The organism is Thiospirochaeta perfilievii (assembly GCF_008329945.1).
GTDB lineage: Bacteria > Spirochaetota > Spirochaetia > DSM-2461 > DSM-2461 > Thiospirochaeta > Thiospirochaeta perfilievii.
In genome coordinates, this window is record NZ_CP035807.1 from 1095754 (window position 1) to 1326439 (window position 230686).

Sequence of the window (230686 nt, forward strand, 5' to 3'; positions counted from 1 at the left end):
GGGTCCCCTACCTAACCAAGTTAGATTTGAAAACTCCTTTGGTAGGTCAAACATTAGTCCATAGGCTGGAATATTTGGTAGAAGTTCATCGGTATCTAGAACCATCTTTACTTCAACTTCCCCACTTTTGTGGAATATATATGTAAGTTTCAAAGTGGAACTACTAGTGTTGTTAAGATTAAAAAGAAACTCTAAAACTCCACCTGAGTATTTACTATTAAGAAGTATCATAGAATTAGGGATATCCCTCCAAATGCCACTTTCCTCTTTTAATTTATATCCTAGATCGTTATCTGTAATTGCTCTCCAAAAACATGGAACAGCAGTGTTATTAAAAAACTCAGTATTATCTGATATATAACTTGTAATAAGGCCAGAACTCTTACTAACAACTACTTTAAAACTATCGCCAGTAACAATGTAAGATTCAGATTTTTCTAAAATCTCTAAAGTTGATCCCTTAGTTATAATCCGCTTACCAATATCATCCTTAGCCAAAGGTAGACTAATAAGTTTAAATTCAGAGAAACCAAGTTCTATACCACTCTCGATATAACTGTATTTTAACTGTAGGTAGAACTCTCCACTAGAGGCCTTTATCCCTTTATACTCAAATGGACATGTTACAATAACAGATGAGTCTGCAGGTATGACTTCATTAATAACAACCTCTTTTTCCAGCCCTCCATTTTTATATAGACAGGCTTTAATTTCTAAATCCTCTGTTGATGTAAATAGTCGACTATTAAAAATCTCAACCACTCCACTCTCTAAATCAATCATTTTAGCCTCTAGGGGTTGGTAGCACTTTTTAACTTCTAATAGCTTAGGGGTAATACTTCTGTCTCCTAATAACAGTCCATTTCCACAAAAAAAGTTATCATTAGGAGAGTCTCCAAAATCCCCTCCATAGGCGTAAAACTCCTTTCCAATCTCATCCTTTGTTAAAATTGACTGATCTACCCAGTCCCATATATAACCACCTAGAATAGAGTCATATTTTTTAAAGAGATCTGTATATTTAAATAGGTTCCCACAGGAACTTCCCATAGCATGGGAGTATTCACACAATAAGATAGGCTTTTGTGGATTATATGTTGCATATTGTTCTAACATAGATGGAGTTGTATACATTTGACTCTCAATATCTGTACACTCTTCAAACTCCCTATTGTGAAAGGTTCCCTCATAGTGGATAGGTCTTGAGGTATCAAGGGATTTTATATGATCTTTCATATCAACAAAGTTTGACCCTCCATAGGATTCATTTCCCAGGGACCACATTATAATTGATGGATGGTTAAAGTCTCTTTTTACCATAGAGTTAGCCCTATCTATAACATTATCCCTCCACTGGGGTTTACTGCCAGGGATTGCTGTTGGTTGGAACTCCTGAGCTTTGTCATAACTCCAAGAACCGTGGGTTTCAAGGTTTGTCTCATCTATAACATAGAGACCGATCTGATCACATAAATCGTAAAAAAATGGATGATTAGGATAGTGGGAAGTTCTAACAGAGTTAATATTGTGTTCCTTCATAAGTTTTACATCTTTAATCATCTCATCTATCTTTAAAGCACGACCATCAATTGGACTAAACTCATGTCTATTTACACCTAGAAGTTTTAGTTTTTTACTGTTTAAATAAAACACTGGTCCCTTAATAATTATCTCTTTAAATCCAACCCTAGAACTTCTATACTCTAATATGGTGTTATCCCCATCTATTAGAGTTACTAAAACAGTGTATAAGTTAGGCTCTTCAGCACTCCAAAGTTTTGGATTTTCAATATCTATAGTTAGTGTTTTATTATCAGCTATATCAATAAATTGATCTTTTAATTCACTAGAACCAACTTCTTCTCCATTATAAAAAACCTGGGAGATTATCGAGACCCTATTATCTATACCCCTATTCTTTAAGGATAACTCTATATCAAAAAATCCTTTTTTGTATTTATCTTCTAATCTGTTTTTTACATTTAGATCGTATACTGATACTTTAGGTGTGGAAAAAAGAATAACATCCCTAAAGATTCCACTTAATCTCCAAAAATCTTGATCCTCTAACCAGGATGAGTCACACCATCTAAAAACTTCCACAGCTAACTTATTATTCTTCTCCTTTAGATATGGAGTAAGATCAAAGTCAGCACTGGTAAAACTATCTTCACTATACCCAATGCACTGCCCATTTATATAGAGATAAAATGCTGACTCTACACCTAAAAAACTAATATAAACAGGATTATCCTTGAAATTCTTTGGCAGATCAAATGTGGTTACATAACTTCCAACAGGATTATACTCTACAGGGGCATGCCCCTCTTTTACATCCTCGTTACCAACCCATGGATATACAACATTTGTATACTGGGGGTAGTCATAACCTAACATCTGCCAGTTTCCCGGAACATCTATTTTATCCCAAGAAGAAGTATCATAATCCATTTTATAAAAATCCCTATCCCTGTCTGTTGGTTTTGAGACTAATTTAAAGGACCACTTACCATTTAGTAGCTTAACCCTATTTGTATTATATATATCATTATTTAATGCACAATCTTTATTATCATAAGAAAAACCAAAATATTTAGCTGGTAATCTATTAATCTGAAACCTCTCTGGACTGCTAATCCATGGCTCTGTAAATTTATCATCGAATTCAATAGTAAAATTATCAATCATAATTATCTCCTATGTTTTGAATATTAGTTCTACTTGTTGTATAAATCAATCTAAACATTTGAACAAATATTAATATATGAAACTAGAAGGAGATATAAAATAGCTGTATAATAGGGTAACCCTAATTTTATTAAACAACAAAAGGAAAAAAAGTTGCCGATACTATTTTCAATTAATAGCGAACATATGAAGATCTACCCCCTATACCTAACAACAACAGGAACATTTTTTAATGAGACTGTACGGGATAGACCGGAGGGTTTTCCTGAGTACCAATTTATTTTAACCCTAGAAGGTTCAGGGCTTTTTTATTTTGCAGGGAATAAAATAGAGATAGAGCCAGGAACCCTATTAATAATACCCCCTAATATTCCCCATAATTATAAAAAGAAGGGGGATATATGGGTAACCCACTGGATAGCATTTAATGGTAATAACATTGGGGAACTTTTTGAAAAGGTTCTTCCCAAGAGTATTGTAGATATAAATATTAAATTAAATGATAAACTATTTCTCCAGTTTGAAGAGGTAAATAACCTAACCTTTACAAACTATAAAAAGAATGCATTAAAAATATCCTCTATAATTTATGGAATGATTGCAGATATAGTTTATAAAATTGATAATAAGGATAAATCCAATAACAGTAGTCCAATTAATCTAGATCGGGTTATATCCTATATTAATAAGAACTATTATCGGGATATTAGCTTAGATGAGTTGGCAATGGTAGAGGGTATCTCCTCCCAATATCTATGTAGGTTATTTAAAGTTGAAATGGGGATTAGACCCTTTGAATATCTAAAACAGTTTAGAATTAATAGGGCAAAAACACTTATACTTGAAAACCCAAATAAAAAAATTGAAGAGATATCAAAGGAAGTGGGGTTTAATAATCCTAGCTACTTTGGAGTAATATTTAAACAACTAGAGGGTAAGACACCTAAAGAGTATCTAAGGACGGAGAGCTAGAGGATAATATTTTTAATAATTTTTTATTTAAAACTCTTTTTTTTACAGCGACCCTATAATAGGTTGAGTCTAGGTTATTATAGTTACTACAGCTTCTAATAAGTATTCCACTCTCTTTTAATTTTAACATAATATCCCTGTTATCTAACACTTTAAAAAAAATATAATTCCCTTGGGAGGCGTAGACACATAGGAATTTAAATTTTGAGAGTTCTCTATATAGGTAGACCCTCTCCCTTTTAATATACTTCTTAGATTTTTTTATATACACTTTATCCCTAAGTGCCGGGATAATATACTCCTGGGCGAGGCTGTTTATACTCCATGGAACCAGCTTGTTATAAAAAGCGTTAATAAACCCTATATTTGTTGTTAATAAACAGCCTAATCGTAACCCAGGTATTGCAAAGAATTTAGTTAGTGATTTTAAAATATAAAGATTATCAAAGTTTATAATCTGATCTGTTAAACTCTTGTAGGAAGAGAACTCAATAAATGCTTCATCTATAAAAAGGTCGATTCCCCTATTTTTAGACCTTTCTAATAGACTAATTAGAAATTCTGTTGAATATGAGCTTCCAGTGGGATTATTAGGGTTACAAATAAAAACCACATCCACTGCATCTAATACAATATCATTTTTATTGCTATAGTAGGAGACATCCCAACCATTACTTAGGAGAGCTTTTTCATACTCTACAAAACCAGGTGCTGGGATTAAAGCCCTTCCACCTTTTTTTAGAGTAGTATACTTATATATTAACTCTATTGCTCCATTACCTAATAATATATTATCTGGCTCTGTTAAGTAGTATTTAGATAGGGATTTTTTTAATTGAACATAGTTAGGGTCTGGATAGTTAACTATGGTTTTTAAGGATTTTTTTACTCCCCTTACCCCTTTTTTACTAGGACCTAAAGGATTGATATTTGCACTAAAATCTATAATCTCACTTTTGGGGATATTAAGTTCTTCTGATGCCTTATAAATATTACCTCCGTGGGTAAAATCCTTATCTACATACATAGTGTCAAAACTCCCAGGCCTAAGGAAAAAAAGATAAAGGATGTAACAAAGAGTACTTTATACAGTTTTTTAATATCACCTAAGTTTGGGTCTCTATAATTATTTCCCATTGTTGGTTTATTATGCATAACTCCAAAGTATGAAACTCTACCACCTAACTGAATACCTAGGGCTCCTGCAACTGCAGCCTCGGAAAATCCACTATTTGGACTACTATGGTTTCTTTTATCCCTTAATAGAATTTTATAGGACTCTTTGTAATCTAGTCCAACTAGAAAACTTACTATAACCAGTAGTAGACCTGTTAATCTAGCAGGAATATAGTTTAAAACATCATCAATTTTTGCAGAAAAATATCCAAATTCCATATATTTACTATTTTTATAGCCAACCATAGAGTCTAGGGTATTTACAGCCTTATAGAGCATTCCAAGAGGTGCTCCTCCTATAAAAATATAAAACAGGGGGGAGGTTATTCCATCAACAATATTTTCAGATATAGTCTCTATTGTAGATCTGATAATATCAACTTCTTTCATATCTTTAGTATCCCTTGAAACAAGGAGTGATAGACTCTTTTTTGCCATTTTTATATCCCCTTTTTTTAGGGCTAGATAGACCTTATTAGTCTCTATATATAGGCTTTTTGTTGCTAATATTTGGAATATTAGTAGTGTAGAGATGATAAAACCTAAATTAAACAGATCAAATAGCTTAATTAAATATAGTGGAATTAAATATGATATGGATGTAATTATGATAAAAAGTAGAAGACCCTTAAATTTATAAAATCTTTTTCCAAAGTATAATAATGACTCTACTTTCTCTATTAATAACCCTATAAACCTAATGGGATGGGGCAGAGAGTGGGGGTCACCAAATATAATATCTAATATATAACCAGCAATTAGAGGAATAACTATGCCCAATCTTCTATTATCCTTTTAATCTTATCCATATCTAGGTTCTGCTTATATAGTTCCGCAAGCTTATTAAACTCCAAATCCTTGTATGTTTTATAATCTATAATATTAGTGTCTATATCTAATCCCTTATCTCTTTTAATCTTTGAAATTAAGGTTGAGGTAAACTCTGAACTATCAAAAATTCCATGAAAGTATGTCCCTATGACATTACCCTTAACAGCACCGTCGTAAAATCCACTTTGATCCTTAAGAAAGTAGTTCTCATTAGATATTGTACTTCCCATATGGATCTCATATCCTTGTACACTTATTCCTGACAAAGAGGAAAACTCCCCATCTATCTCTGTAATTACGCCACTATTTTGAATTGTTCTTTTCTCTGTCTCAAAGCTGGTTACCATATCTAATAGTCCTAAACCATTTGAGGATTTGATGTCACCCTCAACACAGTGGGGATCCTCAATTCTCTTTCCCAACATTTGAAATCCACCACAAATACCAATTATTAAGCGCCCTTCCTTATTATGTTTATAGATCTCCCTATCCCATCCACAACTCTTTAAAAAGTTAAAGTCTGTTACAACACTTTTAGATCCAGGGATAACAATAACATCTGTATATCCAATAGGATCCCCTTTGGAAACATACCTTACGTTTACATCCTCTAGGGACTCTAAATATGTAAAGTCAGTATAGTTTGAAATATGTGGATACTTTAATACAGTAAGTTCTACGACCCCACCACTCTGTCTATTATTAAATCGGTTAGTTAGGCTATCCTCATCCTCTATATCTATATCGTTCCAAGGTATTACTCCTAAAACAGGAATATCTATTAACTCCTCTAACATTTTTAGCCCAGGTTCTAATAGTTTTATATCCCCCCGGAACTTATTAATGATAACTCCTTTAATTCTTTTTTGCTCATTAGGAGATAATAGTTTTATTGTTCCGTAAAGAGAGGCAAAAACACCCCCCTTATCAATATCTCCAACTAATATAACTGGAGAATTAGAGATCTCTGCCATTCCCATATTTACCAAATCACCCTCTCTAAGGTTAATCTCAGCAGGGCTTCCTGCCCCCTCTATGATTACCAAGTCGGATTCATTCTCTAATTCAAAATAACACTCACTAACTATCTCTTTTAATCTAGGTTTATAGTTATGGTAGTTAGAAGCGTTCATGTTTTCTAGAATTTTCCCCATTACTATAATTTGAGACTCCGTATCAGATGATGGTTTTATTAATATAGGGTTCATCTTAACACTTGGAATTTTACCCGCTGCCTCTGCTTGAACAACCTGGGCTCTACCCATCTCCTTTCCATCGGAAGTGATATAGGAGTTTAGAGCCATATTTTGAGACTTAAAAGGGTAAACATTAATTCCCTTGTTGTAAAAAAGTCTGCAAAGTCCTGTAGTGATTACCGACTTTCCAACTGATGATGCAGTACCCATTATCATTAAAGATTTACCCATTTCTTAACATCTCCACATATAAAAAAATCTTATATTATACTAAATTATTTCCATGATAATATTTTTTAGCAGTAAAATTTATAGTATTAATACCCCAAGAACACCTCCCAATATTATGACTAAAATAGGATGGAACTTCCCTTTTGATAAAAGTAGGATTAAAAATGAGACAATTGCTATTGTTAAGTCAATAATTCCTGATATAGCTCCGTTACCAAAAGTCCAAGTTGCATAAAAAATAAGAGAAATAACCCCAACTTGTAATCCCCTTCGAACTTTTTTAACACTCTTATTTGAACTAATCTTCTCTACAAAAGGTGATATTATAGATAAAATTATTATTGCAGGTAAAATAACACCTGCAGTTGCCAAAAGAGATCCTTTCCAACCACCAACTTTGAAGCCAACAAAAGTTGCTGCATTTACGGCTATAGGACCAGGAGTCATTTGAGCTATTGCAATAAGGGAGGTAATATCTTCAATACTTATCCACTCTTTTATTTCAACAATCTCATGGATAATTAGAGGGATAGTCACAAGCCCTCCCCCATAGGCACTAATGCCAATTAATAAGAAACTAATTAATATTTCTAATAACATTTTAATGTTTACTCCTGATCCTTAAGCAAAAAATATCCTAATAATCCTGAGGATAAGACTGCCCAAGCTGGGAATAGTTTTAATACGGCCACTATAAAAATACCAAAAGCACAAATTATTATTTTTCTATAATCTTTTAACTGACTTTTACCAAAAACATAACTCCCATAAGCTAATTGTCCTGTAACTGCTAAAGTACATCCTTTTAAAAAAGCTGCTACTTTTGGGTTTGAAAAATATGGCTCTGCAAAAATAACAACAGATAAAATAATTATAATTGAAGGTAAAATTGTGGCTAGAACACTCAAGAAAGAGCCAATAAATCCTCTAAGTCTTCTACCCTGCAAAAAGGCTAAATTTACGGCAATAGCTCCTGGTATTAGTGTTGCGGTTGACATTTCAAATAAAAAATCTTCCTCTGAAACCCACTTCTTTTTTAAAACTAACTCATGCCGAAGAACCACAGACATAGCCAGCCCTCCACCTAAAGTAAATAATCCTATCTTAAAAAAAGTTATAAAAATATCAAATAGTGGAACTTTTACTCTCAAGAAATCACCCTCTCTTATATATACAAAAATATCTCATATATTAAAACTATATTCTAGATGCTAAGTTTTTTGTTATTATATTTAAGAGGAAGAGTATCTATATTACTTGATAAGTTAAAGGCTTAATCTTATCTTTGACCTTTAGAAATGCCTCAACTATATCAGGATCAAAGTATGTCCCACTACCGTCTCTAATAATCTCTATGGACTTTTCAAAGGTAAAACCATCCTTATAAACCCTTTTATTTATTAAGGCATCAAAGACATCAACAAGGGCTACAATTCTAGCAGATAATGGAATATTAACACCGGATAAACCCATAGGATACCCAGAACCATCCCATTTTTCGTGGTGACAAAGAGCAATATCCCGCCCCATAGTATAAAGGGATCTGCCCTCTATATTTTTTTCGATCTCTTTTATTACATAGCTTCCACTTAATGGGTGACGCTTAATTATATCATACTCTTCATCTGTTAAAGGCCCATCTTTTAAAAGTATTGAGTCTGGGACTCCAACTTTACCTATGTCGTGGAGAAGCGAGGATATTGCTAAGTCGGATATATACTCATCAGTTAAATACTCTTTATACTTATCATTTTTACTTAGCTCTTTACCAAGTATAATACAGTATCTTTTAAGTCTAATTAAATGAAAACCTGTGTCATTATCCCTATACTCTGCAAGTTTAGCTAAACCAATTATTGAAGCGTCCCTTGTTGATGCCATCTTTTCTATTACAGATTTAAAACCAGCGATAAATACCGAGTTAATAACTACTATTACAAAGTTTAGAACAATATAGTTTAAAGCGTTAACAATCCAAGCTGAACTTGTCATTGAAGATGTTGCCTGCCAAGAAAAAAAATCTCTTTTTATTAGAAAAAAGAATAGGACCTGTAATATAACATTGGAAATAAAAGCTATTACAGCACCCTTATTACCTAATAACATAGCTGCAATTACAGTTGATGCAAATAACCATATACTACCAGAACCCTTAGGCCCTAGAGTCACAATTAAAATAACACCAAGTAGATGGAAAAGAGCAGCTCCAATAGCTGCTTTAATAGTCAGATTAATCTTTTTATTAAAAGTTAAAAAAATACATACAAAATAAATTATAGTATCTGCAATAACGACACTCCATAACTCCTCCTTTATAGAGAGGAGCATACTTGGAATATATGCAAAAAATCCAAAAAAAGAGAAGAGATAAAATACTGTATCGCACACTTTTTTACGCCATAAGAACATTTCTGAGCTATTAGTCATATAATTAATTCTAGGCTAATGGTTTAGATATAGCAATAAATAAATCAGCGACTAGGTTTTCCCATTATCCTACTAACAAAAACAAAAGATTCATTATTCTGTAAAACAATTTTGAGAATTACTAAAAGTGGTACTGATAAAAAGGCCCCGGCTATTCCCCAAATAAAGGACCAAAAAACCAACCCAAAGATAATTGTAACAGTATTTAATTGAAGCCTATTCCCCATTATTTTGGGCTCTATAAACTGCCCTATGGATAACTGAATTCCAAATAAAATAATAATTAGGAACAGGAGTTTAACCCCTGAGTCAAACTGAACAAAGGCCATTAAAGTTGGCAGAGCTGTAGCTATTATAGACCCTATGGTAGGGATAAAATTTAATAAAAATGTAACAAAACCCCAAAAAACAGCGTAGTTTACATCAAATAATAGACAGACAACTAGGGCTATAGTTCCAGTAGTTAAGCTAACAAAAAATTTAACTGTCATATAAGAAACTATTGATTTCTGGATATGTTTTGAGTTTAATAAAAACGCCTTATCATCCCCTGCAATATACTTTATATACTTATTATACCCAGGCATACTAAATAGAAGAATTAAGAAGTAGAGGCTAAACATAAAAAAGGAAGACCCAAAAGAGCTTAACTTTGAGAAACTTGAACCTGCAAAACTCTGTAAGTTATCCTTAGATAGTATAGTAGCAATTTGGGACTCTAAGAGAGATTTATCAAGTTTTATAGGTATTACTTCATCAAAATAGTTAAAAATTGATAGTATTTTTTCCTGTAATAACTCTCCAAGCATTACCCTGTCAAAGTAGATAGATTGGGCAGAGTCTACAAAGATCTGAATTATAAATGCTAGAATAAATATGGTACCTACAGCTAGTATTGGTGTAATTAGCATAACTGGAATTTTTTTTCTATGTAAAAATGAGAACAGTGGTTCGTAAACTAAGACAAACATAATTGCTATTACAAGGGGTAAAACAACCCTCGCTATTGATCGCATTACAAATAGCACTACTATAATTAAAAGTACTAATAATAGATTTCGTATAGACTTAATCATTCATTTCTCCTATATCATTTTATAATATACTCTATACAGCTTAACTTCAACTTATTGTACATTTTTATATTAAAAGGATATATTAAAAATATGACAGATATATTCCCACTTCTAAATAATGAGTTTATCTATTTTGATGCAGCAGCAACTAACCTAAAACCTAATAGTGTAATAGAGGCCCAGAGTAGATATTATACAGATTATGGTTTAAATATTGGTCGGGGTAGTAGCCTATTAAACTATAAGTCCTCGGATATTATAGAGAATATTAGGGTTAGAACAGCAGAATTTATTGGCTCTACCAATCCTAATGAGTTAGTATTCACTTCAAATGCCACTGACAGTATAAATATAGTTGCCCAGGGTTATGTTAAAAATAGAGTCAAAAAAAACTCTAATATAGTAATAACAATGTTAGAACACCATTCAAACTATGTGCCGTGGATAAATTTAGCAAAAGAGATGGATATTGAGTGTAGAATTATACCGTTAGACGGTTATAGTTTAGATTATAGCTATATAGACAAATATATAGATGAAAACACAATAATAACATCAGTAACTGGAATGTCAAACATAACAGGGGAAGTAACAGACCTTACTCCATTTATTACAAGATGCAGGGAAAAAGGCTCTAAAATATTAGTAGATGCTGCCCAACTAATTGGCCATAAAAGAGTTAATGTAACAGATCTGGATATAGATTTTTTAGTATTCTCGGCTCATAAACTATTTGGTCCCTTTGGTCTTGGATTTTTATACGGGAAATTCAAAAACCTAGAGGAGATTACTCCAACTAGATTTGGTGGTAATATGGTCTCCTATATTAATAACCTAACCCATATACACTATAGGGAGATCCCAAGAAGGTTAGAGTCTGGTACTCAGAACCCAGGGGCAATTTTTGCTTTTGATGCTGTCTTAGACTTTTTAGAAATATATAAAATAGAAGATAACGAAAAAAAGTTAATTCAGTTATCGTCCTACTTATTAGATAGACTTAAGAGTATACCAGGACTAATTATATACTCAGAGATAGGAAGTATAATCAGTTTTAACATTATAGGGGTACATCCCCATGATGCATCAGATTTTTTTGACAATAAAAATATAGTTGTACGAACAGGGAACCTATGTGCATCCCCTTTTTTTACAAATTTAGAGCAGTCTGGTGTAGTTAGGGTATCCCTTGGAATATACAATAATAAAAATGAGATAGATAGATTAATTGATACAATTATAGAGATAAAGGAGTTTTTCTTATGAGCCTATATAAAGAGACATTAATGAAGCATTTTAGGGACCCACAATTTAAAAGAGAGCTAACTAACTACCAGGAAATGGAGGATGGTGTTAACCCTTCATGTGGTGATAATATTACCCTATATTTAAATAAGAACGACAATATAATAGAGGAGATATCCTTTACAGGAAATGGATGTGCAATCAGTATGGCATCTGCAGATATATTGTGCTCAATAATTACAAAAACTACAGATCCTAAGGCTGTTATATTAGAGTTTATTCAAATGATTACAGGGGGAGATATTACATTTAAAGATGATCTTGAAGTTCTTAATGTATTTAAGGAGATGCAGAATTTCCCAGCTAGAAGAAGCTGTGCAATACTACCATGGAAGACACTAGAGAAGGTTTTATCCTAATCTTAAAATGGAATAGTAACAATAAAACAGACTCCCTTTGGGGAGTTAGGGCTATACTCTATAGAACCTAGAAGTTTTTTCTCTATAAGTTTTTTAATTATAGACATACCTAGTCCACTACCACCCTTACCAATTTTAGTAGAAAAATAGGGCTCGAATATTCTATCTCTATTTTCATGAGGGATACCTACTCCGTTATCCCTATACTCTAAAACAATAGTTTTTTTATCTAAAAAGAGTAATATATCAATAATCCCGTTTACCATATCTTCGAAACCATGTTTTATACTATTTTGAACTAAATTTGTTACTACTTGGGATATAACACCAGGATAGGACTTTATAATAATCTCATCTTTAACTAATAAATTTATTCTATGCTTTCCACTTCTTGTTATAGGAGCAAGAGAGAGTGTTACCTCTTTTAGGTAGGAACCTAGGTTTATCTCTCTTTTAATATCACTTGCCTGATCTACAGATATCTGTTTAAATCCATTAACAAGGGATGAAGCCCTCTCCAAATTCTTAAGTATAATATCTGCAGTCTCTTCAGAAGTTGATATAAAAGTACCCATTTCTGACTTTTTAAGCCCCCCTTGGTTAAATTGCTCTTTTATTTTAATAAGTTCACCACTTAGATGACTTACTCCAGTTACACCAACCCCAAGGGGAGTGCTTATTTCATGGGTAAATCCAGCTACAAGACCTCCAAGATTAGCCAATTTTTCATTCTCTATAAGTAGGTCTTTCGTAACCCTTAGATCCATATAGGATTTATCGATCTCCCGAACTTTATCTTTTAAATTATTAAAAACCTCTATTAGATATAGTGCTCTAGAAATCTGAAATGATAAAACTTCCCCAATATGGAAGCTATTTAATAGTATCTCCAACTCGCAGTAACCAGAGTAATTTAAGCTATTTAAAGGGAGAAAAAGCTTACAATAAACCTTACTATTTCTATTAAGAGAGTCATCTTTAACAAAGGTTCTGCCCTTTAATCCATTTATAAAACCATTTTCGCAATTATTAAAAATCAAGGTTATGCTTTTTATACCTAGATAGTAGAAATTTCTATCTAGAACCGCTTCTAGCTCCTGATAACTCATTACAGTTGCTAGGGCCATCAATATAGAATCCAGTTCTGAACTCTGTTCATTTAAATTTCTAAACTGCCTTAGCTTTTCATTGTTAATAGCCTTTATGATATTAGATTGAATTCTTTGCATATTTTTATAAAACATTAATAGGTGGCTTCTATTTAATTGCTCAATAACTCTCTCTGACAAAATATTTATTATTTCCGTTAATGTATTTAAGTTATATCCCCTGTATTTATACTTGGCTATAAATTCATCAATTTTAGTTGAGAAAACAAACTCCTTATTCTCTACAAATTCATTTAATATATTAGCAATACTATTTATATCCCTCTCTAACCCTTCTATTTTTACATCATCAAGCCTACTGGATACAAACTCAACAAAGTTTTCACCATCCTCTATAAAATCATCAATAGCTGTAATACATCCACAGCTATTTCGATATATAATCTTAGGAATACTATTATAATCTCCTAGGACTCCTCCCTTTATTTTTTCAAGAAGTTTAGCAACAGCTATTCTTCCTTGGTTGTAAAATTGTTGATCAACAGTGGTGAGGGAGGGATCCATAGACTTTGTATAACGAGCATTATCAAATCCAGTTACAGCTATATTCTCTTTGTTAAAATTTATTTTCCTTTTTTTTATCTCGGCGTATACCCCTAAAGCTGTATCATCATCGGCACAGACTATGGCATCTGGAAGTTCTAATTTTTTATTAAAAAGCTCCTTTATTGCATTCGCACCAGAGTGGGGAGTAAAATCTCCATCAAAAACATACTCTTTATCCATAGGAATATTGTTTGTTTCTAAGGCTTCAAGATAGCCTTTGAATCTGCTCTCAGCCTCTAATTGCCCCTTAGGCCCCTTAATAAACATAATCTTCTTCTTACTATGAACTTTAATTAAATGGGAAACAATATCTTTTACTGGACTAAAATTATCTGATAAAATTGCAGGAAAACCTGGGACTTTAACTGAGATTGTTATAGTAGGAATAGTTTTTGGGATAAATGATAAAAAGTCCTTTAACTCATCAATTGTTACATAATTTGTCATGGATCCTGCCAAAACTATAACACCGCTAAAGTCATACTCATCTAAAACATCAACATAAAGAGCTCTCTTCTCTACACAGAAATCTTGAACCTGTTTTATACCACCTACAGAAGCGATAACAACATCAATACCCATCATCTCAGATGATGCGAGTATCCCTGAAATTAATTCCTGGGAAGTGTGGTCATGTATTTCAGTTGTAAAAACAGATATCTTAATTCTACTACTCATAGTTTTATTATGGTTCATCTACATGGATAATTCAAAATATTTATCCTATTATTTTATAGATAAATAGCTTATTAGATGTTAGGATTAAATTTATAAGAGAGAAGAGGTTTATATGGCATATTGTCCAAAATGTGGGGTTGAAGTAGAAAATAAAAAGTGCCCACTATGTTCCTACGTTATAAAACAGGATATTCATAGAGTTCCATTTAGTCACGCAGTTGAACTTGATAAAAAAATAGTTCACTTCTCTAGTAAGGAGAAAAAAAGTATATATAACGCGTCTACAATATTTTTTGCCATATTAATATCTTCAATATGTTTAACTGCAGATAATTTTTTTGATAAGACAATTACATGGGCCATCTATCCAATAATAGTAGTAACAACAATAGCTCTTATTACTGGAGTATCCCTCTATGTTAAAGGTGTTTTAAAAATATTAGGGATACTGTTACTCTTTTTATTAATGCTTTTTTTACTAGATATATATATTCCTGTTACAAACTTTTTTATGATGATATCCCTACCGATTAGCTCTATAACAACAGTTATCTCCTTTCTTGTTGTCTATATAATTAAAAAGAGTAAAAGAAAGGGTGCCAACATTCCAGGTTATATACTACTTGGGATTACTGTTTTAACCCTATCTATTGATATGATTATTCAAAATTTTATTGGTGGAGAATTTAGAATAACATGGTCTTTAATTACTACTGTAACTCTAATTCCTATATCACTTTTCCTTCTATATATACACTATATATTTAGCCAAAGGGTCGATTTAAATAAGGTTTTCCACACCTAATCTCTGTTATAGATATTGTTTCCCCAACTATCAATAGCAACAATTACAGGAAAATCCTTAATAACCAGCCTTCTAATAGCTTCTGGCCCTAGATCTTCAAAGGCTACAATATCACTCTTAATTACTTTTTGTGCATATAGAGCTCCACATCCTCCAAAGGAGTAGAAGTAGATAGCCTTATTTTTAATAATTGATTTTAGGACATCCCCATATCGAGGCCCCTTTCCTATCATCCCCTTTAATCCTACATCCATTAATTTAGGAGCAAAAGCATCCATCCTAGAAGATGTTGTAGGCCCACATGCACCTATAACATCACCCTCTTTTGCTGGAGATGGCCCCATATAGTAGATAACTTCCCCATTAATATTTACTGGAAGCTCTTGATTATTATCAATTAGATCACACACTCTCTTATGGGCCTGATCCCTACCTACTAAAATACTACCTGATAGAAGGACTTCATCCCCCATTTTTAAATCTCTAATTTTTTCATCTGTAAGGGGTAACTCTATATGCTTCATTATAACTCAACCTTTATCTTTCTATCTGCCCAGCAGTTAACACTAATAGCCACAGGAAGCCCTGCAATATGTGTTGGGTAGTGCTCTATTTTAACCCCAAGGGATGTAATGTTACCACCTAATCCTCCAGGACCTATATTTAAACTGTTTACTTCCCTTAAAATATCATCTTCTAACTCTTTATAATATGGGTCACTATTTATATCATCCAACTCCCTTAAAAGGGCTTTTTTAGATAACTTTGCAGCATAATCCATAGTTCCTCCAATACCTATTCCTAATACTGTAGGGGGCATGGAGAACCACCTGCACTTCTAATAGTCTCTAAAACTACCTCAATAACCCGGCTACGTCCCTCTGTTGGTTTTAACATAAAGAGTTTACTGCAATTCTCTGAACCAAAACCCTTTAGAACTCCAGAGATTTTAAGGCTATCCCCCGGTATAAAATCATAGTATATAACTGGAGGAAGGTTATTTTGGCTATTTTTTCTACCATTTAACGGATCCATTACAACTGATTTCCTAAAAGATCCATCCCTATATGCATCTTCCACAGATCGATTTAATATGTCTTCAAGGTTAATCCCCTAAGCTCAACTTCTCTTCCAATCTCTACAAAGAGTAAAACCATACCTGTATCCTGGCACATAGGTGTACAATTTTTTTAGCACACTCAAGGTTCTCAACAATACTACTTAATACGGTTTTTGAAACTCCTGACTCACTATTCATAGACTCAACAATTCTATTACTTACATCCTTTGGAAGTATTACTCCAGAATTTAAAATTGATCTGTATACGGAATCATAAATATCTTCTTCCTTAATTACTTTCACTTTTTATAACTCCTTATAAACTCTTTATATTTAAACAACTGCTCTTTTATTGTAGTTTTCTCAATTACAGGGTCTACCCCTCCCTTAAAAAGTGGGCTGCACCTAAAGATCCTTAATACTCCATATATCAATCCCATTATAGGTCCATGTTTTTTTAAGGAGTCTATACAGTAGCTTGAACAGCTTGGAAAATATATACACTTTGGTGGAAATAGAGGTGATATTAGTATTTGATACAACTTTATTGGTAGTATTAAAATTGCAGATAAAAACCTTTTCATAATTCTACTATATAATATTATTTACAATTGATTAAGATGACAATTCCTAAACTCTATGTTATACAGTAAGTATGGGGTTAAAAACATTCAGAAATCAAAAACTAAGGAACAAACTCCTAATAATTTATATTTTAGGTTTTTTTATACCTATGATGTTTATAAATATACTATTCTCCTACAATCTATATCTAGAGGATAGAGATTTTGATAGAAAAAATCTTGAGAACCAGATAAGTAAGGCCTCCATATTAATAAAAAATGAGTTTAATAGTGCTCTACAGATTATCTATTCGGTCTATATAAATAAGGATTTAACGGATTTTATAAGAGGATCATACTCCTCATCCAATGAGTATTTAAAAGAGCGTAACCAAGTATTTAAAACCAACTCCCTACTTAATCAACTAAGTACCTATGATATAAAATATACAATTTTCACAAAAAATAAGAAGTATAGGCCGGACCCTGTAATAAAAAGAATAGATAAGGAAGTTGAGACTTCCCTCTGGTATAGAGAGTTTACTAAGAGCAAAAAAACAGGATACCTATATTATACCAATGAAAACCGAGAATATATATCGATTATACGAACCCTAGACTATAGGGTTAAGGATGACAAAAAGTGGGATAACATATTAAAGGCAGATATCCCTATAAACAAAATAATAGAACATATTAATGGACTACCTAGGGAGTTTGGAGTATCCCTACTATCTAATAAAAATGAAGTTGTATATCAAACTATTAATAATAAGAGTATAGATTATGTCTTTGAGAAGAATTTTGTTGGGATAAAAATGCTCTCAGAGTGGAGTTTAAGGGGTCTGATGTATAAAAAGAGCTACTATACCTACCTTGTAAGCAATAACCGTATAAAAATAATTATTCCGATTATTATCATTTTAGTATCAGGTTCACTAATTATTTTTATGTTATCTAGATCATTTTATAGCCGTATATACCGCTTATCCCGAAGGATGGAGGATGTAAGGTTAGGAAATTTTAAACCTGTTGAGATCTTTTTAGAAGATGGGGATGAGATTACCGAACTATCTAGAAGTTATAACATTATGATAGATCATATAGAAAACCTTATAAATGAAGTCTCAGAGGGTAAAATAAGGGAGAATAGCAATGAGTTAGCAAAGAATAAAGCTCAATTAAGTGCTCTTATTAGTCAAATAAATCCCCACTACCTTTTTAATGTACTTGAATCCATAAGAATGAAATCCCTAGTTAAAGGAGAAAAAGAGACAGCAAATATAATAAAACATCTATCAAGATCTTTTAGGCATACAATATCATGGGATAAAAATATAATAACCCTAAAAGAAGAACTAGATATAGTTAACGACTTTTTAAAAGTACAGAAATACCGCTTTGGGGATAAATTAAACTACACTATAAATGTTGATGAATCTCTATACGTACTAAATATTCCTAGGTTGAGTCTGCAACCCTTTATAGAAAACAGCTGTATTCACGGTATAGAAAATATAGATAACCATGGGAAACTTAATATTACAATATTTAGGGATAATGATTTTTTAAGGGTTACAATTAAAGATAATGGTCAAGGGATAACAGATGAAGTTCTTACTAAACTTCACACTGAGATGTCAAATTGCAAAGTAGAAAATAGACACATAGGGTTCTCCAATACATATTGGAGACTTAAAAAACTGTACCCTAACTTCTCACTACAGATAGAAAGTACCCTTACCCAAGGCACAACAATATACTTAAATATTCCAGTAACAGAGGGAGATAATGTAGACCTATGATTAAAACTTTAATAGTAGATGACGAACCTAATATTAGGGAAGGGCTTAAAATTGTAATCGAGTGGGAGAAGTTAGGTTTTCAAGTTGTTGGAGAGGCAGCTAGTGGGGTTGAAGCTCTAAGAAAAATTGAAGAGTTACAACCCGCTGTTGTTATAACAGATGTAAAAATGCCAAAGATGAGTGGATTAGAACTTGCTGCTGAGTGTGTAAAAAAAGAATTAAATATATCGTTTATAATATTATCAGGCCACGGAGAGTTTTCTATGGCTAAACAAGCCTTAAATTTAGGGGTAAATGACTATCTATTAAAACCAGTGGATGAAGATGAATTAACTGAGGCTTTAATTAAATTAAAAAAGGATAAATTTTCATCAATCTCTAGACATCACTCTGAACCTATATATCTACAAGCCCAATTTGATCAGCTTTTATCATCAAATAGAGAGAGGGAGTTACCAGAGATTAAGAGACTATTTAAAATTGATAATCAGATCAGTTTTTATTATGTAATAGTCGATTCAAGGGGTAATATACCTGTTGATACTATTAAAGGGCTAATTCAAAAAACCCTACCATCAAACTCTACTATATCCCTTAAAAAACATATGTGTGGAAGTTATGGTTTTATGATACACAGTACCATGTTAAAAGATTATAACCACAGTATAAACATCTATCTTATGGATCTAATATCATTTGTATATAAAGAGACTTTAAAGGAAGTATCAATCTACCTAGGTACAAAAAAGAGAAATTTATATGAACTAAAAGACTCCATGGATGAGGCCGTTATAGCTTCAGTTCATAGATATTACAGAGAGAGTGGAATAATAATTGACTATAACAATATTCAGCACCTAGACTTTTGTGATGAATATAGTGAGACCCAATATATAGATGATATTTTAAATGGGGTTTTAGATAGAGATAGAGGGGAAGTTACTAGAAGTATTAATAATCTAGTTAACTACTTTTTAGATCAATACCTATCAGCCCATATAATCTACCTGCACCTAAATCGTCTTCTTAATAGAGTTTTAGAGAGTGTACAGAAACTTGGGGGGGACAGTGAAAAGATTATACATAAAGCTGACTTTATAATAAAAAGAGAGAGCCAGATTTACCTCTATTCACTTCCAAATAAAATAGAAGGACTGATGGATGTAGTTTTAAATATTATTAATAAACTAAAAAACAAGAGCTCCCTTGGCTTAGAACTAAAAGAGTATATTGATGTAAACTTTAGAGAGAATTTAAGTCTAAAATGTGTTGCAGATAAATTTAATGTTAATCCAGCCTACCTAGGACAAGTATTTAAAAAGGAGACAGGTACATCTTTTAATAGTTATTTCCACACTCTAAGACTCAATGAAGCCAGTAAGTTATTATTACAAAGTAATATAAAAATATACGAAGTAGCCCAGAGTGTAGGTTATATGGATGTTAATTATTTTATGAAGAAATTTGAGAGACAATTCAGTACAACACCTAAGCAGTACAGAAAAAACTATAATAAGTCCATTAAAATATAATTTTTACATATTAATTATAGTAAATATCAATAAAATTCAATATTTATTCTTGTTGCACGCAAAAATAAGTAGGGGGATAATGAAATATAATTATTTAATAGGAGATTTTAAATGAAAAAACAGTTGATCGCTTTAATAGCATTGTCACTTGTTTCTGTAATGTCTTTTGCCAATTCTAACAAAGAGCAAAAGGGTGCAGATGGAAAAACAACCTTATCGATTTTTATTGGTGAGAGTATGCCGGACTATCCAGCAGATGGAACTATTGTAGGAGATAGAGTATCTGAGTTAGCAAATGTTGATTATGAGTTCGAATTCCTTGTAGGGGAACTACAAACAAGAACTGGTATAATGCTAGCATCTGGAGATTACCCAGATATTATTAATGCTAGAGGTGAACAGCATAGATTTTTAAATGCAGGTGCTCTACTACCTTTAAATGATTTAATTACAACCCATGCTCCAAACCTTAAAAAAATGCTTGGTGACCAGTACTGGGAAGCTTTAAAAGAGGAAGATGGAAATATATATATACTACCTGACCTAATCCCTTATGGAGAGACTAACTATACAGATGCTGATAAGGGTTGGTGGATTCAAAAAGCAGTTTTAAAAGAAGCTGGTTGGCCTGAAGTTAAAAAATTCGAAGACTACTGGAAATTAATTGAAAACTATAAGATGAAACACCCGGAGATTAATGGTGAAGAGACTATTGGTTTTGAACCTTTAACATATGACTGGTATAGAGACTACTTATATACTGCAGCACCTCTTTTAGAGGGAATGTACTCTGATAACCCAATTATCAACAAAATTAATGGTAAATGGAGAGTTTCTCCCCTTGATGGAACAGACTTGGAGTATAAATACTTTAAATTTATGAACGAACAGTTTAACAAAGGGTTAATAGACCCAGAAGGTTTTGTTGCTGATAAAGATCAATATATTGCAAAAATTGCTTCAGGAAGAGTTTTAGGGATATTTGATGAGTACTGGATTATGAATGAGGCTCAAGAGATATTAAAAGATGAAAACCCAGATAGAATATTTGTAGCCCTTCCTCTTACATGGGATGGTGGAGATGATCAATACCACTATGCTAAAGCTTTAGCAACAGGTTTAGGAACTTCCATTACAACATCTTGTAAAGACCCAGTTGCAGCTATAAAATTCCTTGATACTTTAGCTACAGATGAGATACAAAAACTAGCTACATGGGGTGTTGAAGGTGTTGATTACTCTATAGATTCTAAGGGTAAATTTGCTAAAACAGCAGACCAAGTAAAACAGATGGACGAGAACGGAAACTGGTTCTACCCAGTTTGGGGTGGAAAATACTTCTACGAGTTCCTACCTTCAATGGACGGAACATTTGATGATGGAAATGCAACTAGATTTGGTATGCAACCTTCAGTATTTAAAGAGGGTTTAAGAGATTCACAAAAAGAAGTTCTTGATGCTTATGGTTTAGATAGTTTCTATGAGATGTTTACTCCAGCAAGTAACGAGAGAGCGATGTACTCTCCTCTATGGTCAATTGCTCCTGTTACAGGTTCTGATGAAGACCTAGTAGGAACTAAAATTTACGACTTAAGAACTAAATACTGTGCACTTGCAATGACTGCAGAGCCAGGTGATTTCCAAAATGTATGGGATGAATGGATGAGTCAGATCTCTGATGAAGATTTAGAGATTCAAACTAACTTCTACCAAGAAGCTATTAACAAAAGATTAGCTGGTTACGGTGTAGATAACGAATAAAATTACTTAGTCCCCTTTTCTGGGGACTATTTTCACAATATAAAATAAAAATACTGGGAGAATAAAGATGGGAAAGGGCAAAACTGCCACTCTCTTTAAAGAGTTAGGAAGAAATAAAACATTATTATTAATGATAATGCCATTTGTTATACATCTTATAATATTTAGATATGTTCCAATATGGGGCTGGATTATGGCTTTTCAGGATTACAATCCTCTAAAAGGGGTTTCAGGATCTGAGTTTGTTGGTTTAAAACACTTTAAAGCACTATTTTCAGAGCCTTTATTTTTAAAAGTAATAAGAAATACACTGGCAATATCAACAATAAAACTTGTTTTAGGGACATCCACATCACTATTCCTGGCAATACTATTAAACGAAACAAGAAATAAATACTTTAAAAGTATAACACAGACTATAACATCCCTACCCCACTTTATTTCATGGGTTGTAACAGCGAGTTTAGTTAGAGAGATGTTATCCACTGATGGTGGAATGGTTAATGAGTTCCTTATGTTTATTAAGGTAATAGATAAACCTATATTATGGTTAGGAGTTCAAAAGTACTTCTGGTGGCTTATGGGTTGGACAAATGTTTGGAAAGAGATCGGTTGGGGTGCAATAATATACCTTGCAGCTATGACTGGAATAGATAGTCAGCTATATGAAGCTGCAAAAATTGATGGAGCTAGTAGAATTCAACGAATTATACATGTAACAATTCCTGGTATTAAAGCGACTTTCTTAATTTTACTAATTATGAATATTGGTTATATGTTAAATGCTGGATATGAGCAGATGTTCTTATTAAAAAGTGGTCTTACACAGGATGTAGCCCAGGTATTTGAACTATTTGCTATTGAGTGGGGTTTAAATAAACTAAGATACTCATTTGCTGCTGCAAGTGGAATTTTTGCCAGTGTAGTAAGTATTATTTTAATTACAGTAACCAATAAAATATCCCATAAACTAGGTGAAACGGCACTGTTCTAGGAGGACAAAATGACTGAAAAAACTTCAAATATAATTTTCGATTCTATTAAGCTTTTTGTCTTAATATTTTTATTGATAATAACTTTATACCCATTTTTAAATCTACTTGCTATATCATTTAATGAAGCCCAAGATACAGCAAAGGGTGGAATTACTCTATTTCCTAGGGTTTTTAGTACGGCAAGCTACAGAACTCTATTTAGACTGCCAGAACTCTTTACAGGTTTTGTAAACTCTGTTTTAAGAACAGTAATTGGATCTGTAACCCAGGTATTCTCCTGTGCTATGATAGCCTATGTTTTAAGTAGAAAGAGCTTTCCACTAAGAAAACCTCTATCCCTTCTTTGGATATTTACAATGTATGTTAGTGGTGGACTTATTCCATACTACTTTTTAATGAGAAGTTTAGGTTTATTAAATAACTTTCATATATACTGGATTCCTGGTTTAACATCAGCATTTACAATAATTGTTATTAGAACTTATATTATAGGTCTACCTGAATCCTTAATTGAAGCTGCAAAGGTTGAGGGTGCTGGAGAGTTTAGAATTTTTATGCAGATAATTTTACCCCTGGCAATTCCAGTATTGGCAACAATGGCACTTTTTGCAGCAGTTGATCACTGGAACTCATGGGTTGATACATGGTTATTTAACCCAAAAAAGAAGGAGTTAACTACACTCCAGTATGAGTTAATGAAAAAACTATCAAGTACAAACTCTTCTAAGGCTGGGAAACTAGGCGCTGCGGCGAAACGTGGTTCAAGGTCTGGAGGAACAACACCTAAATCTATTAGGGCGGCTATGACTATGATAGCAGCTGTACCAATTATGCTTGTTTACCCATTTTTACAAAAATACTTTGTAACAGGTCTTACTCTAGGTGGTGTAAAAGAGTAATTTTGTTGCTTTAACCTCAAGAATACACTAGAGTATATATAGCGAATTCTTGAGGGCTTTATATGAATAAAAAACGAACTATACTATTTTTACTACTACTAATTTCAATTCCACTATTTTCCAGTGAGATACAGACAGATACCCATAATATTACCCATAAAATGACAATGTTAGTATTTCAACTAGGTATTATTATCTTTTTTGCCAAATTCTTTGGGCGGTTTTTAGCAAAACTTGGAATGCCATCGGTTTTAGGTGAACTTATTGCCGGTATATTTATTGGACCCCACTTTCTTGGAGGAATACCATTTTTAGGCTTTACAGAGGGTCTGTTCCCCCTAGTACATGGGAATGTACCTGTGACCACTGAGTTATGGGCTATATCTGTTTTAGCCTCTATAGTTCTGCTTTTCCACGCAGGATTAGAAACCGATTTAAACCTCTTTATGAGATACTCACTAAAGGGAGCCGTTGTAGGTATCTCTGGTGTTATATTCTCTTTTATAGGGGGTGTATGGTTTGCAATGACCTTTATGAAACTAACATTTATGGATCCTGTTACCCTATTCCTAGGTGTTCTTAGTATAGCGACAAGTGTTGGTATTACAGCTAGAATATTATCAGAACAGAGAAAGGTCGACTCCCCTGAAGGGGTTACAATTTTAGCTGCCGCTGTTATAGATGATGTTTTAGGTATTATAATTTTAGCAATTATTCTAGGTATAGTTAGTGTACTATCAAGTGGAGAGGCAAATGCACAAATAGACTGGAATGCTATTGGATTTATCGCTTTTAAAGCCATTGGAGTTTGGTTAGGTGTTACAGCCCTTGGATTAATATTTGCATCAAAAATAAGTAGTTTTCTTAAACTATTTAAAGATAAGGTTAATATTGCAGTTGCAGGTTTAGCTTTAGCATTAATTTTTGCAGGTATTTTTGAATCTGCAGGTTTAGCTTTAATTATTGGAGCCTATGTATTAGGTTTAAGTCTATCTAAAACAGATATAAGTTTTGTTATACAGGATGCAATTCACCCTATAGCAGAGTTTATTATTCCTATTTTCTTTGCGGTTATGGGAATGATGGTAGATATTCATATTCTCTTTAGTAAAGAGGTTCTTTTCCTTGGTTTCATCTACGGTATTATCGCCATATTCACAAAACTTTTAGCTTGTGGTATCCCATCTCTATTTTTAAACTTTAATATGTTAGGAGCATTAAGAATTGGAGTTGGAATGATACCAAGGGGAGAGGTAGCCCTTATTATTGCAGGAATTGGGGTTGGTGATGGTATATTAAACTCAGAAATTTTTGGTATTGCAGTTTTAATGACCCTTTTATCCACAATATCTCCTCCACCTATATTAACAAAATTACTGCAAAATCCTAAAAAAGGGACAAAAAAGGAAATTAAAGGTAGTAATTCCATATCTACAAAGTTTGACTTCCCTACTGGAACATTAACCGACTTAGCTGTGGATAAAATTGTAACGGCATTAACAGGAGAAGGGTTCTTTAGTCATAAGATGGAGATCGAGGGGGATAAAATATACCAATTAAGAAAGGATAATATATTCTTTACCCTATTTCACTTTTATAAAACTGTAGAGATCATATCCGATAAGGAGGATCTAGTCTTTGTAAAAACCATTGTATACGAAGCTCTTCTTGCCCTTAATCAGAGTATTAAGAAGCTTCAAGACATGGCAAAACCTGAGGAGATGAAAAAAGATATCCTAGAGAGTAACTCAGAGAGCAGAAAGAACTATAGCCTTCTAAAATCTGCCCTTAACCCTGATACAATAAGACTTTCATTAAACTCTGAAAAGAAGAGTGATATACTAGAAGAGATTGTGGATATTTTATATGAAAATGGTGATATAACAAATAGAGATGAAGTATTAAAAGAGGTAATTGAGAGGGAGAAGTTAATGAGTACAGGGCTTCAAAATGGGATAGCTATACCCCACTGTAAAACAGACTCGGTAAGCTCTATAAAAACTGTGGTTGCCCTTTGTAGGGATGGGGTAGATTTTGATTCATTAGATGGTCTTCCTACACGGATAATAGTCTTTATAGTCTCACCTAAATCTAACCCTGGACCACATATTCAGTTCCTATCAGCAATTGGAACAATACTTAATAATAAACACTCCCTTCTTGAGATCTTAGATTCAAAAACCCCTGTGGGAGTTAGGGATACAATATTAGGTAAGGCGTAATGGATATTAAAAATATTACTCCTGAAGAGGCTTTAGATATTCGACACCAAGTTCTTTGGCCTAATAAACCTAAGGAGTTTTGCAAGCTTGAAGATGATTATAAGGGAATCCATTACGGAGGTTTTCTTAATGGTAAATTAGTTTGTGTAGCCTCAATTTTTATAGAAAATAATAGTGCTCGTTTAAGGAAATTCGCAACCCTTACTGAGTTCCAGGGTAAAGGTTATGGAACCCTGTTAATTAAACATATAATATCTGATTTAAAAGGGACAAATGCTACGGGCTTAAAGCCAGTCGTTACTCCGGGGACAAATGCTACGGGCTTAAAGCCAGTCGTTACTCCGGGGACAAATGCTACGGGCTTAAAGCCAGTCGTTACTCCGGGGACAAATGCTACGGGCTTAAAGCCAGTCGTTACGCATTTGTGGTGTGATGCAAGAATAACTGCTAAAGACTTCTACAATCGCTTTAAAATGAGTAGTACTGGTGAGACTTTTTTTAAAAGCGACGTAGAGTATATTGTAATGGAGAGAAAGATTAAGTCCTCTCTTTAATTTCACCCTTTCTATAGGCAAGCAGAAGCTCTTTTAATAGATCAATATGTCTAATTAGAGTTTTACCCTTATCAGTATCCTTTACCATGATTCTATTTGGAGATCTCTCTAATATCATTTTAGAGGTGTATATATCTTCATCAAGTTCTATAGCAGCTTGGGTAGACTCAAAGGCCTTATGGGAAGAGAGTATAAACCCCCATGAGTTATAAACAAGGGTATAACCTGCAATTCCAGTCTCTTTCTGATACGCCTTAGAAAAACCACCATCAATAACAATAAGCCGGCCATCCGCTTTTACAGGACTCTCACCCTTTTTAACAGCTACAGGCACATGTCCATTAATTATATGGGCGTCCTTATTAAGTCCAAACTCTTTAAGAATATTTATACAAACCTCTTCATTATCCCTAAACTTATAGTAGGCATTCTTCTTCTCTTCCCTTACCTTTTTATTATTAGTAAAGTAACGCTCAAAACTTGCCATCTTCTCCTTACCAAAAAGTGGAGACTCCTTCCCACTCCAAAGATACCACATCATATCCTGGCCAATCTGCTTCTCAGCTGGGTTTGTGGAAAAATACCCCTGTCTCGCTAGCTTATCCGCATAGTCTAAGTACTCTTTTGGGCCAAGTTCTACATTATCAACAATACGCTTATTAAAAGTTGCATCATCATTTAAAAGAATACAGCCGTGGTAAAGAAGATTGTTATTATGCACACTATAAACACTTCCCTTAGAAAATAGAAACCTAACATGGTCCTGTAACTTATCACTATAAACAAAGGATTGTTGTAAATTCCTAATTACAGCCTTCTCTTCACTGGTTAAGGAGTATGGGTTACTTGGATCTAATGTTGGAAAGTTAGTGTCGATTAAATTACATTTAACTCCATCAATCTCTACGGTTTTACTATTAAAATCCATTTTATCTAGAAGCAGTCTATCTTCCATTCCATACTCTGGACGTCTTTTAATAACCTGCCCTTCAATCTTCATCTGCATAATAGTTATTGCCTTGTGCATTCTAGAGTGAACTAATTTCTCCCTTGTACTGATAGATTCATCATCCTGGGAGATAGTCTGAAACTCTGTACATGGGTCATCATTATACGCATCCATAGCAAAGGATGCTAAGGGTAACATACTAATTCCATATCCGTTTTCCAATGTCTTAATATTCCCATACCTAAGGGAAACCCTAATAACATTAGCAATACAGGCAAAGGACCCAGCTGCTGCCCCCATCCAAACAATGTCGTGGTTACCCCACTGGATATCAACCTTATGGTAACCCATCAATCTATCCATTATGGTATGTGCCCCGGAACCTCGATCAAAAATATCACCGATTACGTGTAGGTGGGCTACAACCATTCTCTGTATAAGTTCACTTAAAGCGACTACAAAGGCCTCCGCTCTACCTGTGGAGATAATAGTCTCAATTATCGATTTATAATAGTCATGTTTATTATCAAGGGTCTCCTGTTCATGTAATAGCTCTTCTATTATATGGACAAACTCATTATCAAGAGCCTCTCTTATCATAGATCTAGTATATTTTGCAGAGGTATAACGACACATCCTTATTAATCTAAAAAGTAATACACTTAACCACTCATCCTGGTCCCCATCATCTACATTAGATAATAACATTGCAAGTTTTTGCCTAGGATAATAAATAATTGTAGCAAGGGTTCTCTTCTCTTTTTCTAAAAGAGTTCCTTCAAAGACTTCATCTATCTTAATTTTTATAGAACCACTTCCATTTTTTAAAACATGATTAAACGCTTCATCTTCCCCATGAATATCAGATACAAAGTGTTCAGTACCCTTAGGAAGGTTTAAAAGGGCACTTTGATTAATAATCTCTGTACTCACTTTTGCAATAGTTGGATATTGCTTAGATAATAAATTTAAATACTCTCTTTCTAATACTTTTTTGTTCATTAATATTCCTTTTATGATAAAATATCAGTCAAATGGCTATTTAGCAAGGAAAGGTTATGAATATAGATAAAATTATAGAAGATCAAAGAAGTTTTTTTAATAATGGAAACACATTAACATTAAAATTTAGAATTGATGCACTTAATAAACTTAAAGAGAGTATCCTATACTATGAAAACGATATATATACAGCACTGGACAAGGATCTAAACAAGAGTAGATTAGAGTCCTACCTAACCGAGATCCAGATGGTTTTAAGTGAGATAAAACTTACAACAAAAAAACTAAAAAGATGGATGAAACCTAAAAGAGTAAGTCCAGGTATTCTAAATTTTCCCTCTAAGGCACTTATTAAACCAGACCCATACGGTGTAGCCCTTATTATTTCCCCTTGGAACTACCCCTTCCAACTACTTTTTTCTCCTTTAGTAGGTGCTATTGCAGGTGGAAATACAGTATTACTCAAACCCTCAGAAATATCGGTGGCAACAACTGAGGTATCAGAAAAAATTATAAAAAGAGCCTTTGATCCAGAATATATTGCAGTTTTAACTGGCGGTGTAGAGGTAACAACCCAGCTTCTATCTAATAAAACAGACTATATCTTTTTTACAGGAAGTACCCCAGTTGGAAAAATCGTAGCTACAGCAGCAGCAAGACACCTTACCCCATTTACCCTAGAGTTAGGAGGTAAAAGTCCGTGTATTATAGATAAAGAAGTTAATCTAAATAGAGCTGTAAAGCGAATTGTTTGGGGAAAACTATTAAATGGAGGACAGACATGTGTAGCTCCAGACTATATTTATATACATAAAGATATAAAAAAAACATTTATACAGAAATTTATACAATTCACTACAGAATTTTATGGAGACAATCCAATATCTTCTAATAACTACTGTAAAATAATAAGTGAAAACCATTTTAAACGATTAGTAAACCTATTAGATGATGGACAGATAGTCTATGGAGGAGAGAGTAATAAAGAGAGCCTAAAAATTAATCCAACCCTTATAGAAAACTGTTCTGATGACTCCCCAATTATGGTTAACGAGATATTTGGCCCCATATTCCCAATAAAGACCTTTGAGAATATAGAGGAAGTACCAGTTTATATAAGAAAACAAGGGAAACCTCTAGCCCTCTATATTTTTAGTAAAAATAGAAAAAATATAGAGTATATCTTAAATAGAACAACAAGTGGTGGTGTTTCCATAAACGATACAATTTCCCACCTAATACCCCACGACCTACCTTTTGGAGGTGTAGGAGAGAGTGGTAATGGAGCATACCATGGTTATGAATCCTTTAATACATTTACCCACTCTAAGAGTATATTAAAAAAAGGAGACTTTGACCCTAAGTTAAAATTTCCACCATATAGTAATGAACATAAAACAATAAAACTATTTAAAAAGTTTTTTTAATATAATAAAATAAGTTCAGTTTAATATATTTAGCTGGACTAAAAGAGGTTCTGTAAAAAATATAAATTAACCAAGGCTAACTTTAAAAAGGAATCGACTATGAAGGTTAAGGATTTGAAGATTGGAAATAGAGTAAGAGTTACCGGTTACGAGAAAGGGAACTCAGAATATAGAACAAAACTACTATCTATGGGTCTAACAAGGGGTGTAGAGTTTACACTAACAAAGATTGCTCCAATGGGTGACCCTGTGGAACTAGAGGTAAGAGGTTTTCACCTATCCCTTAGAAAGTCAGAGGCGGATATCCTTATTATCGAAGAGGTATAAAATGGCAGAAAAAGATGTAATTAATGTTTCTATTGTTGGAAACCCTAATAGTGGAAAGACCACTCTATTTAACACTTTAACTGGCGGAAACCAAAGGGTTGGAAACTGGGCTGGAGTTACAGTGGAGAGAAAAGAGGGGCTACTTAAGGGATCAAATGGAAAAATAAATATAGTTGATCTTCCTGGAATCTACTCACTCTCTGCCTCATCTGAGGATGAAAAAGTAGCAAGGGACTACATCCTAAGTGGAGAGAGTTCTATGGTTATTGATATAATTGATGCTTCAAATATAGAGAGAAACCTCTACCTATTAACCCAACTTATCGAGATGAAGGTTCCAATTTTAGTTGTATTAAATATGATGGATTTAGCAGAGAGAAAGGGTCTTAAAATTGATGTTGAACATATACAAAAACATCTTGGTTGTAGGGTCATCCCCCTGTCTGCCCTAGAAAAAAACGGCTCAAATGCGGTTATTGATACAATTATCCAATACGCAAGTAGTGCTAAACCATCCTTTGCAAAAATATCGTATCCAAACGAAATATCCGAAGTATTAACCCAGTGGCTTCCTAACTTAGAGGAAAGTGCAAAAGCGATAGGAGCAAACCCAAACTGGATAGGTATCAAACTTTTAGAAAGGGACTCCTTTGTACATAAAAAAGTTGTGGAGTGTGGAGACCTTACAGAAAAAGAGATAAAACAGAAAATAACTAATATTGAAAAAATTTTAGATGATGAAACAGATATAATAATTGCGGATTATAAATACGCATTTATTAATGGTATTGTTAAAGATACGGTTAAAAAAAAGGGAAATAGGCGTTCTATATCAAAAAAAATAGATAAGGTAGTTTTAAATAAGTATCTTGGTATTCCAATTTTTCTTATAGCTATGTTTCTAGTTTTTGGTGTAACGATCTCCCTTGGTGGAGCCTTTATTGACTTCTTTGATATACTTTTTGGAACTATATTTGTAGATGGCTTAGACAGTTTATTAACCAGTATAAATACTCCATTATGGGTAGTAAACATATTAGCAGGTGGAATTGGTGCAGGACTTCAGACTGTTGCTACATTTATACCTATAATATTTTTTATGTTTTTTATGTTATCCCTCCTAGAAGATTCAGGTTACATGGCAAGGGCAGCATTTGTTATGGATAGATTTATGCGGGCTATTGGACTCCCGGGAAAGTCTTTTATACCTCTAATTGTTGGGTTTGGTTGTACTGTTCCAGCTATTATGGCAACAAGAACTCTAGAGAGTAAAAGAGACCGGATGATGACAATATTTATGGCACCATTTATGTCTTGTGGGGCAAGGATGCCTGTATATGCTCTATTTTTAGCGGCCTTTTTCCCAGAAAATAAAGCTTTTATGCTTTTTAGTATCTATATGGTAGGGATTATACTATCAATAGTTACAGGTTTAATGTTGAAAAAAACCCTTTTTAAAGGTGTAACATCCCACTTTATAATGGAGTTACCCCCATATCACGCCCCTAGGATTAGACATATACTAATACACACATGGGGTAAGCTAAAATCCTTTGCTATTAGAGGTGGTTCTGTAATAATTATAGCTGTAGGTATTCTTGGTTTTTTAAACTCTGTAGGTTTTAGAGATGATGGATCAATGAGTTTTGGAAATAATAATAGTGAAAGCTCTCTACTAGCAACAATAGGGAAAACTGTTACTCCTGTTTTTGGACCAATGGGGATTGAAAAAGAGAACTGGCCTGCAACGGTAGGGATTTTTACTGGCCTATTTGCCAAAGAAGCTGTAGTAGGAACACTTAGTTCCCTTTATAGCCAGAATTTGGCCATAGAGGAGAGTACAGATAGGGAAGAGTACAATTTTTGGCATGGAATTGGGAGTGCATTTGCATCAATTCCTGAGGGTCTTGAAGCCCTAGTTCCTAGTATAAAACCTCAGGAATCAAATATAACCGAAGTAGCTATTATTGATATTGAAAATACAACCCTGGAGCGATTAAATAGATTTTTTGATAAGAGTAGTGCCTACGCCTACCTTCTATTTATTCTTCTATATTTTCCATGTTTTGCCGCCCTTGGAGCAGGGGTTAAGGAGCTTGGAATGAAACTAACTATAGTTTTGGTTACATATCTAACTCTATTAGGTTGGAGTATAGCAACACTCTACTATCAATTGACAGCAGGGCATAACTCTATATGGATAATAACCTCTATATCAATTTTGGGCTTAATAGTATTAGCCTTTAAATTATTAGGAAAGACAGATGTTGCTAAGTGATATTAGAAAGTTTATACACTCTGTGGGGGAGGTAACTATTACCGACCTTACAATTAAGTTTAATCTAGATAGGGATGAGTTAGAAACTCCTTTAAATATACTAATCCAGAAGGGTTACATAAAAAAAGATAAACCATTAGTTAATATTGGTGGGGGATCAAAGTGTAGTGGCTGCCCAATGGGGTGTAAACCGAAGGAAGCGGAGAGTTGCTCCCCCCTTCCTAATTTTACAATATATAAGTGGGTTAAGGATTAAACCTTTCTTACAGAGAAGATTATAAATTTCTCATTCTCTGCAACCCTATTTAGGTTGTGGAAAATAGCCCTAAGTTTCTTATGGTAACCAAGGTGTTTATTAGATACAACAAACAGGGTACCTCCCCTCTTTAATACAGTTCTAGACTGCTTAAACATCTTAACTGCAATCTCAGTCATTATTTTATTAGTTTGGTGGAATGGAGGATTACATAGAATAATATCAACACTATCCGACTTATATCCCTTTAGAATATCCATAACATGAAACTCTCCATCAAAACCATTCTCCTTAAAACTCTCCCGAGCAGACTCCACAGCTAAATATGACTCATCTGCTAATACAATATTAGCCTCAGGATTCATTTTTTTACCATACAGACCTAGTACCCCGGAACCACAGCCTAAATCTAAGATAGTTCCAGTTCTCCCTATAGGAATATGTTTTAATAAAAACCTTGTGCCAATATCTAAATGATCGTAGGAGAAAACCCCTGGATAAGATACAACTTTTACATCATCATCTGTAGTAAATATTTTTGGATAAGTAGTTGGGTTATCCTTATTCAAAGCTATAGTACCAAAAATCAAACGTGCCTTCTTTTTAGCTAAGGATGTAGTAACATCTAAAAAATACTCCTCACAAAGTCTTACCATGGTAATAGGCATATATTTAACCATACCCCCGGCAAGAAACTTTACTCCTGGGTACTTATTACCAATTATCTGTATATAGTACTCTAAAAGATCAATAAATTTTGGAAGCTTTACAATTACCAAGTCTATACTCTCTGGCAGTAAGGCTACATCACTAATAATATTCGCTTTAGTATCATTAGCAGATAGAGTATTATTAATACACTCCTGACTTATAACAGAGCTAACTAAACTTGTTATATTCCCCTGCAAACTAGCTGTTAAAGCTCCATTACTATCACCAATTACTAAAATATTCTTTTCATTTATCTCTTGGGATAAAATATATTCATCAGCAGCATCCCAGCCTCTAAAGGTGTCATCCCCTGATATCTTTATTTTTATCCCACTATCTAAAACTAACTCTTCCACTCTTAACCCTCAAATCTTAATTTTGCGATACTCTCTATCTCCTGGATTTTATCTTCCATCCCTAGAAAGTTCTTATTCTCATCCTTAATCTTTTTGTTAAGAATCCTTGTAACCTCATAAAAAATATCTATATACTTTTTAAAAGCTAATTTTTTATATACAACTAATATTCTCTTCTGAATCTTAGTAATGTTCTTTTTATCACTCTCTTTCTCTAAAATAGAGATTAGTACTTTGGTCTCCTCAAAGTTATCCTTACAGAGGGACTTATCCAGTTTTTTATATAGAATCCCTAACTCTACAGAAGAGAGACAATTTAAATTATCAGGTTGATCCATAAATTTATACTCTTTAAACATTCTTAACTCATCTAAGTTGTTTGAAAGTTGTACTTTAGATCCATTAATAAAAAAGTTTTTACTAATTTTATCTGGATTAAAAGGCATTCTTAGTTGATTGAGTACCCTTCTCTCCTTTAAAAACCTCTCAACAGAAGCCCTATCCTTACCATCAGGTTTACCCTCTCGGTCCACAACCAATAGAAGTTCCATATTATGATTCTTTCTAGAGAGACTCTGTTTCCCACCTCTATAGAGAGTATAATCCTTAATATGTAGATTTACCTTGCCCTGTCTCTCCATTATGTCAAAAAGTTCATTAAATGGAATAATTCCCTCGGTATTATAACTAAGTATAATATGTCTAGAATCTATGTTCTCCATAAGATCCCTAAAGGAGTCCGGAGCCTGTTTTTTATAACAATAGGGACTTTTTGTACTTTTCCAATCCTTTCTTATTCCGGCCTTCTCTAAATACCGTCCATCTAATCCTCTAGCTCCATTAACCTCTGGTTTATCCCAAAGAGCCACAGTATTTAACATAAAGTAGTTACTACCATACTGATGCATATTATAAGGAGGATCTAGATAACAGATATCTGTAGTCTTTCCCTTAACAAAATCAAGAGCATCCATCTTAGAAACTGTATGACTTTTATAATTATCTATAAGTCTAGGTATCTCCATCTTCATTGGAGCTAAAATTCTACCTAGAGCATCTTTTCCATGACCACCAAATCCCTTGTGACACGCCTTAAAAACCCCAGATGTATTTGCATGGGTTGAGACCTCATATAAAAGGGATGATAAAAGAATATTCTTCTCTTTTAACTTCCTCTGACTTAGTAAAGATCCAGGATACATCTCCTCAATTAAACTTCTTGCCCTATCAATAAAAATTGCGTTTTCCCTAGTGTAAAACAGTCTCTCTGTTACATAGTCCGCACTATTAGTATCCTTTGGAGCATAGTGTTTGCTTATATATGGTGTAAAACTATTATCCAGTGATTCAAACATCTTAAAAACTTTATTTAAACCACCATACTCCTTAAAAAGGTTCCCTGTCTCTTCCTTATTAATTCCAATATAACAGCTATTAACAATATATGAATAATACTCCCAATCATTACTATGAACCTCAAAGCCCTTACTTTTACCCAACCTAGAAACAGCCCCAGAACCAGAGAAGGGATCTTGGAATATTGTATTTTCTTTTAGGGGTAGAGAGTCAAAAACATTTGATAAAAATGGTAAAAGAGATCTTTTATTTCCAATATAAGCAATTAATTGCTTAGTTAAGTAAGGAGTATCTATCATTAAACATTAGGCCTAAAGCTAGCAGATAACCCCTTTGTTTGTATTACTTCAACCTCGTATATAGGTAGATCTTCTAACTCTTCAATAAGGTTGTCATAAAAGTATTTAGCAATACTTTCTACAGTTGGATTTAACTCTGAAAAAGGAGGTTTATCATTTAATAGAACTAAATCCAAGGATTGAGCTAACTCATTAAGGCTGCTTTTTATCTGAGTATAGTCATAAACCATCCCATCTTTAAGCTCTTTTGAATATAGAGTTACTATGACATCAAAATCATGACCATGCATACCCTTATAACTATCATCACAGTTGGATAGATAGAGAGCTGCAGAAAATTCTGACTCAACCTTTAAAAAATACATATAAACCTCACTTGCACTATTTATCATACCTAAGTTAATATAACATTATGAAAATAACAGCTTTACTTGATAACATCAATAATAATATACAAAAGATAGGTCATTTAGACCCTGAAATTACTAATCTCGAATTCGATTCTAGAAGAGTTAGTAACGGAACTCTTTTTTTTGCTTTAAAAGGTATACATACCGATGGTCATAACTATATAGATAAGGCAATAACCCTTGGAGCTAAAGCGATCTGTTTTAGTGATGATCTTCCTAATTATAACCCAGATATTCTCTATATAAAAGTAGAAAATACAAAGGAAGCCTTATCATCCTTTTCTACTGCATTTTATAATAATCCTTCTAAGGAATTAAAAGTAATTGGAGTAACAGGGACAGATGGAAAAAGTACTACTGTATCCCTAATTGATCAACTTTTAGAACTAAATGGTAAAAGATCTGGGTATATTTCAACTATAAGTTTTAAAAGTGGGAATATTGAGGAGAAAAATGTACTTAGACAGTCTACTCCAGAGGCCTCCCAAATCCACTCGATCCTTAGAGAGATGGTAAAAAATAATAAAGAGTATGCAATTGTTGAGTCAACTAGCCACGGGTTATCAAATAAAACATGTAGATTAAAAGATGTAGACTTTAATACTGGGGTTTTAACCAATATAACCCAGGAGCATCTGGAATTTCATGGTTCTTTAGAACAGTACAGAAATGATAAGGGAAATCTTTTTAGAAAAATATCTAAAACAGAAAAAGAGACCTCCTTTGGGGTTGTAAACCTAGATGATCCTGAGGCTACAAATTTTATTTCCTATGCAAAGCCTAAAAAAGTTTACACCTACAGTCTTAAGAATAAAAATGCGGATCTATACCCCGTTGATATAAGACAAACCCCTGTAAGCTCCACATTTAAATTAGTATTTAAAGGTGTTGAGTATGAAACAAAATTAAATCTACCAGGTCTTTTTAATATTGAAAACTTAATGGCTACGATACTAGCTGTCTATAACCTTGGCGATATCACTTTTAATAATATAGTTAGAAGTATCCCAAACCTACACAGTGTAAAGGGGAGATTAAACTCAGTCCCAACTAGGGGCGAGTTCTCCATTGTTGTTGATTATGCCCATACTCCAGGATCCTTTGAAAAAGTACTTCCAACAATTAAAGAGATAATTACAGGAAGACTTATAGTTGTCTTTGGTTCCGCAGGGGAGAGGGATGTTGTTAAGCGACCTATTCAAGGGGAGATTGCAGATAAGTTTGCGGATATTATAGTTTTAACCGATGAAGACCCAAGATTAGAGGACTCTATAAAAATAATAGATGATATAAAAGCTGGAATTAAAAACAAGAGAGAAGATGAAAATCTATTTATCATACCAAATAGAAGGGAAGCTATAGGTAGAGCCATCGATCTAGCCCAAAAAGGGGATATGATACTGACCCTAGGAAAGGGCCATGAAACCTCAATGGTATATAGCCATGGTAGCGAACCATGGAATGAGATTGAGGTAATTAAAGATATCCTAAAAGAGAAGGGTTTAAACGAATATATAAAAATGGAAGATTAAAGCAACAAATACACCTTGGATCATACCTGCTGTAACCTGTAGGTAGGTGTGTCCAAGTAGGGTTTTTAAGGCTTTTTGTTCCTGGCCATCCTGTTTAAAAATATGGGATAACTCTTTAGCAATAACATTTAAATACTCTGCATGTAGACCAGCAGCTCTTCTAACACCAGTTGCATCGTACATGACAACAATTGCCAAGGCACAAGCTACAGCAAAAGTAGTAGACCCCCAGCCATCAATTAAACCTACAGAAGTAGCAGCAGCGACAACACCCGCTGAATGGGATGAGGGCATTCCCCCTGTGGATGTTATCATATCCCATGCAACTCTTCTTTCTGAGATTAAAATAACTAAAACTTTTATAATTTGTGCTAATAGTGTAGATGCAAAACCTATAACAATTGTGATATTTAAGTTCAAAGAACCCTCCAGTCCATTAAGTATATTTTTTTAATGATAGCAACAAATATTGCTCATTTGCAATAAGAAAAAAACTTCTGATAAAAATTGCTTTAATTTCTTATATAATAAGTAATTATACAACATGCTAAATATAATGTAAATTATAAAATACCCGTAAAATTGAGTTTAAAGTGTTTACACTTATGTTTACAGCAACTTTCATTGTATAAAAAGGGTAAAATAAATACAATAAGTGTTTTGAAGTAAACAACATTGAGTAAATCTTCATTTAGTCTTTTTATGAAGCATCATAGCTGTCCAATACAATCAAAACAACTCCTTTTGTAGCAGATAACTTTTCTGTGGAGCTTGTTTATCAGGCGGGACTGTTAACCAATCAATTAAGTTTAGATTTGCAAATAATATCGTAGATAATATAGCCATTATTGAAGATACAGTCCAACCTAAAGTAGATTGAAATTCCATATATTTCAATATCAGAAACGAAATCATAACGATCCAAACTTGAGTTAGAACCGCATTTCGACTTGTTCCTAAAAAGCTTTTAATTTTTAGGTTTTGCTTAATTGTTTTGAAGAAAATTTCAATTTGCCATCTATCTTTATATATTGCTGAAATAGTTCTGGGGGACCATGAAAAGTGATTTGTAATTAGTGTTATACTTTTCTTCAAATCAGGATCATAACTTTCAACAAGCCGCAGTTTTAGAGGCTTTCCTTTCTTAGATATTATTTTATCAAAAACTATGATTTTTTCAGACAGTATATTTTCATACTTTGAAACGTCTTTATCGTCAAGCACAGAATATTTGGCATTTTTCTTCAGTCTTGTAACAAAATAAATACCTTCTTCACCTAAATCTGAATAATATTGGTAATCGGTATACCCTCTATCAAAAACAATAACATCATCTTTTTTAAAAGGAACATTTTTAATTTCATTAGATTCATGTACTTTTGCATCCGTCACAGTAACAAATGAGGGAATATAACTGGAATGATCTAATGTCACATGGAGTTTAATTCCTCCCTTCTTTTTCCTAAAATGAGCCCAATCAAACATGCTCAGACAAAGATCTATAGTACTCGCATCTACGCTATAAAGTGGGTTTTTAAATCTAAATTTATGATTTTTATGTTTACTATGAAGCTTTGATAATAAAGAGTAAAATAGTTTTTCATAGATCTCATTTGGACGATTATTATTTGCATAAGAGAGCGTTGAGCGTTTAGTTTTGGATATCCCTAAATGATACAGCTTTTTACTTTGAAGCTCTAAACCGTTCTCAATTCCCCTTAGACCTGTTTGTCCGCTTAATTGAGCAAATAGCATTGCTGAAAACTGGTTCCAACAGGAAAATCCTTTATTCGCGAAGTCTCCTTTTTCTGATTTTACAATTTTTTCAAATTCATATCTCGGAATTAATTGTAGTATTTGTCGAAAAATAGTATCATGAAAACTCATAGTAATCTCCTTGTGTGTGCTTTGTGTGGTACTTAGATTATACCTTGGAGATTACTTTTATAAAATACTTAAATTGTAGTTTTTTTGTTTTGGACAGCTATGATGAAGCATAACTTCCAATATTTATTGAGTTTTGATATATTCAGCCTTACTTATAGCACTATACATATATATAGTATTTAATTATGAGGTAATTTAAGGTTAAATTTCATGACCCGAATTCGTATTATAAGTGCGACAGATTCTTTTATTCATTTAAGCAGGTATATTCATTAAAGCAAAGCCTAGATGTATAATGTAAGAGTCGACCAAAACACTTACAGGAGCTACGAATGAGCTATAAACATCTAGACTATGCTGAAAGATATTATATCTATACTGCCTTAAAAGAGCAAACATCAATAGCCGATATTGCCAAATCTATTAATAGACACCCCTCAACATTACATAGGGAGATAAATCGTAATAATGGAAACAGAGGATATCGCTATAAACAAGCGGACAATAAGGCAAAGAGCAGGCATGAGGACAAACCTAAAGCAATAAAGATAACTGATGAAGTAAAAAGTTATATACATTCAAAACTTAAACTTCAATGGAGTCCAGAACAAATTGCAGGAAGAATTAAAGACGATAAAAATATAAGTATTCATCATGAGACTATCTACAAGTATGTCCTTGTAGAGAAACAAAATGGAGGTATCCTTTATAAACAACTTAGATATCAGAAAAACCTACAGAAAGAGATACGGTACTACTACTGGTTCTACAAGAGGGATTCCAAATAGAATTGATATAGATGAACGTCCTGAAGCTGCTAATAAAAGAGAGCGCGTTGGGGACTGGGAGGCTGATACGATCATTGGAAAGAGCCACAAAGGAGCTATTGTAACTTTGGATGATAGGAAATCCAAATTACGGTTAGCAGCACCTCTATCAGGTAAACATGCTGATCCTGTAAAGGATTGGATAACAAAGCTTTTAGAACCATTTGCTGATCTGACAAAAACTATAACATTTGATAATGGTAAGGAATTTACCAAGCATCAAGATGTAGCAAGAGAACTAAAGTGTGAAACATATTTTGCTAAGCCTTATCATTCATGGGAGAGAGGTCAAAATGAAAATGCAAATGGTTTATTACGACAATACTTCCCAAAATCTATGGAATTGGTGGATATAAGCGTGAAAAAAGTTTTGATGCCATTGATTTACTAAATAGCCGACCTCGGAAATGTTTAGGGTATAGAACTCCATATGAGGGTTTTGAGGAACTAACTGGGATTAACTCTCGTGAAAAAATAAAAATCGCACTTATGACTTGAATTCACCATGGGCAAATAACCCCATAAACTAATTAATAAGTTTTAGACTCATTTGTAGTAAAAAAGAATAGAAAAATATCAAACTGTAATTTTAAGTATTAAGATATTCCTTAACAATTTATAAAAAAGTATAGTTAACAAAATTCCAAAAAGAAATATAATTGATGTATCCTTAACAATAAGAACAGAATTATAATATTGAATAGAGTGAGCAATGGTAAATAGAAATCCTTGTATAATACCAATAAAACTAGGCAATACAAATAAATGCTTTAGCTTACCAGAAATGGCATTTTTATATTGTTTTTGTGAAATCCCTATTTGTGATAATTTATAATAATTTATACTCAAGTTATGTAACTCTGATGATAATTTAGAAATAAAGATTACTCCAGTTGAAACTAAAAATAACAAACCAGTAAAAAATATTATACAAAAAACAAATAACGATTGCCCCTCTAATAATTTTTGTTCTCTAATTCTAGATAAAACTTGATCTGTATATTTATTTATCATTTTTTCTGCAGAACTGATTTGGTTTTCATCTTCTAAAAATATGATATTAAAAGTTTTGAAATATTTTTTTGAAATATTCATCTTAATATTATTATAATCAAAGTTATTTAATATCAAAATTTTTCTATCTGCATTAATTTTATTTTTAAAGAGATACCATTCTTCACCAACACATATGAGTCCTGATTTTTTATATCCATTTAAGACAATATCTAAAAAAGATCCTTTTGGTATACTGGGGTATTTTTCAGGTACTATTAGTTGGGATACTAGTATACATTCATTTTTTTTAAGTTTTTTTATCTTAATATTAAATTTTCTGAAATTATCTTCTGAAACGACATCTACAAATATATCTCTATATGTCCTTGTTTTCATTGTAATAAAATCTACATCGACAAAACTTTCTACTTGTATATTGTCATTATTTAATTCGTATAATACTGAATCCTTAACTTTAGTTTTTATATCAGAATTTGATATGTAAGTAATGTCAGAAATATCACTAAGAATATTTTCACTTTTATCTTTATTATAAAATGAAAATGCTAGACCTAATAGATATGTAGATAAAAAAGTTAATAATGCGATTACAAACAATAATTTTCTACTGTTAAATATACTAATCTTAATTTCCATATCTTTAATAATGCTTTTACTTTTATACAGTAATAGATCGTTTATGTAATAGACTAATAGAAACAAACCAATAAATGATATAAAAAAAGAATTAACTATTGCTTCACCATTTTTATATAACATTATTGAATAACCACTTATAACTATTCCTACTAAAGGGAGGATGTTAAGCTTTTTAATAATCCTAAAATTCTTGATTTTATCTACATATAATTCTGATAGATTTAATCGTGTTATCCGGTTTTTAAATATATAATAAGTTAATAAGTATAAAACTGGAAAAATTTCAATGATCAGTAAAAAACTATCATATGTATTAAATTTACTATTAATATTCACTTCAATATGTTTTTTTATTAGGTAGAATATGATTGTAACTAAAATATTTCCAAATACAACACTGATTGTAATTGATATCAACATAATAATTACATATTCAATGAATATTATCTTTGTTAATTTTTTATTGCTAATTCCTAATGTTAATAAAATACCATATTCATCAGTCCTATTTTTTGAAAATTGTATATTTGTATATAAAATAAATAAAACTGAGAATAGAATAACTGAAATTAAAGATACAAACATTATGCTTAAAATATCTCTCTTATCTAATCCGAGGACTTCTAAATTGGATATATTATAATAAATAGTAGAGTATATAAAAACCAATATCATGCAAAAAATATTACATAACATACTACCTTTAAACTTTTTAAGGTTTAATCTTAATGTTTTAATAATTATATATATTAAGCTCATAATCTATATAAACCTATTTAGTAGATTAAGAATATCTTTATAAAAATCCATTGTAGATCCTCTTCTCAAAAGCTCATGACTAGTTACTCCATCATTCATTAGAACTACTTTCTTACAGTAACTAGCAGCTTTAATATCATGTGTAACCATTAGAATTGTTTTATTATATTTTTTATTTAGAATTTCAAATGTTTCCATTACCTCCCTAGAAGTCTTAGAATCTAAACTTCCCGTTGGTTCGTCAGCTAATATAACTAATGGATTATTAACTAAAGATCTGATAATTGCTGCTCTTTGCTTTTGACCTCCTGATATTTCATAAGGATATTTATTTTTTATATCAAGAATCTTAAAATCAACGTAACCGTCAAATCTAAAGGCAGTAACAACTGATATTTAAATATTTAATATTTTAAAAAGGGAATAGCTCTCTAAGAAGGTAACATAATTTTATTAACTTCTATTGGATCACATTTCCATGGAGCTAATTCTTCTAATGAGGAGCCTTCTGGTAATAATGGAGCCTTATCATATAACCATTTTAAATATGCGTATGGATTTAAATCATTTAATTTTGCCGTTTCAATTAAAGAGTAGAAAAAACATAATGCATCCGCACCTTCAGGACTACCCGAAAATAAAAAATTTTTACGACCCATAACAAGTGGTTTTACCACTCTCTCCGCAGCGTTATTATCTGGAGTAAGCTCTGCACAATCAAGGTAATTTATCATTTTATCCCATTGGCCTAATGTATATTTTACAGCTTTCCCCAATTTACTTTCTGGTCTAATATTTATAGCCTTTTTATCAAGCCAGTCTTTTAGGTTATCAAGTAATGGTGTCGCTAACTTCTTTCTTTCTGCTACAAATTCTTCCGGTTTGAGGTTCTTATCTCTAAGTTGTTTTTCTACAACATATATCTTTTGAATTTTATTAATTACAACATTAGACTTATTTAGTTGCTTAGAAGCTTTATAGGCATCGTAAAGCTCTCTCCGACAATGTGCTAAACATGTTACATGTGTTATTTTGTCACTATTTTTAAAAACGGCATTGTAACCTGGGAAACCATCTGACTGACAAAACCCAGAAAAGCCTTCAGTAAAATCTTTAATATATTTTGAACTTCGAGATCTATTATATTCATAGAGAGCTATACTTGAGTCTTTAGGCCCACCACAGGTGACCCATATGTAAGAGTTACTAGAATCTAATTTACCAACTTCCCCATGAACTTTGAGGACTGTTTCATCCATTTGAAGATATGTACCAGTCTTTATGTGATCTTTCATAATATCATTAAGACCTTTTAATTTTCTATAAGCTTTTATAGTCCAGTTTGACATATTCTGTCTGCTTATCGGAATCCCATACCTCTCAAATCTTTTCTCTTGCCGATAAAATGGCAGGTAATCACAAAATTTATTTGTATGGATGTAAGCAAGAAGACCACCAGTCACTATACTTCCTGAAATCAATGATGGTGGTGCAGGAGCAACTCTAAAAGTTGGTTTATCTTCATCTCCTGAACCTTCACAATTCCTGCAGGCATATTTTGGTCTTATATGTTGTTCTACATAAGACTTTTCAGGAATAATCTGTACCCTTTCTGTTACTACTTCATCAATTTTAACCATCTGACATCCACAAGCACACTGTTTATCATCTTCTGATATATCGTGAATGATTTGTTTTCTAGGTAGGGATGGATCTATAGGTTTTCGACCTTTCTTTTTTCTATTATATGCTGGAATAGATATAACTTCAGGTTCATCCTCTTCTTCTATATCCAAGGCGGTTTGCTCAAACTCATCAAATAATTCAGATTGTAAAGGTGTAACCTTTTCACTAGATTTTCCAAATCTCTTTACTCTTTCGAGACGCAACTCTTCTTCTAGTATTTTAACCCTATTTTCAAGAGATTTATTTGAGTTTTCAAGAGACTCAATATATGTAGATATTTCTTCAGGGATTACCTGTTTTTTTATTCCGCCCATCGAGTAAATACTACAATTTTATAAAAGATTATAAAACCCTTTTAATTCATCTCTTTAAAATATATTTCTTTATGGGCTTTCCAAAAATCTATACCAGACAATAGAAGTTTTAATTGTTCTAAAGTTATCTCTTCTGCATCATCTGCCGTTTGTGGCCATGGGAACTTATCTTTCTCGAGTTTCTTTTGCCACATTGCAAAACCATTTTTATCCCAGTATATACATTTCAAGTTTTTTCTGTTTTTGCTACAAAACAAAAATAAACTTCCAGAACCAGAATCTAATTTCATTTCACTTTCAGCTAAAACTGATAACCCATTAATCTGAGATCTCATATCTGTTGATCCAGGGCGAACGAAGATTGATATTTTAGTTAGGTCTAAAAACATCAGTTAACTTCCATTAGTACAGCGATTATTTTACTAATTTTATCTGAATTTATAACTCCACAGATCTCAATCTTTGTATCATTAACAATAATTTTAATATCATGAGTTTTCTTAGAATTACTCGTTTTAGGTTTTATCTTAACCAAATTTGATTTTTCAGTATTTATAGAGAACATTTTAACCCAATAAATAAAAGTTGATGCTTTTAGGTTATTTTCTCTACTAAAAGCTGCAACTGACTGGCCTGATTTATTGAACTCTGATACTAATAATTTCCACTCTTCGTGGCTCTTTCGACTTTTCATATTATCCCTCGGACTTAAGGGTGTAATATTTTATTTATTTTTTTAAGGGCATACTAAATTGACGGTTACAAATCAACAAGCATTTCATTCAATTTATTTTTTATTATCTTTTTATTTATGCCTTTTAAAATCATAGGAAGTACAATATTTTCCTCAATAGTTAAGCTATCTAGTAAGTTTGAATTTTGAAATACAATTCCAATTTTATTAAGTCTTAATAATGACTGTTCTTCTTTTGTCATTGTTGTCAGATCTTTACTTGAAAAGAATACATTTCCTAAAGTGGGTTTATCCAATGTCCCTAAGATTTTTAATAAAGTGGTCTTTCCACAGCCTGAAGAACCCATTAGTGCTGTAAAATCACCACTAAAAAGATCAAGATTCACTCCATTTAAAACTACAGTGCTTGAACCTATCTGATCAATATAAGTTTTATGAATATTTTTAACTGATAATACTGGCATTTATATATTCCTTCTATAAAATTTTATGCAGGAGTTAACCTCCTGCATACCTTCATCCTGAATAACTTTCTCCTTGACATCCAGTACAACTTTCACAACCTTTACAACCCTTGCACCAGAAACACCAGCTTCCCGTACCCATCTCGTTTAATGAATCACTTTCATCAGTCTTAATCTCTAAAAACATATAATCTCCTTTATCTTTAATTGGATAATTCTTTACCCAACTGATTTGATATATACCGACATACCTTTCCAATTTGTTGTTTCTGGAGGTAAATTTATATAACTCGCATCAACTGCAGTTTCAATACCAGAAGTTGCATCTAATGAATACCAGTCCTTATTATTAGGACTTATTTCGTACCATGAGTGTTTTACATAACTTTCAATATCTGTAGAATATGCAATCCCATGGACAATTCGTGCGGGTACTTTTATTGCTCGAAATAATGCAATTGCTAAATATGACATAGATTCACAATCTCCAGCTTTTACTTGCAGTGTGTTTAGTGCAGAACCTTTTGTGTGTTTATATTTAATATTCTGATATATCCATTGTTGAATATATTTAATAGAGTCATTTATATTAGTAGATCTTTCTGTTATTTCTACAGCTTTTTTTATTATCTCCCTATCATTTGCTTCAATTAAAAATTCGGCTTCTAAATATCTATTTTTTTTTCCATTAGAAATAATTTCATTATTTAAAGACTTTGTACCAATATTTTGTTCTTTTAATTTAAAATGAAGATAATCTCTTGTATTTTCATTTTCTAGTTGTTGAGATAAATTCATATTATTAGTATTAAGAGATGAGTTTATTCCATTAAAATCACAATTTTCTATTATAACTTCTATATTTTTTATTCTATTATGATGAGGTTTTAATCCTTTTGTAGGAACTAGAAGTCTGTGTTCTATATTATACGGAGTAACTGGACTTGTAATTAAATAATTAACAATTTCAGAATCATATTCTGGAATGGCAATATGAATAATTTGATTACTATTATCTAGTGTTAATAAATCATCATTTGGTAAAACCTTTATCTGTTTATAGTTCGTATTAGGATTCTTTATCTCTTCATCAAATGAAATACTATTTATAACCGATTTAGATAATAATATAGATTGTGGTGAAATAACCATTCTTGGATAATTTAATTCTTTTTCTAATAACAGTTCGAGAGACCAAAAACTCCCACGTTCATATAACTCTAATGGACCAGAATAAGAAATAGCTCCATTTTCAATTTTACCATAAGAATTAGTAATGCTATATTTATATTCATTATCTGTCCACTTCATATCAATGATAAGAATTGTCCTACCATTATTTAAAAACCAATCTAATTTATACGATAACATTTTATTGTTTATGGAAGTTTTAACTTCTAGGGTGCATGTATAATCCATTCTATCTTCTTTTATTCCAAGAGCACCTATATTTTCAGTAGAGATAATTCTATAATATCCATCTGTACAGTTAGAATCAGTTTTCATTACAGTTTTTGATTTTCCTGTAATTATATTTTTTTCTTTTATAGTTGATTCCCATTTTTTATCAATAGAGTCTGCCATTATTGTTATAGACACTAAAAAATATAGAACTGTAAAAACACTTTTATTTATTATCTTCATTATTATTCCCGTTATTTTTTTTGATAAATTATCACTACCCAAAACAGGGGGTAATGATAAAAATTTTACGCTTGCATTGAATTGAAACAACCCGTACAACCAATACAACCATTGCATCCTTTACAGGACCAACACCAAGTTCCCAACTCATCCATTGAGTCACCATCATCTGTTTTGATTTCTAAAAACATTTCTTCCTCCTTAAATTTCTCAACATGTCGCAATAATTCCAATTATATGGGCATTGGTGGCCAAGGTTTACTTGCTCCTGATTCTCCACTACAACCTGAGCATGACTCGCATCCTCTACAACCTTTACAACTGATACAATACCATGCTGTACCTAATTCACTTAATGAATCACTTTCATCTGACTTAACCTCTAGAAACATAGTTTCACCTCCTAAAAATTGATTAATAACTATAATTATATTTTATAGTTAATTTCATCTAAACTTTCATTAACAAATGATTTTAATATTTCATTTTCAACGTTTTTAAATACCATTGTATTTTTTATCATTTGTAATACTTCTTTTCGTATTGAAGTTATGTTTATATATTCTTCTTTTCCGTTATTATTTTTAGATAACATTTTATTCTCCGTATTAATTTCTAACTAATTTTACAGTTGTTAATAATTTGTCCAATGGATCTAAAGAATCATTGAACTTAATTTCCGATAACTTATTGTCAATAAATTTATTATCAATGTTTTCCTTTAAAATTCTTGATACATTCATTTCTCTATAACTTAATTCACACTGTTCTTGCGTAGGTACTGTTATTTCTGAGGTGTTTTTTATATTATCGTATATGCATCTTTTACAGTGATAGGCTGTACAATTCTCACATAAAGATGATGAATGAAGTTTATATCTGTCCAAATTATTATCTGTTAGACCTGTTTTTACATTACCCATAATACCAATGGCATTATCGAAATAAAATGCTGCACATGGAAATATGTTTCCTTCAGGAGAGACTGTAAGACTTTTATCACCAGCTTTACAATTTGACATATTGTTAATCATTAATCTGTCAGTTATGACATTTACCTCTTTAAGGAATCTACGATTATTAAATTGTGAAGATAAAAAGGGTACAACGCTTAATAATTCATTTTCATACAGAATAAAATCTTGATTGTTCATTGTTGAAAAATCTTTAACAATAATATTAACTCTAGTGCTTACTTGAAGTAGATCTATGATTTTTGTTCCTAGACCTACAATATTTGATTTATCCAAATGTATGATTGTATTTTGATATTCGTTTTCTGTTTCGTTAGATAATACAATTATTTTATTAGATTCTTTACCTTCATTACTAATCTCATAAAATAAATTTTGGGCTAAAATTGGTTGTAATTCGTTTGAAACTCCTGTTTTAGGTGATAATATTATTGGGCAAAAATTGTTATTTTTAGCAAATTCAAATGCTTCTATCAATATTTCGGGATCAATACTTCGTGTTAAAACATCATCGCTTGAATATGAACAATGTTCTATAACATTATTACTTAACATTATATATAAATGTTTTGATCTACCACGTAAAATACCTTTATCAATACTTTTTTTTAGAGCTAATTGGCTCCAGAAATAATTATTAGCACTTACTCTTGCTTCATGCATTTTACATATATATGTTGCTCTATGAAAAATTGTGCCTGTAGCTGACTCATCATAATTATACCCCTGACACCAAGAACACCCACTTGCAATATCACACTCTAAACATTTGGATTGACTTTGATGAGAAGAAGTTAAAGCTCTATAAGCCCTTCTTTTATTCGCATCAATTCCAGTTTTAATATTTCCTATAATTCTTTCCTTTTTATTGCTCAAAGTTGCACTAGTAAACCTATTGCATGGAAAGAAATCCCCTTTATAATCTACTGCGATCATATTATCACCACATGAACACCAATTGTTGTTACGCCCATTTAGAGGACGACCTAGACTTGGATCAAAGAATGTACACTCAAAGTTATTATACAATTCCTTTTCTATTATCGTATCGGCTAACTCTTTCAACTGCTTTTCAAATATTTCAGGATCACCTTCAACCCAAACATCTTCATATACAATATTTGAATTTACTTCTTCTATACCGTTTTCCCATAGACTTAATATACTATCTTTCAAATAAACCAAATCCTCATGACTAAATGTTGCTTTAGTTGATTGAATACCAGGGAATTGAGATCTATATAAATCAAAATTACTCATTACATCATCATAAGAACCTTTACCATTTTTATATATTCGTTGGAGATCATGCTTATCCTTATTCCCATCAATACTAAAACCTATTCCAAGGATTTCTTTATTACTTTTGATGAATTTTTGAACTTTATCCGTTTTATATAAAAGACCATTAGTAGATATAGAAAATTGAAAATTGCCAAACCATCTATGTTTTTCTACATATAATTTATTTTTTATATAATCACATAATTTACTGATTAGATCTATTTCAATGAATGGTTCTCCTCCAATAAAATCGAACATTACTGAGTCAAAATCAAATTTATCACTGTTATTTATTATATAATCTACAGCATCTTTTGCTACATTAAATGGCATTCTTAATATTTCATCCCTATTACATACATAACAATAATTACATATAAGATTGCAATCATTTGTTACTACAAAGGTTACATTTAAAGCATTACCACCCTTCCAGGATTGCGCTCCTCCATTACCTAAAACCACGATATCTTCTCCTTTTATACTTTCTGTGTTTGACTAATATTATCCAAAAATAATTCCCCGTTTTTAACCTTCAAAATAGCATCAAAATTAAATAATGATTTATGATTATGTGTTATCACGATTATTGTATGATCCTTGCTTAGATCCTGTAATATTTTTCTATAGACTTCTTTTGATTCTATATCTAATGAATTTTCAATTTCATCAAAGATTATAATTGGACTATTTCTGATTAAAACCCTCGCGACTGCTAAGCGTTGTGACATACCACCGGAAAGCTTGCACATCTGGCTATTAATAATAGTATTATAGCCATAAGGGAGACTCATAATATAATCATGTAACAGAACCTTTTTACATATTGATTCAACTTCTACCTGCGTTACATCACTTTTAACCCACCTAAAATGGTCAACAAAAGAACTAGAGAATATATACGAATGCTGACTTAGAACAGATATGTGCTCACTTAATTGTTTTATAGGAATATCTTTAATATCAGTTGTGCCTATTTGAATTGTTCCTTCATAGTGATCATACATTTTCATTAAGAGCTTAATAATTGTACGTATCCGTCATTTTCTTGGGCAGTTAAAGCATAATCTTATTAACTTCTACCATATCACAATTCCAAGGGGTGAGGTGTTCCATCGATTCACCTTCTGAAAGTAAAACTACATTTTCAAAAAGCCACTTTAAATACGCGTATGGATTTAACCCATTAAGTTTAGCAGTTTCAATTATAGAGTAGAAAAAACATAGAGATTCTGCTCCTTCAGGACTTCCAGAAAATAAGAAGTTACGTCTACCCATAACCATAGGTTTTACGACTCTCTCCGCAGCATTATTATCTGGAGTTAGTTCAGCACAATCTAGATAGTTAATGATTTTATCCCACTGTCCAAGAGTATATTTCACAGCTTTTCCGAGCTTACTTTCTGGTCGAAGATTTACAGCCTTCTTGTCCAACCATTTTTTAAGGTCTTCTAAAAGAGGTTCAACCTGCTTTCTTCTGTCTGCAATAAACTCACCTGGAGTCATATTCTTAGCCCTTAGTTTTTTTTCTACGTTATATATCTTTTGGATCTTATTTATTACAACATTAGACTTATTTTTCTGTTTAGAAGCAACATAAGCATCGTACAAAGCACGCCTTGCATGAGCTAAACAGCCTACGTGAATAATATCATCATTGTCTTTAAATATTTTATCGTACCCGGGATATCCATCAGACTGGACAAAGCCGGAGAATCCTTGTGTGAAATCCTTTATATAATTGGCATTACGCGATCTATTATATTCATATAAAACAATTTCAGAGCCTACTGGACCTCCACGGGAGACCCAGATATATGAATTGCTTGAATCTAATTTCCCATCTTCTCCATGAACTTTTAAAACGGTTTCATCCATCTGGAGATAATTACCTGTTTTTATGTGGGTTTTCATAATATCATAAAGTATTTGAAGCTTTTTATATGCTTTTATAGTCCAACTAGACATATTTTGTCGGCTTATTGGGATTCCAAACCGTTCAAATCTCTTTTCCTGCCTATAAAATGGAAGATAGTCACAAATTTTATTAGTCAGGATATAAGCAAGAAGTCCTGCTGTTATTATACTACCGGGTATTAATGATGGAGCTGCAGGAGCAATTCTGAAAACTGGTTTCTCTTCATCTCCAGAACCTTCACAGTTTCTACAAGCATATTTAGGTCTTATATGTCTCTCTACATATACTTTTTCAGGTATAACCTGAATTCTCTCAGTTACAACCTCATCTATTTTCACAAGCTCATGACCACAAGCACATTTTTTATCTTCTTCTGAAATATCATGAATTATATCTTTTCTTGGAAGTTCATCACTGATAGGCTTTCTTCCCGGTTTTTTCTTTTTATATTCAGAAACAATAATCTCTTCATCAGGCTCCTCTTCCATTGGAGTTTCTTCAAACTCCTCAAAGAGTTCTTTTTGAAGAGGCATCTTTTCACTAGATTTGCCGAAATGTTTACTTCTTAATAAGCGAAGTTCATCTTCTAAAAGAGTAACCTTATTCTCAAGAGAATCTATATATTTTAAAACTTCCTCAGGTAATTCCTGCTTGTTAATATCTGTCATTACAAAAGAATTCTACAATTTTAATAATAATTATAAAACCCCTTTAGTTCATTTCTTTAAACTTTATTTCTTTATGGGCTTTCCAAAAATCAATACCATCTAAAAGTAGCTTTAACTGTTCAAAAGTTATTTCTTGAGCATCTTCCTCAGTCATTGGCCATGGGAACTTATCTTTTTCTAGTTTTTTTTGCCACATACAGAATCCATTTCGATCCCAGTAAATACACTTTAATGTTTTTCTGTTACGGCTACAAAATAGAAAAAGGCTTCCTGAACCGGAATCCATTCCCATTTCGTCTTCTGTCAGTACAGATAAGCCATTTATTTGTTTTCTCATATCTGTTACTCCAGGTCTTACATATATAGATAGGTTTGTAAAATCTAGTATCATTATATCTCTCTTATCACAGAAATAATCTGAGCTATCTTTGAAGATGATACTGTGGCGGGAATCTCTAGTTTAATACTATTTATCATTAGCAGCGTTGGTTCTAAAGGTTTCTCTGATTTCAATTTAACTTTCACAAACTTTTCTGACTCTGTTTCTTTTAATCTCCTAAGCCAATTCTGAAAGGTTGTTTGTTTAATATTTTTTTGTTTAGTAAACTCTGTTATTGTTAAACCTGATTTTTGTTGTTCTATAACTAATTGTTTTCTTTCTTCTAAAGTATATTTCGATTTCATAAATCCTCCCAAATAGAGGATGAATCACTTTTCAAAATATTTTAATGGCATATAGTTTTGACGGATACAATTGTACTTTTACCACTACCATTATCTCCCAAGATTCCTGTAATTGCGTTTGTTGTTATATTAAAAAATGTGTTATTAATAACTGGTGCTGATTCATTATATGAAAAACTTACAGAATTAAATTTGATATCACCATTTAAATTTTTTATGTTATAATTTGTTTTTTTATTAACATTTTGATATAGATTGTGTAGGTCATGTATTCTATGTAAGGGAATCATAGATTGCTGTAATTTTGAACTAATACTGGTGATATTTTTTAAAGAAAGAAAATATATTGTAGAGTATCTTGTAAAAGAGACAAAACCACCAATAGTAAATATTTTTAATGATATTTGAAAAGCACCAATAATAATATATGCTATCAACCCCAAGAACTCTAATAGCATACTGGCAAGTTTAGATTGTGCACTTTTCTTTTTTATTTTTTTTATTTCAGATGCTAATTTAAAGTTGAGTTGTGACAATGAACTAAATGCTTTATCTTCCATTGAAAAGAACTTAATATCTAATAGACCATCAATAATCTCTTTAACAGAGTTGAATTGATTGTCATGTTGTTTTTTTATATCTCCTGAAATCTCTCTTAGTTTTCTTCCAAATATAGTAAACATGTATAAAGATAGTGGAAATGATAAAAACAGAACTCCATATAACGCTATATTTAATTTTATCAGAATTATACTAATACCTACAATTTTAAAAGAATCTAGAATAATTGAGATCAGCGTATTAATATATAATTCTGTAATAATTGGCACATCATTTTCAACCCTGTTAATAAGTTCTCCACTTTTAAAAGTATCAAAATCTTTTAAAGGCATATTAATTAATGCCTTATATGTATCATCTTTTATTTTTTTATTTAAATTTACGGTAATATTTATAGTTATGTAAGTTTCTAAAAGACTAATAAAAATTCCTACTAAACCAATTAGGAAAATTAAGATAATAGGTTTTAAAGTATCATTAAAACCTTCTACCAATAGTGAGTCTATAATTTCACCAAGAAAATATGGTTCAAGTAATGTTACTCCTACTGATAAGGTAGATAATATTAGGATTACTAAAATTTTAATTCTATATCCTTTTATATACTTTAGAAAATATTTGAGACATATAATATCATTTGTAGAAATGTTATTATTAAATATCAAATTATTCTCTTTGTTAATTTTCGAGTACTGTAATCAATTCTCCATTCAGTATTTTCTGCAAGACTAAATCCATATTTTCTTTCAACGTCCTTCCACCATGACTTATGGCATAGCTCTACATCAATAAGATTAGCCACATATTCTTCAAACATTTCCTTTGTATCTAGCTTCAGCGATGTTAAAAGTGTTAATAAGCATCCTTTTTTATTAGCTAATTCTTGAAATTTTTCTAGATAAGATCTATCTAAAATACATAATAATTCGTGTTTCATAATAAATACTCCAATGGTTCAATATATGTTTATCATGAAAGCATTAAAAATATTATTTTGTAAATTATCAACATGTATTAAGACTATCGGGCTACCTATTTCAATAGTAAAAATTTATGAGTGATATTGTTATGTTCTCAATAATATTTACAATGCATTGTTACAAAAATTTATGTTTTAGAATAAAAAAGCAAGTTTAGAGGTTAAATATTGTTTAATAACAAAATTAAATTCAAAATGGAATAAAAATGTTGTAATACATTAGGGTTATCCTTGTTTCTAATTGACGTTACAGTCATAGCATGCAAATATAATTTAATAAGGAGAATTGAATGGAATTATTAGACAACATTGATCACAGAAAATATATTAATTGGGAAAGTATAGTTGACCAAGTGGTAGAAACTTTTAAATTAGATAATATTGAAAAAGGAAAGTTACATACGAGTAGAGTTGCAAAATTGATAGGATGTCTACCTTTTATAGCTGAATGTGACCAACCTATGAGGACAAGTCTATCTCATCTATCTACTTACATCATAGCGTAACCGTCAAATCTATAGGCAGTAACAACTGATATTTAAATATTTAATATTTTAAAAAGGGAATAGCTCTCTAAGAAGGTAACATAATTTTATTAACTTCTATTGGATCACATTTCCATGGAGCTAATTCTTCTAATGAGGAGCCTTCTGGTAATAATGGAGCCTTATCATATAACCATTTTAAATATGCGTATGGATTTAAATCATTTAATTTTGCCGTTTCAATTAAAGAGTAGAAAAAACATAATGCATCCGCACCTTCAGGACTACCCGAAAATAAAAAATTTTTACGACCCATAACAAGTGGTTTTACCACTCTCTCCGCAGCGTTATTATCTGGAGTAAGCTCTGCACAATCAAGGTAATTTATCATTTTATCCCATTGGCCTAATGTATATTTTACAGCTTTCCCCAATTTACTTTCTGGTCTAATATTTATAGCCTTTTTATCAAGCCAGTCTTTTAGGTTATCAAGTAATGGTGTCGCTAACTTCTTTCTTTCTGCTACAAATTCTTCCGGTTTGAGGTTCTTATCTCTAAGTTGTTTTTCTACAACATATATCTTTTGAATTTTATTAATTACAACATTAGACTTATTTAGTTGCTTAGAAGCTTTATAGGCATCGTAAAGCTCTCTCCGACAATGTGCTAAACATGTTACATGTGTTATTTTGTCACTATTTTTAAAAACGGCATTGTAACCTGGGAAACCATCTGACTGACAAAACCCAGAAAAGCCTTCAGTAAAATCTTTAATATATTTTGAACTTCGAGATCTATTATATTCATAGAGAGCTATACTTGAGTCTTTAGGCCCACCACAGGTGACCCATATGTAAGAGTTACTAGAATCTAATTTACCAACTTCCCCATGAACTTTGAGGACTGTTTCATCCATTTGAAGATATGTACCAGTCTTTATGTGATCTTTCATAATATCATTAAGACCTTTTAATTTTCTATAAGCTTTTATAGTCCAGTTTGACATATTCTGTCTGCTTATCGGAATCCCATACCTCTCAAATCTTTTCTCTTGCCGATAAAATGGCAGGTAATCACAAAATTTATTTGTATGGATGTAAGCAAGAAGACCACCAGTCACTATACTTCCTGAAATCAATGATGGTGGTGCAGGAGCAACTCTAAAAGTTGGTTTATCTTCATCTCCTGAACCTTCACAATTCCTGCAGGCATATTTTGGTCTTATATGTTGTTCTACATAAGACTTTTCAGGAATAATCTGTACCCTTTCTGTTACTACTTCATCAATTTTAACCATCTGACATCCACAAGCACACTGTTTATCATCTTCTGATATATCGTGAATGATTTGTTTTCTAGGTAGGGATGGATCTATAGGTTTTCGACCTTTCTTTTTTCTATTATATGCTGGAATAGATATAACTTCAGGTTCATCCTCTTCTTCTATATCCAAGGCGGTTTGCTCAAACTCATCAAATAATTCAGATTGTAAAGGTGTAACCTTTTCACTAGATTTTCCAAATCTCTTTACTCTTTCGAGACGCAACTCTTCTTCTAGTATTTTAACCCTATTTTCAAGAGATTTATTTGAGTTTTCAAGAGACTCAATATATGTAGATATTTCTTCAGGGATTACCTGTTTTTTTATTCCGCCCATCGAGTAAATACTACAATTTTATAAAAGATTATAAAACCCTTTTAATTCATCTCTTTAAAATATATTTCTTTATGGGCTTTCCAAAAATCTATACCAGACAATAGAAGTTTTAATTGTTCTAAAGTTATCTCTTCTGCATCATCTGCCGTTTGTGGCCATGGGAACTTATCTTTCTCGAGTTTCTTTTGCCACATTGCAAAACCATTTTTATCCCAGTATATACATTTCAAGTTTTTTCTGTTTTTGCTACAAAACAAAAATAAACTTCCAGAACCAGAATCTAATTTCATTTCACTTTCAGCTAAAACTGATAACCCATTAATCTGAGATCTCATATCTGTTGATCCAGGGCGAACGAAGATTGATATTTTAGTTAGGTCTAAAAACATCAGTTAACTTCCATTAGTACAGCGATTATTTTACTAATTTTATCTGAATTTATAACTCCACAGATCTCAATCTTTGTATCATTAACAATAATTTTAATATCATGAGTTTTCTTAGAATTACTCGTTTTAGGTTTTATCTTAACCAAATTTGATTTTTCAGTATTTATAGAGAACATTTTAACCCAATAAATAAAAGTTGATGCTTTTAGGTTATTTTCTCTACTAAAAGCTGCAACTGACTGGCCTGATTTATTGAACTCTGATACTAATAATTTCCACTCTTCGTGGCTCTTTCGACTTTTCATATTATCCCTCGGACTTAAGGGTGTAATATTTTATTTATTTTTTTAAGGGCATACTAAATTGACGGTTACATCATAGCTATGAAAGGTGGTAAAGAGACATTTTCACATACGACTTCTGATAATTCATCTATTATGGAAAGATTATATTTAATACATAATTTTAAGGGTGGTAACAACGATATTATTCAAAGAGGTATGTCATTATTGGCCTTAAATATGCTACATGGATATAAAAAAGATTTGGTAGAAGATAGTCTTAATGGAAAGTATAATCCTCTATATCAAAATGAATGGGTATATAAAGACGAAATAAAAAAACTAATGAGTTATATAAACTCAATAGAATGTCTAAAAATGGATACTATTATGAAAATAGAACATACTGCATTTTCTTTTTGGTCTTATATGTAGTTATATTTTACATCACTATTTACCTATTTTGTGGGGACAAATTGTTTAGTTGAAAGTAGTTTTTACATAACTCCATTAGATCGTATCTACTTTCAGCACCTATTTTAATCATTATTTTGGTAAGCTGAACCTTTATTGTATGAGGTGATTTATTTAATCTTTGTCCTAAATCAATATTAGTACCTCTATATATACATAAACATTCTAATAACGCTAACTCTTTAGCGGTTAATCCAGCCTCTACAGGATCCACAAAAGTATTTGACTCTTTAAGATTAGTTTTAATAATATTATAATCCTCTTTTAGTTCTACTAATTCTTTCTTGGTCTCATTTTCGTATAATATATATTTCTTTCTTTCATGCTTTAATATGAATATTGTTGAAAATATAAAAAAAGCATACAAACATATCGTTGGAATCAAACTAAATAAAGTCTGTTCTTTAAAAATTAATGATAATACAAGAGTTATTAAAATTATACCTGAAAATATAATTGTCTTTAGTATTTTTCTATTTTCAAATAAGTTATATTTTTTAATAAGTATTAATACAATTATTAATTGCAATATACCAGAACTGTCAGTAGGATGAAGATAAAAAGTTATTAAACCTGTAAAACTTAGGCATAGAATTTGTATATAAATACCTATTTTATAGAAGCTGGTAACTAATACAGTAATCGAAATAATTAGAATTAGAATATTTAAGTTATTTACAAATGAAAAGGTGTTGGTTTTTAAATAATAATTATAACAATTTAATGAAAAAACAATAAATCCTAATGCAGATAGAATTAACCCATAATTTATAAATCCTTTGTGTTTCACATTTTATCCTTTAGTACGAATTTTTCTCTAGTGGCATTATACATGTTTATAATAACGTTAAATAATAAAAATTGAAATAAAACTAAACTACGTTGCGTATTCCTGCGAATAAGGACAGTAGTTCCTGAAATAAACGGACACTTTAATAGCAAAAAAAAGTCCTTATATTTAATATATACGGGTGTCCTTTTTGAAGTCAATGAATTGTTTGTTTTTTCATTCTCAAAATAGGCCCATCAAGTTCAATTCTATGTGAGTTATACACTAGTCTGTCTAATATCGCATCTGCTATAGTAGGTTCTCCGATAGTGTCATGCCACAATGAAACTGGAAGTTGCGTAACAATTATTGTAGATTTTATTTTGTGTCTTTCTTCAATTATTTCTAGTAATGCCATTCTACTTATCTGGTTTAGTTTTTCAAGTAGAAACGCCGGCTGAAAGTTGCCACCTATCCCGGTTTAAAACTGCCACCTGTTCCGGTTTAAAGTTGCCACCATTTCCGGTTCAAAGTGATATATCCTCCATTTTAATATTTTTAAAATATGGAAGCATTTTATTTACCAATCTTGATCTCTTAAGTATAGCACTGGATTGTGAATAATTCTTGCCTCTGGCTAGAATCTTCTTAATATAAGGACAACTGTCATATATAAACCAATTCTCAGTATACTTACTAAACATTCTACTCTGCTCTCTTATTAATTCATCTTTTTTAAATAATCCTAAACAATATTTTAATGCTTCAGATTTTGTTTTACAGCCTGTAGTAAACTGTTTTCTTCTATTTAGATTATCATAAGTAGTATAGTAATAAACTTTTGATCCAGACGATAACTGCTTCTTAAATAACTGAAATGGTGCTTTGTAACGCATATATTACACTCCTAACTGTTTACAGAAGTGTTTACAGGGTGATAATAATCAAAATTATTGATTATCATTAAACTCCATAACTTATTGCACAATAACAAGTTACAATCTAAACAAAACACAAATAAAATTCGTGTTACATTCATTGCTCATTTGCAAGCTTTATAATATCATATTATTTATGAAAAAACACAATGTAGCAATCCTTTACGGCGGAAAGAGTGGTGAACACGATGTATCCCTATTATCAGCATCATCTGTAGAACGACATTTAGATAAGAAAAAATACAATATTCATTTAATTGGTATTACCCTAGAAGGCCTATGGTATTATCAGCATAACTATACCAATAGTTCCCAATCCCTTGAAATTGTAAGGGATGAGAGTAAATTGATTAGTTTAATTCCAGGTAAAGGAATTATGTATCATGGGCAGATATTAGATATAGACTTTATTTTTCCAATTCTACACGGAACATTTGGAGAGGACGGAACACTTCAAGGATTATTAGATATAATAGATATCCCCTATGCTGGTTCTGGAATGGAAGGTAGCTTTATGGCTATGGATAAGGAGTATGCAAAGATTGTATGGGAAAAAGAGGGATTACCTGTAGTACCTTTTATCTCTATAAAAAAACATACCTTTATTGATAATCCAAATGAGATCGAGAAACAGATTAATAATAAATTTAACTACCCAATATTTGTAAAACCTGTAAAAACCGGGTCATCAGTGGGAGTTTCAAGGGTAGATAGTTCTGATAAACTCCTTCCAGCATTAAAAAACGCATTTAATTATGACCATAAGGTTTTAATTGAGCCTGCTATTAATGCAAGGGAGATTGAGTGTTCAGTTATTGGTAATAACTACCCAAAAACATTCTCTCTAGGAGAGATTGCCCCTTCCCATGAGTTTTATGACTACGAGGCAAAATATATAGATCCTAATGGAGCAAAACTTATTATCCCGGCTATACTTACAGAAAATCAAAAAGAAGAGATTAAAGAGATTGCAAGAAAGGCGTATATTGCCATTAACTGTAAGGGTTTTAGTAGGGTAGACTTCTTTTTAGATATTGATACTAATAGTGTTATGTTAAACGAGATAAATACAATTCCTGGATTTACAAATGTAAGTATGTTCTCCATGCTTTGTGCAGAGGATGGACTCAATTACAGTGATTTGCTAGATAAGATCTTTGAGTATGGTCAGGGAAAATATAGGGAACAACAATCTATACAGTATAATCATAAGGGGTAAATGTTGGTTTCTCATATTCTAGTTATAGACTGCGGAAGTACAGGCATAAGAACTATTTTAGTAAACTCTAAGAGCCATATAGTCTATAGGGATTATAAAAAGATAGAGATCCTTCATCCTGAGGATGGAGCAACTGAGAACTCTCCAACCCAGATATGGGAAACATTTAAAGAGATTGTACAAAAGGCCCTACATACTCCACTTCTAAAAATTGATGCTATAGCAATAACAAATCAAAGGTCAACATTTGCACTTTGGGATAGGCAGAGTGGAGTACCCTTAACAAATTTTATTAATTGGCAGGATGTTAGAGCAGCAAATACAGCTAGAAGAATGAATAAAAACCCTATATGGCTTCTATTAAGAACCTTTGCTTTTATAGTTGGTAGAGTTTTAAAAAATCCCCTATTAACTGTTACTTCCATGTTAAAACTTAATACTGACCATACTATTTGTAAACTAAGGTGGTTATTAGATAATAATAAAGAGCTTGAGAAGAGATGTTTCAACTCAGAAGTAAATTTTGGAACTATAGATAGTTGGTTATTATATAAGTTAACTGGAAATAAAGTCCACGGAACAGACTACACCAATGCAGCTGCAACAACACTTTTAAACCCATTTATGATGAAGTGGAATACTCTATTTTGTAAAATATTTAAGTTACCAATGCAGATACTTCCAACTGTATATAATACAAATGAGACCTTTGGACATACCTCAAAGGAGATCTTTGGAAAAGAAATACCTATTAAGTGTTTAGTTGGGGATCAGCAAGCATCCCTTTTTGGACATAGATGCTTCAATAAAGGCGAAGCAAAAATATCCCTAGGATCCGGTGGTTTTGTCTCTATGAACGTAGGCCCTAAACCTAAATTTTCAACAAAGGGTCTATTCCCATTAATAGGGTGGACATTGGATAAAAAACCTACATATAAACTAGAGGGACAAGTAGCTACTGTTGGAACTTTTATAGACTGGCTAATAAATGACATGGAGATGTTTAAATCTCCAGTAGAGTTAGATAGTTATGCTTCAAAGTGCGATAATACCCAGGGAGTTTTTGTTATACCTACCCTATCAGGGATAAGGTTTCCCTATTTTAAACCGGACCTTAATGCATCCATATCTGGCCTATCCCTTAAAGTTTCAAAACCCCATTTAGCTAGAGCAATATTAGAGGGGATTGCCCATAGAGTTATGGATATTATAGAGGGAATGGAGAGTGAGACAAAGATATCTATTCCTAACCTTAAAATCGATGGAGGAGTTAGTAATTCGGATGTTTTAATGCAAATGATTGCAGACTTATCAGGTAAAGTTGTCTATAGATCGACAGAGAGTGACCTAGCCTCCCTAGGGGCTGCTTATTTTGCAGGGTTATCATCAGGAATGTTTAAGAGTACAAAAGAGATTTTAAATATTAAAATACCTAATAAAAGGTTTAATCCCAACTATTCCCTAGAGCGTAGAGTTAAGGAGAGAAAGTTATGGAGAGACCACATTAAAAAGTCTGAGAAAATGTTTCCAGCATAAATAGTTTATTTGTTTATATAACAGATATGATTTATAATTAAATTATGATTATATATATAACAATTACATTTCTTTTAATGATATTAACTTTTTTTATCACAAGATTTTTTTATATTACAAAGCTTAAAAAGTGTGATGTTGTTATAAATGACTTAACAACAATTGATAAAGAGACTGGCTTATATAATAGGCACTTTTTTGACTATACCTATCTATCAGAATTCCATAGAGCAAGTAGAATAAACTGTCCTTTGGCTCTAGTTTTTTTTAAGTCTACATCAACAGATAAACTACCCCAAATATTATTAGACTCTATTAAAAGAGATACTGATTTTATCTCAAGATATGAAAAAAATATCTATGCTGCAGTATTGTATGATACAAGTTTAGAGGGTGTAGACCAGATAATAAATCGTGTAATGGAGAGAGTTGATGGGGATATGGACTTAAATATTGGAGTTCATACCTCTATACCTGATAGCCATACAAGTTCTATAAAATTAGTAGAAGAGGCTATTAAATCCTTAAACGTAGCTATAAGTAGGGGTGATCGAATTATAGAGTTTACACTAAACTCTATATAGTTTTAACTTAGCTCATCTAACGGAAGTTTAATATTAAAAACCACTCCACTATCATCACTTTTTGCTTTGATACTTCCTTTTAAAGAGAAGGTTACTAGATTAAAAACTATACATAGACCTAGACCTGCCCCGTTTTTTTATTTTGGGTAAAAAATGGATCAAAGATCTTGTTTATAATCTCATCATCAATTGTCTCTCCATTGTTTTTAAAACTAATAAAAAGATAATTATCCTCTTTATATATATCTACATTCAATCTCCCAGACTGCCTACGATTAAACCCATGGATAATTGCATTCTCAGTTAACTTCATAAAAATTAGACTAAAAACCTCAGGAAAACTATTTACTTCATAAATATCCTCAACAATATTAATATCAATTTCCATATTAGGATAAGAAGAACTTATTAAAAGAATAGCGCTGGAGATTATATCGTTTAAAATAAAACTTTTTTTATTATCATCAAGATTCTCTACAGATAGCTGTTTAAAATCTATAATTAAGTTATTTATAGTTTGAAGTGATTCATATATTATGCCAGTTAAATCCATAGTATTTTTTGTAAACTCTACAAAATCACTTAATTTCATATTATGACTATCATTTAGCACAGAAATACTTTTAGCTTGCTCATTTACATAACTTATTGATGTCATACATACTCCAAGAGGTGTATTTATCTCATGGGCTACACCCTTAACCATATAACCTAGGGATGCCATTTTTTCAGATTCAACTAACTGACTCTGGGTTGTTTTAAGCTCCTCTATAGTATCCTTAAGCCGTACATTTGTCTCTTTTAACTCCCTACTTTTCTGCCTGTTCTCTTTAATTAAACTTACCCGTTTTAAGACCTTCTCTATTGTATAAGATAAGAAATTTAAATCCTCTATAGGTTTAGTTATATAGTCCCATGCTCCAGCCCTTAATGCTTCTACAGCAAACTTTATCTCACCAGCACCTGAGATAATTATAACTGGGGTGTCAGGCTTATTCTCTTTTGCAAACCTAAGAACATCAATCCCAGACAAACCAGGCATATGGGTATCTGTTAATATAATATCAATAGATTGCTCTTTAATTATCTCTATACCAGCCTCTCCACAATCTGCATCTAAAACATTATATCCTAAATCCTCTAAAAAACTGGCCAATGACAATCTTATTGAGTCATTGTCATCAATTGTTAAAACCGTTAATGATTCCACTAAAATAGCTCCTAAAATAAATTATATTAGGTTAACTTCCGATTTACAAATATGTTCTTAAACTATCTCTACTTAAATTCATATATATAAATAGTTTTGGAAGGGGGAAAGTAATTATAAAAGTCAAGACTGAGTATTTAACAAATAGAATAAAATTATTATCTAGGGCTGATATGTTATATAAAAACTCTATCCCGTAATATACAACAGATATAATAATAATCCCAAAAAAATATCTTCCAATCCTTAATATTAGGGAACCATCAACACTAAAATGAATATACTCTTTTTCTAAAACAATTCCTGTTGTTGTACCTAAAAAACATCCTACAAGGATAAGAGGGATCTCTATACTAGTTATATTTATAAGTAGTACTATAACTATTGCAGCTATTGAGAAAAAAAGAATTAATAAGACTCTTTGACTAACACTATATCTTTGATTACATAGTGTTGTAATTTTAGGTTCAAAGATCTTAAATATAACTAAAATCAGTATGGAAAAGAGAATAGATAGAAGCGTGGTGAATATAAACTCTCCTCCACTTATTACCCTTACAAGCCCTGTTAATAATATAACAAGTATCGATAAGATCTTTACACTTATCTTTTTACTAATAGATGAGAAATATAACCATAGAGATGTTATACCCATAGTATATGATGATGGAAACCCATACTCTTCATCTACTAATACTCTATTTATTATTTTACCACTTCCACGACTATATAGATCAAAGGGTTGTGGTCTTACTAATAAGTACTTAAACAGACTACTTACATAGGCTGTAAGAAGAGTAATAATTAGAGCTCTTTTTCCAATAGACTTATTAATACACCAGTATATAAGGGGAAAGAGAAGTATATAAAAGAGTTCATTTCCAATAAAGTTAAAAAGATTTAGAATAAATATCGGGATATTATCCCCTAATCTATTAAACCAAAGTGACCAACTATATCCAAGACCAGATTCTATCCATAACATATAATACTCCTTATTAGGGTGTACTTTAATTATAAGTCGAATCCGTCTACTTTACACTTAATTTCTTTTCTAAGGTCTCTAGATCATCATTTGAGATTGTTGAAACATTATGAAGTGTATACTCTTTACATCTTTGGTATAAGTTAATGGCCTCATCAAAACTGTTTTGATTTAATTTTATTAAAGCTCCATGATAAAAGGCTTCTGCAAATGTAGGGTTTAACTCTAATAACTCATTAAAATATTTTTCTGCTAAATCAAAATCCTTTAATTCAATAAATATTGAAACTAGATTATCTAAGGTAACCTTATCCTTAGGGTCGTAATCGTACCCTTCTAGACCTATCTTTTTAGCCTTTTCAATCTGACCATTTAGGTATAAAAGCGTTCCATAATTACCATAGAATATCGATGTTCTATACTCTTTTTTATATAACTCATCTAAAATATCTACCCCACCTGGTAGATCACCAATCTGCCATAAATAGAGGGCTTTTTGTGTTAGAATCATATTTTTATGTGTATCCTTAATTTTAAACCCTAGTTCATTATTAAGAACTCGATTTATAGCGTCTAAAGCGATATCATACTTTCCCATTTTTAAGGAGATAAAAATATACCCATTAATTACTATTACAGGGATTCCTCCAGCTTTATACGCCTTAGTTAAAAGCTCATAACCCCTCTGTTCGTTTTTATTCATTAACTCTTTATTGGCCCTAAGGGTATATATTAGACCTCTGTTCATAAATAGAATAATTAAAATAGATATGGCAAAAACATATATAAATAGCCCATTAAAGAATAGGGAACAGAGTGTAGCCGACCCTAAAAATAGATAAATACTTCTTCTATTAAACATCTAATAAGTGCCTCTTCTTTCTAAACAGGGATTTCATCTTTTTATATGGAGATCTTTGTCCCTTTAAAATTTGGTAATATTCAACTCTTTCCACATATTTAAGAATATCTTCATCAGTTAAATCACTTCCCTTAAACTCATCCTCTTTTTCAATAAAGTCAATTACAAAGTCAACTTCCTTTGCATTTATAAACCTATGGGTTACAATGTTTATATCACTTATGGATAGAGCTTTAGCAATAAAGATTAGGGAGTTCTTTGCCTTATACTTATCCCCTGAAAATATATTTTTAACCGTTGTTCCCTTATGGGAGTTATACATATAGTCTTTTTTAAGAGCTTTTAATACAGCATCTCCAGAAAAATTAACTCCATCTAACCCCTCTGTATTCTCTAACTTATAAATATCCTTATTTACATCAGAAATTGAGGCTATAACATGTCTTACTCTATTATCCTTTTTAAGATAACTCAAAATTTTTGTAATAAGAAAGGAGTCTGAAATTGAACCCTGTATTATTAAAAAATCAACTGATGTTATATCAAGACTCTTAGTTGCTACTTTTAATATGTTTTTAATCTTGATTATATTTGATGGGACAACTATTCCAATATCAACAGAGTTATCTTTTCGGGCTTTATCAAGACCTTCCTTTAAATTTATAAACTTCCTAAAAACCTTATAATCAAACTGTATATAGTTAATTCCCCTCTCTAGGGATTTTTTTAAAATGGAATTATATTGATGTTGATTTTTTATATTATTGGATATATCAACTCCAAGACAGGATAAAACTCTTCCTGTATCTCCATAGGGTCTAAATTGCACTAACTGACTCCTTATTTGTAACATTTTACTCTTCTACAAAGCCAAGGTCAAGTTAGAAATTATTAAGCAAAGGTATCTAATATTTTATTAGATTTGTATACAGGTTTATCCTTTCTTTCCTTCTCTTTAAATACAGGACAGTGGTAACCTGTAAATTTCTTTACGTCGATACTAGGAAGAGAGCGTCCCTTTATATTAAAAACCCTACAAGCTCTAGGTCTATTTTCATCTAGTGTTATGTAAAAGTGAATGCAGTTAGCACAGTTTGGATTATCCATCTATAGTATTAAAGAATATAACTTTTTCAATCTCTGGGTCAAATATAGTATATTTGGGATTTGGATCAACACCTTCTAAAATTCTATCAGCCTCTCGAATACTCTCTTCAAATAGTAATTTTAAGGATGGGGATGACCTCTTCCATAGAGGACCACTATCTAATACTTGATCAAAGTTAAGAGTTATACTCTCCTCCTCTCCATATCTATAACTCCAATCTCCTTTGTTAATATCAAATCTATAAAGGGGAATAAAGAGATAAGCCTTCTCAATTAAATACTCTAATGTTTTACAAATATACTCAAATTCTGACTCTGAGAAGGAGTAGTGAAGGTTTAAACGTACCCAGCCAGGCTTAAGTCCAGCCATCTGCCTACTCTCTAAAAGGCATACAAAGTTTGTTGATAGTTCCTTATCAATACTTAGCAGGTGGTGCCCATAGGGACCGGCACAAGAACATCCAGCCCTAGTTTGTATACCAAAAAAGTCATTCATAATTCTAGTAAATAGTCTTGGATGAACTAATCTGTCACCATGACGAACATTAAAAGCTATTATATTTACTTTTTTTTCAGGATCTATGGACCCATAAAACTCGATCTTTTTATTATCCTTAAATCTGTTAATAAACTCTGTAAACAGATACTTCTCAATCTTATCAATTGTCTCTATACCTATTCTCTCTTTTAACTGAAAGACAAGGGAAGTTTTAATCGCCTGAAGGATTCCAGGTGTACCGGGCTTCTCCCTACTCTCTATATCATCAGTAAATTTCTGGCTTTCTAAAGTAACAAAATCAACAGTTCCACCTGCAGCAATTGAAGGTGCAAGGGTTTTATTATAGATCTTTTCATTAAAGATAAGCAGCCCAGAAGCTCCAGGTCCCCCTAGGAATTTATGGGGAGAGATAAAGATTGCATCAAAATACGACTTATCATCTCTGTTCATATCTATCTCAACATAGGGAGCGCAAGCTGCAAAATCAAAACAGACTATTCCTCCATGTTTATGCATTATTCGAGCAACATCATAAATAGGAGTTATAATTCCAGAGACGTTAGAGGCTGCAGAGAAGGAGCCGATTTTCTCCCTTTCACTATATGTTTTATTAGAGACCATTCTCTCTAACTCATCTAGATCCAACTCTCCACTACTATTTAATGGAACTTCAACAACCTCACAAAGGCTCTGTCTCCACATAATTTCATTAGAGTGGTGTTCATAGGGGCCTACAAAGACAATGGGTTTCATCTTATTTATTTTAGCCCTTAAGGATGTTTTACAGGGGCTTTTCTCCTCTTCTATTAAAGAGCAAGAGTCTATCATCTCATCTAAACGCTTTTTAGTTGCCGGTGACCAAAAAACTCCTAATATTTGTTGAAGTCTTGTTATTGCACCTGTAGCTCCAGTACCTGAGAATATAATTTTTCCACTATCCCCTGCATTAACAATACGCTTAATATTAGACTCAGCCTCATGAAGTAAGTTGGTCATAGTCTTTCCAGTAAAATCGTCATCTGTATGGGAGTTAGCGTAGAATCTTAGCAAATTTTGAATGTAGTTTTCAATAAAATAGAGGCCTCTTCCACTAGCTGTATAGTCAGCATAAACAAGGGGTCTTTTCCCAACAGGGGTCAAAAAAAGTTCATTCCTCCCAATAATCTCCTGTCTTAACCACTCTTGTTTAATCATCTCTTTAATTGGTTTCATAACACCCCCATACAGGTATACTAAAATGAAATGTATATAAGGTAAACCCTATATAACAGGCCTATTCAAAAAACAGGTCATAGTAGACAAAGTTTCCATCCTCTATTATAAATAGGTTTTCTCCACTTCTTACAACATCACCAAACTCATTAAAACTGTAATCCTGTATTAATCCATTAAAACTTCGCCCGCTTGTAATTACATCTTTTAATTTATTTAGGGCATGGTCTAAGTTAGTCTCTAACATAGCTTCGTAAAATAGCATTACTGCATCATAGGATAGAATAGCTGTTGTAGTTGGATCGCTGAAAAAATGGGACTTAAACGTATTAACAAAATTTACCATCGGAATATTTTTATAAGTATAATTTAACTTATCATAAATAATCATACCCTCTACAGACCTGCCCCCATGGGTTAAAACCATTGAAGTTTTTGACCACTCACTACTATAAAAGTTAGGTTTAAATCCAACCCTGTAACAGATTTGAGTAATCTCAGCTACAATATCACCTCTAGCTATAATAGAAACCGAATCAATCTTCTCTTTTATCAAATTATTTACAAGTAGAATATGGTTCTCAACTTCACTTATCTCATACTCTATAACAGGAACAATCCCCTTAGTTAAAAGTCCTTTTTTTATACCCTTTATTACACCACTTGTATAAGGGCTATTATCACTACTCCATAAAAGGGCAACTCTTTTATCACCCCTATTAATTATAGCGTTAGAGAGGGACCGACCCTCTTTATATGTGGTGTCATTAAGCATAATAAAGTTATCATCAATATTAGAAAAATTATCCGATTTAACACTAGGACTTATCACAAGAATATTACTACCCTTGGTTCCATCTATAACGGAGCTTCCCATTTTACTAATTAGAGGGCCTAATAAAACAGAGATATCATTACTTATTAGATCTTTTACAACCTTTTTAGTCTTTTCTATACTATCCTCAGAATTTCCAGTTATCAGTTCTAACTTTTTCCCCTTAATTCCACCCTTAGAATTTATCTCGTCAATTGCTAGTAGGGCTCCATTTCTCCCTTGAACTCCAACCTCTGAATACTCTGTAGAGAAATTTGATATAAAACCAACTTTAATTGTAGAGCTCTTATTACTATTAACTAGTATTAAAAGGAGTATAACAATAAAAACTGCGAGTATAAAAAACTTAATAACTCTATTCATTGTAAAAATCGTATTTATTATCTTTTATTATATACAGAAGAATACTTCTAACTCCATCCCCGTACTTATCGATACTAAAGGGTTCTAATATACCATTAAAATTTTCTATTTTTAAAATTGAATCCTTTACTAAATTTCCATCAAAACTTTTTGAAAGGGTACCACCATCTTTATAAATATACATAGACTCATAGAAGTATATTGCTACAGTATTAGACTCTGTACCAAATTTATCAAAATATTTTTTATTAAACTGTACCTCTCTCTCTTGAGGTTTAGGATTAACCATTGCATCAGCAATTATCATCCCCTCTACCCTACTACCACCATATTCATGTACTCCACTGGCTTTAACCCATGACCCACCATATAAATGTGGTAGGGGTTTCTCTTTAGCATAATACTGAACAACCTTAGCACTATCAATTCCGTCGGCAACTAAAAAAATAGCTCCAGGTTCTATATCTAATAGGGAATCAACTATACCATCAATTTCATCACTATTACTAAACTCAAAGACTTTAGAAATATTTACATCTGTATTTTTTATTCTTTTAATATAACCCTCAGCAACCCCACTAGTATAAGCACTATTTCTACTATCTAGTATTAGGACTACATCTCTGTCCCCTCGTTTTATAGATATTTCAGCAATTTTAACTCCTTGAACTGATGATGGAGTTGCTACACGAAGAAAATTATCATCAATACCTGTTAAGTCATCACTACTTACAGTTGGGCCTATTATTAAAACATTACTACTACCTACACCTTTTATTACAGTTGATGCCATTCCACTTAAAATAGGGGAGATAATAACATTAACTCCTTGGGATACTAACTCCCTGGTCCCTGAGTAACACAGATCAATACTTCCTTGGTGATCTTTAATAAGTAGTTCAATGGTATGATTATTAATACCTCCATCTCGATTTATCTCATCTATAGCTAAAGTTAGTCCACTTCTGGCACTTACACCAAGGCCTGAGTTCTTTCCAGATAGATCTGTAATTAGACCAACCTTTAATACCTTAGGCTCACCTGAACTAAATATAAAAATTATTGCAATTAAAACTAGGATAAAAATAGGGATAAGTATTTTAAAAAACTTCATATAGACCTCATTTAATAATTGTAGGTCATCTAACATCTGTTTTCAATAAAAAAAGGGGCAACTAGTATAGTTACCCCTATAATATTAATTATTACTTAGTATAAAGAGGTCTCTCTTGATACTTTGTATGTAGTAAATCATGTGCCTTATGGCTACATGGTTCACCTAGGTAATCTTTGTAAATCTGAACAATTTCAGGGTTCTGATGGGAACATCTAACTGTTGATTTCTCATCATCACTATAAAGTCCTGCAGTTCTTCTAGCTCTAACATCATCATCTGTTCCATAAGGTTGACCACCACCAGCTATACAACCACCCTTACAAGCCATAACCTCAATAAAGTGGTATGGAGGAGGATTTCCAGCTTCTTTAGCAGCCCTAACTTCATTCATGATATCCCTAACATTTGCCATACCGTGGGCTACAGCTACTTTTAATGTAGCATCGCCAAGTTGAACTTCTCCAACTTTAACGTTTTCTGCACCACGAACAGCAGTAATATTAACATCTTCAATCTCTTTACCTGTTACAAGTAGATGGGCTGTTCTAACAGCAGCTTCCATTACACCACCTGTTACACCAAAGATAGTACCAGCTCCAGCATATGCTCCAATAGGGCTATCTGCTTTTTCATCTTCTAGATTAACAAAGTCGATACCTGCAGATTTAATTAATCTACCTAACTCCCTTGTTGTTAATACTAGGTCAACGTCGTTTACACCAGAGGCCTGCATATTATCATCCCTAGAGATTTCATATTTTTTAGCAGTACAAGGCATTATAGCTACAGACATAATATCCTTAGGGGCTAGACCTTTTTTATCAGCATAGTAGGTTTTAGTAATTGCACCCTGCATCATCATTGGAGATTTAGCAGTTGAGAAGTGGGGAATCATATCTGCGTAATATTTCTCCATATAGTCAGTCCATGCTGGACAACATGAAGTAATTTGAGGTAATAATCCACCATTTGTTACTCTATCTACTAACTCTGTACCCTCTTCCATTATTGTTAGGTCAGCACCAAAGTTTGTATCAAATACAGCATCTACTCCAAGTCTTCTAAGTGCGGAGTATATTTTACCTGTTGTAACAGTACCAGGCTCTAAACCAAACATCTCACCAATTGCAACCCTAACTGCAGGTGCCATTTGAACAGCAACATGCTTATCAGATGCTATCATCTGCATAAAAGTTTGAGTTTCATCTTTTTCGTATATCGCTCCAACTGGACAGTGGGCAGAACATTGACCACACTTAATACATGGAGACTCTGCAATTAGTGCACCACCAGCTGCAGTCATTAGTGTATCGTCCCCTCGGCCGATGAACTCTAATGCCCATACATCCTGTAGTTGCTGACAAACATTTACACATCTACCACAGTTTATACATTTTCTAGGGTCAAATACTAACGCATTTGTTGACTCATCCCTTGGTCTCTCTTTAATACCAGACTCGTAAGGAACTTCTCTAATACTAAAGTCTTCAGCAAGATCTTGTAGTTCACAAACACCATTTCTAGCACAGTTTAGACACTCTAAAGGATGGTTAGATATAATTAACTCTAAAACTGTACGTCTAACACACTGAATCTCAGGGTCATGAGTAATATAGTTTTGTCCTTCTACAATATCAGTTGCACAGGCTCTTACCAATTTAGGGGAACCTTCAACCTTTACAATACATATACCACATGACGCCCAAGGCTCTAAGTCCGAGTGATCACATAGTGTAGGTATTTTTACTCCAGCAAGCTTTGCAGCATCAAGGATCTTTGTTCCCTGTTCTGCTACTACAGGAGTACCATTAATTTTTATATTTACAGTTGCCACTTAAAATCTCCCTTTCCTTAACTGATTGTAATAGCGTCGAACTTACATGCTTCATAACAAGCACCACATTTAACACATTTATCTTGAATAATAACGTGAGGAGTTTTTCTCTCACCTTCAATACAGTTAACTGGACACTTTCTTGCACATACAGTACATCCAATACATTTCTCTTCAATAATTTTGTACTGCATAAGATCTTTACACTTACCAGCTCTACACTTACCTTCTTGAATATGCTCTAAATACTCATCTTCAAAATATTTTAATGTAGATAATACAGGGTTAGCAGCTGTCTGACCTAAACCACAAAGTGATGCGGTTTTCATAGCTTGACCTATATCCTTTAATTTTTTGATATCTGCCATATCACCCTTACCAGAAGTTATCTTTTCAAGAATTTCATGCATCTTCTTAGTACCTATTCTACAAGGAGAACACTTACCACAAGACTCTTCTACACAGAACTCTAAGTAGAATTTTGTAACATCAACAATACAATCATCTTCTGACATTACAATCATACCACCAGAACCCATCATAGACCCAATAGCTGTTAATGTATCAAAGTCGATTGGAGTATCTAGGAATTGGTCAGTAATTACACCACCAGATGGACCACCTGTCTGTACAGCTTTAAATTTTCTACCATTTTTAATACCACCACCGATATCAAAAACAATGTCTCTTAAAGTTGTTCCCATTGGAACCTCTACTAAACCAGAGTTCTCTATCTGTCCTGTTAATGCAAATACTTTAGTACCAGAGGAACCTTCTGTTCCAATGGATTTAAACCACTGGCCACCCTTTGTTAAAATTACTGGAATATTAGCAAAAGTTTCTACATTGTTAATAATTGATGGTTTACCCCATAATCCTTTAACAGCTGGAAATGGTGGTTTTGGAACAGGCATACCCCTTTTACCCTCAATAGAAGCTAAAAGTGCTGTCTCTTCACCACAAACAAATGCTCCGGCACCTAATCTTATCTCTAGTGTAAATGAGAAATCAGAACCAAGAATATTTTTACCTAATAAACCAGCATCTTCTGCCTGCTTAATAGCGATATTTAATCTCTCAATTGCCAGTGGATACTCAGCTCTAATATAGATATAACCTGTATCAGCACCACATGTATAACCTGCAATTGTCATAGCCTCAATAATTGAGTGTGGATCACCCTCACATGTTGATCTATCCATATATGCACCTGGGTCACCCTCATCTGCATTACAAACAACATATTTTTGATCAGCTTCAACATTTTTAGAAAAGTTCCATTTTAACCAAGTTGGGAAACCTGCCCCACCTCGACCTCTTAGACCAGAAACTTTTAAGTGGTTAATAACATCATCCGGTGTTAACTCTCCAGTTAAACACTTCTCTAACGCAAGGTAACCATCTCTAGCTATATACTCTTCAATATCCTCTGGGTTTATTAAACCACAGTTTCTAAGAACAACTCGATACTGCTTTTGATAAAATTTAATTTTATCAGAATCAACATCACCATCATTCTTGATATCTTTATATATAAGTCTATCTACTAATCGACCTTTTACTATTGTCTCTGCAATTATTTCCTCAGCATCCTCTGGTTTAACTTCTACATAAAATGCTTCTTCTGGTAATACCTTTACAATAGGTCCTTTTTCACAGAATCCGAAACAACCAGTTTTAATGATTTGAACATCATCTTTAACACCGTGTTTATTTGCGGATTTTAGAAGAGCTTTGAATATCTCATCACCCTTTGATGATTCGCAGGCAGTTCCCCCACAAACCAATATAAAGTTTTTTACTGCCATGGTTAGTTCTGCTCCTTCATAATATCTGATGCAGGTCTATCTAAAACATATTTTGATATTAACTCTTTACCAATAACATGTTTTACAATAATTTCCCTAGCTATATCTCCGTCTACATTTCCATAAATAGTTTGTGGCATACCTGGTGCCTTAATATCTACAGTTGGCTCTGAGTGACAAAGACCCATACAACCTGTTTGTTTAATAGTTACGTTATCTAATTCATGCTCTTTAATTTCGTCAATAAGTGCTGACATTGCGTCTTTTGCACCAGCAGCAATACCACAAGTACCCATTCCAACAATTATTGTTACATCATGAGCATCTGTATCACGTCTGTTGATCTCTTTTTTCTTATCGTCTCTCAACGCTTTTAATTGTGCTAAAGTCATTTTAGCCATAAGTAAAACTCCTAATTATCTAATTCCTGGGATTCTATGAACTCCTTAAGGAGAATCATATTTGTAACCAGTGTTAAATCACCTAATACATCAAGTAATTCGCTTCTGGTTATAGTATAACTAAGCTTCCGCTCTCTATCTTCTCTATTAAAAATGAACTCATATTCACCATCAAATGATAAACATGAAATCAAAAGATCTGTGATCCCACCTATTGGAGGTGTATCCCAGTGGTTTAAGTTAAATGTAGCACTTAATGCTGTTCCCTCTCCTAAAACTGACTTTAGATGAAATGAACCATCGGTCATCTCTGTTGTCTGTATAAGAAAAGGAATTCCTAAACCCACCCTACGATTTTTATGTTTTATTCCATCGGTATAAAATGGGTCTTTAACCCTATCCAATGTAGACTCATCCATTCCTTTTCCATCATCTGTAAGATTAACTTCTAGGAAGGATTTATCCTGAATAAAATCCAGGGTTATTGTTTTGGAATTAGCTTCCACTGAATTCTGAAAAAGATCCAGAACCATATCACATAGAGAGTAGTGCACTACTTAGATCTATATTTTGCAAGAATCTCAGGTAGATCATCTGCTGAAAGTTTTCCATACACCTCATCACCAACGGTAATAAGTGGAGCTAACCCACAACAACCAACACATCTAACACCCTGTAATGAAAACTCTTCATCATCAGTTGTACAGTTCACACCACATCCAAGAAGTGTTTCACACTCAGCCATTAAGTCTCCAGCACCCTTAATATAACATGCAGTACCCATACAAACTGAAATGATATTTTTTCCTGGTTTCTTTAATTTAAAGAAGTGGTAAAAAGTAATTACACCGTAAACTTTAGCTAACGGTACATCTAAGTTCTTCGCTAACTCGATTGCTGCTGCTCTAGGAATATAACCATAGTGCTCTTGAGTTTTGTGAAGAATCATAATTAGATTTCCTGGTTTATCTCTCCATAAATCAATGAATTCCAATAAACTCTTAGGAAGCTCTATCTTCTCTTCTGTAGGCATAATACCTCCTGACAATATATTCTACAAAAATTTTTATGTTGTTATTATATTCCATCTATTGTGTTAATTCAATAGTTATTTATCTAAATAACTATTCTATTGTGTTCTAGTTAGTTTTAAAAATATAGTATTTACAAATATTGTGAATAGAGGTACATTAAAAAAATGATTAACGATGAGACTGTAACTAGATTTATAAAATATAACAGAATACTTTCACAATTAAAAAGTTTAGGGATGGCTAGAGTATTCTCAAACAACTTAGGGGACGCAATTGGTGTTACACCAGCTTTAGTAAGGAAGGATTTTTCAAGATTTGACCTTACAGGAAATAAACGTGGTGGGTATGAGATAGACCTGCTAATTGAAAAGCTGGATGAATTACTAGGAGGTAAGGGCCTAGAAAACATGATAATTATTGGATGCGGGAATATAGCAAAGGCACTAATTAATCATGGAGACTTCACCAAAGACGGGGGTAAGATTGTTGCCGGATTTGATATAGACCCACAGGTGGATAAATTTTCAGATATACCTATATATAATATTGATGTCCTAGAATCTTATATAAAAGAGCATGATATTAAGATTGGAATTTTAACAGTTCCTGAAGAGGCTGCTGCACTCATGTTTGAAAAACTTCTTGCGCTAGGTATAAAAGGGGTATTAAACTTTACCCCAGTGGAACTTAAGGGTTCCGACAGTTGCATAGTAAACAATGTAAATATTGGACTTGAGATAAAAAAACTAACTTACGAAGTTAAAAAGGCATTTGATTAATAATGGAAAATATACCAATAAATACTGACTCACCGTCTGTTATACAGGAGATTATTTACCAGTTAAAGATTAAGGATGTTATGAGTAAAGATCTAATAACTCTTAGGAAATCTGGAACAATGAGAAATGTCCAAGTAACAATGGCAAAGTATAAACTCTCTGCAATTCCTATTACCAATTCCATGAGAATATTAGGTCTAGTTAGTATTGAGGATATAATAAAGGCTTTAGACTACGGTTATATAAATGATAAAATTGAGAAGCATATGACTAGAAAGTTGATAGTTTTAGAGGATGATATGCCCTTGAGTTTTGCTATATCATATTTTAATAAGTATAACTTTGGAAGGTTCCCAGTATTAAATAAAGAGAAGGAGTTAGTTGGTATTATCTCGATGAGGGATATAAATGCAAAACTATTAGAGCACCTAAATAGTGCGATGCAGGCCCTTGAAAACTCTATTCTAAACGAAAATCCAAGTACAATTCAAAGTAACGAAAAAATATTTCAAACTACTAAATTTAATTTCGAAATAGCTGGAAAAGCTTCAACTGAGATAAAAAAGAGTCTAAAAAAGTTAAACCTAGATAGAAAATTTATTCGAAGAGTAGCTGTAGCTTCCTACGAACTTGAGATAAACCAAGTAGTTCACTCAGACGGAGGAACTATAAAAGCTATATTTGATAAGGATAAAATAACAATAATTGCAAAGGATAGAGGTCCTGGAATACCAGATTTAAAGAAAGCTCTAACGGAGGGGTTTTCAACAGCAAACGACTGGATAAGAAGCCTTGGATTTGGAGCTGGGATGGGTCTACCTAACTCTAAAAGAGTTGCTGATGGGTTTGATATAGAGTCATCAGAGAGTGGAACAACAGTTAAAGTTGATTTTAATATACCAAAGGAGTTGATATGAAAACAGATGAATTAGAGAAAAACCTCGGGTTAGTACCCGCCTATAATGATTATGAAATTAATAATATTGTTACTGGTTTCACATCGGATCTTTTAAGTGATGTAATGGGTAATGCGGATGAAGATAGTGTATTAATTACAATTCAAGCCCATAAAAATACAATTGCATGCTGCTCTCTAGCAGGAATTACTGCGGTTATTATATGTAGTGGAAGAAAAGTTCCCCAGGATATGATAGATGCAGCAAAGGATGAGGGTATTGCCATTTTTACAACAAAGGATAATCAATTTACAACTTCATTTAAAGTTCACGGAATATTATAATGAAGGTAAGGTGTGATCTACACATTCACTCCTGCCTAAGCCCCTGTGGGGATCTAGAGATGTCCCCCAACGCAATAGCCCAGGAGGCTAAAAAAAGAGGCCTGGATGTTATTGCATTAACAGATCACAACACAGCCCTTAATACCCCAGCATTTATGACCGCATGTAATAAAGCAGGTATTTTTGGTATATATGGCATAGAGATTACGTCCAGTGAAGAGGCCCATGTATTAGCACTATTTAAAAAACCAGAAACAGCTGTTGAAATGGGTAAGTTAGTATATAAAAGTCTACTATCTGGTAAAAATGATCCAGAAAAGTGGGGGGATCAAGTCTACTTAGATGATGATGAGAATATTATTGGAGAGGTAGAAAAGTATCTTACAGGGGGAGCGAGTATATACTCAATATCAGAACTTTTAGAGATGACCCTAAAAAGAGATGGTATATTTATTCCTGCCCATATTGATAAACCCCAATTTAGTATAAAAAGTCAGCTAGGTTTTCTTCCAGATGAGGAGTATAGTGCTATAGGCCTTACAAAGTTACCACCTATTATGGAGTTAAAAGGAAAGCCATTTATAACAAACTCCGATGCTCACTACTTACATAATATTGGAGATAGAAGTTTTACCTTAGATATAGAGGACCTATCTTTTTCTCATATAAAAGAGGCAATTGTTAGGGGAAAAATAACAATAAATTAATACTTTTTTAATAACTAGAAGTATAAACAAGTATATAATATTTTTATGACAATCATCACAAGACTCAAACTGTCCTACACATCACTAGTATTAGTACCATTTTTAGTATTTATTTTTACTTCAGCTTTTTATAAAGATGATTTTATGTTTACTATCCATGGTTTAAAACTCTCAGTGCAGACAGAGCAGTTTAATAGGGTGTTATACAAAACCCTAGATAATAACCCAGATTCAATGTTAACAGAGGAAAAACTAAGAGAACTAATATCCTATACAAAGTACCCTGAATATATTACATGTTTTGTAGTAATTAACGATAAAGTACAACTCTCTGTTGGTAGAGAGTTAAAAGTTATTGAAAGATATATACAAGAACAGAAATATCTCAATTACTGGATCTTTAATACCACAGATGGAAGAACTGCATCTGTATATTTTATAAATACAAGAAGACAGTATCAGACATTTCCAATTGGGATCTTATACCCAATTATATTTTATATTATTTTCATAAGTCTACTCTCTTATCTTACAGCAAAAAAAATAACTAGGCCACTTAATAAATTAAAAAATGCAGCACTAAGTATTAAGGATGAAGATTTTGATATTGACTTAAGCTACAATAAAGTAGATGAAATAAAAGATGTTTTTATAGCCTTTGATGAGATGAGGTTAAGATTAAAACACAATGTAGAGAAACAGTTAAAATATGAGAAGAGTAGAACAGAGCTTATTGCGAATATCTCCCATGACCTAAAAACACCTATTACTGCAATAAAAGGGTATATAGAAGGAATAGTCGATGGTGTTGCAAATACGCCACAAAAAATGCAGAAATACCACGAAACAATTTTTAGGAAAGTTAACCTATTAGATAGTTTAATTGATAACCTATTTCTATCATCAAAATTAGAACTTAGAAATGAGCCATTCCACTTTACCATTGTCAATTTAAACATGTTTTTATCAGACTTAATAGAAGAGATTCGTTTTGATAAACCTGACTTAAAAATAGACATAAACTCATCAAACAGTAAAACAATGATAAATGCTGACCCTATACAGCTACAAAGGGTTATTTATAACATAATTGGAAACTCTATAAAATATAATGATAAAGAGAGATGTGAAATCCTAGTTTCAATTGATACTGATACCAAATTTACAAAAATATCAATTATGGATAATGGAATTGGTATAGATACTGAAAATTTAGATAAAATATTCAATCAATTTTTTAGATCTGACCCTGCAAGATCATCATCCACCGAAGGGACAGGACTAGGGCTATCTATTGCAAAACAGATAATAAGAGAACATGGTGGAAAAATATGGGGAACTAACAATTCTAATAATGGAGTTACAATTAGTTTTACCCTGCCAATTATTAAGGAGTGAATATGAATAAAATATTAATCATCGAAGATGATATAAGTATCGCAGAACTAGAGAGGGACTACCTTGAAGCTGAGAATTTTATTGTTGATATTATTTCCGATGGGGAGAAAGGACTTTCCACGGCCCTAGGCAGTGACTACTCTTTAATTGTACTGGATGTAATGTTACCTAGTATGGATGGCTTTAAAATACTAAGAGAGATTAGGCAGAAGAAGGAGACTCCAATTTTGATGGTTTCTGCAAAAAAGGAGGATTTTGATAAAATTCGAGGTTTAGGCCTTGGAGCAGATGACTATATGACAAAGCCCTTTAGTCCAAGTGAGATGACAGCAAGGGTAAAGGCCCATATTAATAGGTATAACAAGCTATCTGGAGCATTAACTAATAATGAAACAATGAAAACTATAAATATAAGAGGCCTTGAGCTTAATAGAGAGTATAAAAGTGTAAAACACAATGGTGAACAGGTAATACTTACATCAAAAGAGTTCGAAATTCTCTATCTTTTAATGTCAAACCCTAACAAAGTCTATTCAAAACAGGAGATATTTGACCAAATATGGGGAGACTCCTACGGTGATATTTCTACCATTACGGTCCATATAAGAAAAATTAGGGAGAAGATAGAGAATGACCCATCTACTCCTGAATATATTGAAACACTTTGGGGTATTGGGTATAGGTTCCCCCTTTAAGTTCTACTTAGCATTTTACCTATGGAACCACCATTTGTAACATACTTATACCCTTGGGATTTTAGAATATTTAAAGCCGCTGCAGATCTACCACCACTTGCACAATAAATAGTTATTCTGTGGTCTGGATATATTTTATTCTTCCTAATTCCTTTAAAAAACTCATTGTATGGAATATTTATGGCGCCCTTAACATGGCCAGACTTAAACTCTCCCCTTGTTCTTACATCAATAATTACTAATTTACCTGCCAAAACAACCTCCACAAACAAAGTATATTAAAACCAATATATAGTAAATATACATAATATAGAAATAAATTATTCTCCTTAAAATATTGAAACAATAAAAATAAAATAGAATACTTTGTCTATGCATAAAAACGATTTATTAGAGGGTAGTATCCCTAAACATATGGTAAGACTAGCAATCCCAAGCATTGGTGGTATGTTAGCAATAATTCTATTTAATATAACAGACACTTTTTTTGTCTCTAAGTTAGGGATAAAACCATTAGCTGCTATGGGTTTTACATTTCCTATTGTAATGATAATTGGTGCATTCTCCTCAGGGATTAGTATGGGGTCAGGTTCAATACTTGCTAGGGCAATGGGGAAAAAAGACCACCAATTAATGAAGAGAGTAGCTACAGATGGAATACTATTATCTGTTTTGTCGGTAGTTATTATATCAACTATGGGGTTATTAACCATTACTCCACTTTTTACATTTATGAATGCAGATGCAAGTGTAGTTCCTCTTATAAAGGATTATATGGTTGTATGGTACTCAGGTGTAGTATTTGTAGTTATGCCTCCAGTTAGTGATTCAGCCATGCGAGCGATTGGAGATATGAAGAGACCATTTTATGTAATGATGGTTTGTGCTGTAGTGAATGTAATATTGGACCCTATTTTTATATTTGATAAGTTTACTTTTTTAATATTTGAAATCAAAGGCCTTGATATGGGTATTAAGGGTGCGGCTATTGCTACAATTATATCCAGGGCTTCTGGAGCAGTACTATCTTTATCATTTGTAAAATTTAAATATGGCCTTCTAGATTTTCATTATAAATCCATTTCCGAGCTTTTTATATCATGGAGAAATATTTTATCCATAGGTATCCCAGGTGCACTTGTTCGACTACTACCCCAGGTTGTCCGTCTTGTATTAACAAAAGTAACAGCTATAGTTGGTGGAACAGTTGCTGTTGCAGCAATAACGGCAGGTAGTAGAATAGAGAGTTTCTCCGCTGTTTTAAGCATGGCTGTAGGTGTAAGCTTAATGCCAATTATGGGTCAAAATTACGGCGCAGGAAAACATGAGAGGGTTGAGAGTACAAGAAAAATTATATTTAAACTCTCTATTATTTTTGGAGTATTTTTAACTATGCTGGCAACTCTTTTTTGGCGGCCATTAGGTGGAATATTCTCTACAAACCCTAGGGTAATAGAGTTAATTGGAATATATTTAGTTATTATGATGATCGGTTCAATTGGGTTAAACCAATATAACTGGTTATCAGAGGGATTAAATGCAATTGGCAAACCAAGGGTTTCATTAAAACTAAACGGCTATGGAACCATACTCCTTCTACTTCCATCCATGTTAATTGGTGCAAAAGCTGCAGGCTTTATTGGAATGGTTATAGGCCTTGCCCTAAGCCAAATAATCCTAGGTTTTATTGCTGAGAATAAAGTCAAAAAGACTTTACTAATACATTGATTCTACTTTAAAGTTATTTCAAAATTAAAAATATAAAAGGATATTTATGAAAAAACTATTATTAATAGCAATAATGTCAATATTATTGCTAATTTCATGTGACCAAATTGAAGGTCTTTTTAAAAACCCATCAACAGATGATACAGAAAACCCTACTGTTTCTAGCCTAAACATAACTCCATCGGAGATTACATCAAACTCTTTGGTTTTAACTTGGGAGTTAGCAAGTGATAACATTACTGAACAAAATGATTTGTTATACAAAGTGGAACAGAGCGTTAATTCAACAACAACTGTTTTACTTGATTGGGTAGCAAACAAGTCAACTTTAAACTTAACAGATCTAACAGAAGTGACTGAGTATGTTTATTCTGTTAAAGTTAAGGATCAAGCTGGTAACGAACTATCTTATAATACTCTTACACAAGATACACCACATATATATGAAGGGGTATGGGAATTCTACCAAGAGTCTGAAGATGGATCAAATAGTAATCACTATTTATTTACAATAGAAAAAAACTCAATTAAATTAAGAATCGAAGAAACAGAGGATTACCAAATAGAACTAATAATGGATCTAACAGTTGTAGATGACAAAATGACTTTTTCTCCAAACCAAGCAAGGAATTTACCAGATGGTGAATTTCTAGAGGATACAGATTCTCCAGAACTCACTATGTTCTATAGCGTTGATAAAGATAATATTATCTTTTATGAGGGCGATGAAACATCTTCAAATATTGCCTCCTGGATTTTAACAAGACAAGGATTTGAGGAATCAAGCTACAACGATGGAGAGTCTATAGTAGGAAGATGGGGTTGGTCCACAACATCAATTATATATAATGATGATGGTAGTTTTGAACAGCTAGAAGGGGATCAGGTTCAGGCAAAAGGAAACTATGAAGTACTAAATAATAATAAAAAATATAAACTTAATACTACTCATATATGGGATGCTAGTTCCCTTAAAGAACTTACAGAAGAAGAAAAGATTGATTATGCAACGGAAGGAGACCTCTACTTAGTTGATGGATTAATGTGTCAAGATCCTGGATATGGTATTGATAATACAAAGTATATCTATAAAAAAAGATAGTTAATAATAATGGAACTATTAATTTAGTTCCATTTATAATCTGCTAACTCTCCAACATTTTTGATATTCTTCCAATCCTGGAATCAATATCATCCATGGACATATACCTAGCCTCTCTAATACTCTCCCTGCCCTCTACAAATACAAGTAGTCCAGGAATCGTAAATAGCGAGTATTGACCTATAATTGTTTCATCATTATCTAGATTTATATAGTACTGATTAAGGTTTGGGTACTTATCTGCAATCATTTTTATTTTAGGTTTTAGGGCCTTACAAACACCACAGTTTGTTTTTGATAGGTAGACTAAAACAAACTGATTCTCTTTTATAGCTCCATCAAGCTCTTCTTTATTGAATAATTCTGTCATAATATAAAGATAGTCATATATAGTGTTTAAGTAAAGATATAAAAGGATTAAATAGTAATAATAAAATAGAGTCCTTAGACTATTATTAACCTATATAGAAAGTAGAATGAAAGATATCAATGATAGGCAATATTAAAAAGTATGAGTCAGATATTGTTTATGAAATATATTTTAAAGATAAACCAGTTTATATCTATATTTTGATGGAATTTCAGTCAACTGTATATAAAAAGATGCCAATTAGGCTTCTAAGGTACATATTAGAACTATATGAAGATAATGGTAGAAATAGTGAGTCTGGTTTATACCCTGCTATCTTTCCACTCTTACTTTACAACGGAGAATCTAAATGGACTGCTAAGAAGAACATTTCAGAGGTTATAGACAAAACTATACCTTTAAAATATATTCCAACCTTTGAATATTATCCCATTTTAATAAATGAGATATCTAGAAAGGATCTACTTAAAATACATAATGCTGTTTCAGCTATTTTCTATATGGAGAATACAGATTCGGAAGATTATAGAGAAGCAATTGATGATCTAGTGACTGTAATTAAAGATTCGAGTATACTAGAGACAAAGGTTTTTGCTAACTGGGTTAATAATTTTCTACTAAGCCAGGGTGAAGAGCTTGTATATGAAGATTTTGATAAGATTAAAAAACCTGAGGAGGTACTACCTATGATGGCTGCAAATATTGAACGGTATAGAGAAAAACTAATTAGTGAGGGTCTAGAACAAGGTATCAAGAAAGGTATAGAGAAAGAAAAAGTTGAAATCGCTATTAATCTATTAAAAGCTGGTTCAGAATATACTTTCGTAGCCAATATTACCGGATTATCTATTGAAGAACTAAAGAAAATAAAACTATAAATATATTACCAATATGCTATTATTAGTCAAAATTCGATAGCATATAGAAAATAATGATAATCTTTAAATTTGTTCTTAAATTAATTAACTTTTTACTATTTTACATCAGTAATAGAAACACGATAGTCCCTAAAGTTGCTCTTAAATGGCAAGAAAACAGAAGATATATGCGCTACTTTGAACAAAATAATATCAAACTACCCTTTTCTAAAGAAGAGAAGCTTTTCATATACTCTTTTTATTCAAAAAAGAAGAATATACATAAATATTTTACCCTTATAAAGCCTGAAACAATCCTCTATAGTTGGAAAAAAGCCATTAATAATATTTGGACTTACAATTCTACATGTAAAAGAAAAGGTAGACCACAGATTTCCTATAAGATTAGAAACCTTATAAAATCAATGAAAGTAGATAACTACTTATGGGGATGCCTTAGGATTAGAGATGAGTTAATAAAACTAAATATTGATATTTCTAGGGAAACTATTAGAAAAATTATTAGTGATTTTAGAAAACAGAATATTATTAAACCTAATTACTCATGGTCAACATTCCTTAGATCCCATTGGAACTCTCTTTTTGCCTGTGACTTTTTTACTGTAGATTTTTTTGTGGGATGCATACCGAGCAGTAAAACGTAGTTTTACGACTAGGGTTCTAAAAAATTCTATATATTTTTTATATTACAATTAAAAAGTAAAAATAGTCCACTGGAATATCACGACTAACCCAACAATCAAATTTTTAAGACAACAAATAAGACTCTTTGAAGAGAACTTCTCTAATTCATATTTAATACATGATAATTCTGGTGAATTAAAATATTTTCCTTATGAAGACTATAATATTACAGATATTCCAACGACCCCATATTCACCAAATATGAATGCGTACGCTGAAAGATTTATAAAATCAATTAGAAAAGAGTGTTTAGACTGGTTTATCATTTTCAAAGAAAAACAACTAAGAAATATTATTAAAGAGTACATCCATAATTACAATAATTATAGACCTCACCAGGGAATTAACGGTATACCGAACGGGAAATATCCACCAGAAAACAATAAAGGTAATATAAAGAAACAATCTTTATTATTTAGATTACACAACCACCATTACAGGGAAGCTAGTTAATAAAAAAATTAATATTTATATCTCAATTACGATTCAACAATGTAGGTTTATTATATAAATATTACTTAAAATAGAATATTGGTAAAATATTGTAAATTTAAAGATGAAAACTCTGCTTTGAAGCAGAGTTTTTTAATAAACTATAGTAATTATTAGTTCTTCCGTATTAAATTGTCACTACGAGTTTGGCTAACAGATGTATGCACATTACCCTACGTATCCATTTCGCAAGGCGAAAGCTTCGCTTTTATTATTTTAGTTACAATTACCAATACCTTTTAACCATTTTTAAATAATAACAATCTTCACCCTTAATTAGCCTATATGCATTACCATCATTATCAATTGCAAATCTTGGCATATCAGATCTTCTAGCTTCTTTGAAGTCAATAACAAAAAGTGTTAATAATTTACCAGTTTTATCAAAGACAAAACATCCTGCATAGGATGTCCAATAATAATTTCCATCTTTATCAATACCACTAAATTTTGCATCTTCTTCAAACTCTAATTCCTTAAAACTTTTTATCTCATCTCTGCTAAAAGATTTCTTAAAAAAAGATAAAAACTTAGAAGGACTCTTAGTGATGAACATATCGTTTTCAAATAAATATTTTTCTGATATGATTTTGAGCACAGAACTATTATTGGTAATATATTCTATTGCTTCATTATTTAATAATATAGAATAAGGTTTCTCATTTTCTTTTTAGTATCTATAACTACAAAACTATTATTTTTAGCTTCACCAATAAATAGATCTTCGAATATAGTAGAACCCCAGTAAATTACCTTTTGTGTAGATAGTCCTGTGTGTCCATCAAGAAAAGATCTACTATGAAATTCCATTGTATTAGTTTCCAAATCATATTTAAATACTGAATTTGATAAGATATCATAATTATATAAGTGATTGTTCTTTATTTCTAAGAATCCTGATACAGTATTTATATCAATATTTGGAAGAACTATAAAATCTGATAAATCATGTGATGCTTTTACAAATCTATTATTCCATTGATCCCCGAATATAAAATAATCCTTAGTGATTACTATATCTGTTATACTCTGATGTTCGGCACCTCCGTAATCATATTCTTTTCCTAATTGTCTAATGCTTTTACCGTATGGAATTTCTAATAAAGTTTCCATTGAAACTTTATTAATAGCTATTTCACAATATATTGTATTTATAGTTAATATAACTACTATTAAAGATACTATTCTTTTCATATTTATTCTCCTTTATTTAACCTTACAACACGCCAATGCCTATCATTTTCTACCCACCAGTTCAATGTTTGAGAGTTCCGTACCCAAGACAAGTTTGAACCTCCATCACTAAAATTAGATTCTATAATTTTACACTCACTCGGTATAATATTTCCTAAAGAATCCCTTCCAATACTTAGTACTATACCTATGTGCTTCCCTCCGCCAGGATTATTACTATCAGGATCTCCTATATGATAAAAAATATCACCTGGTTTAACAAAGTTATAGTTTCCTACAACTTTATATTTTCCTAGGTTATTAGTTTCACTATTAGATTTACCAACAATAAAAGTAGAATAATTTAAAGTACTGTTTTCATCCCTTAATTGTGAATCTTCTAATGTTCTAGGATAAGCTCTGTTTATGTTATTAGCAGGCCATTTATTACCACTAATATTAGCTGCATTTTGAGCAAATCCTATACAGTCAACACCTGCAGCCCTATCACTCCAATATTCCTTTCCAGCTAAAAATGTTCCGTTAGCCTCAGCATTATTAACAACAGAGTAGATAGATTCCCTAAACTCCTCAGAAGCTTGTATATTAGGATTTTTAGACCACTCAATAAGTCCCAATCCTGGAAGATAGAGATCTATGGACTGATCCTGTTCCTTCACATAATTGTCCCAGTTATTTTCAAATGCGGTTGTTTCATTCCAGCTTAATAATGATATCCCATGATCAGTAAAAGGTTCAGATTCATTAAGATCAGCAGTATAATCTTCAACTAACTCATTATACTTTTCAAGTGTAAACAAACTACGATCTGTAACATTTTCTAAATTGCCCCATTCTGTCTTAGCTTTCTTAAATCTAGTACCAACATTGTTATAGTACTCCGATAGCCTATTTTTCTGAACCAATATTTTATCATTAAACATGAATGGAGTATCACGACCATTTATAGTTGTTGTACTTTCAGGATAATTATATGCGACACTATCAAGTTTGTTAGTATCACCAAATATAGAATTATATTGTAGTATATCGACCACTTGTCCTCCATTTCCAACATTTTCTTCATCTCCATTGTGATTCCACTTATTTTCACTATACCATATAATTTCAGAATCATTTGAGTCTCCATTTGCTTTAACAAATCCAAATTCATTATAATGCTCCTCATCACTTAGACCCTTATTAAAAGTATCATTTATTGTTAATGGAGCATTCCATTTATATTTATCATTCCAATCCTCAATATTAGTTTCTTCTATATAAAGGTTAGCTCTCCATAGCATCTTCTTGTCATAAACTGCTATAAAGTCTTCATCTTTTGATACACCTGTTATTACTTCACTGTTTTTTTTACCAAATCTAAGTAAAAAGTCATCACCAGGTCTTATATTAGATTCCATAGGTCGTACTGCAAATTGGGTTAGAGTGACTCCTGTTGGAATTGTAAAAGATAATTTATTACTATTTACCTTTAGAGAATAACCTTCATCTAGTTCATATTGACCTTCTGAGTTTTCTGTATAAAACTCTGGATTATATATAACTTTATATGGACTCTCATTGCTGTTAAGAGGTTCACTACCAATAGGTTTTAGTTCAAATGTTGCTAATAAAATTGCATTTTTACCATTTAATGCATAAAACTTAAGTCCATCACCTTTATTTTGGTAAATATTAGAGTCTGCTTCTAATATTGTTTCTTCAGAATCATTAATCTTTTCTTGATAGTACTGGTCAAATGGAGGAAGTATTTCAATATCTCTATCACCCTCTTTTAGGTTTTCAATCTCTCCACTATAGTTACCTTTTATTCTGATAGAATCAAATTTATATAACTCTCCTGTATTTGGAATCCAAGGATAATCCTTTTTTTCATGTCTTAAATCTATATCTAAACCAATTAATGTAGTGTCTGGCTGCTCCGGGCTACGCTTAGCTTCGACCTAGCAAGTTTGTTTGGCTAACAGATGTATGCACATTGCCCTGCGTATCCATTTCGCAAGGCAATGTGCATACATCTGTCGCATTTTATTTTATGATCTTACCATTGTCTGGGTATTTTGTATAAATTTAATATAGTATCTCCATTCAACTTATTTTTAGATAGATAATATACATCTCCATTAGAGCTAATAGTAGGTAGCATGAATGGCTTTTCTGCGTATTCGAAATCATCTAAAACCCAACCGTTTTCATCAAAAACAAGAATTCCACAAAAATCTCCAAAGTAAATATTCCCCTGCTTATCTTTACCAATAAAACTTGGATTAGCTACTTCGAGTTTCTTAAATGAAGGGACTCCTGGAACTTCTCTTGGAGCTTTCCTGTTACTCCCTTTATGTAATACATTCTTCCAATATTTATATAAAATCTTATAACTGTTATTTTGGATTTCACCTTTCTTAAAGATCCTATATCTATTATCAATAGTATAATCATATAGTTTAGGTAGATAGCTATATATGGGTTCTTATTACCATATATTGAATCAAATGATTTCTCATTTATATCTAAGAAAGGTAGTTTAGCTGTTCTATTTGAGAACTCCTCACTCAATTTACTTGTTACACTCTCTTTACCTAGAACAAAGTGTGATGCAAAAGCTGCTTTAAACTTATTCTGATGTTTTAATAATTCATAGTATTTTTAAGTTTTGGGCGAATAGTAACTTTAGTTACTACCTGGCTGCTCCGGGCTACGCTTCGCTTCGACCTAGCAAGCTAGTTTGGCTAAAGCCACCCTACGTATCCATTTCGTAAGGTGGCTTCGCTTTTTTTATTTTTTTTTATTCTCTGATACTTTTCTTTGATTAATCCTACTTTCTTTTGTTAAACTATAAAAATCAATACTTTCAGTCTCTGTTTCTCCATATAACATGAAATATAAGTCACCATTGAGACTAACTGTTGGTTTATGACGATACCATAATCCAGGAATAGTGAAATATTCTAAGCACTCACCCCATTTTGAAAGTACTACTATATTTCTTTTACCATTATGATAATCAATAATCCAAAAACTATTTAAATCTTTATCAAAGCCAATTATTTCTGAAGAAGTGTAACTTGTATCATCAAAAAAGACAGAATCTTTTAGATCCATAGCACTATTAGTTTTCAAATTTTTAAATAGTTTCCTATATGGTGCCATACTTTTAGAAACTGCATAAATATTTAAGTTGTCTTCTAATTTTATTTCAACGTGATCTTCAGAAAAATTTACTAGGTTGTATTTTGGAGGGAATTCCCCTTTGTTTACACCATTTTCTATATAATAAAATAGACCCTCTGGGTTAGATCTCCTAGTATAAAATAGTTTGTTATCAATAAAAACAACATCACCATCTATATCTGTATTATCTCTGAAAATATATTTGACTTTTCCCTTATTTAAATATGAGATATGGGAACTAGAAGTACTGTAAATATATTTAGTGTCATTAGAAATATACATGTTCTTTATATATATAAATTCATCACCTCTTGATAGGCTATATTCTTCAGTAAGGTCCCAATTATTATCATACTTTTTTATTTTACTATTCATTGTATCTTTAATATAAAAATTATCTTTAGAATCTATTGTAAATGCGCTAGGTCCTGAGTAAAAATAAATATCATAAAACAATGGTCTAAAACCAAGTTGAAATGACTCTGTACCTTTAGGAAATTTCTTTGCTAGAGTCAGTTCTAACTCTTCAGCTGATAATTGATTTAATATCAATAAAATTATGATTAAGTATATACGTTTCATATTATCTCCTATTTAAATCTTTTAGTTCGAAAATTAGTATAATTTCTATACTTAAAAATCGTATTCAAATTTATAACTTTGTATTTCCCACTATCAAAAGCAGATTCTAATAAATAGATCCTTTTATCCAGTTCTTCTGTTCCCTCTTCTATCCTTAATATTATTGCGACATGTCCTGGTTTATATATGAAGTCTCCAGGTTTTAATTTGGATCTGTTTTGTTCAGAAATAGTATATGAAGCACTATCATAACCACTTGGACCCATTAGTTGTGATGTTGGCCAGCTTCCCCATTCTAACATACCTTGAGGAAGATCTTTAACAGTATCATAACTATTATTATTATAGTTTGCAGATTGTGACATAAATCCAGAGCAATCTACTCCTATTGAGTAAGATGTTAGTACAGATGTGTTACTATTATATATGAAATCTCCATATTTTGCCATCGTTGAAAATCCTGGAGTATATGGTGAAAAATCTTCTCCATCTATAGTTATTTTATTGAATAAATAAGTTCCATTAAGAGAACCAAATCTGTAATTTATATTACTGTTTTGATATTTTTCTGATTCATTATTCCAGAATATAACGGTCTAACTTTTTTAAACAGCATATTCTAAAAATTAAATTCACTCCTGTATATATAAATGTATAATAGGAGATAATATGGGTAGAAGAAAAAAGCATGATAGTGCATTTAAGTTAAAAGTAGCCTTAGAAGCTATCAAAGAAGAAATTACAGTAAGTGAAATAGCTAGTAATTATGAAATTCATCCTCAGCAAGTTAGGCAATGGAAGAGGGAATTCTTACAGAATGCAGAATCAGTTTTTCAAAAAGATGATGTAGATAAGAAGAAAGTAGAAGAATTAGAAACTGAAAAGGAAGACCTCCAGAGTTTAATAGGACAACAAACTATAGAGATCAATTTCTTAAAAAAAACTTGAAAAAGTTGAACATCGATTGAAGGTGCCTATGGTCTCTAAAGATGAAAAATTATCACTTTCAAAACAGTGTGATCTACTTAATATTAATCGCTCAAGGATATACTATACCCCTAGAACGAAGTCCAAAGAAGATCTTATGATAATGCGTCTTATTGATGCTTTATATCAAGAGAATCCTTGTATGGGTAGTAGAAGAATGAGTAAAGAAATCTCTAAGACTCATGGTATAAAACTAGGTAGACTTAGAGCTCGTAGGTTGATGAGAGAAATGTGTATAAGTGCTATATATCCCAAGAAAAACCTTTCAGTACCTGATTCAGAGCACAAAATCTATCCATATCTGCTTAGAAATTTACGGATAGAGAGACCTAATCATGTATGGTCTACAGATATTACATATATTCCGCTTTCAGGTGGTTTTGTATACCTTACGGCTGTTATTGACTGGTATAGTAGAAAGGTTCTGACATGGAAACTATCAAATACAATGGATGTTGGCTTTTGTAAATCTGTAGTAGTTGAAGCTATAGCTAAATATGGTACTCCTGAAATATTTAACACAGATCAAGGGTCTCAATATACAAGCAAAGAATTTACAGATCTACTTAAAGATCATGAAATTAAAATCAGTATGGATGGTAAAGGTAGAGCTCTAGATAATGTATTTGTTGAAAGGTTATGGAGATCAGTTAAACAGGAAGATGTATATCTTAAGGATTATAGAGATATTAGAGATGCAAAAAGGCATCTAACTAATTATTTTGAGTACTATAATAATAGACGAAGACATCAATCTTTAGATGATGAATTCCCTGAAGATATATATTATGGTAAGGTTAAATTAATAGCAGCTTAATGGCGGGTGTGAATTTAATTATGCTATATGCCTGTTTGATTAATTAGACCACTATAGTCTACATCAATGTCCTTAATAAAGCTAAAATTCTCATCATAAAAGTTAATTCTAAGATTAACCATATCAATAGTTATATAATTATCATTATAAAATTGTATACCTTTAGGGAAGGACTCTGTATTACCTTTATCAAAACCTATCTCATTTTTTCCAGAACCAATATAAAATGTATGGATAAGCTCCTCATTATACCTATTTAAATCTTCTGTTACGCCATAATAGCTAACAAAAAAAATAATATAATAACTTTAGTTTTCAATTTTCAACCTCCCTATAATCCAGTTCTTATGAATGGGATTACCATCTAGATCCTTTTTTTTATGATAAAAATTCAAATTATTCTTATTACCAACTCCCCATAATCCAATTTTTATCTTTATTATGATAATAACTAAGATCGTTTTTATTACCAACTCCCCATAACCCTTTTAAACCTTTTATATTTTTAATTCTTGAATCATGTGTAGATTCAATTAATATTATATCACTAACTTCTATATCTCTGTCCCCATTACTTATTATAACATTTTGAACCATGGCTACATGATACCCAGATCCTTGATTAGGTGTAAATACAATATCACCAGGAATCAATCGTTTTCTATTCTCAGGTTTTGTACCATACTTATCATATTGAGATTCACTCATGATTTCATACAAGTTATTATTATTGACATTATATCCAGAAGTATTCGGGCCTACATCGTGTACGTTTCTTTCTGCTATATCTGCTAAAAGATTATTTGTAGCTTTCGATATGTATTTTGTCCCTTTATAAGCCTCTGACATATATAACAGTCCACCACAATCTACACCTGCTAAAAACCTGTAGTAAGATGTATTGTAAATTCTCCATAACTTAAAATTATTGGACTTTCAATATTTGATACGGGACTTGATTTGGTGTTTTCTTTTATTTCTACAAAATTTGTTTTCTGCAATTTCTTTCTATTCTTATAGAAAGCTGTATTGTGAATACCCTTCTCATTACAAAAAATATCTATACTTTTCCCACTGTTTTCTTGCTCTACTATCAGTTCTTTCCAATCTCTTGTTTGTCTTTCTTCATTTTTTCCTCCATTTCTAATGGAGTGTAAATGATTATGAAAATTTTAGAAGGTGGGGTTAATTATCGCTTACTTTACATCACCACTATTATAGAGAAGCTAGTTAGTAACTTTGAAAAATGTTAAATCTCAAAAGACATCTTCAATTGAGGTTTAATTTAAATATGTCTAAGATTAATAAATAAGAAGATATTAGAATATTATTTGATGAAACCTCTACTGTAAAGTAGAGATTAGCTAATAAACTAAAGTAATAAAGAGTCTTAAAATTGTTATTTTTCTTACTTCCGTATTAAATTGTCACTACGGGCTACGCTTCGCTCCGACCTAGCAAGCTAGTTTTACTAAAGCCACCCTGCGTATGCATTTCGCAAGTTGGCTTCGCTTTTATTTTTATGATTTTACCATTGTCTGGGTATTTTGTATGTATTAAAAACAGTTACGCCATTAACTTTCTCACTTGTAGCATAATAAATATCACCATCTTCATTTATTGTTGGGCCCAAGTAAGCAAAATTATTAAATTTTAAATAATCAAGAACCCATCCATTAGAATCAAAAATGATTATTCCAGTTTTACTAGACCAATATGAATTTCTACTTAAATCAAATCCTATAAATGGAGAAGTTATTCCACTAAGTTTTTCAAAATCTGGTACACCAGGTATTATTCTAGGTGGAGTCATATTATTTGCATCATGAAGCTCTACCCAATAATTATATAATGTTATGAAATCATTGTTTTGAATATGATTTTTAAAAAAAATACGTCTCTTAGCATCTATAGTATAACCATTTAGTAAGTATTTATCTTTCTCATTGAACAATTCCAATGTTTCCTCTTCATTTAATAGCCTGGAATATTTCATTTCGTCTTCATCTACTAAGACAAATGAACATAAAGAACCATCATTCATATAATTAAATATAACCTTATCTGTGAATAGAACTCTATCTTTAGAAGAAATAGAGTCAGGGAAATTTAGTTCAGTAATATTACCAGTGCTAATATTAAAAGCTGTTACAAATTTATTATACCCACTACTAAAAATTATGTTATCCATTATTTTTGACTTACTATTTCTCAATAATCTAAAATCAACTTCCAACTCTTTTTCTAATGAAAAGTCTACATTATAAAAATTAACCCGTGAATTAACAGTATCAAATAATATAAAATAGTCTTTATATTTCTTTAATAATTTAGGAAATAGTTCATTGTTACCTTTAGATTCTACCCCCTCTATTAGACCTATTTCTCCTGGCATTGAACCTGTACTAAAAGTAAAGACATGTTGTTCGTCATAATTATTAAATCCTTCTCCATATAAATAATTACATATAATAAAGAAAACAAGCACAAATCTAAATTTCAATTTTTAACCTCCCTATTATCCAGTTTTTATGATTTGGACTTCCATCAGACTTAACAACTTTATGATAGAAGTCAAGTGTATTTCGATTACCCACACCCCATAATCCTGCAATACCAAAAGAATTCATAATTCCACTATGATGTGTAGATTCAATTAAATAAATATTATCAACATTAATTTCTCTACTCCCTTCAATTATATCTATTTCTTGTACCATAGCAACATGATAACTTGGGTTTGAGTAAAACATTATATCCCCAGGAATTAATCTTTTTCTGTTACTAGGTTTTAAGCCTAAGTCAGGGGTATATTCACTCTCATTCATTATCTCATATAAATTATTACTAGAGTGTGAATAACCTGATGAACCAGGACCGACATCATGGACATATCTAGCTGCAATATCTGCTAATATTTCTTTACTTTGATTACTAATGTATTTTGAGTTTGTATAAGCTTCAGCCATATAAATAAGACCACCACAGTCAACACCAGCTTGTTGGTTAGAATACCAACTATCCGAATCATTTACATCATAATTATCAAAACCACTTACTGTATTAACTTTATTTGTACCATCTTTATAAAATAATAATGGTTTATTTTCTGGTGTTGGTTGAGCAAACACTGAATTTTGATATTTAGTTACACCGCTAATAACATTCCACCCTTTTGCATGTAAAGAATCCCATGCTCCAGGTTTTGGTGCAGTTTTATCATATCTTGACCACCATAATAGTGCATCTTTGGCGTCTAACAAACCAGGTCTAAGTTTACCAGCAGGATCATTAGGTTCTGCAGGTAGAATTCTCTCGACATCTATACCAACATTCTTATTATAGTCTTCTTTTAATAATTCAATAACCATTTTATTAACTTCTGAATTATCTTTGTTATATTCATCAATTGCACTACTCATCGCTATTAAAGAAGCAGATTCTCGTAATTGCAACGGAGCTAATTGTTTTAATAAGTTATTATAATATAAAAATGGAGAAGTAGTTCTAACAAAATTGTACACCATATAATCAGCAACGAGACCATCACTCCACCTTGAATTATTATATACTGCACTAGGAAATGAGACGACTTGTCCTCCATGACCTTCATCTAGATCACTTAAATCTTCCCAGGTCCCATTCATTTTAAACTTTTCAGCTTGAGAATTACTCTCCATGATCCTGTTCCATTCATTTTGAGCATACCAAATTGTTTCACTATTATCAGAAGAGTTTGTTGATGCAAGTTTGAAACCAAACTCATTGTAATATTTATCAGTTTGTAAGCCTTTATTTAGTCCTTCATTAATAGTTGTAGGAGCATTCCAAGGGTTCTGTTCATTCCAATCTTTAGAAGATGGAGTTCTTATACCATATTTTTTGTCTGTATCATTATCAATAAATAGGTTTGCTCTCCATAATAGCTTTTTATCGTAAACTGCAAGGAAATCTTTATCTTTTGATACACCTTGAACCTCTAAGTTATCCTGTTTAGCAAATCTTAATAGGAAATCATCACCTGGTCTTATTTTACTGTTTATTGGTCTAACACCAAACTGAGAGTAGGTTTTATTTTTAGTTTTAAACTTTAATGTTGATCCTTCGACGTATAATCTGAAATCAGGTTTTGTTCTACCTACAGATGAACTAACAAATATATCTTCTGAATACTCTACAGAGTAAGGACTTTCATCTTTTCCAACCAAACCACTATTTTTAAGTTTAAATGTCGCCAATAGAACAAATTCAGTTCTATTTATTTTTTCATTATGCTGCTTAGCATAAAATTTAAGTCCATCCCCCTTATTCTGATAAATGTTAGAACCAACTTCAGCTTTTAGTTTTTTATCTTCACCTAAATACTCATGGTAGAACTCATCAAATGGTGGTAATATAGTTATATCTTTATCATCTTCTTTTAAGTTAGTTAACTCATCATCCCCATAGTTACCTTTTATTTTAATTGTATCTATACCAAGAATTTCCCCTGTATTAGGAATCCAATGAGATTCTCTAAGTTCACCTGTTCTACTATTTATTATTCTCTTAAACTCCATATCAACATCTAATTCAATTAACTCAGTATCAAAGAACTCAAAGTTATCATTAACATATGATATGTTATCACCTGAAGTTGTTGGTTTAACTAACATTCTTCTTAGATGGTATTTTTTCTCTTCACCAGGTTTAGTAAAACCTCCATAGACACCTTCCTCTGATAACCAGACACCTACATTAGCCATTCTAAAACCACTGTTGATAGAGACTACTAATATGTTCTTCATATAATCTTCAACAGTTGAGTTTGAATCTAGACCTGTAAAGTCAGCGGATATTATTACACCTATCATTGGCTCATTGTTTGTATAGTTAACTAGTATGTCTCCAGGTCTAGCCATTGATAGATCTGGTAGTAGAATCGTAGACCTCTCTAAGTCTACCTTTGTAAATCTATATGGTTTCTTTAGTTGATCATTAATATCTAAGACATGGTAGGTTGGGTTTTTCTGGATATAGTTAGCATCTAACTCTTCATCTATTTTAGTGTTAAATACGTTTAGGTAATCACCTGCTATATCAGTCATAGAAAGTGAACCCATAAGTAGACCTAATGAGTCAACACCTGCTGATTTATTAGGGTGATATAAACTATCTTGATCAGCAGAATATAGTTGTTTTGTCTCTGATCTAACACCAGGTAGATATGGTTCTATCTCATAAAATGTAGCATCTATACTAGGTAGTGTTGTTTCATATTTACCTGCACCAGCATCTTTCTTTAAGGTAATTCCTGCTTCTCTGTATAGATCTATCTCATCAACATAACTATCGTAATATGAACTTGTTGCCATAGTTGTTGAAAAAGTACCATTTGCAAATGCTGGATAGTTATCCAAGGTATATACATCCCCTATATACTTCTCCATCAACCATCTTCTAGCTAGATTCTGTTTATATAATTTGTAGTTAAATGTTTTAGGTGTATCTATACCCATAGCAGAGTATGCTATTGGGTTACCCTGAGAGTTACTATAAGGAGATGTAATTAGGTTTTTATCATATATTTTACCTAATGGAGAGTTTTCTTCAACTACACTAGGTCTATTGAATATTTTAACCTCACCATTAAAGTAATTATTTGATCTGTTTGACACATTAAGTAAAGCTCCGTTAACCCACTCTTTAACTTCAACTGAGTTTGTAGCATATACTTTATAGTCAGATTTATTATTCTCATCTTCCGATCTAACACCAGGAGTATACTCTAGAGCCCATGTCATATACTTAAGTGCTGACTCTGCAATATCAATTCCCTCTTGTTCAGTAACTTGTCTGTATTGGTTGTAGTTATACTTTATCTCATCTGTATTGTTTTCATTAACTTTCTTATTTATTAAATATGATAGTACAGGTTTTGAACTCTTACCATTCTCCACTTCAGTTGCAATATAGTTAAGGTATATAGCTATATATGGGTTCTTATTACCATATATCGAGTCAAATGATTTCTCATTTATATCTAAGAAAGGTAGTTTAGCTGTTCTATTTGAGAACTCCTCACTCAATTTACTTATTACACTCTCTTTTCCTAGAATAAAGTGGGATGCAAAAGCTGCTTTAAACTTATTCTGATGCTTTAATAATTCATAGTATTTTTAAGTTTTTGGGCGAATAGTAACTGAAGTTACTACCTGGCTGCTCCAGGCTACGCTTCGCACCGACCAAACAAGTTTGTTTGGCTAACAGATATATGCACATTGCCCTGCGTATCCATTTCGCAGGGCAATGTGCATACATCTGTCGCTCTTTAATTATTTAGCATTTGGGTGATCTTTATACCATTGTTCTCTTAGCTTAGGATCCCAAGTATTTATTATTCTTTTTAAAGCTACCTCATGACTATTATATATTAAATATAGTATATCACCACTTGGATGAATCCCAGGCATATAACTACCACCTGTTATGTAACCTTCCCTATATATTTCACTAATAATAAAAGTTTTAGAGCTATCATATATACGTATTCTTCTATCTGCATCTGTCCAATATATATAATTATTTTTATTTCTTCCAATGTAAATACGCTTTCCATTATCGTTATCTTTATCAAGTATATCATTTCCAGATATAGATTTAATTTTGTTATCAACAAGAATCTTATTTGATTCAGAAATCTTAATATTTGAAATATCTTTATTCTTTATTAAAATATTTATTTGGTCTCGACCTTTTGTAGTAACGAAACCATTACTATCTTTTGTTAGACTACTAAAGCAAATAACTTCACCATCTATCATATAAAACAGGATGATTCCATTATCTTCATCATAATAAAAGTTATTATTCTCTAGTTTATTATCATAATACTTTTCTACAAAATTCATCTGCCATTGTAGCTCACCATCCCAAGTGTGATATGTAAATCCTATATATTTTTGATATAAAATAAATCCTTCTTTATAAATCTGGATAGAATGAGGGTATTCTAAATATATATCATTACTAATATCTATTTCGTCAATCTGTTTAAAGTTAAAATCATATACTGACAACCTTTTATTATAACCATCAGATATATAAAAAACTTTTTTTGATTCATCATAATAAATTATAGATGGACCGTCTCCTGCTCCATCAATTAAGTATTTATTATATACTGTTGCAAACTCATTAATACCTTTACCTGTTTTATATGAAGTTACAAAATCAATTTCAAATTTTGATTCTGCAACCAACATATCCATAGATATTAGTATTACTAAAATAAATAATCCTATTTTTTTCATAACTCCCTCCGTAACCTTACAATGTACCAGTTATTATCTATTTTATCATGAATTATTCAATATCAGTGCAGTCATAAATACCTAAAATTTAATATTTATGCAGCTGTAAGTTTCTCCGTAATCATCTCCCTAAATACAGTTGGAGGAAATCCACCTTCATTTACAGTACAAATCCTTTGACGATTATAATATGTCATCACATATCTCCAGACTATAGTTTTTACTTCCTCTCTTTTCAACTTTTTAGTATTAATCTTATATACTTTCTCTTTTTTTAGAGTTGCAAAAAAACTTTCCATACGACTGTTATCATAGCATTTACCTACATCACTCATACTCTGAATAGCTTTAAATCCCCCAAGCGTATTTTTATATTTTTCACTTGTATACTGCGATCCAGCATCACTATGGATGATGACTCCATTCCCTGGATTTCTTAACTTATATGCCTCCTTGACTGCATTTATACATAATTCTTTTCTCATATGACTATCCATAGCTAGACTTATTATTTCTCCTCCAAAACAGTCAAATATTGGAGCTACATACAACTTTCCATCAGAGCAAGGTATTTCTGTAATATCAGTCAACCACTTCTCGTTTGGTTTAGAAGCTGTAAAATCCCTTTTGATAACATTATCCGGTCTATTTGCTTTTTTATCAGATTTTGTAAGTCCATTAGGGCTTCTTCTACTCTTATGAAGAAGATTTCCCTTCCTCATTGCTCTAATTACAGTTGATCTGGAACATTTTATTATACCTTTTTGCTTCAAAGCTAACTGCATCCTCTCGATTCCATAATTCTCATTATCTGGATGTTCATCTAAAATCTCATGCATTTGGACCAGAAGAAGTTGCCATGCTTTAGGACGGTTTCTATTCCTTTTCCATTTATAAAAACCCGTCTCACTGACATTTAGAGATTTGCACATTTTTATAACTGGTATTGATTCTTCAACACTTTGATCTTTTATATATGCAAAAATCTCTTTTTTTGTTACTTCTTCCGGTCTTTGGCAAAAAAACCAAGAGCATCCTTTAAAATTTCATTAGCTTGCTTTAGCTCTTGAATCTCTTTTTGCATTTTTAGTTCTCTATCTGTCATTGGAGTTGTATCTTTTTGAACTACATTTATACTCTTTTTACTCCTGTTCCTTCTCCAACCTGAAAGTGTGCTATACTTTACTCCAAGTTGATCTGAAGCTTTTTTTAATCCTATTTCATCAGATAATTTTAGAGCCTGATCTTTAAATTCTTTACTGTACGTTGTCATTTATACCCCTTTATATTTTTTCGGATATTTTAGACTGCACTTTTATAATAATCCTCCATCATTCAATGTTTTTTCTTTCCTGACATACCCATAAGTGTTCCAATCTGTAGACTCAATCAATTTAATATCTGACTCATTTATACTATCACCGTCATTTGCTATCTCATATATCATCATAACATGCATACCTCCATATGTCCCATCACTTGCTGGAACCGCAGGTTCTGTAGGTGTTGCTTCTTTAGATTTATTACAATAGTAAAGTAGATCTCCTACTTTAATATCTGAAAAGTCATACTCTAAAATAGGTATACCCTCGTCATCAATACCTATTCGAACTTTCTCACCTTTTTTCTTAATTAGGTATGAGCTCCTATCATAATAAGGGTAATAAGTATCTATTCTACTTTCTCCCCATGTTGCTGGAATAATATTCCCCCATATATGAGTGCCTTCTCCATACTTATTACCTAAATAACTAGCTGAATTCTTTACAAAACCTATACAATCTGTACCAGCTGTATATCCTGCTGATATATCCTTAGGCCATGCACCACCTCCCATTTGATCAGAAACATTATTAGATAGTGAAGGTAGATAAGCATAGTAATCTTTCCCACTGATTGTTTTCTGCTCACCAGTAATCGATTTGATTATTGAATCTAGAGTTAGTGGATAATTACCTTCTTCATCTGCTTCGGATAAAGTCGAAAGTGTATATTTTGTAGAACTATGGATATAGTTAGCATATAACTCTTCAGGTGCAGTTGTTGAATCCCATGTTAGTGTTACTTCTTGTAAGTTGCTAGTACCACCAGCAACATAGTCTCCGTTTTCTTTAAAGTAGTAATTGAGTAATTTTCTCTGATTATCTGTTTTAAAGTTGAACTCAAAAGGTCCATCCATTCCAATCCAATCATAAGCGACTTTGTTAGCTTGGTTTACTCCTGCACTATGATTTATTGACCAGGTTGATGAATTTATAGAGATTACACTCTGAGTACCATTACCTTGTTCTAACTTGTTATCATCTGTTGATATATTGGTTATATCAAAATCATCCTGTTTATCATGAAATTCATTTACAAGCTTTTCAAAATCATAAACTCTATTCCACTCATTTGGTCCATACCATATACTCTCTTCAGTATCCATTACCTGAGTTGATGTTAGAAACCTAGTTTTTACATCTTCTCCTACTTTATATTCACCCATAACTTCTTCAGCATCTTCTTTAACTGGAGGAGCATTCCATGGAAAGTTATTATTCCAGTCAGCTTCACCTTTACCTTCATTTATGTAAAGATTCGCTCTCCATATCATTTTCTTATCGTATAACGATATGTAATCATGAACTTTTGTTTTTCCACTAATCTCATAGTTATTCTGTAGAGCAAATCTAAGTTGAAGATCATCACCTGCTCTTACCTTCTCATTTATAGGTCTTATTGAGAATTGATTATATAATGTATTAGTTTCTCCATAAACAGTAAACTTTAACTGGTTAGATTCTACAGCTAACTTAAAACCATCTTTAACCTGTCCCAATGAGTTCTTAAATATATCTTGATTGTATTCTATATCATAAGGACTTTTACCCTCTTCATGATTAGTAATATTACCTTTTAGAGTAAATGTAGCAAGAAGTATATGATTTACTCCATCAGTAGCATAAAACTTATATCCCTTACCTTTATTTCTATATATATTAGACTTATCAGCTGTAATTGCAGCTAATTTTTCACTATCATTAGTAAATGTTCCCCTCATATTAGTATTATACGGATCAAGAGGAGGTAATATCGTTACATTTCGATCTTCTTCTTTTAACTTTTCAGGATCATCCCCATAGTTACCTTTAATTTCTATTTTCTCTATAATTAAAAGTTCACCAGTATTAGGAATTAAATTGATCTCATCACCATTAACACTTTTATAATCAACTTCAACATCTAACTCAATTAACTCAGTATCAAAGAACTCAAAGTTATCATTAACATATGAAATGTTGTCACCTGAAGTTGTTGGTTTAACTAACATTCTTCTTAGGTGATATTTTTTCTCTTCACCAGGTTTAGCAAAACCTCCATAGACACCTTCCTCAGATAACCAGACACCTACATTAGCCATTCTAAAACCACTGTTGATAGATACTACTAATATTTTCTTCATATAATCTTCAACAGTTGAGTTAGAATCTAGACCTGTAAAGTCAGCAGATATTATTACACCAATCATTGGTTCTTTGTTAGTGTAGTTAACCAGTATGTCTCCAGGTCTAGCCATTGATAGATCTGGTAGTAGAATCGTAGATCTCTCTAAGTCTGCCTTTGTAAATCTATATGGTTTCTTAAGTTGATCATTAATATCTAATACATGGTAGCTAGGATTTTTCTGGATATAGTTTGCATCTAACTCTTCATCTATTTTAGTGTTAAATACGTTTAGGTAATCACCTGCTATATTAGTCATGGTAAGAGAACCCATAAGTAGACCTAATGAGTCAACACCTGCTGATTTATTAGGGTGGTAAAGACTATTTTGATCAGTAGAATACAGTTGTTCTGTCTCTGATCTTACACCAGGTAGATATGGTTCTATCTCATAAAATGTAGAATCTATACTTGGTAGAGCTGTTTCATATTTACCAGCACCAGCATCTTTCTTTAATGTAATTCCCGCTTCTCTATATAGATCTATCTCATCCACATAACTATCGTAATATGAACTTGTTGCCATAGTTGTTGAAAAAGTACCATTTGCAAATGCTGGATAGTTATCCAAGGTATATACATCCCCTATATACTTCTCCATCAACCATCTTCTAGCTAGATTCTGTTTATATAATTTGTAGTTAAATGTTTTAGGTGTATCTATACCCATAGCAGAGTATGCTATTGGGTTACCCTGAGAGTTACTATAAGGAGATGTAATTAGGTTTTTATCATATATTTTACCTAATGGAGAGTTTTCTTCAACTACACTAGGTCTATTGAATATTTTAACCTCACCATTAAAGTAATTATTTGATCTGTTTGACACATTAAGTAAAGCTCCGTTAACCCACTCTTTAACTTCAACTGAGTTTGTAGCATATACTTTATAGTCAGATTTATTATTCTCATCTTCCGATCTAACACCAGGAGTATACTCTAGAGCCCATGTCATATACTTAAGTGCTGACTCTGCAATATCAATTCCCTCTTGTTCAGTAACTTGTCTGTATTGGTTGTAGTTATACTTTATCTCATCTGTATTGTTTTCATTAACTTTCTTATTTATTAAATATGATAGTACAGGTTTTGAACTCTTACCATTCTCCACTTCAGTTGCAATATAGTTAAGGTATATAGCTATATATGGGTTCTTATTACCATATATCGAGTCAAATGATTTCTCATTTATATCTAAGAAAGGTAGTTTAGCTGTTCTATTTGAGAACTCCTCACTCAATTTACTTATTACACTCTCTTTTCCTAGAATAAAGTGGGATGCAAAAGCTGCTTTAAACTTATTCTGATGCTTTAATAGTTCATAATATTTATCATTAAAGTTCTCAGCGGTTATATAATCTGATACAGATGGAATACTGGATGAGTTAATATCACTAAAAAGTGCTGTAGCATTATCTATAAAATTAGACCTCTCTGCTGTTTCTGTAATACCAGTTACATTACCACCAGCATCTTCATTCTCTGTTATAAAGAATGTGGATAAGAAGAAAATAATTTGTTGTTCATAAGTTAGAGTACTATCATCACCAAAGAATGAATTAAAAAATTCTTCTTCACCACTAAAAAAGTTAGGAGAAACATTCGTATCAATATTATATACTTTTCCACTCTGGGTTATAGTCCATACAGTTAATTTTACTTTGTTTAGAGATGTATCAACTGAGACTTCAACATCTCCATTTGAATTAAACTCAGCAAACAGTGCACTGTCTACTTCAACTGTACCCTTAGAAGTTGTTGATTCCTCATCATTTATAGTAATAGTTTTAGTCTCTGTGGTAGTAATTGATGTAAGTTTTTGTTTAAGTTCAACATTATCATAAATAACATTACCATCTTGATCATATAACGTATCACCGACCTTCACTATTACATATTTAACAGCTTCATCTTGATCTAAGTTATGAAACTTATAGACTATTTTACCGTATCTGTTCTCTGCAGAAACTGCTAGTTCTGCTTTACCATCATCACTCTTTGCAGTTTCTGAACCACTTTTTCCAAATAACGAGAGAGACAGAGTTATCATTGTAATTAGTAGTAGTATTCTTTTTATGTTTTTCATTATCTGTTCCCCCGATCGCTTGGTCGAGCAGGAACTTGTTCCGACCAGACTCTCATACTGTTTGTTCTGTGGTTGTACTTATTCTTCTTGTCTGAGTTAAACCAGTCTAACTCGGGGAAGTAATGGTCTGGGTTCCATTGGTACCACTTCATGTCTTTTATTACTCTCCTGTTCTCTAGTTTGGTAATAGTTGTTTCTATTGGTTCTTCTACCCTGGTTACTTCTAGTTCAAGTAACTGTAGGTTTTGTGAACCAGTTATTGTTAGCTTGTTATCTACTACGTCTGCAGTTAGTTCTATATAAAAGTATCTAGATTGTCTCTCTGTAGGTATCTCTGTTTTAATACCCTCTATAGTTATAGATTGTTTATCGTACCTTACTATTGGACCAACTAGAGCTTTAACCCTGTATAACCCGTTATTTACAAGGTATTCAAAGGAGTCACCATCTTCAAAGGCGATATACTCTTTGGTTATCTTGTTATTACTCCAGTACTTACCCTCTGGAATATCTATGTAAGTAGTCTCACCAACTCTATGTCTATAGTCCTTGTTAAAACCGTAGAACCTACCGTTTTCTTGTTCTTGGTAAGTTGTTACCAGGTTTTGACCAAAGTCAAAGGTTTCTGTAGTGTAGTTATCAACTATGTTTAGAGTTGTTGTAGACTCTTTAATATAATCTTGGTAGATATTAAAGCTAGAGGTTATAGTCGTTAGCCCTGTAATGTTAGGTAATAACTGGTTATTTGTTATTGTTCCGTTATCTACAGACCAGTTGATGTTAGCTTCTATCTCTTCATTGTTAAAGTTTATTACTTTGTAGTTAATAGGTGTTGGTCTATTGTTTAGTACCTGTGAACCAGAAACAGGTTCTAATATCTTAACTTCACCACGGTTAATTACGTTGTAAAATCTACTAGTAGTTATAGTGTCAGTTATTGTTGGGTCTACTGGGTTATTAGCTTCAACCTTAACAATTAGTTCTAGAGTCGTATCCTCATCTACATATGGTAAGTTGAACTCACCACTAAAGTTAGAACCTAGTTCTACCTCTTGGTTATCCCCTAGTTTGTAAGACCATGATCTATTTATCTGACCTTTAATGTTAGATGCTGAGTACCAGTTAAAACTTAAAGGAGTTAGATCTTTAGAAGGGTTAGGACTAAAGATAGTTAAGTCTGCAGCTAAGTTTCTCTTAGCAATTACTATGTTTGCACCACCCTGTTGCCACATTGCTGTTCCTGTAATAGTTGCATAATTGTCTGCTGTAACAACTCTGTGGTAGATGTCCGCCCCACCTACAAAGGCGTACTGGGAGATATCTACATCACTATCTACTAGTGTCCAGGTATCATCTAGCTCTAGTCTGGAGTATTTGTTTCTAAGAACATATAGGTCGATAGTTGTTCCTGCTGTTATTGTTATGAACTTTTTATCCCAGGCATATTTATCATTGTAGTTACCTACAAGCATCTCTCCACCTATTAAGTAGTCAGGTAGAGACTCTATTTTGTTATACTTACCAAACTTTTTCTCGTTCCCTCTGTTTTTAAAGATATATAGTGGATCTCCAACTTGTACATCCCTATTAACATATCTATTACCACTACCCCATGAGTATTTGAACTCTTTAATTAGGTCTACAGGTTCTACATCAGATAGATCAAGAACTATAGCGTTCCAACCAGAATCCCTACCAGCGTTATCTACAGACCGGAATGTAATATCATACATAATCCCAGCAGGTAGGTTAATTGGGTCTAAGTAGTTTTGAACATCAGCACCATTAACTCTGTACTCTATTCTATTAACCCCACTATATGAATCTGTAGCACTTAAGTAGACTGTACTAAACTCATCATCTTCGTAGATCTCATACTCTATTGTTGGATTATTAAGGTCTATAATTCTTTCGTCAGTTTTTATCTCTTCTAGGTTTCCAGCTCTATCCTCTGCATACCATGAGAATGTGTAATCACCCTCTTCAGTAATCTCTACAGCTCTACTGTAGATATGTTTATCCCCATTTAACTCATAGTGAATATACTCTACTCCGCTAGTTTCATCTGTTGCAGATAGGTTGTAGATTACATTAGATATAGTGTAACCGTTTAATCCTTCTTGAGCTGTTATTAGGTTTGTAGTAACAGGTATTGAGGTATCAACTTTAAAGTATCTAGACTCTGTTAATCCTCTTAGGCCGTTAGAGTCTACACCGTAACCAGAGAATGAATATTCACCATCTGGTAGGTTTAGCCCTTCTGTGTAGTTTTTGAATATGGAACTATTGTACTTGTAGTTGCCCTCTTTAACAAAAGTCTCAGGATCGTTGATGTTTAGTTCTACTATAGGTGTTGTTCTGTAGTAGTCGTTGTTACCATCAGGTGTTGCTGGGTTAGACACAATTGTTGTAGTTGGAGAGAAGATATTATCTCTACCGTTGTAACATGTAACTACCCCAGCCTGATCTATAGTGAATAACTCTTCACCTACTATTACAGCATCATGTTGTGGTTCCTGAATTGTCCAGATGTTCTTACCGTTGTAGATGTTTTTAGCCTCTAGTCCTCTATCTCCTGCTACAAAGAACTTCTCTTTAGCAGATATTATAGTCCCACTAATTGTAGGAGTAGTTATCTCCTTATCTAAGGTTGTTTTGTTATAGATATGGGTTAGACCATCAACTAAAATTAAGATGTTTTTATCAGTTAGAACTAGCTCTCCATCTGTTAGTATGATCTGTTTTGTTACTACTTGTTTGTAGTTCTCATCTAAAATTGTTAAATCACCAATTTTTGATAGTAAGACTATGTTATTAGAGTCTGTTACAACCTTTTCTATATCTGCTATAGAGTCGTAAACCTCTACCCAACTGTTCTCTACTAGTAGTTGTAGGCTACCTTTACCTGTTCTGTAAAGTTGGTTTTTAAACCAGATAGTGTTGTCTAATGTTATATCTAACTGGTTAGTTAACTGACCATCTGTTAGGTTAATGACTAATGTCTCAACTTCTGTTTCCAGTAGTAGGTTAAAACCATCTGTGGAGAAGTTTGTAACACCATCTCTACTCCACTTCTTATTACCTAAACTCACTTCCCATGCAGTAAAGTTATTATCTTTATCTAATGTGAATAGGGTTTCTGAGCTATAGAAGTAGTCAGAGAACTCACCATCTATAGTGTATAGAGGCATACCTGATGTTGCTGATAGTACGTTTATACCGTTATCCCCTAGGGCGAAGACTTTGTTGTTACCAATTAGAATCTTAGTAGCCATTTGCTGTGTCTTTGTATTCCATTTAACTCTGTTATCAGCTGGTGATGGTGTTGGGTTGTATCTAGAGTTACCACCATCTTTACCAGATAATGACCAGGAGTTCTCCTCAATTGTTATTTTAAACTCTTTAGTTATAACTCTACCTGTTTCATCTTTTGCAAGAACTACAACTATTTTATTCTCAGCACCAAAGTTTGCCTTACCAGAGATTAATCCTGACTTAGATAGGGTTAATCCTGCTGGAAGGTCGTCCTCTTCCTGGAGTGTGTACTGGGTTTCACCTTCACCGTTCTCTGTTATAAGTTGGAAGCTAGAGTCGACACCCTCCATAAATGATGGGATAGACTGGGTAGTGAATACGAATGCATCACCGACCTGTACCTCAATAACCTTCTCTACTCTAATATCACCATCGGTACCAACTATTGAAATTGGGTATGTTCCATTAGGAATTGAGTGGGCCAGTGTTATAGATAGTGTAGTCTCACCATTTAGTTTAAGGTAACTATCTGCAATGTAGGCTGTAATAGCCTCTGATTGGTTATCTACTTCTAGGTTTACATACTCTGAGTACCCAGAAATAACAACATTAACATCTTTAGACTCACCTGGTTGCATTCTATAGTCATCATCTTCTGGATATATCTTGTATCCTCTCTCTTTAACATGTAGGGATATAGTGTTAGAAGTGGTTGTTCCTTCTACTACTCTAATATCACCACTTAGAGTTGAGTTTGAAATTTTGATTGTTAGGATATCTAGATCTCTTCCAGTTACTTCCTGTTTAGTATCACCTATATAAACTTCTGAAGTTTCTGAGAAACCAAACCCAAAGATAGATAACTCATCACCTGTTAGTATTGAGTAGTTAGATAGGGATGAAATCGTTGGATTTATGGTGTTGTTTGTAACCTTAATCTCAGCTCGTATACTGTTATCTTCTATATCATCTATTGTAAAGAAATAGGTTCCAGGTTCTGTACCTGTTGGAACATCTATTAAAATATCTTCAAGTGTATCTGCTAGAACATTTGTAGTATACCAACTACTACTCCAACCCTCAGGAAGGTTATTAACAGTGAATGGGACACTACTGTTAAAATCATTTAACCCAGAAAGAGAGAAAATTAGTTTTGTAGAATTACCAGGATTAACAACTGAGTATCCCTTGAATGTTGCGATACTCCATGTAGGACCTTCAACTTCTACATCAATTGTGTTCTCTTCACCACTTGGGGATACAACAGTTATTGTTCGATTTCCCTGTTTCGTATCAAATGGAACATCCGCAGCTAGTCGTCCAAATGTTTTATCTTTAGTAGGAAGCTCTACACCATCTAGTAGTAGTTTAGTACCATCCACAAAACCTGAACCGTATATCTCAAAGTTCTTGGTTTCACCTTGACTCCATATCGCTGGAGATACTGAGTCTAACATTACAGGAGGATGGGTAACTTTTAATGTCAAAGGTATCTCTATTTTGTTATCCAAATTACCCATATTGTTAATAGTTAATATGTAACTATAAGTTCCAGGTACTGTATAACTATTTGTAGCTATAGTATAGTTTAGAGTCTCATGTCCACTGGTAATATCTATTAAACTATTATCTAATTTTGGATATATTCCCCAGGATTGACCTTCTTCGTACTGCTCTGGTGTTAAGCTGTTAAATTCACCTGTAATAAAATCGTAGGAGGAGTTTGTTGTTGTTGGAAAATCTACAATAATATCAACTGTATCTGTAACAGAATCCCCTACATTTGTCTCTAGTATTATTGAGTCTCTCTCTGTTCTTATATTATTTAGATTTTCAGTGACATCAGCCAAAGATATCTCTTTAGCAATTGATTGGGCACCATATGCACCATTAGAGTCTTTTGCTTTTATTGTTGCTATATAATCATCTTTTTCTAGTCCAGGTATTGTAAATTTAGTCATCTGGCCTAGATAGAAATCTTTACTTACACCACTATTTTTATTAGTTAGAGTTAAACTATAACCAGCTACTCTTACACTATCTAGTTTGTCAAAGCTAACAACTAAGTCCCCATCTTTTGTTTTAGATAGTAATATATTATCTACAGCAGCTAGAGGTTCCTTATAGTTGTTAATTAGTAGTGAACCACCAATAAACTCTATTAAGTTAGCGTCTATACCGTTATCTACAGATACATAGATATAATTTTCACCATCTACTAAAGTTGAAGGATCAATTTTTGTTGAAAAACTACCATTAGAATCTAATGTTGTCTGAGCTATCTTGTACCCTGTAAATTCATTCATATCTTCTCTTGCGAACAACTCAACTGTTTGACCTTCCTCCATTCCAGTAGTTGACCCGGATACTGTTAAAGGCTCTGTTATATATCTATTTGTGTAACCGAATGTATCAACAAATAGTTCTGGCTGTTTCTGGTTTCCAAAAACTGTAACACTATAACTATCATCAGATGGCATGTTATCTACTCTTAAAGTCCAGGAACCAGCTTGAGGTTTATTTACAATAAAGTACATACCCCACTCTGTTCTGTCTACAGTTACATTAGGGTCTGCTACAGTATACTCTGTTCCATCAGCAGCTATTGCTGTTAATTCAGGATCCCCTTCTCCGTAGTTTACTAAGAATATTAGGGTATCAACATCCTCCGACTCACTACTAACTCCAGATCTGGTTAACTTAGTCTTATTCTCCCCAGGAATAGAAAAGTTGTAACTATTAGCAATACTAGATGTTCCTCTACTATCTATGTTAAAAATTCTATCGTTATTATTCTTTTCAGCCGATAACCCGCTTCTTGAAAATGGATTATACAGTGTGTACTGGCTAGCACCCCAAAGATCAAGCTTTCCATTAGAGTTGGCAAAAACATTTAAGTTAAACCATGCTATATTTATACCACCCTTAATTCCATCGACCCAACCAGACCCCTTTTTAAACCGACCAAACTGGGCGTATCCTTTAGCTAACCACTCAGTTCTAGATGGAATATTTACCTCTGGAATTGTTACAAACCATAGTTTCTTTCGTTTTGAGTGAAAAAGAGCTCCTTTCTCAATTCCAAAATCGACATCTGCTGTACCTGAGACTATAGTTTGACCATTCTGATCATATACAAATACCTGGACGGTACCACGAACAACAGCAAGAGTTACCTGTAGTTTTCCATAAAAACCTCTACCTGTTATTGCTGCAAGTACTTCTGCTCTAGCGGTACCGTTAAGAACAACGAGATCTCCTCTAAATGCCCAGTCCCAGTCTGTAATATCTAACCAGATATCAGCATCACCTCTTACTTGAGATCCACCAGTTGAGTCTACAACAGTTAAACCTAGCTGTATCCTTGTTCCATTATCAAACATAGACCGTAGGCTGCTTGGTATCTCTATTGGAGGACCAAAAGTTAGACCACCTCTTATGCCGTTTAAGAACATACCTGTTGATGCCATAGGTATACCAACTCCTGGTGCTTCCCATGAAAAGTATGCCTGCTCTAAACCTATTGGGTATAAATTACTTGGATTTGTAAAGCTCACTTTAGTTCCAAATGTACCCATTCCAGGCACTATTAATTTACCACCACCTTTAACATAGTAGCTATCTTTGTTAACGCTGAATGAGACCTTAATATCCTTAAAACCCATTCCATCACCAACTGTAAAGTCTGGTAGTGCTATATCCCCACCACTAATGTTTAATGATGATGGAGTAACTTCTACTCCATTTATACCTATTTCAACTCCACCTACAAAGTCTGGGGTTTTACAATATACCTTATCAAAGGATACTCTACCGTTAACAGCATCTAAGGCTGGTTCGATTAATATAATTTTAAATCCTGCAATATTTGGGGACTCTATCTTATCTAGGACACACTCCCCAAAAAATGTTCCGTTATAGTCGAAACCTGCATTGTTAAATCCAACCTTCTGTCCACCCATCTGTGATGGTAGTTTAATTCTAAATGTATCCATTGTAATTCTGTCTGCATTTACTACAAAGTTTGTTATATCTGTTGTAAACCCACCTACAGTTACTGTTGCATTAGATATTCCTGCTGATATATCTATTATATCACCACCCCAGTCCATTACAAACTTCTCTAGTAGAATAGATTCTGGTAATCCTTCAGCAAGGGATGATGGAAGGTTTAACTGTCCAACTAGGGATATTCCACTATTACTAACTGTTATATCGTTAAACACAAAATCCATACCTGCAAATAGCGGTGCTGTTATATTTCCTTCTACTCCAGCTTCAAAGGATATAAGTCCACTATTTGTAGATACTTTAAGATCGTTTATATTAAACTTATCTACACCAAGACCATCCTTAACTGCTGTTGGCATTACTATACTACCACCAAAATCAAAGACTAGATCATTAGTTCCAACAGGTTCATATAGTACATTTATAGTTCCATCTTCTAGACTTAACTCTCCATAGATATCTATATTTAGGTTACTTACACCCATATCGAGGGCTAATATTTTACCTGTTGCATCAAATTTAAATGTATGTACAGGTATCTCTAACCCTGCTATTCCCTCTGGAAGAGCGTCTCCCTCTGGTAGTTTTGCAGCTGCAGTTAAATCTATAATAAATGATTTACCATCATCGGATTTTAAAAAGTTAAGGTTTGCTCCCTTACTACCATCGTATTCACCATTAGAAAGACCTCTAACATTTAGGTCACCAAATAGTTTTAACTCAGGACTTAAGGTAACATCGAAATCGATATCCCCAATAATTCCGTTACTATCTATAGAGAATGCAGATATAGAGGATTTAGTTCCAGCTATACCATCTGGGAATGTTGAACCTAGCTCTATAAGGTTACTATTTACACCACTAGGTAAGGTGGAGAATGTAAAGAGACCATTGTCGTCATCCATATCGATCCCAAGTTTCCAGTTTTCCATATAGATTCCAGCAAACAACTCTCTTCTATCTTCTAGTTCAAATGTAGAGTAGAAGTTAGATACTTTTCCATTTTGATCAATGGTAAATGTCTCAACTGTTGCTACTGTATTCTTCAAAAAGTTTGGTAAATTAGGGGCATCTAAGGTTATAGATGTACCTGTAACAGATAGTTCAAATAGCTCTGTCTCTTTAGCATATTTAAGACCTAACCCCTTAGTCTCTACAGTGTTTTCAAGCATTGTAAAGATAAAACCATTACCATTTTCATCTACAAAGTCACCTTGAACATCGAATCGCTCAATACTGCCTGTTGTTACATTGACCTTTATACCAAACTCATCTGCCTTATCACCAATATTTAGGGCTTTCCCAGCAATGCCTGTAGGAAAATCATAACCTAATACAGCTCTAGCCGATGCTCCTAAAAAGAGATCATCACCCTCTTTAATTAGGGCAAGTTTCCAGCTATCTGAAGTTGGCACCGGTTCTAGATAGAATAACTCATCGAATAGAGGTAGAGATTCTGTTTTGCTAGCTGACACACTTAAATCCCCAACACTGAAATCATTCTTTATCTGAAGCGTATGGATGGATAAAGTGGTATTATCTAATCCCTCTGGGAATTTTGGATCGTTTGGATCATTCTCAGGTATAAATACGGAACCTTCTGTAATCTCTAATCCTCTCTCTTCGCTTAGCGCTAACTCCTGTAGTGCAAAGTCCAGATCTTTATATCTGTATGATAGGTTAGAAGCTTTAATGCTCTTAACCTCAAAATACTTTTCATCTCCTGTAGGTTCAGGAATAATTGTTATATTCTCAATTTTTAATTGCGGTTTTTCACTTCCATTTGAGTTAAACTCTTTTGGAAGATCTACTGTACCTTCATTTACTATAAGGTTAAAGTCCTGATCTACAGTAATACCTGTAATTGTGGCATCCCACTGATCAAAGATTCTAAAGTCTATAGAGTCATCTAGAGATAGATTGAATCTTAGCTCACCCTGATCCATATCATATGGAACCTCTAGCTCTTTTATAGAGAATCTCTTACCTGCTAACTCCTGAACACCAAAGTCTCCAGGTAGCCTAACCCCACCGGAGAATGAGATTCCATCAACAGTGTTGACAGGAAGCTCCCCAAATCCTAAATCGTCTATATAAAATGTATATCCCCACATATCAAATGGATCTACTCTAGAGCTTCCTAACTCGAAGCTACCATCAGAGTTGATCTTAAAGTTTGTCAGTTCAACCTCTTTATTCTCCATCGTGTCTGGGAGAGTAATATTCCCTTCACCAATGGAGAAACCTTCACCATTAAGATATATATCGTGAAAGTTAAAATGGGTATTAAAAGCATCGAATTCTAGATGAGGTACAGCTGTATCGGAAGTTACTGTACCATCTCCATGGAGTGTAAGGTGGTCAAAATATATGTACTCTGCTGCAAAGTTCTCTGGTAGAGTTACAAATGAGCTTAGATTAATTCCATCATCTGTTAATCTAATAGATTTAACTGTAAATGTTACCTCATCCCCTATTGGATTGAAGCTAAATGGAGTAAAATCCTCTCCACCAAATTTTATCTCTCCGGAAGCGTAATACTCTATTGGACCCAACTCATGTCCGTTTAATCCTACTATTTTAAGTGTGTTTTCATCTGTTAATAGACCATCGGAGTCGATAGAAATACCGTAACCTCTTAGGGGAATTGCACCTACAAAGTAGTCAACTTCATCAACCTCTTTTAAGGTGATAATCTCACCATATCCATTTAATAATACATCTTGATCTGGATAATTTAACCCAACACTACCTTCTGGGTTCTGTAGGGCTTCAGGAAATAGGATCTGACCAGATAGTAGAATCCCGTTATCTGTTAACTTATAACTACTAGCTGTTACATCAAAGCCATTCTCAGATATAAAGTTTATATTTGACGGCTCAGATATGGTCTCTGCTATTGTTCCATTAGAGTCTAATTTAATAGAAGATAGCAGAAGAGTCTGAGAACCCATTGTAGAGAAAAGTCTAATCTCCCCTGATTCTATATTTATTATGTTCTTATCTACTGAGATACTGTCTGCTAAGACTCTCCAATCTCCAATATTAATAAACTGTTTACTATCAGTAATACCAGAGTTAGAGATACCTCCTGGGGTGTAGTTAAAATCGTTAAAAGTTATCTCTCTTCTACCATATTCCTCAGGTAGTGATAGTGAAGCTTTAGAGTATAGTCCGTCTGCTCTTTGCTCAAACTCAGCTAAGCTGTAGTTCCACCCATCTTTAGTAATTTGTTTTACAGTATCTGAAGCACCATAGTATATTACACCATTACCAGAGAACTCTAAACCTTTAAACTTTAACCCATTTAGGTGTTTTTCATCTGGATTTGCCGTATCTAGTGTCAGGGATCCTACTGTTATTTTAAAGTCTGAACCAATATATTGTAAATTACTAGCCTGGTAGTTGAATCCCTCTATAATAACTTTGTGACTATTTGTAACATCAGAGTCTCCCAGGTTTCCTGCTCGATCTAACAGTAGGTTATGTAAAGTAAATGGTTCACCTTTTACATAATCATCTAATGCTAGTTCAATTTCTCTGAACATTATTGTGTAGTCTAGTCCGTTAGAACCTAAACCTAAAGATTTTACTGTTAAACCAGAACCAAAACTATGATCAACCTTGATTTCATTATCTATATTCCATATACCTTCGTCTATTACACTAAAATCTAAAGAAGATATAATAAGCGGTTTTACAACATCTGATAGTTCTGTCTCTCCACCGTAGGTATCTGTCAAAGTTAAGATTCCTCCATTAATCTCTATTTGGCTTCCTACAACCTCAATATCTGTAGCGGTTAACGAGTAACCAGAGTAATCTAACTCCAGTCTAGTCTCTAATTTTGCTGCAATATCTTCATCCAGAGATTCACCACTAAATGTATGCCCACTAAATCTATAATTATAATCACCAACACTAAAAGACCCTTCTGTGGTAAATCCATACTCTGTAAAGTCTATATCATCGACACTAAAGTTGGTTCCATTGTAATCATATGAGAAGTTATCGAAACTAAAACTTTTACCTTTAGTTACAATACCTTCATAGGAGATCTCTAAATCTTTGAATCTTACGGAGTTACTTATCTCTCCACTTACTACAAACTCTTGGTTATGAACTATTAACTCGCCATCTGCAATAATTATTTTATTTTCTCTTAATATTGCTTTTTCAACTTTAATACTGTAATTTTCTGTTTCTATAGTAAATGGATCTGCTGGGCTACCTACAAAATCTCCTTCCAATATTTTCCAGTTTGAGTTAAGTAGTATTTTTACTAATGACACGCTCTTATCATTTCTAAATATAGAAAAACCTCGCCCGTTACTAGATTCTTTAGGTAAATAACCTGTGGAAATTCTTAAGTTTTTTCCACTTAAGATAAATTCTAAATCTTCATCTGATTTTATTACCCAGTTATTACTACTATCAAACTGTTTGTATCCAGTATACAGAGCAGATATTGGCTTATCTGAACTTAAACTTTTTGAGGAAGATAGTAATAGATTATTATTAAATTGTGCTATTCTATTTTCTGGTAATGTAATATACGGTTCAAAAATCTCTAAACCTAACTCATCAAGAACTAAACCATAGGATTTTAGTGCATAACCACGAATCATAAACTCCAAAGGGTTATCCTCTAACTCAATAAGTTTGTATTCTCCATTTTTAAATTCTGTTAATTTATCCTTAAAATCTAAGTTTACTTTAGTTATTTCAACACTGTTTTGCTTAAGTCCTAAAGCTTTAGGTAGTAAAAGTTCAGCTATTGGGTCTACTAAGGTTTGCCCTACTACTCTATATCCATAATATTCATTATCAAAAGGAATTGAATATGCGGGCGCTGTATCAATAATACCTTCACTATCAAAAAAAAGATGTTTTATCTCTTTATTCCCTGCTTTGTCAAAAATCTCTAATTGAGCTCTATATTTTTTTATTTTTTTGTCTAAACCAATAACTGAAAATGTGTTTGTTTCTGGGGCTAAGATCTCTTTTCCACTTGTTACTGGAAAAATAAGTTCTGATCCATTATCTAAAGAGTATAAAGAAAACGTTAATCTCTCAACTCCGGATTTATTATCTTCTACTACTCCCCAAGTAAAGTTTAAATTATTAAAATTTTCATAATCTTCAATATCTACAGATAAGTAGATATCATCATCTGTAATAGGTTCAATTGTGGGTTTTTCAGAATCAAAATATACCGTATGATAATCAGCATTCTTTTTTCCTGTCCAATCCTCAGCTACTAATATAAAACTTACTTGCCCACACTCTAAATTTTTATCTAAGCCCTGACTAACAAAACTTTGAAGATCGAAAATTTTCTCTCTTTTAGTAGTTTCTCCCCAACCTTGTATATCTATATTATTTGGATCCGCAATATATTCATCTAGGTCTTGAGTAAATGTTTCCATATTAACAAACTTATAGTAGTATTTTTTAATTCCTGTTAAATCTTTGGGTTCTAACCATGAAAACTGTGCTTTTGTTGCCGAATAGTATTTTTTATCTATAGAATGTGTATCTGAATCTATTCTAATATTTTTTGGATTAGAGAGGTCTACTCTAAAGGTATAAACCTCTTCTTCACTTAATTTCCCATTATTAGACTCTGCAACAACTCCTAAGTAGTAGTATTCAAATACTGAGGTATTTTCATTATAACCATTCTCCTCTAAACCAACTAATTCAAGCTTTGAAATAGTTGTGCCTTCTGATATATATTCACTAAAAATACTATAAAATTCACTTTTATAAAGTTTATAATGATACTGTTTTATACCTGCCATTCCAGCGTCTGCACTAAAACTAAAGTAGGCATCATCTAATGCGACAGTATCTCTTTCAGAGTTGGCTTCAGGGTGGGATGTTGATTTTATTTTTAAATTAGATGGGGAAACGCTATCAATAATTACTGGAAGTGATTTACTTAGCTCTGATCTATTTCCTCCATAGTCAATAGCTACACTCTTTATATATGTTACACCATTAAGTAGTGTTACCTTATATTTCCCATCTTCAAATATTGAAGCAATAGGAGAAAAATCACCATCGATATCTCTGGAACTGTAGAACTCATAGTAAGATACATCCCCATCACGATCTAATACTCTATCGCTTCCTGTTGGGGCTAAATATACATCCTTATCACTGCTAAATCCAGTTTCTGTAATAGTTTTATATAAATCGTCTTCTTTTATATATGTTGTGAATGAATCTGCAACTGGGGATGTTTTATCAACTATAAACTCTAAGCCCTCTGTAGATTCTCCATAGTTACCTACATCATCCTTAACTCTAAAGTAGATATAATAGAATCCTTCTGGTCTACTCTCTACATCGATCTGAGTTTTTCCATCAGCTGTAGTGAGATCAAGCCATGTATCGTCAATTCTATATTGAAGAGTATCAATATCAACATCAAGATCGTCCCATGATGGTAAACTTTTAAATGATAGTTTCCCATCTAGTAGATATCCTAGATTATCTAGTTGTCCTAAAGAGCTAAACTCTGGCCCCTTTGTATCTTTAATAAATTCTATACTTGTAGGGTCTGAAATATTATTTGCCCCATCGGTATAACGCAAATATAATTTCTGGGAACCATCTACACCACTATACCTAACAGTTAAATCCTCAGGTAATGCTGTCCAGGTTAACTTATCAAAGCTATATTCTAAATTACTGTAATTAGCAGAAAAAGAGCTACTTAGCGTACCATAGTCACTAATTAGCGGAAGTGATTTTAAAACAATTTCAGAAATTGTTTTAGAATTAACAAGAGATCCACTAGATATGATTACTGGCTTCTTTCTGTCGATTCTCACAGTAACTTCTTTTGCTTTTATACTTTGATTTCCTGCACTATCTATAGCAACTATTTGATATCTATATATATCGTAATGGTTCTCATTTTCTTCATTTAAAATCGATAAAAATGTAGGTCTTATATCACTAACTTTAACAGTATCGTCTAGGATAACTTCACCTCTTTTGGTTTTATATTTATGATCTAATAATTTGTAGTTTACTGTGGAAGAAGAATCATTAGTAAATGTTTTTAATGTTAATGAAGAGTTCTCCCAGTTAAAATGAATAATATCCTGGCTTGAACTTTGTAATATTTCTTTATCACTATTTAATAGTTCTATTTTAGTTATTTCTGGTTCAATATCGTCATACTCTAACATATATTTCCCAGTTACAATTTGCTCATTACCAAAAATATCCTTAACTTTTATATCTATTTTATTAGAACCATTAACCAAGCTATTTAAGTTAAGTGTTGTTGTATTACTGCTACCATCTGAGCTTTGCCAGTTACCACCGTTTAAACTATATCTCCAGCTATAACTATCAATATCGCTACGGTCTGTTGCAATGAAAAGTATAGAGACATTACTATTGACAGTCTTATCAAAATCATATGTTGTTATAATTTCAGGAGGAGTATTATCAATATTATCAATACTAACAGATTCGGTTCGAAAATTTCCAACCTTATCTATAATCTTAAATTCTACAGTGCAGTTTTCTGTAACTGTAAAACTTCTACTAACCGAGTGTAAACTATCTATAGATTCTTCATCAGAGTAGAGTGTTATCGGTCCAAGTTTATCATATGGTAGGTCATAAATAATATACTCAACCCCAGATCCTAGATCTTCAGCATGAATTGTAACATCTAAAGACCCTTTAACAACATCTGTAGTTGATAACGTTGTTGTTGGTTTTTCTGGTTTTATAGTATCAACTCTAGGAATAATAATATCTGAATATGTTGTATTACCAGCTTTATCAGTAGCTCTTACCCAAAATGGATCATAGGAACTAATATTATTTTTATTTATAGTTGCAACTTCATAATCTACAATAGTTACTCCACCTGCATCTTTGTACTCACGCACTGTTTCATAGGGTACAGATGTCCAATTAAATTCATCATTAGATATTTCAAAAGATTCTATACCTTCATAACTAAAGTCTGATGCAATATGATTCTCAGAATCAAAGAAGTTGTTATTAACATCCCTCATAGAGATTATTAAATTTTTATTTACACTACCCCAAGTATCATTACCATCTACGGTAAAACCACTCGGAGGTGTGATATCAATATTTTAACTTCATATGAAGAGATACTAGACCAGTTTCCTGCATTATCCATAGATCTAAAAAATATTTTATTATTGCTACTAAAAGTTGTAATATATGGAGCTACAATACTTTCCCATGATCTATTACCTATCTTAACTTCTCTAGTGTTAACCCCTGAATAATCATCTAAAAATGTTGCAGTCACATTAACAGAATCTTTTGTGGGGAATGTGTTATTAGAACTGATTGATATTGTTGGGTTTACTTTATCTATATTAGATACTGAAACCGTTTCTGTTGAATAATTCCCTAATTTATCTGTCGCTTTAATAGTAACAATATTATTAGAGCTTAACGATACAGAACTTCTAATAGCATAACTTCCAGATCCTACCTTCATTTCAATCTTGTCTAAACCAACACCTGAATCTGTAGCTGAAGCAGTGACTGTAACATTACCATTAGTCAACCTAGAAGGAGATATTGAACTAGAAATTGATGGAGCGGTATTATCTTTCGTAAAAGAGTAATAACCAACAATTACATTTCCTGCAGAAGGAGGAAAAACTCTACCACCATGACTTCTTAACTCATAAGTACCTGTTTCCGAAATTGTAAATTGATAATTTTGATTCCATGACCAATCTTTCATGGTGTCTAGAGAAAAATAACTCTGTAAGGGATAAGTATCGTTTTTATAACTACCCTTAAAGGTGTAAGAATCTTTAAAATAAATAGTTCCACTTAAACTTAAGGTAGATAATAGTATTACTTGAATTAGTGCAAACTTTTTCATTTAGCAACCTCAACAAAATATTTATTTGATTCCTTCAAAAGTAATACTTCGTTATATATGTTATATTTCATTTCATTTAACATCATAATAGAATAATTTTTTAAATAAGTTTGATTCTTTATAAGTTTTATCATTTCAGAATTATTTAGGATGGAAACTTCTAATAACAATTTGTCAACAAGACTTAAATCGATATCTAATTTATCAATAATCAATGAATTAATAATAGAGTTTGAGTTATGTTTAAATAAATTCATTTCATATTTATCTTGAGATTCTAATAAATAACCTATAAAAACAAATGAATCATAATCGAAGATCTTAAAATCTAAAATACTCTTATCTGAAATCAGGGAAGTTTTTCCATGTATCCGTCAAAACTATATGCCATTAAAATATTTTGAAAAGTGATTCATCCTCTATTTGGGAGGATTTATGAAATCGAAATATACTTTAGAAGAAAGAAAACAATTAGTTATAGAACAACAAAAATCAGGTTTAACAATAACAGAGTTTACTAAACAAAAAAATATTAAACAAACAACCTTTCAGAATTGGCTTAGGAGATTAAAAGAAACAGAGTCAGAAAAGTTTGTGAAAGTTAAATTGAAATCAGAGAAACCTTTAGAACCAACGCTGCTAATGATAAATAGTATTAAACTAGAGATTCCCGCCACAGTATCATCTTCAAAGATAGCTCAGATTATTTCTGTGATAAGAGAGATATAATGATACTAGATTTTACAAACCTATCTATATATGTAAGACCTGGAGTAACAGATATGAGAAAACAAATAAATGGCTTATCTGTACTGACAGAAGACGAAATGGGAATGGATTCCGGTTCAGGAAGCCTTTTTCTATTTTGTAGCCGTAACAGAAAAACATTAAAGTGTATTTACTGGGATCGAAATGGATTCTGTATGTGGCAAAAAAAACTAGAAAAAGATAAGTTCCCATGGCCAATGACTGAGGAAGATGCTCAAGAAATAACTTTTGAACAGTTAAAGCTACTTTTAGATGGTATTGATTTTTGGAAAGCCCATAAAGAAATAAAGTTTAAAGAAATGAACTAAAGGGGTTTTATAATTATTATTAAAATTGTAGAATTCTTTTGTAATGACAGATATTAACAAGCAGGAATTACCTGAGGAAGTTTTAAAATATATAGATTCTCTTGAGAATAAGGTTACTCTTTTAGAAGATGAACTTCGCTTATTAAGAAGTAAACATTTCGGCAAATCTAGTGAAAAGATGCCTCTTCAAAAAGAACTCTTTGAGGAGTTTGAAGAAACTCCAATGGAAGAGGAGCCTGATGAAGAGATTATTGTTTCTGAATATAAAAAGAAAAAACCGGGAAGAAAGCCTATCAGTGATGAACTTCCAAGAAAAGATATAATTCATGATATTTCAGAAGAAGATAAAAAATGTGCTTGTGGTCATGAGCTTGTGAAAATAGATGAGGTTGTAACTGAGAGAATTCAGGTTATACCTGAAAAAGTATATGTAGAGAGACATATAAGACCTAAATATGCTTGTAGAAACTGTGAAGGTTCTGGAGATGAAGAGAAACCAGTTTTCAGAATTGCTCCTGCAGCTCCATCATTAATACCCGGTAGTATAATAACAGCAGGACTTCTTGCTTATATCCTGACTAATAAAATTTGTGACTATCTTCCATTTTATAGGCAGGAAAAGAGATTTGAACGGTTTGGAATCCCAATAAGCCGACAAAATATGTCTAGTTGGACTATAAAAGCATATAAAAAGCTTCAAATACTTTATGATATTATGAAAACCCACATAAAAACAGGTAATTATCTCCAGATGGATGAAACCGTTTTAAAAGTTCATGGAGAAGATGGGAAATTAGATTCAAGCAATTCATATATCTGGGTCTCCCGTGGAGGTCCAGTAGGCTCTGAAATTGTTTTATATGAATATAATAGATCGCGTAATGCCAATTATATAAAGGATTTCACACAAGGATTCTCCGGCTTTGTCCAGTCTGATGGATATCCCGGGTACGATAAAATATTTAAAGACAATGATGATATTATTCACGTAGGCTGTTTAGCTCATGCAAGGCGTGCTTTGTACGATGCTTATGTTGCTTCTAAACAGAAAAATAAGTCTAATGTTGTAATAAATAAGATCCAAAAGATATATAACGTAGAAAAAAAACTAAGGGCTAAGAATATGACTCCAGGTGAGTTTATTGCAGACAGAAGAAAGCAGGTTGAACCTCTTTTAGAAGACCTTAAAAAATGGTTGGACAAGAAGGCTGTAAATCTTCGACCAGAAAGTAAGCTCGGAAAAGCTGTGAAATATACTCTTGGACAGTGGGATAAAATCATTAACTATCTAGATTGTGCTGAACTAACTCCAGATAATAATGCTGCGGAGAGAGTCGTAAAACCTATGGTTATGGGTAGACGTAACTTCTTATTTTCTGGAAGTCCTGAAGGAGCAGAATCTCTATGTTTTTTCTACTCTATAATTGAAACTGCTAAACTTAATGGGTTAAATCCATACGCGTATTTAAAGTGGCTTTTTGAAAATGTAGTTTTACTTTCAGAAGGTGAATCGATGGAACACCTCACCCCTTGGAATTGTGATATGGTAGAAGTTAATAAGATTATGCTTTAACTGCCCAAGAAAATGACGGATACTTTTCCATCAAGGACACAATATTTATAAAACAAATTATCTTTAGTTATATAGTATACAGTATCTTGAAGAACTAAATATTTTCTAACATCTTCTACAATGTTACTTTCGTCAATATATAAGACTCCATCTAAGTCTTTATATGAAAAAGATTTGATTAGATCATCTTCAAAATAAATACTGTATGAATCATAAATATTTTTAACAAAATCACTTTTATAGTTTGTTAGTAGATCATCAATTTGATAAATTTCATATCCATATTTCTTAGAAATTAATATCCTATTTTGATTCAAAGGATTACTCATCAATGTAACATGAAGATTTTCAGAAAATACATTGTCATCTAATAGTAAAAATGACAGTTCAATATTATTAAAAGTAAAATAATTAATTGATAAGTCATTTTTTATAATGAACCCATGGTATATAAATTTATCTTTTAGAAGTAATAAATCAATTTTGTAATGTGACACATCATTCGAAACAACAATATTGATATCTTCATTATCATTATATGATTTGAGATATAGAACTTCATTAACTTTATAGGCTATCAAATAATCTGTCCTAGTATTTTCAATAATACGGAAATCTTCAATACTTTCACCGACTGCATTATCAACTAATTTAATCTTTTCAAGGTTTTCGTCAAAAAACCTAAGTAAATACACACTATTGTTTAGTCCATCTTTTGTAAAAACCAGAAGTGAAGAACTATTCCTACTCAAATTTAAAGATTCTATTTTATCAATTTTTTCATTATCGAACAAGTTATGATTTACAATGACGAAATTATCTGATTTATCTTTTTTCACTTCTTGGACAAGTTCTAAACCAGCTATGTAAAAGAGATGCATATCACCATTTCTATTAACTAATAATTCTGGGCTAGAGTCTTCATCAGAGAACTGTACAGGATACTGTTCAGTTTCAGCTATACCATTTGAATAAAGAAAGCTAACTGACAACAACAACAACAAAAGAGAGACTAAAAACTTATTCATTATTTCCTACCTAGTATTTGATACTTATATTAATTTCTATATCAATTTATTTTTTTATATTATATTTTAATAGAAAATAGCACATATAATGCGATGACACAATAATAATTTTTTTTACTATCAACCAGAAAGATATGATAAAGGACAGAGGTATTTACGAAAACTTCATCCTCCTCTTACTAACAACGAAAACACTGTAAAGAGAATGGAGTTATAACTTTGGTTATATTAATCCAGTTTTTTAATGATTAGACTTTTTTTATTATGAATAGATGAGTAGAGGCTATGATCTTCACCATAGATTACCCAGTAACCAGTACCAAGAATCCCATTCTGAGGGATAGCAATATTTTTTACATTATTCTCAAAATCTAGAATCTCTACTTTTTTATTTTTAACAGATATTGTTTTAGTCTCATCTTTATAAATAATTTGTGAGCTATTTGATTCAAATAAGTCCTCTAGAGTAGAATTAGCTGGTTCATTGTATGAGTTAAAGTAATAGTTGCTATTAAAAGCAATATATATTCCAAACTCATCGCTGAAAATTTTATTAGGAATGGAACCTAGTCCATACTCCTTAGTCCAGATAACACCACCATTACTATCTAGTAGGTATAGAGAATAGTTGTCGTAAGTGGTGTACGTGTTATTAGAGTTTAAGGAGAAGTAATTCATTCTAGAAGATATTCCCTCTTTTATTTTAATCTCTTTTAGTAATTCACCTTCTGGTGTAAAGATGGCAACTCTTCCTTTAAAAAAGTCAGGGATATGTATATTACTATTCTGGTCAACATCAAAATATAATGGGGACCATATCCCCTCATCACTTATGTCAATGGATATTTTATTGCGGTTGTTTCCCCAGTAGATTGTAGTATCAGATAATAAATTAAAAGAAGTTAAAAGTACTACATATAATAGGGTTGTGAATCTATTCATAGTTAACCTCTAATAAACTTTCAAATTCAGAAAGCACCTGTTCCAATGTTCTCTTTTTGCCATACAGTATAATAACTTCACTGTAACTGTTAGTATCATAAATTGTAAATGTATACTCACGAACAAAATTTCCTAATATAATATCTTCTCCTTCTACATAGTCAGAGACCATTAGATATCGAGTATCAAAACTGCTTAAGCTAATACTTTCTAGGTTAATTTCAGAAGTATAGGTTGTTACCCCCCAACTGTCTTTTAAAAAAAGTTCCTTTATTCCTAGTATGAGGGGATCGGTACCACTACTTACAGTTATAGATTTATCGTTTGGGTCAAAATAATCTAGTACCATGTTTTTATTAAAAGCGTCACAAGACAGAAAACTAACTAAGATAAAAAACAGTATAAATGATTGTAATTTAAGCATAAAAAGAAGTTTATCTTATTGTATTATTAAAATAAAGCTAAAATTATGGTAATTTTTAATAAAATAGTATAAAAAATAATATGCGTAAATTTAATATTTTTTTTTACTTATCGTCTCTATTTCTAATGCTTTCCTGCAGCTTATATGACAATGATTTTAAGATTAACCGTTTTACGAATAATAAGATCCAGGTTAAAGAGGAAGGTTGGCTGTTCATGATCTATGTAAGTGGATCTGGAAATCTTGAAGGAGAGAGTTTATTAGATGTAACATCGATGGTTGATGGGTACAGTAAAAACATAAATAAAAACGATTTAGATATAGTTATACTGCACGATAGAGGTCCAGGATTCTCTACTGATCAAGGAGATTGGACAGGGACTTATCTATATGAAGTAACTGATTCAGGATTAAAAACCATTAATAGCGTAGAATCATGGAGGGATTCTATTGACCAAGAAGAGTCTATGGGTTCACAAGATACCTTAGATAATTTTTTAACATGGGCTATATCCAACCACTCAAGAGAGAAACAAGCATTAATCCTATGGAATCATGGTGGAGGTTTAAGTGGACAAAGTATTCCAGAAGCTAGAGCCGTTAGTTGGGATACAGAAGATAGTGGAGATAACATAAATGAAGCACTTTATGTTTATGAGATTCAAGATACATTAAAAAAACATTACAACAACCAAACTCAGTTAGATCTACTTGGTTTTGATGCATGTTATATGGGAATGTTAGAGATTGGATATGAGTTTAAAAACATTGTTAACTATATGATAGCATCCCCTGCAGAAGAGACAGGAGGTTGGAGATATAATGATTTTATAGAGAAAATTTCTAAAGAGAGTTTAGCAGAGCAGATAGCAAAGGAGATAGTCAGCAGTTATAGTAATTATAGTTCCACTAATAACCTACCTAACACATTAACTGCGTTTAATCTAAATGAAATAGAAGAAGTAAAAGATATAATCTCTCATTTAGTAGAAAATATTAAAGCATTAACAGATAGTGAAGTCTTAGCACTTAGACAAAGCAGTATGGAGTACTATCCAGAAGCAGACTCTGTTCTATATCCCTATATTGATATTGGATATTTTGCTGATCAATTAAGTGAATTCAGTAGCTTGGAGTTAAATTTATTAGATTTAAAAAAATCTTTAAATAGAGTTATAGTCTCATCATTTAACAATTTACATAGTAATACATTAGAGAATTATATGGGAATTTCTATATTCTTTCCGGAACAAAAAGATGATTACAAGTATCAATGGTGGTATACAGCTGATGACACTGGAACTTTTGGTAATGTAGACTTTTGTATAGATACATCCTGGAAGGCTTTAATGAATAGATATTTCAATTAGAAAATCTATTTAACCAAGTTTATCTTTTATAGACTCAATAGGGATTTACATGTAATATGGATAAATATTTATGAAACTAAAAAAAATACTAATTACAATACTTTTGTTGCTACATATAAAAGCGTATACACAGGAATCTCAAATATTAGAGTTTAATAATAGGCCAATTAGGGATGTATTAATGGTCTTAGCAGACTTAACCAATAAAAATATTATCCCTGATGCCACAGTTACAGGAACATGTAGCTACTACTTCTCTACAGAAAACTTAGATGAAGCACTGGACCTATTTCTCCTAAGCCAGAACCTATATATAAGTAGGCTAGAGTCGGCATATAAAGTATCAAAAATAAAAAGTAGCATCCAGGAGGATCTAATTTCCATCACTTGTAAAGATAGTGATCTCTCCTTGGTACTGGATAACTTATCAAACTTAACAGGAAGAACAATACTCTTTGACTCCCTCCCAGGTAGTAGAACTACTTTAAATATTAATGGTTTATCAATAAACAAAATACTAGAGATAATCTTTGTTAAATACCCAGAGTATATAGTAGAAGATAGTGTTGATTATTTATATATAAAGAGAGAGGTTGTAAGTAATAACTCAAGCACTCCAGAGTTATCAGAGAGTAATGGTATAGTGCTAAATAGTGATGGTACCTACTCAATAAACCTTATAAAAGTTAGATTTAGACAGGTGTTAACCGAGTTATTTAACAAAGCGGGATATGAATACTCCATCCAGGGTAGATCAGACTCTATCATAGATAAGCTATCTTTTAAGAATAAATCATTTATAGAGATGCTAAATCTAATACTAGAAGGGGGCAACTCAGACTATGTGCTATCTAATAGTATCTACTACATATTTGATATTAGCAAGACAGAAGTAGCTAACAGACATGTAGAAACGAGGATAATAGAGCTAAAACATATTAAAGTGAAAGAGCTATTAAAACTAATTCCCGGAACTTTTATGAGTAACAACGTATTAAAAGTAGATGAAGCCTCAAACTCTGTAATTGTCTATGGAACAGAGATAAAAAGTGAACCAATTATTAAATTTATCAGTTTAATAGATAAAGAGACAGATAGTACACCAAGATGGTTTGTAATGAACTTTATATCATCAGAGATATTTAAAAGTCTCTTAGTTAAAAACTACCCTCAAGACTCCATAATAAATGTGGATGAAAACTCATTTATTATGATGTTAAACGATATTGAGTACAAATCTGTTCTTGAGTTAAAAGAGAAGATGGATATTCCACCCAAGAGTACTCTTATAACCTTAAAATATATTAAATCAGATATACTAATGGAGCACCTACCAAAAACGATTTCAGCAGATAGTATTATACTTACTCCTAACCCATCAAATATTTTTTATTATGGAAGTCAGGAATCATATAGATCCTTTTTAGAAGAGTTAAGTAGAATTGACCTTCCCACTCCACAGATTAAATATAAGGTTCTAGTTCTACAAAATACAGTTGGAGATAATTTTAATTTTGGATTAGATATACGATCCCACTCTGAAAACAATGGGGATATATCTCTTCCAGAGGATGACTGGTCATCTTTTTCCGGGGCTCTAGGAGGTCTACTTAATTTAAACTTCAATGTTCTTTCTGCTTTAGGCCCACTATTTAGTTATGAATTACAGGCTGCTTTAAGTGAGAATAGATCTAAAATTCTAGTTGATACAACACTACAGGCTCTGTCTGGAAAGAAGGTTAGCTTTCGAAATACAACCACTACAAGATTCTACAAATCTACAACAGATGCTGATGGAAAAACAGAGTCTACTGGGGCTACTCAGGAGGTTTCCTGGGGGATACTACTAGATATAGAGGGATGGATTAGTGGTGATGGTATGATTACAGTCAATGTTCAATCAACAATATCAGATGAGACTAAAGTTTCAGGTGAGGCTTCTGGTATTCCTTCTACCTCAGAGAAAATTGTTAATACCGAGGTAAGAACAAAAGAGGGAGAACCTGTTGTTATTGGTGGGCTTATTAGTAGTAAAAACGAAAGTGTAATAGAGAAGACACCGATACTTGGGGACATACCTCTGCTAGGTAAACTGTTCCAAAAAACAGAGGATAGGGATACCCAGTCAGAATTCATAATCTACCTCCTACCTTATATAGATAAATCTACAGAAAACAGTACTGCTTTAAGTATTAAAACTGCTTACAAGGAGTTAATAGATTAATGGAACTTGTAACTATCGAAGATTATAAAAACGATATAGGCCTTCTTAACCAATATCCAGTTAAATATATAAAAAACAACGGCATATTAAAATTAAAGGAGAGTGAATCAACCCTGATTATTGGAACAACCAATAGAGCCAGTAAACAGGTATACACTCAACTTGATAATCTACATAAAGAGAAAAAGATTATATACTGTAGGGTAAATAGTAGCGAGTTAACATCATATCTATCTAAGTCCAGCTCTATAAACAGTATATATAGCGAGAAAAAAACAGAGCTTACAGACCTTAATAAATTAGCAAATGATGCTCCAATTATCAATCTTGTTAACTCTATAATAATTGATGGAATAAACCTTGGTTCATCGGATATACATATAGAGGGTTATGACTCTGAGGTAGTTCTAAGATATAGGGTCGATGGGGTATTAGTAAAGTCGGAGAATATTAGAAAGGAGCTCTTCTCCCCTATTAGTTCAAGAATTAAAATAATGGCAAATTTAAATATTATGGAGAAAAGACAACCCCAGGATGGTAGAGTTAGTGTCCATCTAGAAGGGGTAGATATAGACCTAAGAATATCAATAGTACCTCTATCAACAGGGGAGTCTATTGTACTAAGATTATTTGTTAAGAAGAATAATTTAGTTTCCCTGGAGGATTTAGGCTATTATGGAAAAAATTTAAAAATACTAAAGGACGTTATAAATCTCCCCTATGGTCTTATTCTAATTACAGGGCCTACAGGTTCTGGTAAAACAACAACCTTAAATGCCTTATTACAGTTACTAGATAGTTCCCAAAAGAAGATAATTACAATAGAAGATCCTGTTGAGTACTCTGTTCCAGGAGTAAATCAGATACAGGTAAACAATGAAATAGACTTAGGTTTCAGCGATATACTACGAAGGGTTCTAAGACAGGATCCAGATGTAATAATGATTGGTGAGATAAGGGATAAGGAGACAGCAGAACTAGTTATTAGAGCCTCGTTAACAGGACATCTTGTACTATCCACCCTACATACCAATGATGCAGCATCCTCTATTTCCAGACTTAAGGATTTGGGAGTAGCTGAGTATCTAATTACATCAGTACTTAAGGCATCATTTGCCCAGAGATTATTAAGAACGATATGTTCAAAATGTGGTGGAGATGGTTGTAAAACATGCTCAAAAACAGGGTTAAAAGGTCGTATAGCTATCTCAGAAGGCTTTGTTATGGATGAAACCCTTGAAGCACTTATCCTTGATAACGCAAAACCATATAAAATAAGAAAACATCTAGAAAATTCAGGGATGAAAAGCCTCTATCAAGCTGGTATTATATCAGCTAATAATAATAAGACAACAATGGACGAAGTAACAAGGGTGCTATCTTGTTAAAGTATCGTTGCAAGGCAGTTAATAGTTCTGGAACAGTTGTAGAAGTGACCCTGGATGCTAGAGATAAAGATGAGCTATATACTCTATTAAGAGACAGAGACCTCTCCCTACTTTCAGCTATAAAGGTTAACTCTAGCAGATTAAAACTTAATAAAAATCAAATAATAACCTTCACCCAGACTATTAGCCTCCTATTGAACTCTAACCTATCTATACAGGATGCAATTAAGATTGGACAGACATCCTTTACAGATAAAAAAGTAGTAACACTTTCTAATCTAATTACAGAAAATCTTGATAGAGGAGAGTCTCTCTCTGGAACATTGAAAACACTAAACCCTGGATTTTCTGACCTCTATATAGGTTTAATAGAGGTAGGAGAAACAACAGGAAATCTTAAAAAAGTAATAAATCAACTACACTTTTTCTTAGATAGGGAGAAAAAGTTCAATGATAAGTTAATTGGGGCTATAATTTATCCTATTATTGTTCTATCTATGACTTTAATTTTTAGTGTGGTATTTGTAATTTTCATCCTACCAGGGTTTAATGAGATGTTCCAAAGTTTAGGTGGAGGATTAGCAGATACCCTTGTAAATAGGGGAAGAACTTTAACAACAATTGTAACAATAACTACTCTTCTACTTGCAATTGTAGTTCTAATTCATCTTAAAAGAGATCAGAAGATAGAAGAGATTTATCTAAAAATACCCTTTATTGGTAAAATAGTTCTAGAAAATGAGACATTTAATCTTATTTTTGCTCTATCAGTACTAACTGAGAGCTCCCTAACAATTGAGAACTCTCTAGATTATGGAAAAAATGTTCTTAAAAACAGTTATCTAAAGAGCCAAATTGATAGTATAAAAAACTCTATAATATGTGGTTCATCTCTATCATTAGCTTTCAGAGAGACCCTTTTTCCTAGTAAAGTCTCATCCTTTATTCAAGTAGGAGAGAAAACAGGTAATATAACATCTATTTTTAATGAGTTAAGTAGTTATTATCTGAAAGAGAGTGAAAAGAGAATAGAGCGGTTTATGACTGTGATAGATCCTATTTTCACCCTACTTTTAGGTTCAGGACTACTGCTTCTAATTTCAACATTTATTCTACCAGTTCTTACCAAGATGGGGGACTTACTGTGACAAATAATCAGATTGATAACTTTCACACTATAATATTGGATCTATCAAATGTTAATACTAAAGAAGAGATTGAAAACTATATTCCCAGTCAGTTAGAGTTACACTTCCCTGATCCTTCAGAATTGATTTATGACTATATAATCCTTGGAAAAGGTGTTAATAGAAGAGGTCTACTCTGTTACACCTTAAAATCTATAGCAGAAGGTTTAGATCAAAAGAGAATCCTCCATCCTTTCTTACTATTTAAGCATATCTATAATAGGGATGGAATTTACTCAGTAATATACAACAAAAATATACTAACAGTTGAGATAAAAAATGGGACATATACATCTGCTTCTACAGGTCTACCAGAATCTGATATTGATAATCTTATTTTAATATCGGACAACTCTACACCTAACTCCTTAAACTTAAACAAACTATACAAAAAAGTTAAACATGACCTATTTTTTATCAAGAGTGGGTTTAAATATAGATCAATTTTACTACCGATTTTAGTTTTTTCATTAACTATTTCCCTAACCCTATATGGACTAAATAGGTACAACTACAGTCACCTTAAATTGAATGAATTACAACAGGAGTTAACCAGCATTCAATTCAAACAGAATAATGCTGAAGAACTAAGGTCAATGTATAACCAGGTAAAAGAGGAGATTCATATTATAGAGAGCCATTCAACTCCTGATATTTATTCTATCTTTTCTGAATTAACAAAATATGGAACCGAGTATAAAATTATCAATTTTAGCTACTCTGATAGGTTTATCAGGATAAATGCTATAACCGATAATAGTTTGAATCTAATATCATCGCTAAATAGATCCGAATTATTCAATTTTAAGCAAAACTCTACTATAACTAAGGGTGATTATGAGTATGTAACCTTTAGTGGAGAAGTAATATGCCAATAGAGAGAAAAGTAATGTTGTCAATATTAACTATAATAATACTCACCTTTGGTACATATCTTCTATATAACAATTACTACCTGGTTTATAAAGATAATCTAAGTAAAATAGAAAAGTACACCACATTAATTACTAAAACTAAGAACAGTGAAGAAAACTCTGTCTCAACTGTGGATATTGAGGAGTTAGAACATCGAATTGATGAGTTAAACAACTACTTCTTTGATCAACATTCCATAGTAATTACTACTGTAACGACAGATATTCTAAGTAGACTCAAAAGTCACACTATATCTGTCTCTGGATTTCAGGAGGGGATGAACTCAGTCCGATTCACAATTAAGGGAGATATTAACGACTTAACACGTTTTTTTTATAGCCTCTCCTTAGAGAAAAAATTTTATGACTTTCCAAGTATCTCCATCTCCATGATAGATAACAATAATTTCCAGGGTAGTATCGATGTAAAAAGAGTCCTTCTAACAGATAAGCCTGTAAATAAGTATATTACAGAGAGTTTTAAGAGGATTAAATTTTCATCAGCCTATATTGATAGTAGCCGTATAATGGGAACATCTTTCATTACCCAAGAGGAAGTAGTTGAGAAAGAGCCAGAAGTTATAGAAGATAGAAAGTTAGTCAAAACAAATAAGTTTCAATTTGTAGGAACTCTTAGACAAAACAAAAAAGAGATAACAATGTTTAGAGAGAGTAGTAATGGACGAATATTTAAATTTCTGTTTGAAGAAGAGATTGATGGGTGGAAATATTTAGGTTTAAAAATAGTAACTATATGTTTGAAAAGGAAGATATCTTATATGAGGTTAAACAGTGATAAAAATCTATAACTTAGTAATTGTGATAATAATTCTAGGATCAATTTCCTGTGTATCGAATAATAATAGAAGTAGTACTCTGTCAAACTCACTTCTTGGAATTCTATATGATAATGATAATAACCCATTAAATAATATAGACCTTGAGTTTATTAATAGTGAGTTAGAAACAGTTACAACTACAACGGATATAGATGGAAAGTTCTTTATCCCGGAGCTGGAGTTTGGTAAATACAAAATTATTATTAGAAATAAAATCATGAACCAAACTGTGGAGATAGAACATTACAGTATAGAGAATATTCTAATTCTAAGAGTTAAAACGATAACAGATTTAATACTGGACCTTGAGGTCTGTTTAGAAAAATCGGATTTTGATAGATCAAAACTCCTTATTTCTAAGATTGAAGAAATAGATAAAGATAACGAGTTCTTTATCTATTTAAAAGGGATATACCATTATAAAATAGATGAGATGGATCAATCAGAAACTCTCCTGTTAACTTTAGAAGGTAGAGATTACGCCTATGTCTACCTACTTCTTGCAGATATTTATCAGTATCATAAAAGCACCCCAAACAGAGCAATTTACTACCTAAAGAAATTTCTTAATATAGAACAGGACAAAATAATATACAAACGTTTAGAGGAGTTGGAAAGTGATAATTAGAAAGATATTAAAAGAGGATGATGGTTGGACATTTATTGAGACAATTATTGGTATTGCCATAGTACTACTACTAAGTACCGGTGTGGGTGTCGTAGCAACAAAACAACTAAGTAAAGCAAATGTAACAGCAGCTAAAAGTCAGATTGGCAACTTTAAATTAGCTTTAGAAATCTATAAACAGGACTGTAAAATATACCCAACCCAGGAGCAGGGCTTAGAAGCACTTTACGAGAAACCACAGTTAAGTCCAGCACCTCTTAACTGGGATGGGCCATATATAGATAAAAAAGTACCTCTAGACCCATGGGATAATGAGTATAAATACAACAACCCAGGTGTAAATGGCCTACCATTTACAATAACAAGTCTAGGTGCAGATGCATTACCAGGAGGAGAGGGTATTAATAGTGATATTCACTCCTACGAGTAGCAATGATGATGGTTATATTCTACTAGACACTATAATCTCTCTACTAATCCTAACTATTCTCTTAGCAAATGTGTATGGTCTAGTTATTAAGGGTTTACAATTTAAATCAGAATTAAATGAGAGAGTGACAGCCTCTATAAATAAAAGTCTGGAATACGATGAGCAGTTCAAAAACCTATAGTAATGATGGATTCACATTGATTGAAGTTATAGTTGCTATTTTAATTGTAGCAATTATCTCTACTGTTATATACACAAACCTAACTGATATCAGTCAAGCTGTTTCAAAATCTAAACAATCATTAAATAGAGACTCGGATATTCTTACCCTACGTACAATTTTGTTAACAGAGGTTACCAATATTAATAGTCCCTGGTATATTAAGGAACTTAAGGTAGAAAAGGATGATAAAGCTATAAAAATCTACTATTATAATGGAGACCCAAATCGATTCATAAGTTTTTACTTTTCAGATGGTATTAGGATATTCATTGATAGTTCAGAGATATTCTACTCCAACCTATTAGATGGAAAGTTCTTACTAGATAATAGAACACTACAATACACCGAAAAGGAGATTTATTTCTGTCTAACTCTTTTGTAACCTTTTTATTAGCAATAGTAATCTCAACCCTGGCAATTTTTTTCAGCAACTCACTACTACTCCACAGTAAGCTTTTAAACAAGCAGATTGAAAAGATAGAGAATTTAGAGTCAGATCTGGATATAATTACATCTATTAACGCTTTATTAAAGAACTCATCTGATCAGTCCACTTTCGATATTATTAGATCGGTAGAAATGTTATCTAGGGAAAACCTAGGGGTTATGATTGTAGACGAATCCTCAAAGATTGACCTTAACTTTATAGACTTCACCCTATTTAAAGAGTCTGAGTTTCAAAAGCTACTAAATAACCGAAGTTGGGTAGATCTCCAAGATGAGAGAGAAGCGTTAGGGTTTATCAATAATATTGAGATCTATAGAGAGTACTTCAGGGATGATGTTGAGTTCGGTGCTATCTTTACAACCCATAGTAAACCAAATATAAATAATAGCAGTGATATATCTCTAGAAATGTTATACAATTTAGCAACAGCAAATAGTAGTAGAGCATCAATATTTATAAATAAAGTAATAACTAGACGTAAGAGTCAAAATCCATACACAGAAGAGGAGATAGATAAGGAAATTAGGGATTATGTTACTGCACTTCCAAGCTGGAACATTAATACCCTAGACCCCAAATTACTTAAAGCTCTTCTCTCCAAATACGATTTAGACTACATGCCTTTATATAGAGAAATAAAAACAGAGAAAGAATTAAAACAGATATATAGGGTCCCAAAAGAGAAAAGCTCCCTATACACCTATCTAGGAGTAACAACTACCTGTTGGAAGATTACTGTAGAAGACAATATAAACAGAGTAATGACTACCCTCTGGTATGGGTTAAATGCAGATTTAACAGGATACTTTCTTATAAACAGGAGTAAAATATTACTATGATCTTATTTTTAATCATAGCTTCAACCCTTCTAGCTATCTATGATATTAAAAAACTGAAAGTTCCTAATCTAGGTAATCTACTGCTACTTGTTGTTGTCTTTGGTAATCTATTTCTAACAAATTACAATATAATACCACATATTATAAGTGGATTAGCTGCATTTCTAACCTTTATACTGATCTATTTCATTTCTAAGAGAAAGTTAGGAATGGGAGACTGTAAATATACAGCTATAATCGCTCTACATTTCGGTTACAACTTCTGGTTATACTCTGTTATGACAACATCAATAATTGCTCTGTTTGTAACAATCCCCCTGCTACTATCTAAGAAGATTAAAAGAGATACAAAAATCCCTTTTATGCCATTTTTAGTATCTGGTTGGATATTATATTATTTTCTAACCTAATATATAATTTAAAAATCAACACTTATTTCATCTTCTTCTAGTTTAATTATTGTTGTAGTGGTTTATGTGATTATTACTTAGGGTTAGTTTTAGTTTATTAATTATTAGTTGGGCGAATAGTAACAAAGTTACTACCTGGCTGCTCTGGGCTACGCTTTCGCTTCGACCTAGCAAGCTAGTTTGGCTAACAGATGTATGCACATTGCCCTACGTATCCATTTCGCAAGGCAATGTGCATACATCTGCCACTTTTGTTATTATGATTTTACCATTGTCTTGGTATTTTGTATAAGTTAAATACAGATTCCATCAAGTTTTTCTTTTGATAGATAAAATATATCACCATTATTCTTTATAGCTGGACCAAGAAATAATTTCTTCTTAAATTTTAAATAACTCTAGAGGCCAACCATTTTTTATCAAGTATATGTATACCTGTTGAGACTCCAAAGTATGAATCATTATCGTAATCAACTCCGCTTAAAGTTAATCTCCCTTTTTTATATTTTTCAAAAGAAGGTGCTCCTGGAACAAACCTTGGAACAGTTAGATTATTCAACAAATGCAATTCATCCCAGTAATGGTACTTAGATTATACCTTGGAGATTTTTTATAAAATACTTAAATTGTAGTTTTTTTGTTTTGGACAGCTATGATAATTTATTATCAATTTTTAGATTATATATATACACATAAAAAAACTAATGTTATTATTTATACAAATTAGTTGCGAGTAGAAACTAAATAATTAATTATATTTGCAATTTAATAAGAAATTTAAAAATATATTTTACGAGGCTATATTAATGAAATTAACTGCGAGTTCAGCTGTTTTATGCATAATTATGCTATTTTTTACATCATGTCCGAATACTGTTCTGGATGAACTTTCAATGCATGTGGTAACTTTTAACTCAAATTCAGGGAGCTTAATAGTTAAACAAAATGTATTTGATGGTGATGTAGCAATTAAACCAGCTTCACCAATAAGAGAAAATTATGTTTTCTCCCATTGGTATGAAGATGAAGACTTAACCAATATATGGTCTTTTGATAACAAAGTTCATAGTGATATAACACTTTATGCTGGTTGGTTAGATATTCCGAAATATTCAGTTTCATTTAATACTAATTGTGATACTTCCATTCCTTTGCAAATTATTAAAGAAGGCGGATATATAATTGAACCAGATGATCCTAAGAAAGAAGGATTTACTTTCATAGGCTGGTATAAAGAAGATACACTAGAGAATAAATGGATATTTAATAACGACAAGGTTATATCAGAGACTACACTTTATGCAAACTGGACTTCATTACCTACTAGTGCAGTTACTTTTAGGACTTATTCTGGAAATATTTTAGATACTGTAAATGTAATTCAGGGTGAGGTTGTAGAAAAACCCACAGATCCTTCAAGACCTGGATATAATTTTGTTAACTGGTTCTCAGATTCAGATTTAACTTTTTTATGGGATTTCAGTAGAGAAATTTCTAGTGACATGACTCTTTATGCATCCTGGAAGAAAGCTTATTACTCAGTTACCTTTCTAACGAATTCTGGATCTACAATATCAACAAAATTATTAACCTATGGTGTAAAAATAGATAAGCCTATAGATCCTAAAAAAATAGGATATACATTTTTAAATTGGTATTCAGATGCAAACTGTACAGTTTTATGGGATTTTAATAATGGAACGGTTGCATCAGATTTAACGCTTTATGCAGATTGGTCGCCTATACCTAGTTACCTAGTTTCCTTTAATTCAAACGGAGGATCTAATGTTTTAAGTGTGTCTGTATACGAGGGAGAGAGTGTTGTAAAACCTCCTGCACCGTCAAAAAGTGATTTTATGTTTTATCAGTGGTATAAGGATTCAACTCTTACTGAAATGTGGAATTTTAATAATGATGTTGTAGTTTCTAATATTACTTTATTTGCAAAATATACAAAGGTTGGTACAACAAGTGAATCTGGAGGATATATCTTTTATGATGATGAAGATGATTATGTAGATGATCTCCCTGGAGTAAGGTTTTTAGAGATAGCTCCAGATAATATATCAACCTCTATGATTTGGGGTAAGTTCGATTATTCTATAGAAGGAGCAGACGGAACAGAAATAGGTTCAGGGAAACAAAACACTGATGATATTGTGATTAAAGATGATACACCTAATAAAGCTGGTGATTTTTGCACCGAATATTCCATTACTAGAAATGGTGTTACTTATGATGATTGGTACTTACCATCGATTGATGAACTGATGTTGATCTATAAGAACTTAAAATCAAATAATATTGGAGGAATTCCATCTGAATGGTATTGGACTTCATCTGAGGTTAGTCCAAAAAAAGCATCGGCTGTAACATTTGGTGGTGGAAATATATACTTAAACTCTAAAAGTGTCAAAAATTATGTGATTCCAGTGAGAGCATTTTAGATAATATTTTATTTAAATAACTATATAAAAAAAATGGAGAAAAATATATGAAGAAGTTTTTAATTTTAATGTTATCACTTATTGTAAGTGTTAACATTTTTTCTGATCCAATAAAGACCACAAGTATAACAGTACATTATCCCGAAACTGTAGCTGCAACCTGTAGTGAGAAAGGGTGTCCTGGTGAAACCAATTGTGGTCATTGTGTAAAAACTCCGCATATAAATTATGATAAAAATGGAAATCCTAATGGAGGATACTATACTTTCTCTTGCCCTGGACATCCTTGTACTATTGCTCATACGAAAATTGAGGGTAGAAAAAAAACTATTGAAGTCAGTGTTGATTTAAATCTTCCCGGAGCTCAACAAAAGATTGATGGTTTTGAAGTATATGTAAAAGAACTCAACGAAGAACTGCAAAAATCACCAAATAATATTTCAGTTATCCCAGGTTCTTCAGCAACGACTGAAGCTAAATTAAATAATGCTTTGAAAAGTATTTTTAATAAGGTTCCAGATGTAAAGTTCAAAGATAGTACAACAATTGCAACTGAAAAAGGAAACAAGTTAGAAGAAGAAAATAATATTACAAAACAAGTTTTATCAGGAGACCCAGTAAGAACAGGGACTGGGGAATTCTTTACGAAATCTACTGATTTTACTCTTCAAACAGGAAATTTAACATTTAATATATCTAGGTCATACGCTTCACAAAGAGAGGCTGAAACAGAGAAGTTTGGTTCATTATGGTCAACTAATCTTGAAACGCATACATTGTGGGGAACCAGGCCTAAAGCTCAAGAGGTTTATGATGAAAAAAAAGATTTTTATACAAAATTATATGAAGATTACGATTCTGCTATAGTTTCCTACAATAACTTTGTTACATATGGTACAGAGAGCCATATTAGCTTAGCAGATGCTAGAGGTAAATATGAAGCGTTAATATCAAACTTAAATTCAATAGAATCAATCCTAGAGAATAAAAAAAAGGAATATTCATATTCTGAAATAACATCATACCTAGATGAACAAAAAAAAATCGTAAACAACGAAAAAACAACTTTAGTTCAACCTTATCTTGACGATTTGAATGATATAGAAAGTTATTATAAAAATACGATATATCCCAATATAACATCATTTAAAAGTTATATAGATACAAATATTAAACCTTTGGTTGATGATGCGGAAAAACTCCTTAATCTTACAGATGATAGAAATATATTAAATAAATATTTTAATGATCAATTCAGTTTATCCAATGTTGGAGAAAATTATATAGTATATTTTGATGAATCGAATTCTCCTCATCAATTTTATATTACAGCAAATCCTGATTATGAAACATCCAAAAAAATACCAGGTACAAATATTCCAGACTACTATCCTAATGGTTCATTGACCACATATAAAGACAGTAGCCTTTCTTTAGAAATACTACCAGAAGGTTTTACTAAACTATCTGAGAATAATGGTACAATTAAAACTTTCAATTCAAACGGGTTATTAGTTAGACAAGAAGATCAAAATGGTAACTATTTTGAATACAAATATTCAGGGGAAAAACTAACAACCGTTATAGATAATTTTAAAAGAGAAGTTAAAATAGATTATTTGGACAATAAAATTTCTTTAATTGTGTTACCTGATGAAACAACAATTAGTTATGCATATACTGGAGATCTTTTATCCGGAATTATCGATCAAGATAAAGATTCTACAAGCTATGAATATGATGGGAAATTACTAAAAAAGATAACTAAAGCTGACGATAGTTTTCGAACTTATAATTATGAATTACTAAATGGGAAACCAAGGGTGACCTGGACTATGGATGAAGAAGGTAGAAAAGAATTTTTCTATTACGATTTTAATAGTGACAATTCAATATCTTGTTGTACTTACATTAATGTAGAAGGAATAAAAGAAAAACAATTTTTTAACAAATTTCTTAAGATTGAAAAAGTTGAATATTACCTAGATGAAAAAGTAGAAACTGTTAAAAAAATTATTTATGACGCAAGTGGTAATGAAATAGAAACGACGTTGTCTAATTCTGATGGAAATATTTTAGAAAATATTATAAAAACTTATGACAATAAAAATATGGTTACATCAGTTCACAGAAATAAAATCAATATAGAGAATCTCTCATATACCAAGTCAGGAAAAATTGAAACATATTCCTATGTAACACAAAAAGGCTGGGCAACGATAAACTATTTTTATGATAGTTTTCAAAATTTAAAAAGAGTCTCTTATCCTGATACAACCGAAGAGAAATATTCATATAATAGTAAAGGACAACTAACTCAATTTAAAAATCGAACTGGTCATGACATCGATTTTGACTACGATGATTTTGGTAATATAAACAAAAAAAATGAAAAAATTTCAATGTACTCACCTGATAAAGGTGACTATGTAAGTTCGATTGTCACTAATATCATAAATGATAAATTAGGACGACCATTAGAAACAAAAATATATCAGGATGGGATTTTACAATATCATTACAAATACAAATACACTAAAAAAGGATATATAAAGGAGCATAAATCTCTAGATGGTCAAAATCAGTTAGTAATTAACAGTAAAGAGTATAACAATCGGAAGAAGGTGTACAAAGATGTAAATTGGTATGGCAATGAGAACGTCTACGAATATGATTATACCAATAAATTGTTAAATGTCACAAATAAACTTGGAGAAGTAGTTTCCTTAGGTTATGACTTATTGGGACGAATGGATCATAAGACCATTACTGATTCCGATAAAAATATTGTTGAAAATTGGTGTTATGCTTATGATGGCAAATCAAGGGTTATTAAAGAGGAAGAAAGTATATCTGGATATATTAGAGAGTTTACATTCTATGAATATGGAAAGATTAAAACCCAGAAAACACATCTAAATTCCGATGTAACAGATTTTGAAATTATTGAATACTTTTATGATACATATTTAAATATTGATAAAGTGGTCCTGAATAAAGAGGAAGTTACAGATTATGAAATCGATCCCGCTAGTGGTCTTGTATTAAATATAACAACCCCAGGTGGTCGAGTTATTGATTATATATACGATGAATTTAATAGAGTAAAAGAGAAAAAAGGTTTTGGAGGAGATTATACATATACTTATGATCCATATGGGAGAATAAAATCGATTGAAAACATGGGTGTTATTAAAAATTTTGCTTATAATGGTCGTGGTGATTTGATCAAAGACTGGATTGGAAATCAAGGTGATAACGCTAGAAAATATGGATATGATGGAGCAGGAAAAACAGTAGCAATTCAAGATAATCTAGGTTCCTGGAAACAAATTGAATATGATAAATTAGGAAGGGTAATACGAGAGATCAATCCAGATAAAACAGAAAAAACTCAAACCTGGGAAGTTTTGGATACTGGTGGATATAAAACTTCACTATTAGATGAAGATAAATATGTATGGACTAAATACTACGATATACTAGGTAGGCTTACTGTTCAATTAGATCCTAATCAGATTGATTCAGATCTGATTAATCCTAACAACATCGATCCTACACAAAAAGGCATAACATATAAGTACGATCCTTTAGGTAGAACAATAAATTATAAAGACCAACTAAATAGTACGTGGAAATATGAATACTCTCCTTTAGGTTTAACCAAGGAGATTGATCCATTAATGAGAGAAACAAAATATCAGATGGGGCCAAGTGGAAAGATTAAAAATATCTCTAAACCTGGGGATGATCTGATGGAATATAATTATAGTTATTATAAGGATATAAATCAGACTCTTTTTAAGGTTGAATCATTCAGTAACGGAAAACTGTTACATACAACATTCTATGATCTAGATAAGATGATTAGTAAAGAAGAAACCCCTCTTCTTGTAACACATGAGTATGTATACAATGAAAAAGGTCAACTAACAAGGGAGATCAATAGCAGAAGTAATAGTCAAGAATATATATATACAAATGATAGACTATCAGAAAAAAATGATTTTAATAAGGATAACTTTAAATATCAATACGATGATTATGGCAATATTATTGATATTAGCATTAACAATGTAAAAAAACTCCACTATGAATATGATAATAATGGACAACTTAAAGAAGCAACCAATTTTGATAGTAATCAAACAAATAATTTTACATACAACAACAGAGGATTATTGGAAAGTGCCAAATCTTCTTACGGTTTAGATACTTGGTATACATATACAGATAGAGGGTTACTTAAAACAGAAAATAGGACTTCAACAAATTCTCTTATAAATTACAAGTACAATCCTTTAGGTTTACTAGAAGAGATCAGGGGAGATAACCTTTATGGACTCTTCAAATACGACAAAAGAGGAATGTTAATTGAAAAAGATTTAGGGGATGGGTTCGCAAATAGAAAATCTTATAATGAGATCGGGCAAATAACTCAAGAATCTTTTATTTATGGTAAACAGGTTTACAGTAGCACAGGATATGTTTATAATGATAAGGATCAAATTAATTTTAAAATTAGCGAAAAAGGTGAGTTAACATCATACAAATATGATGATCGAAATAGACTGAGTGAAGTATATTATCCCTTAAATGGTAGATTTGTAACGCCATTTCTAGAAGAGAAGAATGAAGTAGGCCTTGGAAATCCAAACAATAATGGAGCCAATGGAATAGTTCAACCTGAATATTTAAATATATCAACAGAGGAAAGAAATAACATTCAAAATACTTTTGATAATCAGGATTTGCAACAAAGTACATTTTTTAATTTCAATCAAAATTTCTGGAAAGAAAGATACAGATACAATTCAGATGGCCAAATAACAGAAAAGGCAGATGCCTGGGGAACTATAAATTACTCCTATGAAAATGGACTTATGAGTAAGAGAGGTGAAAATATATTAAGCTATGATAAAAATGGAAACTTATTGAGTGAAAAAGGATCAACAATAGACTTTGAATACAATTATGATTCTAAAAATAGGTTAATTAAAGCTTTTACTTCTCAATCAGGAAAAAATACAGAAATTGACTATGCTTATGACGCTTTGGGTCGAAGATTTAGTAGAAATGAGATTGTCTCTAACAATGGAACTCAAGAGAGGAGTAGTTTACAAAACTATAATTATATTGGTAAAAGCTTTAATTTGGAAAGTAGAAATTATACACAAAAAAGTGGCCTTCAAGACTTACAGAATTACTATTATGGGTCAGGAGAGTTACTAGCATTTTCTGAACTGAGTGAGATTCATTACACATTTAGTGATTATCAGGGATCAATGATAGGGTACACCACAGGTAATGGTTTACAAAACAATTATATCTATGATGCTTTTGGATCTCCAGTTTTGGGAGATTTTGACCAGGAGAATATTTTGGGATATAATGGTAAAATGTATGACAATGTTACAAAACAGAGTAATTATGGATACAGGGATTATCAACCAACAGTAGGTATGTTTACTACAGTTGATCCAATAAAAGATGGCTACAACTGGTATGCATACTGTGGGAATGATCCGATTAACCGAATTGATCCAAATGGATTAGATTGGATCAAAATAATAAATAGAGATCCTACAACGGATAATACTATTGCCACAGAAGGTGGGGATGTTGGTCACACACAAACCGAAACATTTGATGAAGATATGAATTCTATGGGTGTACAGGGGTTTAATAGTAATAAAAACCCATTAATTAAGACAGGAAAATCAGTTGAGGGTGGATATGATAGTGATTCCATGAAAACTGGAGGGCTTATTACATCGACATTAATAGAAGTTTCCCCTCAAGAAAGAGCAGAATATGAGAAAGTATGGGAAAAGAGAAAAAAGTCGTCTGAAAAATTAACGTATAATTTATTAGGTTCTGCTGCTATGGATGACAGTTTGATGTGTACAGAAGCAGTATTAACTGCTCTAAATGAAAGTGGCGTTCTCAGTTCAGAAGAAAGTTCTATTCTAAATGCACCTTATCAAGATTGGGAAAATGTTTTGCCAAAATCTTATCCAGCACCATTTAATCCAACAGTTGATTTTATTAAAACTTTTAGCGTAACAAATCCAAATCCAAATGAAATGGCAGAACGTATTAAACAACTGGAATCTAACAAAAATACATCAAGTAGTGATTGCGAATGAGAGGATTGATAATAGTCATTTTAATAAATATTGGTCTTTTTGCTTATAGTCAGAGTATTATTGATTATAAACCTTTATATCCAGTTATAAATTTGTTACCTTTGGCAAGTAATGAAAGTTGTTTTATATTTATTAATAAAGAAAAAAAACTTGTTTTTGAAACACAGATTTCAAATATTATAAAATCTAGTCAATTAAATTTAGATCGTATCACACTGGAGAAGTTGATAAATATTGAAGCTCCATTTTACAGTCCAAGTACTAATGCAAACTATTGTATGATAAGAACATGGGGTAGAAAAGACTATAAGGATGCATGGTATATATTAAATTATGATAAACAAGAAAAGATTTTTACCTTTAATAAATATTTTGAGACTGGTTTTGGGGGAGTACAATCCCCGCCCATAATGCGGGATTCTGAGAGCAATTATACATTTTTTTATGAAATTGAATATGATCCATTTAAGAGTAATGAAGGTACAACTTTCGAATTAAAATTAAGTAAGAAAGGCTCAGTATCAGAAACAATAATAAAAGGCCAAGGTGCTCCATCTTATAATTATATCGGTAATGATCTTTTTTTGTAGAAGAAGGTTATAGAGCAGGTGGTAATATCGGTTGGGAAAGTTCATTTAATACATACCTATATAATTATGTATTAAATGAGAAGGTTGAAATTGTAAATCAAAAACCTATAGGGTTTGGAAAGGATTATATTATTACAACTAATCTTTTGTATAATGAATTGAATATTTACAATAGCCATCTACAATTAGTATATTCTATAGAAGAAATAAAGTTATTAGATCCTCTTAACAGTTTAGGTCTTTCTACAGTGCATAAAGCATTTAAATTTAGTGGAAGATTTTTATTCTTTGATATTTGCTTTCCTGATAATTCTTTAGAATCATATAAGACTATAATTTTTGACCTAAAAGAAGGTAAGTCTTATATAACTAATGATGTTAATACAGAGCTAGTAGGATTTTTTTAAATGCAATTTAATATATAGGGTCATGTTATTTACCATAAGATATTAATTGGAACTGACCCTACGTTGTAGGGCAGCTCAATTAGTCCTTATGGTTATTTCAGGTAACAGTTAATTTGATAGGCAATCCGGTTTGGGTTGCCTTTTTGAATTTATAGGAACCAAAAATTACACTTGAAACCAAGTAAAAAAGGAAGACTGAGGAACGAAGTTGTTTTTACGACTGTTAGGAAAAGATATATTAATTACCCTATTTAAAAGATGCATTAGTAGACCTTTAAACTTACAGTTTGGGTTTGGCCAGGTGACCAGAATACTGCTTATCGGGTGGAGGCGAAGCCGTAACGAACTGTTAACTTAGTTTTGTGTTATTTGATCCTTTTGTTTGGAAACGCTGTTAAAAGCCTTTATTGACCTGAAACTAAGTTCACTGACTATAAGCCGTGTTCTGATCTTCCCCGGAGGGGATTGCCTGGCTTATTAGAGTTTGATTAATTGTGCTTCTATATAATTGTTTAGTATATATAAATGGTTAAGCAATGGTGAGTCTGAGTGGACAGCTAAGAAGAACATTTCAGAGGTTATAGACAAATCTATACCTTCAAAATATATTCCAAACTTTGAATATTATCCCATTTTAATAAATGAGATATCTAGAAAGGATCTACTTAAGATACATAATGCTGTCTCTGCTATTTTCTACATGGAGAATACAGATTCGGAAGATTATAGAAAAGCAATTGATGATCTAGTGACTGTAATTAAAGATTCTAGTATACTAGAGACAAAGGTCTTCGCTAACTGGGTTAATAATTTTCTACTAAACCAGGGTGAAGAGCTTGTATATGAAGATTTTGATAAAATAAAAAAATCAGAGGAGGTACTACCTATGATGGCTGCAAATATTGAAAGGTATAGAGAAAAACTAATTAGTGAAGGCTTAGAACGTGGCTTAGAACGAGGTTTAGAACAGGGAGCTCATAAAAGGGATATTGAAATAGCTAGTAAATTATTAAAAGCTGGTTCAGAATATACTTTCGTAGCCAATATTACCGGATTATCTATTGAAGAACTAAAGTAAATAAAACTATAAATATATTACCAATATGCTATTATTAGTCAAAATTCGATAGCATATAGAAAATAATGATAATCTTTAAATTTGTTCTTAAATTATTTTCTTACTATTTTACATAAAAAATAAAAATACTTTACTCTAGTTACTCCAGAGACTGTTCTCTATAAATGGAAACAAGTAATAAACAGTTACTGGACTCATAATTATATAAATAAGAGGAGAGGTAGACCTCATATCAGTAAAGAAGTTAAAGAACTAATTAAAACCATGAAGATAGATAATTATCTTTGGGGATGCCTTAGGATTAGAGATGAGTTAATAAAACTAAATATTGATATTTCTAGGGAAACTATTAGAAAAATTATTAGTGATTTTAGAAAACAGAATATTATTAAACCTAATTACTCATGGTCAACATTCCTTAAATCCCACTGGAATATCACGACTAACCCAACAATCAAATTTTTAAGACCACAAATAAGTCTCTTTGAAGAGAACTTCCCTAATTCATATTTAATACATGATAATTCTGGTGAATTAAAATATTTTCCTTATAAAGACTATAATATTAAAGAGTACATCCATTATTACAATAATTATAGACCTCACCAAGGAATTAACGGTATACCGAACGGTAAATATCCACCAGAAAACAATAAAGGTAATATAAAGAAACAATCTTTATTATTTGGATTAAACAACCACCATTACAGGGAAGCTAGTTAATAAAAAAAATAATATTTATATCTCAATTACGATTCAACAATGTAGGTTTATTATATAAATATTACTTAAAATAGAATATTGGTAAAATATTGTAAATTTAAAGATGAAATCTCTGCTGTGAAGCAGAGTTTTTTAATAAACTATAGTAATTATTAGTTCTTCCGTATTAAATTGTCACTACGGTGTTTTAAAAGCCCCTCACGGGGCTTTTCCTAGTCTATACCAATCGCCTTTCTTAACTTAAGAATCTTCTGTGCTGCTATCTCTCTAGCCTTAGCCTCACCTTTTTTAAGAACCTCATCAATATAATCCTTATTATCCATTAAGTCATAATACTTATCCCTAATTGGTTTAAGTTCAGCATTTACAACTTCAAAAAGCTCACCCTTAGCATGACCCCAACCCATACCACCTGCCCGGTATGTTTTTGCTAATTTATCCTGTTGCTCTTTTGTAGCAAAGAGTTTATATAGTGCAAATACGTTACAAGTTTCAGGGTCCTTAACCTCTTCAATCTCCTGGGAGTTTGTAACAATTTTGTTGATAGTTTTTTTAAGCTTCTTCTCTGGGAGGAATAACTCTATTGCATTTCCGTAACTCTTACTCATTTTACGGCCATCCATACCAACAATAGTTTTAGTATTTTCATCTATAACATAGCTTGGAATAGTTAAAAGCTCACTTTTATAGTTATGATTTATAGCCTGGGCTATATCACATGCCATCTCAACATGCTGAACCTGATCCTTACCAACTGGAACTACATTAGCATCAAATAGCAGTATGTCCGCAGCCATTAAAATAGGATAAGTATATAAACCCATATTAATTCCGTGATCCTCTGGCTTATCCTTCTCCCTATTTTTATCCACTGCAGCTTTATAAGCATGGGCTCTATTCATTAGTCCTTTTGCAGTAAAAGCATTTAATATTGTATTTAGTTCTAGGGTTTCTGGTACAGAAGATTGTCTATATAAAAGAACTTTTTCTGGGTCCAATCCGCAGGAGAGCCAGGTGGCGGCTACTTCGTAAACGTACTGTTTTAATATTTTTGGGTCCCTAATAGTATTGATAGAGTGATAGTCTGCAATAAATAGACGTGCATCATAGCTATCATCGGATACCATTGTTAATGCTGGTTTAATTGCTCCAAAATAATTTCCTAAATGGGGAATCCCCGTAGGTTTAATACCTGTTAATAATACTTTCTTTTCCACCTGTATCTCCATAATTCTTGCTTTTAAAAAGATATCACTCATAGAATTATTTTACAATAATTTAGAATAATATTAGTTATAGTAAAAATTATTGTAATATAAGTTGATTTTATACCCTACTAATATTATTATTTTTAATAACAAAAAATTCTAATTATTAGGAGAATAACATGGCTTATAAAGTAAATCCAGATGATTGTATTAACTGTGGTGCTTGCGAAGGTGAGTGTCCAGTAGAGTGTATTTCTGAAGTTGATGGTCACAGATTCGTTAACGCGGACGAGTGTATTGACTGTGGTGCATGTGCAGGCGTTTGTCCTAGCGATTGTATCAATCCAGAATAATTCTAAACCGCCTTTAACTGGCGGTTTTTTTGTCTAATTTTAGCCTTGTACCAATCTATAAAAAAATATATTATTTCTAAATCATATTTTAAAATCAGGAGAACAGAATGGCTTATAAAGTAAATACTGCAGAATGCATAAACTGTGGAGCTTGTGACAGTGAATGTCCAGTAGAGTGTATTTCAGAAAAAGACAACGCTAGATTTATAGATGCAGATGCATGTATCGATTGTGGCGCTTGTGCTGATGCATGCCCTACTGAATGTATCGTTCAGGCTTAAAATATCAATCCGCCAATTATAGGCGGATTTTTTTTCCTAATAATAGGAGGCTAGAATGACATTAGAAAACATACAAAACAGAGCTTTAATATTAAGATTTATAAGGGATTTTTTAATACAAAGGGGTATTTAGAAGTTGAAACCCCTCTCCTAAGTAGTACACTAATACCAGAGAGTAATCTAAGTATATTTGAAACAGAACATACCCATCCTTTTAAATCAAATAAAAAGGCCTATTTAGTTCCATCCCCAGAGGTTTGGCTTAAAAGGTTTTTATCTAAAAACCCAATAAATATATTTGAAATATCAAAGTGCTTTAGAAATTCAGAGCAGTCTGGACGACAACACAATCCAGAGTTCACAATGGTTGAATTCTACTCAATGGACTTTACTCACCTAGATACACTCAACTTAACAAAAGAACTACTAAACTATATAAACAGTAACTACCCAGACTCAAAACTCCCTAATAAACATTTAGAAATGAGTATGGATGAAGCATTTATTAAGTTTGCTGGTTTTAGCCTTGAAAATAACATATCAAAAGAACAGCTTAAAATAAGAGCTACAGAACTTGGGATTTTCACAGAAGAGAGTGATGACTGGGAGAGTACATTTAATAGAATATTTATAGATATAGTAGAACCGAACCTACCTAAAGATGTAAATTTATTTTTAACCAATTTCCCATCTAATATACAAACCCTGGCAAAACAGATACAAGATACACCTTGGGCACAACGTTGGGAACTATATATTAACGGTATTGAGTGTGGAAACTGCTACACAGAGGAGAGTAACCCTAAACTTATTAAAAATTACTTTTTAAATGAAGGGGAAGTTAAACACAGTGTAGATATGGATTATTATAAAATTTTTGAAACATTCCCAGAGTGTTCAGGTGGAGCAATAGGAATTGATAGATTAATCATGGGAATCCTAGGAATTGAAGAAATACAGGGGGTGATTTTATTTCCCCACCATGATAATATCTAATGAAATTTTATTTATAAGGAATTGTTATGGGTCAAATAAAAGCTGGAGCAATAGAAAAAGGGATGTTTATCCTTGAAAAAAATACTCCATATTTAGTTACAGAGAGAGAGTTTGTAAATCCTGGAAAAGGGTCATCCTTTGTACGTTTAAAATTAAAAGATCAACGAAGTGGAGCAGCACTTAAAATAACACATAAATCACAGGATAATATTGATGAAATTGATGTAGAAGAACAAAACTGCCAATATCTATACACTGATGGTGAAAATTACGTCTTTATGAATAATGAAACATATGATCAGTTTGAGGTACCATCAACCGGACTTGAGGATGAAAAGTGGTTCTTAATTGAAGGTGACTCCTACAGAGTAGTAAGATGGGAAGAAGAGACACTTGGTGTTAAAATTCCACCTAAAATGGATATGGAAGTTACCGAAGCTGAAGAAGGCGTTAAAGGTGATACAGTTCAGGGAGCATCTAAATATGTAAAAGTAGGAACAGGACTAACAGTAAAGGTTCCAATTTTTATTAAACAGGGTGAGATAATTAGAATAAATACAGATACAAAAGAGTATCAGGAAAGAATTAATAAATAATGAAACATAACGATTACATCAACAAAAAAGTAGAGTTAAACTACAATAAGAGTAAATTGAACTTCAATTTATCACAGGCACTATTTAGCAGTTTTAGTATTGATGCTGGAACAAGTATGTTACTTAAAACAGTTGTAAAAGAGACTGATGAGGAGAGTATTTCATCTATCTATGATATTGGTTGTGGTGTTGGTGTAATCGGAATCGCTTTACAAAAAAGCTTTCCAAACATTAAAGAAGCCGTATTACAGGATAGGGATAGCCTAGCCGTAGAGTTTTCTAAAAATAATGGGGAATTAAACGGCTTATCCAGTATTGAGTACTCAACTGATCTTGCTCTCTTAGGTGTAGAGAATAGAAAGTTTGACTTAATACTATCAAATATCCCGGCTAAGGCTGGAGAGAAGGTATTAATTAACTTTCTATCAAGGTCTGGATCATTTTTAAATGAAAATGGAAAGTGCTGTGTAGTTATAGTTGCAAGCCTTGCAAATTTTGCAGAGTCAACATTAAAAAATGCTGGTTGTGAAATTCTATTTAAAGAGTATAACAAGCAGTATACAGTTCTACACTACAGAGGATACTCTAATGAGTATTCCGAAGATTTTTCAAGTTATATAAGAAATACCGAAACCTTTGATTTTGACGATCATCAATATAAGATGGATACAGTTTATAATGTTCCAGATTTTGACAGTCTAAGTTTTCAAACTACCCTAAGTATGGCCATGTTATCTAGCTACAGAATTAAGGGTAAAGCTCTATTTGTTAACCCAGGACAGGGACATATTCCTGTCTACTTATCAATAAAACATGGAAATGATATTGGAAAAATAGTTGTTGCAGGTAGAGATGTTCTTAAAAACAAAATAACAACCCATAACCTGGAAAAAAACAGAAATAAAATTGATACAGAGAGTATCAATATTCCATATATAGACTCACTTTTAGAGATAGAAGAAGAGTCTTCATTTGACTTTTTAGGTGTAGAGATTGAGCCAGTACCAGGAGCAAATTGGTACTCAATGATAAAAGAGACAGCTAAGAGTGTATTAAAAAGTGGAGGACTGCTCTTTATAACAGGGAAAAGTTCACCAATGCACCAACTACTTAAAGAGACAAAGGGCTTCTCCCCTGTTGAGGATAAGAAGTTTAGAGGGTTTAGAGCAGTACTTTTAAAAAAGAACTAACTCTTCTTTAAATGCAGATCAACCTGAGGGAATGGTATCTCTATATTGTTTGTCTTAAATGATCTCCACACCTCTAGATTTAACCATGAGTTTGCATCATATTTTTGGGAAGAGTTTCTAATCCAACATATTATACCAACAGTTATTCCAGAGTCATCAAATGAGATAACCCTCGGGGTAACTGTTTTGGTTTTAAGTAGATAGGGACACGCCTCTCCTACCTTTACCAAAACATCTAAAACTTCATCTAAATCAGAATTATACGATACCTGAACTGTTGTCTTAATAATAATACTTGGGTCATCAAATGAGAAGTTGTGCACAGGATTATCAATTAGTTTGGAGTTTGGAATAATAATTGATTCATGGGTAATTGTACTTACCACAGAGTTTAAAAACCTAATCTCTTTTAAATTTCCCTCAGTTCCATCAACAATTATATGGTCCCCTACTTTAACCGGCTTTGATGTTAAAATTACAAGGCCTGCAAATAGGTTTGAGATAACACCCTGAAGCCCAAAACCTAAACCAATACCAACTACTCCAAAAAGACCAAAAAGAATAGTTAAATCGATACCTATTACAGTTAAACCAAGTAAAACTATCATGAAAAAAGTAAAGTTTTTTGCAACAGCTCCAATGGTCTGTTTAGTACCCTGATCTATCTTTATATATGATAAAAGAGTTCTATTGGCAAACTTCTGGGCAACCTTACCCCCTATCTGCCCTATGTATAGTATAGGTAGTACTAAAATAATTGTAGTTATTGAAATTCCTTCTACAATGGGATGGGTTAAAACTACACCTAAGGCAATTATATATTTATTAATTTGAGTCCCAAAAAGGTTAACAAAGATAAGCAGAATAAAGGTTAAAAGTAGTACCCGATAAACAACTTTAAACCTCTCGAAAACCAGTTCCTTCTTCTCTTCTTTAAGTTTAGATTTATTAATAGAGACCCTTGTCCAGCGTTTTAATAACTTGTAAATAATAAGGGCTACAACTATAGGTAGAGCAAACTTAATTAAAATTTCAATACTGTTAAAAGGTAGGGAGAGATCCCCTAATTTAATCTGAGTATTTAACATTTTATATATAAATTGGAATACATCTTTCATATTTCTAATTATATCCTAATAAAAATAAAGTTAAACCATTATTTAGGATTAATTTAACAGTAAAAAATCTTAACTAAGCCCATTTTAACCTTAAAAAGTTAATAGATAAAATTTTATTATTTTGGCTATCACACTTGCGTCCCCTCCCAATTAGTAGTATTATTTACACTAGGAAATTTTTGTTAATATAAACACAAATATATAAAGGAAAAATTATGTCAGGAAAAAAAATGGTTGTTATGGATGGTAACCAGGCAGCAGCACACATTGCTTATGCATTTAGTGAAGTTGCAGCTATCTATCCAATTACTCCTTCATCCCCAATGGGTGAGTATTCAGACGCATGGTCTGCATTAGGTAGAAAGAACATTTTTGGTGATTCTGTTGAAATCATGGAAATGCAATCAGAAGCAGGGGCTGCTGGAGCTGTTCACGGTTCTTTAAGTGCAGGGGCTTTAACAAGTACTTTTACAGCTTCTCAGGGTCTTTTATTAATGATCCCAAACATGTACAAAATTGCTGGAGAGATGATCCCAACAGTATTTCATGTTTCAGCAAGATCTTTAGCAGCACAATCACTATCAATTTTTGGTGATCACGCAGACGTTATGGGTGCAAGACAGACTGGTTTTGCAATGACTGCAGCATCATCTATTCAAGAAACTATGGACTTAGCTTTAGTTGCTCACCTTGCAACTTTAGAATCTGAAGTTCCATTTTTAAGCTTCTTTGATGGTTTTAGAACTTCACATGAGTTCCAAACAGTTGAAGAGATCTCTTATGATGACATCAAGAAATTAGTTAACCCTGATTATATTGAAAGATTCAAAAAAAGAGGTATGAGACCAGAGCATCCTGTTGTTAAGGTTGCTGCTCAAAACCAGGATGTTTACTTCCAAGGTAGAGAGACTACAAATAAACACTACGAAGCAATTCCTGGAATTGTTCAAAAATATATGGACCAAGTTGGTGAGTTAACAGGTAGAAAGTATAACTTATTTGACTATGTTGGTGCAAAAGATGCTGAAAAAATCATAATTATTATGGGATCAGGTTGTGACACTGCAGATTTAGCAGTTCAATACCTTGTGAACAGAGGCGAAAAAGTAGGTGTTTTAAAAGTTAGATTATTTAAACCATTTAGTGTAAAAGCTTTTATTGATGCTATCCCTACTTCAGTAACAAAAATTGCTGTATTAGATAGAACAAAAGAGTGTGGTTCTTTAGGTGAGCCTTTATACCAAGATGTTGTAACTGCTTTTGCATCTAACGGTGGAAAAATGCCAACAATTATTGGTGGACGATATGGTCTATCATCAAAAGAGTTTACTCCTTCCGATGTTAAAGCTGTATTTGATCACTTAGATGGACCTTGTTTCCACAGCTTTACAGTTGGAATCAACGATGATGTTACAAACTTATCAATTCCAGTAAATGAGCACTTCGATGTATCTCCTAAAAACATTAGATCATGTATGTTCTGGGGTCTTGGGTCAGATGGTACTATCGGTGCAACTAAAAACTCAACTAAGATTATTGGTCACAACGCTGGACTAAATGCACAATCATACTTTGTTTATGACTCTAAAAAATCTGGTGGTGTTACTTGTTCTCACCTAAGATTTGGTGAAGACTCATGTAACATGCCTTGGTTAATTAACTCAGCTGACTTTGTATCTTGTAACCAACCATCATATATTGGTAAATACGATATGTTAGGACCTTTAAAGAAGGGTGGTACATTTGTATTAAACTCTGATTTTGGTGCGGACAAAGCATTTAACCATTTAACAAAAGATATGCAAGAGTTTATCATCGAAAATGATATTAAATTCTACAATATCGATGCATTAAAAATTGCTCAAGCTGCTGGTCTTGGTACAAAAATCAACACAGTTATGCAAGCAATTTTCTTTAAACTAACAGGTCTAATCCCTGAAGCAGAAGCTATTCAGTTAATGAAAGATGCTGTTAAGAAAACATTTATTAGAAAAGGTCAAGATATTGTAGATATGAACTGGGCTTGTATTGATGCAGCAGCTGCTGGATTAGAAGAAGTAAAAGTTCCAACATCAATTACAGAGTCTTTTGTACCACCTGAGTTTATTCCTATAAAAGCAGATACACCAGACTTTATCAAAGATATTTTAAGACCAGTTTCTTTAATGAAAGGTGATGATATTCCAGTATCTAAAATGTCCTATGATGGTGTTGTTCCAACAGGAACTGCAAAATATGAGAAACGTGGTGTAGCACCTTCTGTTCCTGTATGGTTAGATGATAACTGTATTCAGTGTAACCAGTGTGTTATGGCTTGTCCTCATGCTGCAATTAGAGCTGCTCAAATTACACCAGCAGATGTAGCGAAAGCTCCAGCAGGTTTCAAAACAATTAAATCAACAGCTAAAAACGAAAATGACCTACAGTTTAGAATCCAAGTTTACAGTGAAGACTGTACAGGTTGTGGTGTTTGTGTTGATGTTTGTCCTGGTAAGAAAAAAGTTAAAGCTCTTGAGCTTAAAGCACTTCCTGAAGTTATGGCTGATGGTGAAGTTGCAAGAACTACTTACTTTGATGCACTACCTGAAAACTTTGAAGGTGTTAACTTAAATACATTTAAAGGTGCACAATTCAGAAAACCTCTATTTGAGTTCTCTGGTGCTTGTGCTGGTTGTGGTGAGACTCCATACGTTAAGTTAATGTCTCAACTTTTTGGTAACAGAATTGTTGCTGCAAATGCTACAGGTTGTTCTTCTATCTATGGTGGTACATTCCCAGCTATTCCTTATACTAAGGATGCTAATGGACGTGGTCCAGCTTGGGGTAACTCACTATTCGAAGACAATGCAGAGTACGGTTTTGGTATGAGATTAGCTGTTGATTCAAACAGACACCTATTAAAACTTAAATCTGAAGCTGTAATTAGTGCTGGAACTACTCCAGAGTTAACTGCTGCTTTAACTAAGGCATTAGAAAACTGGACATCTAAAGATGATGCACAGTTCTACCTACAACAAGAGATCGAAAAATTATTACCTGCTGCAATTTCTGCTGCTAGTGGTGAAGTTAAAGAAGATCTTGAAATTATTAAAACTCACGTTGACTACTTCATCGATAAGTCTGTATGGATCATCGGTGGTGATGGTTGGGCATATGATATCGGTTACTCAGGTGTAGACCACGCTGTTTCAAATACTAAGAACATTAACATTCTTGTATTAGATACAGAGGTTTACTCTAACACTGGTGGTCAAGCTTCTAAAGCAACTCCAGTTGGAGCAGTTGCTAAGTTTGCTAACGCAGGTATGAGAAACGATAAAAAGAACATGGCACTTATGTGTATGAGTTATGGTCACGTTTATGTTGGTTCTATCTCTATGGGTGCTAACAGAGCTCAAACTCAGAAAGTATTTGAAGAAGCAGAAGCATGGGATGGTCCATCAATAATCTTCGCTTACTCTCCATGTATTGCCCACGGTATTAACATGGCTAAATCTTCAACTGAGATGAAGAGAGCTGTAGATGCTGGTTACTGGCCACTATTTAGATATAACCCAGCACTACCTGAAGGTGAAAGATTCATTTGGGAATCTAAAGAACCTAAAGATAGTTACCAGGACTTTATTAGAAGTGAAAGACGTTATACTGCATTAGAAAAAACTGCTCCTGAGCAGGCTGAAGCACTATTTGCTGAAGCAGAAGTTAATGCTAAGAGACGATGGGACTTCTATAAAAAGATGGGAGATATAATGTAAAAATTCCATAGTGGATTTTTATAATTCTTAATAACCCTCGGGATAACCGAGGGTTATTTTTTTTATAAAAATTTTTTTTATTTAAGCTTTAAGATCTGATTTAATGTTAAAGAAGGTGAGTCTGTTCCTACAGATAGTCTAAGAAGAGTTCTATCTAAACCTAGGGAGCTTAGGTATTTAAGACCACTACTACTTTGACACTCTGTATAGTGGGCTAAAAGAGTATATGGCATAAGTATTGGAAACTCACAACCTAAGCTAGGACCTTTAGGAATATTTGCCATATTATATTGATTCTCAAAATCTTTATTATAGATAAATGATATAACACCACAACCACCAATACCCCTTGATATCTTATCCCAGTTAGTCTTATTCTTTTCGCTATTCACAGAGTAAACAGACTTAATTTTTGGACTATTTAATAACTTATCCTCAACTATTTTACTATTATGTAATACTTTTAATACTCTCTTTTTATACCCCTTTATATTTAGGGATAACCTATTTAAATCTCTTAAATAGAGGGGAATACTCTTATTCTTTATATCTCTGATAACTTTAGGGGATACTCTTGATTTTTTAGGAATTATTGTAGCTCCAGCCATTACATCACCATATCCAGAAGCAAACTTTGTTAAACTTTCAAAAATAATATCGCAATAGCTAGAAATATCAACACTCCAAGGTGTTGCAAATGTATTATCCACCATAACTAAGAAGTTATACTTTTCTGATAACTCATAAACTTTAGGTATATCAGGAACTGAGATTAATGGGTTTGATACACTCTCTAAATATAGACCAACAACCTCATCTCCCCTCTTCTCTAATAAGAACTCTAGTTCCTCTGTATTTGTCACATCAGGGATTATGACATACTCATCGCAACACTTTTTAAATATTGCTAATGTATCAGCATAGGCCCAACCATAAACTATAAAAAGCCCTCTACTGGACTCTTTAAAGAACTCTTTTACCTGTTTGAATCCAGTGTAGATAGAGTTCATACCACTACTAGATAGAACTATCTCCCTAGAATCATACCCCTCTTTTAATACTTCTTTAATTGTAGATTCTGAACCATTTTTACTACTCTGTTCAAAAAATAGTGTACAATCTTCACCTAAATCTATAAGCAGATCTTCAGCCTCCCTAGAGTAGATCATATATCCACAATGCTTCATAAAACTAAAGTATCTCTCTACATCAAGAGAATTATTAAAAAAACATAGAGTATACTTTTTATAGTTATAATAGGAAGGAACTACCCCTGATATTTCAGAAACCTCTATAGCAGCCTCTTTAGATGGTAGAAGAAGAGAAAATCCGTTGCATAAACTTAATTTATCCTCTAATAAACTACAAACTTTTTTAATATATGGATGTATAAGAATCCTAGGATATGCTGTTTTTATTTTCTCTTTACTAACCTGTGTCCCCTCTTCATAATCTATTACATCCTGGATAGTTGGCATACTAACTGAGAATGCATGGGGGTTATTTAAGGGGATACTATCCCCTAAAGGTATATGGGTATAATAACTTTTATTCACCAATTATTCCTTTTAAATCATCTATTAGATCATCTATATCTTCTAAACCTACAGAGATACGAAGGGTTTCAGGGTTTATACCTATCTCCCTAAGCTCATCACTGGTAAATGATGCATGACTTATCTTTCCTGGACTCTCTATTCGACTATCAGCTGTTCCAAAGGAACACTTTTCACTAAATAAAATAGTCTCCTCAACAACTCTTAAAGCTAACTCTTCACTCTCAAAATCTACAGTTAAAACACCGTTAAAATAGCTCATCTGCTTTTTTGCAGTTTCATATTGGGGGTGGGATTTTAATCCAGGATAGACTACCCTTTTAACTCTAGGGTGATTCTCCAACCAAGTAGCCAGTTTAAGAGCACTATCCTGGTGAGCTTTTAATCTTATAGGTAGGGTTGGAATACCTAAAGAGATTGTATGAACATCCATAGGATTTTGACTTCTTCCCTGGGCGTTAGCTGTATATTTAATCTCTTTAAGTAGGTTTTTATTATTAGAAACAATAGCTCCACCAATTACAGCCCCATGTCCAGACACATATTTAGTTGTAGAGAATAGTGAGATATCAGCCCCTAGCTCAAGGGGTCTCTGGCTAACAAAGGTAGCAAGACTATTATCCACAGCAAAGATGGTTTTATATTTTTTAGTAAGCAGTCCTACTTGTTGTAAATCTAAAATTTTTAATCCAGGATTTGTAGGGGATTCAATTAATACAATACTTATAGGATTAGACTTAAGCTTGTTTTCAACTTTCTCTAAGTCTAAAAAGTCTACAAAATGAAGGGTTATATTCATTCTATCCCTATAGTATTTAAGAAGACGAAATGTACCACCATAGGTATCCTTATCCACAAGGATATGGTCATTAACTCTTAAAAATGATTCAAATAAGAGGGCAATAGATCCTAAGCCTGTATGGGTTAAAACGGCCCCAACTCCACTACAGACCTTGGAGAGTAGGTTCTCTAAGGACTCTCTAGTTGGGTTACCACTTCTTGTATAGTCATAGGGATTATCCCCCTGCTTTTTAAGGTCAAAAGTAGCAGTTTGATATATTGGCATATGGCTTGATCCAAATGGATCCTTAATCCCACCATTTTCTGATAAATGGGCTAAAATTGTATCTATTTTATATCTGTTTCTATCCATAAGGATATTATATAATAACTTATAGCTTATAGAAAATAGCCACGCTCTTTTAATACCCTTTTAAACTCGGCATAATTTTTTCTGCTAAAGGCACCTTTAAAACCTTCAACCATTAAAAATAGATCCCTAAGTTTAGGATCTTCGGTTATCTCAAAAATAAAATCACTGTTTTCCTTTGGGAAGTTAACTACAATTAACTCCTGTTCATTATACACCGGATATATTCTATCGGTACACTTTGATATAAAATCGGACCAAACTGTAGGGACATCTTCTGGTAATAGGGATAATAGAGTTTTCATATTTGTATCAATATCCCTCTGGGTTTTACACTCTTTAATAAATGAAGAGTAGGAGACCTTATATACCCCTTTACCTAGGAGCTCTCCTATCCTATTAAAAAAAAGCTCCTTTCCACTATCCCTACCACTAGTTGTAATAAACAGCCTACTACTACTAAACTTATAGGAATAGTTATTTAGAACTCTCTCCTTAAACCTAGAAGGGAGACCAAAAACTCTTTTACCAAACTCTGTCATCCTAAAGTGGGTTGGTTCACTATCTTTAAAGACAATATCTGCTACTCCAATGGTAAAAAGCAATAAAACTATACCTTTAAACATAGGTGTTATAAGATATTTTTCATTATCACTTTTATATTTTAAGTTAAGGGTTCTAGAGTAGTTGTTGTAGGGTTGTGGTTCAACCTTTACACTTAAAAGTGGTCCAAAATACGATGTATCAAATATTTGAGTATCTTCCCCAAGGCTTAACTCCCTAATAATATAGTTAATATCTATCCAACTATTCTCTGCTAAAGAACCTACTCTGTTAAGAAAGGAGGTTCTTCCCCTCTTTAAAAATATATTGATGTTAATATTGGAATTAATCCCCTTAATATGGGGATAAAAATGGTAAAAATCTATGTTTTCATTAAAAAGGGAGCCCATTTTGTACCTTGATATAAAGCCTTGAAGAGTCTTAAGACTACTCTCTTTAAAGGATGTATTAATAAAAAACTTAAGAATATAGGTTATTCTAAGGTCTACTAAATCACCTGAGATAGGAAAGTATTTTTTAAATTTTGTAATGCTTTTAAGTAGAACCTTCTTTTTAAGGCCCCTCTCTTTTAAGTTCTCATGTTTTATATAATTTAATACTCCATCTAGATTCTGATATAAAAAGGTATCAGCTAATAAAATATCTCCATCTAACTGATTCAAACTAATTATTGGTCTATTTATATATTTTTTAAAAAGGGTTCTTAAACCATTGGAAAAGGCTATCTCCCTACTGTTATAATTCTTGAAGTTCTTAATAAATTCATCTTTAGTATTATAATAATAATCATCCAAGGATATTTTTGTATGATATATACTATCGATAACAGGAAGCGTGGATATCCCCTCCCATGTAAGGTACTCAACTACTTTTTTTGCCTCTAAGCTTATAGAACGAAGTAAAATATTTATATTTAATTCACTTTTAAAACTATCTACAACCAGTTCTATAATCTCATTTTTACTTAGACCCTCACTGAATTTAACCCCCATATAGGTTAATAGCAGTATAAGAGTTTTTTTTGTGTAATACTCATTAAGGTCTTCAATAATTGTATCTCTATCCATAAGTTAACCTAAGAGGTAGTCAATCTCCTTATCTGAAATTTCAACAATGCTACTTTTTGATGGACTAAAGAGGTTTTCAAAAAGTGTTTTTTTCTTCTTCTGTAACTCTAAGATTTTCTCCTCAATACTTCCTCGACAAATAAATCTATAACAGAATACTGAACTTTTTTGGCCAATCCTATGGGTTCTATCAATGGCTTGATTCTCAGCTGCAAGGTTCCACCAGGGGTCCATTATATAGACATAGTCTGCTGCAGTTAAATTCAGACCAACCCCTCCTGTTTTAAGTGTCATAACTAAAACTTTAATATTTGGATCATCCATAAACTCTTCAACAACTCTCTCTCTTTGGCCTGTAGCCCCTGTAATTATTCTGTGATCAATTTTGTGATGATCTAAGCCTAGGGAGAGTTCTTTTATAGCTGCTAAGAAATTTGAGAAGATTAAGACTTTATGTCCATTTAAAATAGTCTCAATTAAATTTTCTAAAACAAGATCTTTTTTAGGTGATTCTAAAAGGCCACCACTTTTATATTCAGGAATTGTAGCTATCTGCCTAAGCTCCATAAATGCTTTGATAATTGTTAATTTACTCTTATCAATACCCTCTTCACGTATCTTTAATTTTATGCTCTCATGGTACTTTTTTCTAGTTCTTTCGTATAAGCTCTTCTGCTTCTCGCTCATATCTACATATATAACTTGTTCAGTTTTAGGTGGTAGATCGTCTAATACATCATCTTTTAATCGCCGTAAAAAGAGAGGAGCTATTTTATTTCTTAATATATTTGTAACAACCTCACTCTCGTCATTTAATATAGGACTTGACCACTCATCCTTAAACCTCTTAAATGACCCAAATAGTGTAGGGTTTAGAAACCTGGAAATAGAGTATAAATCCCCAAGATTATTCTCCACAGGAGTACCACTTATGCCAAGTTTATACTCACTTTTTAAAAGGAAGCAGGACTTAGCTAAACCAGAGGTATGGTTTTTTATATTTTGTATCTCATCTAAAATTGTATAATAGAATTCAATATCCTTAATTAATTCAATATCATTTCTAAGAGTGTGGTATGTAGTTATAACTATCTGGGACTTTTTCAAAAGATCTATATCCCTACTTTCACCATAATACTTATAACAAGTTAGGTCTGTTGTGAATTTTTCTATCTCACTCTCCCAGTTAAAGAGAAGAGATTTAGGAACCACAATTAGTATTGGTCTATTTTTTGAAGAGTGTAAAATCTGAAGTAAAAGAACTATGGCTTGTACTGTTTTACCAAGCCCCATATCATCTGCTAAACAACCTGATATACCAATCTGATGAAGATTTAACATCCATCTAACTCCATTTAACTGATAATCCCTTAATACTCCATTAAACCTACTAAGATCTATATTAAAAGATATAGCTGTTTTAGACTCTTTATAATTTATTAATTTTTTATTAAAATCGTTACCACTAATATTACAATTTAACTCGTTCTCAATAAATGGTAGATCGAAGAATGAGACCTCTATCCCACCCTTAGTTTTTCTAATAACCTTTTTAATCTTCTCAATATAACCCTTATCAATAATTCCCTTAAAGTTATTATTTAGCTGAATATAACCCTTCTCTTCATAGGAGGATATAGCCTTATATAGAGGGATATCCTCTCCGTATATTTTAAGGCTAGCGCTACCCTCTAAATAACCAATAGAACTTCTAAGTAGCAGATCCAAGTTTGGTTTAGAACGCTTTAACCTATTTTTATATAAAAATTTCTCACCAAATATAGAGAAGTTATCAAGAATAATCTTAATCTCCGAGGAGAACATTATGTGGGCAAGATCTGGATTAATAATAACTCCTGACTCTTCTATACTAAAGGACTCTTTTAAGCTATAACTCTCCTCTAAAAAAAATAGTATCTTTATTAGGTTATCTAAAACATCTACATTTGATAGAACTAGATCGTATAGATCAATATTACAACTTTTATGGTTAGGATAAGCTAGATAAGAAGGCCTATACTTATAATAAAATTCTGGGGTTATTAGATCATTATAACTAAATGTTGTTGATATTGTTAGAAACCCCGAATCATCGATACTCTCAACAACTAAGGATGGGTTTAATTCACACTCTCCTAACTTTTTAACTGTGTAGTTTTTATAATTTATTTTTAAATTTTTAAAATTACTAAGTGTAATACTAAGGTATTGACCTAACTCCTCGGTTTTAATTATTGTATTTAATTCATGGATAGACTTAAAACTATCTCCTACAGATATAGTAGAGAGTATCCGGTTTTCTATTAAAACATGTCTATCTGTTATAAAGTTACTTATTTCATTATCTGATATTGTTAAACTACAGCTAAAAAAGGTATCTACTTCTTTTATATTTAGAGTAATAGGAAGTGTGCTATTACTGGGAAAGATAGGGTTTCCATTTTCATCTATTAAGTTGTCCATTTGTAACAGTGCATCTAAAAAAGTTGGGTTAGAGTCTAGATATATAAGAGAGTATGGATTACTCCAATCAACAATCAGCTTTGTTTTGGCCTTTAAATCGTTATATAGATTAACTGTAGACCTAACATCACCTGAATAGCTATCCCCATTAACACTTCTCTCTTTTAAAGATTTATTAACAGTTTTTACATATAAGCCTCTATCATCCCTTAATAATGCAAAGTAAAATTTACTGGAACTTCTACTTCTACTATTATATACAGGAGACTTTTTCTGCTTCATAAAAGCTTCAAAGAATTTAGATTGCTCCATTATCTATTTTGTACCAAAGATTCTCTGTAGAACTCCAGGCATATTTCTATCTCTTTTAACATAACCCGCATCTGTAAATTTTTTAATATTTATCTCTTCTCCAACTGCTAATAAAATATCCTTCTCTCCAAGTTTATAATCAGGAACAAAAAAGCTATATTCACTACTTTCATCTTTTTTAATAGCAACAATATTAACCCCTTCCTTATATCTAAGATTAGTCTCTATAAGAGTTTTCCCTACTAATTTTGAAGGTACAAATATTTCAGCCATTACTAACCCACTACTAATAGGAACAAAGTTATAAAGACTATCTGATACAAGCAGAGGGGTAACTCTTCTTGCTGCTTCGAGATCTGGATAGATGATCTGAGTAGCACCAACCATTTTTAAAATCTCCCCATGTTTCTCTGAGACGGCTTTTACAATAATATTCTCTACAGACATCTTCTGAAGGTAGTTTGTAACAAGAATTGTAACCTCTAAATTAGATTTAAGATCCAAGATAACAGCATCTACACTTTTAGGAATAAGTTTCTTAATTACATTCTCATCACTTACATCTACAATATAGGCTGCATGTACTACATCTTTATACTTTTCAATAAGCTCTCTATCCTTATCAATTATTATTATCTCAGCACTCATAAGTTGCAGTTCGTCTACAACCCTACTTCCAAAGGAACTTAATCCTATTACAACAATCTGCTTCATCCTATTAAAACCTCCCCTTCTGGATAGTTAATAATTCTATCTATTTTAATCTCATTAACTGGAATAATTAAGGAGAAAAGACCTATACGTCCTGCAAACATAGTAAATATAATAATCAACTTACTAATTACAGACAGATCCGATGTTATCCCCAAGGACAATCCAACGGTAGCTATGGCAGAAAATGACTCAAAAGTAATCTCCATAAATGTAAATTTACTACCATAAAATGATTCAGCAATAAGTATTCCCAAAATGGACATAAATACTATAATAATCGCTTTACCAAAAAAGATTCCAGCCTTTGTTAAATTTATAGAGCTTATCTTTCTTTTAAAAACTGTTAAACCTTTATCAGCATTTAGCCCTTGAACCAAAACACCTAAAATCAAAAATGCTGTAGTAACCTTAATACCTCCAGCTGTTGAACCTGACCCTCCTCCAATTAACATAAGACCTAAAGATATCGCCTTTGATGGCATAGTCATATCTCCCTGATTAATTGTATTAAAACCCGCAGTTCTAGTAGTAATAGACTGGAATAGTGCCGGTAGAATTTTTTCACTCCATGTTAGCCCTTCAAAAGTGATATTATCAAATTCGAAAATATAAAAAAGCAGACAACCGCTAAAAATAAGAATTAGTGTACTTACAAGCATAATCTTTGTATGTAGTAGTAGAACAACATCTCTTTTACAAATAAAATCAAAAATGTCCTGAAGGACAACAAATCCCATACCCCCTGTAACAATTAATAACATAAATGTTACAGAGCCAAATGCCTGATTACGGAAAATCTCAAGACCACCAGGTATAGTAGAAAATCCAGCGTTGCAGAAGGCAGATACAGAGTGAAAAATAGATGAAAAAATGGGATCTGGAATATCAAATTTCTTAAACGAAAAAAACAGAAAAAAAGCGCCAATAAGCTCTATTGTTAGGGTAAGCCTTAATACAATTTTGATTATATATTTGGGATCTACAATTTTTTCGTTAGTAAAATAGTTCTGAATTATTTTTGTATTTGCAAGGGTTAACTTTTTCCTAGGTAGAGCTAAAAACATGGAAGAAAATGTAATTAGTCCTAACCCCCCTACCTGTATAAGAATTAGTAAAACTATTTTTCCAAATAAGGTCATCCCTACAATATCTACTGTAGAAAGTCCTGTTACACAAACTGCAGAAACCGCTGTAAAGAGTGAGTCTACAAAGGTATACTCCTTATCACTCTGCCACGCAATAGGAAAAAACAGAAGAGTTGTACCAATAATAATAATTGATATAAAAAATAAGAAGAGGATATCCCTCTCTTTTAAATAAATTATTCTCATAGCTGGATTATACATTTATTACTCAAACCTATCAATAAATACATTTTTTTGATTTATTTCATTAAGTTGTACTAATAACTATTTGACAACCAAGGAATTTGTACTTATTATACCTATTATAAAGAACAATTTTAGGAACAAATAAATTTTAAGGAGAAATAAATGAAAGAGTACTTTCCAGGTATTAATAAAATTAAATTTGAGGGTGAGGATTCTAACAATCCATTAGCTTTTAAATATTACGATGCAGAAAAGATTGTTGCAGGTAAACCGATGAAGGATCACTTACGATTCTCAATGAGTTATTGGCACACTATGACTGGAGAAGGCAGCGATCCCTTTGGAATGGGAACTATGGAGAGATCCTATGATGGTTTAGAAGGGATGGAACTTGCTAAAGCTAGAGTTGATGCAGCTTTTGAACTTATGGAAAAACTTGGAATGGAGTACTTCTGCTTCCATGATTTAGACATATCTCCTGAAGGAAACTCTTTAAAAGAGAAGGAAGAGAATTTAGACATTATCGTTGATCTAATAGAAGATAAAATGAAGCAAACAGGGATTAAACTTCTATGGGGAACAACAAATGGTTTCTCAAATCCAAGGTTTGTTCACGGTGCATCAACAGCTCCAAATGCTGATGTATTTGCCTTTGCTGCAGCCCAGGTAAAAAAAGCAATAGAGATAACAAATAGACTAGGTGGAGAGAACTACGTCTTTTGGGGTGGACGAGAGGGTTATGAGACACTACTTAATACAGACGTAGCCCTTGAAAATGACAACTTTGCTAGATTCCTGCATTTAGCTAAAGATTATGCAAATAAAATAGGGTTTAAAGGTCAGTTTCTAATTGAGCCTAAGCCAAAGGAACCAACAAAACACCAATACGATTTTGATACAATGACAGTTTTAGGCTTTCTAAGGAAATATGGCTTAGAAGACGTAATTAAGATGAATATTGAAGCTAACCATGCAACTTTAGCTGGACACACATTTCAACACGAGTTATTAATGTCTCGAATTAATGGAGTTTTAGGCAGTATAGATGCTAACCAGGGTGATATGTTATTAGGTTGGGATACAGACCAGTTTCCAACTAATATTTACGATGCAACAATGTGTATGTATGAGGTATTAAAAAACGGTGGTATTGCTCCAGGAGGTCTTAACTTCGATTCGAAAGTAAGACGTGGTTCTTTCCAGTCTGATGATCTATTTATCTCCTATATAGTTGGAATGGATACATTTGCTAAAGGGTTATTAGTTGCAGATAAGCTCTACTCAGATGGAGTATTAGAGGACTTTATAAGCAAAAGATATGAGTCATATACTACTGGTATTGGTAAAGAGATTGTTGATGGAAGGGCTGATTTTGAAACTCTAGCAGAGTATGCAAAAAATAATGATCAGATAAAAAATTCCTCAGGTAGGCAAGAGATGCTAGAGGGTATTGTAAACCAATTCATATATAAGAATTAAAAAAAAAAGATGAATAAAATCACCTTATATTCTATAATTATGTAGGGTGGTTTTATGAAAAAAATAGTTAACAAAATAGTAGTTCCTATATCAATATCATTAATTTTAGTCTTTACATTAATTATTTTTATAGTTACACGTTACTCTTCGTCTACAATTACTAATATATATAATGAAAATTTCGAAGTTATTGTAAACCAGTTAGAGGGTAGTGTTGAGATACTAGGAAGTAAATTACAGAGTATTGAGGATATAAAATATGAGGCGGCACAACTTAAATTATCATCCCTTGTAGATATAACAGTATCCACAATGGAGAATCAGTATAACAGGTATAGAGCTGGACTAATAAGTGAGACTGAAGCAAAAAATACAGCAATAGATCTTATTAGAAATTACACTTTTGATGGAGATGGGTATTTCTGGATTGATGATACAGAGTATATAAATATTCTTCTGCCACCAAACCCGTCAGTGGAGGGGACAAGTCGAGAGGGTTTAATTGATAAAAAAGGTACATATATAGTAAAAGAATTTGTTAAAAACTCTATAGAAGATGGAGAGGCATATTTAAGTTATTGGTTCCCAAAACCTGGGGAGAGTGAGCCTTCTGAAAAACTAGGTTATACAAAGATATTTAAACCTTGGAACTGGGTAGTCGGAACAGGTTTCTATATTGATGATATAGCAACTGAAGTTCAAAAAATTCAGCAGAATGATTTAATTAATTTTAATACTCTAATTCAATCTAAGAAGATAGAGGGGGGTTATCCGCTAATATTCGATAGAAATAATCGAATGATCTCGTCTCCTAATAGAGAAAACTTTCTTAAAAACATAGAAATTTTAGACTCAATAACTGGTGAAGATATAGTGAAAAAGGCCTTTGAAGTCAAGAACGGCCTAATTGAATACCAATATCGTCAAGGGGACAAAATAAGTAGAAAGTTTGCATTTATACGTTATTACGAAAAGTATGATTGGATTATTTTATACTCTATGGATAAGGCCCTTATTGAAGAGGATGTAAAAAAAATACAGAACTTAGTACTAATTGTAGCTATTGGTGCTGTTTTACTATCAATCTTTTTACTACTATTTGTAGCTAAACTTGTTGTTAAAAATGTAGAATCTGTAACAAATAAAATTTATGAAATATCCGAGGGAGAAGGGGATTTAACCCAGGAGATAGCTATTCAGACTAATGATGAAACAGGTTTACTTGCAAAGTATTTTAACAACTTTACAAGTAAACTTAGAGACATTGTTTTAAGTATTAAGCAGATTGGGGAAAAGAGTGGACTTATGGGGGAAACCCTTGCATCTAATACAGATGAACTCTCTGCAACAGTAGACGAGATTTCATCAACAATGAGGTCTATTAAAGATAAAACCGAGAGACTAACCAACGAAGTAAATACATCTAACATTAACCTAGATGATATTAAAAATAAGATTAAAATATTAAAGGAAAGCACAACTAAAGAGTCTGCTTATGTCTCAGAATCTTCAGCTGCCGTAGAAGAGATGGTTGCTTCAATTAATGCTATATCAAAGATATCAAACGAAAAGAACAAGGCTATTATGGACTTAACCCAGATAGCTCAAGCTGGAGAAAAGGATATGGATTTAACTGTGCAATCAATTGTGACAATTGAAGAGTCTGCTGGTTCTATGCTTAATATGATTAAAACAATAACTGACGTATCGGATAGAATAAATCTCCTAGCTATGAATGCAGCTATTGAGGCAGCCCATGCAGGTGAGGCTGGAAAGGGTTTTGCAGTAGTTGCAGATGAGATTCGAAAGTTAGCTGCAGTTACAGCCCAAAGTACAACCGATATGTCAAATACTTTAACCTCTATATCTAACTCAATTGTAGATGCAGCAAACCTATCTAGCAACACAGGGAAAACAATTAAATCGATTACTGTAGAAGTAGTCGATGTTTCGAAGAGTTTAACAGAGATGATAAATTCATTTACTGAAATATCCCAGGGAACATCACAAATAACGGACTCTCTAAATAGGTTAGTTCACACAAGTATGGATGTATCTAGTGCTGCAGAACTAATGGACTCATCCACTTCTGCAATTCAGTCATCTTTAGGTAGTGTTACCCAGTTAACTAGTGAGAATAATAATGGAATGAGTGAGATAACAAATGGAATACAAGAGATTTCAATATCACTATCAGATCTAGCTCAGCTAAGTACTGAAAACTCAGAAAATATAATAAATCTTAACTCTATAGTTTCAAAATTTAAGACCTAAAATAAAGCCTCAGCTATAAAACCTGAGGCTTCCTCTACTTAGAGTTAAAATAAAAGTATCCACTACTATTATCATTATTTAACATAGGGAGCTTGACTCCCTTAAACTTTAACTCCCTTCCACTAATACTCTTTTCATCAATATCTCTATAATTTTTATTTTCATCTACATAGGGTAGTTTAATAAACTGGTTATAGTATGATATCTCCCCTCTATCTACAAACCAAAAAAGTATAAATTCAGTTTTTTCCCTATTAATAAACATCCAGCTAGTTAACTCGCCATTATATGGGGAGCGCAGTCTATAAAACTCACCAAGTTGAATTAGTGGCCTATGTTTTTTATAAAAATCAATACCCTCTTTTACAATTTTTAGATCGCTATCTTGAATATCATTTAAATCTAGTTCAAAACCTAAATTCCCTGACATAGCTGCATTTAACCTTAAATTCATAGGAGTAACTCTGTTAAGTTGGTGATTAGGACAGACAGAAACATGTGCACCCATAGTTATTATAGGATAAACCAAACTAGTTCCATATTGAATCTTAAGCCTTGCAATACCATCAGTATTATCACTTGTCCAGTATTGGGGCATATAAAAAAGTATACCAGGATCAAAACGTCCTCCACCACCAGAACAGCCCTCAAAGAGGATTTTAGGAAACTTTGTAACTAATGTATCCATTAATCTATATAATCCAAGTACATATCGATGGGATGATTCTTTTTTCCTTTTAGGGGGTAAATGCTCAGAGAATTGCTCGGTAATTGAGCGGTTCATATCCCACTTTATATAGGAAATGTTTCCCCAGGAAAATACATCTGTAAATGTTTCTATTAACCAATCCACTACCTCAGGATTAGCAAGATCTAATACAAGCTGGTTTCTACCCCTAACTGGATTTTCTTTATATGCTCCAAGAAGCCAATCCGGGTGTTCTTTAATAATTTTTGCATCATCATTTACCATCTCTGGTTCCACCCATAAACCAAATTTCATACTATTTTGGTTTATCTCACTACTAAGGCCTTCTAACCCCTTGGGTAATTTATCCTTATTAACACTCCAGTTTCCAAGACCCTTTGTATCACCATCTCTATCTCCAAACCATCCATCATCTAAAACACAAAGTTCTATGCCTACTTCCTTTGCTTTTTTTGAAATAGAGATAATTTTATCATGATCAAAATCAAAATATGTAGATTCCCAGTTATTTATAAGAATAGGTCTTTCGCTGTTACCAAACTCTTTAGGTAGTAGTCTGTCTCTTAGAAACTTATGATATATATTGCTCATACCATTTAAGCCTTCATCAGAATATACAAGAATAGCCTCTGGAGTTTGAAAACTGGAATTTTCTTCTAAAGTCCAAGAGAAGTTCTCTGGGTTGATACCCCCTGATACCCGAATGTTATTAGTAAAACTTTTTTCCATTTCTAACATAAAATTACCACTATAAATCAAAGAAAAACTCCAGCTTTCACCAATAAACTCTGTGGTACTCTTTGGAGCTAAACAACAAAAAGGATTTAAAATATGGCTACTAATACCTCTATTACTTGAAATTGTTGTTTTCCCTTTTCTTAAGGGACCTCTTTCTATATGTCGCTCTCTTGCCCAACTTCCTTCTAAGGAAATTAAGCCTAAATCTTCACCATTAGTAGCAGAAGGAATGTCTAATGAGAAGCTCATAATACTGTTTATATCAACAGCTTCATTAGAAGTGTTACTTATATTCATTGACCGAGTTATAACGTCATAATCGTCAAATACACTGTATAAAAGCTCAACTAAAACCTTCGATTCTGGATCTTTTAAAAAGATTGAGAGGGTTTCTACTAAATCACCTTCGTTATATCGGGATGATGGTAATCCTATAAGTTTTTTCTTGCCCTTATTTATCTTATAATCGAAATATTCAAGATCATTAAAAGGTCTTCCTAAACTACTATTTAATGATACAGAAGGTCGTCTGAAATCTCCAGAGCCCTCAATACCAAATTCAAGGGGGTGGCTTTCAATAAATACCTTATTAGGAAAATCAATATCAACAGTATATTCAAGATCCCTATCATTTTCACTACAGGGTCTGTTTAATTGTGGGATTTTTCGTCCCCATTGTATATGTCTTAAATACTTATTGTTAAGTATCTCTATATGGTATGAGTAATTTTTTGTTTCTAAAATAAATTGCTCTAAATCTTCTTCAAATCTAATCATTAGTAAACCTCTGATTTGAATAATATAAACATTATTAAGAGGTGTCGATATTATAAAGTTAAATGCAACAAATTATAATATTATAACAACAAATACATATGTTTCTTATATTCTCTTGGGGATAATCCAAAGCGCTTTTTAAATATGGTTATAAAGTTCTGATAACTTTTAAATCCGCATATATAGGTAATTTCTTTTATTGAGTAACTGGTTTTAAGTAGTTTTACCGCCTTTTCAATCCTACGTTCTTGAATATCATCATATATTGAGATATTTTTCTCTTTTTTATATAGAGTTGAAGCGTAGGATCTATCAAGTTGAATAAAGTTTATAACATCAGATACAGAGATTGGATTCATAAAGTTTTGTTCAATAAAACATGACATACCAAAAACATGGTTTTTTGTTACATTACGTGTTTTAATTTGACTTTCAATCACTTTTGAACTATTTCCAGCAAATAAGGATAATAACATATATGTTAAGCCAATATTAGATAAGATATCATCTATTTTCTGTAGTTTAGTTGGTTCTTTAAGTTTAGAATATATGTCTAAAACTCTATCAAAATCTTCAATATCTGAACACAGGTTGTTTTCATTGATATTTATATTTTTTAAAACTGTTGATATATCACCTGTAAAACATACCCAAAGATACTCCCAAGGTTCGTTTTCATCTGCTTTATAAAGATGAGACTCGTTTGGACGTATTAAAAAAGCGTTACCTTTTTTTAATCTCCATGTTTTTTTACCAACCTTGTACTCACCTTTACCATTAATTACAAAGTGTAATACATAGTAATTCCTTAATCCACCAAACTCATAGCCACTACTACATTGGGATCGTCCAAATGTTACTAGTTCTTCAATCTTGAAAATCATCTATATAACAATACATTATAAATATAAGATTGTAAAATTACTGTTATAAAATGAGGCGTAGTCTTTGATTCTACTTGTTGTGTTTTTAGCCTACTCTCCCACTAACATCAAACTTCTCGATCAGAGTAATTATTTCGAAGAGAAATTAATTACACGTTTAGCCCCTTTGCGATCGAGAATGTTTGACTCTCTTAAGTTTGGAATAGGAATATTATGTAAGTTACAATTTAGTATAATGATAAGATATTTGTACTGTGATAGTGGGGAAATCCTAATACAGATACATGATAAATAAAACTATTATAAATAAAAAAAGTCTAGCGTAGGAACCTAATTGCAGTGCAATAAGCCTACTCTCCCACTCAAAACATTTCGATCAGAAATTGTTTTGCTAAACTAGGAGATTGATATGGAACTTAATATATTATTTGCATGACTGGATTGAATTGGCATTGTACCATCGAGATGGAACTGCGTTAGTTCATGTTAAACAAAACGTGTTGATTAAAAAAAGAAAATTAATAAAAAAAAGTCTAGCGATCACCTACTCTCCCACTCAAAACATTTCGATCAGAAATTGTTTTGCTAAACTAGGAGATTGATATGGAACTTAATATATTATTTGCATGACTGGATTGAATTGGCATTGTACCATCGAGATGGAACTGCGTTAGTTCATGTTAAACAAAACGTGTTGATTAAAAAAAGAAAATTAATAAAAAAAAGTCTAGCGATCACCTACTCTCCCACTCAAAACATTTCGATCAGAAATTGTTTTGCTAAACTAGGAGATTGATATGGAACTTAATATATTATTTGCATGACTGGATTGAATTGGCATTGTACCATCGAGATGGAACTGCGTTAGTTCATGTTAAACAAAACGTGTTGATTAAAAAAAGAAAATTAATAAAAAAAAGTCTAGCGATCACCTACTCTCCCACTAACGCAGTACCATCGGCGCAACTTGGCTTAACTTCCGTGTTCGGTATGGGAACGGGTGTGGCCCAAGTGCTATCATCACTAGACAAAAATTTTAATTAAAAACTCTTAAAAAAAGTGTTTAATTAAAACAACTTAAGAAAACTTAAGTTTATTTTAAATAACGCTGGAGTTAAATTATTCTACTTATTTATACTCCATTATTTCCCGAAGGGAAATAACTAAATAGGGTATAAAAATCATATCCTGTTAAGGAAAATAAAAATATGGTCAAGCCTCACGGGAGATTAGTACCTCTCAGCTAAATACATTACTGCACTTACACTTGAGGCCTATCAACCAGATCATCTCTCTGGTCCCTTTAGGAGAGTTAAACTCTCAGGAATGTCTCATCTTGAGGCGGGCTTCCCACTTAGATGCTTTCAGCGGTTATCCCTCCCGAACTTAGCTACTCTGCAATTACCGTTGGCACGATAACAGATACACCAGAGGTTCGTCCATTTCGGTCCTCTCGTACTAAAAATAGATCCTCTCAAACATTCAACGCATGTGGCAGATAGGGACCGAACTGTCTCGCGACGTTCTGAACCCAGCTCACGTACCGCTTTAATTGGCGAACAGCCAAACCCTTGGGACCTGCTTCAGCCCCAGGATGCGATGAGCCGACATCGAGGTGCCAAACTTTGCCGTCGATATGAACTCTTGGGCAAAATAAGCCTGTTATCCCCGGAGTACCTTTTATCCGTTAAGTGACGGCCCTTCCACTCGGGACCGCCAGATCACTAAGACCTACTTTCGTACCTGCTCGACTTGTAAGTCTCGCAGTCAAGCTACCTTCTGCCTTTGCACTTACAATCTGATTTCCAACCAGATCAAGGTAACCTTTGCGCGCCTCCGTTACTCTTTAGGAGGCGACCGCCCCAGTCAAACTGCCCACCAGACATTGTCCAAAAACCGGATAACGGCTTCTGTTAGAAAACTAATTAAACAAGGGTGGTATTTCACCAACGACTCACCCCAACCTAACGATCAGGGGTCATAGTCTCCCACCTATCCTACACATGTTTAACCAGATTTCAATATCAGGCTGCAGTAAAGGTTCACGGGGTCTTTCCGTCTAACCACATGTAATCGGCATCTTCACCGATACTTTAATTTCACCGGGTCTCGGGTTGAGACAGCGTCCAATTCGTTACACCATTCGTGCGGGTCGGAACTTACCCGACAAGGAATTTCGCTACCTTAGGACCGTTATAGTTACGGCCGCCGTTTACCGGGGCTTCAATTCGCTGCTTCGATAAATCTAACAACTCCTCTTAACCTTCCGGCACCGGGCAGGTGTCAGTCCCTATACTTCATCTTACGATTTCGCAGAGACCTGTGTTTTTGGTAAACAGTCGATTGGACCTCTTTTTTGCAACCTCTCCTCGCGGAGTAGGCCATACTTCTCCCTAAGTTACGTATGTAATTTGCCGAGTTCCTTAACCCGAGTTATCCCGTACGCCTTAGCATACTCAGCTCGCCTACCTGTGTCGGTTTGCGGTACGGTTCCTGTTAATCGAACCTTAGAGATTATTTCCTGGCACGATGAATCCTCTATCTTCCTGCACCCGTAGGTTTAGTACCCTTAACAACTCACCTCAAAATGCGGATTTGCCTACATCTCTCAAAAGCTTGTTGCTTGGACCGGAACTACCATTCTCCGGCATAGAATCTCCTTATGCGTCATCCCATCGAAATTAACAGAAGTACTGGAATATTAACCAGTTTCCCATCGACTACGCTCTTCAGCCTCGTCTTAGGGGCCGACTCACCCTGGGAAGAAAACCTTTACCCAGGAACCCTTAGGCTTTCGGCGGGAAGGGATCTCACCTTCCTTTTCGTTACTCATGCCTGCATTCTAACTTGTGATACCTCCAGCAATCCTTCCAGATCACCTTCAACAGCCTACACAACTCTCGTCTACCATCCGTATTAATACGAATCCGTAGCTTCGGTACTATGCTTAGCCCCGTTACATTTTAGGCGCTCGACTACTCGACCAGTGAGCTATTACGCACTCTTTCAAGGAGTGGCTGCTTCTAAGCCAACCTCCTGGCTGTCTTTGCAATCGAACTTCCTTCTCCACTTAGCATAGTTTAGGGACCTTAGCTGACGGTCTGGGCTCTTTCCCTCTTGACCATGGATCTTATCACCCACAGTCTCACTGCAATATTTTGTTTATCGGTATTCAGAGTTTGAATAAGTTTGGTACCCGGTGAAGGGCCCTAGCCTAATCAGTGCTTTACCTCCGACAAAAATCATATCACGCTGATCCTAAAACCATTTCGACGAGAACCAGCTATCTCCGAGTTTGATTGGCCTTTCACCCCTATTCACAAGTCATCACTGCCTTTTTCAACAGACTAGTGTTCGGTCCTCCACTTGATTTTACTCAAGCTTCAACCTGCTCATAAATAGATCACTCGGCTTCGGGTCTACGGCAACATACTAAACGCCCTATTAAGACTCGGTTTCCCTCCGGCTCCGGTACTTCTATACCTTAACCTTGCATATTAACGTAACTCGCAGGCTCATTCTACAAAAGGCACGCCATCACGTCTCAAGGACGCTTTGACCACTTGTAAATCCACGGTTTCAGGTCTATTTCACTCCCCTCCCGGGGTGCTTTTCACCACTTCCCTTACGGTACTCGTTCACTATCGGTAGCTATCTCGTATTTAGCCTTGGAGGGTGGTCCCCCCAGATTCCAGCAGGATTTCTCGTGTCCCGCTGTACTCAGGAATATACTCTACAGCTATATTAGTTTCGCTTACGGGACTATCACCCACTCTGGTACTAGCTTTCCAGCTAATTTCTGCTACTAATATAGTTTCTTACTGCAGTTCGCATCACACAATACAAAACAGTACATCCTACAACACCCCTACTGCAACTCCGTGCAGATATTACACAGTAAAGGTTTGGGCTATTCCCCGTCCGCTCGCCGCTACTAAGGGAATCTCGTTTGATTTCTTTTCCTTCAGGTACTTAGATGGTTCAGTTCCCTGAGTCTCACTCCAATACACTATTTTATTCATGTAAAGGTAATAGACATCTAGTCTATTGGGTTACCCCATTCGGCAATCTGGGCGTCAAAGGATGTTTGCTCCTTAACCCAGCTTTTCGCAGCTTACCACGGCCTTCATCGTCGGATAGCTCCAAGGCATCCACCATGGATCCTTATTCGCTTGACCATATATTTTGCTAGCAAAATATAGTCGACAGAAGTTTCAAAGAAACTTCGATAGACATATTGTTACTATCAAAAATATTTGTGCTTTCACACTATAATTTTTATACCCTTCGCTATTTAGTTGTAAAAGAAAGCAAGCTTTCTTTGTTGCAGACTCATTTAAGAGTCAAAAAAAGAAGCTCAAAGAACTTCTAATTATGGAGGTAAAGGGATTCGAACCCTTGACCCCTAGAATGCAAATCTAGTGCTCTAGCCAACTGAGCTATACCCCCAGGCTTATCAATATAGAAAAAACTATATCTATTAGCTGATTATTATTAAGCCATGGCTCAACAAAAATCAAATATAAAAAAGAAAAGGAAAAAATACTAACCTATTGTACTGCAGTTTTACTTTACAAGAGTTACCTCTCTTGAATGTCTTTTACCCAAGACATTTAGGGTTTAAAGATAAATCTTTAAGGTACTTAGTAAAAACTAAGCTTCCCTTTCTCGTAGAAAGGAGGTGATCCAGCCGCACTTTCCAGTACGGCTACCTTGTTACGACTTCACCCCCCTTACTAAGCATACCTTCGGCGCCGTCCCCCATAAAGGTTAGACTAACGACTTCGGGTACCCCCAACTCGGGTGGTGTGACGGGCGGTGTGTACAAGGCCCGGGAACGTATTCACCGCATCATGCTGATATGCGATTACTAGCGATTCCACCTTCATGGAGTCGAGTTTCAGACTCCAATCCGAACTGAGACCGGCTTTTTGCGGTTAGCTCCACCTCGCGGCTTCGCATCACTCTGTACCGGCCATTGTAGCACGTGTGTAGCCCAGGGTATAAGGGCCATGATGACTTGACGTCGTCCCCACCTTCCTCCGGTTTGTCACCGGCAGTCTCGCATGAGTCCCCAACTTAATGATGGTAACATACGATAGGGGTTGCGCTCGTTGCGGGACTTAACCCAACACCTCACGGCACGAGCTGACGACAGCCATGCAGCACCTGTAATAGTGTCCCCGAAAGGAAAGAACTATCTCTAGAACGGTCACTAATATGTCAAACCCTGGTAAGGTTCCTCGCGTATCATCGAATTAAACCACATGCTCCACCGCTTGTGCGGGCCCCCGTCAATTCCTTTGAGTTTCACCGTTGCCGGCATACTCCCCAGGCGGTACACTTAACGCGTTAGCTTCGGTACCGAGGTTTGACCCCCGACACCAAGTGTACAAAGTTTACGGCATAGACTACCAGGGTATCTAATCCTGTTTGCTCCCTATGCTTTCGCGCCTCAGCGTCAATCCAGGCCCAAAATGTTGCCTTCGCCATTGGTGTTCTTTCTAATATCAACAGATTTCACCCCTACACTAGAAATTCCACATTTCCCTACCGGATTCTAGTTAATCAGTTTCCTGTCCGTTTCCGGTGTTGAGCACCGGTCTTTCAAACAAGACTTAATTAACCGCCTACACGCCCTTTACGCCCAATAATTCCGAACAACGCTCGCTCCTTACGTGTTACCGCGGCTGCTGGCACGTAATTGGCCGGAGCTTATTCATGAGCTAACGTCATCTACTACTCATTTCCTAGTAGTTTTATTCCTCACTCATAAAAGGATTTTACAACATCTCTGCATTCTTCATCCACGCGGCATCGCTCCGTCAGACTTTCGTCCATTGCGGAAGATTCTTAGCTGCTGCCTCCCGTAGGAGTCTGGGCCGTGTCTCAGTCCCAATGTGGCCGATCACCCTCTCAGGTCGGCTAACTATCGTCGCCTTGGTAGGCTCTTACCCCACCAACTAGCTAATAGTGCGCAGACTCATCTTTCAGCGCAGCAAACGCTGCTTTCCTCTAAAAGCTAAAGCTTAAAGAGATTATTCGGTATTACTCCATGTTTCCATGGGCTATCCCCAACTAAAAGGTAGATCATCTACGTGTTACTCACCCGTTCGCCACTCTCGGAAGTGCAAGCACTTCCTACCGTTCGACTTGCATGCTTAAAACGTGCCGCCAGCGTTCGTTCTGAGCCAGGATCAAACTCTCCGTTATTATGTTTACTAACCGAAGTTAGTAATAACTAAGTTGATCTTTATACTCAAGGTTTTAATTAACATTAAATGTTAAAAGTATTTCTTCCCTTCTCTATTACTAATGTAAACATGATACAATAAAGTAGCTCATGCCTTAACAACGAATATATGTTATTAAGTTATTCGTCTCAACAGACTCTTAAGTTAGAGTTGCTGTTGCAACGCTCAATGAATATATCAATTCATCTTTTTTTTGTCAACAGTAAATTACAATATTTGTTTAGTTTAAAGATTAGTATAAAACAAAATGTTTTATTTACATTTAAGTAATAATCTTAAAACCGCACAAGACTCTGTGACAACGATATGAACTATAGCAATCAGGGCTTTTTTAGTCAATCTTATTATAGTATAAACTTTTCTTTTTTTATAACAACGAAGCCAAGTTTATTATAAAATCTGTATTAAAAACATAAATCAACATTTTAGCAGTTAAAGAGCCCATTAAAAAACCAACGAGAACATCTCCTGGATAATGTACACCATTATAGACCCTAGAAAAACCAACCAATAACATCCATACAAAAGAGATAACACCAACATAAATAGGCATATGATAAAATGTACAGTAACAAAAAACTGCTGCAGCACCAGAATGACCAGAAGGAAAACTAAACTCATCAGGTGGAGGCATAATTTTATTTATATTCGCCAGCTTAATAAAAGGTCTCTCCCTTTTTACTTTATTTTTCACTAATTTATAGAATAGTCCATTTAATGCACCTGCTGATAAATAGTCTCTAGATGTAATAAATGCGGGTTTGTTGAAGAAGAGAATAAAAAGTGCTAAAAAAATAAAATATATTGATCCATCACCTAATCTTGAGATTATATATGAAGTTTTATCGATAAACTTTTTTCCTGTTAAGTTATTTACTTTTAGACATAAAAATGTGTCTAAAGCTAATATACGTTTATTAGTTCCATTCATACGATATAATAATGAAACTTTTAGACTTTTGTAAAGAAATTTTAGTGTTATTTATTGTTAATTTTGTGTTTATCTACTAATTAAACATTAAATGAATATTGTATTTCTTTATCAAAGTAAATTTAGCCTACCAATATTTCGATCAGAGATTGTTTTGCTATACCAGAGTTTAAACTTAATAAATAGATTAAATTTATATTATACCCTAAAGACAGTACAACGCATTAGAAATAATTAGCTTGTTTATGAATAAATTTAAAGCAAATCAAACTTTTGGATTACAAAATGTTTGAACGAGTCTAGCGCAGGAACCTAATTGCAGTGTTATTAGCCTACTCTCTCACTCAAAACATTTTGATCAGAAATTGTTTTGCTTAACTAGGAGATTAATATGGAACTTAATATATTATTTGCATGACTGGATTGAATTGGCATTGTACCATCGAGATGGAACTGCGTTAGTTCATGTTAAACAAAACGTGTTGATTAAAAAAAGAAAATTAATAAAAAAAAGTCTAGCGTATGAACCTAATTGCAGTGCAATTAGCCTACTCTCCCACTAACATCAAACTTCTCGATCAGAGAATGTTTGACTCTCCTAAATGTGCGGTAATAATCCTATGTAATTTTTTATTAAGTATAATGATAAGATATTTGTACTGCGATAGTGGGGAAATCCTAATACAGATACATGGTAAATAAAACTATTATAAATAAAAAAAGTCTAGCGATCACCTACTCTCCCACTAACGCAGTACCATCGGCGCAACTTGGCTTAACTTCCGTGTTCGGTATGGGAACGGGTGTGGCCCAAGTGCTATCATCACTAGACAAAAATTTTAATTAAAAACTCTTTAAAAAAGTGTTTAATTAAAACAGCTTAAGAAAACTTAAGTTTATTTCAACAAAACGCTTAGCTAGGAGCCCAAGAATGCAAGCATTCTTTATACTCCCTCATAATCAATGATTATGAGTAACTAAATAGGGTATAAAAATCATATCCTGTTAAGGAAAATAAAAATATGGTCAAGCCTCACGGGAGATTAGTACCTCTCAGCTAAATACATTACTGCACTTACACTTGAGGCCTATCAACCAGATCATCTCTCTGGTCCCTTTAGGAGAGTTAAACTCTCAGGAATGTCTCATCTTGAGGCGGGCTTCCCACTTAGATGCTTTCAGCGGTTATCCCTCCCGAACTTAGCTACTCTGCAATTACCGTTGGCACGATAACAGATACACCAGAGGTTCGTCCATTTCGGTCCTCTCGTACTAAAAATAGATCCTCTCAAACATTCAACGCATGTGGCAGATAGGGACCGAACTGTCTCGCGACGTTCTGAACCCAGCTCACGTACCGCTTTAATTGGCGAACAGCCAAACCCTTGGGACCTGCTTCAGCCCCAGGATGCGATGAGCCGACATCGAGGTGCCAAACTTTGCCGTCGATATGAACTCTTGGGCAAAATAAGCCTGTTATCCCCGGAGTACCTTTTATCCGTTAAGTGACGGCCCTTCCACTCGGGACCGCCAGATCACTAAGACCTACTTTCGTACCTGCTCGACTTGTAAGTCTCGCAGTCAAGCTACCTTCTGCCTTTGCACTTACAATCTGATTTCCAACCAGATCAAGGTAACCTTTGCGCGCCTCCGTTACTCTTTAGGAGGCGACCGCCCCAGTCAAACTGCCCACCAGACATTGTCCAAAAACCGGATAACGGCTTCTGTTAGAAAACTAATTAAACAAGGGTGGTATTTCACCAACGACTCACCCCAACCTAACGATCAGGGGTCATAGTCTCCCACCTATCCTACACATGTTTAACCAGATTTCAATATCAGGCTGCAGTAAAGGTTCACGGGGTCTTTCCGTCTAACCACATGTAATCGGCATCTTCACCGATACTTTAATTTCACCGGGTCTCGGGTTGAGACAGCGTCCAATTCGTTACACCATTCGTGCGGGTCGGAACTTACCCGACAAGGAATTTCGCTACCTTAGGACCGTTATAGTTACGGCCGCCGTTTACCGGGGCTTCAATTCGCTGCTTCGATAAATCTAACAACTCCTCTTAACCTTCCGGCACCGGGCAGGTGTCAGTCCCTATACTTCATCTTACGATTTCGCAGAGACCTGTGTTTTTGGTAAACAGTCGATTGGACCTCTTTTTTGCAACCTCTCCTCGCGGAGTAGGCCATACTTCTCCCTAAGTTACGTATGTAATTTGCCGAGTTCCTTAACCCGAGTTATCCCGTACGCCTTAGCATACTCAGCTCGCCTACCTGTGTCGGTTTGCGGTACGGTTCCTGTTAATCGAACCTTAGAGATTATTTCCTGGCACGATGAATCCTCTATCTTCCTGCACCCGTAGGTTTAGTACCCTTAACAACTCACCTCAAAATGCGGATTTGCCTACATCTCTCAAAAGCTTGTTGCTTGGACCGGAACTACCATTCTCCGGCATAGAATCTCCTTATGCGTCATCCCATCGAAATTAACAGAAGTACTGGAATATTAACCAGTTTCCCATCGACTACGCTCTTCAGCCTCGTCTTAGGGGCCGACTCACCCTGGGAAGAAAACCTTTACCCAGGAACCCTTAGGCTTTCGGCGGGAAGGGATCTCACCTTCCTTTTCGTTACTCATGCCTGCATTCTAACTTGTGATACCTCCAGCAATCCTTCCAGATCACCTTCAACAGCCTACACAACTCTCGTCTACCATCCGTATTAATACGAATCCGTAGCTTCGGTACTATGCTTAGCCCCGTTACATTTTAGGCGCTCGACTACTCGACCAGTGAGCTATTACGCACTCTTTCAAGGAGTGGCTGCTTCTAAGCCAACCTCCTGGCTGTCTTTGCAATCGAACTTCCTTCTCCACTTAGCATAGTTTAGGGACCTTAGCTGACGGTCTGGGCTCTTTCCCTCTTGACCATGGATCTTATCACCCACAGTCTCACTGCAATATTTTGTTTATCGGTATTCAGAGTTTGAATAAGTTTGGTACCCGGTGAAGGGCCCTAGCCTAATCAGTGCTTTACCTCCGACAAAAATCATATCACGCTGATCCTAAAACCATTTCGACGAGAACCAGCTATCTCCGAGTTTGATTGGCCTTTCACCCCTATTCACAAGTCATCACTGCCTTTTTCAACAGACTAGTGTTCGGTCCTCCACTTGATTTTACTCAAGCTTCAACCTGCTCATAAATAGATCACTCGGCTTCGGGTCTACGGCAACATACTTGGCGCCCTATTAAGACTCGGTTTCCCTCCGGCTCCGGTACTTCTATACCTTAACCTTGCATATTAACGTAACTCGCAGGCTCATTCTACAAAAGGCACGCCATCACGTCTCAAGGACGCTTTGACCACTTGTAAATCCACGGTTTCAGGTCTATTTCACTCCCCTCCCGGGGTGCTTTTCACCACTTCCCTTACGGTACTCGTTCACTATCGGTAGCTATCTCGTATTTAGCCTTGGAGGGTGGTCCCCCCAGATTCCAGCAGGATTTCTCGTGTCCCGCTGTACTCAGGAATATACTCTACAGCTATATTAGTTTCGCTTACGGGACTATCACCCACTCTGGTACTAGCTTTCCAGCTAATTTCTGCTACTAATATAGTTTCTTACTGCAGTTCGCATCACACAATACAAAACAGTACATCCTACAACACCCCTACTGCAACTCCGTGCAGATATTACACAGTAAAGGTTTGGGCTATTCCCCGTCCGCTCGCCGCTACTAAGGGAATCTCGTTTGATTTCTTTTCCTTCAGGTACTTAGATGGTTCAGTTCCCTGAGTCTCACTCCAATACACTATTTTATTCATGTAAAGGTAATAGACATCTAGTCTATTGGGTTACCCCATTCGGCAATCTGGGCGTCAAAGGATGTTTGCTCCTTAACCCAGCTTTTCGCAGCTTACCACGGCCTTCATCGTCGGATAGCTCCAAGGCATCCACCATGGATCCTTATTCGCTTGACCATATATTTTGCTAGCAAAATATAGTCGACAAAAGTTTCAAAGAAACTTCGATAGACATATTGTTACTATCAAAAATATTTGTGCTTTCACACTATAATTTTTATACCCTTCGCTATTTAGTTGTTCTCTAAAAAAGTCTCATAGAAACCTTAATTGAGTTTTATGCCAATTAAGGCAAGTCAAACATTTCTAATAGAAAAGTTTGATATTTAAGCAACTAGAATCGAACCAGAATTAAACTTACCAAAGACTTAATTTGGGGCTGACAAGAGTTGAACTTGTGACCTCACGCTTATCAGGCGTGCGCTCTAACCAACTGAGCTACAGCCCCGCTTATTGACCAGAGACTAAGTCTTTAGCCAACTATATATTAGTATTGAAACTTCAACACCTTCATAATGCAAGCACTATGAATAATAAAAAAGAGAAAAAATACAAACCAAAATCATACTGCAGTTTTACTTTACAAGAGTTACCTCTCTTGAATGTCTTTTACCCAAGACATTTAGGGTTTAAAGATAAATCTTTAAGGACTTAGTAAAAACTAAGCTTCCCTTTCTCGTAGAAAGGAGGTGATCCAGCCGCACTTTCCAGTACGGCTACCTTGTTACGACTTCACCCCCCTTACTAAGCATACCTTCGGCGCCGTCCTCCATAAAGGTTAGACTAACGACTTCGGGTACCCCCAACTCGGGTGGTGTGACGGGCGGTGTGTACAAGGCCCGGGAACGTATTCACCGCATCATGCTGATATGCGATTACTAGCGATTCCACCTTCATGGAGTCGAGTTTCAGACTCCAATCCGAACTGAGACCGGCTTTTTGCGGTTAGCTCCACCTCGCGGCTTCGCATCACTCTGTACCGGCCATTGTAGCACGTGTGTAGCCCAGGGTATAAGGGCCATGATGACTTGACGTCGTCCCCACCTTCCTCCGGTTTGTCACCGGCAGTCTCGCATGAGTCCCCAACTTAATGATGGTAACATACGATAGGGGTTGCGCTCGTTGCGGGACTTAACCCAACACCTCACGGCACGAGCTGACGACAGCCATGCAGCACCTGTAATAGTGTCCCCGAAAGGAAAGAACTATCTCTAGAACGGTCACTAATATGTCAAACCCTGGTAAGGTTCCTCGCGTATCATCGAATTAAACCACATGCTCCACCGCTTGTGCGGGCCCCCGTCAATTCCTTTGAGTTTCACCGTTGCCGGCATACTCCCCAGGCGGTACACTTAACGCGTTAGCTTCGGTACCGAGGTTTGACCCCCGACACCAAGTGTACAAAGTTTACGGCATAGACTACCAGGGTATCTAATCCTGTTTGCTCCCTATGCTTTCGCGCCTCAGCGTCAATCCAGGCCCAAAATGTTGCCTTCGCCATTGGTGTTCTTTCTAATATCAACAGATTTCACCCCTACACTAGAAATTCCACATTTCCCTACCGGATTCTAGTTAATCAGTTTCCTGTCCGTTTCCGGTGTTGAGCACCGGTCTTTCAAACAAGACTTAATTAACCGCCTACACGCCCTTTACGCCCAATAATTCCGAACAACGCTCGCTCCTTACGTGTTACCGCGGCTGCTGGCACGTAATTGGCCGGAGCTTATTCATGAGCTAACGTCATCTACTACTCATTTCCTAGTAGTTTTATTCCTCACTCATAAAAGGATTTTACAACATCTCTGCATTCTTCATCCACGCGGCATCGCTCCGTCAGACTTTCGTCCATTGCGGAAGATTCTTAGCTGCTGCCTCCCGTAGGAGTCTGGGCCGTGTCTCAGTCCCAATGTGGCCGATCACCCTCTCAGGTCGGCTAACTATCGTCGCCTTGGTAGGCTCTTACCCCACCAACTAGCTAATAGTGCGCAGACTCATCTTTCAGCGCAGCAAACGCTGCTTTCCTCTAAAAGCTAAAGCTTAAAGAGATTATTCGGTATTACTCCATGTTTCCATGGGCTATCCCCAACTAAAAGGTAGATCATCTACGTGTTACTCACCCGTTCGCCACTCTCGGAAGTGCAAGCACTTCCTACCGTTCGACTTGCATGCTTAAAACGTGCCGCCAGCGTTCGTTCTGAGCCAGGATCAAACTCTCCGTTATTATGTTTACTAACCGAAGTTAGTAATAACTAAGTTGATCTTTATACTCATTTGGTTCAACTATAAAGTTGTAAACTATTTCTCATAAACACCTTACAAAACTACCTTAATAGTAATTGCAAAACATTTTCTGATCGAAAAGTTTTATGTATTTTTTCCCTTCTCTATTAACAATGTAATACTCAAGTGGTTAAAATTATGCTTTTTTAAGCTTTTTAACATTAAGATTTTGTTGCTAAATCAACTCGAATTAAGAGTTGTTGTTGCAACGCTTGGTGAATATACCAATTCACCTTTTTTTTGTCAACAGTTAATAATAAATTATTACTAAGACATCAACATTTGAATAATTTAGTCTTTAATGTTTCTCTGTGACAACGTTGGGAAATATATCAATCTAAGAACTTTTAGTCAACAGAGAATAATATTTTAATATTTGTTTCCGATAAGACATATATATGCCATGTGATTGTAACCTAAGAAAAAGAATAACAAGAGATAAAATAACCCTAAATAAAAGGGATGTTTATCTAGACTACAACTCAACAACAAAACCTAACAATAGAGTTTTAGCCTCAATTGATCAGATAAACAGAAACTACTGGGGGAACCCTTCAGCACAGAACAGTAGAGGAGTAAATCTTTACAACTATATAAATGGTGAAATACATAAAGCAAAACTTGAGCTTGGATTAAATAATATGAAAATATATTTCGATACAAGTTCAACATCCTTGATACATAAAATTGGAAATATTGAAAAAAATGTAATTACCTCTAATATAGAGCATACCTCTCTACTTAAAGTTGCTAACAATACAGTCCAAGTTGACAATAGAGGACAACTGGATTTAAACAAGTTAGAATCAATATGTAAAAAACAATACCCTTCTTTAATTGTTTACTCTCCTGTAAACCATGAAACAGGAAATATACAGCCTATAGCCAAAATTTTCGAAATAGCAAAAAGATATAATATTAAGATCATACTTGATGCAGTACAGACTATAAATAGACTAGATAGAGAAAAATGGCTGCCTTATTGTGATGGATTTTATTTTAGTGGACACAAAATTCATGGAGTTCAAGGAGCTGCAACACTAATACTAAAGGATAGTTTTATTAATTTTAACTTAGATAATAGTCCTTTACCATTCTCTCTATACAGTGGAACTTTTAATTCTCCAGCAGTTATTGGCCTATTAACAGCGACACTAGATACATTAAAGAGCAGCAAAACAGTATTAAATGAGATAAGAGTACTTCAAAAAGAAGGGATAAATATTTTAGCAAAGTGTTCAAAAGATATAATCTTTGAGTCTGATATAAATAACTTAACAGGTGTCATAAATATATCCATTCCAATTGTTGATAAGATTGAAGATCTTCTTATGCATTTAAGCATAGAAGGAATTCAAGTTGGTAGACTCTCAGCCTGTAGTGGAGACATAAACAAGAAATCCTATGTTTTAACAGCTATGGGTAGAGATATAAAGAGGGCCTCAACCTCTATAAGGATATCCTTTGGTAGAGAATCAAAAAGAGATGATTTTTTTAGATTATCAGCAGCGCTTAAAAGCTTTATATCTTCCAATTTACCCTAAGGAATATTACAATGAATTATGAATCTAAAAACACCTACTATATTACTAATTATACTTACAATAGTTTCATGCAGTTTAGAATCCTCCTACCCTAAAGCTGACTGGACAATAATGTTCTATTTAGCAGATGATTATATCACTCTACCTTTAACAGCAGATATTGATGAATTAACATCAAAAGAGGTAGTTACTAAGAGTATTAGATTAGTTATTTTATATGACGGGCCTTTAAATGGGGATGGAACACTTACAGTTTTAGACTCGCCATTTATAACTAACTCAAGAAATATTGAACTATCATCAACAGCCATTAACATTAATTCAGAAAATGAATTAGATATGGCAAAAGAAGAGACACTTGAAAGCTATATTAAATATGTAAAAGATAAACTACCAGCAGATAATTACGGTCTATATTTTGGTAGCCACGGTACAGGATACAAAAGCTGGGTAGAGAGTGGCTTAGCAGTAGAAAATGGAGAAGACCAACTACTAACCCCTAAAGAGATAAGTAGTGCTATTAAAAATACAGGGGAGATGAGCATAGTGGTTTTTGATGCATGTAATATGGGAAACATCGAAACTCTTTACGAATTCAAAGAGACTAAAGTTGAATATATAATAGCATCCCCAGAATTAATCCCTGGCCCAGGGAATGACTATATAAACTTTATAAATGCTGTTTATCAAGCTCCAAACCTTACCCCTCAAAGTTTAGGGGAAACAACCTTAGAAGTTTATTATAACTACTATAAGGAGAACCCTACTATAAATAACAACCATAACGCTGAATCACTACAAAATTTATATAATGTGGGAGAAATAAAAAAAATAGTCGAGAGTAATGAGTTTAAAAATGAACTAACTACCCTGCTTAGTAAAAAAGATAATAATACTACAATGTTTGATTTCGAAGAGTATGATATATTTACAGAAACGCCAACAAAACCAAATTATTCTAATATATTGGATATACTAGATAATCAGTATATGTTTAATAATGCCATTACTAAGCCCCAAAACGGAGATTATCTCTGGTTATCAATATATACACCAACAATATATAACCCAGGATATGAAGATACAAAATTTGCCAACGAAACAGGTTGGAATGATATAGTTAAAAATCAGTAGGACTTTAGCTCTTTTACAACTCTATCAATTACACTATCTGGGGTAGAAGCTCCCGCTGTAACCCCTACAACTTCATACTTTTTTATCTCTTTTGGAATATCTGTATAATCTTCAATTAACCAAGTGGGAACAACATCTTCTACAGCCTTTTTAAGCCTCTTAGTATTGGAAGAGTTTAATCCACCAACAACAATTATAACATCAACTTCCTGTGCTAACTCAACTACTGCATCCTGCCTCTGCTTAGTTGCCCCACAAATAGTATTAAGAACCTCTAAGGTAGGACACTTTTGTCGTAAACTCACTTCGATCTTAGTAAATTCACCCTTACTAAATGTTGTTTGACTAATAAGGACTGTTTTTTCTGGTAGTACTAAATCTTTAAGATCCGATTCAGTACCAACAACAACTGAAGAGTTAGGAGCGTAACCAACAAGCCCTATAACTTCTCCATGGCCTTTATCCCCACAGATAACAATATAGTAGCCTCTTTCACTATAATCTCTAATCTTTTTTTGAGATGATTTTACTATTGGACAAGTTCCATCTAATATCTCACCACCACGTTTAATAAGACTCTCCTCTAATTGTGGTGTAACTCCATGGGCTCTTATTAATACTTTTTTATTATTTAACTCATCATCTTGAGATAAAAGCGAAACACCCTTATCTTCAAGGTCCTTAATAACACTGCTATTATGAATTATTGGCCCCTCCATAAAGATGTCTTTACCATTAACAGACTCAAGTTCCTTATATATTAAATCTACAGCCTTTTTTACTCCACCACAAAAGCCAAGGGTACTAGCTAACTTAACCCTCATAATCACCTACAATTACCCTATCAGAATCGTTATATTTAAATCCCTTTAAATCGTCTAAGGAGTTAACAACGATAACTCTTTGGGAATGAAACAGTGGAACACTTTCTAAAAAACCATATACAGCTTTTAAGTTTTGATTATCGACACCTAAACGGGATATATCGTAATAATTTAGCTTAGTGGTTAAAGGAGAACCACTAAAGTACCCATTAAAATCAAATCCACCAATTATTTTGGTGTTTTTATAGCTATAATTAGATAACATATCTTCCATCTCAGGTTTTAAATCAGCACATCCGTATGGGTAGGCAATCGTATTAATCAAACTTACTCTATCCCCAACATAGGACTCTAATATTCTATAAAACTCATCTATCTCCCATTTAAAATCAGCTACACTACTATCCTTAGTTACAGGGTGAGTTGTTGTATGTATCCCAATTTCAAAATTATCTAATAAATAGTTAAACTTTCTTTCAATAATAGGAATTCCACGATAATACTCTCCTGTTGCTTCTCTACCACCTGTTTGCCTAAAGGGAATCCCATTAAATGAGACATAAAATGTAAAATTACGTTTACCTTGTTCCAATGGCAAATATCTATTTAATAGACCTACCATACTCTTAGAATCTATCTGCGGCTCACCTAAAGTTTTATCAATCTCCCCATTTACTATATCCTCTGTAGTTGTTTTATATATAAAATTACCCTCAGATGCATCGTCAGAGCCTAATACAATAGGCTTAAAACCTGTAGGAACTTTTGAAAAATCTCTATTTATAAAATCTTTATCACTAATTACATAAAAATTATTGCTATTTAAATAGCTTAAAAACGATTCAAACCCATCAGAGGTAATCTCATATCTAGCTTTAGTACCAATTTTATGAAAACACAACACAGGAACTTTCCCACTATCCTTTTTTGTATAAACAGAGATATCTCCAATTACTTTTTTACTCCATACGTCACTATTTTCTAAATTATAATCTGTTGAAAATAGACTAAAAGATATAAGCATTAAAAATATATATAAAAATTTGTTCAAAATTTACTCCAAAAAAAAGTCGGCTATAATAGCCGACTTAATTATACTAAAATAAATCTATTTATCAACAGACAGTTTTGAAGAAGTCTCAAACTTTGCATGTCTATTTGAAGCAATTTTATTACCCCATGTAACAACAACACTACTTGCAACAAAGATTGAAGAGTAAGTACCAATTACAATTCCTACAATTAAACTTAATGCAAAATCTTTTATTTGACCATCAGCTAAAATAAAGATTGATGTAACAGCAATTAACGTTGTTAATGATGTGATAATAGTTCTACTTAACGACTCATTTAAACTTGTATTAACTTTTTCTTCAAATGAACCAGAAGACTCTTTAACATTCTCTCTTACTCTGTCAAAGATAACAATTGTATCATTTAGTGAGTAACCAATTATAGTTAAAACAGCAGCAATTGTTCCAGTACTAACCTCTAACCCAGTTACACCAATAAATGCAAGCAGAAATAGAACATCATGGAAAATAGCTACAATAGCAGAGAATGCATAGTTTAAATGGAATCTTATCCATACGTATGCTAAAATTAATAATAAAGCAAAGAAAGTTAAAAACAGAACTTCTTGAGTAAGATTAGAAGAGAAAGAACCACCAACAAACTCAGTACTTAAAATAGTAACTTTTGAAGAACCAAAGTTAGAATCTAAAGCAGTTTTAATACTAGAAGCTACTGCAGATTGGAAATTATCCTCCCCACTATCTTGAACTTTAACTACAAATCTATTTTCAATATCAGAGCCTACTCTTTGTACCTGAACACCTTTAATACCACTTAATGTGTCTAAAACTGAAACTCTTTCAATAACTTCTGAACTTGAAATTGCAATTTGTTGGTTTATACCTGCTTTAAAATCGATACCTAGATTAAATCCACCTTTTACAGTGAAAGTAAATATAAAACCTAGAATTATTAAAACGGTTGAGATAATACCAAAATATTTATATTTTGTGAAATTAAAATTTCTAGTCATTATTTTGTCCCCCATCCAATACTTATTTTCTTTTTACCAAGACCATGGGTTCCAACATCAAATAAGAATCTAGAAACAAACAGAGCTGTAAATAGTGAACTTACAATACCTATAGCTAATGTAACAGCAAACCCTTTTATAGGACCCTTACCAACTTGTGATAGGAATAGAGCAGCTATTAAAGTAGTAATATTTGCATCCATAATAGTCCAAAACGCTCTTCCAAATCCAGTTTTAATAGATTGAGCTCTAGATTTACCCTTAGCTATCTCTTCTTTAATTCTTTCGAAGATAATAACATTTGCATCCACAGCCATACCAACATTTAATATAAGACCAGCAATACTTGTCATTGTTAAAGTCATGTTAAATGTAGCTAGAACTGCAATAACAAAGAATAAGTTTAATAGAAGAGCAATGTTAGCGATTAAACCTGCACCCTTATAGTATATAAACATAAATATCATTACTGCTAAAAAACCATATAATATAGAGTAAAGACCTTTAGTAATTGTATCTTGACCTAATTGAGCTCCAACTTGCTGCATATTAATAACTTCTAACTCTACAGGTAGAGCAGCTGTTCTTAATATTAAAGCTAAGTTATTCGCTTCCTCAGTGTTAAAACCAGTTACAACAACTTGGCTTCTAATTGAGTCATTTATAGTTGCCACAGATTTTACTTTATCATCCATAACTACAGCCATAGGTTCTTTAATGTGAGCAGTTGTAAAGTCGAAGAAAATATCTCCACCCTCAGAATCTAACTCAAAGTTTACCTTAGTACCACCTGTCATACTATCTCTATACACACCAGCAGATTTAATATGAGTTCCAGATAGTCCTGGCTCTTTTTCTAAAACAACATAGTCCTGAAATTGATCAATACCATAACGATCCTCAGCATATCTACCAAGAGCTATATAATCATCACCAATTATCTCTGGTGCATTAATATGACCATTTTTATTCCAAAATGCTTTTAACTCTGCTGTTTTTTCATTATTAACAATGTGAAAGTTTAATCGACCCTTACCTTTTAGGAAAGTATCAACAGCTGCAGGATCATAGTCACCTGGGATTTCAATTAATATTTGATCTTCACCCTGTTTTCTGATATTTGGTTCTGTTAAACCAAACTCATCAATACGGTTATTTAAAATCTCTAAAGATCTATTTACAGCATCAGATATTTCTAAGTCAGTTAATTCGTTTTCAGTTTTAAACGTACCATCTTCTTTCTCAATTTTAATAGAAGATTTATCAACTTGAATAACAACACTCATACCACCAGCTAAATCAAGACCAGCTTTTAGAATCTTATTCTTAAGATCTTTATTATCAAAAACAATACCACTATAGTAAGTTTCAAAAGCTGAACGTAGGTTAACTAAACTGTTAACAGAATCTGCACTATCTTTAAATGCGTTTAAAACAACACTTAATGTCCATGATTCCGGCTCCTTAACGCCCGCCTCTTTATACTTTTCTTTAGCAGCTTCTACTAAAAAGGAATATTCAGCAGGGACATCACCATTAGGGTTAGCTTTTACTAACTCTATAACTGCATTAGCACCCTCAGTTGCTTTAACTTGTGATTTCTCTCTAATCCCTTCTTTAGACTCATTTGCAAATGCTCTATCTTCTTCAGAAAGAGATCTGTACCATGTGTATGTAGGTTTAAGTGTTAATAAACCTAATACAACTAAAGCAAGAATTAGGAGTAATTTGAATCTTTTATTCATCTACTTCTCCAGGTAATTTATATATTATTTTTCTTCTTTTACTTCTTTTTTATCTTTATTTTCTGCTTCAGTACTAGGATTTGATACTGTACTAATAGCAGATTTTAAAAAGTCAATTTTAGTAGTTCCATCAACTCGAACAGTTACAATATCATCTTTAACATTGTCAACTGTTCCTCTGATTCCACCAATTGTTGTAATCTTATCCCCTTTTTTTACTGCAGCTAACATAGCCTTAGTCTCTTTTTGTTTTTTACTTTGGGGTCTCATAATTAAAAAGTAGAAAATCAAAATCATTATTAATAGTGGTGCAAACGCCATAAGACCTCCACCCTGTGCTGAAGTTGCTCCCTCAGGTGCAGCTAATAATAATGGTAATTTCATAAAAATGTTCATCGTTTTTTCCTTTTGATATTATTTTATATTAGATTTAAAGACGTTTAACCTTAGTAATTTTATCTGGGACAGAGTATACACCAAAAAGTCTCATAATCTGCATCTCAGAATGATAGTTAGATCCACTTATCTTGTTGTAGGTATCCATTAAATACTTAATACCATCTTTATCATCATTCATAAGAGAAGCACATAACGCAGGTTTAAATAAACCCTTATCAACTAGCTCCTTAACAGAAAGACCTTTTCCTGCCATTTCTGTTTGTTTGTTTACAATAGATTCATCGCCATTGTAACCAACTGTAAACATAAAATCATCTTGTTTCATTCTTTAACCTCTACAATGTAAAGAGAGTTTAACAGCAAAAAAGTAAAAAGTATAGAAAAATCTTCATCTTTTTTGCTGTACTATAATGGGTGTTATAGACTTCTAAGCCTACATCATGCCACCCATACCTCCCATTCCACCCATACCTTGAGGTTGAGCAGCTGAGTTTTCCTCAGGGATATCTGTTATTGCACACTCAGTTGTTAACAATAATCCTGCAATAGAAGCTGCATTTTGTAGAGCTGTTCTAGTTACTTTTGCAGGATCTAGAATTCCTGCAGAAACCATATCTACATAGACCATTTTATCAGCATTAAAACCAACGCCTCTTTTCTCATTTTTAACTTTTTCTGCAACAACAGCACCATCTAGTCCTGCATTTGCAGCAATCTGCCTTACAGGTTCTTCAATTGCTCGTCTAGCTATTTTAAAACCAACCTTTTCTTCTTCTGTAAAATCACTAAGGTCAGCTTTTTCTAATAAAACACTTATTTGAGCTAAAGTTGTACCACCACCAGGTATAATACCCTCTTCAATAGCAGCTCTTGTAGCAGATAAAGCATCTTCGACCCTATCCTTTTTCTCTTTAAGTTCAACTTCTGTAGCAGCTCCAACATTTATTACTGCAACTCCACCAGCTAATTTTGCAAGTCTCTCTTGTAGTTTTTCTCTATCATAATCAGAAGAAGTATCATCTATTTGGTTCTTGATCTGACCGATTCTCTCATTTATAGCAGTTTCATCACCAGCACCAGAAACAATTACAGTCTCATCCTTAGAGATTGTAACTTTAGCAGCTGTACCTAGTTGCTCTAACTCTGTTCCCTCTAATTTTAGACCTATCTCTTCAGATATAACTTCACCTGCGGTTAATATTGCGATGTCTTCCAACATAGCCTTTCTTCTATCACCAAACCCAGGAGCTTTAACTGCACAAACATTTAACGCACCTCTTAAAGAGTTAACAACAAGGGCTGCTAACGCTTCACCCTCTACATCTTCAGCTATAATTAGTAGGGATTTTCCGGCTCCAGCAACTTTTTCAAGTAGTGGTAATAGATCCTTCATATTAGATATCTTTTTATCAAAAACCAGGATGTAAGGGTGTTCCATTACTGTAGTCATTGTATCCCTATCAGTAGCAAAGTAAGGTGATAGATAACCTCTATCAAACTGCATTCCTTCAACAAAGTCAGTTGTAGTTTCAAATGTTTTTGACTCTTCAACAGTAATTACACCATCTTTTCCAACTTTCTCTAGAGCTGCAGCAATTTCATCACCAATCTCCCTGTCATTATTTGCAGAAATAGTTGCAACTTGAGCAATCTCTTCCTTCTCTTTAATATCTTTTGCTAGATTAGCTATCTCATTAACTGCTAAAACAACAGCCTTATCAATACCTCTTTTTAGACCCATAGGATTGATACCAGCAGCGACACTTTTAAGCCCCTCTTTTACAATTCCGTAAGCGAGAACAGTTGCTGTAGTTGTTCCATCCCCTGCAACATCGTTAGTTTTTGTAGAAACCTCTTTAACTAACTGAGCACCCATATTTTCAAATGGATCATCAAGTTCAATCTCTTTTGCAACAGTAACTCCATCTTTTGTAACTAAAGGTGCACCAAACTTTTTATCAATTAAAACGTTTCGACCCTTTGGCCCTAAAGTTACCTTTACTGCATCTGATAGTTTTTCAACACCTATTAATAGGCTCTTTCTTGCCTGTTCATCAAATTGCAACTGTTTTGCCATTTTATATATTCTCCTATTATTATGAATATTTATTTTAATATAAAATACTAATTGATTATTCAATAATCAAGTTTTTTTTAATATCAATTGTATTTGACTAAATAAACTCTCCGCTTAGATAGCTGCTTGAATCCCCTGATTCACTAATTATAATAACCTTTCCCTGATCATCTAAGCCCTGTAAGACACCTTCTACTATGTTATTATTATCAGGATTACCCACAGAAAATCGAACTTCTTCCCCCTGTCTATATAAAGAGCTGTTAAGCTCACTAAGCCAAGTTGAGGATCTAAGAGTTTCATAGAATGTATTAAGAAATTTTGTTAGTACCATCTCCAGGTTATACCCATTATTACTTATTTTTGAGAGAGACGTAGTATTATCCTCTATATCTTTATCAAAAACTAACTGATTAACATTTATTCCAACTCCAACTAATATATACCCCTTTGAAGAGTGGCATAAAATACCAGATATTTTTTTCCCATTAACAAGTACATCGTTTGGCCATTTAACCTTAGCATCAGCTCCGGTAAGTTCTTTAATAACCTTAGACAGGGCTAAGCCAGCTTTTAAAGGTGTGCAACCAAAGCCTTTACCAATGGTATCTCTATCTAATACAAGTGTAAAAGTTAGGTTTTGATAGGGTGATGATTCCCATTTTCGGCCAGAAACTCTCCCTATTCCATTAGTCTGATTATCAGTAATAAATAGGGACCCATCAATATTTTTTTCATCAATTGTTTCTGAGGCGTCTGCCATAGTGGATCTTGTAGACTCTTTATAATATGTAAGTCCTCCAAATGGATTTTCAATCTTCTTTAAATTCATATAGTTATTAAACAACAGTAGGACTTTTTTTTCAAGCTGATAGAAGAGTTTCCGGAGGATTCTCTTGAAGAGTTTCCGGAGGATTCTCTTGAAGAGTTTCCGGAGGATTCTCTTGAAGAGTTTCCGGAGGATTCTCTTGAAGAGTTAAATTGGAATTACTCTATAGATGTTTTCTAGCAGCTCCACTATATAGGAACGCTCTCAACCCTCAAACTCTCCTTGTTCAGATAAAACTTTACCTTCTTTTTATCCTCTGTTAGGCTGTATTTTACTCCACAAATAGTTATTATATTACCAGCAAAAATTGTTCCACTAACACTAACTGTAGCATCAGGGTACTTATAGAGACTCTTCTTTTTCTCTTCAAGTTCTGCAGAACCCCTGGATATAACGCTCTCAATCTGCTTAATTAGATCTAATTTTTTATCTGTCTTTCTATACTCAGGAAGTTTATTTAACTTCCCTAACTTCTCTTTTAAAACCTCAACTCTTTGTGAGATAGAGTCTATAGCTCTTTTATCTATATAGGAAAAGCCAATTTCAATTTCAGAGTTAGGACTTCCATCCTTACCTATATTTTTAGCAATGACCCCAAGTTCAGAGTGAACAGAACTACTAACTAGAGAACCATTCTCTCCTAAATCCAATCTTCCTAGGGTAAATACTTTTGAGTTCATTATATTTTTTTCAACTTCAATTCCACTTTTTGACTCAACATGGCAGTTCTCAATAAACCGAGCAGTTATCTTCCCACCAACTCTTACCATCGCTTCTTTACGGCCAATAATACCCTTATCAACAACTAGATTCTTTCTACAAAGAATATCTGTGGCATCAACATTACTTTTGCAATACAAAGATCCACCAGCAGCAACCTTAAACCCATCTTTTATTTCGCCCTCAATAATAACATCCTTATTAAAGGATATATTTCCAGTGCTATAGTCTACATTATGCTCTATATGTAAAACATCATTTATATGGATATCCCTATCCTCGGAAACTTCATAACGACCACTAATTGCAGCGTATAAATTCCCCTTTAATTCTGCTGTATTTCTACCATTTGAAAACTGTATTATTTTCTTTTTTTTAAATGGAATTATCTTTTTTTTAACACTAAGGCCATTAACACCCGGACGACCGTTATCTCTACGAGCAATTAATTCACCTTTTTTAACCATAATAAATTTTGAAACTTCATGGTAATCTATTTGTCCACTTCCAAGATCTAGACCCATAGCATTTTTAAAAAACTTCTCTTCTAAGTTCCAATGGGCTGGAACTTCGGAAACAGGTTTAGTACCTGTGGCAATTTTAACTCCAGTACGGACCTTTTTACTGCTGTTACAGTAGTCAATAGTAGAATTAATCAAGTCCCAATCCAAGCCTTCAGTAATTTCAGCCTCAGCAAGAGCACTTTTTACATACAAAATACTTAACTCAGCTCCCTCTCCTACAGCTGGGATAAAATCAGCATAGGCCTTAAAGTCGTCTTCGGATAGTGTTATTTTTAACTCACAGTTACTCATAAGAAAATTATCGGCAAACTTTAATAAAATAAAAACTTTTTTTGAAAGTTTACCATTGAAATTAGGTGAAAATTTATTCATAATGAATGTATAAATATACAAAACAGTAAATAAAGGATAATAAATTGACATCTAGACACGATAGGTTAAAAATAATTCAAGGCATAATTGAAACAAACTCAATAACAAGCCAAGAGCAGTTACTAGGTATATTAAAGGATAATAATGTTAATGTTACCCAGGCAACTCTATCAAGAGACCTAAAAATGTTAAAAGTAGGAAAGGTCTCAGATGGTGCAAAGGGGTATATATACACTCTTCCATCTATTCTAAACCTAAAAGAGTCGGAACAACAATATATAAACGATTTTCTTAGAGGTTTTTTATCAATAGCATTCTCAAACAATATCTGTGTAATAAAAACCCTCCCGGGTCATGCCAACAGTACGGCTGCTGCAATTGACAATCTACTTTTTGATGAAGTTATTGGTTCCATAGCTGGGGATGACACAATAATGGTTATTTTAAGTGATGAATATCCAAAAGAGGATTTCATTAGTAGTTTAAATAGTAAAATAGAAGGTCTGGAGTTATAAGATGAAAGCAGCAATTTTAGGTTCAACAGGTTATACGGGTTTAGTTCTACTAAGATTTCTACTAGACCATCCAGAAATAGACGAGATAATTCCGGTATCATCTTCATCAGTGGGTCTATCTATTACAGAGTATGACCCGGGGATTTTTTCAAAAAGTTTATTAACAAAGGTTAAAGACGGTCTCTTAAAATCTGTAGATGATGCAAAACTAGCAAAACCTGATGTTGTTTTTGCAGCCTTACCCCACCTAAAATCTGCGGAAATATGCTCAGATTTTTTTGGAGATTCAGTTATAATAGATCTATCAGCAGATTTTAGAATAGAAGATGCAGAACTTTTTGAAAAGGCCTATGGGGAGAAACACCCAAACCCTAAATTACAAAAAGAGGCTGTTTATGGACTTAGTGAGTGGTATAAGGATAAAATAAAAAATGCCCAATTAATCGCTAATCCAGGTTGCTATCCAACAGCATCACTTCTACCCCTACTTCCCTTAGTAAAAGAGGGTATTATAACAAATGATATTGTAATAAATGCGCTATCTGGAATTTCCGGAGCAGGACGAAGTGCAAAACCTAACTCTCTATTTGTAAAAAGGAATGAAAACGCCAATGCCTATAACATTGGAACTAAACATAGACACCAGATAGAGATAAAAAAAGAGTTAGATTTTATTGATAATTACAATACCAAGGTAATATTTAACCCACACCTTATACCCCTAAGCAGGGGAATGGTAGTAACGACAGTTGCGAAACTACAAAAAGAAGTAACAGATTCTAAAATATTAGAGATTTATACTAAATATTACGGAAATTCGGAATTTGTAAATATATTAAAAAACTCCCTACCTGAGTCTGGGAGTACAATAAACTCTAACAGGTGTGATATTAGTTGGCAATTAGAGGATAATTCAATAATTTTGTGCTCAACAATTGATAACCTGGTAAAGGGTGCATCGGGACAAGCAGTTCAAAACATGAATATTAGGTTTGGGTTTAAAGAGTCCTTAGGCCTCTCTTTAAACGGAGAACTTTAATGAAAGAGACTCTATTAATAAAAACCGGTGGAAAGGTAGCAGTTGAAGGTTTAGAGCTAACAAGTCTTATACAAGAGATTAAAACACTAAAGAGTAACTACAATTTTATACTGGTTCATGGAGGGGGAGCTGAAGTAACAGCTGCTTCAAAAATTTATGGATATAAAACAGAGTTTGTTAACGGGGTAAGAATGACCTCTAAATTGGAGATGTTACTAGTTGATGGAGTCCTTGCTGGAACAGTAAATAAAAGATTAGTTAGAAACTTTGAGTCCCAAGGAGTTAAGGCTGTTGGGTTATCTGGTAACGATGGAAAGTTATTTACCGGGGTAACAAAGGATTCAAGTAAAAATAACAGAACTGGAAAAGTTACAAAAACCGACACTAACCTAATAAAAATATTATTAGAAAACAGTTACACACCAATAGTCTCCTCTGTATCAATGGAAGAGAGCGGAGAACCGTTAAATATTAATGCGGATGAAGCTGCCCTTGCAATCTCAGAGGATTTAAAGGTTGATAAACTAATATTTATCTCTGACATCCCTGGGATTCTAAAGGACGGGGAAATTTTACATGAAATGACCCCAACCTCTATTTCTAAGGAGATAGAAGAAGGTGTAATTTCCGGAGGGATGATTCCAAAGGTCGATGCATCTGTAAAAGCCCTTAATAAGGGAGTAAAAAGCGTTGTAATAAGCAACTATCTTAAAAGTGGTGACTTATTAAAACTTATAGAAAACAGTAAAGGTTCAAAAATTACCTTAGAAAAGGAGTGTTTATGAGTCCATTTGTAAATAAACCACCATACCCAAACAATTATGGTAGTGATTTTTTAGTTCTAGATAGAGGGGAAGGTTGTTACATCTTTGATAAAAAAGGCAATAAGTACCTGGATTTTGGCTCAGGGATATCTGTAAATGCCCTTGGTTACGGTAGAGAAGATTTAGCAGATATTGCATATAAACAGATGAAAAAATTGATCCATACCTCCAATCTATACGCTACTGAGCCAGCTTTAGAATTGGCGACTAAACTGTGTAAGACTGGGAACTTTGCCGCTGTTCATTTTGGAAACAGTGGAACAGAGGCAAATGAAGCTGCATTTAAATATGCTAGAGCCTATAGCCAAAGGGTAAAGGGAGAAGGAAACTATAAGATTCTCTCCTTTAGTAATGCTTTCCATGGAAGAACCTTTGGAACTATGTCAGCAACGCCTAAGGAGAAATATAAGGCACCATTTTATCCACTAGTTCCTGGGTTTGAAACTGCAGAGTATAACAGTGTTGATGACCTTAAAAAGATATTGGATAGTAGTTTTGCTGCTGTTATTGTAGAACCTCTTCAGGGAGAGGGGGGACTAGACTCCCTAACTAAAGAGTTCTGTGAAGCTCTCCATGAGATATGTTTAGCAAAGGATATATTAATCATCTCCGATGAAGTTCAAACAGGTTTTGGACGAACTGGAGAGTTATATGGATATGAAACCTTTGGGCTTAAACCAGATATTATTACTCTATCCAAACCTTTAGCAGGAGGATTACCCCTTAGTGCGACTCTAATTCCTAAAAAAGTCAATGATCTAATTAAAATTGGAGAGCATGGAACTACATTTGGTGGAGGGCCTGTAACTACAGCAGTAGCCCTAAAAGTGATGAGTATTATTAATGACAAGGAGTTTCTTGACAACATAAAAGAGTTAAGTAGCTACTTTAAATCAGGTTTAGAGGATATTATTATTAGTTGTAGTAGTGCGTTAAAGGTAAAAGGAGAAGGACTTCTTCTTGGGCTTCAACTAGCAAACCCCAACTTGATTCCTACAGTTATAAATAAATGTAGGGAGAGTGGATTATTAATATTAAGGACGGGAAGCGACTCTTTAAGATTTGCCCCTCCTTTAAATATAACAAAAGAAGAGATTAAAACTGGCCTTGATATATTAAAAAAGGCACTTTAGGAGTATAAAATGGGAAAAAAGATTAAAAAGATTGCATTAGCTTATTCAGGTGGTTTAGATACATCAATTATCATTCCATGGTTAAAAGAGCAGTATGAAGGTGCAGAGATTATTGGAATATGTACAAATGTTGGACAGGATGAAGATTGGGCTAATATGGAAGCTAAGGCATTAAAAGCTGGTGCATCAAAACTATATATAAAAGATATCAAAGAGGAATTAGCAGCAGAGTATATATTCCCAATGGTTAGAGCTGGAGCAATTTATGAGGGTAAATACCTACTAGGGACCTCTATAGCTAGACCTTTACAATCAAAGCATCAGGTAGAAATGGCATTAGCTGAAGGCTGTGATGCTCTATGTCATGGGTGTACAGGAAAGGGTAATGACCAGGTAAGATTCGAATTAACATATAAGGCTTTAGCTCCTGAGCTAGAAGTAATAGCTCCTTGGAGAGTTTGGGATATTCAATCTAGGGAAGATGCAATCGATTTCGCCAATGAGAGGGGAATCGAGTTAACAGTAACAAAGGAGAAAATTTACTCTAGGGACTGGAATATTTGGCACATGAGTCATGAGGGTGGAGACTTAGAGGATTTATGGAATAGACCAAAAGAGGATATGTTTTTATTAACAAAATCCCCTAAAGATGCACCGGATAAAGAGACAGAAATTATTATAGATTTTGAGAAAGGTATTCCTGTAGGTCTAAATGGGGAAAAAATGTCAGCCTTTTCAATACTACAAACTTTAAACAAGTTAGGACATGATAACGGAATCGGTAGAAAAGATATTGTGGAGACAAGATTAGTTGGAATGAAGAGTAGAGGTGTTTACGAAACTCCAGCTGGAACAATTTTACATGAGGCTATAAGAGATCTAGAGATGGTAACACTAGATAGGGATACCTTAGATCTTAAAAATAAACTTTCCATAGATTACTCTAACCTGGTTTATGCAGGAAAGTGGTATACAACAGCAAGGGAGAGTCTTGAAGCTTTTATGGCTAAAACCTCAGAATTTGTTACAGGTTCTATAAGGGTTGTACTCTATAAAGGTAATGTTTTAATTACAGGAAGAAAGTCAGAATACTCTCTATATCTTGAGGATCTAGCATCATTTGGAGAGTCAAGTTATGACCACAATGACGCGACAGGTTTTATCAATCTCTTTGGATTATCTACAGGTGTTACTGCGATGGTTCATAAGGAGAAAGAGGGAAATAGTGGTCCTGCAGCCGAAATGATAAATATTGCAGCAACTTATCATAAAGAGTAGAAATAAAGTGAACATAGGGCCAGTAAATAACATAGATGCTACTTACTGGCCTTTACTTATTTTAAAACTAAAAGTAAAAAGATTATTTTTTATATAACTTTATAGGTTCAATCTACGATAATATATATATGAGAAGAGTAAATATAAAGACATCTCTAATTTTTTGGGATATTGTAACATTCATAGTTGTTTTTATTTCAACGTATCTCATGTTTGAAGTTGTTATTAAAAATATTATATCAAATTCTAGTAATAGTGATTTCTATGAGAAGTTAGACTCTATTGAAGCTGAGTATTTTAATTCATTCTCCTACCTGGAAAATAAAGAGACCCTTGTCTATTTTGATTATATTGATGATATATTAAACTACAGTGTAGCTTCAGGTATTAATAAAGTAAAATATGATGATAGTATATTTGTAATTCTTACAGACATTGAGGGTATGGAGATAAAATCTGGAAAGAAGAGTGATCCAAACTTTTTAGTCAAAATAGATAATGCACTACGGGATAAAATTAAAACATATGCCTCCCACATTCCTTTAACTCTCCCCCAAGAGGAGTATAACTCTATAATAAATAGATCTCAAAACGAAGAGGATAAAAACTATCTTAAAGGGTTATTTACTATTAATTCAAAAAATGTTTATGAACTATCTAGAATCCCTAATATTAATGATAGGAATCGGTATTTTCAAATATTAGAGGGTAGAGCTTACAAAGCTGATAACAATATTAGTTTTCAAATTGAATTTAATAACCAAGAGTATGTAGTAATTATCGAGTATGCAAAACACGGAATATTAACTAAATCAGAGAAGGAAGTTACATACCCCATATTCATAGTAGCAGATCTAAGTAGTGATTTTTTCTATCTAATTAATAAGGTTAGAAATACATTTTTAGGAATTCTTCTTTTTGTTTTTTTACTAGTTGTTATCATTAAACTAATTACAACTAGTAAAATAACAAAGGAGATTGGTTCTATAAGTAAAATAATTAGTCAGGAAGGGGAAAATATTAGAACCCAAGGGTTAGTAAGAAAGAAGGTAAAAGAGATACACACTGATTTTTCCGAAACATCTACACTTTTTGACTCTTACGCAAACCTACACCAAAGATTAAACACCCTTGGAGAGATTGTCTCAGGAATATCGGATAAAGAGTTATTAACAGCTGTGCTAATGGACTCAAACTCTATTTTAGATCCTCATGAGGAGGAGATGACTGTTCTTTTCCTAGATATTAAAGGCTTTACAACTCTAACAGAGAAGTATCAAGAGAAGGTTTTTACCATTGTTAACTCTATATGGGTAGAAGTAGAAAATGTAGTTGAGGGTAATTATGGTAAGATCAATAAATATATTGGTGATGCCTGTTTAATAATATTCCAGGAAAAAAGGGGTACCAATAACTCCTCTTTCTATGCTTTAAAAAGTGCTATATTAATTCTTGAGAGAGTTGGACAGCTGCAAAAAGAGCTGGAGATAGAGTTTAATTTTAGGGTAGGATTAGACTTTGGAAAAATTGTATATGGTAAAACAGGTACTGAAAATAACTATGAACTAGGTGTTATTGGGGATACTGTAAATACTGCAGCACGATTAGAAGCTATAAACAAACAGTATAAAACAAACCTACTAATGACAGAGACTGTTGTAAATAAAACAAAAAAACAACTAAAATCATTAAACCCCCATCTCTCATTCTATAAGGTTGATAAAGTACGACCTAAAGGTAAAAAAGAACCTAAAGAGTTATATACGATCCTTGGAAATAATGGGAAACAGTCTAGATTCATTGGCTCTTCTTCCTATCTATCTAATAACAGTTTAAATAATATTCAGAACATTATGGATAGTTTTACAAATGGAATAAGCCTTTGGAAGACCTACTATGAAGCTAAGGATAAAAAAGCAAAATCCGAAGCCCACAGATTAGCAATTAATAAGTGGAAGAGTACATTAAAACAGATAAAACAGGCGTATCTAATAGAAGAACTTCCAACTATGGAGAAGTATATATCTAGAATTATTACAATTAATGAGTTAGAAGAGTATAAAGCTAATAAAGATAAATGGTTTAAAAAAGATAATCACGAGATTCAGGAGCCATCTGAAGACTGGATAAAATATGGTTATATTGAGATTGAGAAGTAGGAGGTGAAAATGAAAATTAATACAAATATCCCAATTTTTATTATTCTTACAGTTTTTGTTGCCTCTAACGCTTTATTATATCGTTACCTTAATAATGGATATTTTATAGATAAAACTCCTAAAACCCAGGAAGTTAAGGTAGAAAATGTTATATTTAAACTAATCTCTGCCCACGAAAGAGTTCTACTAAAAAGAAACCAAGAGATTTTACTTGAAGCCCAGAGACTTAGGAACCAAAAGCTAACGATAACAGACTCAGAAGAGCTAAAGGCAATTGAGGCAAAACTAAAGGCATTAGAGCTAGAGTCACAAAATGTTCAGGAACTTGTAAGAAATAGTGAAAATGAAAAGAGAGCTGCTGAGAAAAAAGCTCAAAATGACCAGATACAACTAACAGAACTTATGCAGTCAAATAGCAGAATGGGTGCGGAACTTGAAAATGTAACTACAGAGTTTGAGGAGTATGTAGAGACCATAAAAGAGACCCTAATATCTAATAGCTTCTCAGAGCAGGATTTAAACAGTATAAAAATTGGATTTAGAAATAAAAAAGGCCTTGATTATATTACAGATATGGTTGGTAACATCCAGGAGAATAGGACAATTTTAAGCCGTAATTTTACAAATGATATATTAAGTAGGTCTCAAGAGTATGATGATGGCCTTAAAGTGATTGCAAAACTATTAAATGATACAACCTACAATACTGTATTAGATGATAAGGGATTATTAGACACTGAAAAGTCTATAAATAGACTTAAAAATTCAATTGATAGCTTTATTAAAACAAAAGATAGACTAAGTAATGATAGATTAAATAGAGAGTTAAGTAGACAAGAGAGAGAGATGCTTAGTGACTTAAATCTTCAATTAAAAAATTTAAAAGCACAGGAAGAGATTAGGCTAAAAGAGTCTATAGATAAGCTTTTAGCTGAACAAGAAGCACTTAGATTAAATGAATTAGATTTAGCATCTAAGGATAAAGAGTTAAGTCTTAAAAATCTTGAAGAGAGATTACGACAAGAGTTAAAAGGGAGTGAAACCAAAATTGAAGTAGACTTACCTGTAGCAGATACTCCTCTTAAAACAAAATGGGTATATATCCCTGCTCTATGGCAGTCATCAATTAGCTCATTAGAGTACTTTGGGAAAAAAGTTGACTCTATTGCATGGAGTAGAGAGAGTATATCAGATAATCAAACTATATCTTTTACAGGAGAGTTTGACCCTAAAGGTGAAGTTATGTTTATTCTATATGGTAGTGGTAGGTTTAAGGATTTTTCTAATGGTTATATAATACATATTTTCCATGAGGAAAACAGACAATATAGAGTTGAAGTTAAAACTAATGGATTAGATAGCAGCTCTAAAACTATCTACTCAGAAACATTTAATAGCGATGATAGTTTAAATGGGGAGTATTATATAAAAATCGCCTTAGGGAAATTAAGTATAAGTTTAAATGATATAAATCTATTAACTGACCTTAATTTAGGAAGTAATCTAAGTGGAAGATTTGGCTTTATAAATAGAGAAATTAGCAGTAAAGAGTATAAAATAACCAATATTAAACTCTTTAATATTAGGTAGTGTATCACTTTATAATACTAGCATATAGACATTTATTTTTCAGAGTAATAAACTTCTTATTATAGGAGAAATTATAATATGTCAGTAAATTATGTAAATCTGGATAAATCGGATAATTTTAAAAAATTATTAGAGACACCAGTATGCCAAATTAAAGAGGAACTTAGTTCAGATAGAATTAAGAAATACAGTGCTTCAGCAGGTGCTGGTTTAGTCTATAATTTTGCAGGAAAAAAAGTTAATAATACAATCTTAACACTTCTACAGGGACTAGCTGATGAACAGCAATTAATTGAAAAATATAAATTACTTCTTAATGGAGATGTAATTAATACAGGTGAAAAACGAATGGTTCTTCACCACCATACACGGGGAATGAAACTCGATGATGTTGTCTCTGAAGGTCAAGATATGACAAAGTTCTACGATGGTGAAAAGAAAAAAATATATGACTTTGCAAAAAAAGTTCATAACAAGGAGATCCTAGGATCCACAGGAAAACCATTTGATACTGTGGTTCAAGTTGGGATAGGTGGTTCAGACTTAGGTCCAAGAGCAATCTACCTTGCACTAAAAAACTATAACAAACCAGTTTTAAATGCCCACTTTATTGCAAACGTTGATCCAGATGATGCAAACAATGTTCTAAGTTCTTTAAACTTTGAAACTACACTATTTGTTTTAGTTTCAAAAAGTGGAACAACTCAGGAAACTCTTACAAACCAGAAGTTTGTTTTAAATAAGATGGAGAAGGCTAATATTTCGGGCTTAGTTCCACTAAAACACTTTGTTAGTGTAACATCTGCAACAAGCCCACTAGCTGCAGATACTAACTATCTTTCATCATTTTTTATTGATAATAATATTGGTGGAAGATTCTCAAGTAGTAGTGCTGTTGGAGGTTGTATTTTATCTCTAGCACTAGGTCCTGAAATCTTTGAAAGATTTTTAAGTGGAGCAAGAGAGGCTGATAAGCAAGCATTAAATAGTAATATTTTTGAAAATGCTGCACTATTAGACGCTTTAATTGGTGTTTACGAGAATAATGTATTAAATATGAAAAATACAGCGGTAATCCCATATTCAGAATCTATGTCCCGATTCCCTGCCCACTTACAACAGCTTGATATGGAGAGTAATGGTAAAAGTGTAAATAGATTTGGAGATAGAGTTTCTTACTCTACAGGTGTTTCAATTTTTGGAGAGCCTGGAACAAACTCTCAACACTCCTTCTTCCAATACATACACCAGGCGACATCAATAATTCCTGTACAGTTTATTGGTTTTAGAAAACCACAAATCGATGCAGATATGGAGTACCAAGGGTCAACAAGTGGTAAAAAACTTAATGCAAACCTTGTAGCTCAAATGACTGCAATGGGTGTTGGTAAAGATGATGAGAATAAAAATAAAAACTTTGATGGAGAGAGACCTACATCCCTACTCCATGCAGACCAATTAACACCTGAGACAATGGGTGCAATATTAGCACACTTTGAAAATAAAGTAATGTTCCAAGGTTTTACATGGAATATAAACTCCTTTGATCAAGAGGGAGTACAGTTAGGAAAATTACTAGCTAATAAAGTTCTAAATAACCAAATGGACGACGTTCTAAAAAGTTATGCAGATTTAATGATCTAAAAAGGTGGGAGGGTAAACCTCCCACACTTATGACTAACATCAACATTTCGTTTATCCACAACAACTTAAAGATTATGGTCGACACATAGAAGCTATGATATTTTTATGTATCATAATTTTTAGGAGTCTATATGACAATTAGAGTAAAACTTTTTACCTATGTTATTATATTAAGTGTTTTATTAATGGGAGTATCTTATTTTTCAACTTTCATTTCTATGGACATATTATCTAAGACGGAACATATTTATTCAGATCAGTTTGTAGGTACAAGCCTATTATTAGAGGGAAAAAACAGAATAAATAGTGCAGACCATGAACTTAATTCACTTCTTGCAAAAAACTTGTTACAATTATCAGACTCTAAAGAGAGTCTGAACTCTAAAAACTTAATTGAAGAGCATTTAAAAGATGGTAAGATAGAGATAAATAGTTTTATAAAACTTTATGAAAAATTCAGCATTTTCAACAAAGAGATAGATAGTTTAAAAATTGACATTACAAAATATAATAACCAAATAAATAAAATCATCACAAACATGAATAATGAGACACTATCTCCCCAAGATATAGAAGAGTACAATATTACTTTTAATAAGCTTAATACTAATGTAGAAAAACTCTTAACCTACATAAAAGAACAGGGAGAAGAAAACTATATATCTGTTAGAAGTTATGGAAAAAATCTATTTATAACCTACCACATTATTGCTGCAACTGGAGCAATTCTGGGATTATTCATTTTATTAACAATTAGGAAATCGGTTTTAAAACCTTTAAAAAGACTTAATGAAGAAGTTAAAGAGCTATCCCTTGGTGAGGGTGACTTAACTAAACGTATACCAGTTAACGGAGACGATGAGATGGCTAGCTTAGGTAGTAACCTTAATAGCTTTATTGGCAAAACCGAGTCAATTCTTATAGCTCTTCGCCAATCAATAAACGAGGTTAATACAATAAAAGAGGGTACGGTAAACTCAATTTCAGAAAATAGTGCGGCAACAACAGAGGTTTCCGCTAATACAAACTCAATTGTAAGCCAAGTTACATCCCTTGATAATGAGGTTCAAGATGCGGATATTTCTGTAAAAAGATTAGATAAAAGTGTCGCTCATTTTGATAATCAGGTTATGGATCAAGTAGCAAATGTTGAGCAGACAACAGCTGCGGTAACTCAGATGATAGGCTCAATAAGTAATTTGTCGAATATAGCTAAGGGTAGGAAGCAAGGGGCTGAAAAGTTAGTAGAAAAGATAGTAGAAGGAGACAAAGTAGTACAAAGGTCTGTTTCATCAGTGGAGGATATAAATAAGGATATTGATAGTATCCTAGGTATGGTAAAAATAATTTCTAATATTGCATCACAAACTAATCTTCTTGCTATGAACGCAGCTATAGAAGCCGCCCATGCAGGGGATGCGGGAAAGGGTTTTGCAGTTGTAGCTGATGAGATAAGAAAGCTAGCTGAAACCTCTAGAATACAATCAGAGTCTATAAGTGGTGTTCTATCCCAGACAATAAACAATATAAAAAGAGCCTCGGAGGCGAGTAACTTTACCAATACAATTTACAAAGAGATACAGAATGAGTTTAATATTCTAATAGACGCTTTTACAGAAATATCACAAAACTCCAGTGAACTTGATCTAGGAGGAAAGCAGATTCTTGAAACCATGGAGAACCTTAATAACGGAAGCCAAAAATTGGATTTTGAGTCAAGGGAGTTAAAAAATGTTAATTCCGAGATGGTTTTAGTTGTTGGAAACATTTCACAAATATCACTATCAATAAACGACTCAATAAAAGAGATAAATGTCGGTATAAAGGATATTGCAAATGGAATTGAAGAGGTAAATACTCTATCTGGTAATTTAAATAGATCTATGGAAACAGCAGAAGGTCATCTAGGAAAGTTTCAACTATCAATATAAAAAAAGGGGCTGTTCCAAAAGTAATAATATAACAGCCCCTATATATTAATTATTAGTCATTGATAAGGGCATTCTTGTAGTGGATAAAACATCCTTCCAAATTGGTCCTTTAGGGTCAACAACCTTTCTTTTAGATATAGCAGTTCCAATTGGAACGTGAACTAGGTGATAGTTCCACATACTAATTAAAACCTTAGTCTTCCCAGCCATAGCAGCGTGAACAGCGTTAGTACCAAGTCGGGCACAGTAAAGTGAATCGTTTGGAGTTGCTGCTGCAGCTCTAATCATATAACTTGGATCGATATATTTTAAGTTAGCAGGTAACCCCTTCTTTTTTCTATGTTCAACTATCTTCTGGGCAAGGAAAACCCCAATATCAGCTAGCTTTTTATTTCCAGATTCATCCTTAGCATTAGAGGCTTCTAATAGATCCTGTCCAGCACCTTCGGCGACTAATATAACAGCATGAAAACTTCTCTCAAGTCGTTTATCTAAGGCTTCTAATAGTCCATTTGGCCCATCAAGTTCAAATTTGACCTCAGGGACTAAAACAAAGTTAGCATCATTACTAGCTAATGCTGTATGGGCCGCTATAAAGCCAGATTCTCTTCCCATAACCTTAACTAGGCCGATACCATCTATTGCTCCCTTAGCCTCTGTATGAGCCGAATAAACAGCATTAACAGCTTCAGCAACAGCGGTCTCTACTCCAAAAGACTTTTGAATAAAACTAATATCATTATCTATCGTTTTTGGAACTCCCACAACTGAAATCTTAAGTCCCCGTCTTTTAATCTCGTCAGCTATATAGAGTGCTCCGTGTTGAGTACCATCTCCACCTATAACAAAAAGCATATTTAAATTCATACGCTCAATAGTATCAACTCTAGTCTCTATTGATGGTCCACCCCTAGAAGAACCTAAGATAGTCCCACCCTTAGTATGAATATCATCTACATTTGTAGGGTTTAACTCTTTAAAAGGTAGATTATTATTTGGATCTAAACCTTGATATCCATATCGAATACCAGTAATTCTCCTAACTCCATATTCATACCAAAGAGATCTAACAATAGCTCTAATAACATCATTTAATCCTGGACATAGTCCTCCACAGGTAATAATTCCTGCATGTACATGGTTTGGCTGGAAATAGATATGTCGTCTAGCTCCTGCCTTCTCCATAAGATTACCTTCTACATAATCATCCCTATTATTTTTTGATCCCTCATGATAAATAATATCATACAATACTCTTTCATTATCATTTACAAAGGATGCATGTGCTTCATCCATATTGTTTTTTAAGGGGATAGGGGACTCTATTTTACATTCACCTAATGTTTCTACAGTAAAATCCAATTCTTCCATACCTCATATTGTTATTTTTTTTCATAGTTTTATCAAGCGTAGTTTTACACTTGTTGCACTTACCCACTCTTTTTAAGTAAAATAGGTAATAAAATTGTATTAGGAGTGATAATGAGTAACATTATTTCAATAAAAAATATTCTTTTTGGATATCAAGAAGATAAGGATATATTTAAGGATTTTTCAATTGAAATCCCTGGGGGAGTTACCACATTTATAGGTCAAAATGGAACAGGAAAATCCACTTTAATGCTTCTAGCCGCAGGTAGATTATTGCCAGAAAATGGTCAAGTAAAAATTTTAGATAGGGATACAAAAAATATAACAGATGAGGAAGAGTTAAATAGACTAGCTTCAGTTATATACCAAAATATGGAATTTGATACAGAGGAGACTATTGGAAACTTACTCAAAATAGTTTATCAAAATGGTCATCATTCAGATTCTGTTGATGATAAATTGATTTCCGAAATTGTTGAAGTTATGGAGCTTCAAAACTCCCTAGAGAAAAAAACAAATGCTGCAAGTAAGGGTGAGATGCAGCGAGTAATAATAGCTTTTTCTCTACTTTATGGTTCCCCTATAATACTTATGGATGAGCCAGTATTTGCCCTTGAGAATGACCAAAAGGATAGAGTTTTTAAATATATTACAAGCTATGCACATAAATTTAATAGGCATATTATCTACTCAATTCACGACATAGATATATCAAAGAAGTTTTGTGATAATGTTGTTCTATTTTTTAAAGATGGTAGTGCAAAGGTTGGACCTAAAGAAGAGATATTAACAAGGGAAATGTTAGAAGAAGCCTACCAAGTACCAATGCACCTTCTACATGAGAGAGAAAAATTAAATAGAAAAACCCTTTTGAATAGGGATAAAATGGAAACAGGTCTTACTGGGAAAGTAATTGACTAGGTAACTTTAATACCCCCTGTCTAATAAGTTTATACGGGGTAGAGGTTATATCTATAACAGTAGAAGGCTCTCTACCCTCATAATCACCATCATCAACAATTAAATCTACCTTATTCTCAAACTTATCAATTATATCATTAATTTTCCAAAGATGCTTCTGTCCTGATGTATTAACACTAGTAGAGTATAGTGGACACTCTATATGGGAAACAATATCCTGTAAAAATGGATCAGCAGGTAGTCTATAAGCAATAGTCCCACCTTTTTTAACAGTGGTCACAACAGTTAAAGGTCCTGGCCAATACTGCTCTAGATCCTCTGGAAAAGGAATTACTGATAAATTATTAAACTGTATTACTGATGAAATTAGGTGTAAAAACGGTTTTGCTTCTCCCCTACCCTTTATTGACCTAATAATGGAATCGGTATCTGGGGATTTGCCAAGGATACCATAAATAGTATCACAAGGGACTATTACAACTCCATTATTTTCTAATATATCAATTATCTCTTCAAAACTATCTTCTTTTGAAAGTATCACGCAAAACTCCTATAAAAAGTGATATTACAAAGAGTATAACAGTAAAAAGAGTTGATACAAGGAGAATATAATTAGAATTCTGTTTAAAGATAGGAAGACTATACTGCTGATCAATATCATAAAGAGACTTTTCAACCTTATTATTAAGAATTTTAATCATTTTTTGTCCCGGCTCAACAAACCCTAGTGGTCTAGCAGCAATAGTAAGCCTCTCTTGGTCAGATGTTAATCTAATAATCTCATCTTCAAGTTTCTGCCCCTTAATCTCTAAGCTCTCCACATGGGTTTCAAGATTAGTTTTAAAATAATTTAATGAGGTCATATTGGATAAGCCTGCAGTTCCATTAAACAGTGTAAAAAGGCAAAAAACAACAAAACCAAAATATAGTGCCAATAAAAATTTCTTAATCATAAACTATTTAACGGATTTTATTTCAATTTCTTTATAAAATATGTACATTTTTCTTTTATGTTATTGAAATCTGATTTAGAATTATTTTAAATAAGATTAAATTTTTTAATAAGATTTACCGAGAAAATAATGAGGTATTATTAATATGGCAGCTGATTTAACAAAAGATCCTGATGATTTTGAACTATATGGAACATTTACAGACGACGTGGAAATTGTAATGGACCCTGAATCAGAAGAGGAAATGAATGACTATGACAACCAGGAAGATAGTTTTGACTCTATAGAAGATGAAGAATCTATTAGTCTTCCATTGAACTCAATTCAGGCTATAAAATCGCTAAATCAAGAGTTAATAAACTTAAGAAATGAAATTCATCAACTAAAAAAAGAGATAGTTGCTGTATCAAGTAATCAAAAAGAGACTCTTCCAGTAATTGATGATAATAAACTTATTTTAGAGCAGTCCGATAAAGTAGTTGAATCTAACGGTTTTTTTGACGACCCAGATGAAGACTCTATTACACTGACGTTTGATGAGTTAGATAGTTTAGATAATTTAGTTGAAGAAGAGATTGAAGTTGATGAAGATAATCCACTAGCTCAAATTGATACTGAAGATATAATAGATAAAGAAGATGTAAGTATAGATCTAAATGAAGTTGAGATCCTTCCAGAAAACGAGTTCCAAGCGGAGAATATATTAGATGATTCCCTTCTTCCAGATAACTCTTTATTTGAAGAGGAAGACCCAGCCTTTGAAACACTCTCTACAGATGAGGACACTGAATATAATCACGAATTACCAGGTATAGATACAACAAAAGTTACAGAGTTATCTGAAATGGAGATTCTTAAACTTAGGGAAGAGAGATTAAATACTAAGGATAATTTTAAAGATAACGCTCCAGAAGATGACATTATTATATCTAAAGAAGACTTCCCTGGAAATGATCCATTTGCAGATGAAGATGGTGATGATTTTAATATTGATATAGAAGAAGTACATGTCCCTGAATCCCATTATGATTTTGATATAGATGATGTAACAGAAGATTTTGAGATCGAAGAAGAAGAGAGTGATACTGGGGAAGATAATAAGATTGAAATAGACATTAAGTCTGAAAATGAACTAAACAGTGAAAATGAAACTGATGATGATTTTAATGATACTCTTAATCAAAGTGTAGAACTTAATTCAGAAGAGAGAAATGAACTTGAAAATGAACTAACTGAGCTAGAAGACAATATTGAAGTAGGAGAGTTAACGCTAGAGGATGAAGTTGACCTTGGTTTTGATGATATTGAACTAGATGAGATTACACTAGAAGAAGATTTTGATACTGATAGTGATGATGATACTGAACTTGATGAGATTACACTAGAAGAAGATTTTGATCTTGATAGTAATGATGAACCAGAATTAGATGAAATTACACTAGAAGATGATTTTGAAACTGATAGTAATGATGATTCAGATCTAGAAGAGGTTATATTAGAAGAAGATTTTGATCTTGATAGTGATGAAAATACTGAACTAGATGAGATTACACTAGAAGAAGATTTTGACCTTGATAGTGATGATAATACGGAACTAGATGAGATTACACTAGAAGAAGATTTTGACCTTGAAAGTGATGATAATACTGAACTAGATGAGATTACACTAGAAGAAGATTTTGACCTTGAAAGTGATGATGATACTGAACTAGATGAGATTACATTAGAAGAAGATGTTGACCTTGATAGTGATGATGATACTGAACTGGATGAGATTACACTAGAAGAAGATTTTGACCTTGAAAGTGATGATGATACTGAACTAGATGAGATTACACTGGAAGAAGATTTTGACCTTGAAAGTGATGATGATACTGAACTAGATGAGATTACACTAGAAGAAGATTTTGACCTTGAAAGTGATGATGATACTGAACTAGATGAGATTACACTGGAAGAAGATTTTGACCTTGAAAGTGATGATGATACTGAACTAGATGAGATTACACTAGAAGAAGATTTTGACCTAGATAGTGATGATGATACTGAACTAGATGAGATTACACTAGAAGAAGATTTTGATACTGATAGTGATGATTCAGATCTAGAAGAAGTTTTATTAGAAGAAGAAGTTAATCTTGATTCAGATGATGACATTGAACTTGAAGAAAGTTCTGATATTTATAGTAATGATGATACAGAACTAGATGAAATCACACTTGTAGACGATTTTGAAACTAATAATGATCAAGAGCCAGAATTAGATGAAATTACTATAGAGGAAGTTGATTTCAATGATGATATTGAGTCTGTGGATGATATGTCTTTTGATATAGATGAAGATCTATCCCTTGATGATTTAAATAATAAGAGTATAGAGAGTAGTGATAACCCAACTGAAGATATACATGAAGATATCTTCGAACAATCTCAAGGAATTAACTACACAGTTGAGGATGTAGATTTAGATGAATCCAATGAGGTTGTTGTTGAAGATAATATATCAGACTCCCATAAAAAAGAGGAAATTAAAGAAGATCCCAAAACAGATGATGACTCTGCAGAGACAGATCTAATAGAGTCAATAAATATGGATGATGAGTTCGGAGTAGATTTTAACACAGATGATGATGATATAGAGTCTATAGACTTAGATGACTTTAATGATTCAGAGATCGAATCCATTGATATGGCAGATGAGTTTGGCCTAGATTTTAATCAAGATGAAGAAGAGATTGAATCTGTAGATATTGATGATTTTGATATGGCAGAAGAGTCAGAGATTGAAAGTGTTGATTTGGATGATTTTGGAATATCTGATGAGACAGATGAATTACTTGAGACAGATGAATTAGTTGAGACAACAACTGACATGGAAGATCAGTTAGCCCAAAAGGCAAAAGCAATATCAGATGAGTTAACCAAGAAAGTCCAAGATCAAGTTTCTGATTTAGAAATAGATGACGATTTTTTAAGTGATATAAATTTTGATGAAGAGCCTAATATTCTAATTGAAAGTAATGATGAACTAGAGAAACAGTTAGAGGATATCCCAGAGAGTGATCCTATTGTAATCTCCAAAGATAATTACGAAATTACAATAGATAATGGGAATGTATTAACATCCCCAGAGGATGAGCATACCGAACTACCTGGAACAGAAGATCTTGATCTAAATCAATTAGATAGTTTAATTGGGGATGAAATTGAGTTGGAGCAGGAGACTCCACAACAAGAGGAACATAAATCTACTAAATTTTCAGAAGTGATAAAGCCTGAATTAAAGAGCGAAATAAAATCAGTACTTTCATATATGGATGTTTTGCTTGAATCTCTTCCAGAAGATAAAATTAAAGAGTTTGTTGAAAGTGAACATTTTAATGTATATAAAAAACTCTTTAGCGAATTAGAAATAGAAGAGTAATGGGTTTATTACAAAAAGCCTCAGAACACAACTTAAACTCTCCTCAGCAAAGAGAAATAAATTTCTTACAATTAAAAGAGGGTTTAACAAACATAAAAAAAACAATAGATTTTTATCCTAATCTATTTAAAAGTTTGACCAAGTTGTTATCCATAGAAAAGGGAGCTCTTCTAATAAAAGAGGGAGACATATTCTCCCTCTCTTCAATTATTGGTTTTGATGAAACAACAAAAAATAGGCTTCGAATTAGTACCATAGAGTTTGATAACTATATGGAAAGTGGGAATATTGATATTTTCCAGAAGTATCTATCTATAAGAGAGTTTGTAACAACTAAACAAGTACTTTTATACCCCCTTTTTAATAAGGAAAATCCAAAAGCACTTTTATTGATTACAGAATTTAAGATAGAGAAAGCTCCAGAGCGTAATGAAATCCAGTTCTATTTAAGTGAAATTGCTAAAATTTCCCAGGATAATCCTATTGATAGGATGCAGGGAACAGTTTTACACAGTAATAATGTAAAATCCAGTGTTCGTAGTTACCTACAAACAGTAAAAAACTCTGAAAACAGAGTTATATTTATTAAGCTAAACTTATCCAACCTTCTTTTAAAATTCAAAGAAGATGATAGCTTATCAACAGAAAGCAGTATAACAAATGGTGCTTTAAAAATGCTCACATCATTTACAAAAAACAGAGGAAGGGTATTCCAACTCTATAATAACGATATCCTACTAACCCTTTTAGATAAAAAAAATAGTATTAATATAATGGTTGTGCAGCAACAGATTGATGCCGCTTTTAAAACTGTGTATTCAAATAGATTAAGCTCTGTTAATTTTAATTATGAATCCCTAATTTGGAACAATAACTCCCTGGATACCATCCTAGACCACTTTATTCAAGATGACATTAATTGAAACCAGGGATAAGTCCCTTACTGCAAAAATAAATGGAACTACTATTCACTCTAAATACTCACCAATAAAAGAAGCAGATAAATTTCTGTCCAGTAAACTAGTAAACTTAGATGATACAAGCACAGTAGTTATCATAGGACCAGGAATTGGGTATCTATACACTTCCATCTTAAAGACAAACTCAAAAGTAAGGGTAATTGGAATACCATTGGATGAGAAATTAGCAAAGTTATCTCTAGAAGAAAATAGGAGTGGCAGAGTTCAGTGGGATAATAAAACATCAATCCATGATTTTCTAAAAAAAAATATAAATATGTTTAATATAAAAGGAATTCAGATAATTGAATGGAGTCCAGTTGTTAAAGCTTTTCCAGAGAGATATAAAGAAGTAAGTTTAGCACTACTCTCATATATTCGTAGACTAAATGGAAATATCTTAACAACAGCAAGATTTGGTAGGTTATGGCTTAGAAACTCTATAAAAAACTATATAAATATAAACTCCTATATTTACGGGATAGAGATTAATAAACCAGTTATAATAGTGGCATCAGGGAGTAGTTTAAATAGCTATATAAATTTTCTAAAAGAAATAAGGGAGAAGGTTTTTGTAATTGCTTTATCATCTGCAAACTTGGCATTAAAACATTTTAACATTAACCCTGATATTGTTTTTTCAACAGACCCAGGGTATTACTCTAAGCTTCACATTAATAAAAATGAAGAAATACTGGCTTGCCCACTAACAAACTCTACATCAACAAAGGAGAATGTATTACTTTTAAACCAAAACATTTTTTTTGAGAAACAGATATTAACTATGGATCACATTCCAAATTTCTGTGTAAATGAGAATGGTACAGTTGCAGGGACAGCATTGGAATTTGCACTAAAACATAGTTCCTACCCTATCTTCTTAGTTGGTCAAGATCTTGAAAGCTCAGATATAAAGAGTCACGTTTCTCCATACTCCTTTGAAAACTTATTGAAAAAGAGTGAATCTAAAGTTGAACCATACTACTCCATAATGTATAAAAGGTGGAGTCAAATAGGGGTTACCTATAAAACTTATAGGGATTGGTATAGTATGATATCAAAACAGTACAAAAATCGTATATTCAGACTAAATGAACATTCAAATAAAATTGATGGGATAGAGGATATAGACAAAGAGTTTGTAAGATCTACAATAAGAGATATTAAGAATAACTCAAGATTTAACTTTTCTACATTTCAACAAATAACAAAAGAAGATAGGATTAAAAATGTTAAAAGTCTATTAACAAAGTGGCTAAACTCAATAGATAATAAAGATTTTGATGAAAATCCACTCTTTTATTTAATATCTACATCAAAGTATACCGATACTAAAAATATGACTATACTTAGCAAAAAAAATGAGCTATTAAAGGAATGCAGAGAGGAGTCAAGACTTTTTATAGAGGGGTTATTAGTAAGATATGGAAGGAAATTACTTTAATTGTAACATATTAGCATTAACCAAAACTAATAACTCTTTAGTATCAAAATTAAATTGTGCAAATCCCCAAATAAAAAAATACCAATATATATCTTCAAAAACAGGAGACTTAATTCCTTGTACCCAGGGAGAGAACCCTAGAGCACTTCATTCAAAAATTGACCCTATAAGAGAGGGAAATAGATTTCTATCGTTATATAAAAATAGAGGTTTCTTAATATTTTTAGGTATGGGTGCAGCCTATCAGATTAGACCATTTATAGATAAAAATCAGTTTTCAAATATACTAATAATTGATAAAGATTTGGATCGATTTAAGGATATTATCTCAAAATTAGATTTGAAAGACATTTTCTTAAATCCGGCAATAAAGATTCTTATAGATCCTACTCCCCAGGAGTTATTTAATTTTATATTAGAGAATTACATCCCAGCAATATCTGGAGATGTAACTACAATTCCTTTAAGACAGAGAGTTAATAGTGAGATAGATTTTTTTACTAAAACTATAGATATAATAAAGGGAGCACTTAATAGGATATCCGATGACTACACAGTACAAACTAGGTTTGGAAAAAAATGGTTCTCTAATACACTATTTAACATAAAAGAAGCAAACAAGTCTAAACCAATGTTAAAGCCAATAAAATCAGCAATAATAACTGCTGCAGGTCCATCCCTTGAGGATAGTATTGAGGAGATAAGAGAGAGACAAAAAAATGCTACTTTAATAGCGACAGACACAACAGCTCCTGCCCTATTAGCCCACAACATTAAACCCGATATAATAATATCAATTGATTGCCAACATATTAGCTACTATCACTTTATTAAGTCTATTCCTAAGGATATTCCTCTAGTTCTTGATATAACATCTCCAAGAAAACTTACAGCAATGTTTGATACAGTCTACTTTTTTACAAGTGGCCACCCAATAGGCCAATATATAAATAAAAAGTATAAAACATTTCCTACCCTAAATACATCAGGAGGAAGTGTTACCCATGCGGCACTCTCCCTAGCCGATGCTTTAAATGCTAAAAACATCTATCTATATGGTGCAGATTTCTCATATCCCCAGGGGAAAAGTTATGCTAGAGGAACCTATATTTACGACTACTTTAATAAAACAGATAGTAGAACATCATCATTAGAAAGTTCTTTTTTCTCATTTATAATGGATAGTAGAGACATATCAATTGAGCAAATTAATGACGGTTTAAGGTATATAACCAAACCTATGATAGGATATAAAGAGAATTTAGAAAAATCTTGTGAAACATTAAGAGGGAAACTTCATGTAAAACAAGGCAGGGGGTGTAAAATCAATATAGATCAGAATGATCCCACATGCCTTCTATACTACCTCTTTTTGCTGAAGGTAAGATTAAAGAGAGCAGTGTTGATTTTTTATTAGAATATAAATCTATATTAAAATCCCTACCTGACATAATATTCCCTTTAGATGAATATATAAATAGTTTGAATAAGGACCAACAGCTTATATGGTTAACAATTATACCTGTTCTTGCAAGTCATAGAGGAGAGGAAGAGTTAACTACGGTTCTTATGAGAAAGAGTATAAATTGGATGATATCCAGAATTGATAGACATATATATATGGAGGAACAAAAAAAGGGTGCATAATAGTGCTTTATTTTGTATAATAAATTAATGAAAAGAATAATTGCTAGACTATACATACTTATTATCTCAGTTTTAATCCTATTTGGACTTATTTATCTACTAAATCAGGTTGTCGTTTCAAGAAATGAATATATAAATGAATCTACAAAAATTTCTGAAGAAACAAAAAATATACTTGAAACAAATTGGTTTAAATATAAAACATTTGAAAATCAGAGTTTATCAGATAGCCTTCGAAAGTATATGAATGAACATCAAAATATTCATTCAATAATTATATACTCAAAAGATAAAGGTCTAATTAAGTTTAATTCCAAATATAATGATAGATTATTTTTGATTAATAACCTAGTTCCTAATGATCCAACGTGGAAAATGAGACCTGAATACTCATTTAGCTGGTGGGAGAAATATAAGAACAATATTATTAGTACCCCATTACAAATTAATGAAAGAGGCTTTGCATTTGATTTAATTTATAACGTATTAAACACAGAGAAAGTTGGAAAAGTATTTATGGATGCTTTTTTAATGGTTCTAATACTATTAGTTTTAACAATAATTGTTATAATTATTTTTACCCTTTGGAAAAGTAAAAACAGTATTTCAGAGTACGATGGTTCTGATTTTACAACAGAGCCACTTGAACATAATATACCCCATAGTGCCCCATTATCAGATGTGAATAAAGAATCTGATTTGGATACTTCTGATGATGAAACAGACTCTCTAGATGATTTCGATTTTTCTGACGGTGATGAGTTAGATAACCTTGACCTTAATATGGGTGAAAACGATTCTGAAGCCGACGATCTGGATGACTTCTCCTTTGATATGGATGAGGACGATTCTGAAGCCGACGATCTAGATGACTTCTCCATTGCTATGGATGAGGATGATTCTGAAGCCGACGATCTAGATGACTTCTCCCTTGATATAGATGAGGACGATTCTGAAGCCGACGACCTAGATGACTTCTCCCTTGATATAGATGAGGACGATTCTGAAGCCGACGACCTAGATGACTTCTCCCTTGATATGGATGAGGACGATTCTGAAGCCGACGACCTAGATGACTTCTCCCTTGATATGGATGAGGACGATTCTGAAGCCGACGACCTAGATGACTTCTCCCTTGATATAGAAGAGGATAGTAATGAGACAGAGGAAATCGATGAACTAGATGACTTCTCCCTTGATATAGAAGAGGATAATAATGAGACAGAGGAAATCGAAGAACTAGATGACTTCTCCCTTGATATGGATGAGGATAATAATGAGACAGAGGAAATCGATGAACTAGATGACTTCTCCCTTGATATAGAAGAGGATAATAATGAGACAGAGGAAATCGATGAACTAGATGACTTCTCCCTTGATATAGAAGAGGACGATTCTGAAGCCGACGATCTAGATGACTTAGGGGAGTTAACGGACTCAATTGACGATGTTGAAGAGGATGATGAACTATCAACTACATATAATCTAGAGGACTTCTCCCTAGAAGATGAAGATAATCAGGATGAGGGTTACGACCTTAAGGACTTTTCCTTAGATGATGACGAATTAGAATTGTCACAAGATATAATAGAAGAGGCATCGGATATAGATGATCTTCCTGAACTAGATATTGAGGATGATTTATTAGAAAATGAACTTGCCTCAAAATCTATAAAAATTAGACAAGCATCTGAATTAGCCCCTGAAATCAGCTCTCTTTTAGAGAAAGCTAGTGTATCAGATAATGATCTTTCAATTGCTATTATTCATCTAAGTTCAGAAAATTATCAGGAAAAGTACAACCTTATTGAGGAACATTTTGATGATAACTCTTCAATATTCGAAGTATCAAAGGATAAAGTTGCAGTTGCAATAAAAAATACATCCAGTAAGGTGGCAGCAGAGGATATTAGTAAATTAATTATGAAGGCAAAGGGAATGAACCTTAACCTCTCTGTTGGTATTAGTTCAATGAAAGATAGACGAGTTGGTGAAAATAGATTATTAGGTGAGGCTATAAAAGCTGCTGATATGGCTAAAGAGCAAAACAAGGATATGTTAACCTTTATGCCTGATCCTAAAAAATATAAAGATTATATTATCAATAGTTAAAAAAAAGCTGAGATTTATTTCTCAGCTTTTTTATTTATAATAAGCTGGGTAAAAAATAATATAATTGGATAAATAAATATAAATAAAATTCTAAAAGAAGAGATTATTGAGTTACGATACAGGTTACTCTCAATCTTATAATAACCTACTTCCCTACTTCTCTTATTTCTTACATTAATAAAATTAGAATCTCCATTTAATACGTAAATAGCCCTTCTAATAAACTCGTAACTACTAAATATATTTGTAGAATATAGATAGTCTGTAAATGACATAGAACTACCTACAACTAAAAACCTATTATTCTCTTCAGAGTAGTCATCTGTGAAATGTTTAGATATTGCATCCTCTCCATAGACAGCTAATGGGAAACTACTCTCTGGACTACCATCTATACCTGTCGAAGAGTCTACAAGCCATGATAGTTGGGATGAAAACAGTAGAGGTTTATATAGGTTATTATTATAATGAACTGGGGAAGTATGAACCCCAACAAAACCAGAAAAAGGGTCTACTATTTGATTACCTGTCAAACTTCTATTTGGTATTGCCTCTATATTTAAAACATAGTCATTTATACCCCTTATATCTGCGACTAAGTAGGGTTCAGGATATACACCTAACTCTTTTAAAGACCCTAGAATTGATGTATCAACTCTTTGGAGATTATTAGAGGTTTTAAGCCCATTAACAGCAAAAAGAATATTACCTCCATGGGCTAAATAATGCCCTATCTCTTGAGTGTAATAATCATTAATTCCAAACTGACCAAGTATTACTAAAGTATCAACATCATGGGGTATACTATCTCCTGGGAAAATATATAATACATTAAAATCTTCCTTTAACTTACTGTATAAAACAGAGAAGTTATCCTCTGAATACTCCTCATTACCAATATATAGACCAACTTTTTTTAATCCACCATCAATAAGATACTTAAAAACCTTGGCTATCTCGAACTGTAGATATCCAGTATTAGGAATATTGGGAATTACTTGATAATGCTCCTTATATTTAACAACAATAAAGTTGTAGAGTTCATCGTTATTATATTTAATTGGTTTAAATCTTTTAACCGCCTTAAGAAAGTCATCAGATCTATCAGTAATAGTCAAAATATCAATGTTATTAAGGTTGTTAAACCGACGTAACAGTATCAGACTCTCCTTAACACCTTCATTGTAGGTTAAAAGTTCCTCTGAAAAGTAGTGTTCTATCCTAATATTCTCATCTAATTTTGAATCCACTTCATATATATAACTATCTATTGAGCTTAGTCTGTCTATAGTAAGATCAAAACTAACCGGGATTATAAGAGATAAAGTTAGTGTAAAAAGTAGAAATATCAACCAAAATATATTTAACTTATTAGAGATCAAACTAACAGAAATAGTTAAAGAAATGTAGGATAAGGAGAGATAAAACAGTATAAAACTCAACTGAAGCTCCCCTAAAAATTCTAGAGTAAAAATATCACTCTTAAATAAAAAGATAGTTGCGATAGAAATTGTTGAAACAATGATAAGAGTTCTACTCTTTAATAGAGTGGATAGAAGTAGAGTTATTGATAATATAAAAAAAGATATTATCAAGAGTGTTATATTTATGGATAGGACCTGCCCAAAGTCTACATTCCCAAATAAAGATAGAATAAATACAATAGGTAAAAATAGGAAAAAAGAGAATATAACTTTTATATAGTGGGCTAAAAACTTACTCCACACTACACTAGATATTGATAACTGGGAGCTTATAATATAAGAGTTAAGACCTAAAATTACCTCTCTCTGCCATATATTAGAACTAATTAAAGGTATTATTAAAGATAAGTAGAATGGGTATAAAGAGTATAATTTAGAAATGTCTAAAATATTTACATTGAATAATAGACCACTAATAACTACTCCTACAGGATAGAGAAATAGGGGTAAAAAACTTCTATTAATTACTTTTAGTTCACGTTTAAAAATATTCATAAAAATTACCCTCCCTAGTACTTCCAATATATGAGATCTCCCCGTTTCGAAGAATAATTACTTTTTTGGATAACTCCTTAATTTCCGATATATTATGGGTGGAGATTAATACTGTTACCCCCTTATCAATAGCCTTAATTAGTTGAATCATCTCCAGCTGGAACTGAGGGTCAAGACCTGCTGATGGTTCATCTAGGATAATAATATCTGGATTACCTGCAAAAACAGCTGCTAATAAAACCCTCTGTTTTAATCCTTTAGAGAGTTGGCTGCATAAAGAGTCAATTTTTTTAACTAAACCAAACTTTGAGTATAAGTCAGGAGTAAAACTGTCCCCTCTTAAGTAATATATATAAGATAAAAACTCACTAACTGTTAATTTTGGATCAGGAGTTGTAGATTCTGGCATAAAACCTATGGTTCCATTAACAGAAATAGCTCCTGATTTAGGTTTAATTAAACCATTTATACTTTTTATTAGAGTACTTTTCCCTGCCCCATTTTGCCCTGCTAAAGCTACAACATCACCCTTTTCTATATTAAAAGTGATGTTTTTTAAGATAAGATCTTTTTTGATTTTTACAAAGAGATTAGAAACATTAATCAAAGTTACTCCTCATAGGGAAGATCAAACAACATCCTATCCCTGGTAAGAACAGTGTTTTTAAAAACAGATTGAGCCTCTAGAAGTAGTTTCTGAAGATCCTTTTCCATATATCTTGGACTATAATGTATTAAGCCCAGCTGTTTAACACCAGCATCCTTTGCTATTTTTGCAGACTGTTTAGATATCATATGTTTTTTATCCCTAGCACTATCTATTAACGCTTCCTCAAACATTCCTTCGCAAATAAGTAGATCAGATCCCTCTACAATAGGGGCTATGGTATCAATATAAGCTGTATCTGTTACATAACTGAATTTTCTTCCCTTTCTTGAGCGGCCTAACACATCATTTGGAGATATTATTCGACCATCATCTAGGGTTACAGACTCCCCACCTTGAAGTAAAGACCACATAGGGCCAACAGGGACCTGTAACTCTCTTGCTTTTTCAGGAAAAAAGACTCCAGGTCTCTCCTTTTCCACAAGAGTATAACCAACACAGACCTTAGAGTGGTCTAGTGGTATTGTTTTTACATAATACTCATCAGTCTCGGTAACAACCGTAGAATTCTCAGGATTTTCAAGTTCTTTGATAATTATTTCATAATTTATATACATATCTAAAACACTAATACTCGATTCTATATACTCTTTGATCTTTTTAGGTCCAATTATTGTTAAAGGTTCTGTTCTATCAACCTGAGCAGATAACATTAATATTCCAGGTAGGCCTGTTATATGATCCGCGTGGGTGTGGGAGATATAAATTGTTGATATTCTTTTCCATTTAAGGTTCAAACGTTTTAAAGATACTTGTGTGGCTTCTCCACAATCAAAAAGAAGGAGTTCTCCTTCTCTTCTTACTAATACAGATGTTAAGTGTCTGCCTGGTAAAGGCATCATTCCACCACATCCTAATACATAAACTTCCATACCCCAAAATTATCATTAATAAATAGATATGGTAAAGATTCATAATTGCTTATATAATTTTTAGTTGTGAATATAATAAATATTTTTAAGTTAATAAACATTATTCTAATAGTAACTTTTTGTTTTATAGTTTTACTAGATTTATCTAAACCCCCTGAAGTAACCTTTTCATGGTTAATTATTATCCTTGTATTTCAGTTTGTTGGAATAATTTTATATATTCTAACGGGAATAAACTACAAAGCTAGAAAAATTGTATCATATTTACCAGAAGAAATTTATAAATCCGAACTTTTAGATATAATATCCCAACAGAAAAAAATATATAAAAACATCCAAACAAAGGATGAGGAATCCAACGATATGGCAAAAGCTATGTCACTTCTGCTAAACTGTTCGAACTCCATTGTAACGCTAAATAATACTGTATGGTTATATGACTCTGGAGTAAAACTATACGATGATATTTTATATGACCTAAAACATGCTAAAAGTTCCATACATATGGAGTATTTTATATGGAAATCAGATCTTTTAGGATACAAAATTCTAGATATATTAGTTGAACGAGCATCTAAGGGTGTAGAAGTTAGACTTATATTTGATGGTGTAGGTTCATTTAGACGAATATCTATAAAGTATAAACGAATTCTAAAGAGAGCAGGAATAGAGTTTTACTATTTTTTAGATCCTTTAGCAGCCCCATTAAAATTTTTAAAGTTTAACTATTGTAACCACAGAAAGATTGTTGTTATTGATGGTCACATAGGTTACACAGGCGGGTTTAATATAGGTGATGAGTATATTACAGGGGGTAAACACTTTAATAACTGGCAGGATAGTCATGTAAAACTACGGGGTGATTCTGTAAGAATGTTACAAGCACTATTTCTAACAGATTGGATGAATTCCTCTAAAGAGAGATTATCTGATAGAAAGTACTTCCCTTTAAGCCCAGCTACTGATGGACTACCTGTGCAGATCGCAGTTAGTGGTCCTGATTCAAAGTGGAGTAGTATTCACCAGTTATACTTCTCTATGATTACAAATGCTAACAACAAAATTTATATTCAAAGCCCATATTTTATACCAGATAGATCTATTATTAAGGCTTTGGAAACTGCTGCATTAAGTGGAGTTGAGGTTCATTTAATGATGACAGGAAACCCAGATAAGAGACTCCCATTTTGGACTGCACAGACTTACTTTGAATCACTTTTAAGTGCTGGAGTTAAAATTTATCTATATAAAAAGGGTTTTTTACACTCTAAGGTTATTATTATGGATGAGCTAATATCAACTGTAGGTAGTTGTAATATGGATATACGAAGCTTTCATATCAATTATGAAGTTAACGCTGTTATGTATGATAAATCTATTAGTAAAAAACTAACTCAATCTTTTTTAGATAATATAGAAGATTGTATAAGAGTAAAAAAAGGTACATATAAAGATAGAAAATTTCTCTACAAAGTTAGGGACTCATTATGTCGTTTAATGGCCCCATTAATGTAGAGAAATATATTACTCTACTATATTTCCATTATTATCTATCTTCTTACCAAAGAATTTAACAAACAGAGTAATTGATATTAGACCTAGTA

At 32.9% G+C, this 230686-nt stretch carries 185 protein-coding genes, 2 tRNA genes, 6 rRNA genes and 2 pseudogenes (2 of these 195 running past the window's edge); 83 read left to right on the plus strand and 112 right to left on the minus strand.

What is annotated here, in order from left to right; genetic code table 11:
* Positions 1 to 2688, minus strand: the 5' portion of a protein-coding gene (gene lacZ, locus EW093_RS05085; RefSeq protein WP_149567356.1) for a beta-galactosidase, LacZ type. Its footprint begins 390 nt before the window's first position; the window shows 2688 of its 3078 coding nt (coding positions 1-2688); the start codon lies at positions 2686 to 2688; the stop codon falls past the left edge of the window.
* Positions 2689 to 2841: 153 nt separating this feature from the next.
* Here lacZ and EW093_RS05090 point away from each other — a divergent pair, with 153 nt between their 5' ends.
* Positions 2842 to 3660, plus strand: coding sequence for an AraC family transcriptional regulator (locus tag EW093_RS05090; protein WP_149567357.1), 819 nt, complete (start codon positions 2842 to 2844; stop codon positions 3658 to 3660).
* Here EW093_RS05090 and cobD read toward each other — a convergent pair.
* From cobD to EW093_RS05125, 7 genes are all read right to left on the minus strand, one after another.
* Entirely contained in the window at positions 3632 to 4687 is a 1056-nt protein-coding gene (gene cobD / locus EW093_RS05095; protein WP_149567358.1) for a threonine-phosphate decarboxylase CobD, read from the minus strand. The genes EW093_RS05090 and cobD overlap by 29 nt on opposite strands.
* Positions 4678 to 5616 carry an adenosylcobinamide-phosphate synthase CbiB gene (gene cbiB, locus EW093_RS05100; RefSeq protein WP_149567359.1) on the minus strand — a complete coding sequence of 313 codons (939 nt, stop codon included), beginning with the start codon at positions 5614 to 5616 and terminating at the stop codon, positions 4678 to 4680. The genes cobD and cbiB overlap by 10 nt, the downstream gene beginning before the upstream one ends.
* Entirely contained in the window at positions 5607 to 7094 is a 1488-nt protein-coding gene (locus tag EW093_RS05105; RefSeq protein ID WP_149567360.1) for a cobyric acid synthase, read from the minus strand. The genes cbiB and EW093_RS05105 overlap by 10 nt, the downstream gene beginning before the upstream one ends.
* A gap of 78 nt (positions 7095 to 7172) precedes the next feature.
* Positions 7173 to 7694, minus strand: coding sequence for a chromate transporter (locus EW093_RS05110; RefSeq protein WP_149567361.1), 522 nt, complete (start codon positions 7692 to 7694; stop codon positions 7173 to 7175).
* An 8-nt stretch (positions 7695 to 7702) separates the two neighbouring features.
* Entirely contained in the window at positions 7703 to 8245 is a 543-nt protein-coding gene (locus tag EW093_RS05115; RefSeq protein ID WP_187759837.1) for a chromate transporter, read from the minus strand.
* A 97-nt stretch (positions 8246 to 8342) separates the two neighbouring features.
* Positions 8343 to 9521: an HD-GYP domain-containing protein gene (locus EW093_RS05120; protein WP_149567363.1), complete on the minus strand. Its 1179-nt coding sequence runs from the start codon at positions 9519 to 9521 to the stop codon at positions 8343 to 8345.
* Positions 9522 to 9565: 44 nt separating this feature from the next.
* Positions 9566 to 10597, minus strand: coding sequence for an AI-2E family transporter (locus EW093_RS05125; RefSeq protein ID WP_149567364.1), 1032 nt, complete (start codon positions 10595 to 10597; stop codon positions 9566 to 9568).
* A 90-nt stretch (positions 10598 to 10687) separates the two neighbouring features.
* Here EW093_RS05125 and EW093_RS05130 point away from each other — a divergent pair, with 90 nt between their 5' ends.
* Complete coding sequence (locus tag EW093_RS05130; RefSeq protein WP_149567365.1) at positions 10688 to 11863, plus strand: aminotransferase class V-fold PLP-dependent enzyme; 1176 nt, start codon at positions 10688 to 10690, stop codon at positions 11861 to 11863.
* Positions 11860 to 12261, plus strand: a complete 402-nt coding sequence (gene sufU, locus EW093_RS05135) for a Fe-S cluster assembly sulfur transfer protein SufU (RefSeq protein ID WP_149567366.1) — start codon at positions 11860 to 11862, stop codon at positions 12259 to 12261. Before EW093_RS05130 ends, sufU begins: the two co-directional genes overlap by 4 nt.
* Before the next feature lie 2 nt (positions 12262 to 12263).
* Here the strand turns inward: sufU and EW093_RS05140 are convergent, their stop codons facing one another.
* The gene (locus EW093_RS05140; protein WP_187759838.1) at positions 12264 to 14654 is read right to left on the minus strand and encodes an ATP-binding protein; all 2391 of its coding nucleotides are present in this window, start codon (positions 14652 to 14654) and stop codon (positions 12264 to 12266) included.
* Between the two features lie 112 nt (positions 14655 to 14766).
* Between EW093_RS05140 and EW093_RS05145 the strand changes: the two genes are divergently transcribed.
* Positions 14767 to 15459: a hypothetical protein gene (locus EW093_RS05145; RefSeq protein WP_149567368.1), complete on the plus strand. Its 693-nt coding sequence runs from the start codon at positions 14767 to 14769 to the stop codon at positions 15457 to 15459.
* On the opposite strand, the gene EW093_RS05150 is transcribed toward EW093_RS05145, so the two are convergent.
* The 4 genes and pseudogenes from EW093_RS05150 to yidD form a co-directional block, all read right to left on the minus strand.
* On the minus strand, positions 15456 to 15983 hold the full coding sequence (locus EW093_RS05150) for a Fe-S-containing hydro-lyase (RefSeq protein WP_149567369.1): 528 nt from the start codon (positions 15981 to 15983) through the stop codon (positions 15456 to 15458). The two genes, EW093_RS05145 and EW093_RS05150, sit on opposite strands and share 4 nt — an antisense overlap.
* Positions 15983 to 16634 (minus strand): annotated as a pseudogene (locus tag EW093_RS18045) (fumarate hydratase). Before EW093_RS18045 ends, EW093_RS05150 begins: the two are co-directional and overlap by 1 nt.
* The gene (locus tag EW093_RS05170) at positions 16598 to 16822 is read right to left on the minus strand and encodes a hypothetical protein (RefSeq protein ID WP_149567372.1); all 225 of its coding nucleotides are present in this window, start codon (positions 16820 to 16822) and stop codon (positions 16598 to 16600) included. Before EW093_RS05170 ends, EW093_RS18045 begins: the two are co-directional and overlap by 37 nt.
* The gene (gene yidD / locus EW093_RS05175; RefSeq protein ID WP_149567373.1) at positions 16819 to 17103 is read right to left on the minus strand and encodes a membrane protein insertion efficiency factor YidD; all 285 of its coding nucleotides are present in this window, start codon (positions 17101 to 17103) and stop codon (positions 16819 to 16821) included. Before yidD ends, EW093_RS05170 begins: the two co-directional genes overlap by 4 nt.
* Positions 17104 to 17174: 71 nt before the next feature.
* On the opposite strand from yidD, the gene EW093_RS05180 reads away from it, so the two are divergent.
* The 7 genes from EW093_RS05180 (at position 17175) to EW093_RS05210 (ending at position 26850) form a co-directional block, all read left to right on the plus strand.
* Entirely contained in the window at positions 17175 to 18887 is a 1713-nt protein-coding gene (locus EW093_RS05180; RefSeq protein ID WP_149567374.1) for a sensor histidine kinase, read from the plus strand.
* The gene (locus EW093_RS05185; protein ID WP_149567375.1) at positions 18884 to 20419 is read left to right on the plus strand and encodes a response regulator; all 1536 of its coding nucleotides are present in this window, start codon (positions 18884 to 18886) and stop codon (positions 20417 to 20419) included. Before EW093_RS05180 ends, EW093_RS05185 begins: the two co-directional genes overlap by 4 nt.
* Before the next feature lie 111 nt (positions 20420 to 20530).
* Complete coding sequence (locus tag EW093_RS05190) at positions 20531 to 22180, plus strand: type 2 periplasmic-binding domain-containing protein (protein WP_149567376.1); 1650 nt, start codon at positions 20531 to 20533, stop codon at positions 22178 to 22180.
* Between the two features lie 67 nt (positions 22181 to 22247).
* Entirely contained in the window at positions 22248 to 23174 is a 927-nt protein-coding gene (locus EW093_RS05195; protein ID WP_149567377.1) for an ABC transporter permease, read from the plus strand.
* 9 nt (positions 23175 to 23183) lie between these two features.
* Positions 23184 to 24074 carry a carbohydrate ABC transporter permease gene (locus tag EW093_RS05200; protein WP_149567378.1) on the plus strand — a complete coding sequence of 297 codons (891 nt, stop codon included), beginning with the start codon at positions 23184 to 23186 and terminating at the stop codon, positions 24072 to 24074.
* Between the two features lie 62 nt (positions 24075 to 24136).
* On the plus strand, positions 24137 to 26296 hold the full coding sequence (locus EW093_RS05205; RefSeq protein WP_149567379.1) for a cation:proton antiporter domain-containing protein: 2160 nt from the start codon (positions 24137 to 24139) through the stop codon (positions 26294 to 26296).
* The gene (locus EW093_RS05210) at positions 26296 to 26850 is read left to right on the plus strand and encodes a GNAT family N-acetyltransferase (protein WP_149567380.1); all 555 of its coding nucleotides are present in this window, start codon (positions 26296 to 26298) and stop codon (positions 26848 to 26850) included. The genes EW093_RS05205 and EW093_RS05210 overlap by 1 nt, the downstream gene beginning before the upstream one ends.
* On the opposite strand, the gene EW093_RS05215 is transcribed toward EW093_RS05210, so the two are convergent.
* Positions 26834 to 28801 carry a fructose-1,6-bisphosphatase gene (locus tag EW093_RS05215; protein WP_149567381.1) on the minus strand — a complete coding sequence of 656 codons (1968 nt, stop codon included), beginning with the start codon at positions 28799 to 28801 and terminating at the stop codon, positions 26834 to 26836. The genes EW093_RS05210 and EW093_RS05215 overlap by 17 nt on opposite strands.
* A gap of 56 nt (positions 28802 to 28857) precedes the next feature.
* On the opposite strand from EW093_RS05215, the gene EW093_RS05220 reads away from it, so the two are divergent.
* The 4 genes from EW093_RS05220 to EW093_RS05235 all read left to right on the plus strand — a co-directional run bounded on the left by EW093_RS05220 (position 28858) and on the right by EW093_RS05235 (position 33089).
* Entirely contained in the window at positions 28858 to 30228 is a 1371-nt protein-coding gene (locus EW093_RS05220; RefSeq protein ID WP_149567382.1) for an aldehyde dehydrogenase, read from the plus strand.
* A 99-nt stretch (positions 30229 to 30327) separates the two neighbouring features.
* Positions 30328 to 30555 (plus strand): FeoA family protein, encoded by a 228-nt coding sequence (locus EW093_RS05225; protein WP_149567383.1) that lies wholly within the window; start codon positions 30328 to 30330, stop codon positions 30553 to 30555.
* Between the two features lies 1 nt (position 30556).
* Entirely contained in the window at positions 30557 to 32833 is a 2277-nt protein-coding gene (gene feoB / locus EW093_RS05230) for a Fe(2+) transporter permease subunit FeoB (protein WP_149567384.1), read from the plus strand.
* On the plus strand, positions 32820 to 33089 hold the full coding sequence (locus tag EW093_RS05235) for a FeoC-like transcriptional regulator (RefSeq protein WP_149567385.1): 270 nt from the start codon (positions 32820 to 32822) through the stop codon (positions 33087 to 33089). Before feoB ends, EW093_RS05235 begins: the two co-directional genes overlap by 14 nt.
* Here the strand turns inward: EW093_RS05235 and EW093_RS05240 are convergent.
* Genes EW093_RS05240 through EW093_RS05250 form a run of 3 tightly spaced genes read right to left on the minus strand, consistent with a single transcriptional unit; the run spans position 33086 to position 36203 of the window.
* Positions 33086 to 34156, minus strand: coding sequence for a class I SAM-dependent methyltransferase (locus tag EW093_RS05240; RefSeq protein WP_149567386.1), 1071 nt, complete (start codon positions 34154 to 34156; stop codon positions 33086 to 33088). The two genes, EW093_RS05235 and EW093_RS05240, sit on opposite strands and share 4 nt — an antisense overlap.
* 2 nt (positions 34157 to 34158) lie before the next feature.
* Positions 34159 to 35811, minus strand: a complete 1653-nt coding sequence (locus tag EW093_RS05245; RefSeq protein ID WP_149567387.1) for a DNA adenine methylase — start codon at positions 35809 to 35811, stop codon at positions 34159 to 34161.
* Entirely contained in the window at positions 35811 to 36203 is a 393-nt protein-coding gene (locus EW093_RS05250; protein WP_149567388.1) for a 6-pyruvoyl trahydropterin synthase family protein, read from the minus strand. The genes EW093_RS05245 and EW093_RS05250 overlap by 1 nt, the downstream gene beginning before the upstream one ends.
* Before the next feature lie 20 nt (positions 36204 to 36223).
* Here EW093_RS05250 and EW093_RS05255 point away from each other — a divergent pair, with 20 nt between their 5' ends.
* On the plus strand, positions 36224 to 37753 hold the full coding sequence (locus tag EW093_RS05255; RefSeq protein WP_149567389.1) for a UDP-N-acetylmuramoyl-L-alanyl-D-glutamate--2,6-diaminopimelate ligase: 1530 nt from the start codon (positions 36224 to 36226) through the stop codon (positions 37751 to 37753).
* Here the strand turns inward: EW093_RS05255 and EW093_RS05260 are convergent.
* Both EW093_RS05260 and EW093_RS05265 read right to left on the minus strand, forming a co-directional pair.
* The gene (locus EW093_RS05260) at positions 37724 to 38173 is read right to left on the minus strand and encodes a divergent PAP2 family protein (protein WP_149567390.1); all 450 of its coding nucleotides are present in this window, start codon (positions 38171 to 38173) and stop codon (positions 37724 to 37726) included. The two genes, EW093_RS05255 and EW093_RS05260, sit on opposite strands and share 30 nt — an antisense overlap.
* 309 nt (positions 38174 to 38482) lie before the next feature.
* Positions 38483 to 39640 (minus strand): IS4 family transposase, encoded by a 1158-nt coding sequence (locus EW093_RS05265; protein WP_149567391.1) that lies wholly within the window; start codon positions 39638 to 39640, stop codon positions 38483 to 38485.
* A gap of 332 nt (positions 39641 to 39972) precedes the next feature.
* On the opposite strand from EW093_RS05265, the gene EW093_RS05270 reads away from it, so the two are divergent.
* The gene (locus EW093_RS05270) at positions 39973 to 40428 is read left to right on the plus strand and encodes a helix-turn-helix domain-containing protein (RefSeq protein ID WP_149567392.1); all 456 of its coding nucleotides are present in this window, start codon (positions 39973 to 39975) and stop codon (positions 40426 to 40428) included.
* Positions 40334 to 40858: an IS30 family transposase gene (locus EW093_RS05275; RefSeq protein WP_149567393.1), complete on the plus strand. Its 525-nt coding sequence runs from the start codon at positions 40334 to 40336 to the stop codon at positions 40856 to 40858. Before EW093_RS05270 ends, EW093_RS05275 begins: the two co-directional genes overlap by 95 nt.
* 185 nt (positions 40859 to 41043) lie before the next feature.
* Here EW093_RS05275 and EW093_RS05280 read toward each other — a convergent pair whose 3' ends face one another.
* The 20 genes and pseudogenes from EW093_RS05280 to tnpA (EW093_RS05360) all read right to left on the minus strand — a co-directional run bounded on the left by EW093_RS05280 (position 41044) and on the right by tnpA (EW093_RS05360) (position 57588).
* Positions 41044 to 42882 (minus strand): FtsX-like permease family protein, encoded by a 1839-nt coding sequence (locus tag EW093_RS05280; RefSeq protein ID WP_149567394.1) that lies wholly within the window; start codon positions 42880 to 42882, stop codon positions 41044 to 41046.
* A 3-nt stretch (positions 42883 to 42885) separates the two neighbouring features.
* The gene (locus tag EW093_RS17625; protein WP_246745072.1) at positions 42886 to 43080 is read right to left on the minus strand and encodes a hypothetical protein; all 195 of its coding nucleotides are present in this window, start codon (positions 43078 to 43080) and stop codon (positions 42886 to 42888) included.
* Between the two features lie 45 nt (positions 43081 to 43125).
* Positions 43126 to 43278 (minus strand): annotated as a pseudogene (locus EW093_RS18050) (hypothetical protein); the annotation flags it as partial.
* 35 nt (positions 43279 to 43313) lie between these two features.
* A complete protein-coding gene (gene tnpC, locus EW093_RS05290) occupies positions 43314 to 44882 on the minus strand; it encodes an IS66 family transposase (RefSeq protein ID WP_149566823.1) in 1569 nt (522 codons plus the stop codon).
* Between the two features lie 41 nt (positions 44883 to 44923).
* A complete protein-coding gene (gene tnpB, locus EW093_RS05295; RefSeq protein ID WP_149566822.1) occupies positions 44924 to 45271 on the minus strand; it encodes an IS66 family insertion sequence element accessory protein TnpB in 348 nt (115 codons plus the stop codon).
* Positions 45271 to 45576, minus strand: a complete 306-nt coding sequence (gene tnpA / locus EW093_RS05300) for an IS66 family insertion sequence element accessory protein TnpA (protein WP_149566821.1) — start codon at positions 45574 to 45576, stop codon at positions 45271 to 45273. The genes tnpB (EW093_RS05295) and tnpA (EW093_RS05300) overlap by 1 nt, the downstream gene beginning before the upstream one ends.
* Positions 45577 to 45641: 65 nt before the next feature.
* Positions 45642 to 46040, minus strand: a complete 399-nt coding sequence (locus tag EW093_RS05305; RefSeq protein ID WP_149567396.1) for an ATP-binding cassette domain-containing protein — start codon at positions 46038 to 46040, stop codon at positions 45642 to 45644.
* A 219-nt stretch (positions 46041 to 46259) separates the two neighbouring features.
* Complete coding sequence (locus tag EW093_RS05310; RefSeq protein ID WP_187759840.1) at positions 46260 to 47684, minus strand: transglutaminase-like domain-containing protein; 1425 nt, start codon at positions 47682 to 47684, stop codon at positions 46260 to 46262.
* Between the two features lie 233 nt (positions 47685 to 47917).
* Positions 47918 to 48076, minus strand: coding sequence for a hypothetical protein (locus tag EW093_RS17265; protein WP_187759841.1), 159 nt, complete (start codon positions 48074 to 48076; stop codon positions 47918 to 47920).
* Positions 48077 to 48111: 35 nt separating this feature from the next.
* Entirely contained in the window at positions 48112 to 48279 is a 168-nt protein-coding gene (locus tag EW093_RS17270) for a hypothetical protein (protein ID WP_187759842.1), read from the minus strand.
* 13 nt (positions 48280 to 48292) lie between these two features.
* The gene (locus EW093_RS05315) at positions 48293 to 50407 is read right to left on the minus strand and encodes a radical SAM peptide maturase, CXXX-repeat target family (protein WP_149567398.1); all 2115 of its coding nucleotides are present in this window, start codon (positions 50405 to 50407) and stop codon (positions 48293 to 48295) included.
* Between the two features lie 14 nt (positions 50408 to 50421).
* On the minus strand, positions 50422 to 50979 hold the full coding sequence (locus EW093_RS05320) for an ATP-binding cassette domain-containing protein (RefSeq protein WP_342781931.1): 558 nt from the start codon (positions 50977 to 50979) through the stop codon (positions 50422 to 50424).
* A 19-nt stretch (positions 50980 to 50998) separates the two neighbouring features.
* Positions 50999 to 52528 (minus strand): IS66 family transposase, encoded by a 1530-nt coding sequence (gene tnpC, locus EW093_RS05325; RefSeq protein WP_149567400.1) that lies wholly within the window; start codon positions 52526 to 52528, stop codon positions 50999 to 51001.
* A gap of 43 nt (positions 52529 to 52571) precedes the next feature.
* A complete protein-coding gene (gene tnpB / locus EW093_RS05330; protein ID WP_149567401.1) occupies positions 52572 to 52919 on the minus strand; it encodes an IS66 family insertion sequence element accessory protein TnpB in 348 nt (115 codons plus the stop codon).
* Entirely contained in the window at positions 52919 to 53212 is a 294-nt protein-coding gene (tnpA, locus tag EW093_RS05335) for an IS66 family insertion sequence element accessory protein TnpA (protein WP_149567402.1), read from the minus strand. The genes tnpB (EW093_RS05330) and tnpA (EW093_RS05335) overlap by 1 nt, the downstream gene beginning before the upstream one ends.
* Before the next feature lie 41 nt (positions 53213 to 53253).
* A complete protein-coding gene (locus EW093_RS05340) occupies positions 53254 to 54438 on the minus strand; it encodes an ABC transporter transmembrane domain-containing protein (RefSeq protein WP_187759843.1) in 1185 nt (394 codons plus the stop codon).
* The gene (locus tag EW093_RS05345) at positions 54435 to 54710 is read right to left on the minus strand and encodes a hypothetical protein (protein WP_149567404.1); all 276 of its coding nucleotides are present in this window, start codon (positions 54708 to 54710) and stop codon (positions 54435 to 54437) included. Before EW093_RS05345 ends, EW093_RS05340 begins: the two co-directional genes overlap by 4 nt.
* A gap of 615 nt (positions 54711 to 55325) precedes the next feature.
* Positions 55326 to 56894: an IS66 family transposase gene (tnpC, locus tag EW093_RS05350; RefSeq protein ID WP_149566823.1), complete on the minus strand. Its 1569-nt coding sequence runs from the start codon at positions 56892 to 56894 to the stop codon at positions 55326 to 55328.
* A gap of 41 nt (positions 56895 to 56935) precedes the next feature.
* A complete protein-coding gene (gene tnpB / locus EW093_RS05355) occupies positions 56936 to 57283 on the minus strand; it encodes an IS66 family insertion sequence element accessory protein TnpB (protein WP_149566822.1) in 348 nt (115 codons plus the stop codon).
* Positions 57283 to 57588, minus strand: coding sequence for an IS66 family insertion sequence element accessory protein TnpA (tnpA, locus tag EW093_RS05360; RefSeq protein ID WP_149566821.1), 306 nt, complete (start codon positions 57586 to 57588; stop codon positions 57283 to 57285). Before tnpA (EW093_RS05360) ends, tnpB (EW093_RS05355) begins: the two co-directional genes overlap by 1 nt.
* A 132-nt stretch (positions 57589 to 57720) precedes the next feature.
* Between tnpA (EW093_RS05360) and EW093_RS05365 the strand changes: the two genes are divergently transcribed.
* Entirely contained in the window at positions 57721 to 57999 is a 279-nt protein-coding gene (locus tag EW093_RS05365) for a hypothetical protein (RefSeq protein ID WP_149567405.1), read from the plus strand.
* 19 nt (positions 58000 to 58018) lie between these two features.
* Here the strand turns inward: EW093_RS05365 and EW093_RS05370 are convergent, their stop codons facing one another.
* From EW093_RS05370 to EW093_RS05380, 3 genes are all read right to left on the minus strand, one after another.
* Positions 58019 to 58828: a helix-turn-helix domain-containing protein gene (locus tag EW093_RS05370; RefSeq protein WP_149567406.1), complete on the minus strand. Its 810-nt coding sequence runs from the start codon at positions 58826 to 58828 to the stop codon at positions 58019 to 58021.
* A gap of 196 nt (positions 58829 to 59024) precedes the next feature.
* The gene (locus EW093_RS18055; protein ID WP_425473396.1) at positions 59025 to 59282 is read right to left on the minus strand and encodes an ATP-binding protein; all 258 of its coding nucleotides are present in this window, start codon (positions 59280 to 59282) and stop codon (positions 59025 to 59027) included.
* 52 nt (positions 59283 to 59334) lie between these two features.
* Positions 59335 to 59703, minus strand: a complete 369-nt coding sequence (locus EW093_RS05380; RefSeq protein ID WP_149567408.1) for a hypothetical protein — start codon at positions 59701 to 59703, stop codon at positions 59335 to 59337.
* A 178-nt stretch (positions 59704 to 59881) separates the two neighbouring features.
* Here EW093_RS05380 and EW093_RS05385 point away from each other — a divergent pair, with 178 nt between their 5' ends.
* Genes EW093_RS05385 through EW093_RS05395 form a run of 3 tightly spaced genes read left to right on the plus strand, consistent with a single transcriptional unit; the run spans position 59882 to position 63084 of the window.
* Positions 59882 to 60964, plus strand: a complete 1083-nt coding sequence (locus EW093_RS05385; protein WP_149567409.1) for a D-alanine--D-alanine ligase family protein — start codon at positions 59882 to 59884, stop codon at positions 60962 to 60964.
* A gap of 3 nt (positions 60965 to 60967) precedes the next feature.
* Complete coding sequence (locus EW093_RS05390; protein WP_187759844.1) at positions 60968 to 62500, plus strand: glycerol kinase 5; 1533 nt, start codon at positions 60968 to 60970, stop codon at positions 62498 to 62500.
* Positions 62501 to 62544: 44 nt separating this feature from the next.
* Positions 62545 to 63084, plus strand: coding sequence for a GGDEF domain-containing protein (locus tag EW093_RS05395; protein ID WP_149567411.1), 540 nt, complete (start codon positions 62545 to 62547; stop codon positions 63082 to 63084).
* Positions 63085 to 63202: 118 nt separating this feature from the next.
* Here the strand turns inward: EW093_RS05395 and EW093_RS05400 are convergent, their stop codons facing one another.
* From EW093_RS05400 to EW093_RS05460, 13 genes are all read right to left on the minus strand, one after another.
* Positions 63203 to 64294 carry a hybrid sensor histidine kinase/response regulator gene (locus tag EW093_RS05400; protein WP_187759845.1) on the minus strand — a complete coding sequence of 364 codons (1092 nt, stop codon included), beginning with the start codon at positions 64292 to 64294 and terminating at the stop codon, positions 63203 to 63205.
* A 43-nt stretch (positions 64295 to 64337) separates the two neighbouring features.
* Positions 64338 to 65279, minus strand: a complete 942-nt coding sequence (locus tag EW093_RS05405; protein ID WP_149567413.1) for a phosphatase PAP2 family protein — start codon at positions 65277 to 65279, stop codon at positions 64338 to 64340.
* Positions 65280 to 65325: 46 nt separating this feature from the next.
* Positions 65326 to 66141: a tetratricopeptide repeat protein gene (locus tag EW093_RS05410; RefSeq protein WP_149567414.1), complete on the minus strand. Its 816-nt coding sequence runs from the start codon at positions 66139 to 66141 to the stop codon at positions 65326 to 65328.
* Positions 66134 to 66970 carry a hypothetical protein gene (locus tag EW093_RS05415; protein ID WP_149567415.1) on the minus strand — a complete coding sequence of 279 codons (837 nt, stop codon included), beginning with the start codon at positions 66968 to 66970 and terminating at the stop codon, positions 66134 to 66136. The genes EW093_RS05410 and EW093_RS05415 overlap by 8 nt, the downstream gene beginning before the upstream one ends.
* A 62-nt stretch (positions 66971 to 67032) precedes the next feature.
* Positions 67033 to 67248 (minus strand): hypothetical protein, encoded by a 216-nt coding sequence (locus EW093_RS05420; RefSeq protein ID WP_149567416.1) that lies wholly within the window; start codon positions 67246 to 67248, stop codon positions 67033 to 67035.
* Positions 67241 to 68959 carry an aminotransferase class V-fold PLP-dependent enzyme gene (locus tag EW093_RS05425; RefSeq protein ID WP_149567417.1) on the minus strand — a complete coding sequence of 573 codons (1719 nt, stop codon included), beginning with the start codon at positions 68957 to 68959 and terminating at the stop codon, positions 67241 to 67243. Before EW093_RS05425 ends, EW093_RS05420 begins: the two co-directional genes overlap by 8 nt.
* A gap of 61 nt (positions 68960 to 69020) precedes the next feature.
* A complete protein-coding gene (locus tag EW093_RS05430; protein ID WP_149567418.1) occupies positions 69021 to 70157 on the minus strand; it encodes an ABC transporter substrate-binding protein in 1137 nt (378 codons plus the stop codon).
* The gene (locus tag EW093_RS05435; RefSeq protein ID WP_187759846.1) at positions 70150 to 71271 is read right to left on the minus strand and encodes an ABC transporter substrate-binding protein; all 1122 of its coding nucleotides are present in this window, start codon (positions 71269 to 71271) and stop codon (positions 70150 to 70152) included. The genes EW093_RS05430 and EW093_RS05435 overlap by 8 nt, the downstream gene beginning before the upstream one ends.
* A gap of 91 nt (positions 71272 to 71362) precedes the next feature.
* A complete protein-coding gene (locus EW093_RS05440) occupies positions 71363 to 73108 on the minus strand; it encodes an NADH-dependent [FeFe] hydrogenase, group A6 (RefSeq protein WP_149567420.1) in 1746 nt (581 codons plus the stop codon).
* A 17-nt stretch (positions 73109 to 73125) separates the two neighbouring features.
* The gene (locus tag EW093_RS05445) at positions 73126 to 74916 is read right to left on the minus strand and encodes an NADH-quinone oxidoreductase subunit NuoF (protein ID WP_149567421.1); all 1791 of its coding nucleotides are present in this window, start codon (positions 74914 to 74916) and stop codon (positions 73126 to 73128) included.
* Between the two features lie 2 nt (positions 74917 to 74918).
* Positions 74919 to 75317 (minus strand): (2Fe-2S) ferredoxin domain-containing protein, encoded by a 399-nt coding sequence (locus tag EW093_RS05450; protein WP_149567422.1) that lies wholly within the window; start codon positions 75315 to 75317, stop codon positions 74919 to 74921.
* A gap of 11 nt (positions 75318 to 75328) precedes the next feature.
* Positions 75329 to 75871, minus strand: a complete 543-nt coding sequence (locus EW093_RS05455) for an ATP-binding protein (RefSeq protein WP_187759847.1) — start codon at positions 75869 to 75871, stop codon at positions 75329 to 75331.
* On the minus strand, positions 75871 to 76350 hold the full coding sequence (locus EW093_RS05460) for an NADH-quinone oxidoreductase subunit NuoE family protein (protein WP_149567424.1): 480 nt from the start codon (positions 76348 to 76350) through the stop codon (positions 75871 to 75873). Before EW093_RS05460 ends, EW093_RS05455 begins: the two co-directional genes overlap by 1 nt.
* A gap of 165 nt (positions 76351 to 76515) precedes the next feature.
* Here EW093_RS05460 and EW093_RS05465 point away from each other — a divergent pair, with 165 nt between their 5' ends.
* Genes EW093_RS05465 through EW093_RS05490 form a run of 6 tightly spaced genes read left to right on the plus strand, consistent with a single transcriptional unit; the run spans position 76516 to position 81170 of the window.
* Positions 76516 to 77130: a redox-sensing transcriptional repressor Rex gene (locus EW093_RS05465; RefSeq protein ID WP_246745073.1), complete on the plus strand. Its 615-nt coding sequence runs from the start codon at positions 76516 to 76518 to the stop codon at positions 77128 to 77130.
* A 2-nt stretch (positions 77131 to 77132) separates the two neighbouring features.
* The gene (locus EW093_RS05470; protein ID WP_149567425.1) at positions 77133 to 78047 is read left to right on the plus strand and encodes a CBS domain-containing protein; all 915 of its coding nucleotides are present in this window, start codon (positions 77133 to 77135) and stop codon (positions 78045 to 78047) included.
* The gene (locus tag EW093_RS05475) at positions 78044 to 78370 is read left to right on the plus strand and encodes a DRTGG domain-containing protein (RefSeq protein ID WP_149567426.1); all 327 of its coding nucleotides are present in this window, start codon (positions 78044 to 78046) and stop codon (positions 78368 to 78370) included. Before EW093_RS05470 ends, EW093_RS05475 begins: the two co-directional genes overlap by 4 nt.
* Positions 78370 to 79077, plus strand: a complete 708-nt coding sequence (locus EW093_RS05480) for a PHP domain-containing protein (protein WP_149567427.1) — start codon at positions 78370 to 78372, stop codon at positions 79075 to 79077. Before EW093_RS05475 ends, EW093_RS05480 begins: the two co-directional genes overlap by 1 nt.
* A gap of 45 nt (positions 79078 to 79122) precedes the next feature.
* Entirely contained in the window at positions 79123 to 80475 is a 1353-nt protein-coding gene (locus EW093_RS05485) for a sensor histidine kinase (RefSeq protein ID WP_149567428.1), read from the plus strand.
* 2 nt (positions 80476 to 80477) lie between these two features.
* Complete coding sequence (locus EW093_RS05490) at positions 80478 to 81170, plus strand: response regulator transcription factor (protein WP_149567429.1); 693 nt, start codon at positions 80478 to 80480, stop codon at positions 81168 to 81170.
* On the opposite strand, the gene EW093_RS05495 is transcribed toward EW093_RS05490, so the two are convergent.
* Entirely contained in the window at positions 81167 to 81424 is a 258-nt protein-coding gene (locus tag EW093_RS05495; protein ID WP_187759848.1) for a rhodanese-like domain-containing protein, read from the minus strand. The genes EW093_RS05490 and EW093_RS05495 overlap by 4 nt on opposite strands.
* Before the next feature lie 118 nt (positions 81425 to 81542).
* Here EW093_RS05495 and EW093_RS05500 point away from each other — a divergent pair, with 118 nt between their 5' ends.
* Positions 81543 to 82898, plus strand: a complete 1356-nt coding sequence (locus tag EW093_RS05500) for an MATE family efflux transporter (protein ID WP_149567431.1) — start codon at positions 81543 to 81545, stop codon at positions 82896 to 82898.
* A gap of 46 nt (positions 82899 to 82944) precedes the next feature.
* Entirely contained in the window at positions 82945 to 84000 is a 1056-nt protein-coding gene (locus tag EW093_RS05505) for a fibronectin type III domain-containing protein (RefSeq protein WP_149567432.1), read from the plus strand.
* A 43-nt stretch (positions 84001 to 84043) separates the two neighbouring features.
* On the opposite strand, the gene EW093_RS05510 is transcribed toward EW093_RS05505, so the two are convergent.
* The gene (locus EW093_RS05510; protein WP_149567433.1) at positions 84044 to 84370 is read right to left on the minus strand and encodes a thioredoxin family protein; all 327 of its coding nucleotides are present in this window, start codon (positions 84368 to 84370) and stop codon (positions 84044 to 84046) included.
* A 119-nt stretch (positions 84371 to 84489) separates the two neighbouring features.
* On the opposite strand from EW093_RS05510, the gene EW093_RS05515 reads away from it, so the two are divergent.
* The 3 genes from EW093_RS05515 to EW093_RS18060 all read left to right on the plus strand — a co-directional run bounded on the left by EW093_RS05515 (position 84490) and on the right by EW093_RS18060 (position 86385).
* Complete coding sequence (locus EW093_RS05515; protein ID WP_149567434.1) at positions 84490 to 85248, plus strand: Rpn family recombination-promoting nuclease/putative transposase; 759 nt, start codon at positions 84490 to 84492, stop codon at positions 85246 to 85248.
* A 167-nt stretch (positions 85249 to 85415) separates the two neighbouring features.
* Complete coding sequence (locus EW093_RS05520) at positions 85416 to 85892, plus strand: helix-turn-helix domain-containing protein (protein WP_149567435.1); 477 nt, start codon at positions 85416 to 85418, stop codon at positions 85890 to 85892.
* 214 nt (positions 85893 to 86106) lie between these two features.
* Entirely contained in the window at positions 86107 to 86385 is a 279-nt protein-coding gene (locus EW093_RS18060; RefSeq protein WP_425473397.1) for an integrase core domain-containing protein, read from the plus strand.
* A gap of 265 nt (positions 86386 to 86650) precedes the next feature.
* On the opposite strand, the gene EW093_RS05530 is transcribed toward EW093_RS18060, so the two are convergent.
* The 6 genes from EW093_RS05530 to EW093_RS05555 all read right to left on the minus strand — a co-directional run bounded on the left by EW093_RS05530 (position 86651) and on the right by EW093_RS05555 (position 91820).
* A complete protein-coding gene (locus EW093_RS05530) occupies positions 86651 to 87022 on the minus strand; it encodes a hypothetical protein (RefSeq protein WP_149567437.1) in 372 nt (123 codons plus the stop codon).
* Positions 87023 to 87060: 38 nt separating this feature from the next.
* Positions 87061 to 87618 carry a hypothetical protein gene (locus EW093_RS05535; protein WP_149567438.1) on the minus strand — a complete coding sequence of 186 codons (558 nt, stop codon included), beginning with the start codon at positions 87616 to 87618 and terminating at the stop codon, positions 87061 to 87063.
* Positions 87619 to 87620: 2 nt separating this feature from the next.
* Positions 87621 to 89018: a hypothetical protein gene (locus EW093_RS05540; RefSeq protein ID WP_149567439.1), complete on the minus strand. Its 1398-nt coding sequence runs from the start codon at positions 89016 to 89018 to the stop codon at positions 87621 to 87623.
* 871 nt (positions 89019 to 89889) lie between these two features.
* Entirely contained in the window at positions 89890 to 90174 is a 285-nt protein-coding gene (locus EW093_RS05545) for a hypothetical protein (protein WP_149567440.1), read from the minus strand.
* 219 nt (positions 90175 to 90393) lie between these two features.
* Positions 90394 to 91371, minus strand: a complete 978-nt coding sequence (locus EW093_RS05550; protein WP_149567441.1) for a hypothetical protein — start codon at positions 91369 to 91371, stop codon at positions 90394 to 90396.
* Between the two features lie 8 nt (positions 91372 to 91379).
* A complete protein-coding gene (locus EW093_RS05555) occupies positions 91380 to 91820 on the minus strand; it encodes a hypothetical protein (RefSeq protein ID WP_149567442.1) in 441 nt (146 codons plus the stop codon).
* A gap of 220 nt (positions 91821 to 92040) precedes the next feature.
* On the opposite strand from EW093_RS05555, the gene EW093_RS05560 reads away from it, so the two are divergent.
* Together EW093_RS05560 and EW093_RS05565 are read left to right on the plus strand one after the other, a co-directional pair.
* Positions 92041 to 92319, plus strand: a complete 279-nt coding sequence (locus EW093_RS05560; RefSeq protein WP_149567443.1) for a transposase — start codon at positions 92041 to 92043, stop codon at positions 92317 to 92319.
* 22 nt (positions 92320 to 92341) lie between these two features.
* Positions 92342 to 93175 (plus strand): IS3 family transposase, encoded by an 834-nt coding sequence (locus tag EW093_RS05565; protein WP_425473386.1) that lies wholly within the window; start codon positions 92342 to 92344, stop codon positions 93173 to 93175.
* A 405-nt stretch (positions 93176 to 93580) separates the two neighbouring features.
* Here the strand turns inward: EW093_RS05565 and EW093_RS05570 are convergent, their stop codons facing one another.
* From EW093_RS05570 to EW093_RS05610, 10 genes are all read right to left on the minus strand, one after another.
* A complete protein-coding gene (locus EW093_RS05570; RefSeq protein WP_149567445.1) occupies positions 93581 to 94024 on the minus strand; it encodes a hypothetical protein in 444 nt (147 codons plus the stop codon).
* Between the two features lie 29 nt (positions 94025 to 94053).
* On the minus strand, positions 94054 to 94323 hold the full coding sequence (tnpA, locus tag EW093_RS18065) for an IS66 family insertion sequence element accessory protein TnpA (RefSeq protein WP_425473398.1): 270 nt from the start codon (positions 94321 to 94323) through the stop codon (positions 94054 to 94056).
* A 380-nt stretch (positions 94324 to 94703) separates the two neighbouring features.
* Entirely contained in the window at positions 94704 to 95678 is a 975-nt protein-coding gene (locus tag EW093_RS05575) for a hypothetical protein (RefSeq protein WP_149567446.1), read from the minus strand.
* Entirely contained in the window at positions 95668 to 99243 is a 3576-nt protein-coding gene (locus EW093_RS05580; RefSeq protein ID WP_149567447.1) for a hypothetical protein, read from the minus strand. Before EW093_RS05580 ends, EW093_RS05575 begins: the two co-directional genes overlap by 11 nt.
* 246 nt (positions 99244 to 99489) lie before the next feature.
* Positions 99490 to 100467 (minus strand): hypothetical protein, encoded by a 978-nt coding sequence (locus tag EW093_RS05585; protein ID WP_149567448.1) that lies wholly within the window; start codon positions 100465 to 100467, stop codon positions 99490 to 99492.
* Between the two features lie 95 nt (positions 100468 to 100562).
* Entirely contained in the window at positions 100563 to 101453 is an 891-nt protein-coding gene (locus EW093_RS05590) for an IS3 family transposase (protein ID WP_149567449.1), read from the minus strand.
* A gap of 11 nt (positions 101454 to 101464) precedes the next feature.
* Positions 101465 to 101740, minus strand: a complete 276-nt coding sequence (locus EW093_RS05595; RefSeq protein WP_149567450.1) for a transposase — start codon at positions 101738 to 101740, stop codon at positions 101465 to 101467.
* Between the two features lie 42 nt (positions 101741 to 101782).
* Positions 101783 to 106039 (minus strand): hypothetical protein, encoded by a 4257-nt coding sequence (locus tag EW093_RS05600; RefSeq protein ID WP_149567451.1) that lies wholly within the window; start codon positions 106037 to 106039, stop codon positions 101783 to 101785.
* Positions 106039 to 121356 (minus strand): OmpL47-type beta-barrel domain-containing protein, encoded by a 15318-nt coding sequence (locus EW093_RS05605; protein WP_149567452.1) that lies wholly within the window; start codon positions 121354 to 121356, stop codon positions 106039 to 106041. Before EW093_RS05605 ends, EW093_RS05600 begins: the two co-directional genes overlap by 1 nt.
* Positions 121357 to 121403: 47 nt before the next feature.
* A complete protein-coding gene (locus EW093_RS05610; protein ID WP_149567453.1) occupies positions 121404 to 122213 on the minus strand; it encodes an OmpL47-type beta-barrel domain-containing protein in 810 nt (269 codons plus the stop codon).
* Between the two features lie 435 nt (positions 122214 to 122648).
* Here EW093_RS05610 and tnpA (EW093_RS05615) point away from each other — a divergent pair, with 435 nt between their 5' ends.
* The 3 genes from tnpA (EW093_RS05615) to tnpC (EW093_RS05625) are packed head-to-tail and all read left to right on the plus strand — an operon-like array spanning position 122649 to position 124862.
* Positions 122649 to 122942, plus strand: a complete 294-nt coding sequence (tnpA, locus tag EW093_RS05615) for an IS66 family insertion sequence element accessory protein TnpA (protein ID WP_149567402.1) — start codon at positions 122649 to 122651, stop codon at positions 122940 to 122942.
* Positions 122942 to 123289, plus strand: coding sequence for an IS66 family insertion sequence element accessory protein TnpB (gene tnpB / locus EW093_RS05620; protein ID WP_149567401.1), 348 nt, complete (start codon positions 122942 to 122944; stop codon positions 123287 to 123289). Before tnpA (EW093_RS05615) ends, tnpB (EW093_RS05620) begins: the two co-directional genes overlap by 1 nt.
* 43 nt (positions 123290 to 123332) lie before the next feature.
* On the plus strand, positions 123333 to 124862 hold the full coding sequence (tnpC, locus tag EW093_RS05625; protein ID WP_149567400.1) for an IS66 family transposase: 1530 nt from the start codon (positions 123333 to 123335) through the stop codon (positions 124860 to 124862).
* Here the strand turns inward: tnpC (EW093_RS05625) and EW093_RS05630 are convergent.
* The 3 genes from EW093_RS05630 to EW093_RS05640 all read right to left on the minus strand — a co-directional run bounded on the left by EW093_RS05630 (position 124859) and on the right by EW093_RS05640 (position 127256).
* Complete coding sequence (locus EW093_RS05630; protein ID WP_149567454.1) at positions 124859 to 125890, minus strand: hypothetical protein; 1032 nt, start codon at positions 125888 to 125890, stop codon at positions 124859 to 124861. The two genes, tnpC (EW093_RS05625) and EW093_RS05630, sit on opposite strands and share 4 nt — an antisense overlap.
* A gap of 228 nt (positions 125891 to 126118) precedes the next feature.
* On the minus strand, positions 126119 to 126832 hold the full coding sequence (locus tag EW093_RS05635) for a hypothetical protein (RefSeq protein ID WP_149567455.1): 714 nt from the start codon (positions 126830 to 126832) through the stop codon (positions 126119 to 126121).
* Positions 126825 to 127256, minus strand: a complete 432-nt coding sequence (locus EW093_RS05640) for a hypothetical protein (RefSeq protein ID WP_149567456.1) — start codon at positions 127254 to 127256, stop codon at positions 126825 to 126827. Before EW093_RS05640 ends, EW093_RS05635 begins: the two co-directional genes overlap by 8 nt.
* Positions 127257 to 127471: 215 nt before the next feature.
* Between EW093_RS05640 and EW093_RS05645 the strand changes: the two genes are divergently transcribed.
* The 12 genes from EW093_RS05645 to EW093_RS05700 all read left to right on the plus strand — a co-directional run bounded on the left by EW093_RS05645 (position 127472) and on the right by EW093_RS05700 (position 138156).
* Entirely contained in the window at positions 127472 to 128626 is a 1155-nt protein-coding gene (locus tag EW093_RS05645) for a clostripain-related cysteine peptidase (protein WP_187759849.1), read from the plus strand.
* Positions 128627 to 128696: 70 nt separating this feature from the next.
* A complete protein-coding gene (locus EW093_RS05650; RefSeq protein ID WP_149567458.1) occupies positions 128697 to 130850 on the plus strand; it encodes a secretin N-terminal domain-containing protein in 2154 nt (717 codons plus the stop codon).
* Positions 130850 to 132238, plus strand: a complete 1389-nt coding sequence (locus tag EW093_RS05655) for a GspE/PulE family protein (RefSeq protein ID WP_149567459.1) — start codon at positions 130850 to 130852, stop codon at positions 132236 to 132238. Before EW093_RS05650 ends, EW093_RS05655 begins: the two co-directional genes overlap by 1 nt.
* On the plus strand, positions 132232 to 133386 hold the full coding sequence (locus tag EW093_RS05660) for a type II secretion system F family protein (protein ID WP_149567460.1): 1155 nt from the start codon (positions 132232 to 132234) through the stop codon (positions 133384 to 133386). Before EW093_RS05655 ends, EW093_RS05660 begins: the two co-directional genes overlap by 7 nt.
* On the plus strand, positions 133383 to 134303 hold the full coding sequence (locus EW093_RS05665; protein WP_149567461.1) for a hypothetical protein: 921 nt from the start codon (positions 133383 to 133385) through the stop codon (positions 134301 to 134303). Before EW093_RS05660 ends, EW093_RS05665 begins: the two co-directional genes overlap by 4 nt.
* Complete coding sequence (locus tag EW093_RS05670) at positions 134294 to 135148, plus strand: hypothetical protein (protein ID WP_149567462.1); 855 nt, start codon at positions 134294 to 134296, stop codon at positions 135146 to 135148. The genes EW093_RS05665 and EW093_RS05670 overlap by 10 nt, the downstream gene beginning before the upstream one ends.
* Complete coding sequence (locus tag EW093_RS05675; protein WP_187759850.1) at positions 135132 to 135806, plus strand: carboxypeptidase-like regulatory domain-containing protein; 675 nt, start codon at positions 135132 to 135134, stop codon at positions 135804 to 135806. The genes EW093_RS05670 and EW093_RS05675 overlap by 17 nt, the downstream gene beginning before the upstream one ends.
* Entirely contained in the window at positions 135796 to 136236 is a 441-nt protein-coding gene (gene gspG / locus EW093_RS05680; protein ID WP_246745074.1) for a type II secretion system major pseudopilin GspG, read from the plus strand. The genes EW093_RS05675 and gspG overlap by 11 nt, the downstream gene beginning before the upstream one ends.
* Entirely contained in the window at positions 136214 to 136417 is a 204-nt protein-coding gene (locus tag EW093_RS05685) for a hypothetical protein (RefSeq protein WP_149567464.1), read from the plus strand. Before gspG ends, EW093_RS05685 begins: the two co-directional genes overlap by 23 nt.
* Positions 136395 to 136841, plus strand: a complete 447-nt coding sequence (locus EW093_RS05690) for a prepilin-type N-terminal cleavage/methylation domain-containing protein (RefSeq protein WP_149567465.1) — start codon at positions 136395 to 136397, stop codon at positions 136839 to 136841. The genes EW093_RS05685 and EW093_RS05690 overlap by 23 nt, the downstream gene beginning before the upstream one ends.
* Before the next feature lie 197 nt (positions 136842 to 137038).
* Entirely contained in the window at positions 137039 to 137746 is a 708-nt protein-coding gene (locus tag EW093_RS05695; RefSeq protein WP_149567466.1) for a general secretion pathway protein GspK, read from the plus strand.
* Positions 137743 to 138156 (plus strand): prepilin peptidase, encoded by a 414-nt coding sequence (locus EW093_RS05700; protein ID WP_149567467.1) that lies wholly within the window; start codon positions 137743 to 137745, stop codon positions 138154 to 138156. The genes EW093_RS05695 and EW093_RS05700 overlap by 4 nt, the downstream gene beginning before the upstream one ends.
* Positions 138157 to 138544: 388 nt before the next feature.
* On the opposite strand, the gene EW093_RS17275 is transcribed toward EW093_RS05700, so the two are convergent.
* Positions 138545 to 138718: a hypothetical protein gene (locus EW093_RS17275; protein ID WP_187759851.1), complete on the minus strand. Its 174-nt coding sequence runs from the start codon at positions 138716 to 138718 to the stop codon at positions 138545 to 138547.
* Between the two features lie 244 nt (positions 138719 to 138962).
* Here EW093_RS17275 and EW093_RS05705 point away from each other — a divergent pair, with 244 nt between their 5' ends.
* From EW093_RS05705 to EW093_RS05730, 6 genes are all read left to right on the plus strand, one after another.
* Complete coding sequence (locus EW093_RS05705; RefSeq protein WP_149567468.1) at positions 138963 to 140603, plus strand: InlB B-repeat-containing protein; 1641 nt, start codon at positions 138963 to 138965, stop codon at positions 140601 to 140603.
* Positions 140604 to 140650: 47 nt separating this feature from the next.
* Entirely contained in the window at positions 140651 to 146752 is a 6102-nt protein-coding gene (locus tag EW093_RS05710) for an RHS repeat-associated core domain-containing protein (protein WP_149567469.1), read from the plus strand.
* On the plus strand, positions 146749 to 147342 hold the full coding sequence (locus EW093_RS05715) for a hypothetical protein (RefSeq protein ID WP_149567470.1): 594 nt from the start codon (positions 146749 to 146751) through the stop codon (positions 147340 to 147342). Before EW093_RS05710 ends, EW093_RS05715 begins: the two co-directional genes overlap by 4 nt.
* A gap of 146 nt (positions 147343 to 147488) precedes the next feature.
* On the plus strand, positions 147489 to 147749 hold the full coding sequence (locus tag EW093_RS05720; RefSeq protein WP_149567471.1) for a hypothetical protein: 261 nt from the start codon (positions 147489 to 147491) through the stop codon (positions 147747 to 147749).
* A gap of 508 nt (positions 147750 to 148257) precedes the next feature.
* Positions 148258 to 148827 carry an RpnC/YadD family protein gene (locus EW093_RS05725; protein WP_149567472.1) on the plus strand — a complete coding sequence of 190 codons (570 nt, stop codon included), beginning with the start codon at positions 148258 to 148260 and terminating at the stop codon, positions 148825 to 148827.
* A gap of 264 nt (positions 148828 to 149091) precedes the next feature.
* Positions 149092 to 149550 (plus strand): hypothetical protein, encoded by a 459-nt coding sequence (locus tag EW093_RS05730; protein WP_149567473.1) that lies wholly within the window; start codon positions 149092 to 149094, stop codon positions 149548 to 149550.
* Positions 149551 to 149762: 212 nt separating this feature from the next.
* Here the strand turns inward: EW093_RS05730 and trpS are convergent, their stop codons facing one another.
* A complete protein-coding gene (gene trpS, locus EW093_RS05735; RefSeq protein ID WP_246745075.1) occupies positions 149763 to 150809 on the minus strand; it encodes a tryptophan--tRNA ligase in 1047 nt (348 codons plus the stop codon).
* A 128-nt stretch (positions 150810 to 150937) separates the two neighbouring features.
* On the opposite strand from trpS, the gene EW093_RS05740 reads away from it, so the two are divergent.
* The 5 genes from EW093_RS05740 (at position 150938) to EW093_RS05760 (ending at position 154174) form a co-directional block, all read left to right on the plus strand.
* A complete protein-coding gene (locus EW093_RS05740) occupies positions 150938 to 151111 on the plus strand; it encodes a ferredoxin family protein (protein ID WP_149567474.1) in 174 nt (57 codons plus the stop codon).
* Between the two features lie 107 nt (positions 151112 to 151218).
* Positions 151219 to 151392, plus strand: a complete 174-nt coding sequence (locus EW093_RS05745; protein WP_149567475.1) for a ferredoxin family protein — start codon at positions 151219 to 151221, stop codon at positions 151390 to 151392.
* A 96-nt stretch (positions 151393 to 151488) separates the two neighbouring features.
* Positions 151489 to 152388, plus strand: coding sequence for an amino acid--tRNA ligase-related protein (locus EW093_RS05750; protein ID WP_246745093.1), 900 nt, complete (start codon positions 151489 to 151491; stop codon positions 152386 to 152388).
* Positions 152389 to 152414: 26 nt separating this feature from the next.
* Positions 152415 to 152984 (plus strand): elongation factor P, encoded by a 570-nt coding sequence (gene efp / locus EW093_RS05755; RefSeq protein WP_149567477.1) that lies wholly within the window; start codon positions 152415 to 152417, stop codon positions 152982 to 152984.
* Positions 152984 to 154174 carry a methyltransferase gene (locus EW093_RS05760; RefSeq protein WP_149567478.1) on the plus strand — a complete coding sequence of 397 codons (1191 nt, stop codon included), beginning with the start codon at positions 152984 to 152986 and terminating at the stop codon, positions 154172 to 154174. Before efp ends, EW093_RS05760 begins: the two co-directional genes overlap by 1 nt.
* Here the strand turns inward: EW093_RS05760 and EW093_RS05765 are convergent.
* Positions 154171 to 155292, minus strand: coding sequence for a mechanosensitive ion channel family protein (locus EW093_RS05765; protein WP_149567479.1), 1122 nt, complete (start codon positions 155290 to 155292; stop codon positions 154171 to 154173). The two genes, EW093_RS05760 and EW093_RS05765, sit on opposite strands and share 4 nt — an antisense overlap.
* 215 nt (positions 155293 to 155507) lie before the next feature.
* Between EW093_RS05765 and nifJ the strand changes: the two genes are divergently transcribed.
* Positions 155508 to 159047: a pyruvate:ferredoxin (flavodoxin) oxidoreductase gene (gene nifJ, locus EW093_RS05770; RefSeq protein WP_149567480.1), complete on the plus strand. Its 3540-nt coding sequence runs from the start codon at positions 155508 to 155510 to the stop codon at positions 159045 to 159047.
* A gap of 77 nt (positions 159048 to 159124) precedes the next feature.
* On the opposite strand, the gene EW093_RS05775 is transcribed toward nifJ, so the two are convergent.
* Genes EW093_RS05775 through EW093_RS05800 form a run of 6 tightly spaced genes read right to left on the minus strand, consistent with a single transcriptional unit; the run spans position 159125 to position 168204 of the window.
* Positions 159125 to 160603 carry a PLP-dependent transferase gene (locus EW093_RS05775; RefSeq protein WP_149567481.1) on the minus strand — a complete coding sequence of 493 codons (1479 nt, stop codon included), beginning with the start codon at positions 160601 to 160603 and terminating at the stop codon, positions 159125 to 159127.
* Entirely contained in the window at positions 160596 to 161756 is a 1161-nt protein-coding gene (locus tag EW093_RS05780; protein ID WP_149567482.1) for a trans-sulfuration enzyme family protein, read from the minus strand. Before EW093_RS05780 ends, EW093_RS05775 begins: the two co-directional genes overlap by 8 nt.
* Positions 161757 to 161782: 26 nt before the next feature.
* Positions 161783 to 163384, minus strand: coding sequence for a hypothetical protein (locus EW093_RS05785; RefSeq protein ID WP_149567483.1), 1602 nt, complete (start codon positions 163382 to 163384; stop codon positions 161783 to 161785).
* Positions 163385 to 163387: 3 nt separating this feature from the next.
* Entirely contained in the window at positions 163388 to 166159 is a 2772-nt protein-coding gene (locus EW093_RS05790; RefSeq protein ID WP_149567484.1) for a DEAD/DEAH box helicase, read from the minus strand.
* 3 nt (positions 166160 to 166162) lie between these two features.
* On the minus strand, positions 166163 to 166873 hold the full coding sequence (locus tag EW093_RS05795) for a potassium channel family protein (RefSeq protein ID WP_149567485.1): 711 nt from the start codon (positions 166871 to 166873) through the stop codon (positions 166163 to 166165).
* Positions 166870 to 168204 (minus strand): TrkH family potassium uptake protein, encoded by a 1335-nt coding sequence (locus tag EW093_RS05800; protein WP_187759852.1) that lies wholly within the window; start codon positions 168202 to 168204, stop codon positions 166870 to 166872. The genes EW093_RS05795 and EW093_RS05800 overlap by 4 nt, the downstream gene beginning before the upstream one ends.
* Positions 168205 to 168366: 162 nt before the next feature.
* Between EW093_RS05800 and xylA the strand changes: the two genes are divergently transcribed.
* Together xylA and EW093_RS05810 are read left to right on the plus strand one after the other, a co-directional pair.
* The gene (xylA, locus tag EW093_RS05805) at positions 168367 to 169683 is read left to right on the plus strand and encodes a xylose isomerase (protein ID WP_149567487.1); all 1317 of its coding nucleotides are present in this window, start codon (positions 168367 to 168369) and stop codon (positions 169681 to 169683) included.
* A gap of 54 nt (positions 169684 to 169737) precedes the next feature.
* Positions 169738 to 171957, plus strand: coding sequence for a methyl-accepting chemotaxis protein (locus EW093_RS05810; protein ID WP_149567488.1), 2220 nt, complete (start codon positions 169738 to 169740; stop codon positions 171955 to 171957).
* Positions 171958 to 171991: 34 nt separating this feature from the next.
* Here EW093_RS05810 and EW093_RS05815 read toward each other — a convergent pair whose 3' ends face one another.
* From EW093_RS05815 to EW093_RS05865, 11 genes are all read right to left on the minus strand, one after another.
* Positions 171992 to 174181, minus strand: coding sequence for an alpha-galactosidase (locus tag EW093_RS05815; protein ID WP_149567489.1), 2190 nt, complete (start codon positions 174179 to 174181; stop codon positions 171992 to 171994).
* Between the two features lie 80 nt (positions 174182 to 174261).
* Entirely contained in the window at positions 174262 to 175065 is an 804-nt protein-coding gene (locus EW093_RS05820) for an AraC family transcriptional regulator (RefSeq protein WP_149567490.1), read from the minus strand.
* A gap of 919 nt (positions 175066 to 175984) precedes the next feature.
* A 5S ribosomal RNA gene (rrf, locus tag EW093_RS05825) occupies positions 175985 to 176093 on the minus strand.
* A gap of 180 nt (positions 176094 to 176273) precedes the next feature.
* Positions 176274 to 179243: ribosomal RNA gene (locus EW093_RS05830) — 23S ribosomal RNA — on the minus strand.
* A gap of 197 nt (positions 179244 to 179440) precedes the next feature.
* Positions 179441 to 179514 (minus strand) — tRNA-Ala (locus EW093_RS05835).
* 225 nt (positions 179515 to 179739) lie between these two features.
* Positions 179740 to 181278, minus strand: a 16S ribosomal RNA gene (locus tag EW093_RS05840).
* Between the two features lie 408 nt (positions 181279 to 181686).
* Positions 181687 to 182250 carry a phosphatase PAP2 family protein gene (locus EW093_RS05845; RefSeq protein ID WP_149567491.1) on the minus strand — a complete coding sequence of 188 codons (564 nt, stop codon included), beginning with the start codon at positions 182248 to 182250 and terminating at the stop codon, positions 181687 to 181689.
* 722 nt (positions 182251 to 182972) lie between these two features.
* A 5S ribosomal RNA gene (rrf, locus tag EW093_RS05850) occupies positions 182973 to 183081 on the minus strand.
* Between the two features lie 191 nt (positions 183082 to 183272).
* Positions 183273 to 186242: ribosomal RNA gene (locus EW093_RS05855) — 23S ribosomal RNA — on the minus strand.
* Between the two features lie 257 nt (positions 186243 to 186499).
* Positions 186500 to 186573, minus strand: a tRNA-Ile gene (locus tag EW093_RS05860).
* Between the two features lie 234 nt (positions 186574 to 186807).
* A 16S ribosomal RNA gene (locus tag EW093_RS05865) occupies positions 186808 to 188346 on the minus strand.
* Together the 16S, 23S and 5S rRNA genes with 2 tRNA genes alongside form the textbook arrangement of a ribosomal RNA operon.
* Before the next feature lie 457 nt (positions 188347 to 188803).
* Between EW093_RS05865 and EW093_RS05870 the strand changes: the two genes are divergently transcribed.
* Together EW093_RS05870 and EW093_RS05875 are read left to right on the plus strand one after the other, a co-directional pair.
* Positions 188804 to 189949: an aminotransferase class V-fold PLP-dependent enzyme gene (locus tag EW093_RS05870; protein WP_149567492.1), complete on the plus strand. Its 1146-nt coding sequence runs from the start codon at positions 188804 to 188806 to the stop codon at positions 189947 to 189949.
* An 18-nt stretch (positions 189950 to 189967) separates the two neighbouring features.
* Positions 189968 to 191083, plus strand: coding sequence for a clostripain-related cysteine peptidase (locus tag EW093_RS05875; RefSeq protein ID WP_149567493.1), 1116 nt, complete (start codon positions 189968 to 189970; stop codon positions 191081 to 191083).
* Here EW093_RS05875 and ispH read toward each other — a convergent pair.
* The 9 genes from ispH to EW093_RS05920 form a co-directional block, all read right to left on the minus strand.
* Positions 191077 to 191907, minus strand: a complete 831-nt coding sequence (ispH, locus tag EW093_RS05880; protein ID WP_149567494.1) for a 4-hydroxy-3-methylbut-2-enyl diphosphate reductase — start codon at positions 191905 to 191907, stop codon at positions 191077 to 191079. The two genes, EW093_RS05875 and ispH, sit on opposite strands and share 7 nt — an antisense overlap.
* Entirely contained in the window at positions 191897 to 192958 is a 1062-nt protein-coding gene (locus tag EW093_RS05885; protein ID WP_149567495.1) for a polysaccharide deacetylase family protein, read from the minus strand. Before EW093_RS05885 ends, ispH begins: the two co-directional genes overlap by 11 nt.
* A 57-nt stretch (positions 192959 to 193015) precedes the next feature.
* Positions 193016 to 193954: a protein translocase subunit SecF gene (secF, locus tag EW093_RS05890; RefSeq protein WP_187759853.1), complete on the minus strand. Its 939-nt coding sequence runs from the start codon at positions 193952 to 193954 to the stop codon at positions 193016 to 193018.
* Positions 193954 to 195699, minus strand: coding sequence for a protein translocase subunit SecD (gene secD, locus EW093_RS05895; RefSeq protein ID WP_149567497.1), 1746 nt, complete (start codon positions 195697 to 195699; stop codon positions 193954 to 193956). Before secD ends, secF begins: the two co-directional genes overlap by 1 nt.
* Before the next feature lie 24 nt (positions 195700 to 195723).
* Complete coding sequence (gene yajC / locus EW093_RS05900) at positions 195724 to 196095, minus strand: preprotein translocase subunit YajC (RefSeq protein WP_149567498.1); 372 nt, start codon at positions 196093 to 196095, stop codon at positions 195724 to 195726.
* 34 nt (positions 196096 to 196129) lie between these two features.
* Positions 196130 to 196423 (minus strand): hypothetical protein, encoded by a 294-nt coding sequence (locus EW093_RS05905; RefSeq protein WP_149567499.1) that lies wholly within the window; start codon positions 196421 to 196423, stop codon positions 196130 to 196132.
* A 108-nt stretch (positions 196424 to 196531) separates the two neighbouring features.
* Positions 196532 to 198175, minus strand: coding sequence for a chaperonin GroEL (groL, locus tag EW093_RS05910; RefSeq protein WP_149567500.1), 1644 nt, complete (start codon positions 198173 to 198175; stop codon positions 196532 to 196534).
* A 97-nt stretch (positions 198176 to 198272) separates the two neighbouring features.
* Positions 198273 to 199007 (minus strand): biotin--[acetyl-CoA-carboxylase] ligase, encoded by a 735-nt coding sequence (locus EW093_RS05915; RefSeq protein WP_149567501.1) that lies wholly within the window; start codon positions 199005 to 199007, stop codon positions 198273 to 198275.
* Between the two features lie 185 nt (positions 199008 to 199192).
* Positions 199193 to 200620, minus strand: coding sequence for a flagellar assembly protein A (locus EW093_RS05920; RefSeq protein WP_187759854.1), 1428 nt, complete (start codon positions 200618 to 200620; stop codon positions 199193 to 199195).
* A gap of 44 nt (positions 200621 to 200664) precedes the next feature.
* Between EW093_RS05920 and EW093_RS05925 the strand changes: the two genes are divergently transcribed.
* From EW093_RS05925 to EW093_RS05965, 9 genes are all read left to right on the plus strand, one after another.
* On the plus strand, positions 200665 to 201135 hold the full coding sequence (locus tag EW093_RS05925; RefSeq protein WP_149567503.1) for an arginine repressor: 471 nt from the start codon (positions 200665 to 200667) through the stop codon (positions 201133 to 201135).
* 1 nt (position 201136) lies between these two features.
* Positions 201137 to 202174, plus strand: coding sequence for an N-acetyl-gamma-glutamyl-phosphate reductase (argC, locus tag EW093_RS05930; RefSeq protein ID WP_149567504.1), 1038 nt, complete (start codon positions 201137 to 201139; stop codon positions 202172 to 202174).
* On the plus strand, positions 202174 to 202959 hold the full coding sequence (gene argB, locus EW093_RS05935) for an acetylglutamate kinase (protein WP_149567505.1): 786 nt from the start codon (positions 202174 to 202176) through the stop codon (positions 202957 to 202959). Before argC ends, argB begins: the two co-directional genes overlap by 1 nt.
* A complete protein-coding gene (locus tag EW093_RS05940; RefSeq protein ID WP_149567506.1) occupies positions 202956 to 204131 on the plus strand; it encodes an aspartate aminotransferase family protein in 1176 nt (391 codons plus the stop codon). Before argB ends, EW093_RS05940 begins: the two co-directional genes overlap by 4 nt.
* 9 nt (positions 204132 to 204140) lie before the next feature.
* On the plus strand, positions 204141 to 205409 hold the full coding sequence (locus tag EW093_RS05945) for an argininosuccinate synthase (protein ID WP_149567507.1): 1269 nt from the start codon (positions 204141 to 204143) through the stop codon (positions 205407 to 205409).
* A 128-nt stretch (positions 205410 to 205537) separates the two neighbouring features.
* The gene (locus tag EW093_RS05950; RefSeq protein ID WP_149567508.1) at positions 205538 to 207568 is read left to right on the plus strand and encodes an adenylate/guanylate cyclase domain-containing protein; all 2031 of its coding nucleotides are present in this window, start codon (positions 205538 to 205540) and stop codon (positions 207566 to 207568) included.
* Positions 207569 to 207577: 9 nt separating this feature from the next.
* Positions 207578 to 209158, plus strand: coding sequence for a coiled-coil domain-containing protein (locus EW093_RS05955; protein ID WP_149567509.1), 1581 nt, complete (start codon positions 207578 to 207580; stop codon positions 209156 to 209158).
* Between the two features lie 78 nt (positions 209159 to 209236).
* A complete protein-coding gene (locus EW093_RS05960) occupies positions 209237 to 210802 on the plus strand; it encodes a glucose-6-phosphate isomerase (protein ID WP_149567510.1) in 1566 nt (521 codons plus the stop codon).
* 131 nt (positions 210803 to 210933) lie between these two features.
* Entirely contained in the window at positions 210934 to 212733 is a 1800-nt protein-coding gene (locus EW093_RS05965; RefSeq protein ID WP_149567511.1) for a methyl-accepting chemotaxis protein, read from the plus strand.
* Between the two features lie 45 nt (positions 212734 to 212778).
* Here the strand turns inward: EW093_RS05965 and EW093_RS05970 are convergent, their stop codons facing one another.
* Positions 212779 to 214104: an ATP-dependent 6-phosphofructokinase gene (locus EW093_RS05970; RefSeq protein ID WP_149567512.1), complete on the minus strand. Its 1326-nt coding sequence runs from the start codon at positions 214102 to 214104 to the stop codon at positions 212779 to 212781.
* A 111-nt stretch (positions 214105 to 214215) separates the two neighbouring features.
* On the opposite strand from EW093_RS05970, the gene EW093_RS05975 reads away from it, so the two are divergent.
* Positions 214216 to 215025, plus strand: coding sequence for an ATP-binding cassette domain-containing protein (locus tag EW093_RS05975; RefSeq protein ID WP_149567513.1), 810 nt, complete (start codon positions 214216 to 214218; stop codon positions 215023 to 215025).
* On the opposite strand, the gene EW093_RS05980 is transcribed toward EW093_RS05975, so the two are convergent.
* Positions 215003 to 215566, minus strand: a complete 564-nt coding sequence (locus EW093_RS05980; RefSeq protein WP_149567514.1) for an L-threonylcarbamoyladenylate synthase — start codon at positions 215564 to 215566, stop codon at positions 215003 to 215005. The two genes, EW093_RS05975 and EW093_RS05980, sit on opposite strands and share 23 nt — an antisense overlap.
* Positions 215544 to 215978, minus strand: coding sequence for a septum formation initiator family protein (locus EW093_RS05985; protein ID WP_149567515.1), 435 nt, complete (start codon positions 215976 to 215978; stop codon positions 215544 to 215546). The genes EW093_RS05980 and EW093_RS05985 overlap by 23 nt, the downstream gene beginning before the upstream one ends.
* A 145-nt stretch (positions 215979 to 216123) precedes the next feature.
* Between EW093_RS05985 and EW093_RS05990 the strand changes: the two genes are divergently transcribed.
* From EW093_RS05990 to EW093_RS17635, 6 genes are read left to right on the plus strand one after another with little or no spacing between them, the layout of a single operon-like run.
* A complete protein-coding gene (locus EW093_RS05990) occupies positions 216124 to 219402 on the plus strand; it encodes a midas domain-containing protein (protein WP_149567516.1) in 3279 nt (1092 codons plus the stop codon).
* Complete coding sequence (locus EW093_RS05995; protein ID WP_149567517.1) at positions 219402 to 220325, plus strand: hypothetical protein; 924 nt, start codon at positions 219402 to 219404, stop codon at positions 220323 to 220325. The genes EW093_RS05990 and EW093_RS05995 overlap by 1 nt, the downstream gene beginning before the upstream one ends.
* A complete protein-coding gene (locus EW093_RS06000) occupies positions 220312 to 221805 on the plus strand; it encodes a 6-hydroxymethylpterin diphosphokinase MptE-like protein (protein ID WP_149567518.1) in 1494 nt (497 codons plus the stop codon). The genes EW093_RS05995 and EW093_RS06000 overlap by 14 nt, the downstream gene beginning before the upstream one ends.
* Positions 221786 to 223222 (plus strand): motility associated factor glycosyltransferase family protein, encoded by a 1437-nt coding sequence (locus EW093_RS06005; RefSeq protein WP_149567519.1) that lies wholly within the window; start codon positions 221786 to 221788, stop codon positions 223220 to 223222. Before EW093_RS06000 ends, EW093_RS06005 begins: the two co-directional genes overlap by 20 nt.
* Positions 223156 to 223452: a hypothetical protein gene (locus tag EW093_RS06010; protein WP_149567520.1), complete on the plus strand. Its 297-nt coding sequence runs from the start codon at positions 223156 to 223158 to the stop codon at positions 223450 to 223452. Before EW093_RS06005 ends, EW093_RS06010 begins: the two co-directional genes overlap by 67 nt.
* 27 nt (positions 223453 to 223479) lie before the next feature.
* A complete protein-coding gene (locus tag EW093_RS17635; RefSeq protein WP_149567521.1) occupies positions 223480 to 225564 on the plus strand; it encodes a hypothetical protein in 2085 nt (694 codons plus the stop codon).
* Positions 225565 to 225578: 14 nt separating this feature from the next.
* On the opposite strand, the gene EW093_RS06020 is transcribed toward EW093_RS17635, so the two are convergent.
* From EW093_RS06020 to EW093_RS06030, 3 genes are read right to left on the minus strand one after another with little or no spacing between them, the layout of a single operon-like run.
* Positions 225579 to 227543 (minus strand): Gldg family protein, encoded by a 1965-nt coding sequence (locus EW093_RS06020; protein WP_149567522.1) that lies wholly within the window; start codon positions 227541 to 227543, stop codon positions 225579 to 225581.
* The gene (locus EW093_RS06025) at positions 227530 to 228150 is read right to left on the minus strand and encodes an ABC transporter ATP-binding protein (protein ID WP_149567523.1); all 621 of its coding nucleotides are present in this window, start codon (positions 228148 to 228150) and stop codon (positions 227530 to 227532) included. Before EW093_RS06025 ends, EW093_RS06020 begins: the two co-directional genes overlap by 14 nt.
* 2 nt (positions 228151 to 228152) lie before the next feature.
* Positions 228153 to 229082 (minus strand): ribonuclease Z, encoded by a 930-nt coding sequence (locus tag EW093_RS06030; protein ID WP_149567524.1) that lies wholly within the window; start codon positions 229080 to 229082, stop codon positions 228153 to 228155.
* Between the two features lie 66 nt (positions 229083 to 229148).
* Here EW093_RS06030 and cls point away from each other — a divergent pair, with 66 nt between their 5' ends.
* A complete protein-coding gene (gene cls, locus EW093_RS06035; RefSeq protein ID WP_149567525.1) occupies positions 229149 to 230597 on the plus strand; it encodes a cardiolipin synthase in 1449 nt (482 codons plus the stop codon).
* A 9-nt stretch (positions 230598 to 230606) separates the two neighbouring features.
* Here the strand turns inward: cls and EW093_RS06040 are convergent, their stop codons facing one another.
* On the minus strand, positions 230607 to 230686 hold the 3' end of the coding sequence (locus EW093_RS06040; protein ID WP_149567526.1) for a Na+/H+ antiporter NhaC family protein. 1486 nt of this gene lie beyond the right edge of the window; the window shows 80 of its 1566 coding nt (coding positions 1487-1566); the start codon falls outside the window, past its right edge — the gene reads right to left on this strand; the stop codon is at positions 230607 to 230609.

Excerpts from the sequence above, each read along its gene's own strand:
- EW093_RS05480 (WP_149567427.1), top strand. The coding sequence starts at position 78,370 with ATGAAGGTAAGGTGTGATCTACACATTCACTCCTGCCTAAGCCCCTGT.
- cobD (WP_149567358.1), bottom strand. The coding sequence starts at position 4,687 with ATGTATGTAGATAAGGATTTTACCCACGGAGGTAATATTTATAAGGCA.
- tnpC (WP_149567400.1), top strand. The coding sequence starts at position 123,333 with ATGACAGATATTAACAAGCAGGAATTACCTGAGGAAGTTTTAAAATAT.
- EW093_RS05215 (WP_149567381.1), bottom strand. The coding sequence starts at position 28,801 with ATGAACAAAAAAGTATTAGAAAGAGAGTATTTAAATTTATTATCTAAG.
- EW093_RS05745 (WP_149567475.1), top strand. The coding sequence starts at position 151,219 with ATGGCTTATAAAGTAAATACTGCAGAATGCATAAACTGTGGAGCTTGT.
- EW093_RS05505 (WP_149567432.1), top strand. The coding sequence starts at position 82,945 with ATGAAAAAACTATTATTAATAGCAATAATGTCAATATTATTGCTAATT.
- EW093_RS17625 (WP_246745072.1), bottom strand. The coding sequence starts at position 43,080 with ATGGAAACATTTGAAATTCTAAATAAAAAATATAATAAAACAATTCTA.
- EW093_RS05740 (WP_149567474.1), top strand. The coding sequence starts at position 150,938 with ATGGCTTATAAAGTAAATCCAGATGATTGTATTAACTGTGGTGCTTGC.
- EW093_RS05965 (WP_149567511.1), top strand. The coding sequence starts at position 210,934 with ATGACAATTAGAGTAAAACTTTTTACCTATGTTATTATATTAAGTGTT.
- EW093_RS05630 (WP_149567454.1), bottom strand. The coding sequence starts at position 125,890 with ATGAATAAGTTTTTAGTCTCTCTTTTGTTGTTGTTGTTGTCAGTTAGC.
- EW093_RS05940 (WP_149567506.1), top strand. The coding sequence starts at position 202,956 with ATGAGTCCATTTGTAAATAAACCACCATACCCAAACAATTATGGTAGT.
- tnpB (WP_149566822.1), bottom strand. The coding sequence starts at position 45,271 with ATGTTTTTAGACCTAACTAAAATATCAATCTTCGTTCGCCCTGGATCA.
- EW093_RS05205 (WP_149567379.1), top strand. The coding sequence starts at position 24,137 with ATGAATAAAAAACGAACTATACTATTTTTACTACTACTAATTTCAATT.
- EW093_RS05645 (WP_187759849.1), top strand. The coding sequence starts at position 127,472 with ATGATCTATGTAAGTGGATCTGGAAATCTTGAAGGAGAGAGTTTATTA.
- EW093_RS17635 (WP_149567521.1), top strand. The coding sequence starts at position 223,480 with ATGAAAAGAATAATTGCTAGACTATACATACTTATTATCTCAGTTTTA.
- EW093_RS05485 (WP_149567428.1), top strand. The coding sequence starts at position 79,123 with ATGACAATCATCACAAGACTCAAACTGTCCTACACATCACTAGTATTA.
- EW093_RS05760 (WP_149567478.1), top strand. The coding sequence starts at position 152,984 with ATGAAACATAACGATTACATCAACAAAAAAGTAGAGTTAAACTACAAT.
- EW093_RS05705 (WP_149567468.1), top strand. The coding sequence starts at position 138,963 with ATGAAATTAACTGCGAGTTCAGCTGTTTTATGCATAATTATGCTATTT.
- EW093_RS05810 (WP_149567488.1), top strand. The coding sequence starts at position 169,738 with ATGAAAAAAATAGTTAACAAAATAGTAGTTCCTATATCAATATCATTA.
- EW093_RS05460 (WP_149567424.1), bottom strand. The coding sequence starts at position 76,350 with ATGCCTACAGAAGAGAAGATAGAGCTTCCTAAGAGTTTATTGGAATTC.
- EW093_RS05150 (WP_149567369.1), bottom strand. The coding sequence starts at position 15,983 with ATGAAGCATATAGAGTTACCCCTTACAGATGAAAAAATTAGAGATTTA.
- EW093_RS06000 (WP_149567518.1), top strand. The coding sequence starts at position 220,312 with ATGACATTAATTGAAACCAGGGATAAGTCCCTTACTGCAAAAATAAAT.
- tnpA (WP_149566821.1), bottom strand. The coding sequence starts at position 45,576 with ATGAAAAGTCGAAAGAGCCACGAAGAGTGGAAATTATTAGTATCAGAG.
- EW093_RS05700 (WP_149567467.1), top strand. The coding sequence starts at position 137,743 with ATGATCTTATTTTTAATCATAGCTTCAACCCTTCTAGCTATCTATGAT.
- EW093_RS06005 (WP_149567519.1), top strand. The coding sequence starts at position 221,786 with ATGGAAGGAAATTACTTTAATTGTAACATATTAGCATTAACCAAAACT.
- EW093_RS05555 (WP_149567442.1), bottom strand. The coding sequence starts at position 91,820 with ATGGCAAAATATGGAGATTTCATATATAATAGTAACACATCTGTACTA.
- yidD (WP_149567373.1), bottom strand. The coding sequence starts at position 17,103 with ATGAAAAGGTTTTTATCTGCAATTTTAATACTACCAATAAAGTTGTAT.
- EW093_RS05975 (WP_149567513.1), top strand. The coding sequence starts at position 214,216 with ATGAGTAACATTATTTCAATAAAAAATATTCTTTTTGGATATCAAGAA.
- tnpB (WP_149567401.1), top strand. The coding sequence starts at position 122,942 with ATGATACTAGATTTTACAAACCTATCTATATATGTAAGACCTGGAGTA.
- EW093_RS05800 (WP_187759852.1), bottom strand. The coding sequence starts at position 168,204 with ATGAGAATAATTTATTTAAAAGAGAGGGATATCCTCTTCTTATTTTTT.
- EW093_RS05670 (WP_149567462.1), top strand. The coding sequence starts at position 134,294 with ATGCCAATAGAGAGAAAAGTAATGTTGTCAATATTAACTATAATAATA.
- tnpA (WP_149566821.1), bottom strand. The coding sequence starts at position 57,588 with ATGAAAAGTCGAAAGAGCCACGAAGAGTGGAAATTATTAGTATCAGAG.
- secD (WP_149567497.1), bottom strand. The coding sequence starts at position 195,699 with ATGAATAAAAGATTCAAATTACTCCTAATTCTTGCTTTAGTTGTATTA.
- EW093_RS05265 (WP_149567391.1), bottom strand. The coding sequence starts at position 39,640 with ATGAGTTTTCATGATACTATTTTTCGACAAATACTACAATTAATTCCG.
- EW093_RS05915 (WP_149567501.1), bottom strand. The coding sequence starts at position 199,007 with ATGAATTTAAAGAAGATTGAAAATCCATTTGGAGGACTTACATATTAT.
- EW093_RS05195 (WP_149567377.1), top strand. The coding sequence starts at position 22,248 with ATGGGAAAGGGCAAAACTGCCACTCTCTTTAAAGAGTTAGGAAGAAAT.
- tnpA (WP_149567402.1), bottom strand. The coding sequence starts at position 53,212 with ATGAAATCGAAATATACTTTAGAAGAAAGAAAACAATTAGTTATAGAA.
- EW093_RS05465 (WP_246745073.1), top strand. The coding sequence starts at position 76,516 with ATGATTAACGATGAGACTGTAACTAGATTTATAAAATATAACAGAATA.
- EW093_RS05560 (WP_149567443.1), top strand. The coding sequence starts at position 92,041 with ATGGGTAGAAGAAAAAAGCATGATAGTGCATTTAAGTTAAAAGTAGCC.
- EW093_RS05650 (WP_149567458.1), top strand. The coding sequence starts at position 128,697 with ATGAAACTAAAAAAAATACTAATTACAATACTTTTGTTGCTACATATA.
- EW093_RS05595 (WP_149567450.1), bottom strand. The coding sequence starts at position 101,740 with ATGACAACGTACAGTAAAGAATTTAAAGATCAGGCTCTAAAATTATCT.
- EW093_RS05870 (WP_149567492.1), top strand. The coding sequence starts at position 188,804 with ATGCCATGTGATTGTAACCTAAGAAAAAGAATAACAAGAGATAAAATA.
- EW093_RS06010 (WP_149567520.1), top strand. The coding sequence starts at position 223,156 with ATGCCTTCTATACTACCTCTTTTTGCTGAAGGTAAGATTAAAGAGAGC.
- EW093_RS05765 (WP_149567479.1), bottom strand. The coding sequence starts at position 155,292 with ATGAAAGATGTATTCCAATTTATATATAAAATGTTAAATACTCAGATT.
- EW093_RS05690 (WP_149567465.1), top strand. The coding sequence starts at position 136,395 with ATGAGCAGTTCAAAAACCTATAGTAATGATGGATTCACATTGATTGAA.
- EW093_RS05960 (WP_149567510.1), top strand. The coding sequence starts at position 209,237 with ATGTCAGTAAATTATGTAAATCTGGATAAATCGGATAATTTTAAAAAA.
- argC (WP_149567504.1), top strand. The coding sequence starts at position 201,137 with ATGAAAGCAGCAATTTTAGGTTCAACAGGTTATACGGGTTTAGTTCTA.
- EW093_RS05245 (WP_149567387.1), bottom strand. The coding sequence starts at position 35,811 with ATGATAGATACTCCTTACTTAACTAAGCAATTAATTGCTTATATTGGA.
- EW093_RS05140 (WP_187759838.1), bottom strand. The coding sequence starts at position 14,654 with ATGAGTAGTAGAATTAAGATATCTGTTTTTACAACTGAAATACATGAC.
- tnpB (WP_149567401.1), bottom strand. The coding sequence starts at position 52,919 with ATGATACTAGATTTTACAAACCTATCTATATATGTAAGACCTGGAGTA.
- EW093_RS05500 (WP_149567431.1), top strand. The coding sequence starts at position 81,543 with ATGCATAAAAACGATTTATTAGAGGGTAGTATCCCTAAACATATGGTA.
- EW093_RS05875 (WP_149567493.1), top strand. The coding sequence starts at position 189,968 with ATGAATCTAAAAACACCTACTATATTACTAATTATACTTACAATAGTT.
- EW093_RS05405 (WP_149567413.1), bottom strand. The coding sequence starts at position 65,279 with ATGTTATGGATAGAATCTGGTCTTGGATATAGTTGGTCACTTTGGTTT.
- EW093_RS05430 (WP_149567418.1), bottom strand. The coding sequence starts at position 70,157 with ATGAATAGAGTTATTAAGTTTTTTATACTCGCAGTTTTTATTGTTATA.
- tnpC (WP_149567400.1), bottom strand. The coding sequence starts at position 52,528 with ATGACAGATATTAACAAGCAGGAATTACCTGAGGAAGTTTTAAAATAT.
- EW093_RS05200 (WP_149567378.1), top strand. The coding sequence starts at position 23,184 with ATGACTGAAAAAACTTCAAATATAATTTTCGATTCTATTAAGCTTTTT.
- EW093_RS05635 (WP_149567455.1), bottom strand. The coding sequence starts at position 126,832 with ATGAATAGATTCACAACCCTATTATATGTAGTACTTTTAACTTCTTTT.
- EW093_RS05600 (WP_149567451.1), bottom strand. The coding sequence starts at position 106,039 with ATGAAAAACATAAAAAGAATACTACTACTAATTACAATGATAACTCTG.
- feoB (WP_149567384.1), top strand. The coding sequence starts at position 30,557 with ATGGCAGAAAAAGATGTAATTAATGTTTCTATTGTTGGAAACCCTAAT.
- EW093_RS05970 (WP_149567512.1), bottom strand. The coding sequence starts at position 214,104 with ATGGAAGAATTGGATTTTACTGTAGAAACATTAGGTGAATGTAAAATA.
- EW093_RS05385 (WP_149567409.1), top strand. The coding sequence starts at position 59,882 with ATGAAAAAACACAATGTAGCAATCCTTTACGGCGGAAAGAGTGGTGAA.
- EW093_RS05280 (WP_149567394.1), bottom strand. The coding sequence starts at position 42,882 with ATGAGCTTAATATATATAATTATTAAAACATTAAGATTAAACCTTAAA.
- EW093_RS05145 (WP_149567368.1), top strand. The coding sequence starts at position 14,767 with ATGGCATATTGTCCAAAATGTGGGGTTGAAGTAGAAAATAAAAAGTGC.
- tnpC (WP_149566823.1), bottom strand. The coding sequence starts at position 56,894 with ATGGGCGGAATAAAAAAACAGGTAATCCCTGAAGAAATATCTACATAT.
- EW093_RS05715 (WP_149567470.1), top strand. The coding sequence starts at position 146,749 with ATGAGAGGATTGATAATAGTCATTTTAATAAATATTGGTCTTTTTGCT.
- EW093_RS05220 (WP_149567382.1), top strand. The coding sequence starts at position 28,858 with ATGAATATAGATAAAATTATAGAAGATCAAAGAAGTTTTTTTAATAAT.
- EW093_RS05210 (WP_149567380.1), top strand. The coding sequence starts at position 26,296 with ATGGATATTAAAAATATTACTCCTGAAGAGGCTTTAGATATTCGACAC.
- EW093_RS05310 (WP_187759840.1), bottom strand. The coding sequence starts at position 47,684 with ATGAAGATAATAAATAAAAGTGTTTTTACAGTTCTATATTTTTTAGTG.
- EW093_RS17270 (WP_187759842.1), bottom strand. The coding sequence starts at position 48,279 with ATGTTATCTAAAAATAATAACGGAAAAGAAGAATATATAAACATAACT.
- EW093_RS05275 (WP_149567393.1), top strand. The coding sequence starts at position 40,334 with ATGGAGGTATCCTTTATAAACAACTTAGATATCAGAAAAACCTACAGA.
- EW093_RS05640 (WP_149567456.1), bottom strand. The coding sequence starts at position 127,256 with ATGCTTAAATTACAATCATTTATACTGTTTTTTATCTTAGTTAGTTTT.
- EW093_RS05345 (WP_149567404.1), bottom strand. The coding sequence starts at position 54,710 with ATGAAACACGAATTATTATGTATTTTAGATAGATCTTATCTAGAAAAA.
- efp (WP_149567477.1), top strand. The coding sequence starts at position 152,415 with ATGGGTCAAATAAAAGCTGGAGCAATAGAAAAAGGGATGTTTATCCTT.
- EW093_RS05490 (WP_149567429.1), top strand. The coding sequence starts at position 80,478 with ATGAATAAAATATTAATCATCGAAGATGATATAAGTATCGCAGAACTA.
- EW093_RS05305 (WP_149567396.1), bottom strand. The coding sequence starts at position 46,040 with ATGCCAGTATTATCAGTTAAAAATATTCATAAAACTTATATTGATCAG.
- EW093_RS05510 (WP_149567433.1), bottom strand. The coding sequence starts at position 84,370 with ATGACAGAATTATTCAATAAAGAAGAGCTTGATGGAGCTATAAAAGAG.
- groL (WP_149567500.1), bottom strand. The coding sequence starts at position 198,175 with ATGGCAAAACAGTTGCAATTTGATGAACAGGCAAGAAAGAGCCTATTA.
- EW093_RS05785 (WP_149567483.1), bottom strand. The coding sequence starts at position 163,384 with ATGGATAGAGATACAATTATTGAAGACCTTAATGAGTATTACACAAAA.
- secF (WP_187759853.1), bottom strand. The coding sequence starts at position 193,954 with ATGACTAGAAATTTTAATTTCACAAAATATAAATATTTTGGTATTATC.
- EW093_RS05795 (WP_149567485.1), bottom strand. The coding sequence starts at position 166,873 with ATGAAGCAGATTGTTGTAATAGGATTAAGTTCCTTTGGAAGTAGGGTT.
- EW093_RS05920 (WP_187759854.1), bottom strand. The coding sequence starts at position 200,620 with ATGAATAAATTTTCACCTAATTTCAATGGTAAACTTTCAAAAAAAGTT.
- EW093_RS05120 (WP_149567363.1), bottom strand. The coding sequence starts at position 9,521 with ATGACTAATAGCTCAGAAATGTTCTTATGGCGTAAAAAAGTGTGCGAT.
- argB (WP_149567505.1), top strand. The coding sequence starts at position 202,174 with ATGAAAGAGACTCTATTAATAAAAACCGGTGGAAAGGTAGCAGTTGAA.
- EW093_RS05790 (WP_149567484.1), bottom strand. The coding sequence starts at position 166,159 with ATGGAGCAATCTAAATTCTTTGAAGCTTTTATGAAGCAGAAAAAGTCT.
- nifJ (WP_149567480.1), top strand. The coding sequence starts at position 155,508 with ATGTCAGGAAAAAAAATGGTTGTTATGGATGGTAACCAGGCAGCAGCA.
- EW093_RS05535 (WP_149567438.1), bottom strand. The coding sequence starts at position 87,618 with ATGAAAAGAATAGTATCTTTAATAGTAGTTATATTAACTATAAATACA.
- EW093_RS05425 (WP_149567417.1), bottom strand. The coding sequence starts at position 68,959 with ATGAAACCAATTAAAGAGATGATTAAACAAGAGTGGTTAAGACAGGAG.
- EW093_RS05470 (WP_149567425.1), top strand. The coding sequence starts at position 77,133 with ATGGAAAATATACCAATAAATACTGACTCACCGTCTGTTATACAGGAG.
- EW093_RS05820 (WP_149567490.1), bottom strand. The coding sequence starts at position 175,065 with ATGATTTTCAAGATTGAAGAACTAGTAACATTTGGACGATCCCAATGT.
- EW093_RS05250 (WP_149567388.1), bottom strand. The coding sequence starts at position 36,203 with ATGATAAATAGTGCAAGTGAGGTTTATATGTATTTTTTAAAGGTTGAG.
- EW093_RS05730 (WP_149567473.1), top strand. The coding sequence starts at position 149,092 with ATGAAGATAGATAATTATCTTTGGGGATGCCTTAGGATTAGAGATGAG.
- EW093_RS05955 (WP_149567509.1), top strand. The coding sequence starts at position 207,578 with ATGAAAATTAATACAAATATCCCAATTTTTATTATTCTTACAGTTTTT.
- EW093_RS05270 (WP_149567392.1), top strand. The coding sequence starts at position 39,973 with ATGAGCTATAAACATCTAGACTATGCTGAAAGATATTATATCTATACT.
- EW093_RS05235 (WP_149567385.1), top strand. The coding sequence starts at position 32,820 with ATGTTGCTAAGTGATATTAGAAAGTTTATACACTCTGTGGGGGAGGTA.
- EW093_RS05435 (WP_187759846.1), bottom strand. The coding sequence starts at position 71,271 with ATGAAGTTTTTTAAAATACTTATCCCTATTTTTATCCTAGTTTTAATT.
- EW093_RS05125 (WP_149567364.1), bottom strand. The coding sequence starts at position 10,597 with ATGATTAAGTCTATACGAAATCTATTATTAGTACTTTTAATTATAGTA.
- xylA (WP_149567487.1), top strand. The coding sequence starts at position 168,367 with ATGAAAGAGTACTTTCCAGGTATTAATAAAATTAAATTTGAGGGTGAG.
- EW093_RS05585 (WP_149567448.1), bottom strand. The coding sequence starts at position 100,467 with ATGAAAAAAATAGGATTATTTATTTTAGTAATACTAATATCTATGGAT.
- EW093_RS05395 (WP_149567411.1), top strand. The coding sequence starts at position 62,545 with ATGATTATATATATAACAATTACATTTCTTTTAATGATATTAACTTTT.
- EW093_RS05610 (WP_149567453.1), bottom strand. The coding sequence starts at position 122,213 with ATGAAAAAGTTTGCACTAATTCAAGTAATACTATTATCTACCTTAAGT.
- EW093_RS05190 (WP_149567376.1), top strand. The coding sequence starts at position 20,531 with ATGAAAAAACAGTTGATCGCTTTAATAGCATTGTCACTTGTTTCTGTA.
- EW093_RS05695 (WP_149567466.1), top strand. The coding sequence starts at position 137,039 with ATGTTATCTAGGGAAAACCTAGGGGTTATGATTGTAGACGAATCCTCA.
- EW093_RS05255 (WP_149567389.1), top strand. The coding sequence starts at position 36,224 with ATGAAAATAACAGCTTTACTTGATAACATCAATAATAATATACAAAAG.
- EW093_RS05990 (WP_149567516.1), top strand. The coding sequence starts at position 216,124 with ATGGCAGCTGATTTAACAAAAGATCCTGATGATTTTGAACTATATGGA.
- EW093_RS17265 (WP_187759841.1), bottom strand. The coding sequence starts at position 48,076 with ATGTTTCTAGAGGTTAAGTCAGATGAAAGTGATTCATTAAGTGAATTA.
- EW093_RS05110 (WP_149567361.1), bottom strand. The coding sequence starts at position 7,694 with ATGTTATTAGAAATATTAATTAGTTTCTTATTAATTGGCATTAGTGCC.
- EW093_RS05550 (WP_149567441.1), bottom strand. The coding sequence starts at position 91,371 with ATGAAACGTATATACTTAATCATAATTTTATTGATATTAAATCAATTA.
- EW093_RS06020 (WP_149567522.1), bottom strand. The coding sequence starts at position 227,543 with ATGAATATTTTTAAACGTGAACTAAAAGTAATTAATAGAAGTTTTTTA.
- EW093_RS05845 (WP_149567491.1), bottom strand. The coding sequence starts at position 182,250 with ATGAATGGAACTAATAAACGTATATTAGCTTTAGACACATTTTTATGT.
- EW093_RS05815 (WP_149567489.1), bottom strand. The coding sequence starts at position 174,181 with ATGATTAGATTTGAAGAAGATTTAGAGCAATTTATTTTAGAAACAAAA.
- EW093_RS05450 (WP_149567422.1), bottom strand. The coding sequence starts at position 75,317 with ATGGCTAAAATGACTTTAGCACAATTAAAAGCGTTGAGAGACGATAAG.
- EW093_RS05185 (WP_149567375.1), top strand. The coding sequence starts at position 18,884 with ATGATTAAAACTTTAATAGTAGATGACGAACCTAATATTAGGGAAGGG.
- EW093_RS05995 (WP_149567517.1), top strand. The coding sequence starts at position 219,402 with ATGGGTTTATTACAAAAAGCCTCAGAACACAACTTAAACTCTCCTCAG.
- EW093_RS05570 (WP_149567445.1), bottom strand. The coding sequence starts at position 94,024 with ATGTCAGAGGCTTATAAAGGGACAAAATACATATCGAAAGCTACAAAT.
- tnpA (WP_149567402.1), top strand. The coding sequence starts at position 122,649 with ATGAAATCGAAATATACTTTAGAAGAAAGAAAACAATTAGTTATAGAA.
- EW093_RS05225 (WP_149567383.1), top strand. The coding sequence starts at position 30,328 with ATGAAGGTTAAGGATTTGAAGATTGGAAATAGAGTAAGAGTTACCGGT.
- sufU (WP_149567366.1), top strand. The coding sequence starts at position 11,860 with ATGAGCCTATATAAAGAGACATTAATGAAGCATTTTAGGGACCCACAA.
- EW093_RS05180 (WP_149567374.1), top strand. The coding sequence starts at position 17,175 with ATGGGGTTAAAAACATTCAGAAATCAAAAACTAAGGAACAAACTCCTA.
- EW093_RS05710 (WP_149567469.1), top strand. The coding sequence starts at position 140,651 with ATGAAGAAGTTTTTAATTTTAATGTTATCACTTATTGTAAGTGTTAAC.
- EW093_RS05365 (WP_149567405.1), top strand. The coding sequence starts at position 57,721 with ATGGAAAGATTATATTTAATACATAATTTTAAGGGTGGTAACAACGAT.
- EW093_RS05950 (WP_149567508.1), top strand. The coding sequence starts at position 205,538 with ATGAGAAGAGTAAATATAAAGACATCTCTAATTTTTTGGGATATTGTA.
- EW093_RS05945 (WP_149567507.1), top strand. The coding sequence starts at position 204,141 with ATGGGAAAAAAGATTAAAAAGATTGCATTAGCTTATTCAGGTGGTTTA.
- EW093_RS05420 (WP_149567416.1), bottom strand. The coding sequence starts at position 67,248 with ATGGATAATCCAAACTGTGCTAACTGCATTCACTTTTACATAACACTA.
- EW093_RS05105 (WP_149567360.1), bottom strand. The coding sequence starts at position 7,094 with ATGGGTAAATCTTTAATGATAATGGGTACTGCATCATCAGTTGGAAAG.
- EW093_RS05410 (WP_149567414.1), bottom strand. The coding sequence starts at position 66,141 with ATGTTTAATAGAAGAAGTATTTATCTATTTTTAGGGTCGGCTACACTC.
- EW093_RS05130 (WP_149567365.1), top strand. The coding sequence starts at position 10,688 with ATGACAGATATATTCCCACTTCTAAATAATGAGTTTATCTATTTTGAT.
- EW093_RS05445 (WP_149567421.1), bottom strand. The coding sequence starts at position 74,916 with ATGGCAGTAAAAAACTTTATATTGGTTTGTGGGGGAACTGCCTGCGAA.
- EW093_RS05540 (WP_149567439.1), bottom strand. The coding sequence starts at position 89,018 with ATGGAATCTAATATAAGACCTGGTGATGACTTTTTACTTAGATTTGGT.
- tnpC (WP_149566823.1), bottom strand. The coding sequence starts at position 44,882 with ATGGGCGGAATAAAAAAACAGGTAATCCCTGAAGAAATATCTACATAT.
- EW093_RS05985 (WP_149567515.1), bottom strand. The coding sequence starts at position 215,978 with ATGATTAAGAAATTTTTATTGGCACTATATTTTGGTTTTGTTGTTTTT.
- EW093_RS05515 (WP_149567434.1), top strand. The coding sequence starts at position 84,490 with ATGATAGGCAATATTAAAAAGTATGAGTCAGATATTGTTTATGAAATA.
- EW093_RS05905 (WP_149567499.1), bottom strand. The coding sequence starts at position 196,423 with ATGAAACAAGATGATTTTATGTTTACAGTTGGTTACAATGGCGATGAA.
- EW093_RS05475 (WP_149567426.1), top strand. The coding sequence starts at position 78,044 with ATGAAAACAGATGAATTAGAGAAAAACCTCGGGTTAGTACCCGCCTAT.
- ispH (WP_149567494.1), bottom strand. The coding sequence starts at position 191,907 with ATGAGGGTTAAGTTAGCTAGTACCCTTGGCTTTTGTGGTGGAGTAAAA.
- tnpB (WP_149566822.1), bottom strand. The coding sequence starts at position 57,283 with ATGTTTTTAGACCTAACTAAAATATCAATCTTCGTTCGCCCTGGATCA.
- EW093_RS05780 (WP_149567482.1), bottom strand. The coding sequence starts at position 161,756 with ATGGATAGAAACAGATATAAAATAGATACAATTTTAGCCCATTTATCA.
- EW093_RS05520 (WP_149567435.1), top strand. The coding sequence starts at position 85,416 with ATGCGCTACTTTGAACAAAATAATATCAAACTACCCTTTTCTAAAGAA.
- yajC (WP_149567498.1), bottom strand. The coding sequence starts at position 196,095 with ATGAACATTTTTATGAAATTACCATTATTATTAGCTGCACCTGAGGGA.
- EW093_RS05655 (WP_149567459.1), top strand. The coding sequence starts at position 130,850 with ATGGAACTTGTAACTATCGAAGATTATAAAAACGATATAGGCCTTCTT.
- EW093_RS05605 (WP_149567452.1), bottom strand. The coding sequence starts at position 121,356 with ATGAGGGATGTTAATAACAACTTCTTTGATTCTGAGAATCATATTGCA.
- EW093_RS05380 (WP_149567408.1), bottom strand. The coding sequence starts at position 59,703 with ATGCGTTACAAAGCACCATTTCAGTTATTTAAGAAGCAGTTATCGTCT.
- trpS (WP_246745075.1), bottom strand. The coding sequence starts at position 150,809 with ATGAGTGATATCTTTTTAAAAGCAAGAATTATGGAGATACAGGTGGAA.
- EW093_RS06030 (WP_149567524.1), bottom strand. The coding sequence starts at position 229,082 with ATGGAAGTTTATGTATTAGGATGTGGTGGAATGATGCCTTTACCAGGC.